Below are 230,686 nucleotides of genomic sequence, written 5' to 3'. Positions count from 1 at the left end.
CAGCAAAAAATGCTGACTTCACCATTGATCAAGCTGGTATGAAAGACAAAGTGATTGGTGTTCAGCAGGGTACGATTCATGACCGCTACGTAACAGACAAGTTTGGCGCAGTTGCTGAGATTAAACGCTATACCGGTCAGGACGAAGTATACATCGACATGCAAAACGGCCGCTTAGATGCGACATTCGGCAACGCAGACCAACTGTCTCTCGCTTTCCTAGATAAAGCAGAGGGCAAGAGCTTTGAATTCAAAGGCCAAGCGGTAACGGATAAAGCCTACATCGGTGAAGGTACTGCACTTGCGCTACGTAAACAGGACCAAGAGCTGGCAGAGAAGTTTAACCAAGCTATCGTCGAAATTCGCCAAAACGGTACTTACGATAAGATCGCAGCGAAATACTTCAGCTTCGATATCTATGGTGAAAACCTATAATTCAATCTCATCAACTTTAGACACGATTTATTGAGATGAAAGCCGGCAATCAAGCCGGCTTTGTTTTGCATGCCGCTTTGTTTGAGATGCGACTATGGCTTTTGGATGTGTTTGCTATACAAATTCGCCAACGGCTGAGCAGAAAAACCGTGGGCAAAAATGCTCATCAATACCGTTAAAGTCACAACCGCGAACAACTGCTCATAACCTTGAATAGAACCGAATTCATGAGCGACCAACAGCGCATACAATATAGAAGCAATACCTCTTGGGCCAAACCAAGCAATAAAGCTCATGGTTGAGAAATCAAGTTTACTTCCGAGCAAACAAAGAATCACAGGCAGCATTCGCAATACAGTTAAACTTAGTAAAGCGTAAACAATCACAGGTGCTGAAATGTAATCCCAAGTGACAGGCACAAAGGCAAAGCCAAACACAAAGAAGCTGATCAACACCAAAAGCTCACCTTCACTCTCGGCAAAATCTTCAATGTGCTCGCGAACACCTTGATTGGTATTGCCAGCATATAAGCCAGCAAAAAACGCAGCGATAAAGCCATTGCCAGAAACAACCTCGGCACTGTAGTAAGAGAGAATGGCTAAAGCGATAGGTACCAAGTTGCGATAGGTTTCCACCATCCACCCTTTCTGCAAACACTTCATCTGTGCTTTTGCACCTAAGTAGCCAATCGCTGCGCCAGCCAGACCACCAAACACAATCTGCTCAGCGACGTAAATCATCCAGTTACCTTGAGGTTCATGGTGAATGCCAGCGCTTATCGCTGCCACAACCGTAATCAAGACAGGGAAAATAATGCCGTCATTTAAACCACTTTCAACATTGATGGTAGAGCGCACGGTTTTGGGAACGATAGGATCGGAAACAACCGCTTTCCCCAATGCGGCATCGGTTGGCGTAAGAATCAGAGCCAGCAACAGTAAATCCAAAAATGGCATTTGCGGGAAAAGGATTTTTCCAGCGATGGTTCCTGCGACTACCGTGATGGGCAGACCGATAAAAAGCAATCTCGCCGGGATTTTCCATGATTGCTTTAAAAGGCCGAGATCCAATAATGCTGCATCGCTAAACAGCACCAAAACTAAAGCTATTTCGACCAGTACCGTGACCATATTGGCATCGATATTGAGCTGCGCAAAGTTCAGTCCGAGCGGAGAAAACAGTAGACCGAGTCCGGTAAATACCATTGGTCCGGAAATATCATAGCGAGCCAGAAAATTAGAAATGTAACCGTAGCTGAGAATCACTAGAGCGATTACAAGGATAATGATGTGTTCTTCCACAAGCCTGCGCCTTTTGGGAGTTGAATCCGCTTGGATTAGTGCTGATTGAATTCAGAATACTGTAACCCTTTAACAATAGACGATAATTTCATTTCTCCCTGGCCAATTTCTATCGATTTTTCTCACCAATCTTGTTCACGACACCAATAAAATTTTATGTGATTTAACTCACAACTATTTACTTAGCGTGCTAACTAAATTATATTACTTAGCACGCTAAGTAAATAAGAGTTAATCATGGTACACGACATTGCAAGCCTCAAAGAATTGTCTCTCGCTGAACAGTTAGCTCGCGTTTCACGCCTGTGGAAAATGGTGGCTGATCGCGAATTGGCGCCACTTGGTCTTACGCACCCGCGTTGGACGGCGCTATGGAAACTGAGACGTCTGGGCGACAACGTAAGTCAGAAATGTCTTGCTGAAGCGCTTGAAATTGAATTGCCATCGTTAATGCGCACCTTAAATCAACTAGAAGAGCAATCTCTCATCACTCGCTACAGCTGTAAGAGTGATAAACGCGCTCGAATCGTACGACTGACCGAAGATGGAATATCACTGCTCAAACAGATGGAAGAAAAAATCGTCGAAGTTCGTAGCCAACTGCTGAATAACATCAGTGATGAAGAGATAAAAATGCTTTCATCGATACTCGACAGAGTGTCACATAGCGCGCTTGACGCACTTAGTAAAAAGTCAGAAACCTTAGAATAAAAGAGAAGTTTTACATCATGACACCAGATCAAAAATTCGCTCGCTGGATAAAATATTCCTGCTTCGGGTTTGTCTTTGTATTCGCCTATTTCCTTGTTGCGGATTTAGCGATGCCTTTGACACCTCAAGCTATGGCGACCCGCGTCGTCACAAAAATTGCCCCTCAAGTCAGCGGTAAAATTGCCAATGTTTATGTGGAAAACAACCAAGCTGTAAACAAAGGCGATGTACTGTTTGATATCGATCCAACCTCTTACCAATTAGCGGTTGAGCAAGCAGAACTGAACCTAAAACAAGTCATGCAAAATAACGAACAACTCGATGCTTCCATCGCCGCTGCACAAGCAGACGTGAAAGCCAGCGTTATCATTGCTGAGCAAAAGCGCCGTGAAGCAAACCGCCTTAACACTCTTTTCCTTCGCAACGGTACTTCACAACAGTTAAAAGATGATGCGCAAAGTGCCGCGGTAGCTGCTCAAGCTAACGTTGCAGCAGCGCAAGCTAGACTAAAACAGTTGCAAGTTAATCGCGGAGAAACGGGTAATAACAATGTCAGTGTTCGCGTTGCACAAAACCAGCTGGATAAAGCAAAACTGAACCTTTCTTATACTCGCGTTGTGGCAGAGCACGATGGTGTTGTTACCAACTTGCAATTAGAAAATGGTACTTACGCAAACGCAGGCAGCCCCCTTGTAGCGTTAGTTGCAGATGAAGTGGATGTGATTGCCGATTTTCGTGAGAAAAGTTTGCGTCATTTTTCGTCCAACAGCCGAGCTTTAATTGCCTTTGACAGTAAGCCGGGACAAGTATTCGAAGCTCAGCTCAGTACGTTGGATGCTGGTGTGAGTGCGGGACAATTCGCCGCTGATGGTAGTCTGGCAACACCGACCACATCGAACCGATGGGTTCGTGACGCACAACGCATGCGTGTTCACCTTGCGATCGATAGCCAGTTGGTTGATCATCTGCCGTCCGGCGCTCGTGCAACGGTTCAGCTCATTCCTGAAAACTCACTATTCTCGTGGCTGGCTAAAGCGCAGATTCGCTTCCTTAGTGCTCTTCACTACATCTATTAATTAGGGGGAAGCATGAGATTATGGGATCACCCATTGTCTGCGAATGATCTCAGACAGTGTCTGCGTATTGCCACTGGTGCAACCCTTGGCTTCACCATCAGTAAATTGTTCGGTTGGGACAATGGCGTGTTCTTCACGGTTACGCCAATGCTTCTGCTTGGCATGGTGCCAGTAATGAATGCTCACGCAGCCCGCCAGTTGATTGCTGCAGCCGTTGTATGTGGATTAGAAATCGGCATCCTTGGAGGGCTGTTTGGTGGTCATCCGGGCATAATGACATTGATTGTATTTGGTTTATTTCTGATGAAATTTGCCTGTATGTCAAAAGGCAGCTTGTTTTTGTTTGGAGCAAATAGCGTCATCAGTTTGAGTATCATGCTGCATTTTGCCAGTTACCCAACAACAGACATTAACAACCTCGTATTTACGAACTTACTGGCGAGTGTTATTTCCGTGGCTATCGCCTATTTAATGACATTCTTTATTCCAGATGTTGAGCCGAGAGAGCCACCACCAAGACCATTGGAAGCCAAGAAAAGTCACCGTATGCGCCATGAAGCTATCATGGGGGCAAGCATAGCAACGCTGTCATTTATTGTGTTTCAGGTATTTAACCTAAGTGATTCTTTGTCTGCTCAAGCCACGACGGTACTGCTGCTTTTCCCTATGAACTGGAATGGCGCTATGGGTTATGCACGTAAACGTGCGATGGGTACATTAATGGGTGTGACATTTGGTTTGCTTGGGCAAATTCTGTTGTATGACTGGTCAAATTTACTATTGTTTGTTGTGCCGATTCTTTGGATTGGAGCAATGATCTTCAGCTATATGCACGTGAAAGAGTCGAGCGGTTCGGGGGCGGGATTTGGCGGCTTAACAACACTTGGAATCTTGTTCGGTCAATATCTGACTCCGGGTGGTGATTTGGTTTACAGCGCTCTCTACCGTGTTAGCAGCATTCTGTTTGCGATTGTGGTGACACTGCTAGTGACCTACTTTGTTCATCGCCTGCTCAACCGTTTTGAGTCGACCCGATTCAGCCACGAGATGGCGTAGTTCCACCCAAAACAACTGTTCAATCTTTCACAATAGCGCCGCTAATATAGGCAGCCGCCTGTTGGCGCTATTTTATAGGCTGATGCTGATTGAACAATATTCATTAATAGATACGAATTGTATCTGAGAGCGGTTATGCCGATGATGGAGTTGTGCTAAGGTGCGCAAAAACAAATCCAAAGGATAAATCATCAGCCATGTATCTACACGCTCATAGCTTTATCGATAACGGAGTTCTCTACACTCCGCATACATTCTCTGTTCCGCTTGATTACCAGCATCCTGACCAACAAACCATTGAAGTGTTTGCTCGCTCAGTGACATCCGCTCGCGGTGATGATCAACACAAGCCGTGGCTTGTTTATTTTCAGGGTGGCCCAAGCTTTCCCTCTCCGAGAGCAACAGCCACCAGCGGTTGGATGAAACGTGCGTTACAGCAATTTCGCATTCTTCTTCTGGATCAACGCGGCACAGGAAACAGCAGTGTCATTAACCATCAGACACTGGCAGGTATGACGGCTGAACAGCAAGCACAATATCTCAGCCATTTCAGAGCAGATAATATTGTCCGCGATGCAGAATTTATTCGTAAGCAGTGGAACGAGGATAAGTGGGCGATATTAGGTCAAAGCTTTGGTGGTTTCTGTTCGTTAACTTATCTGTCGCTTTTTCCAGAAAGTTTACTGCGCTCATACATCACTGGTGGTGTGCCTTCGATTTCTCGCCATGCGGACGATGTTTATCGCGCAACTTATCAGCGTACTCAGGACAAAAACGCAGCATTCTTTGCTCAATTTCCTAGAGCACAAGAGCTATGCCAACGTATTGCCGATCACTTGTTAACCCATGAAGTTATGCTACCCACAGGTCAGCGTTTTACCGTTGAGCAGTTCCAGCAAATCGGCATTAACTTTGGTGTTAGTGATAGCTTCATTCCTACCTACTTTACATTGGAAAATGCCTTTATCACGGTTGAAGGCGAAGAGACGCTACGTTACGAATTTCTGCAAGCAATGATGATAGAGCAGAATTTCCAGACCAACCCTATTTATGCGATTTTGCATGAGTCTATTTACTGTCAGGGATTTGCCTCTCTTTGGTCTGCGCATCGAGTCAGACAAGAGTTCTCTCAGTTCAATTATCAAACTGGACAACCTTTCCTCTTTACTGGCGAAATGGTTTTCCCTTGGATGTTTGACAGCTACACCAACTTGAAGCCACTGAAAGAAGCCGCTCAACTATTGGCAGAAAAAGAAGACTGGGTGAACCTTTATGATGCGGAAGTTCTTGCAAACAACTCAGTGCCAGTGAGCTGCGCTGTGTATGCCGATGATATGTTTGTTGAGATGGATATTAGCCGCGAAACACTCAAGCACATTCCAAACAGCAAAGCGTGGATCACCAATCAATATGAACACAATGGTCTGCGTGCGGATGGTGAACACATATTGGATACGCTAATAAAAATGGGTGAACAAACTGCTGCCAATCTTAACCTACCGCTTCTTTAGTCTCTATGACGTCAAGCGGGCTTCGGTTCGCTTGACTCTTTACCTGCTCAGATCCTAAAAATTGAATTTTACTCAAGCAGTTACCTTGGATCTTGTACTCCGTTAAGCCGCTAACAACGCTAGCTAAGCATCAATTTAATAACCAGATACAACACAACATATTGCATATATTTCACAAAATCTGCATTTTATGCTTAAAAAACAATCAATATTGTTTCAAAACTCTAAATAAATGTTAATTTTTGGTAATTTCAACCACTCACACAGTGATCGTAATCACACTCGCAAATTTCACACCCCTTTTTGATTTTTGATTTCACGTTTCGGCTGATACCCTGCCGCCCTCTTCGAAATGAATGTCGAAGTGCATAACTATAAGGAGTGTTCTCAATGGATACCAAGAAGCCGTTATCCTTAACCAGCCGAGTTATCATCGGTATGGTTGCTGGTATTTTAACTGGATTCATTATTCGAGCCTTGTTTGAAGGCAATACATTCGTCGACGCATACATCGTCAACGGACTGTTCGAAGTTGGTGGAAAAATCTTTATCGCCAGCTTAAAAATGCTTGTAGTTCCACTAGTGTTCGTATCACTAGTCTGTGGCACAAGCTCTTTAAAAGACATCACCACACTTGGCCGTATGGGTGGTAAAACGCTCGCGTTTTACATCATTACCACCGCAGTTGCGATTACCCTTGCTCTATTTATGGGCACAGTATTCCAGCCAGGTGCAGGTGCTGACCTAACTGCTGCAAGCACCTTTGCAGCAACTGAAGCGCCATCATTGGGTAAAGTGATCATTGATATGTTCCCGACCAACCCAATTAGCTCGATGGCTGAAGGCAAAACCCTCCAAATCATCGTATTTGCAGTGTTATTTGGTATTGCAATCAGCGCCGCCGGCGAAGCTGGTGAACGAGTGGCTGCGATGTTCAATGATCTGAACGAAGTGATCATGAAACTGGTCGCTTTACTGATGAACATAGCCCCTTACGGTGTGTTCTTCCTGATGGCTAAACTGTTTACTGGTCTTGGGTTAGGTGCCATTTTGAACCTTGCTGAGTACTTCCTCGTACTGTCAGCAGCGTTACTAATCCACGGGCTAGTCACCTACAGTGTGATGCTAAAAAGCTTCTCAGGTTTAAGCCCAATTACTTTCCTGAAGAAAATGGAAGACGCAGTGATGTTTGCCTTCTCGACGGCATCATCTAACGCAACCATTCCAGTGACGATGGAAACAGCAAAATACCGACTCGGTGTTGATAACAAGGTGGCATCTTTCACGATTCCGCTTGGTGCAACGGTCAACATGGACGGTACGGCAATCATGCAAGGTGTCGCGACAGCGTTTATCGCTCAAGCGTTCAACATCGATCTGACTATGGGTGATTACCTAACCGTTATCCTGACGGCAACGTTGGCTTCTATCGGTACAGCGGGTGTTCCGGGTGTTGGTCTGGTTATGCTGGCAATGGTTCTGAACCAAGTTGGCCTACCACTGGAAGGAATTGCTCTAATAATGGGTGTTGACCGTCTGCTGGATATGATCCGTACTGCGGTAAACATCACTGGCGACTGTTGTGTTAGCTGTATCGTAGCGAAATCTGAAAACGCACTAGACGTAGCAAGATTTAACGACCCACACGCAGGCGAAAAAGAAGAAGAAGTTCATCTTCATAGATAAGCTGATGTGAATCTAAAAAGCCCCAAGTTGCTCTCGCACTTGGGGCTTTTTTGTTGGTTACTCTTATGTTGATTACTTTTTGAATCTGATTACTTCTTTATTCCAATAGGTCGGCAATAGACCCGTGTCGGTCTGCCCACTTTGCCATGTTCTAAAAATGCCGTCAGTTCACCACGATCAACCGCTTTATCAAGATAGCGTCGGGCAGTACTTTTACTGATGTTCATCATTTCCGCAACACTGCTGGCGGTTTGTTCCACATGAGCATGAGCAAACTGAGCGACAACCTGCTTCAGAGTAAACTCGTCCGTGCTGTTGTTTACTTCAGGAGTAGCTGGCGCTTGATAAAACAAGCTATCCAACTCACTCTGGTGCAATTTATTGGCTTGAGATAAATGCTGGCGCACCTGAATAAATTTGTTCAGGCTCAGAGATAGACGCTGGTAATCGACTGGTTTGACTAAGTAGTCGAACGCTCCATAGCGATGCGCTAAGTTGACCGTTTGAGCATCATTGGCTGCGGTAATCAAAATACACTCTGGTTTGTGATCCAGCTTGAGCCACTCATAAACCAAATCGACACCTCGTCCGTCAGGCAGATAGTTGTCAACGATGACCAAATCTGGCTTGGCTATTTCCATCATCTCCCTTGCCATACCAAATGAAACGGCAATCCCAACGAGTTTCAGTGAAGGCTCTTTAGCAATAAAATGCGCATGTAATGCTGCGATCTCACTGTCATCTTCAACGATCATGACTTTCAGCATTCGGCCTCCTTATTCTTGGGAAAATACAAAGTAAATGATGTGGCTTGCGCGTCACTGTCCAACTCCATATGTCCGTTGGCAGCTTCGATGATGGATTGTGTTAAATAAAGCCCGATTCCGTGTTCTTTTAAATCCGTTTTAGTGGTGTAACCTAATGTGGTTAGATCATCCAGAGGTTGGGTAATCTCAGTGCCGTTGTTTGTGACAGACAAACCATACTCAAACGACGACTGCCACATTTCCAACTCGATTCTGCCGTTGTTTTGTCCCTGCACGGCGTCCATGCTGTTGTCTAACAAGTTACCCACCACGGAACAAAGCTGATCCTGAGTCAGTTTGTCTGGCATCTGCTGCCAATGTTCGTCATTTGGCAACAATAGCTCTATCTTGCGCTCTTTCGCTTTTATTAATTTTGCCAGCAACAAGGCGGAAAGCTGAGGAAAAGTATCAAACGACTTGAGTTGATCAATCCCTTGTTGATCCGCTCTCGACTGGTTTAGCACCACATTCAGCGCTTGCTCATACTGACCAAGTTGTAATAGTCCGGCTAGAATAGAAAGCTTGTTCTGATACTCATGGCGAGTCACTCTTAAACTCTCGATATATTGTCCAACCTGGCTAAGGGTCTCGGATAGTGCTTGCAACTCTTCTGACGCACGTAAACTAAATACCGCGCCTTGTTCGCCACTACGAGACATCGGGATGGTTACACGGGTCATAACACAGTTTTGACCATTGATCCGCACCAATTTATCGAGAAAGTCTTCACCAGATAAAGCAAACAAAGCGCTGTCATCTACCCAGTCCTCAATGTTAGTCGTCAACATTTTCCGATGAATACCGAGCAGCTTCTTGGCAGAATCATTGGCGACATAGACTCGCCCATTACTATTCACGGCAAGCAAACCTTCGTGAGTCGCTTGTAATACCCCTTGTTGCGTCACCAGTGTCTGTTTTAGCTCCCACGGCTCCATATGCTGCATATTCTGCTTTACGTAGGTTGAGAAACGGCTTGCTAAGCCAATAGAAACCACAAGAATAAACAGACCGAACATCAATAATCCCGCCAGACGTTTGCTGTTCCACATCTCTAATGTATTGAGTAAATAGCCGACCTTGATCATGCCGATGATCTGTTGGTCAGCATTAAAAATGGGAGAAATATAGCGGACAGAAGGCCCTAATGAACCAGAAGCATAGGAAAGATAAGATTTGCCGAGCAAAAGCGCATCATCGATATCACCACCCGTAACCGGTAAGCCAACACGCTCAGATACAGGGTGAGCCAATCGAATCCCCTGATGATTGCTCACCGTAATGAAATCAGCATCACTTACCGAATCAAACGTCTCAATAAGCGAACTGAACTGTTGATAATCGTTTTGCTCAACGGCTGCAATTAAACTCGGCATTTTGGCCAACTGCTGCGATTGAACTTGCGCACGCAACGAAATTTGGCGTGTAAGCACGTCTTGCAGTTGATAGGCGCTGTAAATCCACCAACCAGTTGCAACGAGCAACAAAGCTGCACTTAGCAACCAAAATAGATGCTTGGTAAATGTGTCCGAGATAAAGCGTACTGTCATTGTATTTTTCCACTTAGACGCTGAAACAAATGCCTAACGTGCGCATTAGCCTGAAATAAGAAACGCGAGCGATATCACCGCAATGAAGTTAATGATTTTTATGAATTTAAAACATCTAATTTCAAACATTTTACAAAGCAAACCAGAACCAACACCCAGGCTGGAAGTTAACCAAAAAACGAATGACTAGAAATTGATTTTACACAGTAAATGCCTCGGTTGAAGCGATAAACATAGCGAAAACTTAGGAGGTAATTATGATTTCTTCGGCTAACTCAAGGTTGCTTTTACTAGCATTACTCGGCGTCATTTTATGGTTCGTTCCCGTACCAGATGGCTTAACAGACAACGCATGGCAAATGATGGTTATTTTCGTCATAACCGTTCTTAGCCTAATACTTGCACCACTGCCCTTAGGTGCAATGGCTTTAATCGGACTGGTCGCTTGTACCGTTTTAGGTGTGCTGCCGATTAAAACCGCGCTTAGCGGTTTCGCCAACCCAACTATTTGGATGATTGCGGCGGCGTTCTTTATTTCACGTGGCTTCATCAGTACAGGCTTTGGGCGCCGTGTCGGTTACTGGTTTATCTCTAAACTGGGCCATAACTCGCTGGGCCTCGCTTACGGTTTAGTCCTAACGGACCTTCTTTTCGCACCAGCGACACCAAGTACCACTGCACGTTGTGGCGGTATTATTTCTCCACTTTTCCGCTCTGTCGCATCTGCCTATGACTCTGATCCTGAAAAAGGAACAGAAAACAAAATTGGTGCTTTCCTTGTTCAATGTATCTTCCAATGTAATGCGATTACCTGTGCAATGTTCTTGACGTCTATGGCGGGTAACCCACTCGCTGCAAACTTTGCTAAGGAACAAGGCGTTGAAATTACATGGGGTGGATGGGCGTTAGCGGCTATCGTTCCTAGTGCATTATGTCTGTTCTTGATTCCGCTGGTGATGTACTACGTGTTCCCACCAGAGCTTAAGAAAACACCAGAAATGCGTGCATTGGCAAAACAGCACCTTGCTGACATGGGCGCAATGAGTCGTGCGGAATGGATGGTCGGCATTACTTTCCTAGGCATGGTTACTCTTTGGGTTCTTGGTCCGACTTTAGGTTTACACGCAACCGTAACCGCACTGTTAGGTCTAGTATTCTTACTGATCACTCGTACCATCACCTGGGATGCAGTTCTTGGTGAAAAAGAAGCGTGGCATACCATTACTTGGTTTGCAGTGTTGGTAATGATGGCAGCGCAACTTAACAGTCTTGGCTTTATCAAATGGTTTGGCGATTACGTAAGCAGCTCACTGTCTGGTTTCGGATGGGTAGCCACCATAGCGATTCTGCTGCTGGTTTACTACTACAGCCACTATTTAATGGCGAGTGCAATGGCACACATCAGCGCTATGTACTCTGCATTCCTTGCGATTGCCATTTCGGCAGGCGCTCCACCAATGCTGGCGGCTATTGTTCTGGGTATTTTCAGTAACCTTTATATGTCAACAACCCACTACTCTTCTGGTCCTGCTCCTATTCTGTTTGGTGCTGGTTACCATTCACTACAAAACTGGTGGAAGATTGGTTTCGTGTTCTCACTCATCGTTATCCCGATCTTCTTCTTTGTGGGCGGCGCATGGTGGAAAATTTTGGGCATGTGGTAAACCCAGATTAACGAGCTAAACTGACAACGCTTATCAGCCCATCCACCGATGGGCTGTTTCATTATCACGTCACTGAATTCTTTCAATATTTGTCCAAGCTCACACTCCGGTTATTAATTAAGCATATCTATAAGCAGAATCTACTGAGTTCACATTCTAGCCATACAATCCTTTCTACACTGAGGCATAACATTTCAACAACGCTGTAAAAAAGTGCGAGGATCCATAATGAAAAGAATGCGTTGCTTGCCCCATTGGCTATTTGCCCTTTTCACCCTTTTATTCTCTGCCTCAAGCATGGCGTCTGGTGAGGCTAATCATGGTTTGAATTTGACCCACTCCTATTTTGGTTATGCGGCTGTAACTATCTTCGTGTTCGCTTATGTTCTCGTAACGCTTGAAGAGTATTTGAAGCTCAGAAAATCTAAACCTGTATTGCTCGCCGCGGGTGTCATTTGGGCGATGATTGGCTATGTCTATCAGCAACAAGGGGCAACGGAGATCGCTCGTGAAGCACTCGAATACAATCTTTTGGAATACGCAGAGCTGTTGTTGTTCCTCTTGGTCGCAATGACTTACATCAGTGCAATGGAAGAACGTCGGCTTTTCGATGCGTTAAAGGCGTGGATGGTTAGCAAAGGGTTCAACTATCGAACACTATTCTGGATAACAGGCTTGCTGGCCTTTTTTATCTCCCCTATTGCCGACAACTTGACCACTGCGCTTCTGATGTGCGCCGTGGTTTTGAAAGTCGGAGGAAATCATCGCCAATTTGTCAATATCGCCTGTATTAACATTGTTGTTGCTGCAAACGCTGGCGGCGCATTCAGCCCTTTTGGCGATATCACCACATTAATGGTGTGGCAGGCAGGACACGTGAGTTTCTCTCAATTCTTAAATCTGTTTCTGCCTTCAATCGTCAACTACATGGTTCCAGCGTTAATCATGTCTTTCTTCGTCCCTAAAGAAACACCCGATACCGTCAATGAACATGTTGAATTAAAACGGGGAGCGAGACGCATCATACTGTTGTTCGTTCTAACCATTGCCACAGCAGTCAGTTTCCATAGCCTATTCCATTTCCCACCAGTGATGGGGATGATGATGGGCTTAGCTTATCTGCAATTTTTCGGCTATTTCTTGCGTAAAACTCTGGCAGGATCTTTGGCGAAGAAAACCGCTAAGGCAATCGCCAACAACGACGAAGCAGCACTCAAACGCATTGGTTCGGTAGTGCCTTTTGATGTGTTTAGACGAATTTCACAAGCAGAATGGGACACTCTATTGTTTTTCTACGGAGTCGTCATGTGTGTCGGCGGCCTGAGTCTATTAGGCTATCTAACTATGATTTCAGAAGTGATTTACACCCAGTGGGACCCTATGTGGGCCAATATTACTGTGGGCGTTCTCTCTTCCATCATAGATAACATCCCTGTGATGTTCGCGGTACTTTCGATGGAGCCTTACATGTCACTTGGAAACTGGTTGTTAGTGACCCTGGCGGCCGGTGTCGGTGGTAGCCTGCTATCGATTGGTTCAGCTGCTGGCGTGGCTCTGATGGGGGCGGCCCATGGTCAGTATACCTTCTTTGGTCATTTGAAATGGGCACCTGTCATCATCTTAGGTTATGCCGCGAGTATTACTTTGCATCTCATGCTTAACCATTCGCTGTTTAATATTTTCTTATAAGCGAATGCAAGAGCTTCGCTGTTGCAGTTAGAACACTTTTTTATTTGGATCGTTCTAGCTGCAACAGTTTTTCTTTGGTTTCAACGCCACCTGCATAGCCAGTTAGTTTACCGTTCTTACCAATTACTCGATGGCACGGAACGATGACTGAAATAGGGTTTTTCCCATTAGCTAAACCGACTGCCCTCACTGCTTTAGGATTACCGATTTCATCTGCAAGTTGCTGGTAGCTCCAAGTCTCTCCGTAAGGAATTTTACATAGCGCTTGCCAAACCGACTGCTGAAAATCGGTACCTTTTGCTGCCAGTGGTAAGTCAAACTGAGTGCGACGGCCTGAAAAATATTCCTCAAACTGAATCTTAGTTTGATTCAAAATAGCATGTTCATCGCTGTACGCCCCCAGCTCCTGCGGTTGTGTGGTCTGTATTTCAAACCAAGCGCCAAGCAAGCCTGTATCATTGGCTTGTATTGTCATCTGTCCATGTGGGCTTTGATAGTAGGTGTAGTAGTTCATGTTATTTGGTTCCAACAGTGAAAAGTTGCGTAGCTTCCCCAAGGCGCTACTTGCTGTTTGTTTAATTGCGGGTATCCCGCGAGCGCTTTCTTGACCACAAGATCAGTATCCAGAAAACAATTACTGTCTGATAACCCTCTTAAACGTGCATAATTGACTGTCCATGGGCCGATGCCTTTTAATTTGAGCCAATGCTCAACGTCTCCATCAAAATGGTCTTGCATGTATTGAGCAAAGCGACTCAAGGTATCTTTGCGGCTTTGAGGCATGCGTAAAAATGAAAGATCGGCATTAGCAACCTGTTCAGGTGAAGGAAAGGTGGTACTTTCATTCGGTTGTTTCAGATGAGCAACCAGCAAGTTAAGCTGCCCAATCGCGGCTTTAATCGAAACCTGCTGACCTAAAATCGCTCTGACTCCCGCTTCCCATGCATTCCATACTCCAGGAATTCGAATACCAGAAGTTTTGATTAATCCCGGCGCAGCCTGCTCTAATTGCTTTTCAACCGCGACGATATCAACATCTAAGTCAAACAAACGTCTGAGTTTAACCACTAACTGCCGCAGATCCGTCATAGATTCCAGTTCAAACTCAATATCTAAGTGTGTCTCTGAGTTTTTCGTTGCTTTAAACCAGCCCTTTCCTTGACCTAATCTAACGTGTCGAGCGTAGCTATTGTCATCAACCGTTTCTAGCCCCTGAATCGCTCTCAAACGATAAAATGCCAACATATGTGCCCAATCAAAAGGCCCTCTAAAAGCAAGTGAGAGCTGATTTTTAGCCGTGACTGAGGCGCGTTCTTTACGTACCTGAGAAGGTGTCAGTTGCAATACTTTACTGAAAGCATCATTAAACCGCCGTGTGCTGTTAAAGCCACAAGCAAAACCGATATCGGTTATCGACATTTTGCTGTTGTGTAGCAGCTGTTTCGCAAACATCAGCTGATGATACTGCGCATACTGTTTAGGCGACATTCCGAGATGTGTTTGAAAGAGCTGACGCAGGTAACGATCGGATATTCCTAAACGATCTGACAGCTCACTAAGCTTATGACTTTGCAGCTCACCACTGTCAATCATAGATAGGGCGCGAATGAAGGTGGTTTCCACCCCCTTCCATGCCCAAGAGCTTGGTGCACTGTCTGGGCGGCAGCGCAAACAAGGCCGATATCCCGCTTGAAGGGCTTGGGCTTGGTTTAGGAAATATTCTACGTTCTCTTCCTTCGGTAAATTTGCCGGACAGATAGGTCGACAGAATATGCCAGTGGTCTTCACTGCCACATAAAATTGACCGTCAAAACGAGCGTCTCTGCTTAGACGAGCCTTTTGGCACTGTTCATGAGTCAGAACGGCTTCTGCTTCTATCGACATGGTCTATCCTTAAACATTGAAATCAACGTTAGTTTACGACGCCTTCAACATAACACTAGCCATTTTCGGAACTGAATGCCCCACAAAGCGTCCATTGACGCATAACTAGACTTAAAGTTCATTCGAATTTTTCAAACAACAAAGTCAATCCATGCCGATTATCAAATGTACAATCGTCTACTAAACTTCATTTCAACAGTTACAGACAACATCAAAACTTATTCGAAAGTTTTGAACTTTGAGGAATCTAAATATGTCAGCTCTTAAAAAACTCCTAGCATCAAATGCAGGATTTGCTCCACTTGCTTTGCGTCTTCCTATTAGCATCATTTTCATGGCGCACGGCTCACAGAAACTTTTCGGTTGGTTTGGTGGCTACGGTCTTCAAGGCACAGGTCAATGGATGGCATCAATTGGCTTAGAACCAGGCGTGTTAATGGCATTCCTTGCGGGTAGCGGTGAATTCTTTGGTGGTTTATTCATTCTGATCGGTTTACTGACTCGCCCGGCAGCAGCTGTTCTTGCTTTCACTATGATTGTGGCTATCTTCAGTACACACTTTAGCAATGGCTTGTTTCTCTCTAACGGCGGCTATGAGTTTGGTTTAGCACTACTGGCGGCATCCGTTTCTCTAGCTATCTCCGGTGCTGGCAAATTGAGTGTAGATAGTCTGCTAAGTAAGTCATCTCAGTAATTGACGAACTTCAAAACATAAAAAGGCGAGCATATGCTCGCCTTTTTTATGTTTACTCGCTTGGTTTATTTTTCGACTAGGCCAAAACTGAGTTACAAACTCGCTTCGCCAGCACGCTGAATACTATAAGCGGTGAGAGGGTCGATCTTCTTCACCAACTCTTCTACATGACCGATAGCTTCGATAGTAGAGCTGTTTTTACGATAGCTTAAATAAACAGGTCGATGCCACTCTTCAACTCCAGGAATCAAATTGAGCTCACCAGAGGCAATAAAAGGCTCAACAATCGATGTCGGAAGGTAAGCGCTACCTCCTTTCTCCAAAATGAAGTCCAATGCTATACGCGCTGTTGATGTGCGTAAAAATGGCGCTGGTGCCTTAGGGTGTCTGTCTGCATGCTCTGCCGCAAAGCGCGAACCCCAGTCGACGTAAACATAGCGATTCTGAAATACCGACTCTAATGTGTCATTTTGTGTCGAGACCAGCACTAAAACCAGATCTGCAACTTTCTTGCAGTTCAGCTCTTCCGCTTTAATCTGATCAAAAGCAAAGGCCATGTCTAATGTGCGTTCTAGCAACTGTCGACTTAACTGTTCGCGACCCATCACTTCAGCCATAAACGCATATCCACTAAATGCATCGGTTACGACACTCAAACAGTTCTGTAAATACGCATCCCATATGTTCGGGGTCCCACCGATCGTCAATTGCAACGCTTGACCATTTTCTAAAGAAAGTTCAAATTTAGCCTGCTGCAAGGTCGTCACCATGACCTCGGCATAACTGACCAAACGCTCCCCCGCAGACGTCAACTTAATGTTGTTGCGGTCACGAGTGAAAAGTTGCGTGTCAAAATAGCTTTCTAATTGTTTAATACGTGCACTTACAGCCGCTTGAGTTAAATATAGGTTTTCAGCAGCACGACCAAAATGGCGTACTTGAGCCAACTCAAGAAAAGTACGAAAGACTTTTACGTCCATATAGAATCCTCTGAATTTACAGTCGAAGATTAACAAGGAAGTACAATTATGACGATAAAAAATTTTTGTTTTTCTTTTATATAATTTGCGCCTAACTTTCGCGGTGAACCAAAGCTACATAGTAGCAGCTCATATTTACACGAGGTTGATATGTTTGAGACTGCATTTCGTTTAGGAAAAAAACGTTTTTACGACACGAAAAAGTTCCCACGCGGATTCGCGAAATCCGGTGATTTCACTCTTGCAGAAGAGGATATTCTAACACTTTACGGTGAAACTCTATCTGGCTTGGAAGCTGGTACTCTGCAACCTGAAAACGCGGAAGAACAACAATTTTTAAAAGTGTTGGATAATCCAGAATTAGCAGCAAGCAAAATCGAAAAAGCATGGTTGAAATACGTGCGTTTGGCTCGCGGTCGTAAACGCTTCCATACATTGAATGGTCGCAACAAACTTGACGCTTCATCAGATGATTACACAGATACTGATGACGAGCCTAGCTTAACCGAGGAAGGTTAATAGAAAGCTTCAGCACAGTCTCGTGCTGAAGCTATCGATATGAACGCAATTTCAACAGTTTTACCGGCAGGTCATTGCGCTAGATTCAAAATTCTCAATGTTGTGCTTTCGGCTTTGATCTTGTTTGAAGCTCAGAAAGTCATCCCCCTTATATCATCAGCTTTCCCTATCTACTCTTTTTCCTTTTCCCAAACCTATTTGGCTAACATAGCAACCTTCTTCAAAAAGGTTTCTTTCAAATGTTCTTGGTCATATTCAAGATGGTAGGTGTTATGGAATCCAACTTTGAGCTCTACGCCATTACCACGTAAGTAAATACTGTATCCATCGTAGTCAGAAAAAGCCTCTACACCCTCATAGATTTTGCCATGCTCGGTCGGCGTACCGTGTTCTATAATTGTCTCATACGCATGTAGTATTTTGGTTGGATCAAGTTCGTTCTTCATTGATTTACTCCTTAATCTTACCTTGCACATTAATTATGGGTAACTAACTTTCTCTTCGCCAATTTGCTATGAGTTATTAATCAAAATTTCACTTAATTTTAAAAGTAAATTTTGTTATGTAAACTTCTTAGTAATCGCCACGTAACACTGAGAAAGTCGCTTCTAAATCGACAATTATTGACTTTAAAAGGCCAGGAATCAGGTCATAGAATGAAAGTTTGACATAAAACAATGGCAGATGCAGAAAACTTATTTTATAATGCAAATTAATAAGACAGCCCAAGGTGTTTAAAGCTGTGTTGTGATTGAATGGCAACGTTCGCAGGCAACCAAAAGTCAGTTTAGGCATTGAGGGGTGAAGACATTTACCAATATTAAGGGCGAAACATGAGACTTATCCCACTGAACAACAAAGCACAAGTCGGCAAATGGGCAGCGGCACACATTGTTAAGCGTATCAATGCATTTAAACCAACTGCAGAACGTCCGTTTGTTCTAGGTCTACCAACTGGTAGTACTCCTCTTGAAACTTACAAAGCCCTAATCGAGCTTTATAATGCAGGTGAAGTAAGCTTCAAGCATGTTGTAACTTTCAATATGGACGAGTATGTCGGTCTACCAGCGGATCACCCTGAATCTTACCGTACATTCATGTACACCAATTTCTTCAACCACGTTGATATCCAAGAGCAAAACATTAACTTGCTTGACGGTACTTCTGATGATCACGACGCGGTATGTAAGCGTTACGAAGAGAAAATCAAATCTTACAGCAAAATTAACCTATTCATGGGTGGCGTAGGTAATGATGGTCATATCGCATTCAACGAGCCAGCATCTTCACTATCTTCACGTACACGTATCAAAACACTGACTGAAGATACACGTATCGCGAACTCTCGTTTCTTCGGTGGTGATGTAAGTCAAGTGCCAAAATACGCACTGACTATCGGTGTGGGTACTCTACTGGACGCAGAAGAACTGCTTATCCTAGCGATGGGTCACAACAAAGCATTAGCAGTTGAAGCTGCGGTTGAAGGTTGTGTAAACCACCTATGGACAGTAAGTGCTCTGCAACTTCATCCAAAAGCAATCATCGTATGTGATGATCAAGCGACACAAGAGTTGAAAGTGAAAACTGTTCGTTACTTTAACGAGCTAGAAGCAGAAAACATCAAAGGCTTCTAAGTTTCTCTCAGTATTGATTGAGAAATAAGAACAGAAAAGGCCCAGAGAGCGAATCTCTGGGCCTTTTAGTTTATTGGAAATGTGGCGTTGAACTGGTTAGGAATGCTTATCCATTGTAGTATTGGTGAAGTCCGGCTTTTTAGACTGCTCTTGCGCCTTAGGCTCTTCGCTTTGTTCTATACCTTGTGGCAATACGAGCTCCAACTCATCGAACTCATCTATCGCCTCTAGCTCTTCAAGCAAGGTTTCACTCGCATTCTCTGCAATCTCGCTGTCATCTAATACTTCACCTTTCATGGGTACCGGAATTTTACGTTTATACAGCTTATTCAGAGCGCGAATAATCGAGTGCTTATTGACTTTCCCTGTTGCGATTTTCTTTTGCAATGGTCTTGCTAAAGCTTGTAACCCGACAACCGAGTTGACACCCATATTGCTGCCCACTTTATCGCGTAACGTTCTTGCAGGTTCAAAGCCAAAGTGAGCAGACAAATACAACCAGATGTAAGCGATAGAGTTGCCGTTTGCACCTCTATCTATCCACGCTTCTGCTGCATGGTACATTGATTCTGCATGACCTTTTTCCGAAGCTCGCTCCAACCAGTAACAAGCCTTTTCATGGTTGGCTGGAACACCCACACCTTTCAGGTAATTGAGCCCCAGTTTCATCATCCCTTCAAGGCTGTTTCTTTTTGCTGCTTTCGAGTACCAGTAAGTTGAATCACCCGGTGATGGCGTAATGTTGTCTTTGGAAACACACCAGTCACCCATAAAGATAATGGCTTCAATATGCTTTCTTTCCGCCGCTTCCTGAACCATTCCCAGGCCTTTAACGACGTTAACTTCTATTCCATGCCCAGAGATAAACGCCCGACCAGTCTCATATTTCGCTTGTAAGTCGCCATCTAATGCATCGATATAGAGCTGCCAAAAGCGGCTTTTTTCTCGTAAAATCATGTCGTCACGCATTCTATTGCAGATACGAACGACACCATGCATACCATTAATATTGTCGAACTGAGCGGCTTTTTCGTACCAAAACAGCGCCTCTCTCAAGTTCTTTCTTTCGGCTTCTTTTGCTAAATACAATATTGTTGGAATATGACCAGATTCCGCTTGAAACAAACGTTCTTTGCGCTCTTCTTCTCGCGTACGCTCAAGCGCCCTACGATAGGATTCCTCTCGCTCTCTCTTTTCTTCTTCCAGTCTTTTCCTTCGTACTGAAAGAGAAATCATCCAAACAAAAATCAGGATGAAAGACAGGCCTAATGCGCCGATGGCCATACCAATAATATTCATATGTTCTCTGTTTTATTTATCCTATTGGATTCTATACACCCTATTTCGGCAGAATCACAACTAATTGAAGCATTTTAATCACATTCGCACATCAATCGTTAATTTGACAGCGGCGAGAATACCATTGGATGAATTATTACATTTGCAGTGAATAAAATATCCAACCAGACGAGAAAAGAGGGATAACCGAAAACATCAGCGAATCGTTCCTGAACTAACATCACACTCAAATCCCGCCGAGTAGCCTGACAGGGGAGGATAAAAAAACCGCAGTGACTGCACTACGGTTCCTAACGATGAATGAATACGATTAACTGCGTCTATTTACGTCCTACGCCCATGACGACGGGTTTCAGTCCCTGAGGCGTATTCAACTCAAAAGCAATACTCGTTGTTACTTCAGAGAACCCCGCATTCGACAGAGCACTTTCAATATCTGATTGGCTTAAACCATATTCAGGATCTGAATCATCAACCAGCCAATCCCAGTGAACAAATAATCCATCTTTATCAAGTAGAGAGTGAATAATCACCGCGACTTCTTGGAAATCAGAAACAAAACCACACACTGAAGAAGCAACGACTAAGTCAAACTGTTTGCGAAATGCTGGATGTTGAGCAACCAAACCACGAGTTAAATGGTCGACAACAGGCTCCACATTGCTTAATTCTTTTTTATCAAGTTCTTCAATCATGGCTTCAGAGCCATCTAATGCGACGATATCTTTTGCCAATGGAGAAATCAGTTGAGTCAGCAAACCTGTCCCACAACCGAAATCCAGCACGTGCTTCCCTTCTACGTTTATCAATTTTTGAAGTTGTTGGAATACGTTTTGCGCAAAAACGGTTGTCGATTCGTCTTTTTCCCAGTCAGGTGCGTATTCGTCCCAATCGTGTGCCATCATGGCCTCCGTGTTACTTCGTGTCTTCGGCATTTACGTCAAGATTAAACCAAAATGAGGTTCAGTTCCTAGCGTTAGCGTGCAATCTTATTGAAGAAATTGACATTCTTCCGCAAATCTTAATTTAGCTGACTATTTTTGCCTCAATAATGTAGAAAGTAACAATTACTTCAGACAACCAAATCCAAATAGCCGTAGATAGGCAGAGTGACATTTTTTGTATATGATTCCTTAACTTTCATTCGTTTGAGCACATTATGAACCTGTCGCAACTTGAAGCTTTTTGTACCATCGCTGATACCGGCTCTGTCTCAGAAGCCGCGCGACAGTTGGAGTGCAACCGAACCAAGTTAAGTATGTCGATTAAAGCGCTGGAAAAGGAACTCGGGGTTGAATTGTTTCAACGCTCAGGGAACAACGTCACGCTTTCTGAAGCCGGAAAAGCAATCTATAAAGACTGCGAAAGTGTCCTGATCACAGCGACGCGAATTCGTCGTACCTGCTCTCAGGTTTCCAGTGAATTTGCAGCTGAAATGTGGATTGCCCGTGATGACTCTCTTCCAGACTCACTATGGCAAGATCTCGCGCACAAGCTGAACAACTTGTTTCCCAACACTTCATTTAACTTGTTTTTGGCTTCCAGTGGCGACCTAGCCAATATGGTGGCAACACAACAAGTAGATTTTGCCTTCGGTGTTGATTACGAACGACTGGATGACCCAAGAATTACATACCAGCCACTGGGTAAGATCCGCATGATGTCTGTGTGCAAAGCGACACATCCACTTGCCAAACTTAAACGAGTGGCGGATGAAGAACTTCGTAAGTCAATGCAGGCGGTGATGGTATATCTGAATGAAAAAGATAACCCGAGCCTTGAACCCTTCTCTCGTCGTTATATCGGCTTTTCCAGCTTCGAATACATTCTGAATACTATCTTGACTGAAAACGCTTGGGGGGTATTACCAGAACCATTGATCCGCCACTATCTTCGTGAACAACGCCTTTCCGTGATTAAACATACGTACGGGCTGACCCAAGAAGACTATTGTATGTTCAGCACATCTGGAACCGCAGAAAACCCAGCGATGGTCTGGTTAGCTGACAAGATCAGTGATTATCTGTTTGATTTCTAACCTTCATGCAACTAAACCAGTCAGCGTCAAAATTAATGGCACCAAAAACAACACGTAATGTATTGTAAAATATAAATAAATTTATAAACGCTCAATTTTCGCCCACTCAAAAAACCAAATAGACATTGTCAAAGCCTATTTAAAAGCCAAAATATCAGCAGATTTTCAACTGGTATTTCCCCTATGTGTGCTAAAACAAACATCAACGAGAAACGCATTCTGACGCTTTCAGCCCTTATTTCTTCGGGCTTTGCTATGGGTGGTTTAGTTGTTGGCTTATTGGTTAGTTCACTCGTTATCTTGTTTGACGGTATGTACTCACTAGTCAGCTTACTGTTAACTATTTTGTCGCTAATTGCTTCTCGATATATTCAAAAGCCGTCTGATGACGAATTCCAGTTTGGTCGTGCCGCTCTTGAGCCAGCGGTAATCGCAGTCAAAGGCGCGGTTATTTTAATCGTCGTGTGTGCTTCGTTATATAGTGCTGTTGTAGCTATGTTTACTGGCGGCCGAGAAGTTGACGTTTCGATTGCGACTCTATTCGGTATTGTTAACGTGATTGGCTGTGGTATCGCATGGTTTTACATGACGAAGCTGCACAGACGCACTGCCTCTGACTTAATTGATGCTGAAGTAAAACAATGGAAAATGGATACTTTGCTCAGTGTAGCGGTAACCATTGGTTTCATCTTAGCTTGGTTGGTGACTCTATCACCACTGGCTGAATACGCGGTCTATACCGACCCAATGATGATGTTGGCAATGTCGTTCTACTTCTTAAAGGTACCGTTCGAAATGTTGAAGTCTTCACTACGTGAAATTTTCATGATGGCCCCAAGTGAAGATATTTGTAACAAAGTCGACCAAGGCGTTCTAGCTGCTGGTGAAGAATCAGATCAACTGGTAGAACTTTCGGCAGTAACTAAAATTGGCCGTGAGTTGTGGGTTGATGTAGACATCAAATCTGAAGACAACGTGATTGCTGTAGAAGATATTGAACATACTCGACGTACACTGCATAAGAAGCTGTCAAAGCTACCGTTTAATCTTCAGCTCAGCGTGAACATCGCAAGCTAACTGAAAATAAAAAAGAACCCTCGCTACCAGCGGGGGTTCTTTTTATTCATCTCTCACCATCTAATCTGTATTAAGCTTCATTTTCATGGCTAATCTTTTGACTAAGCAACGGCTCATTCGAATCAATGTCCTTTTTACTGCGGGTCACCCACCAGCAGACTAATGAACCGATAGTGACCATCATTACTCCTTGCCAGAAAGACACGCCTAAAGCGACACCTAATATGGCAGACGAAAGTAAGGTCGAAAACACAGGTGTGAAGTAAGACAGCGTAGCCAGAAGCATCATGTTTCCACGCAGAATCGCCACGTTCCACAGCGCGTAGCCGCTCCCCATTACAATGCCAGTGAGCACTAAGTTCATTGTTGACGATAGGGTAAACTGCAATGCACTTTCATCGCTAATCGCGTACTTCACCCAAAGCGATATTGCCGTCATGATAAAAAACACTGTGATAGCATTTTGGCCGTTCGCTAAACTCTTGGTCACGTTACAGTAAACCGCCCAAATTATTGCACCGATAAAAGCCATTGAATACGTGACTGGGTTAGTCGCAACGTTAGCTGCTATAGCCGAAACAGAAAGACCTTGATCACCTGTAATTGTCCAAGCGACACCGATAAAAGCTAAAGCAATGCTTGGATAAACCAGAATGTTAACCGGCTTTCTGCTGATCAACACCGCTAACAATACCGTTAACGCAGGCCAAAGATAATTGACGACAGCCATTTGCAACGCTTGATGTCGGTCATTTGCCATACCAAGTGCAAGCGCTAAACAAATCTCATAACTGACGAACAAGGCGCCACCAATAATGATGTACTTTGGAGAGAAAGAGCTGAGTTTAGGCACTCCCATGACAGCCATCAAAAACAGTGAAGCCGCGGTGTAAATAAGTGCTGCGCCACCAATCGGGCCAAATTGTTCAGCGACTGTGCGGGTTAACCCCATCAAGCATGCCCATAATAAAATGGCCGCAATACCAAATAGAGTGTGTTTATGACGAGACAAAGGCTTTCTCCAAATACAATTGAAGCTCGCACTGTAATTCATATGGTGAAGATAGAGAAGATTTGTATGTCTAACTCACCCCAAACGCAGTGATCTTCCAGTCATCACTGCGGAGGCTAAATCTATGATTCAACATTCAGTTTGCGGATAACACGTGCAGGCGTACCACCCACCAGTGTATCGGGTGGAACATCGCTATTGACGACAGAGTTAGCGACTATCACCGAACGCGCACCGACAGTGACGCCTTGGTTAATGACCACATTGCCGCCCACCCAAACATCGTCTTCAACCACAATCGGTTTACACGTGGTTTCCCAGCGTCTTCTCGCTTTGTAATCTAAAGGATGAGTTGGGGTATAAAACTGAGCGTTAGGGCCAATCAAAACATTGTTGCCAATTGTGATAGGGGCATTGTCCAACATTACAACGTTCATATTAATGAAGGTTTCTTCACCAATAGAGATGGTTTTGCCAAATTCACAGTGAAAAGGTGGCTGAACTAGGCTTCTGCCAATTTTACCAAACAGCTTTGACTGCAATACCAGACGCTCTTCTTGGTCAATACACTGATTAATATCCAGTTTAAGTTGCGCTGTGGTTTTACGAAGTTCCACTATTTCTGGATCGAAGCTGTCAAAATCGAGGCCATTCATCATCTTTTCTAATTCTGTCATTACTACGTCCTAATGCTTGATACATCTTTGATGACTAGAATCGAAATATTACCCCTTTTTATTCAGCGAAAAACAGAAAAGTGTAAAAGATAAATTTCCTCATTAACTCGTTTAACGCGGCGAGATTAAACGAACCCACTCACGAAGTTGAACACTGCCCTCGGGAGTGAGACTCCACACTAAGAAGGTGATATGCAGTGCCATGACGAAGAAAAACAGTAGCTGAAACGTAAAGGATTTTGGCTGCAAATTAAACGAATACTGCCCGATAACTGCACCCGGCCAGCCACCCAAGAACGAGAGAAATAACAAGGCAGATTCCCCCGTCACAGCCTTGTTTCGTTTCTCATTGCGCTTATCCAGTAGATAAATGGCGAGCACAATTGCGGTCGCGCCGAGATAGTAATAAACAATGAGCAGCGGGTACTGCCAAAAATAAACGCAACCGCCTAATGTCGCGGCAAACCAGACAACAATCAGCGTAGCCCATGGAAAAGAACGAACACCTTCTACATGAGTAGCTCTACGGTTGCCATTTTCATCTTGAGCAATGACGAAGCGAACAGGCTGTTTTAACTCGCCTATATTGACTGAGTTCTTTACGTCTGAGAGAAGAAATTTGATCCTCAGCGCCCCTGAATCAGGAATGATATAGCCATAGCCTCTGTCTATATACCACTCTGAGATTGTCCCTTTTAACGCCATGCTTATCTTTCAACAATGATTGATTCTTTAATCATAGCCAAGCAACACACAACCGCTTGGAAACTGTCACTGCGTTTTTCTAGCAGGCACAAAAAAGGCCGAGCACATAGCTCAGCCTCTCAAAAATTAACGCTTAGATTATGCAGCAACAATTTCCCAACTGTGGGTCATATCAACGGCTTCACCTAACATAAGACAGACAGAGCAGTATTTTTCCAGCGAATCCGCCGTTACTTGCTCAACAATCTTGGCATCCAGGTTTTCACCCGTCACAACAAAGTGAATATTTACCTTAGTAAAGATGCGTGGTGCCGTATCACGACGCTCGGCAGAAAGTTTTGCCACACAACCGGTCACTTTCTGTTCCGCTTTTTTTAGACCATCGACAACGTCAACTGAACTACAACCACCCGCCCCGAGCAAAACCATTTCCATTGGACTAGGTGCAGTAGAACCGCCATTACCATCCATCACAATAGAATGGCCTGAGTTAGATTGGCCTAAAAACTTAAAATCTTCGACCCACTTTACTTTTGCTTCCATTTTAATACTCATTCTTTATTGTTTCAGAACCTGATATTACAACGCTAACATCAATGAATTCCACGCCATTCTCACCATAATTTGGCTGATCCACATCGCCATCAAAGCAATCGCGCTACCAATCAGCAGGCACAAGCCATCGCGCTCAATAATACCCAATGCTAGACAAATAATCGCGAAATTTGGCAGAAAGTTAATAAACGGCAGAGGCAGAATAGCAATAGCAGCGAGTACACAAATCATCGCGCCAATCACTCGGCGGGCATTCGCACTGGATAGAGGTTCCCAACGCGGTTTTACATATTCTTCAATACGCTCCAGCCAAGGCATTACCTCTTGAGTGAACTTCAGCGTTTTTTCACGATGAATACGCTGTTTTTGAATGATATTAGGAAGCCGAGGAGCATGGAAACCCAGCGCAATCTGTAACCCAAGCAAAAAATCAGCGACAGCCGCAAAGAAGGAAATACCGGGAATAAGTCCTGCCAGACTCAACATGATCAGCAGTGCACCGTATGAACGGCGTCTAAGTAACTCTAAAAGTTCACCAATAGTCAGATACTGCTCAGGATGAGACTTGAGCGTGTTGATAAGAAACAGCGAGGTTTTTTCCAAAGTGACACCCAAAATGTATAGGTAGCGACAAAGCAAGGTACTTCATACCTAGCGCTATGCGATGTGAACAAACATTATCAAATTTGTCATCAAAAGACGCAATAGACTTAGCGGTCGAAGACAAAAATGAACAAAGAATTTACGTTAGACACATTTGCTAGGGGATATTTTTGAAATGTGAGGTAAAAGAAAACCCCACTAAGTTTTCACTTAGCGGGGTTCTATTCTCTTCGCAGCAATCCGGCTACTAATAGGTGCTCCCTGCATCTATTCCTTGATAATCTGCTGGTTCCTTCAGCGCATTCCATTTCATCGCCATCCTAGCGGTGTCCTGAATCTGTCATCCTGACAGACGCTTAATCCCTTAAGTTGTCTATTAACCGTTCTAAAACAACCATCCTAGCTATTTCGAACTTAACGTTAATATCCTTTGCTTTCCTTGCCGACCATTCATCCTGAACAACCGAATCTTCGTCCTGAAGATACTCTATCCGTGAGCTTTTCCATTTCCGTGCCAGCATCCTGCCAACACCTTAAGATTACGACAACGCCACTTAGTAGCAAGTACGCTACGCAATAAATATATTGAAGAGTTTTTTGCGAATACGGTAAATCTCTACATTTACAGATACTTAGAGAAGAAACCAACCATTAATCTCAAGCATTTAAATCAAATATCCTACACGCCTTGTAAGAGATATCTCACAAGGCACACGAGTGATATCTACATCTGATTAAATAGGCCGACTCGACTTGGGTCGGAAGCTTTTAGTTTCTTATCTTTTTATAGACTAAAAGACGCAAAATCAGGGTATTATTACAACCAAACTACTTGTCGCCATGATGACTAGAACAAGCGGATAACGCACTGTTCAACATCCAGCATAGCTTCAAGTAACAGATAACTAGCGCAATTAATGATTTAGCAGAGGAAGCCTCACTATGATTTCGAAATGGTCACAACGTTTTTACCAAATGGCAGAACTTGTTGGCTCTTGGAGTAAAGACCCTTCTACACAAGTAGGGGCCGTTATTACAAAACAAAATCGAATTGTTTCTGTGGGCTTTAATGGTTACCCGCATGGTATTTCAGACAGTGCAAACACAGACGATAGAGATATGAAATATCTCAAAACTCTACACGCTGAAGAAAATGCCATTCTATTTGCTAAACGTGACTTGGACGGATGCGAAGTTTACGTGACACATTTCCCTTGCCCAAACTGCGCAGCCAAGATTATCCAAACAGGTATATCAGCGGTTCACTGCCCCGAGCAAACCGAAGATTTCCTCTCTCGCTGGGGAGATAAAATTAAGGTGAGCCAAGATATGTTTTTGCAAGCCGGTGTAAAGGTTAACTGGTTACCACTCAACGAGTTAAAACCAATAAGTGAAATTCATAACGAATCATAAAAATAGCCCTCCAGATGGAGGGCTATTTTTTTATTTGGCGCTCAATTTTGTCTCAAAAGTGAAACCACTATGCAACTTTGAACTGTCATTAACATTTTTCCTGCATGCAACTCAATGTTCGACTTTAACAGTGACTACACTGAAGTTCAGGTGTCCCGATATACGTTTATCCAGTGGTTATTAAAAGTAAAAGGATAATTCATGAAGTCCACTACAACTGCGAACAACAATCCTGATCAAAAACACTTTCTCATTACGATTTTATTTCTAATCGCAGTCAGTGCCGTGAGTTACACCTTACTGACCGAACATCAAACCCTCGCGCGCTACTACTTCATTTATCCACTGTGTATGCTTGCTGCGTACTTTATGAGTAACATTTGGTTTAAACGCGTGCTATCCGTAGTCACTTTTGCCTTGCTGCTGGCAGGAAGTTATCTCGAACCGCTGAATATCAGTGTCCTTTCCCAATCCTTTATATTGGTGCCACTCTGTTATATCGCGATTTTCCCCGGCTCACTGTGGCCAATAGCGGTCGCATTAAGCATTCTCGGGATTTACATCCCACATATTACGGGTGCACAAGTATCTGAATTTGTCGAAGCATCAATTGAACTCTCCGCTATCGCCATTTTTGCCACTGGCGGCACTTTCTACAAACAGAAACTGAGCAAACAAGTTGAACGCTATCGTAAAGACAGCCTTACCGACTTCCTAACACAAGTATCCAACCGCAAAGCGTTCAAACAAGATTTAGAATCGATAGCCAAAATTGCGGGGGAAACCAGTAAAACCAAATTTGCATTGCTGTTACTCGACCTTGATGACTTTAAGCAGATCAACGATTCACTCGGTCACCAACAAGGCGACTTATTGTTAATTCAGTTCGCAAAGCGCTTAAGCAATTTGGATTTCAACCGCATCAACATATACCGATTAAGTGGTGATGAATTCGCGGTGCTATTGCAAGATAAGTACGATGTAAACTTCTACTCTCAGCAAGTGGCCACTTACATCTTAGAAGCCTGCCAATCTGCCTATCATCTCGACAAACGTAGTTACACCATGACAATCAGTATTGGTATTGCCTCATTGGATGACGCTTTATACGACACAGATATCTGGTGTCGAAACGTCGATATTGCACTTAAAAGAGCAAAACAAGCAGGTAAAAACAGCATTCAATGGTTTGATGAGAACTTGATTGGAGAAACAGTCCGCAGTTACCAAATAGAACGTGAACTGAGCGATGCCATCGAAAAAGGCCAGTTGGCCTTGTATTACCAACCTAAAGTCGATATCAAAACCAATTTAGTACATGGGGCTGAAGCCTTAATCCGCTGGAAACATCCTGATTTGGGAATCATTCCTCCCGACGAGTTTGTGGGCGTTGCCGAACGCAGCCAACAAATTATTCCTATCGGTCGCTGGGTGATTGAAACCGCATGTCAGCAGGCCAAAGCGTGGGATCAACTCGGCCATCCGATTTGCGTCGCGGTAAACGTGTCAACCGTGCAGTTTCTTTACGATGACATATTCCATGTTGTAACCAAAGCACTGAGAGACTCCCAGCTCAATCCTCAGTTATTACAGTTGGAAATCACTGAAACCACATTGATGCAGCAGCCACAGCGAGTGGTCGATGCATGCCACGACTTACGTACCTTAGGTATCCGTGTCGCCATTGATGATTTTGGTGTTGCTTATTCTTCACTGAATTACTTAAAACAACTCCCCATCGATGTGTTGAAGATCGATAAATCATTTATTGATGAGTGCTGCTCCAATCACAATGACCACATGCTGGTGCGAACCATCATTCAACTTGGTCACAATATGGGGAAAGTGGTCACGGCAGAAGGCGTGGTCAATGATGAACAGCTCTATTTGTTGGCAACCGAAGGCTGTGACGAGTACCAAGGCTATTTGTACTCTCGCCCAGTCCCTCCTTACGAATTTATGGCTCTTTTATCGAGCAGAAAAGACGTTGCAATCCCTCGCCCTCAAGTCGCCGCTCACGGATAAGCTCATATCCCATCAACTCATCAACATAAGGGGCTTTTCGCCCCTTTAATGTTTACTCTTTGCGTAGATAAAATGATATACAGCCAATTTTTATGTAATACCAATCTGCATTGCCACAATAGAAATCGGACATAAATACAGATAGACGCGAAATAAGTTACCTTAATCACTTTCTGTCAATACGTAAAAACACTTAAAATCGCACATTAAAGCTCTATTAATGATCGAGTTAACAGTTAAAAATATGGGCATTATTTTTTCTAGCAGAATAACCTATCAGACATTACAATCCCGCCACATAAAAACAACAATACTTATCCCCAATACCAAACGCAGTAAAAACTGTGGGTATCAGCTCAACCATAACGTGAAAGGTTTACAGCAATGAGTCCAGAAAAACATCTACTCGATTGGCAGGCCAGCCAAACTATCGCAGAATCGATGTCACCATTAATCGGCCAACTCTATCGTTTAAAAGGTGTTGAAGTTATTTTGTATGGTAAGACACTGATCAACGCCGCCACCATCGACATCATTAAAACCCACCGCATTGCCCGCCGATACACTGGAACCGCACTCTCTCTAGAACAAACCATGCCGATTTTGCAGCGCTTAGCTGAGCTAGACTTGTCGCCTTGTCGCATCGATATTGGTCAACTTGGTCACCAGTATTGGCAGCAACATACTGATGAAAACAACTTAGATGATTTTCTTCAAACGGCTCTGCTCAGTAGCTTAAACGGCACTACGATTACGACACCAAAAGACGTGGTTCTCTATGGTTTTGGCCGTATCGGTCGATTACTTGCTCGTTTGCTGATTGAAAAAAGTGGCCCAGGTTACCCACTGAGACTGCGTGCTATTGTTGTTCGCGGTGGTAAACAGGGTGATTTGGAGAAGCGCGCAAGCTTGCTAAGAAGAGATTCGGTGCACGGTCAGTTCAACGGCAGCATCATTGTCGACAACGAACATAAAGCACTCATTGTTAACGGCAACTTCATCAAAGTTATCTATGCCAACTCCCCTGAAGAGATTGATTACACCAGTTATGACATCCACAACGCACTCGTTGTTGATAACACGGGTGTATGGCGTGACAGCGAAGGGTTGAGCAAACACTTAAGCTCTAAAGGCACAAGCAAAGTATTGCTAACAGCTCCGGGCAAAGGTGATATTAAAAACGTAGTATTCGGTGTTAACGAATCCGTTATTCAACCTGAAGACACAATTATTTCAGCAGCAAGCTGTACCACAAACGCTATCACACCGATTCTGAAAGCGATGAATGACAAGTTTGGTGTGGTATCTGGTCACATTGAAACCGTGCACTCATTCACCAACGACCAGAACCTCATCGACAACTTCCACAGCGGCGAACGTCGTGGTCGTTCAGCGTCATTGAATATGGTTCTGACTGAAACTGGTGCTGCAAAAGCCGTTGCAAAAGCGCTGCCTGAATTGGCTGGTAAGCTGACTGGTAACTCAATTCGCGTTCCTACACCAAATGTTTCCATGGCGATCGCTAACCTGAACTTAGAAAAGAGCACAGACAAAGAAGCGCTCAATACTTATCTCAGAGAGATGGCACTGAACTCTGCCCTGTCAGCACAAATTGATTACACAGAATCAACAGAGATCGTATCGTCTGACCTTGTAGGTTCACGCTACGCTGGCGTAGTCGATGGTGCTGCGACCATCGCTCAAGATAACCGATGCGTTCTGTACGTTTGGTATGACAATGAGTTTGGTTATAGCTGCCAAGTTGTTCATTGTATGGAACAGATGATGGGTGTGCGCTACAAAACATACCCACAAAAGTAAGAATTAGACTCCACAACATAATAATAACCGATACTGACGAAGTGGTTTCTGACCCATTTAGCCACTGCTTCTGATGACATCCCCCCGTTTTGCCGCTCTATCCCTGATATGAGCGGCTTTTTTTCATCTTTTTTACAAGCAAATTTGCACCAGCAAAATTAACTCTTTTGGAAAAATATAGTTAAACTAACGGACTATATTTTTGTGAGAATTTTCTGCAGCAAGAAAGAGGCTAATACTACCTATGAAACAAGCGGTATCTGTGTTTTATGCTCGTTTTAAATCGGCGCCGAAGTGGTTAAGAGCCTCAACATATCTAGCGCTTACCTATGTGACTTATGCCGTCATAATCGGCCTTATTGCCCCTGCGGTTATTCAGTCGCAAGCGCCCAAGCAACTTAGCCAACTGTTAGGTCGCAATGTCCAACTTGAAAAAGTCTCGATTAACCCTTTCCTTCTCAGAGCTCGAATTGAAAATTTCGCCATTCTTGAGCAAGACCAACAACAAGCATTCACCAAGTTTGCAATGCTGGAAGTGGAAGTGAACTTTTGGCAAAGCTTACTAAGCTTAACGCCAACTGTAGACCATCTGTTTCTTGTCCAACCTGGAATTCAAGTACAACGCTTAGACGAACATAATGCGTTTAACTTCAGTGATATTCTCGAAACATTAGCCAGCAACAATCCACCACAAACTGAAGAGAACGCGTCTGAAGAGGCCGCCACCAACACGATTCCTGCATTCAAGGTTAACGCTGTTGCTATCACTGATGGTGATGTCAGATTTGTAGATTCCGTTACTGGTGCTGACTTAAATTACCAACAGATTTCCTTAAAGCTCAACAACATTGATAGTCAGGCTTACGCTCTGAGCCTGCCTGCTAACCAAGACGGAAAACTGAATCTGACCGAAAACGCTAACCAATACCAATTTTCGTTAGTGAGTGCTGATCAAAGCCCGCTCGCTCTGAATGGTCAATTTCAGCTTTCTCCATTTGAAATTAAAGGTGATGTGGCACTCAACGATCTGACGCTAACGCCATACTGGCCATTCGCTAAAGACCTGATAGCAGCACGATTGAGCGATGGTTCAGTCAGCTTCTCGACCAATTACCATGCAAAACAAGTTAATGACTCACTTTCATACCAAACTCAGAACGGACAGTTCTCGCTCTCCAATCTCGTTTTTAGTGATCAACAATCTGAAAAAGTAAAACTGCCTTCATTGGTTGTCAGTGATATCCAACTGTCTGGCGATGAACAACTGATCAACATCGCTGATATTTCAATGCAAGGCTTATGGTTTGACGCATTGTTGGACAAAAATGGGCTCGATTTAGCCGCACTGTTCACGCCAACAACCCAAACAAACGGTGTTGCGCCTAATCAGGATACTTCAGCTAATCAGGCAGCAAGCCAAGAATCAGCGACACCGCAGTGGAAGGTTCGCCTTGAGCAATTCTCAATGGCAGATTCGGACTTCAATGTGTTGGAAAAAGTTCAGTCACAAGGTGTGCACTGGCGCGTCCACCCTATGACAGTGTCAACAAAAACGATTCAAAGCGACTTAATCGAACCTATCGAATATGACGTCGCTCTTGATGTGAGCTCAAGTAGCAAGCAGCAACCAGAAAACACTAGAGGATCTTTTGCAACTCAAGGCAGTGTTGATGTTAAAGCACTTAAAGTGGATGGCAATTTGTCCATTGATTCACTGGATCTGACACAGCTACAGCCTTATCTCACCCCTTATCTGAATATTCGCTTAACCAAAGGCGCACTCAATACCAAAGGAAATTACAACGTCAGTGGTGCAGACGTCATTAATTTCGATGGCTCGCTCAGTGTTAACAATCTTTTGATGCGTGACACAATCAAGCGAGAACCTTTGGTGAAATGGCAGAAAATGTCTGTGGACTCACTGCGTTTTAGTTCAAAGCAAAACCAGTTGATCATCAAAACGGTGTTGCTCGATGCGCCTTACGCTAAAGTAATGATTGCCGAAGATAAGCGCACCAACATTGGCGATATTGTGGTTACTAAGCAGAGTGATACCTCAACGGCCACAACTGACAAAGCCGCGACAACCAAAGCGACAGTGACCACGAAAGGCAATAGCAGCAAGCCTATGTCGGTCATGATTCAACAGATTAAGTTTGCCAACGGCTCCGCGTTTTTCGCTGACAACTCGCTAACCCCTAACTTTGCCTCCGGTATTGAGCTACTCGAAGGTTCAATCAAGAACCTGTCTTCAACTCCGGGAACGAAAGCTAGTGTGGACATTGCCGGCAAAATTGACAAATATGCGCCAGTAACACTGAAAGGTGAAATTAACCCACTGATTGAAAAGCCTTATCTCGATCTTGCCTTAGTGTTTAGAAGCGTTGAGCTGACTTCCGTCAATCCGTATTCTGGAACCTACGCGGGTTATTACATCGATAAAGGCCAACTTTCACTCGACCTGAACTACCGATTAGATGACAACCAGCTTCAAGGTACAAACCATCTTGTTATCGATCAGCTGCAACTGGGTAAACCCAGTGATTCCAGCCTTGCCACCAGCCTGCCTATCACTCTGGCGATTGCGATATTGCAAGATCGTCACGGCGTGATTGATTTGGGTGTTAACGTGTCAGGTGAAGTGGATGATCCTGACTTCAGTTTTGGTAGTGTGATTCTGAAAGCGTTCGCCAACATCATTACTAAAGCCGTGACAGCTCCGTTCTCGCTGTTAGCTGATCTTGTCGGTACGGATGAAGAGTTGAATCAAGTCACTTTCCAAGCCGGTATTGCAACCTTAGATGACGAAGAGAAACAGCGCATAGGTAAACTTGCACAAGCGTTGCAGGAAAGGCCGATTCTTAAAGTCAGTGTCGAAGGCTCTGTCTCTGCTCCAGACGACAGCTATGCATTGGCTGAACAGAATGTGCAGAAAACCCTACTCGCCAATAGTGGGCTGGAAACACTTCCTGAACCATTCAGTGCCAGCCGCATTACCGAATCGGCTCCGTTAGTCGATGCACTTGAAGAACTAGCAGAAAAACAATTGCAGTTAGATGTCCGCCAAGAAAGAGATAAGGTCGAACAGCAACTGACTGAAAAAGCCCAAGGCGCAGAAGTGACCAAAGAACAAATCGAGACCGTTGTTCATATGGGGCTCTACAATCAGTTGGTCAAAGCGACCAACGTCGATAAAAACAGTTTGAGTAATCTCGCAGCAGAGCGTGCAAAAGCGATCAAAGCGTATTTGGTGGAAGAACAACAAATCAGTCCAGATCGAGTGTTCCTGCTCGACAGTAAGACCGATTTGAAAACAGAAAAAAGTGGTGCTGAGTTAACCGTAGGCGCTGAATAACCTTCCTCACTTCCTTAACTCTAGCCCAATCCTTTGTTCTCTATGGGATTGGGCTTTTATCATCTATCTGAATGGCTTGTTCATGTTTAATTCATCTGTGCCGGGCTAAGATGGGGGCAATCAAAACAGGAGCAGACAATGAATAGATTTCTTATTACCGTACTGACGCTCATAACTGGATTCTTCGCACTGACATTAAGTTTGTTGCTCGTCATTCCATTGACGATTGCAGCACTCATCACTGGCAAAAAACTGCAAAATCAACTGCATCGTCGTCCGTTTTATCAGGCTCAGAACAATCAGACCTACGGCAATACCATCGATGGTGAGTTTGAAGAAGTGAACACCCATTCGAAGTATTAACAAAGAACCCCTCGTCATTGAGGGGTTCTTTAGTATTTATGGCTAGAAAATAACGGGAGCTGAACTTACACCGTAAGCAGAACTCGCGCAGCAAGCAGCAGCAAAACAATCCCTGACAAACGATCAATCAACACCGCTCTGGAACGTAGCTTGTCGAGAATGAGTGGGCTTGATAGCAAGAAGGTAATAAAGGTATACCACAAGCCGTCAATGACAAACGGCGTCACGACAATGATCGCTTTACTACTCAACTCATGCCCAACGGCAACAAACTGACTGAACAATGCGATAAAGAACAGCGCAATCTTTGGGCTTAATAATGAAATTAAAAAACCTTCTCGCGCAGATTGCCATGCACTTACCGTTTCGCCAGATTCTAACTTCGCAGCCACACCACCTTTAGAACGAATGGCGTTGAACCCCAAATAAGCCAGATACCCAGCACCAGCATAACTGATGGTTTTAAACAGCAGTGGCGACTGGTGAAGAACCACTGCCAAGCCAATCAATGTAATAAACGCATAAATACCTATGCCGAAAGCATGAGCCCATGCCGTTGCTAAACCGTTGCGACGCCCGCCAGCAAGACTGTGTTTTGCAACCATAGCCAAGCTAGGTCCGGGAGACATGGCCCCCAACAAACAAATAGTAAAAAGTGATAACCAAACTGTTATTGTCATTCGAACTCTCCTAGTTAGTCCCTAACCGTACTCGTCATTTGTTATTATTTGAAATCATCTTTTCTCATCCTAGTTATGATTCTGAATCATAACCTATCGAATACTCAGAATGATTCATAATGTCGTAGACAAGCTGTCTAGCCCAAACGTGGGAAGGTTCGTTATCAAATTTGGGGTGCCAAAGAAGCCAATATTTATGTTTTGGAGTCTTAACCGGTAGCGGTTTAAATACCACATCAAAATGATTTTTCATGTTGCGCGCGATATGTTCAGGAACAACCATTAAATAGTCACTCATAGATAACGAGCGAAATGCTGCAGAAAAAAACGGGACTTTTAATCCGATATGCCTGACCTGATTAAGCTCAGCCAGCGCTTGATCGATATAGGTGTCTTTATCGCCGCCTCCGGTCACTTTGATGTGTGAAAAACTTAATATGTCCTCAACACTCAGCATGTTTTTTTCTGACAACGGATGAGATAGCTTCATCACGCAAACCGGATAATCCTCGCCAATTTGCCACGAAGAAACGCCCTTAGGCGGTTCAGGCGACATAGTGGAAGCGAGCTGAATTTCAGAATTTGCCATTTCTCCAAGTAAACTTGGCTGCCAAAGGCAGTATTTAATTGAGACTTTAGGCGCTTTAACCGTTATGGCTTCAACCATTTCAGGTAGCAGATATTGCGCGACATAGTCACTGGAGGCGAAAACAAATTCACCTTTCCAAGCGCTTGGTTCAAATTCTGCTTCAATCATCAGTTCATCAAGTTCAACAAACCAATGCTCAAGTTTGTTTCGCAAGCTGACAGCTTTCGGCGTGGGCACTAACTGGTTGCCATCTCTGACTAACAAAGGGTCAGCAAACATATCTCGCAGCTGACTTAGCTGGCGACTCAAAGCTGACTGGGTAATATTTAACTTCGTCGCAGCCTGACTGACATGACACTCTTCAAGCAACACCTTCAGTGACCGCAGTAAGTTGAGATTTATTTGTGACATCAAAACTACTTAGCCGTGTTAAACAGTTCTTTTAAAACCGTATGTGTTATCAATTGACGCAGTTGAGAGTAGCTTTGCAATTCATCTCGAATCGCATTTAACTTCGCCATGCTTTCCACTTCAACGTACAGCATCATATCGGTTTCGCCACTAATCGCATGGCACCACTTCACACCGGGGATCAGATAGATTTTGTGAGCATACAGTTCACAAGAGTGGAGGCTCGCAGAGGTATCAAATTTTAGCGCAAAATAGGCACTGACATTATTGGTGTGATCTGGCTCTGCGATTTGAGCGTGATAGCCCAAAATCACTTTATCTTGTTCGAGTTTCTTAATACGTGCCGTAACGGCAGAGCGTGAAAGGTTCACTTCGCGGGCAATGTCACTCACAGATGCTCTCGCATCCCCTTGCAATATCTCTATGATTTGTCTGTCAAATTTATCCATCGTACATTCCCATTCTTTTCGCTTCTCATACGTTTTTTCTCAAATAAAAAACGTTGAAAAGTAACCAACTTATCCCGTTGATTCATGGCTAATTTGACACAAATTGCATGGCTAGACTACTGACAATTAACGGGAAGTCTCTTTATGAAAGGAGTTTCACCGTCAAAATGGCGGAAATTCGATGAAAAAGTGTCACTTTGACGCTAAAGCAGAACGTTTTGCCAGATGCATCACATCTCAGTTTTGAGTAAGCTTTCGGCATAATAAGAATCAGGGAATGAGAACATGAACCAACTCAAACAAGAGATCACTTTGCTTTCTGGTATCGGTCAGCTATCGACCACATTAATGGGTACCGGATTGTTTATGATCCCAGCCATTGCCGCCGGAATTGCGGGCCATTTTTCACTTTGGGCTTGGCTCATCTTGTTTGTTGCTGTTTGCCCTGTTGCTTTAACTTTCGCAGCGCTTGGGAAACAATACCCGAGTGCTGGCGGCACCGCGTTCTTTGTGCGTAAAGCGTACAATGCACGACTAGAACGAGCGGTTGCCTGGCTATTTGTAAGCGTCATTCCTGTAGGCGTACCCGCGGCTGTCGCCTTAGCTGCGGGCTTTTTACAGCAATTGTTACCTGCTCAGTTCAATAATGCCATTCTGGCTCAAGTGCTCACTGTGGCACTTCTTATTGGCGTAAACCTAGCAGGAACAAAATCTTCTGGCCGACTACAAACGGCCATCGCATTGAGCATCTTTGCTTTGGTGGCATCCTTTCTCTGGATTGGAGACGTGGGAAGCGCCGACTTAGCTATGCCAGCACTGAGTATCGATTCCATTTGGTCAATTGGTGCTGCGCTAGGGGTGATGTTCTGGTGTTTCGTGGGAATAGAAGCCTTCGCACATATGGGAGAAGAATTCAAAAACCCACAACGTGATTTCCCGATTGCCATTCTGGTCGGATGCTTCGTGGCTGGTGCAACCTATTGGACGTGTTCGGTCATTGTCTTAAAGTTTGGTGCTTTTGGTACCCCTGAGTTTGATAGCGCCTCTATTCCTTGGCTCAGTGATAAGCTCTTTGGTTCTCGTATGGCAATCATAATCAGCATCATCGGCTTCTTTGCTTGTTTTGCCAGTATCAACCTATATACGCAGAGTTTATCGCGTATGGTGTGGGCGCAAGCCAGAGAATATCGTCCTAACAGCGCACTGGCTCAACTTTCTCAGCGCGGCGTTCCAGCAAATGCAACATGGCTGATTGGCGGCATACTGCTGCTATCGTGTGTAGTCGGTCAACTGTCGAATTTGGATTTGGAATTCTTCCTCAAACTGGCCAATGGTGTCTTTGTCTTAGTCTACCTGTTAGCCATGTTGGCAGCGTACAAACTACTGAAAGGGTATCAAAAGGCACTGGCTGTTGTTGCTTTGATTCTCTGCACTGGCGTGTTTATCTGTCTTGGCTGGTCAATGTTGTATGCTCTGGTAATTTTTGCTGCCTTGGCGGTGCCATGGCAAAAAGAGCTGAAAACACAACACCCAATTTAATAGCAAAGGCGGGATACCCCGCCTTTTGTTTTATGACGCTTTGCGAACTTCAAACCGCCCAACCAATTGCTCCAATCGCTGAAGCGAGTTCTGCATTAAGGTTGTTCTGCGAGATAACTGTGAAGAAGCCTCTTGCAGTTTCACCACTGTAGATTGCGCTTCATCAGCAGTTTGTCTGTGCTCTTCACTATTACGAGCGATGCCTTGGATCAAAGTAAACAATCCAGTGACAGACGTTTGTAAGCGTTCACTGCGAGAAGACTCATCGACAACCTGAGTGCTGTTCTCAACGTTGGTAATGCCCTCTTGCATGTAACTCACTGCTCGCTCTGATTGGGTATGCAAGGCCGTCATCAGTTCTCCAATGCTGTTCGCGGCCTGAGAGGTTTTGTTTGCCAACACTCGAACCTCATCAGCAACCACAGAGAAGCCTCTGCCATGCTCTCCTGCTCTTGCGGCCTCAATCGCAGCATTCAGAGCTAGTAAATTGGTTTGAGCCGTGATCTCCGTAATAACAGAGACGATATTGCCAATCTTCTGCATTTCTTCATTCACTTCATTGACGGTATGTGCCGAAGCTTGAACGATATTTTTAATTTCTTGAGCGCCTTCCGCCGCTTTTTGATACTCAAGCTGCGCCGCATGCACCGTTTGCTGCATAAGCTCGTGCATTTCAGTCGCGGTATCATTGGCGCTGTTAATTTCCTGACTCTGTACCCCAGCGAGAGAGAGCATATCCGTAATTGATGTGGCGGTCATATCACTGCTGGTAAGCAGCAACTGACTGCGGCGGAACATAGATTCCGACACGTTTTTCACCTCTTTACTGGCGAATACCAGCTCTTGAATAATCCCTTCAAGGCTATCAATAAAACTGTTGGTCCAGCGCCCCAGATCACCCGTTTCATCAGACTTAAATTTGCTCGCATCTAAGCGGCGGGTTAAGTTGCCATCCCCTTCTGCCAGTACCTGCATCACCTGTGTCATTGTCTCTAGATTATTTGCCATAGGCTTAGCACTGAAAATGTGGAACAAACCAATTGCCATTAATCCGAGCAGTACCGAAATAGACATCAGCTGAACGTTTTCTAGTGGGTAAAACAGGTGAAGAACAAAAGGAATCACTAACGGACCAAACACACTAAGCGCGAATTGTTGGTTGAGTTTTTGTGCTACCGAACGATGACGATAGACTTCTTCTAAATCCGATTCGCACATCATCCCCCAACGGTCTTTCGACCCAGGCATAGTAAACGTCACGCCCTTACCAATCACTGGAATATGGCGATAATCAGAATAACCCGGGTAATCGATATATAAGTTGTGACCATTGTTAATGGTTTCTCTTACCCCCGGATGAAGCTTGTTGGTTGCAGGATCATTAAACACAATTTCAAATTCGGTATGGTGACTTACTTTTACCACACCCCATTTGGTATTTACGCCATCTTTCAAGTTCTCACCATGGGAAAAATGGTTATCCTCAAAGCGAGAGCGTGAAAGCGCAACGCCTTGTTGAATAGAGGGGTCAAAATGAGATTTGACCATAAACAGGTAGTTGTCGCCCGACTCACTATAAATATGCCCAGCTTCACGTTGAATCAGGTCACCGATAACATCATTAGGGGTTCGCCCACACAAACACCCTTTGGTACCGCCAGCTAATTCGATCGGTTGATAGAACATTAAGGTCACTTCATCATGAAAATGAGAGCTTGATGGACCAATAGCGAGCGTCACCGAATCGCGGTAAGGACCATGCAAAAATGGCTGAGCTAAACCCTCATTCAAAGCTTGGGTTGAGACGACCTTCTTGTTTTTCTGTGATGGAAAAGTGGATTCAAGGATCTCTCCTTGTGCAGAGACAATAAACAGCTCAGATAAGTCAGCGCTACGGTTTAATAATCGGTTTAAGGTTTCCCGATATTCATGGGGAGACTTAGTCGATAAATATAACGACGCATCATGCAGGAATGACCATTGGTTTTCAGCCCAAGTCGTGAGAATTTTGACTCGGGTGTTCGCAATGTTTTCAAAAGTTTGTTCTAGAGAAGCTTTACGTTTGCGGTTAAACCAACAGGCCTTACGCATGGCAAGTTTACCTGTCTTGCCAAACCACGGCAGCCACCTTTTTTCCTCAGGCGTTAAATGCATAAAATTTCCTTATTTTTGTATTGTTATGTGCACTAATGTGCAATAGGCGTTCCAAAAACAAGAAAAAAGTACGTTGTTCTGTATTTTAGCAAGAACTCAAACAGGTTAACTATACGAATAAAAATCAAGTAGTTAATATCACTTTCAACTTTCCAACCCTATACATTAGCACGCACTAATTCAGGGATAGATGCACTCACAATGCACCATATTGGTTAGCCCATCTGAACCTTAGGCGCATGAAAAAGGGTTTGCGAATGCAAACCCTTAAAAATCTGTAACTCTTACTGGTCTCTAAGTAATTACTTACTCATTTCAATAAGTGATTTACCAATCAGCCACTCAACCTGTTTATCACTGCCTTCGCCTAACTTTTCGCGAGCCAGTTTGTATAAACGCCCTACACCTCTGTAGGAAAACTCTTCGGCTTTATCTGCAGCCACAATATGGTGGAAAAACAAACGCAAAATAGCTAAAAACTCTGAATTATCTAGCGCCTTAATCCATGAGCTTGAGAAAGACTCAACGCCATGGTCTAAATCCAAATGTGCTACAAACAAATTAAAAATTTGGCCATCAAGCGCAAGAACAAAGTCTGTTTTTTTCGGGAAATGGTGGCTGATGCCTGTTCTGGATACACCCGTTTGTTGACTTAATGTGGTGTATGACATTTTGTCATAGCCTAATCTTAACAGTTGGTCGACAACAGCATTCATGATTGTTTGAATGGTCACTTCTGTATCTTCTTTACTACGCTTCGGCATATTAATAGCTCTTTGTATACAAACTCATCAAAAAATAAAATGAATCAAATGCCGCTGAAATAGTTCAACAGCCAACTCATCTTTGTAAGAAAATATCTTTTCATTCAAATTGAATGAATAAAATATCCTTTAAAAATTCATTTCAATATGGGAAAAGTCCATTCACGCCCTTATCTCCATGTAAGAATAATCTTACAAACAGTAAGGTATGACAATGCATCAAACGGTGTAATGACAAAAAAACGTCACCGTAACGCCTAATTTTCGACTATTATCACACTCCTATTTCTGTTACCTGCGTCAACAATATCAACCCGTGTTCATACATTTTTGCATTATCATTTATCTGGAACACCTACTAATACAGGGTTAGAATGTCCTTAAATTTTGTAAGAGGATTTTGAGATGAGTAACGAAAGCTGTGAAGTAAACCAAGTTTGTGAAGCTTGTGGTTGTTCTGCTGAAATGGGCTTTTTTATCAAGGAGGGTGATGAAGTTGCAGAAGTGACTATTTTCGCACCTAATCAAGACCAACTAAAAAGCGAATTAGACAAGTATATTGCTCTGGCAAAAGAAGTGTGTGCAGCGGTGGAATTCGAATCAACACCTATCGATGAGAGCACAACTGAGTTGAATGCACGTTTCAAATTTGAAGTGAGCGCAGAGAAGCTCATCTTCGAACTTAAATCGCGTTCGCTGATGCGATAATCTCCCTTCAAAAGCGAGCACCCAGCTCGCTTTTGTGATCTTCCCCCTGTGATTTTGTTCTTCATTGAAGACAATGCCACTCATGCCGATACTATCGTTAATACTGTTACGAGATTTAGGAAGAACATGTCTTTTTCAACTTGGCGTTTATCTGCTTGGACGCTATGCATGGCTTTATGCTCATTACCTCTGAATGCTGCACCTCTCGACCAGTACCGCATACTTAATCATCTGGATAATTACGGTAACCTTGATTTGCGGAACAAACCTTACACTAGCTTACCTGACGGATTAGAGGTTAAAGGCAATCTCAACATCGCAAAAACGTCGATCACATCACTGCCAAAAGGCTTAACCGTAATGGGAAGTTTAGATGCGTCAAATAGCCAACTTGAACGCATTCAACGTGGCACAAAGATCCGTGGTTATGCGAATTTTCTCGGTTCACAAATCAAAATCTGGCCTGCGCGAATTCAAGTAGGCGGGTTCCTTAATTTTACCGATACACCGCTAGAACAACTGCCAGCAGCGATGACAGTTAAAGGAGATTTGAGCGTTGCCAGGACACCATTAACTGAACTCCCCGACGGAATTGTGATTGAAGGCAGCCTTTATATTGGCGGATCAAAAATCGTTACATTCCCAGATACGATGACGGTGAAAGGCAACATCTACCTAGGCGGTAATGTCATTACAAAATGGCCGAAAAATTTAACCTTAGGCGGAGCCGTTGCACGCTAAGCCGAGCACCAAAGCCAGAAACAAAAAAGAGAAGCCAAATCGCTTCTCTTTTTTGTTTCTGTTTATTCGCTATTGATTACGCACTGGGTTTGCGTAGCTATCAAGCAGGTACTGATGAGCGTTCAGTGGAAGCTGTGACAGCTTTTGTTCCAATTTCGCTTTTACCGCAGGTGTAATGTCTGCATCTTCACGTCCAGCAGCTAACAAGTTGATTGGATATAACTTGTAGTTAGCGTGGATTTGACGGTCAATCTCTTGTGCAAGTTCTTCCGGCGTTTCGTAAGTCTCAGTGATCACGTTGCCAAATGCGACATGAACTCGACCTTTGTCACCGATGATGCCCTGAATGATACTTTCGATATCTTCAAACTCGCCTTTTTCGTATTTACCATGCGTTGCTTTTTCATAAAGCTCGCGCGCCTTGGCGATATCACAAGGATCGTTTTCATAAGAAATTGAAACCGGCACAATTCTTAGCGATTTAATGTACTCAGAAAACTCAACCTTCTGTTTACGACCTTCGACGTTAAACATTTTTAAGATCGCAGGATCGGTAAAATCGTTACCGTCTTTAGCGCGACCTTCTTTTTGAGCAATCCAAATTGAGTGCCCAGTATCCAAAGAGTGCTTGATATAGCCAGACAAAGTACCCAGAGCTTTCATCATTTCACGTGGAGCTTTGGCTGAGCGCTTAACGATAAAGCTTTTGTTCAATCGCATCAGTTCTGTTGCACAAGGCTTCTTCAGTAAGTTATCGCCAATCGCAATACGAACTGTACGGTGCCCTGACTCATACAAACCGTAGTTAACCAACGCAGGATCCATCGCGATATCACGGTGATTAGACACAAACAGGTAAGCAGTATTCTTATCCAGTTTGTTCAAGCCACTGTAAGTCACACCTTTGGTGGTGTGCTCCAACGTTTTTTCTAAATACTTTTTCACTTCTAGCTGAATGGCATCAACCGAAGTCAGCTTTGCCCACTTAAACTTAAGGTAAGCTTTTACGAATGGGCCCATCATCGTTTTTAGCCATGAAGGTTGACGCTCAAAACGATGATCGAGAATCGCTGTGATAAATTCTTCATCATTAATTAGACGTTCGATGGCTGCGGGAATTTCTTCGTCGTTATAGGGACGAATCTCTTGATACGGGTCGGTGGTTGAAGTCATATTCTCGTACATCAAATAAAAAACTGGCTTATTCTACGCGCACTCGCATTAGCTCGCAGCTATCATAAGCACATAAATTACAAGGTCAGACCAGAAAATCAAAAATAAGTTTCTGTCTGTTTTCCTTCTATCTCCTAACTGATAGGCATTGCGGTTAGGCCGCAGCTAAGAGATCCACAACTCGATATTTGGCTTTTGAGTGGATAAACGTTAATCTTAGCGCCCTTAATTTTATGAGGCCTTGTATGAACTACGCTATTCAATCTGAAACCTGCTTATTTCCATATTTGGAAGTCACACCGCGTAAGCGCGCAACAAAGCATAGTTTAGTCAAGGTTAACAATGGCCTTGCTCTATTCAAATTGGGCAAACAAGAATACGCCATTGAAGCAGGACAAGCGATTTGGATCCCTATCGAATGTTTATGCTCCCTCACCTTTTTGCCAAATACTCACATCACTCGAGTCGATTTTTCAGTTCGTCTGCGAGATGAGTTTCCTCATCAATCTGGATTCATCACACTGACAGAATTAAGTTCGGCGCTGCTTAGTCGCATACAGTCGACCAATACAGGTGACGAAGTGTACCCGCATTTGTTGCAAGTACTCAAAGATGAAGTCAAAAAACTTGAGCCAAAGCTTGTAGAAAATGGCTTAAGCCAACAGTTTGCTCGCTGGCAGCCAAATCAGCAGGGAACCGTCAACAAAGAACATCATGTTGCTTTACTCGTAAGAGAAGCCATGAAGCGTAAGCTTTCCGGCATAAAAACCCAGATAGTGATTGATGAACTGTTTTCAGGCAATGCCGTGCAGTTCGAACAAATGTGCCAGTTAGTGCTTGGCAAATCTCTTTAAAAGAAGATAAAAAAACAGCCAGCTAATAATAGTTGGCTGTTTTTCTATAAGGCGAAGAAAAGCGCCTAGTTGACCACTTCAATATCCGTTTCTGGTACACAGCAACACGCTAAAGCCATTCCCATATTACGTTCGTGCTCTTGCAATGCCGGAACATCTGGCTGATGAACTTTGCCCGATTCAACCTTCACTTTACAGGCACCGCAGAATCCGGCGCGACAACTGTTTGCAATAGGAACGCCCGCGGCTTCAGCTTGCTCTAACAGGGTGCTTTGGTTATTTCCTTCAAACAGGGTGCCGTTAACACTTAACTGTAAAGTTTTAAATTCTCTGACGGTTTGCTGCGCTACGCCAAAGGCTTCTTGGTGGTAAGCATTTTCAGCCACACCCAGCTTAAGCAGCAAGTTCTTGGCTTTTTGCATAAACCCATCAGGGCCACATACAAACACTTGGCGTGAAGCAACATCTTTCACCTGTTTGAGGTGTGACAGAGATAAACGTCCTTTCAAACCAAACCAGTCAACAGGTGGTTGGGAGAGAGAAATAAACACCTTCAGTTCAGGATGAGCAAGTTCTAGTTGCTCCAGCTCTTCGCGACATGGAATGTCTTCAACAGAACGACATTGATGATAGAACACCACATCTCGCATCTGCTGGTTATCCGCCAGATAACGCAGCATAGACAGCATAGGCGTCACGCCGCTTCCCGCAGAAAGTAGCAACAGTGGCTGATTATGATGTTCAGAGGTTAAATGAAAACTGCCGTCAGGTGTCTGGGTTGTTAATGTGTCACCAACTTGCAGGTTATCAAGCAACCAGTTCGAGACACGGCCGCCATCAATACGCTTAATAGAAATTGCCAGCCGTCCCGGACGAGAAGGGCTTGAAGACAAAGTATAAAAGCGACCAATGTTTTCACCATCGACAACAATCTCAATTGGCAAATGTTGACCAGGCTGGTAATTCGGCAACACGCCGTGTTGCGGCTCCAGCCAGAAAGTCACAAAATCGCGAGCAATTTCTTCACGCTCGACACAAGTCATCAGGTAGTGACGCTGCCCTAAATCTGGGTAGTACTCTTTCTCTTTGTATTCTAGAACTTCTATCTTGTCTCCCGCGTGAATCATACCTTCATTTCTGGCAACAAGATTCTGGCCGAAGAATACGCCACCGCGCTCGTTAGCACGAAACTGGGAAAGGGTACGCAGAGGTTCTTTGGTTGGACGATATTGACCTTTTTCGAGATCCACCGTCGTCATAATGCAGCGTTCACAAGGCTTTAGAGCCTCAAATTCCACCTCACCAATGCGGATGCGCTTCCAACCATCTTCCGCAAATGGTTCAGTGCCTGATACAACAAGATTGGTGCGGAACTGATCCATGCTGTGATGTTCAGGACTGCGACGGTTCAACTCATCCAGCGAGCCTTGGCTAATAATCAATAGCGGGTAACCGTCCGCAAAGCTGACGTTATGGCCGAACTTCTCACGAACACGATTGGACTGTTGACCAGAGAACAACAGCTCAACACGCTGCCCCATAATCTCACTGAACCAGTCGTCTGCTTCATCTGTTGTGGTATACGCAATAAAGCTGTCATCCCAAACCGTTGCTGGTGACTCCTGCATTTTAAAGTCGGCATAACGAATCGTCAGTGGCGATTTACCCTGTGCGCTAAAAATCAGGCCATCTGGCATCAGACTAGATCGAATCTTGACCATTTGCGGGTATTTACGGGCTGTCACCATACTGCCATCAGCGAGTGCCAGCATAAATCGTCGGTCAAACATCAACCCTTGTTTCTCAACCCATGCGGTAGATAAAGAGAGTCCACCCACCGATTTCACTGGATACACATTGATTTGAGAAAGTACCGCTGACGACATGACACACATCCTTACGTATGGTTAAACAAAATAAATATCCGAGCCACCTAGGCGTCTCGCTTCCAGTGATCACAGAACAGGGCTATGAATGACACAAATACGCTATCGTTTCAATCTATTAGGCGCGAGAAACTGCTGTAAACAAACAGAACTGACAAATTAAAAGATGAAATGAGAAGCCAATTACTCTATCATCCTGTCGCCTAAACGGAAGCGTTTGCGTAACGCAAAATTTCTTTTTAGGCTCCAATCATTCCAATGACTTCATGGTGGGAGCAATTCATGACAACACTTACGATCACTCGTCCTGACGACTGGCACGTTCACCTTCGCGATGGCGAAGTTCTTACTGATACTGTGCGTGATATCAGCCGTTACAACGGACGCGCGCTTATTATGCCAAACACAGTCCCACCCGTGACCAATACCGAAATGGCGCTTGCTTACCGTGATCGCATCATGGCGCAAAATCCAAGTGCTACGTTCCAACCTTTGATGTCTTTGTATTTAACCGATAGCACCTCAGCTGATGATATTCGCCAAGCGAAAGCGTCTGGTGCTGTAGTTGCAGCAAAACTCTACCCAGCGGGTGCAACGACCAACTCTGACTCGGGTGTGACTAACGCGAAAAACATTTACCCAGTTCTGCAAGCAATGCAAGAAGAAGGTATGTTGCTGCTGGTTCACGGCGAAGTGACCACTCACGAAGTCGACATTTTTGACCGTGAAAAGACCTTCTTAGAAACCGTTCTTGCGCCAATCGTGAATGATTTCCCGAACCTTAAAATCGTTCTGGAACACATTACAACTGCAGAAGCGGTTAACTTTGTAAAGAACGCTTCAGACAACGTGGCAGCAACCATTACCGCTCACCACTTGCTGTTTAACCGCAACCACATGTTGGTTGGCGGTATTCGCCCTCACCTGTTCTGTCTGCCAATTTTGAAACGTGCAACTCACCAACACGCGCTTGTCGCAGCAGCAACGTCTGGCAACAAGAAGTTTTTCCTAGGAACAGACTCAGCGCCTCACGCTAAAGGCAAGAAAGAAGCGGCTTGTGGTTGTGCGGGTTCATACACTGCTCACGCGGCACTGGAACTGTACGCCGAAGTGTTCGAGCAAGAAGGTAAACTTGAGAATCTGGAAGCATTCGCCAGCCACAATGGTCCAGACTTCTACGGTGTTCCACGCAACACAGACACTGTGACTCTAACCAAAGCGTCATGGGAAGTTCCTGCAAGCATGCCTTTTGGCGGCGAAACTGTGGTTCCAATTCGCGCTGGAGAAGCAATTCAGTGGCAAGTTGCTTAACTTAACACTGCTCTGCTTGAATGAAAAAGCCGCCTTGTTAGGCGGCTTTTTCGTATGCTTTCGCTATTTTAGCGAACTGAGCTTAATCAAACTCTGGAGCAACCACTTCGACCGGCACTCCGTTTTGCGCCAGTATCACCGCTTTTGCTTTCACTTCCGACTTATCAAACTCATCCAGCCACCATTTTAGCTCTACTGGTAACACGAGATCTTTCTTGCTGCCATCGCTGCGAGTCAGTGGTTCGTGCGCTTCAACGAAAACACTTCTGTCAGGTTCCAATGCCACTTTGACTGGTTCATCAATGATGCGAACCTTTTCGCCTCGCTCAACCTGATTGAACAACCACTCGATATCTTTCGGCTCCATACGGATACAGCCAGAACTTACACGCAAACCAATACCAAAATCTTTATTGGTACCATGGATCAGGTAGTCACCATTACCAAAGGCAAGGCGAAGCGCGTATTCACCTAGTGGATTCTCAGGACCTGAAGGGACAACTTTTGGCAGTTCAATGCCTTTTTGCAGATATTCTTTTCGGATAGAGTCCGGTGGAGTCCAAGTTGGATTTGGCCGTTTCTGGCTGATCTTGGTTTCCATTTCAGGCGTATCACGTCCGATTCGACCGATACCTACAGGAAAAATATGTACCTTTCTCTCTTCAGGCTTGAAGTAGTAAAGACGCAGTTCAGCAAGATTCACCACGATGCCTTCATAAGGCACCATGGGCAAAATGATTTGCGACGGAATGGTCAGTACATAACCTTCTTGTGGAAGGAAAGGGTCAACGCCTTTATTCGCAGCCATCAAGCCTAAAAAACCGATGTCATACTGCTTGGCGATTTGCGCTAATGTTTCGCCTTTTTCAATCACATGGTATTGGGCATTTCCCACTATGCTGCTTCCTTCCATCGGAAAGTCATAAGTAGCTGCAAACACCTTTGTCATAAAACTGGACGCCACTATGCAACCAATGACCAATAACTTACGCAACATGTACATCTTTATCCCTTGCCTGCTTATACATGTCTAAGGTTACTTCTCTTTCCGCTTTATGATCAACTATTGGAGAAGGATATAACACCGAGTTTACACCCGCCGATAACCAAGGGGCATGAATATATTTGTCAGGCACCGAACTCAACTCCGGAATCCAGTGGCGAATGAATGCTCCACTTTCATCAAATTTTTCACCTTGGGTGATCGGATTGAAAATTCGAAAATACGGCTGACCATCACACCCTGTTGATGCACACCACTGCCAGCCGCCATTGTTTGCCGCGTAGTCACCATCAATAAGCTTGCTCATAAAATAGTGTTCGCCCCAACGCCAGTCGATATGCAGATCTTTGGTCAGAAAGCTGGCAACGATCATTCGTAAGCGGTTATGCATCCACCCTGTTTGATTCAGTTGTCTCATGGCCGCATCCACAATTGGGTAGCCCGTTTCTCCCCGACACCAACGTTCAAAATGGTCATGCTCCTGCCACCATTTCACATAACGCCCCCAGTAGAGGAAATCTTTTCCTTTGCACAACTTAGGCTCAAAAGTAAGTAAGTGCTGATAAAACTCACGCCATATCAACTCACTCAGCCATGTTTGAGCGCCTTGAGACAAAAAGCCCATTTTGGATTCAGCGTAAAGCCTTGCCATACATTGCCTTGCCGACAACGCACCTATCGCTAAGTATGGCGATAAACTGCTGGTGCCATCTATGGCAGGGAAATCTCGTTGCTCGTGGTAACTGTCCATACGCTCTTGGCAGAATGATCTCAGTTGAGATCGAATCGACTCAAAATCGACGTCCCAGCCAGAGCTGTCTTCTCTTGGATAACTGAATAACTGCTGTTGGTTCCAAACCAAAGGTTGCACTGCTTTCGCTAACGCTGCTTTGGCTGCACTTTGGGTAGCAGAAATGATGGGTACGCCAGCAACAGCAAGCCAAGCCTTTTTAAAAGGCGTAAATACCTTGAAATATTGGCCTTGTTTATTGAGCAGACTGCCTGCGGGGATGATGCATTTGTCGTGATACGACTGCCATCCGATACCTTGTTGCGCTAATGCGGATTGAGCTTGTTTATCTCGCGCCTGCTCATTCACTTCGTAATCTTGATTGACCAAGACTTCGTTCGCTTCACACAGCTTCGCTATCTCAACAATACTGTTTGCCGATTGCTCAAAATCGCTCACTTCCTTATAAAGCAGCGGAATATTAAGCGCTTTAAGCTCTTGTTGCAGAGCGCTCAGGCGACGATAGATAAGATCAGCCTGACGGGGAGCCATATGGTGTTGATGCCATTGCTCAGGCGTGGCGATAAAGACAGCGGTGACAGGTTCTCCGCTCGCAATTGCGCTGTTAAGAGCCGTATTATCAACGGCTCTTAAATCTCGGCGTAACCAAACAAGTTTCACTAATCCAGTCCATTGAGTGTTTGCAGCACGTCAGACAGATAGCATTGATCGTTAAATTGCTTACGCAGCTTAGCTATCGCAGTCATCTGAGCGTCTGCCAATGATTTATGAGAGAACAATGCCAATGCACTGTATGATTCAACGGCTTCACTACCTACCAGCCCTGAGACATCATCGACACCATCAAGAAATGTCACATTGTAGCCCTTCTCAGACCATGTAACCGCCCAAAGCCAGGCCAGCAAGCTACCCACCGGATCATAACTGACACATAAGCATTTACCTTTGTGAGCCGCTTTGTTTTCTGCTTCCAGAATCGATGAAAGCTTATTGATCATCAGAGATTGAAACAGACCTTTTTGCAGAGAGCGCAAAGGGCCTTTCACTCGCTCTAAAGCATCAATCACCGGAAACGCAAACTGGCTCTCAACAATATCTAACGGATACTCTTTCATTACCGTGGCAATAATGTTTTCTGACTTGCCACGATTCAGCTGAGAGAGCGCCGTAAGTAATTGCTCACACTCTTCAAGCTGTACTCGAGTCTCCTGCTGTAAATCATCAGTAGGAACGCCGCCCTTTAGTAACTCGCTGACTTTGCCTATGGATACGCCTTTTGCCAGCCATCCCTGAATCTCTTTAATGCTATCGATATTTTCTTGGTTAAATAAACGATGGCCTTTTTCCGTTCTTTGCGGCTGAACCAAATTGTATCGGCGTTGCCAAGCTCTTAGTGTTACAGGCTTAACACCGGTTAATTCTGCTACTTCACGAATAGCGTATAGCTTTTGTTCATAAGCCATAGCGTAACTTTAACTCCTGTGGATATGGGTCCAGATAGCGCTGCTGCATCAGGTAAGAATCTGGATATAACGTCAAATAGTGCTTAATCAGGGTAATTGGCGCGAGCAGCGGCAACATACCCTTTCGGTAATCATGAATAACTTCTGAGAGTTCTTTTTTCTGAGACTTATCAAGTGAACGTTTAAAGTAGCCCTGAAGGTGCATCAATACGTTAGTGTGATTCTTTCTGCTGGCTCTGATTTTCAAAGCTTGCATCAAACCTAAACGATACAACTCAATAAATTCGTCGGGCGCGTAGTTTGCCACATTTGCCACTAACCGTCCCAGCTCACGATAAGAGGTTGGGTGATGAGCCATCAAAGTAAGCTTATAGCGAGAGTGGAATGCCACGACTTTGCCCGCAGTAGGCTCTTTGCCCAGCGTTTGGTAGAAATCATGCAGGCAATAAACACGTGTAATAAAGTTTTCCTTTAACACCGCATCATTGAGCCTTCCGTCTTCTTCCACCGGAAGCCAAGGCATTTTTTCCATCAACATTTGTGTGTAAAGCCCAACACCACTCTTTTCTGCTTCATGGGACTTGTACACTTTGACTTTTTCCATACCGCAAGAAGGCGATTTTGCACACACGATGTAGCCGCACAAATGCATATCCATCAGTTGGTTTATTTTCTGCTCAGAATATTGCAGTAAACCCGCGGTGTGGTCTTTGGTTGGATCTTTAGTTTCAACCAGAGAAATACGTTCATCATTAGAGATTAAGCGTATTGGTGGGCGAGGCACCGGTAACCCCATCCCTACTTCTGGGCAAACGGGAACAAACTCGAAATAGGGCGCGAGTTCTTTATTAACAAATTGACTGGCTTTATGACCGGAATCAAAACGAACGTTCTGACCAAGAACACAAGCACTAATGCCCAACAAAATAGGTGAATCAGCCATATCAGCGCCCTCTTCTCTCAAGTGAATAACAACAATTATACAAAAGAAAACTTTGTACAAGTTATAGCACATTTAAAACTAGTTATACAATTTTAAAATTCGTACAAATAAAGCCAACGTTTTCCTGTATCGATTGCTCTATCAATTTCAACACTTTTCGTTATCAACCGTTAGACGATGCATCACACTCGCTTTTTTTGTGACCAAAATCGCAAGAAACCCAGTTATTACTCACTAATATTGCGCCAACAGACAAATCCTCAGTCAACAGAATTAGTAATTTGACATACAATACTGTTTAACTGGCTGAACATTTTTGGAGAACAATTATGGCAACCCCACACATTAACGCACAACCTGGTGATTTCGCTGAAACAGTCCTGATGCCAGGTGACCCGCTTCGTGCAAAATTCATCGCGGATACTTACCTTGAAGACGTGAAGCAAGTGTGTGACGTACGTAATATGTTCGGCTACACCGGCACATATAAAGGCAAAAAAGTTTCTGTAATGGGTCACGGTATGGGTATTCCGTCATGCTGTATCTACGTTCACGAACTGATTGCTGAATACGGTGTGAAAAACGTAATTCGTGTAGGTAGCTGTGGTGCTGTACGTGACGACGTTAAACTGATGGACGTGGTTATCGGTATGGGCGCATCCACTGACTCTAAAGTTAACCGTATCCGTTTTAGCAACCATGACTTTGCTGCAATCGCTGATTTCGATCTTCTAGAAGCGGCTGTTGCTCAAGCTCGTGCTCAAAATGTATCGGTTAAAGTAGGTAATATTTTCTCTGCAGACCTTTTCTACACTCCAGAGCCAGAAATTTTCGAGAAGATGAAAAAACTAGGCATCCTAGGTGTTGATATGGAAGCTGCAGGTATTTACGGTGTGGCTGCGGATTTGGGCGCTCGCGCTCTGACCATCCTGACCGTATCAGACCATATCCTACGTGGTGAAAAACTCAGTGCAGAAGAGCGTCAGAAATCTTTCCATGAAATGATGCAAGTAGCACTTGAAACAGCTATCACCATGTAATTCAAAATTTACTTTAGGGTTGCCGAGTAGCGCGCTTGGCACCCTTCCAAATTACCGAGGGGGAGATCGTGTCGACCGACCAATTACCTGCGGACGCTGATGGCTTGCAGCTCAACTTTTGTAAAACATTGGCGTGTGACAACTTTGGTTTGAGTGATGCAGAACGGTATGTTTTGCAACGCGCAAATCCTAAGCGTCCAACGATGGTTTGTCGTGAGTGCGGTGCTTTCCCCCCCTTACTTAATAACAAAGAAGTCCTCAACGAACTGGTTCGTTTACGTCAGCTTCACAGTGACGGCTTACCCGCCTGTCGTAATCTAGAATGTGAAAACGCTGGGCTTTCTGTCCATACACACAAACATCTCTATCATGCCTTCGGCTACAGTGGCGATCGTCAGCGCTATCGCTGCAAATCTTGTCACTCTACTTTTGTCGATAAATGGTCTGGTGCGAACAAAAAACTTTTATTCCAAGAAACCTTATTCGGGTTACTTTTCATGGGTTATTCAGTACGAGAAATCTGCCGCAAACTGAGCATCAACCCGAAAACCTTTTACGATCATATTGAACATATCGCCAGTCGCTGCCGAAGAAAACTCGCCATGATCGACGCGCGTTGGGTTAACCACGCCAGCAGTTTTCAGTTCTCCTCTCATTACATGGCTCTGCAACCTAAAAGCAATAATGGCGTGCTTTGGATAGCAACAGGAGAAGCGAACACAGGGTATATTCTTTGCCAGCACGTGAACTATTCAGCAAAAGAAGAACCTATTGGCTCGGTGGATCACAATCCCTATGAATTTCCAGCTCGATTCGTTTCAAGAGACCACTCTTCGGAAGCTAACGTTCCACAACCTGAGCCTTCACCTATATTGAGAGAGCGTATAGATCAGCAATATCAAACGATACTGGCTCGCGGCAATGTTGAAGATCCAATGGGCAATCTTTCCACCTTTAACTACCCGTCAAAAGGCGCTTTGATTCGTCCACCCTATACCTCGTATGCGCATTACCTGCATGTCTTGGACATGTGCGATATGGACAAACACGTATCCATATTCATGCCTCAGGATCCGATTCTGCGCTCAGCAGCTTTGAGTGTTTGCCTATCAAGAATCCGACGTCAAAACGTTGACTTGATGTACGTAGAGGAAGACGACAACTGGCAAGAAGCCCAATCTTTTGACAAAGTCGATATTGTCCTAATGGGCTGGTGGCGAGACAGATGGGCAATCGCTCATCAAGATAAAGGTTCCAAAGGAATCTGCTATCTTGCGGGGGCGAATCCAGAGCCAGAAGCTTGGTTGCAAAAGGCTTCAATAAAACAGACTGAGTTTTATCAGCAACGTTTTCAGCTGCTGTTTGAGTCTTTTATCAACGAGCCTAGACGCAAGTTACGTCCCGGAGGGCTACAGCCTTTACTCGATATTTACCGCGCTTGGCATAATCTATGCTACCAAGATAAACATGGAAACACTGCTGCACAAAACCTAGGATTAACTCAGAAGCCTTTGACGTTAAAAGAGCTCTTGTCCTGAATGTTTAGTCGTGGAGTGTGAGGAAGCACAAATTTATACACGAGCAAAATCATAAACATTTCCGATCTGCCGCCTAATTGGTGCTAAATGGCACTGATATTTAAACGACGCGCATTGCGGGACAAGTGGCAACACATTGAAAGATGTCATGTGAGTCGTACAGCCAGGAAGTAATGGATTTGGATCAAAGCCAGTACCTTTTATTATCAGAACTTAAACAGCTTAAACTCCGTATCGAGTCTGAGCCTGCGGAAGTATTGGCTGTGGCAGAAAATGCCCTTGTCCAAGCCAAACAATCCCAGTTTCACGATGGCATTATTCAAGCGCTGATCATTATGTCTCGCTGTGCTTGGTGTGAAATGGATTACCGCAGAGGCTTAAAGTACATCAAAGAAGCGTATCAGTATCAAAATAGTCTCGATACTGACGAGTTCCTTCCTGAAATTCTCCATGTCCATGCGCTCCAATTCTGGGGTCAAGCCAAATACTATACCGCTCAACAATTTTGGATTAACGCTTTAGAGCAATCGGCGTTGGTCGACGAAATTGAAGTGCTGATAGAAAGCTTGATTGGATTAGGCAATATTTGGCGCATCACTAAGCAATATGACCAAGCGTGTTCAACCCACCAACTTGCTGCCAAAGTCGCCCACAATATGGATATCCCTTGGCTAGAGGGTAAAGCCCGTATTTTATGGGCATGGGATTTGTACTTGCTTGAGCAGTATGTCGATATGCTCACCGTGCTCGATGGCGCTGATGAAGCGCTTATCGGACACCATGATAAAACTTGGCAGGCAGAAGTTTGGGATTTCCGAGGTTTAGCTCTTTTAGGACTTGAACGCATCGAAGATGCGCAACAAGCCACGCAGAAAGCGCACAAATTAGCTGTTGCTCATAACTTGTCTTGGATGAAAGCCCACTCTTACATCAGTCGGGCGAGAATTGAGTTATTGCGGAAAAACCTAGCCCAAGCTGCCCAGCTACTTATCTCAGCGGAAGAAACCGCACGTAGCTTCGACAATGGTGAGTTGCTTTCACAAATTTGCTATCAGCAGTCTCTCGTCGCTGAAGAGAGTGGCGATGACAAAACGGCTTTTGAAGCGTTCAAGAAATACCGAAAATACTCGCTACAAATGCTGCATGAGCAGACGATGAGACTCGGCTCAGATAAAGCCCGTACATCCAAACGCCAGCTGGATCAGCGTGCGATAAAGCTGCTCAACCGAATTCGAAATCAGCATGATTTCCATACAGAAAAGCATTTATCGAATGTTGTGCCTGAGAATTACTGGTGGGAACAAATGGTGCTGCATAAAGTTGACCTCATGAATTCAACCTTTTCTGTGATTTCTATTCATCATTCAAATCCACTGTTTTTGGATGCCTCTACGGAACTCGTTCATTCTCTCTGTGGTTCTAAAGATCTTCTGTCACGTTTAAGCGCTAATTATCTGGGTCTTCTGGTCAACGAACATGGTGAAGCAGCAAAGCATATGTTTGATGTACTTGAAAAAATGATTGAAATTTATCCTTGGGAGCGCAAAAAATTGCACGGTGCTCTTCCTGATACGACTCTTCATACTATCGTCAGCTTCCCTTTTACCCTTGAACAGCTTGAAGACATGGGCTGGGAGGAATAATCGATGGAAGCACTACTCAATAAAGTTCAAGAAGCAGGGTTAGACGCGATATCAGTAAGCGGTGAAGAGGCAGTTGCCTTCTGGGGCAAAGTTCGCAGAACCATAGCTTCCACCAAAGAAGAGAAAGCACTCTGTTTTATTGTCAGTGCAGAGTTCCACGCTGAAATGCGACAAATCCAGAACAGTATCAGTGAGCTAAGATCTGCACTTAATTTGTTAGATTCAGACAACGCAGAACTCATCCTGTCGGTTAAAAACAGTCTTGCGGAACTCCTGATTGAAAATGGCGATTACGTAGAGGCACTGCAAGAACACATCTCTTCTTCAGGTTTAGCTGTTGAGTATCGTTACATCGATGACTATGTCCTAGCAATACTAGGCATGGGTAACTTGTGTGATGCCTATGGTGATCACCGCAGGGCAATGAGCTACTACCTCAAGATTGACAGCCTTGACCACGCCATCAGCAGCCGTTCTTTAAGATTGCGATACAAGCTCTATATGCTTGCCTGCTATGTAAGCCTCGGCCGATTTGATGAAGCTGATGAACTGGTGCAAGAGTGTGAAGAGCTCAGTATTCTTGTCAGTGACAAAATTCTTGCCGGACAAACCATTTTATACGAAGCCAAGATATATCGTCACCAAGGTGAGATAGAACAAGCGCTTCGAACCTTGTCGATGATTCAGTTTTCTCCGGGCAACATTCATTCGTACTGGCTTGCCAATATGGTTCGAGTTGAACGGGCAAAATGTTTTCTAGAGTTGGGCAAACCAGAATTGTCCAATATGCTGTTGTTTGGCACTGAAAAGCGCTTGAAACGCTTTCCTTCACCTGTGCTGGAAAAAGGTTTATACAAAACTTTCAGCCGTATTTTTGAACGTCAAGGCCTCTATAAAGAAGCCTTACGTTATGAGCGTGAAGCGTTTGATATTGAATCAGAGCTAATACAAAAAATTCCCATTGCTGAGCTTGGGGCAACACAGTTGCGCCGTTTATCGAGATTTGAACTGCAACTAAAATTGATCGTTTCAGAACTTGAAAACCAAGAGCTGAAAGAAACCACGGAACACCACAAAAATGCGGTTGCGCGTCTGCAACAAGACGTCTTAACCGATCCTCTCACCAAATTGCACAATCGCCGTTGGTTGGACGGCAAGCTCAAAGAGCTGCTCCACAACGAAACCCCTTTTGCTTTCTTAGTCGTGGATATTGACCACTTTAAATCCATTAATGATGAACTTAGTCATCTTGTCGGTGACAAAGCTATAGTCAATGTTTCAAGTGAATTGGCGGAACACTTCAACTTCCCGCAAGCCTCTTGTGTTCGCTATGGCGGTGAAGAGTTCTTGGTCATTCTTGAAAACATGACGTTAGAACAAGCGCAAGCCGCTGCAGAAGCATTCCGTGAACGAATCTTCAAATATCACTGGCAGGATATCCTTGGTGAACGAGGATTAACCGTCAGTATCGGGATTACGTTAAACAAAGAAGGCGAAAATACGCAAAGAACCTTCTATCGTGCAGATAAAGCCTTGTATCGCGCAAAAGCAAATGGGCGAAACCAAGTCTGTTCAGAATAGTTCTTCGATATTTCGCAGAGTTTTGATTCCTGTCTTAGTGTCACTATGTTGAAAATCGATACTTTGCCCAAGATCGAATAATTTCACACTGAACAGGTAGTTAGGAGTGACTTAGTTACAAATAGGCGTATGCAACTGTGTTAATTCGCAAGTAGAATACGCTACGGTGTAAAAGAAAAACGTACTACGCTTTAATAGGCGAAACGGTACTCATCTGCGGTTTTCTCATAGCTATGTGACTTAACTTTAATTAGTTACCAACTGTGCATTAATAATTGGCTATGATTTTACGTGGTAAGCACTTTGTTATTCACGACTATAAGTATTCAATTTATATAGGACCACTCTATGTTTTTAGATTATTTTGCCCTAGGTATGTTGGTATTTGTGTGTTTGGTGATTTTCTACGGCATCATCGTCATCCATGACATACCGTACGACATTGCTAAAGAGCGCAATCACCCTCATCAAGATGCCATTCACGTGGCAGGCTGGGTAAGCCTGTTTACTCTTCACGTTTTATGGCCGTTCTTATGGATTTGGGCAACACTATGGCGCGAAGACCGAGGCTGGGGTTTCCATAAACTTCAGGAAGAAACACACGATATCCATGTACGTGTCGATGAATTGACCCAACAAGTAGCCATGCTAAAAACTGAAATCGCAAAACTAAGTCAAAACCAAGCTCCTGAAGCTTCTGAGACCGCTCAAGAAGAGGAGCAAAAATAATGGATTTGTTACTTATTCTGACTTACACCGCGATTTGTATTGCCATTTTTAAAATTTTCAAGATTCCTCTAAACAAGTGGTCAGTACCTACAGCTGTATTAGGTGGCGTGGTGCTGATTGGTACGCTGATTCTTCTTATGAACTACAACCACCCATTTACCTCAATCGGTGGTCAAGCCTATAGCACAACGCCTATTGTATCCGGTGTTCGCGGCAAGGTTATCGAAGTGAATGTGGTTCCAAACCAGCCTCTGAAGAGAGGCGATGTGTTGTTCAAAATCGACCCAACACCATTCCAAGCTGAAGTTGTGCGTAAAGAAGCTGCGGTTGCAGAAGCACAGCAACAAGTTCTACAGTTAGAATCGGTTTACAAAGAAGCGGTGTCGAATACCACTAAAGCTGAGGCTGCTCGCGATAAAGCGAAAAGAGAGTTTGAACGTTATGAAAAAGGCTTCAAACGTGGCGCATTTACTGCTCAACAAGTCGATACAACCAATCAGGCATACAAAGGGGCTCAAGCTTCTCTAGAAGCTGCGCAAGCGAGTCAGGAGTCTGCTCGACTAGCGTATGAGTCTGAGATTAACGGTGAAAACACAACCGTAGCTCGCGTTCAAGCTGAACTAACTCAAGCACAGTTCAACCTAGAACAAACCGTTGTAACCGCACCTACTGATGGCTTTGTTACTCAACTGGCGCTACGTCCGGGTATGATGGCTGTACCGCTACCATTAGCTCCGGTAATGACTTTCGTTCACACCGAGGATGTCTACTTCTACGGCGCTTTCCGCCAAAACTCTATGCAACGTTTACAGTCGGGTTTTGAAGCAGAATTCGTATTTAGATCGCTTCCGGGTAAAGTATTCAAAGGCGAAGTTGTTGATGTCATCCCTGCGATTGCTGAAGGCCAAGTTCAGGCGAGAGGTTCACTGTTGGGTACTCAGGCCATCAATACGCAAGGCCGAGTGATGGTCAAACTAAGACTCACTGATGATATGAGCGAGTACAATCTACCACTAGGTTCAAGCGCCGAAATTGCTGTGTATTCAGATAGCTTTGAACACGTATCTATCATGCGTAAAGTGCTTATTCGTATGAAGAGCTGGCAAAACTACCTATACCTAGACCATTAATCCTGTTTTCAAAGGGATAAAACGGACAGTAAAAAGGAGCAAATGATTTGCTCCTTTTTTATCAACTAGTACAACGTATTTGACAGTTTAAAAGACTTAAACAAACGCTCAGTAAAAGGATTGGCATCTGATTCAGAGTGAATTCTATAAATCATTTCTCCCTCATCTACAGAAAACTTATAGTCGACGGAAGTGGTACTTGCAGCCACAACATCACTTTTATCAAGCAGGCGGAAAAATGCCCAAGGCCCTTGGATATCTAAGCTGCGTGGAGAAATGTTCGCTTTGGTTGGAACCAAAGTTACTTTGGAAACGGCATTGTCTCGTAACGTATTTGGCCAAATCAATTCCACACTTTCTCTTGGTCCATGACTATAGGACAAATATTGCCCATCAACATTCAAAACACTACGTCGCTTGTTATTGCTCAAACGCAGTGGCTCTACAGAAAAGTTGACGTCCAATATGCCTTTTCGATTAAAGAAAGCAGATCGTATTTTTTCTGCCTGTTCAAACTGTTGCAAAACGTCTGCACGAACTAATGAATCGGACTCAGAATTGACGTTAATATTAATATTCTCATCAATAAAAACCTTTAAATGGTCAACATAAAAACGATTAAGCTTACCGTTAGGAGCAAAAAAAGCTTCAAAATCCTTGAGGGAAACATCTTTACTCGACGCTGTATTAAAAGGATACCTGCCAGCTAACTTTTGCTGATAAGTCTGATAAACATCATCGTGCCATCTCACTTCCAGATGTTTAATGGCGGCGTGTTTGATCACATACCAACTTTCATCCGCAATTTTAGCAAACATCGCGTCAAGTGGGCTGGGTAGACCAGATGCCACTCGTTTAAGAGTATAAATCGGGTCACGGTCAGACAACTTAACGCGATCTTTAGTAACATTCAAAGCAGCCATTCCAGAGTCAGGCGATTCCTTTATCTCCTGCAAAGAGGCCTTAACTTCCTCAACGCTTGCAATCACTTCGTCCAAGTAAGAAGGCTTACCATCACTCGATGTCACCATACTACTCAATTCAGAAAAACGAACTTCTATTGATGAAGCCAACTCATATTTTGGCGTTTTAACTAGTTGTTTCTTGCTCTCTTCTGTGTGGTTAAACGCATTTAGCAGTTGTGTGTTTTCACTTACAGTCAACAGAAAACGCTCAAAAGGCTCTGCGTTACCCGTAATGCTCTCTAGCACGGCAACTGCATCATGAATATCGTTAAAATATTTAACATCTAACTCATTCAAAGCACTTTGCCATGTATTTATGTAATCATCTGAGTAAAGTTGACGAATTTTGGCTTTCAAGTCCCTTTTATCGGCCTCACTAAAATTTGTGTTTTGAGCTTGCCCTAGTACCCAACTGTCAATCAAAGCTAATTCAGAAATCTCTTCAGACTGACGAATAAAATAATCTTCAAACCCTTGTTTAGTTAGCAACTGAGGAATTTGGAAGCCCGCACTATTTAAGACGCGTTCAGAAAACACGGTATCAAACGCGGGGCCAATCAAGCTACGTAGATTTATAGAGGGGCCTAAAACCAATTGCGCTTGCAACTTGAGGTTTCGATAAACACGCTGATCTGTAGGCAACGTCGAAAGCTCTGCTTGCACTTTGGCAATAGCGGTATCGTATGGTTTCATGACTCTATCAGCTGCTTTGCTTCCCCTTTGCCTATCCTTTGCTAGGTCAGTATGGTGCAAGGCATAATCTAAATGCTTAAGTAAATCATCCTGAATACCCCGTTGCCCCGTGAACTCACGTTGCCAACGCTTAGAAAAATGATCTAACACGTAGTCTTGATGTCTTCCGGAGTTATCAATCATCATGCGAAATACTCTTAACACAGAAAGTTTTTCATCTTCCGTTTGAGCTCTCTCTAGATCGACAATTGCATCCGCCATAAGCTTAGGTAAGAATCTAAATTTCAATAGATTTAAATAGGTTTCCTCTACTTTTGGTCCAATCGTGTGCCCCTGATAAAGTCCAAAATCAGAAATATATTTGGACTTGTCTCTGAAGAAACCAAACTCTAAAGTCGCTTCGCGTATCTTGTTCAGAGACTCAAGCATTTCACGTTGAGAAGCCGATTCTTTTGCTGACTCAAATTGATTTTTATAGTGATTTACTTTGGTGAGAACCGCGTCTGAATGTTGGATATTCGATAGATAATGATTATGCCAAGTACCTATCAACATCACACTGGTAAGCCCACATACCAAGAGCGAAAGCCCCACTAACTTCCTTTTTTGTTTCATTACGCGATTGTTATCAGATGCTAACCCCGCCTCAGGATAAATAATGTGGCTAAACAATTTTTGCGTAAAATACACGGTAGAGTTTTTGGCGTTCTGAGCGACATTGACAGCATGCGACAACCCATATCGACGGGAAGCAGCATCATCAAAAGCGTTGGTCGGTACACCTTGTTGATAAACAGAAGTAAAGTAAGCACCACGAACAAGAGCTGCGGTCGAAAACTGATCGCTACTCAAAGCGTCTTTAAAGAACTCGATCAATATGCTCTTCATTCCCGATAGTTGATGAGAAAAACTGTATATAGCATGACGGTCTTCAGAAGACATTGGTTCGCAAACCATACTCGGTAGCCTATCGTTGATCCGATCAGTGAATTGAGAGTACTGTTGACTAAATTCCTCCAACCACTGATCTAAGTTGGTTATCGAATCCAGAGAGAATGTAAAACCTAATACATCTTCACGCTGATTCTTTGTGTAATGTTTGAAAAAAGCCTCAAAACCATAGATAAGATCCAGCTTAGTTAACGTGATATACACGGGTAAACGTGTAGAAAGAGCCTCGATTAATTCTCTTAAGCGTGCTCGTAAGAGGCTTGCATAGGCTTTGCGTTCAGAAACGGAAGCGACCGCTAGGTGAGAGATATCAAGAGCGAGTACAATTCCATTAAGAGGACGGCGACTTCTCGTTCTTTCCAGCCAGTCAACAAAATGCAGCCACAAACGTCGCTCCATCTCACCATCGTTTTCATCGCTGTAATGACCTTGCGTTAGCAGCTCGCCATCTGGATCAATAACAATCGCATTGTCACCTATCCACCAATCGAAGGAATATGGATTGCTACTTGATTTCCCCGCTGCTCTCATTACAGAAGAGAAAACAAAGTTCTGACTCGAACGGTTAATTAAGCTCGTTTTTCCAGCATTCTCAAGTCCAAGAACCAAGTACCAAGGTAACTCGTAAAGATAGTTGCGTTTATCTAAATTCTTTTTCAAATTTTCAATGACTTGATTGAGCTCCGTTTCTTGGTGCTCTTCAAGTACCTTTATCGGGTCTTTCCGCAAGTTTTCTTCATGCTTTTGTTGACGCTGATAGGTAACTAATTTCCTCCATTGCAATAGCCCCCATAATGTAAACATCAGCAGGGTGAACATGCTACTTGCCAATATACGAGCAACCACTGTATCTAACGGTTGGTAATCGAGAACAGTTAAGCTTGGTCCACTCCACCAAATAAAGACATTCAATAATATAAAAGCCGTGAACAGCAAAATAGGAACCGATGCCAAAAACCTAGGCTTTAACTTCCCTACTATTCCAACAATAAATTTCCACATGAATTGTGTCCTTTGTTTACTCTGACGTTGAGTGTTTTTCTAGTTGCTCTAACAAACCAGCTTCCCAGTTTGAAATGTCCATATTTTTAAGCTGTTGATATAAAGACTGATATTGAGATTTGGCTATTCCGCCGAGGTGGTTATCTCTTAGTAGATCCGCGGATAACAATCGCCAATAAAATTGATCCTTATAACTTTGTGCTGAATTAATTCCCCCATTCACCATATCTAAAGCAACGGCAATACCTTTATCGTTAGCCAGTAAGTAAGCTTCTCTGCGCCTTTCAGACCAGTCACCTTGGATTTGGGATTCATTTGAAAGGGAGTACTTGTTCAGCCACGCTCGGACTTCATCGGTGACAAAAGGTTCACCACCTTTAAACTTCAACTCATGTAAAAATGGCATTCGTTGTAGAAAACGGTGGGTTTCATCTGCAATCGCAATCGCCCAATCAGGCTTACCTATACTCTGCGCAACAGAAAAACTCATAAATTGTCCAGAAAACCAAAAAGGCGCTAGCGTCAGGCTGTGTTCAATTTTGTTCCACAAACTCATTGAGGGAAAACGAAGTTGGTCCTGATACTCCTTAATACGTTCAGCGGGCATTGCTCGTAGAAGTGTTTCTCCGTCTGGCCGGTGATCTGGATGTGTAAATATCATTCCCCATATAGCGTAACGCCTCAGCCGAATCGATAACTCAGCACCAAACTCCTGCTCTGAAAGAGTACTAGCGAGCTTTAATACCGTTTTTTTGGTTGAATTTTCGTCAGCAGTATCCTGCGAAACCTGTTTGATAGAGGAGTCCATTTCTTGAGGCGATTGAACTTGTGTTTTTTGAATTTGAGGTTGCTCCGCTCGTTTCAATCCGCGGACTACTGAGTCAACTACTGCGCTTACTATAGTGTTCGCTGGCTGCTTTTCTTCAATAGCTTCAAACCATCGATTCACACCATCATTCAGTGAGCTACGTTGCTGTTGGTCAAACTGAGCGAAATCCAATTTCTCAATAACGAGAGAAATACGTTGCAGCATTAGATCCAAATATTTCTTGCGCGAAGCAGTACCTTTCTCTCCAGAAACCGGAAAACTCGATTCCCAATAACAATCAATAAAGTCCGTCATCGCTTGAAAAGAAATAATAAAACGTTCAGGAGTTACTTGATTGAGTAAACATTGAAGAAGATAGACGAGCAGTTTGATATCTTTGCTTTTATTTCTTAGCAAATTCAACACACTATGTTCCACTTCGTCCCACTTGACCGTGGCGTGAGATAAAGAACCGACTTTGATTAACTGCTCTTCAATGAACTCCAAATTGGGGTCATCAACTAAGCGCTCCCCGGTTGGATTCTGTTTTGAAACTGGTAAGACAACACACTTACGAATATAAGCTAAGTCCATTTCGTTACCACCCACATCTTTGGCGCAGAGCATTAATCGAACCGCTTAGCTCTTCAGTATTAAACTGCAAACCATCTATGAATGGAGCGTTTGAACGAATCAATAGCCTGCGCTCATGCATGATCTCTTTCATCATGTTAATGGCAGGAAGACCACGGGATGAGGACATTAATAAGCCGCTATCGTCACTTCGCCAAACCTGACTAACATGATTAGACAAAGACACTTTTACTCGGGCATCTTGAACACTTGAAGGTAAAGCGATTTCGATACGGCTCAAATTATCGATACAACTAAACATCAAAATAGGTTTGGCATTGTTAGAGAATTGAGTCTCTTGATTTAAAGCAGGCAATATAATCCAGACTTTACTACCTCGTCCTTCACCTTCGGTTAGCAAGACTAAGTTTCCACCTTCCATTTCAATACCTTTCATTGCCTTAAGCCAAGAGTGAGGATATTTTTCAGGCTCAGTGAGACCTTCTTGCTGAAGACCTACATTAAACACTCGGTCAAAGCAGCTTAGTCGTTCAATACGAGAGCGGGTATTAATACACTGTTGTATATCAGAACTGTAGTCGGCACTGACTGAAGTTATAATGGCGACATCAAATGCTTTGGCACACATCAAAAAGCAGCAGAGATAAAATATGCGATTTATCATCTTTTTATCTCCAGCTTTTGACATTTGTAAGCCAATGTCCGTTTAGGTACTTTCAAACTCTTTGCGGCTTTTTCTCTATCCCCACCGTAGTGATCTAGTCTTTGCCGAATTATCTGCTCTTCAAATTGGCTCAACGCACATCGAAGGTCATCGATTGACGACAAATTTTCATGTGAAACGGTAGGTGAGCAAGATGCTGAATAGCCTTCAGTGCTTTTAATTTGAGTATTAATAGATTGAGCTACAACAGGGGCGAACCTGTTCGCAAAGCAGTACTCTTCTAGTTGTGAGCCATCATTCGTCTGAGCACATCCGTACTCTACTAAGTGTTTTAGTTCTCTTACATTCCCTGGATAAGAGTGGCTTTTTAGCCAGTCCAAAGCTTTATAGTGTAAACCTCGGATGTTCCTTTTATGTTTTGTGTTAAACAGCTCAACAAAGTGATGACTTAACTGTTCGACATCTTCTATTCGAGACGCCAAACGGGGCAAACTTAAAGGATACTGAAAAAGTCGATAATACAAATCTTGGCGAAACGACTTTAAATTGACTTGCTCAAGTAGGTTCACATGGGTAGCGGAAACCAATCGAAAATCTGATGTCTGCTCATGTTTCCCTCCGACAGGTCGATAGGAGCGCGATTCCAACACCCTTAGCAATTTAGCTTGGAGAGCAAGAGGCATGTCACCAATTTCATCTAGGAACAACGTTCCTTTGTTCGCTTGAGCTATTAAACCTTGCTTGTCACAATCCGCGCCAGAGAATGCCCCTTTGCAGTAACCAAATAGTTCACTTTCTAACAGATTTTCAGGAATGGCTGCACAGTTAATGGCAACAAAAGGCTCATGCTTGCGAGGCGAAAAATCGTGTATCGCCTGCGCAACCAATTCTTTACCAGTACCCGTTTCTCCTTGGATGATCACCGACAACTGGGATTCAGCGGCACTAATGATATGTTCTCGTAACCGTTTCATCGCTTCACTTTTACCAATCAACGTAAAAGATAAGTCTGTCGCGTGAGACTGCTGACGAGAGTTACGCTGAATGTCTACCAGCGATTCTTTGAGTAGCTGTCCGCTCTGTTTTTCTCGTTCTATCTCGTACAACAACATCCATTGTTGAGTAAACGCATCAACAAACTTTAGAAACGATTCTTGCTTAGAGACCAAACGTAGTTGTTTGCTATCACCAATAAGCAGCAGTATGTGATTAATATGACAATGTTCGATGTTAAGTGGTTGAATCCAAACCGTATCGAACATACCAACGCTCGACACCAGTTGCTTAAACGTTCTGTTCGATTGCCAAAATAGCAACGCCTCTGCATCTAGATACATCTCTTGTTGGGATTGAAGCACATGTGCAAAAGGACTATCAAAATCCGTTACTGACCAAGAATAATTCAGACCGTTATCATGAGGTATGAGCATGCGGCCATCAGAGTTGGGTACCAGTAACATTGCTTGGTCTAATGCAAGTTCACGTCCAACGATATTGATAAACTGAGTTGCTAAATCCGAAGTTTTTCTTAATCCTAATAAATCGCTTGTGAATGAGAGCCAGCTAATCATAGTTAAACCACCTCTCCAACGAATTCACCTTCTACAACATCAAGATAGACTTTTTCAATAGGCTTTCTTTCTGCAAGATGATTCAATATTGATAGAGATATTGTAGGCAGCAACTGCCCTTCAATGATGGCTTCTAACATTCGCGCGCCGCTTTCAGATCTGGTGGCACGCTTAAGAATCTCCTCAACCAGTCGCTTTTCGATAGCCACTTCACATTGATATCTCTCAGTAAAAAGCTGTTCTAATCGTTCTAGTTTTCCATGAACAATCTGCTCCAATATTTCCCGACTTAGAGGTAAGTATGGGACAACTTCCATGCGAGCTAACAAGGCTGGTTTGAAAAATTCAGCCAATTCTGGATATAAGCTATCGCAAATCAATTCAGGCTCATGGCTGTGATTGACAATGGTTTGATAACCCAAATTGGATGTGAGGAAAAAGACAATATTTTGGCAATCAATAAGTCTGCCTTCACCATCCGCCAACTCACCTTTATCAAATGCTTGGTAAAAAACATTCAGAACTTCGGGATGTGCTTTTTCAACTTCATCAAGCAACACAACAGAATACGGCATTTTTCTGATAGCTTCGGTCAAAATGCCACCTTCTCCGTATCCAACATAACCCGGAGGCGAACCAATAAGGCGAGAGACTGTGTGCTTTTCTTGGTATTCAGACATGTTAATAGTGGTTAGGAACTGCTTTCCGCCATATAACTGCTGAGCTAGTTGGACAACTGTTTCTGTTTTACCCACTCCGCTAGGGCCAACCAACAAAAAAGCACCTTTGGGTCTTCCAGAACGGCGTAAGTCTGCACGAGCAGTCAAAATGCAGCGGTGAATTCTCTCAATAGCCGTCGTTTGCCCTTTTATTTCGGCGTCCAATATCGACGTTAAATTCGTTATTTTGTATAGCTCATCACTGTTCATCTGATCGATTGGAACACCTGTCCAATCAGCAATAACTTCAGCGATTTGCATTGCATCCACTTGAGGGTGAATGAGTCGCTCGTTGTGAGGGATATCTTCAAACCTCTTACTGTTAAGGTGAAGGTCAGTACGAATGTTCTCTAAACTATTTGAATCTAACTCAAAAAGATCACAGTTAAGTAATTTGCTACGCAAATGGATGATGTTTTCAACGATGTCTTTTTGGTTTTGCCAACGAGCGGTTAGTCGCTCTTTTTCTTCTTCATCAGCCAACTTTTGCAGTCCAAGATCCGAGAGTCTTTGTTCATCGACTTCTTCTCCTAAATATTGAGACCTCTCAAGCATACGAATTTCGGTATCTCTTTGCATACAGAGTGTATTTAACTGAGATAACCGTTTAGGAGGAGTAGTTATATTGATTGCTATCCGCGCACATGCGGTATCAAGTACATCAATAGCTTTGTCTGGGAGTTGTTTACCTGAAATGTAACGAGCAGAAAGTTCGACAGCAGATTTCAGCGCTTCATCAGAGATCATAACTTGATGAGCATCTTCATAAGCCTGACAAAGCCCTCGCAGAATATGAACTGATTGAGAAATACTTGGTTCACCTAGTTTTACCAATTGAAAGCGACGAGCCAATGCTGGATCTTTCTCAAAGTATTTTTTGTACTCTTTCCAAGTGGTAGCAGCAACTGTGCTTAGTTCTCCCCTTGCTAATGCTGGCTTAAGTATGTTCGCGGCATCACTTCCTCCTTCTTGGTTTCCTGTACCAACCAAGGTATGTGCCTCATCAATAAACAGTATGATGGGTTTAGCGGAATGCTTAATTTCATTAATGACGCCTTTTAAACGTTTTTCAAATTCACCTTTGACGGAGGCACCAGCTTGGAGCAACCCTAGATCGAGGGATAGTAACTCTACATTTATTAATTGTACTGGGACTTCGCCTTTTACTACTCGAAGCGCCAAACCCTCAAACATTGCGCTTTTACCAACTCCTGCATCGCCAACAACAATAGGGTTGTTTTTCCGCCTGCGGCATAAGATATCAATCATTAAATCCAGTTCATCATCACGACATAAAACTGGATCAAGTTCATTGTTTCTTGCTAGCTGAGTGACATTAGTACAGTACTTTTCGAGTATCGAAGCCGCTTTATTTGATACCTTCGACTCACATACTTCTGATATTCCTGACGAGAATTTACTTTCCGCAGAATCCATAAGTAAATGAACAAACTGGCCTTTTAACGTTTCTTTATTAATGGGCGACAAAATACTTACTAGAGATTGATCTAAATATCGTGAAGGAGACAGTAAAGCAGCTAATAAAATAGCACCTGAACGTAACTCATCTTGCGCCAGTTCTGTCGAGGATAATAGCCAAGCATCCTGCAGAAGCTCTACTAACATGGGAGAAAATGCCGGATAGGAATCCAGCGTTTCATCGCTGGAATAATAAGTAACTAGAGCTTGCTTCAAATCTTCGTGAGCAATCTCGAAGGACTTAAGAACAGTTCTAATGTCTGAAAGAGGATTCTCAAGCAATGCATCTAAATAATGGAGAATTGTAATTTCTGAATGCCGTTGCTCAATGCATAAGGAAGCGGCTTGCTCTAAGGCAAGTTTACTCTGTTCATTTAATTTAGAAATTAGTGTGGGCAATTCAATTCGGATCACAGCGTTAACCTAGCCTTAATGTTTCTTAAAGAATTTGATTTAACTGAGTTAATACATCAGTAGATTTTTTATGTAGCAAATAGCTGTAGCCAAGAAAAACCCCTGTTAAAAACAGAAAAAAACCTGCAAATATCGACCAAACTGGGAGCTGCTGGCTGATTTTGTATTTAGACTTCACTATGTTGTTTGATGGAGAAATTAAGCCTCCAATGTCTTCTTCATTGGCACCGCTTAAAATGAGATGTAACTTAGAGATGACCTTCTCTCGTTCAGCTTGTCCCCCATCCATCACTTTGTATTTACCCTCGAATCCTAAAATCAGACAGTGATAAACAAATTGCAAAAGGGCTTTATAGCGATCCGGCTCTATTAACAGGCGAGTAAGTATGGAAAACACTTTTTCTCCACCCCAAGTTTCATTGTGAAAACGTGAGAGCATCGAGTATTCAGCCCAAGAGCTAGAAGATCCCCATTCTGTTCCCATCACAGCTTCATCCAAATAGGCACAAAGTACATATCGATAAGCCATAAGTGTGGGATGATCGATTCCTTGCTCAATCAACTCAATCTCGATAGATTTGATTTCTTCTATTGTTTGGTCGTAAATAGCTTCAATCGTGGGACATTGCGCTAATGAGCGCACTCGTAACGATAAACCCAATAAGGGTGTAGCCGCATCAATAAAACAATTTGCCGATGCACCACGTAACTGAAACCAGTAGTCTTGATCAAAATTGATCTTCTCTACATCATCAAATAATAAGCGGCTTAGAGGCGTTTCTTTTTTATTTACATTCATAGCTAGTTCCTAATCGCCCAAAATTGAATATCCAAGTCTTCAAATACAGCGGCTATATGGAATGCGAAACCACTTGAATGCGTAATCGCGTCCCAAGCTGGGCATGTTTTATCCAATTGGTAATAGATATATCCTGCGTGATAAGGCAATTGTCGAGGGGCTACAGGCAAAGATATCAACGAGATTCCCGGCAACTGCAAAGAAATGAGTTCTTTTATCTTCTCAACTGATGACACCTTCATTTGTTGGATAAATAAACGCTGAAGATCTTCCAAAGGCATACGAGCTTTAACTGAAATAATAAATTCAGCATCTTCCATAAGACTAGAATCATGAATGGGAGCTACGGTTAATCCATATTTCCTCTTATCTAAATGGATAGAAACGGCTCTAGGTTCCATCACGACGCTTAAGCTTTGCCGAAGATGCCGGATTACGGATTGGAATGATTCCGTTGGCATATCATGGTTATAACTTGGTGCTGAAGGTGGTAGTCTACTTTCATCCGTAAAGGTCGAAAGTTCGCCATATAGCTGAGACAAGCATTCAAACAGCCTCTCTGGGTGTAAGTTGCGTAGGTCAGAAAGATGTTTCAACTGCGGTTGGAGTCTATTAAGAGCCTGCAATAACATAAAATCTGAAACATCAGCCACTCCTCCTTGTGAAGGTGTATTAATACGCTGCGCAAGATTTTTAGCTCGTTCACGCATTAACCCGGATACCTCATTGATAAAGCGATGTAATGCGTTGTTGTCAGTTACATTGTAATGACAAGGAATGAAATCCGGGTCTAAGATGACACTGCCATCTGGTCGTTTTTCTAAAATTCTGGCAATGGCTATTGAAGCAAACGCACTCCTATCCTGCTTCTGGAGCATCAGTTGAATCTTAGCTGGTGAAACATCAATTACCGTGGTGTCACCGTTCACAGTATGTGTATCTATAACCTCCAAGCGTTGGCTGATATATCGACCTGTACCTCGCTCCTGTGGCCAATTAATCTCTAGCAGAGAAGGGCTTCGAAGCGGCACAGCTAGGTAAATGATTTGATTAACTAGCGAAGCATCATCAATTTCGAGCGCTTCCGGCAATATATCTTCTTGGGGAATACGAAATGCTAAACCATCAGGCATGACACCTACAGCACGCTCTATCGCTATCCGTCCAAATGATAAATATTCAGGGTTAAGTGAAAGTTCAGATACCCCATAAAGATAGTGGCTTACAGATCGAATACGCTCATCTATATGGTATTCCAGATAGCGTTGCTGCTGTTGAAAGTGCTGAGGCTTAATAAAAAGTCCTTCATTCCAAATCACACGATTTCTCGCAAACATCTTGATTTACTCCACCCTGTCCAATCTGACTTCATAATCTTTAAACTGCATTAACAGATGATATTCACGCCCTAAGTTGAGAACTTTCACAGCTTTCTTCCACTCACTTAGCTCAGGGTCTGCAAAATGAGCCATTACACCTATGTAGCGAGTTTCTTTATCTAATTCGATAGCATTCACAAACTTGAAATGACCTGGAGTTAATACATAGTCGTAGTTTTTAACGAAATTACTCTTTAAGGCTTTCTCGTAATCGTCTCTTATCTGGTCATATCCCGCTGACATAAACATAGATTCATCGGTCAATTCAAAAACTTGAATTTCTACAGGAGAAGCTTCTCCCCATACATTAGGATTGACATGTCGATCTGAGACTAGGCTAAAAGTCACGGTGGTTGGCATTTTCGGAGGCGGTACATTTTCCGAAGAACTACACGCCGTTAATAACACCAACGTTGCTGATAAAAACCACTGTTTCATCACCGTTATAGCTCCCGCTGCTTCTCTCTGATTTTTCTGTCATAAGACTGTTCAAAGATTTCCCAGAACAAGTTTTCAAACCCGTTTTGGCGTTGAGAAGTCAGTTCTTGATGGTAACTGCAGTACATATCCCAAGCCCAAGTGTCATGAGAAGCAGAACTTTGCTCAGTATTACGTCTGTACTGCTGGAAACGTCGCAATAAAACTTGCGGCGAAAATGCTTCCAATAGTTGATGCAACGCTTCAGAAGTAGCGGATTGAACAACCGCATTGTGATCGCCAATATTTTTCAAGCTTTCTGCAATAGCAGCTGGTGCAGAAAGATGAACCATGCTTCTATCTGCGTCATACAAAGTTTGAATTGTCTCTTCATAACCTAGTCCCAAACGTAATGGGTTATCTTCAATAGGCTGTAACCGTCGGTTCATAGAACCATAACGTCCAACTTTCATTTGCTGATGCAATTCAATTAGGCCATGAATGCACGCTTGAATTGACTCACCAAATTCCTTTGATAGAAGCTGCATACTATGCATATCCGTTGACTGGGAAACATTCACACCTAAACCGAGTAGCACTGGACCAGCGACTAAATGGCTCACACTCAGATCATCGTCATATCGATTGCTGGGTGTTGGTGAAACGCTTTTTGCAACTTCCTCCTCAAGTAAATCTAATTCTTTCTCGTCCATTGTTATGCCCTTAGATAAATGATCTTCTGTTTCTCTGATTGCGTGAGTGGTGTGGTTTTCAGCTTCAAAATCTGCATACCATGCGTTTTTAAAATCTATTTGGGAGTTTTTTTTTAAGATAATTGATGACGTAATTTCAAACTCATTATTTGCCTGAAAGGAATAGGTTTTCTTGTGGTTTAAATGGTTAGTTTTTGGGATGAGACACTCTACAGAACTCGATTTCTGAATGTTTGAGACTCCATGGTCCGTAATATCTTGACTGACTAGGTTAGCTGCCTGCTCTTCCAATATAATAATTGGGTCAAGAATATTTACAGTCTGTTGTTCTTCTCGCCCCCAAACAGGCGTTTCAGTCGAAACAAGTCGCTCTTTATCTAGAAGAAGTAAAGTTTCTAATCTAAGGTCACTCTCATCGTCATTTTTACTTTTCTCAACCAATGTCCTTAAACAAAGATTTCCTAGTTGAATTTCATCCTTCTGTTTTAGACGAACTAATTTTCCTCTGCCAACAGGCATTAGTGAGCCATTAATGTAAGTTTCACCACTTAAGTCTTTAATGCAAAAATCATTGTCAACAAATAACACTTCACAGTGCTGCTCAAAAACCTGCCCATCTCCATCTTGTAAATACCAAGTGTCTGAAGTACTAGAGCCGATTGTCCCGCCATGATTTGACCAAGAAAACTGTGCGGACTTTCCCGCTTCAAGTTGCTGTGTGTTGGTAACTAACAACGTTAATGTAGGCTTATTCAAACGAGTCATTTTCATTGCCTCACCTGAATAAGCACTTTTTTTTCTTGGTTGGGAGCCCCCAAGAATGATGTCCACCCTATAGCAGTATTGTCGGTTGCCATTAGAGAAAAATTGGTGGTGGAGCGCTCATCCAGAACAAGTTCTAAGTCATAAGAAAGCTGCTCTCGTAGTAGAAGGTCAACCAACTTACATATAGATGGGAAGTCTTTTCCTGATGGTAAAAAGTGGCTAAATCGCTCAAGAGGCAACTGGCTTATTCGGAGCATAAATTTGCTTTTGCAATCCATAGCAAATTCACCGATGACTGTGTCAACACCAAGATGAGCACTTTGTTTTCCAAGAGAGAACTGTTGGCGGCTATCTATATAAACTTTTCGCTTTATCCACTGACAAACTTCAACTTTCGGCAAATCAAAATAGTGAGCAATAACGCCTGCTACTACTTGAGGTGAACGATTTCGGCCAGATAGTGGGCCAACGTAAGCCAGCATTTTGCACCAATTCAAAGGTGTTTCACCGCGTAAACCAGCATCACCCAACCCAGCAAGTGCGAGTAATTGCGCAGAAAAATTATCTTCTGCGTTCGGCTGGAAACGGACGTAATAACGATATTTCCGCCAAATTTGGTAAACCAAATTAATCAGTCTGTTATTAAAGAAATCAAAAAATGACTGCTTCAATCCAAAGACTTCTTCGTTGACTAGCTGTTCTGTTATAAATCCAGGTAATGGAGACTGCGCACCAGACAAACCGAAAAAATTTGTCTTCATTACTAATCGATCATTATTTATAGATTGCAAAGACACGACGTCTGCGGGCGCAAAACCTAAACTGGGATTGGCGCTAAAAATCAGCTGACAATAACGTTCCCAATGATCCGATGCCATATCGCGACTAATCATCTTTCTCAGCAGTTCAACTAGCTGATAAAAGTTGTACATATGTACGTTTGTTGGCAGGTTGTCGTTTCGAACCTGCTGTTCTCTGATTTCTAAATCAGGGGCTGCATTCCGATTTGACTGTTCCACGTATATTTCTCTTGATTAGATATGTTGATAATTTCCAATTCATGAAACGAATTGATACTTGCATAAAGCGCAAAGAAATGACTTAACACAGTACCAAATAGGTACAGGTCTCCTTCTGAACCAAAACCAGTTTGATCCATGTAGAGTGTCGAGCGTAAGCCTCTAACAGGTAACCCTTGAAAAAACTTGTCTATAGGTACGGTGTCTATCTTTTGAATGCCATTAAGCCTTTGCTGAGCGATTCGCTCAGCTTGCCGGTCTACTAACGCACGAAAATCATAGGCTCGCAAAACAGAACAAAGTGCATCTTTTGATAATAAAGATAGATAGTTTAGTGATAAGTTAGATATTAATGTCCACAATAAACCGCCGTCGAGATTGGGTCTTAAAGGATGAGTTGGGACAGTAATATTTTGAAATCTCGCATAGGGTGGTGATGACGCTGTCGCTTCACAGATATCCCCAATCCCTAGTTCTATAGGTAGTAGTCTGTTTGTGCAGGTCAGTGCTACCGAGATCGTTTCATCAAGATTAATAGATTGGACTTCATCCCCTCTAATAAAAGAAATGTATGAATCAAAACCATCCCCTCTAATACTATTACGAACCCTCGAGCGGTAATACAACGCTTTACGTTCGGCTATTCGCTCTATTTCATGCTGAAAGCTCTCGAACGACGAATATATACGTTTCTCTGTACAAGCCCCTTGTAACTCTCCTTCACCGTCTTGCCATCCGATAACACTATCAATGCTGAACACTTCATAATGTTTAGGAAAGCGAGTAGAAGGAATAACACGATATTCAGGTTGTCTTCCATGAAGATAGATAGGGTCTGCATCGTGTGAAAACAAATTAATTATTGGAGCACAGTAAAGTCTAAAGCTTTCACTATTTATTTGAACATCATTTGGAAGCGTCTTTGAAAAGTTAAAGACCAGTGTGAACTCTCTTATTACATCACTAAACTTAGAAATATGACTGAGTTCTAAAACATCAAAGAAATGAAATGCTTCTGGGAATGACAGATACTCTTGAAGAATTCGGTATCCTTCATAGACATTTGTCGGATAAGGAAGTAGAGAATCATCAAGGCCAAAACCAACACAAGAAATAGCTTTGCTAGACAAAGCTACAGTTGAACCATTCACTTCAACATCAATTTGTTTTAAATGGTGGTTGAACCACAAATACAACATTTGAGAACTATATCGATTCCCACCTAAAAAGAACCTTAAGCGTTCTAAGTTAAAGTCATTTAACGACAGGTCATTGTCTGTTCTTAGCGTTATTCTCAATGTGGATTCTTCGCGAGAATGTACAACACTGACTCCGGCACAGTTCAAAGGATATATCTCAACATCTCGACATGTTCTAAAGTGACATTGAGCTCCAGATATAGCTTTACTATCTAACTGAGTACCCTTTGATATTGTCTGCTGCTTGCTGAGACTTTTATCAGGATTAAAAGCTACAATGCTCATACTAGGAAGTGGTCGTAGATAGTTAGGCCAGAGCATATTGATTACAGAATGAGTAAATTCGGGAAACTCGTCTTCTACCTTCTCCCTAAGTCGAGCAGTAAGAAATGCAAAGCCCTCCAATAGACGCTCAACATCTGGATCAAAAGTTCGCCCTTGCAAGAAACGAGATAACTGAGGATAAACCTCACTAAATTCCTTTCCCTGATCTTTTAAAAAAGCAAGCTCTTCTCTAAAGTATTTATCTTGACTCATACGAATTAATACACTCGATACTTTCTGTTGCTGTCTAATAAAAGACTGAAACGGATCTTTTCATGAAGAGCAGCGCTATTAATTGAGGCAGTGATGGAAAAGCTAAGGGTCATAGAGCTATACATATCTTTATCTGCGATAACTAAGATATTTTTTAATCTTGGCTCATACCGCTCAAGACAATGTTGGATGGCCAACTTAATACGTACAGATAAATCCATTGATTCCAGAGTCGCATCATTAAAATCGATTAGACCAAGTAATGGAGCACTTTCAGATCCACCTACTCTCGAATTCAAAATGTTCGCAACATTACGCTTGATAGACTCAACCACATCATTTACGTCTGGGCCTTGAATAAAAGATACTGGTTTAGTATTGGCTTCTAAACGCTCCAAGAAGCCAACACCAAACACGCTTTCTTCAGCTGATAAATAGACCATTGTTATGCCTGATCTAAACGACCAACGAGTGACAGCTCAAAATTCGCCCCCATATACTTGAAGTGAGGACGGACAGATAGTGTTACCTGGTACCAGCCAGGGTTGCCTTCAACGTCCATAACTTCAATTTTTGCGGCCCTTAAAGGTCGGCGACTACGAACATCTGCTGGTGGATTTTCTTGATCGGCAACATACTGCTTGATCCATGAGTTAAGCTCTCGCTCTAGATCCTGTCTCTCTTTCCACGCACCAATTTGCTCTCTTTGTAAAACTTTAACGTAATGGGCAAGACGGTTAATAATCATCATATAAGGAAGCTGAGTACCCAGTTTATAGTTAGTTTCGGCTTCTCGGCCTTCCTTAGTATTAGGAAATACTTTCGCCTTTTGGATTGAATTTGCAGAGAAAAATGCAGCATTGTCGCTACCCTTTCGCATCGTAAGAGCTATGAATCCTTCTTCTGCCAGTTCAAATTCCTTGCGATCGGTTATCAATACTTCGGTAGGTATTTTGCTCTGCAAAGCTCCCATTGATTCGAATACATGAACAGGTAAATCTTCTACTGTTCCACCACTTTGCGGGCCGATAATATTAGGGCACCAACGATACTTGGCGAAGCTATCTGTCAAGCGTGTTGCAAACGCAAAAGCTGTGTTCCCCCAAAGATAATGCTCATGTGATTCACTAACATTCTCAGAGTAATTAAAAGACTTTATAGGGTTGTCAATTGCATCGTAAGGAACTCGTAGCAAAAACCTAGGTGCAGTTAACCCTAGATAGCGGGCATCTTCTGATTCTCGTAATGCGCGCCATTTGGTGTATTGAGGGCTTTCAAATATAGCTTTGATATCTTTTATATTTGGTAGTTCTTCAAAGGATTCGATGCCGAAAAACTCAGGGCCAACACTGGATATCACAGGCGCATGAGACATTGCCCCTAACGCCCCCAAATATTGCATCAACTTTATGTCACTTGTAGAGGGAGTAAATGCAAAGTTGCCAATAATCGCTCCTGTAGGTTCCCCACCAAACTGCCCATACCCCGCCGAATATACGTGTTTGTACAAACCTGATTGTGTTGTCTCTGGCGCAAACTCAAAATCTTCCAGCAACTCATCCTTCGTTGCATGTAATAACTCAACTTTGTTGTTTTCACGAAAATCAGTTCTATCAATAAACAGTTTTAACCCTCTCCAAGCTGACTCCATCTGCTGAAATGACTTATCATGTAATACCTCATCCATTTGAGCACTAATTTTTCTGTCGAGCTCAACAAGCATCTTGTCGACTAAAGCTTTATTAATCGGTTCCTGCTCTTTATTTGAACCAATTAAATTTTCAATGAAGACAGCGATACCTTTCTTAGCAACTTCATATCCATCTTCAGTAGGAGACATCCGGGTTTGGGCCATTACTTCATCAAGTAGGCTGCGTTCAAGAGTTTGAGTATTCTCGCGTGTTAATTCAATTGCAGACATTAAGTAGTAATCCTAACGTTAAATAAATGACAAGAGTAATAGGTCAACTTAAGAGACAGATTTTTCAGATGTATTAACAATACTCAGCTCAGAAAGAAGTTGATCTCGAGACTCCTCAGAATTGATTAAACTCTGCAAACGCTCTCGAAATGCAGGAATGTTTCCTAGCGGCCCCTTCAATGCGACTAATGCTTCTCGCAACTCAATCAGTTTCTTTAGCTCAGGAATCTGTGTAGCTACTGAATCAGGAGCAAAATCGGTTAATGATTGAAACTTGAGTTCCACAAGCATCTCTGTTGAATCATCATCAACAAGTTTATTTTTGACTGCTGTCGTTAGTTTCAAGTCACTTTCACGCATCACTGATTCAAAATTGTTTTTATCAACAGAAACTGGCTTTCTTTCCTCAAGGGGGATTTCTTCTTCATGCCCTTTAAAATCACCGACGACTAATGTCTTAAGAGGGAGCTCTACTTCAGCTTGAGCGTCACCTGTCGCTGGAATATATTTGATGTTAATCCGCTCCTGTGGAGCGACACTTCCTTCTTTAGCCATAAAGCATCTCCAAAAAATTATACAAGTGGATTTATATGATTAGTTTTAAATCTTTTAATTTAATACTGTGAGTAAGGGTTAATTGATGTAAAGATTGCACCATTTTTAAAGCAATAGATTACTTCATTCACTAAAATATGAAGTAAGCCTAAAAATTATAGATATATTCATACTTGGAGATTAATTTAAATTAAATATCCCAATATAAATCGTAATTATAAAATTCAATATTCTTCTCAAGTTCGCTTTCAATTAATGATGAATAAGTTAATTGCTCTTGTGGTAACCTATCCAATATATGGGCATATAGACCTTCCACCTTTTCCGTTAAAGCAATAAATTTTTCATTGCCTACATTATCAATATATAGTTGTAGGTAGGCTTTTGCCTTGGCATTGTTTACCTCTACAAAGGAATAATTTTGATTAAAGTTTCCTGAATAAATAAAGGCTAATGAAGCTAGAGAAGTAATATCCCCTAGATTTAAAGCTCTTTGTCTCCACTCAAAGGCCAAATTAAACTGCCCATTTTTCTCTAATAGCTGTATATATTTTTTAATCGCTGGAATGTAATCCAGCTTTGCAGCTGAAAAATACAGTTTTCTTATTACTGTCTCTCTTTCGCCAGGAAGATAAAATGAACCATAGCCTTTCATATAGCTATCTGCTTGCTTCATTAGTGCGCGAGGATAACTAAGAGCAATAGATTTTACTAAATAGTAGCGAGAAAGTTCTTCATCATCATCCGCATGGAATTCAGACAGTTCATAGAACACCTTCCCCGGATTCCATTTACCAAACATTATTAAAGTATTGTAATACCTTTTTCCCCAGATATTTCTTTCATTATCAGTCAACCAGTTCGCTTCTTGATAAAGATGTTTCATCGCATCCCGGTTGTCTCCATTTGCCGCTTTGAGCAAATATTCACGACTTTTATACATCGATCTATCATCTTTGTGATTAATCAATAACTCCATAGCATATAAATAAGCCGCATATGAATGTCCATTATCCGCTGAATATTTCAGGTAACGTTGAGCTTCTCTATTCTTGAACTGAGATCGCATAAGTTTGCCAATCACAAACGCTTGATCACTACTTAATTGACTAGGTTCATAAGAAACACCGTTTCCATAAGCTAAATAGGAGAAAAAGATAAACAAGTGCACATACCAATGTCGCTTAATCGATATTAACACTGCTATACCCTTGTAATACTCCACCACAGTCAATTGAATCTCCAGCTCTTGCTGCAGGCATCCCATCAAACATTACAGTTGCAGAACCGCTAGAAATACTGCGAGGATGAAGAGGATGTTTAGGTTTATCATGAGGTGCAAGCGCATCCCCCAATCGTGCCGCAGAACTACCATCAATTTTAACGGTACTAGATCCTGATATTACAGGGGTAGGAGGGAAACCATCATGGTCACTTCCTATATGTCCTACAATGATTCCTTTTGCCACAATGTTTCCACTATTAAATTAATATTAATGAATAGAAAGCAATTATCATTCCAATATTTATGTCTTTATATATCAATGAATGAAGAAGAAATAAGCAATATATTACCTAGTCTAGGCAACATATAACCTAAAAATACAAATTACTGCCTATAAAAAGATATTTGTTATGCAATTTACAACTAATTAATAAATTAATAAAAACACTGCGCATTGGAATGGAGGTCATATTAATAACGTGGTTATTAATATTTTTCAATAAGATAGAGCGCTGTTTAGAACAAAACAGCGCTTAAAGCTAGGCTTACCAGAATGTCATTGCGATTGTAGACAGGATGGCAATACAGGCGATGTTCAGGATGAAACCGACTTTCATCATCTCTCTTTGGTCTATATGTCCTGTAGCAAACACGATAGCGTTTGGTGGGGTGGCAACTGGCAACATGAATGCACAAGATGCTGAAACTGCAATCAGTACTGATAACAGAACTGGTGAGACGCCGAAAACTTCGGCAACGCTTGCGAATACCGGAACAAGCAATGCAGCGCTTGCCGTGTTACTGGCAAATTCAGTTAGGAACACAACGAATACCGCAATAACAAACACGATAAAGAATAAGCCGAAGTCTGATATTAACTGACTCAGTTCATTGGCAAGAAACACGCTGGTACCTGTTTGCTTCAAAACATTGCTCAAACAAATACCGCCACCAAACAGAAGCAACACGCCCCAGTCAGCTGTTTTTTCAATGTCTTTCCAGTGCACGACTCGGGCAAAACTCACCATAATGATGGCAGAAAGTGCAATCAGTGAGTCAAAGCTCTTAAAACCACCGAGCATGGCATTCACTGGCTTACTGAAAATCCACAGGAATACCACCAGCGAGAAGATCGCTAATGTGACAATTTTGCCTTTATCCCAATCCACAGGTTCTTCATGAGTATCAAACTGACCACTGAGATCGGGCTTTAGCATGAAGTAAAGAATGGCCAAACAGATTGGCAGCATAACTAAAGTGGTTGGAAGACCAAATTTCATCCAACCGACAAATGTTAAACCCACTTCTGCGGCTGCAATTGCGTTTGGTGGGCTACCCACCACAGTTGCAATTCCACCAATACTGGCGCTGTAAGCAATGCCTAGAAGCACAAACACATAGGTAGAGTGACCTCGCTTATCATCTACTTTACTTAAAATACCAAGCACTAGAGGCAACATCATCGCGGTTGTCGCAGTGTTACTGATCCACATAGAGAGAGCGGCAGAAACACCAAACAGCATAAAGACAGCGACACTCATTCGACCTTGAGCAAGTACTAGAACTTTATCTGCGATGACTTTATCTAAACCTTGGCGATGCATAGCCGCCGCTAGGGCAAAACCGCCCAAAAATAGGAAGATAATAGAATTCGCAAAGTTGTTCAGGGCAGCTTGCGTGTCAAACACACCTGACAATACCGCCATCACTGGGACAAGTATCGCGGTGACGGTTACATGTAATGCTTCCGTCAGCCAGAGAATGGCGATAAACGTCAGCATACTTAAGCCTAAAACAACGTTGTACTCAAACGGGAGGGTAAACAGTAAGATGAAAAACAGAGCAAGATCGGCAATGACAATCATACTGTTTCGGTGAAAAAACCATTCTCGGGTGTTACTGGGTAAAGGGACACTATCATTTCTATTCATTATTATTTTTCCTTATAAAGGCCTTACGGCAACACAATGATCACACGTAACCAAACAAGGAGATAATAATTTTTTGTCAAGTTGTTAAACTAATCAACATTAAAACCAACAACTTAACATTATGAAATAAATAGAAATATAAATATCCCTTTTCGTTTGACTGATGATTAATAAAACATCAGTTTTAAACAGACTCTAAAGTAAAAAACGTAATCTTAAGAAACCTGCTTAGCGATTTGATCAAATGCATTCATCACCTCAGGGCTTGTCATCACTCTGCCATGACCTTGGTTTTGGGTGGTGATAAGCGTAACTCTTTCCATCTCTTGAGACGCCTTTTGCGATACCGAATATTTGGCAAATTTATCACCTTCGTCATGAACAATTATAGTCTGAGACTCACGCTGCTTAAGCTTTTTGTACGGGTCAATCGACTGAATTGGGTAACGGTATTCGTCTTGAACTTCGTTGACGACCTCTTCAAACAGACGCATGGAATAACCGGAACGAGCCACAGTGCTGAACAAGTTATCTAAATAGTCCAATACGGGTGCAATCAGCAACATAGGGCAGTTTGCTATTTTAGAGTGTCGGCACTCCAACGCGGTCGCATTACCCATGCTGTGTCCAATCAAACCAACCACGTCTTCTTCACTGTCTAAGATCGCTTCTAGTCCACGCACAAACGCAGGAATGTGCCCTAACGCCCCTTCACTTTCACCATGACCAGGATGATCGTAAGCAAGAGCGGTAAAACCTAAAGAGGCAATGTGCTCCATTAGAGGATAAAACTGATTCGAAGAACCAGACCAACCGTGGGTTAATACCCAAATAGGTCCTTTACCCAAACGGTAAGTGGTTAACTGGCCTTCTGGTGAAGAAACGTAAGATTTGATTAAACCCTCAGGTGCCTGATTTTTCGCTTTCATACGACTTGGAGTAAGAAGAAGCTTTCTAGCCGTTTTCTTTGCGTGCCTCGGAGCCAACGAATGGTGCAAACGTGTGGTGACATTGACTAAGCTACGACGCCAGTTAAAACGTTGTGCTGTATTGAAGTAAATTTTCTCACTCATAACTATCCTTAAACCAAAAACGTACGGTCGTGCTTTTTATTGGTAAATTTTTGCTGGTTAACGTTTCCAGCGATCAAACAAATCGCTGACTCCTTGCCAAAATCTTTGGTGGCTTTGCTCTTGTCCATAGATGGAATAGAACAAATGCGCGCTAAGATACAAGCCATAAAGCTCGTAACTCGCTTGCTTGGCGTCCAAATCCGCCCGAAACTGGCGGTTCTCAACACCTTTATCTATCTGAATTTGTAAATACTGAATCCAATTAGAAATGATTTTCTTGAGCTCTTGCTGAATGGCACATTCACTTTTTGCCGATTCTTTCCAAGCATCCAAAAACATACAACTCCCTTGGAATGAATGGTTCCAGCCCATCCAACTATCTAAGATAGAACGCAGTTTGCTTTCGATATTCTTGTCACCCAACTCACGTGCAGGAGCGATAACTCGAGAGATAAAAACTTGGTTAGCGAAATCAACTACCGCTAATTGCAGGTTCTCTTTTGAATTGAAATGAGCAAATAAGCCGCTTTTTGACATACCACAGTGCTTGGCAAGCTCTCCTATCGTTAAGCTTTCCAGACCATTCTCACTGGCAAGATCAAATGCTTTGGCCAAAATGTTCTCGCGGGTAATTTTTCCTTTGCTCATAACTCATCAGATTCAGTTAACACGCCAAGAAGTTTAGTACGATCGTTCTTTTTTTACAAACCGTCTTTTTGTAGGCAGAGACACGGAAAATAAATTTGCATTGAAACAAATAAAGTATTGACCTTGTACTTAACTACAAAGTTTATACTGTTAAAAAATGAATACAGAATCGAGGTTTGTAAATGGCGTCATTAACCCGAGGTCAACTGGCTAAACAACTCAACATAACCACTGAGGCTATTCGATTTTATGAGCAACAAGGCTTAATCGAACCGCTGCGCGCCGACAATGGTTATCGTCAGTATGCTCAAAACTGCATTGATAGATTGAAATTCATCCTTCACGCTAAAGAAGTGGGTTTATCTCTGAGTGATATTCAGGAATTGCTTTCGATTCAGATAGAGCCTGATCAGCACACCTGCCAAGAAGTTAAAGACATCACACTGGCAAAACTTCATGAAATTGAACTGCGTATTGCCCAGCTACAGCATATGCACAACGCCTTGAAAGTGATTAATGAACGATGCTGTGGGGGCGCTCATTCCGCAGAACACTGCACCATCCTGACGGCCCTTACTCAAACTCAACCAGAGGAAGCTTAATATGCAAGCTATCACGACCTTTTTAGATACCTTACTCGATTTATGGCTTGATGCTTCTTTCTGGCTGATCATAGGTTTGTTCGTTGCCGGTATTCTTAAAGTAACCCTTAGCAACGATAAACTGAGTAAACACCTAACCGGACATGGAATGTGGCCGAGTGTCAAAGCCGCTGTTTTGGGCATGCCACTGCCACTTTGTTCTTGTGGCGTTATTCCTGCTGCGGTTGGGCTTCGTCGAGGTGGCGCTTCAAAAAGCGCAACCACCGCCTTTTTAATCTCAACCCCGGAGACTGGCGTTGACTCGATTGCTATTTCCTATGCGCTGTTAGGGCCATTTATGGCGGTCATTCGACCTATAGCGGCGACAACTTCAGCCATTGCCGCGGCGTTTTTGGTGTTAATCACAGACAAAGAGACACAAACCCCACAGCCAGCAACCGAAGCCGTCAAAACTTCTTGTTGTTCAGGTTCTCACAGTTGTAGTAGCTCTGGCTCATCTACACACTCATCTCAACCAAAAGCAGAGTCATGGTTAAACAAGTTATGGCAAGGGCAAAAATACGCATTTACCGATTTGATTGAAGACCTGTCACTGTGGCTCATTGTGGGTCTTATCATTTCAGCTTTGGTGGTGACGTTTGTGCCTTCTGAAGCACTAGTAGAAATCAGCCGTAGCCCTTGGGCAATGGTACTGATGGCACTGATTGGTGTACCTATGTATATCTGCGCGTCTGCTTCAACTCCAATTGCCGCAGGCCTAATGCTGGCAGGTGTATCACCCGGCGCAGTATTGGTTTTCTTACTGGCAGGCCCTGCCACCAACATGGCGACCCTAGGTATAGTGAGAAAAGAATTAGGGACAAAAGCACTGGTTAGCTACCTAGTCGGTGTGGTGGGTGTGGCGATTCTATTCGGTTATGCCACCAACTTTTTAGTCGATACTTTTGCTATCAATATCGACGCCCAGCTAGCGGCCAGCAATGAACTGTTACCACCCGTTATCGCTTGGGCAAGCGGCATCGCGTTAGCGGTCATTATTGCGGCTGATCTGTGGAAGAGATTTAGCCCGAAACAAGAAAAAGCAAGTTGTTGTTCATAAGGTTAACCATTAGAAGGCGTATTCCAATCAACTCCAACACGCTGTAGAGTATAAAAATCTTACAATAAGCACTGTCGTTTGTTAGAGCGACGGTGTTTATTGCTTCTAATCTCTATCTTCACCTGAAGTTCAAGGAATGGGCGTGGACAGTCTCTTTCAGTTATTGATGTTTTCGGCCTCCATTACCGGCCCTATTTGCTTGATGCTGGTACTCGGAGTATTTCTTAAACGTATCAATCTGATTAACGATAACTTTATCGAAGTCGCCTCCAAGATAGTGTTTGAAGTGACGCTGCCAACCATGTTGTTTTTAAGCATCATAAGTTCAAAGCACGATTTCTCTTCCAGCGCTTCTCTAATTATTTACGGCCTTGTGGCGAATTTTCTGTTCTTTCTGTTCACCACTTTTGTCACCAAAAAGGCGTTTAATCGCCCACAAGATCAAGGGGTGATCATCCAAGGCGCATTTCGCGCCAATACTGCCATTATCGCCATCGCTTATGTTGCTAACGCTTATGGCAATGATGGGGTTGCACTTGCGGCGATTTATGTGGCAAGCATGACATTGCTATACAACGTACAGGCGGTGATCACTTTAAGCGCGAAAAGCGATACCAAAGGCACTCCTCCATCGAAAATCATCTTTCGAACTTTAACCAAGAACCCGCTGATCATCGCAATATTGTTCGGTCTCTTTTGCTACGGATTTTCCATCCCAATACCTAAAATGGTCACGGACGCTGGGCGCTATTTGGGTAACATGACACTGCCTTTGGCACTTCTTTGCACTGGTGGCTCGTTAGATCTAAAAGCATTGAAAGAAGATAATGCACCCGCTTGGTATGCCACAGGGTTTAAGCTAATACTCGCTCCGCTTCTGACCACCCTTGGCGCACTGATGTTTGGATTCAGAGGCATGGAACTCGGACTGGTTTTCTTGATGAGCTCTGCGCCAACCGCAGCGGCAAGTTACGTGATGGCGAGAGCAATGGGCGGAAATGCCACCTTGGCAGCTAATATCATTGCACTCACCACTGTTTTTTCCCTGTTCTCATGCACCTTGGGTATTTTCCTGCTGTCAGCGTTTAATCTGATGTAACAGAGCCGTATCCAGTTCACATATCAGAGCCATCGTTCGTACCAAGCTCTAATTTATTGATGTGAGTCGAAAGAGATGAGTTGCATATCCAGTATTGTTCTCGCTTTCCTTTTTTCTGTGTAAGTACTTATGTCTTCGATAAATAAAATCAAGAGCCTAGAGTTCGGAAGAACCGTGGCTATGCTCGCTATTATTGGCCTTCACTGCCAGTTATTTACCACTCATACCTTTTACAATGATGAACCCTGGCTTGCGTATCTGTTTAATCAAGCCACTCGCTTTGCAGTTCCGCTGTTCTTCTTGATATCAGGCTACCTCATACAACCTAAGCTAAACGCGACGCCTTTCGAGACAGTGAAACGATATTCTCTGCCACTGGTTCGTATTTGGCTGGTTTGGAGCTTTTTCAGCCTGCTGATGCCTTTTAACTTTGCTGATGTTGCAGAAAAAGGTTACCTCGCAGAACGTATGAGTTACTGGGACTATCTGCTGATGACTCCTGTGAACTCTCTGCTCGAAGGCGGCTTAGTGCACCTATGGTTTATACCTTCATTGATTATGGCGATAGCAATTATTGCTGCTTTAGTTCGCTGGAATATGTCAAAGTGGATCATTCCAGTCGCGGCCATGCTTTACATCTACGGTGTATTGGCGGGAAGCTACAATGTAGTGACGGAATTGGAAGCACCATTTTTTACCCGTAATGGTCCGTTCTTTAGTACTTTGATGGTGACTATTGGTTATGTGATACGCGAACACAGTATCGCCTGTAACATAAAAATGGCATCGTTATTGGCGCTATCAGGAATGGCTTTGCATTTTGCTGAAGCGTATGGATTACACCAACATGGACAAGTGTTTAGCTACAACGATTACCTGTTCGGCACCGTATTATGGGGCGTTGGAACTTTATTTGTTCTGTTAGCAAAACCCAACTGGGGAAGTGCAGCGTGGATACAGTCTTACGCTAGCAGCGTATTAGGCATCTATGTTAGCCACTTACTGGTTGCGATCATTGTGATGAACATTTCTGGGCTGTTACAACAAAGCAGCTGGGACAGAGACATCACGCTGTTTGCAGGAACGACGATTATCACTCTACTCTTAGTGAAAGGAATCGAGCGTACTCCTCTCAGGAGGATACTGTTTAGATAGGAGCTTTATGTTTACGCGCGCAATCACTTTATCGCTACTTTTCGCTCAAAGTCTGGTTTGGGCGAACAGTGACAACACCGACATGCCATGGAAACTCGCAAAAAGCGAAGACGGCATTCGAATTCACATTCGTGAACATCAAGGAGGCTTGGTCGAAATCCGCGCACAGATGTTTGCTCCCACCACTTATCAAGCGTTCTTAGTTCTGCTGGAAGACAGTGATAACCTGCCCAACTGGTTGGATAAAGTCAGCAGCAGCAAAGTATTGAAGCAGATTTCGCCCAACGAAAACATCGTCTATACCCAGTTCTCTGCCCCATGGCCTGCCCGAGACAGGGATATGGTGACGTACTCAAAATACCAAGTTGATAATGGTGCGTTTAGACTGGAAATCAAAGACGCGGCAGACCAATACCCAGAACAAAAAGGCTACGTTCGGATAAAATCCGTTCAGGCGGATTGGACTTTAGAAAAGCTCACCAATGGCTTGACTCATATCGATTACACTGCGTACGCAGATCCGGGTGGTTTCCTGCCTGACTGGCTGGCAAATCAACTTTCTGTTTCGAGTGCTTTCAACACTTTTGAAGCGCTTAAAGCTCAGTTGCCTCAATACCAAAATCGGCAGCATCCTAGCATCAATGAGTGATTGTTGAAGCGATAAAAAAGCCCCGATTTATAGTGTAAATCGGGGCTTGCTTTTCTCAGTATTTATTACGATTTTAGCTTGTAGAACAGGGTCGAAAGTGGCGGTAAACGCACCAACAGAGACTGATCTAAGCCTTCGCTTTTTACTCGTTCAGTTTCAGCAACTGTGACCGTTTCAAAATCGCTGCCAGAATAATGACCGCTATCCGTATTAAGCAGCAACTCATAGCGTCCCTCGTTAGGCACCCCTAAACGGAAGTGTTCATGCGGTACTGGCGTAAAGTTGGTAATCGCTAAGATTCTCTCGCCCTTATCACTGATACGCTCATGAGCAATCACGCTAATGTCCGCAGCATCTTGCAAACGCCATTCAAAGCCGGATGGTTCACAATCACGCTCATGCAACGCAGGTTCGTTCTTATACAGATGATTCAGGTCGCGAACTAAACTTTGGATACCACGGTGGCGATCGAATGCGGTTAGGAACCACTGTAGTTGATTATCATGATTCCACTCTGCCGTCTGACCAAATTCAGAGCCCATGAAGTTGAGTTTCTTACCCGGCTGCGCATACATATAACCAAAATAGGCACGCATATTCGCCGTCTGCTGCCACTCATCGCCCGGCATCTTGTAGATCAAAGACTGTTTACCGTAAACCACCTCATCGTGAGACAAAGACAACACATAGTTCTCACTGAATGCGTAAATCAGCGGGAAAGTTAACGTGTTGTGGTGATATTTACGATGTACCGGATCTTCTTTGATGTACGAAAGACTGTCGTGCATCCAACCCATGTTCCACTTGAAACCAAAGCCTAAGCCGCCCATAAAGGTTGGCGCTGACACACCCGGAAAGGCTGTGGACTCTTCAGCAATGGTCATCGCATTCGGGAAGTATTTATAAACCTCTTCATTCATCCACTTAAAAGTTGCGATGGCATCATAGTTTTCACGGCCACCATCAACGTTTGGAATCCACTGATCGTGACTGCGTGAATAGTCGAGATAAAGCATCGACGCCACAGCATCCACGCGAATACCGTCAATATGGAACATATCGAACCAATACAGCGCATTGGAAACTAGAAAACGACGCACATGTTCACGTCCAACATCGTAGATATATGAGTTCCAGTCCTGATGCCAGCCACGACGCGGATCAGGGTCATGGAACAGCGGCGTACCATCGAAGTTCGCCAAACCATGATCATCCGACGGGAAGTGTGCTGGAACCCAATCAAGAACCACACCAATACCAGCCTGATGACACATATCAACGAAGTATTTGAAATCATCCGGTGAGCCATAACGACTGGTTGGTGCAAACAAACCTACAGGTTGATAACCCCAAGAGCCATAAAATGGATGTTCAGAAACCGGCATAAGCTCTACATGGGTGTATCCCATATCAACCAAATACGGAATCAAATGCTGTGCTAACTCGCGATAATTGAGGAAGCCTCCATTCTCACCACGTTTCCATGAGCCTGCATGCAGTTCATAAAAAGAGAGCGCTTCTTTTCGCTTTTGCGTTACAGGGCGATGTTGCCATTCACTGTCTTGCCATTGGTAACGGCTATGATCATAAGTCACAGAGGCAAAAGAAGGGTGTTGCTCCGCGTAGAATCCCCAAGGGTCAGCCTTATGAGGTAAACCTTCACCATGTGGTCCTTTCAGTTCAAATTTGTATTGAACGCCCTCTTCCAGACCCGGAATAAACAGCCCCCAGATGCCATAATCTAAACGTTGCATCGGATGGCGACGGCCGTCCCACTGGTTAAATGAGCCAACCAGACTACACGCCGAAGCGTGAGGCGCATAAACAAGGAAACGAATACCTGAGATCTGCTTACCATCGCGTTCTAACGTGACGAACTGTGAGCCCATATGACGATACATCTCTTTCGGAGTATGCAGGTCATCATATTCGGCATAAATTTCATGGTACTGGTAAGGGTCATCGACTATTTGCTCTGTACCCGCCCAGTCAATCGCAAGGGAATAATGGGTGAAGCGAAGGTCTCTGTCTGATTTAAGAACAAAACCAGCATCGGTTTCTCTTTCAAGAGCCACTCTCGGCTCTCCTTCCACCAGCAATTCTACTTTATCAGCACCCGGCATCCATACTCGGAGTGCTCCTTGAAAAGAAGAAATAAACGGACCTAAAAATGCAAATGGATCAGCAAAACCAGCGTGAGAAAGCTGGTTATAGGCAACTTGTGTTTTCGAAGGCTTTTTAGCTTTTTTCAATACTCTTCTCCCAGCGCAACAGAGAAATAAAAATGCCCGCTACATTGGCGGGCATACTAGCGTAAGTTCATCTTACCGAACTCAAAAGGGGTATAGAGTGACCTAACTTAAACTTCTTGGTGTAAATATAAGAATTCACTAATTTCCCTCTGAGTGCTTGCTCGATTACTGACTGGCTTTCGCACGCGTTTCCGTTAAACGTGCTGAAATTCGGTTCACATCTTCGCGGGCGAAGATTTCATCCAAATTCATCGACAACTTACGACGCCAGTTTGGATACTCATCAACGGTTCCCGGAATGTTGACAGGATTATCCATTTCTAACCAGTCTTCAAGCTGAATACTGAGTAGGCCTGACGAACCTGCCGCAACATGCAGTTGCAATGCTTCACTCAGGTATGAATCCATAGGAACCAGACTTGCATCACGACCTACGCCTTCAGGCAAGTAACCATGCCAAGCCACAGAGTCCAAAATGCCTTGTTTGCACTTCAAACGATCCTCAAACAGCTCTGCCAGTTGTTCTTTGTCTGGATACAAGCCAATTTCGCTACCCATTTTCAGGTCAGCACAGTGCCAGAAACCACGCAGAGTCGGCATATCGTGCGTACACAAAGCCGCCATGGATTGAGGCGCATAGTGAGCAGGAGAAATAAAGCCGCCGTCTTCTTTAGATGTTTCGAAGAAGAAAACTTTGTATGAGTGGACACCCGCATCACGAAGCAGATCCACGATTTCGTCCGGTACAGTACCTAAGTCTTCACCGATCACACTGCATTGGTGACGGTGAGATTCCAGCGCAAGAATCGCTAACATGTCTTTCACTGGGTAGTAGATGTACGCACCTTTGGTCGCGTTTTCACCTTTTGGAATCCACCACAGACGCAATAAACCAAGTACGTGGTCGATACGCAGAGAACCACAATGTTTCATGTTGGCACGCAATAACTTGATATAAGCATCATAGCCAGTCGCTTGCAGCACTTGTGGGTTGAGTGGTGGTAAGCCCCAGTTCTGACCTAGTGGACCAAGAACATCCGGTGGCGCGCCAATGCTCGCATCCAGAATCAGGTTACCTTCATCCGCCCATGTTTCAGAGCCAGAATCCGCAACACCTACTGCTAAGTCACGGTATAAGCCAACCGCCATGCCTTTTTCTTCAGCAAGCGCCTGAGCTTCGTTGATTTGCGTGTCAGCAACCCACTGTAGGTACATGTAAAGATGTACGTCATCTTGGTTGTCTTCAATAAAAGTTTGTACCGCTGGATTTTCAAAACGACGGTATTTTTCAGGGAAAACAGGCCAGCCCCAAACATTGCTGTCTTCTGCATGTAATTGTGCGTGCAGCGCATCAAAGGTTGCTTGGTGCAACAGGCTATCACCGCCCTCTTCCACAAAGTCTAGGAACGCACGAGCACGGTCTGTGTTTTTATCCAAATGACGGGCTTTAAATTCAGTGAACAACAATGGCAGTACGCTCATTTTCATTTGCGCGACTTCGGTGTAGTTCACCCAATGCGATTCACGTGCTTTTTGCAGACGTTGTTGGAACTCAGCACTGCCCACTTTTTGCTGTGCTTCACCACTTAGTGCGAACTCTGGTACTGAGCTCACATCAATATAAAGAATGTTCAACCAACGACGAGAAGACGGGCTGTATGGGCTCGCCCCTTCTGGGTTCGCTGGGAACAGAGAATGGATTGGGTTCAAACCGACAAAATCACCACCACGAGATGCGATATCTGCAACCAACTGTTTCAAGTCACCAAAATCACCGATACCCCAGTTGTGCTGAGTGCGCAAAGTGTAAAGCTGAACACTTGGTCCCCAAAGCTTCTTGCCTTTTTCCAGAGCAGGTTGTTTGAAACACGCTGTTGGCGTCACAATAACCGTCATCTCATACGGCGCTTTACGACGCTTGCGAGAAACAAACAGCTTGTGGTAACCCAGTGCTAGATCGTTCGGCAAAGAGAATACTAGCGGGCCACCTTCTGCACGCTCATCACGAACGATTTGAGATTGCAGATAGCCTTCGAATACTTCGCCCTGTTCGGTTTCTAGTCGCCAGTCAAACTCACTTTCACGAGCGCTAGAACCTAGGTTAAGAGACACCTCTAATGGCTCTCCTTGGCGAATCACTAATACCGCTTCCAACACATCGGCTTTGTGTTTTTTCTCAGCCGATTTTAATAAGGTTTGATCATTGGTCGTGTCATAACCTAAAGAAGCCAAAAGACGACGAATGGTCTCGTCTTCTACTTTTGCTTCATCGCCCCAAGCACTCACATAGCTGTCGGCAATTTTTGCCATCGCTGCGACTTGTTTTAATGCATTTTGTTCTTTCATCGCTCTCTCCGAAGGGACTGCATAATCCTTCAAATGTGTAGGGTGTGTAATTATTTAATCTATGTCGATTTGGCTTTTATTCATTCTGGAACATATGTTCGTTGAGAGTTATAAGCCATTCAGCCAAGGCTTACGCCTTGGCTGTTTGGTTCTATTTTTTAGCGTTTGACGACTTCAAGCTGCCAAATATTATTCACGTAATCGCGAATACTGCGGTCAGAGCTGAACTTGCCCACCAGAGCGGTGTTCAATATTGCCTTCTTCGCCCAACCCGCCTGATCACGGTATTGCTTATCCATGTCTTCATGCGCTTTCACATACGATGCGAAATCAGCAAGAACAAGGTATGGGTCGCCACCATCAAGCAAGCTGTCGTAAGTTGCGCGAAGCTTCGCTGGCTCACCCGGAGTGAACTCGTCTGACATCAATAGTTCCATTGATGCTTTGAGTAATGGATCCGCGTTGTAGTAGTCGTAAGGGTTGTAACCTTTTGCTTTTAGTGACTCTACGCCATCCACATCCAGACCGAAGATGTAAATGTTGTCATCACCCACTTCTTCACGAATCTCAACGTTTGCACCGTCCATCGTACCGATAGTTAACGCACCGTTTAGCGCCATCTTCATGTTGCCAGTACCTGATGCTTCTTTACCTGCAGTAGAGATTTGCTCAGAAACGTCAGCCGCAGGGATGATGATCTCCGCCATGCTTACACGGTAGTCAGGAATGAAGACCACTTTCAGTTTGTTACCGATACGTGGATCGTTATTCACTTTCTCTGCAATCTTGTTGATTGCGTAAATGATCTCTTTCGCTAGGTGGTAACCCGGCGCTGCTTTCGCTGCGAAGAACACCACTCGAGGATGCACATCAAAAGATGGATCGTTGATGATGCGGTGGTACAGAGAAAGAATGTGCAGCATGTTTAGGTGCTGACGTTTGTATTCGTGTAGACGTTTGATTTGAACGTCAAAGATCGCATTGGTATCAAGTTCGATACCCATGTTCTCTTTCACCCAGTTAGCCAAACGCGCTTTGTTCTCTTTCTTCACTGCCATGAACTGCTTCTGGAACTTCGTATCACCAGCGAACTGAGAAATAGATTCTAGTTGGTCGAGATGCGCTGGCCACTGGTCACCAATTTTCTCAGTAATCAATGCAGACAAAGCTGGGTTACAGAATTTCAGCCAACGACGAGGTGTAATACCGTTGGTCACGTTCTGTAGACGACTCGGGTACAGCTCGTTGAACTCAGGGAACAGGTCACGTTTTACTAGCTCTGAGTGCAGAGCAGCAACACCGTTTACAGCGTAAGAACCCACTACACAAAGGTTTGCCATGCGCACCATGCGATGGAAGCCTTCTTCAATAATGGACAGCTTCTGTTGTTTAGAAACATCACCCGGCCATTTCGCGCGAACTTCCTGCATAAAGCGATGGTTGATCTCGTAAATGATTTCCATATGACGAGGAAGCAGACGCTGAATCAAAGACTCGCTCCATGTTTCCAATGCTTCTGGCAACAAGGTGTGGTTGGTGTAAGCGAATGTCTTAGAACAGATGTCCCAAGCCGCTTCCCAAGATAGGCCACGCTCATCGACCAAAATACGCATTAATTCAGGGATCGCGATGGTTGGGTGAGTATCGTTAAGCTGGATTGTCTCTTTCTTCGGTAGATCTTCCAGTGCAAAACCAGCACCTTCATGACGACGAAGAATGTCACGTACCGATGCCGCACTGTGGAAGTACTGTTGCATCAAGCGCAGTGTTTTACCTTTCTCATGGTTGTCGTTCGGGTAAAGCACTTTAGTAATGTTGCCCGCATCAATCAGAGAGTGCTGAGCTTCGAAGTAGTTACCGTTGTTAAAGCTCTCTAGTGAGAATGGTGCAATGGCACGACATTCCCAAAGGCGTAGTGGATAAACAGTATCGCTTTGGTAGCCCACAATTGGTAAATCCCAAGGCATCGCTTGCACTAACATGCCAGGAACCCATTTGCGAACTTCTTTGCCATTCTCATGGATCACTTCAACGTGACCGTAGAAGCCGATTTCTTGTTTCAGCTCAGGGCGCGCGATTTCCCAAGGGTAACCTTCTACACCACACCAAGCATCAGGCGCTTCTTTCTGATGACCTTGCTCAAAAGACTGTTTGAATAAGCCGTATTCGTAGTGAAGACCGTAACCCACTGTTGGGTATTCTTGAGCAGCACATGAGTCCATGAAACACGCAGCAAGACGACCAAGACCACCGTTACCCAATGAAGGGTCGCGCTCTTCTTCCAACAAATCTGTTAAGTTTTGGCCCAATTCCGCCATCGCTTCAGAAACCTGTTCATAAAGGCCCATGCTAATCAGGTTGTTACCTGTTAAACGGCCAATCAGGAACTCAAGAGATAGGTAGTTCAAGCTTTTAGCATTAACGATGCGCTCGTCTTGCTCGGTTTCAAGCATGTCGAACGTTGTTAATTCTGCTAGAGCATGACCCATAGCCAAATACCAAGAACGGCTAGAAGCATGTTCCACAGTGGTCGCGTATGTCGCGGTAAGATTACGCTTTACGTTCGCTTGGAACGCTGCTTTATCAAACGTTTTCTGTTGCGTAGGTTTCATCGAGAAATCTCTCTTATCAGTTCTAATTCATCTGTGCCATATCCTGCCCGTACAACAAAATGTAAACATCCTCCCAAGTTGTCATGAATTTAGGAGGAGGAGTGAGGGCGTAGAGGGTGTAGCACTTAAGTCGGAGTGATCAATCTCTCATTGATAATCCAATCCGTGAGATTCTGAGTGATTGAGATCACAACGACTGCCTCAATAACCTTAGACGGGGTTTAAACAGCTCGGAGATTCAAGCAGTGCTCCTTTTGCTCATAATGTATACTTCGTCACACTAAAATTATCGTTTTTACTCAAATTACATAAAATTTCGTACAACCCACCTGTCAACCAAACGGATAGCTCAGCAAATTTATTGATCAAAATCACAAATTAGGGGCGTAGTCTGCTTAAGAATGTGAATAGTGCGAGATTCGAGAAAGGGATCAATAAACGTAGTGAAAAACATCAAGTAACATCATTGCCACAAAAGTGACAGAGATCTCTGTTTTCTCCTCTTATTATTTGATCGAAGGGAGATCAAGAATGTGGATTCCTTCTAAACTGACGCGCCCCGGCCGCCTGCACAACGCAATTGTTCGCCCAAGAGTGCTGGACATTTTGCATAACGCCACATGCTATAAGTTAGTGCTATTTCGCTCCCCTGCAGGCTATGGCAAAACTACCATGGCGGCTCAGTGGCTTGCAGATAAACCTCACGTTGGTTGGTACAGCATTGACGATAGTGACAACGATCCTTTCCGATTCTTGAACTATTTTCTACAAGCGATCAATAAAGCAACGGATCAAAGTTGCCCGAATGCGCAAAAACTGGCGGAAAAGCGTCAGTTCTCTTCGATTCATTCACTGTTTAGTGAAGTGTTCACCGAAATGGCTCACTACCACCAAGAATGTTATGTGGTGTTGGATGACTATCATCTGCTGTCTGATGACGAAATTCATGAAGCGATGCGCTTTTTCATCAAACACATGCCGGACAACATGACCTTAGTGGTGACCAGTCGCGCAGCGCCACCACTGGGCACAGCAAACTTGCGTGTGCGTGATTTGATGATCGAGATTGGTAACGAACTGCTGGCATTCGACACCGAAGAAACCACCCGTTTCTTTAATCAACGAGTTACCGATGGCGTTGACGACTCTACAGCAAACAGCTTACGTGATTACGTGGAAGGCTGGCCTTCAGCGTTGCAACTTATCGCTCTGCAAGCGCAATATCAAAAGCGTACTCTGGAGCAAAGTGCGGAATCTGTTTCTCACTTCAATCATGCACATTTGTGGGATTACTTGGTTGAAGAGGTATTTGACCTTCTCGACAACGAAACCCGTCAGTTCCTGATGCAGTGTTCAGTGTTGGAACATTTCAACGATTCACTGGTCACCGCACTGACCAAACGTGACGACGCGTTAAGTATGATTGAATCGTTAAACCGTTTTGGCTTGTTTATTTACCCGTTGGAAGGCGAACACAACTGGTATCGCTTCCACAATTTGTTTGGTGAGTTCCTTGCCCACCAGCGTCTGGCTCGCATTCCACAGCAAGAACACGACTTACACCGCGAAGCGTCACTGGCATGGTTGGAAATGTCTAACCCGCACCAAGCTTTGCGTCATGCCAAAATCGCTCAGGATACCGATTTACTCGCCACCATTTTAAGCAAACACGGCTGGAGCATGTTCAACCAAGGCGAATTGGAGATGTTGGAGTCTTCAATCAACCTGCTTTCTTCTAATCAGCTTTATAGCGAACCTAAGCTCTGCATGCTTCAAGCTTGGCTCGCTCAAAGTCAGCACAGATACAACGATGTCGGTGCCCTGCTTTCCAAAGCTGATGAAGAGATGGCAAAGCTTAATGTGGAACTGTCGAGTAAAGAGCAAGGTGAATTCAACGCATTACGTGCTCAGGTTGCGATTAACCAAAACGAACCGGAAAAAGCTTTAGAGCTCGCTGAATTAGCTTTAAGCCAGCTCGATAACACCATTTATCGCAGCCGAATTGTGGCAACGTCCGTTGTGGGTGAAGTCAACCACGTATTAGGTCAACTCAGCCGTGCTCTGCCAATGATGCAGCAGACCGAGAAACTGGCTCGCCAGTATCAGGTTTATCATCAAGCGCTTTGGGCATTATTGCAGCAAAGCGAAATTCTGATTGCTCAGGGTTATGTTCAAGCCGCTTATGAAGTTCAGGACAATGCGTTCAAACTGATTGAAGAACATCAACTTCACCAGTTGCCATTGCATGAATTTTTGTTGCGAGTACGTGCACAAATTCTCTGGTGTTGGAACCGTTTGGATGAAGCCGAAGAGTGCGCCTACAAAGGGTTGGACGTTCTCGGCAATCACTCGCCAAGTAAACATCTGCACAGTTATTCTATGCTGGCGCGCATCTCGGTTGGCCGTGGCGAACTGGACAAAGCCAGTCGCTTTATTGAGCAGATTCTGCACCTGATGAAGCAGTCTAGCTATCACGTAGACTGGACAGCAAACGCGTCGCTTTCATTGCTGCTTTACTGGCAAGCTCGCGGTGATATGGATTCGATTCAGAATTGGCTGAATACTTCTACTCGCCCAGAAAGAGCCTGTAACCACTTCTCTCAACTGCAATGGCGCAATATTGCCCGTGCTCAAATTAACTTAGACATGATGGAAGAAGCCCAGCAAACGTTGGAATTCATGCAAGAAGAAGCGAAGAAGTATCAGTTAATTACCGATATCAACCGTAACCTGATTGTTGAGTCGATTCTGGCAACGACTCTTGGTAAAGAAGAGGAAGCACGCGATAAGCTTAAGCAAGCGTTAGCTCTCACTAACCAAACCGGTATGATTGGCAACTTCCTGATCGACGGCGCCAAAGTGGGTCATGTGTTGGAGAAACTGATTCAACGCGGTGAGCTGGGCGATTTAGAACGCCACCGTGCGCAACAGTTAATGAAAGAGATTTCAACCACCCAACGCAGCCGTTCTGTGCATTTTGATGAAGAGTTTGTAGAGAAACTGATCAATCACCCGAACATTCCAGAGTTAGTACGTACTAGCCCACTAACTCAACGTGAATGGCAAGTGTTAGGTTTGATCTATTCCGGTTTCAGCAATGAACAAATTGCACAGGAACTTGATGTGGCTGGAACAACCATCAAAACTCACATTCGCAATCTGTATCAGAAACTTAACATCGCTAACCGTAAAGAAGCGGTTCACACCGCTGAGAATCTGCTGCAGTTGATGGGATATTGATTCAAGTAGAACGCAAAGAGCCAGCAAATGCTGGCTCTTTTTATATTCTTTCTTAAGGTTAGAAAGGTTTTGGCGCGAAACCTGTCATCACTTCAATGCGCATGGCTTTACCAATTTTCGTCATTGGGTGAACAACCACTAAACCTTTTACTTTCTTCTTAAGCTTACCTAAATCCGCTTGCTCTTCTTTCGTGATTTCACGAGAGAAAGCCATATCCGATAACTCTTTACGCTCTTTATTGAGATCGTACTCAGCTTTGTGCTTCAAGCTTTTTAGCTGCTTAGTTAGTCTATCGATGTCATCGGTAAATTTTGTGATCATCGCACTATCGCCGCGAGTCTTGGCTGCATCCAACTTGTGATGGCAAGTATCGATGCGATTGTTCAGTTGTTGAATGTCGTTCTTCAGACTCATGGTTTAGTCCTTACATAAAATTTGGAGGCGGAGTATAGCATAGCTGCTTCAGTAGGACATGTGGAATTTATATAGAATGAATTCGTTAGTATTTAGTCGCTTCTATAGGCAAAGCACAGGAATGATAGTGCCAAAGTGCGAACGTCGAGCTTATGGTTACAGAAACTCAATTCACCTCAGTGAAGATCAAACATCAGCACTGAGGTGAAACCGCGTAATTAAGCCAAACCCTCTAAGTTAATATCGGCACGAGTTGATGATACAAGCCAATTCCTAGCAATACGTTGAATGGGAATGTCAAACCCAGAGAGCTCAACATCGCAAGACCTATGTTAGCTTCAGGTATTGCCGCTTTAATCGCAGCAGGAGCAGCAATATAGGACGCGCTGGCTGTTAAGCTGGCAAGTATCACTATCGACCCTTCGCTTAAACCAAGTAGACCGCCAATCACCACGCCGATTGAACCTAAACACATAGGAGCACAGAGTGCAAAGACCATCAATCGCCATTGCTGGACAGGTAAAGGTCTGAGTGTATGCGCAGCCGTGATACCCATTTCCAATAGGAATAGAGCCAGTACCGCTTTAAAACCGCCCATCAACAAATCAGTTACCGGAGCGCCTTCTTTACTGCCGTACATTAGACCGATAATCACGCCACCCACCAGCAATATAACGCCTTTGTTGGTTAATGCTTCATGCCAAAGCGCACCAATAGAAACCGGCTTCGCATTCGGTAATGCAGAGCTGTGACGACGGTATAACAACAAACCAACGATGATGGCGGGAAGCTCCATTAAGACCAAATACAGAGTGACTTCGGCTCCAACGACGAGCTGTTGCGCTTGTGTGTACGCCAAAGCTACGGCAAAAGTACCAGCACTCACAGAGCCATAGTGCGCTGCGATACTGGCGCTGTCTGCCAAATTTAAGCCAATAATTTTTCGTAAAATTGGGAAGAAGCTTAATGGAATCAGAGCACCGATCATCAATACGGCAGCCATTTCAGGTACAAGTCCCCAGCTCACATTGCCATGGAGAGCCATCCCGCCCTTAAGGCCAATGGTCAGCATCAGCAATAAACTTAACATCTCATACATAGCTTTAGGGATGGTCAGATCTGAACGGACTAAACCGGCAAATAAGCCCAACACAAAAAACATTACAACGATATCTGGCATTTATCTTCCTTTTGTTTGGTGTTGTTTTATTACAGTTTTCATTCTGGGCGGGATAATAGGGGAGATTCATCATTGACAGAAATAAAAATATTGATAACCATCCATAGATAATTATCAATAGTTAAAAGTAAACCATGAACATTCGTCACCTTACTTTTCGTTTATTGCAGGTTTACGTGGATGTCATTCAAACTGGCTCTATCAGTGAGAGTGCTAAACGTCTGCATCTCACTCAACCCACTGTTTCCCTACAACTCAAGCGACTTCGGGAAGCGATAGATGATCCCTTATACACTTTAGAAAACAACAAAGTTGTCGCGACCGATACCGGACAAGAGTTGTATCGCATCTGTCAACAAACCTTAAGTAATTTCAATGACTTCAACCAATACCTAGATTCCGTTCAAGCTGGGCAAAGTGGTCATTTTAGTATTGCCATGGTGAGTACCGCGCAATACATATTGCCTCGCCTTCTCGGGCCATTTAGTCAGCGATTTCCCGCCGTCGATATCAAAGTAGAAATAGGAAACCGAGAGCAAGTTTTACGACGCTTTGAACAGGGGCAGGATGATTTGTACGTGTTTAGTCACCCCCCTTCACTTGAACATGCATGTGCTGGACGCTTTTTGTTAAACCCATTAACTCTGGTTGCTCCCGCAGACCACCCCTTGGCTCGGCAACGCAAAATTTCCTTTTCCGATCTGAAGCAACATCGATTTTTGCTACGTGAGCAAGGTTCGGCAACGCGTATGTTGTTTGAAAGCTGGTTGCAAACACATGGGATGACGTTGTCCAGTAGCTTGCAAATGGCCAGTAATGAAGCGATTCGAGTGGGCGTCAGCTCTGGTATGGGATTAGCGGTATTGTCCAGCCATGTGCTTCCTGCACATGACCAAAGCATCGTCGCTTTAGATGTTGAGGATTTTCCAATTGAAAGCCACTGGTACTTTATTGCCCGTAACGATCGGCATCTTGCTCCGGCAGCACTTGGTTTCTTGCGCTTTGCAGAACAACACCTTGAAACTTACTTAGGTAAAAAGTGGGCGAGAAACGGCTTAAAAGAGCTACTCAGCAAGTTAGTTTGACTGCTCTTAATCTTCATCCGCCTCCTTCATTCCAAATGGCTTTCATTGTTGTTTTATTACAGAAGAAAAGGCACCTTAAAAGGTGCCTTTGATCTTACTCGTCATAGCTATAACCAGATGCAAAGCGCGCATTGAATCCTAGTCCTGCAACACATTGATAAATGAACACCCACTTTGAGGGGAGCTTGCACCAAAGAACTCGGTAACACTGGCACCAACATCCGCAAGAGAACTACGCAAACCTAAATATCGCCCTTCTATACCCTGCTTAACCAGCATCAACGGCACTTGCTCCCGCGTATGTCGGCTATGGCCAATAAATGGGTCATTGCCATGATCCGCCATAACAATAAGCACATCTTCTGCGTTCATCATTTCGAGGACTTGATTAATCCCTCGATCAGCGCGTTCCAGCACTTTCCAATACTGGCGCGGATCCTGTTGATGACCTGACAAATCTGTTTCCTGAACATTCAAGCAAAAGAAGCCATCATCAAAACGACTAAGATCAGCAACTAACAGAGAAAACAAGCTATCGGTATCGACAACCGAACAGTAAGAAGTCCCCTCAGGGTTTTGCACTATGTCTGCGACTTTTCCATATAACCAGGTATCGACATTCTGCTGCTTGAGCAAATGGGGAACCTGAGTAAACCGATCGACGCCATAGCCAAGGTGAACCACTTCAAACCCTTGCTCATAGACCCCAGTATCTGGTGTGTTGGTGCCGATAAATGCCGGAGCTCCACTTGGATCATTACGCGTTTCTATCGCGTTGGTGATCTGCTCAAAATTGCCCACATGTCCACCGAAGACAATATTACGCCCTGCATTATTGGCACCCCGAACGACTTCCGCGATCTGTTTTAGGCGCTCAAAGCTTATCTGATCGAAGTTGGCGCAAAGGTTATACACCTGTCCCAAATCCGCTTCTAAATTATCTCCAATAAAAATAGCGTCTTCGACCACCAGCGCTGAGAGATCATCACGCCAAACTCTTTGATGTTGGATACCCGCTGTTGAAAGTGCATCTTCAATCTGGGCGATAACCTCTTGAAACGGTGCTTCAAGAGGCTTTTGTGGCAGCGTCCCCATAATCTCCTGATGTCCCATAAAAGTATCACCACCAAAATGGGCAAGTTGAGCCATACCATAGTTCGCCGTTGAGCTTTGGGACATAATGCTATTGGTTCCGGGAACCAAATTAATTAGCCCAAGCTTTTCTAACGTGGGTAAACGTTTTAAGGGGAAATGATTCAATAGCTTGGCTGCTGTGTTTGCGCCGCAATCAAACGGCCTGACCATAGCCACATCAGGCATTTCTCCCACGCCAAAGCCATCAAGCACAACAACGATAAATCTAGCCATGTGCCACCTCATTGCCTAGTGAATCCCAGACACCAATTACTCTAGGCTGGCCATGATGTATTCCAGAAACAATGACAACATCGCTTCGGGTAACAAAAACCTGAGTTCGAAATGCCATGACCACGGGTGAGCCAACAGGAGCGATGCCTGATAAACGCAAGTGGTAGTCAATACTGGCTTGATTCTCATTGTGCACTTGACACTTAACGGCGGGAAATCCCACCTGCGGCCAAATCAAGGCGTTTTCCATATGGCCACGTCGATAATAGCCACCGCCGAAGCAATAACTCTTTCCTTGATGATGATGCGACACTTCGCTCAAGTACAACATCGCAATTGTTTCTGGCTGAGGTTGCTCAAATTGATGCAGTGGCGTTGTTCCGGTTAGTGCATGACCAGGTTCACCATGAGTTGCTCCTAGCTGAGAAAGCGTTGACATTGAGGAGCAGCAGGTCATTGAAGGCAAATTAAGTTGCTCTACCTCAATCCCCAAATCTCTGCACTGTTGAGCCGCAATAGCGGCGGTATGTGCATTGGGTGTTGGCATCACTTGTTCTTTATCCGCCAATAAGCAAGGAAAATGAGTTAATCCCGCAATACGAATACCGGGCAATTTCTCAATTTCTGCAACGACAGATGATAACGCGGCCAAAGGAAATCCTGTTTCCTGATTGGTATAGAACACATCTTCAGAATCATAGAACTTCAACAGCACTTTCTGGACACGGTTAGCTTTGATTGCAGCTTGTGATAATGCGATGGCTTTTTCCATCGTCACCACGGTCACCACGTCGGGCTGAACATCACTCATTAATTGCTCTAACATCGCCTGAGGTGGCTGAACTAAATGACCAACATTAGCAACCTTAATTCCGTGACGAGAAAACAATCTTGCTTCTTTATAATCCACGCACACGATGCCTTGATACCCCAAATCCTCAACCAATAAACGCGCAAGGTATGGATTACGTCCAAATTGCTTGGTCATGGCATAAAGAGCAATTCCATATTTATCTGCTTCCGCTTTAATCTTTTTGGCATTATCGACAAAGGTATCTAGGTCTACTATGTAGCTATCCGGTAGAACTTTTCCCTCTGCGTGTAACAACAATGCAGCATCAATCAAAGCAGGATTATGCTTCTGTAAGGCGTTAACAAACATAACGAGATTCCGACTGAAAAGAGTGCCAGCCCAAATTGAAAGGGGGATTAGACTGACACTAGAAAATGACTAGACGGCAAACAGTCCGACTACATACAGCAGATTGAGAATAATACCGGTTAAGATCGCCGCTACTGCTGGAGCTGCGATCTTGAGCACAGGACGTCCCATCACTTCGTTTAAGAAGTAGAGCATGGCGAAAATGGTGAAACCTGTTGTGGAGCCCATCTTCATCACCGCGAGGACGCCACCGATCAACAGTGCGAATTCCATCAATGTATTCATTGAGTTACGGATATTGTCTGACGCATTACGAATCGATGGGAACTGCTCTAACACTCGCCCAACACTACGAAGCAAGAGTACTTCAAGGCAGATCGTTACCGCACCTAAAGCGGCTGCAACAGCAATGTTGGGAGACAAGTAGCCCACAACAAATACAAAGGTCATTCCGACTACGCCGTAAACCCCCGTCGCAAGCGCAGTTGTAGCAATCAATGGAATAAACCCAAGCCCGCGCATAAATTCAGACAGTGCAACCTGCTGGAGTGCAGCATCCTGTTCCGCCGGATCGGTAATCTTGTACGCTTCTGCTAGTGAGTAGATAGACACTTCAGAGCCAGCAAATATGCCAGCGTTACAAACCGCAGCAATTAATGCACCAGTGAACGCTAAGAAAGGTAAATGTTTAACAATACGTTTTGTACGCTCATCAAAGATACTATGCATGCCGGACATATCCGGAGGACTAATACCATTGCTTCTATCACTCAAGTCTTTACGTACCGCGATTAAAATCAGCATCACCATACCGACAAAAATCTGAATAGACTCTGGGTAGATACCGGTAAATTTCATTATTAAAAGGCGAGAGAGAAGCACCACAGCCGCAGCTACAGCTCCTGCTTTCCAACCAAACTGATAAAAGATTGCCTGCAGAGGGAAAAGAGCGAAAGCTGACATCACTGGCGTACCCAGCTCACCTAAAGCACCCAAAGCATCAACGGGTAAACCCGTCAATACAGTATTAACAGCCGTTAATGAAGTAACAACTAGGATTCCCCAAACAGCACCACCAACAGCGGCAAGGATACGACTACCGATCATGACACCGATAATGTCAGTCGGTAGAAATAGCAACCAAGGATTCAGCAAGCCAGTAGAAAGGGTAAAAGAGATACCCACAGAAGCGACAAAGCCAATAGATAAACCAAACGCAACCGAACCTGCATCACGGCGTGTCATATTGCCTTCGAACAACTGAGGTAATATCGGACGAATACCGTCGTGGAAAACGGCTGCGCTCATGTTCGCGATAAGTGCTGTCGTAGCACACAGTAGCGCAACGAGTCCTAAATTCATGATATCCATGTCTGTTCCTTACGCATTGAGCAATGACTGAGTCAACATTGGGATGGCATGTTCAACATGCTCAACGGAAAGGCCGAAAGCAACTCGCCCTTCTTCAATAAAACGGGTCACTTCGGTTTGTTTTGCCCGAATAGATGGTTTGGCAATGGTGCAGCTTTTGTCGTATCCGATAATAGCTATCGCTATCGATAGTGCAGCACCTGCACCGGTATTACAGCAACCAATGTAGTAATCAAGTTGCCCAGCTTTGACCTTCATCGCCGCATCCATGTCATTGAGGATATGAAGTTCAAATTGTCCGGGAGCAACTTGCTCTATTTGTTGCTTTATTTGTTCACGTTGAAGTCCTGCTATTCCGATTCTTTTCATAATCGTGCCTATTTGAATAATTGGTATGGGTTTTGTTTCATCATGATGTCTATTTCATTCTCACTAATGCCAGCGTCACGAAGCCTTGGTAAAAAATCAGTAATCAAGTAACTGAAGCCAAGGCCACCATTGGCTTTTAAGTGAGAGCGGCGAGTAATGTCCATCGAGAGCATCACTCGCTCTAGGAGGCCACGCTTTGATAATTCCACCAGCATGGCTATCCGTTGTTCATCGGGGAAGTAACTGTTCTTGCCTATGGTGTCGAACTGTACATAACAGCCCTGGTCAATCATCCATAAGATCTCAGTTAAGTTACTTTTTAAGTCACAATGCCCGATCGTGACTCGTTCTAAATTGACTTGGTGTTTAAGGAAGAAAGTGACTTGCTCACGCCCCATGGTACTCATCGACTGATGGGTTGATATCGGTCTTCCCGTTTCTTTATGAGCGATCACAGCAGCTTCAAACACTTTTTGTTCAAGCGGAGTAAAGTTGTTTTCGCTACTTCCTACTTCACCAATCACACTGGCTTTTAGCTGGCTTTCCCCCAGCCCAACTTCCAGTTCTGCAATCATTCGATTGGCTAATTGCTGAGCCGTTTCATTCTCAACTTCTGGAGGGAAAAATCCTTCTATGTAGTAACCTGTTGAAAGTAATACATTAATATCGCTATCTTTAATTAAATCTTCAATAAATTGAGGATTTCTCCCCATAAAAGAGTTGGTTACCTCAATAATGTTAGAGACGCCCAACTGTTTCAGTTCACGCATTTCGTCAGCAATTTTTTCATAGTGATCGAGACGACAATCCAGTTCCTGTTTAACCGCAGAAAGATCAATATGAAGATGTTCATGGCAATAGGTATAACCAGCAGGATCGATCAACATAATTGTGCCTCACCTTGAGCTGCATAGCTCAGCGCAAACAAATTACTGACCAGAAAACGAGTTTCCGCCTGATTCGCTTCATCAATACCATACAGTGCCAATAACTTAGCATTGAGCTCTAGCAACTCATTGAATTGCTCGTCTTGCTCAATATCCAACCAAACTTCATCATCAAGACATTCCTCAACTTGTTCACCATTGAGCACTCTGTCAGCAGCCCTTGCCATATGAGTCACTAGCATCTGGTATTGCTGATTGTCTTCATCAACGCCAAAACGAGCCTCTAGCGACGGCAAAGCATTAAGCGTGGCTTGATAACTCCGTTCGCTGATCACATTGCTCTGTTTTAGCAGTAATAATCTCTGTTCCATAGGGATACCACCTAGGGTCTAATGACCTAATAATTGGGATAAATGTCTCCATCTATCACGGCTTGTTGGTGCTGGCGAAGCGCCTGTATGTTTAACAGCTTCCGTAATAATATCCGTATATGTGGACTATCGTTGTTCACCAGTATCACCGCTTCAGAAGCTTGTTGGCACTCTTCAAACTGATCTAAGGATTTCTCTTCCAGCTTAAGTTGCACCATATCTGTTGCTTCGGGTAACCACACGACTGCATCAATCGTTTTGTTTTTTAGAAGGTTGATACCTTCACTATATCGAATCTCTACTAACTCAATATCTTTGCCAGCAAACGCCAGCTCAGTGAGTAATTTTTGGTCAGGAGAATCAAAATCGACGCCTACTCTTCGGATTTGTTCATATTCTCCTTGACGGCAAATTAATCGGTGCGGATTTGAATACGAATGTGGTCCTAAATCTAATACCGTAACTAACCCTTCAGCGTACTCATTTGCCGCTAAGCGAGACATAATCGCAATATCGTAAGTTCCAGACTTTAGGCACTCAGCACGAACATTCGCTCCGCGCATATGAGCAAAAAATACCGGCAGTGTATTCATTTGCGCCTTAATGCCACTCGCAAGCCCTTCGTAATGCTTGGTATACGGAAGTGGCATTGCACACACCATATGAGCAATACCTGCGAGCTGAACAAGCTTCGACTCATTAAGTGACTCGATGACCGTTCCATTACGCCCTTGGCGACGAAGATGCACAGCTTCGTGCTCTTCAATCGTGGTCAGCGCCTTTTGAATAAATCCAATGGAAACACCATACTCTGTGGATAAAGCATCGATGGTTTTTACCCTATCGCCGACACGTGTTGACAATAAATACTTGGCAACATTAATTACGGCAGAACCTTCTCGGCTAATGTATTGCATAGTCACTAATATATCTTCAATATTTTGAAGATATATTAGTGAGCAATTTTCAATTTAGATATAGCAAGAAGATAAAAGTGTGAATTAGGTCAGTAAAAACTTGTTTATTAAACAACCATCACTAACGTATAAAAAACTTAAAACATTTAATTTCATATAGTTATCTAAAGGATAAACTTAACCGCTAAGGAAAGAAGGATGATCCAAACCGAACGTTTAGAGCTGAGAAAATTTCACCCTCAAGACCGAGAGTTGATGTTGCCACTGCTACAAGATGCCGAATTTATGGCTTTTTCTCCAAATGGTGCAATGACCGCAGAACAAGCAGAAATCCGCTTTCAACAGCTGGTGGACGCATTCCCAGAAAAAGGGGGTTGGTAAGTTTTGTGTCATTGAGCGTTCTAGCGGCGAGCTAATTGGTTATTGTGGAATTGAGAGTTTTACCTATCAAAACAAACAAGTCGTTGAGCACGGCTACCGACTCAAGACCTCAGCCAGAGGAAATGGCTATGCTACAGAGGCCAGTAAAGCGGTATTGTCATACGCGAAAGAAGCTGGCTATACAAGAATCTATGCGTTTACAGAATCGAGCCATTCGCAATCTCAACATATTCTCGGAAAACTCGGTTTCAAGCCATGCGGCTCTGGAGAATACCAAAACATGCCGGTGAACTACTTTATCAAAAGGCTCTAACCAAAAGAAAAGGCACCGTAAAAGGTGCCTTTGAGCTTGTGACGGGTTTTCTAAATAGAAAAACTTAAATTGAGAGCGGGATAAGCTCTATCCCCAGTACGGTACTGATGCCCATGACAACAAGTAGCGACACTTTGAATACCGCTTTTGACCATTCAACATAGTTTTCTTCAGTAACCTTTTTGAAGGTCACTTGTGTCCATATGAAACATACGCCTGCAGCGACAACCAAGTATTCATAACCACCATTTCCAAGCAGAAACAGAGCTAACGCTACAAGGTTGAACGCAACCACATACGCGATCATGTGTTTACGAGCCTTTTCGATACCAGACACCAAAGGCAACACAGGGATGCCTGCATTTTTGTAGTCTTGCATGCGAAACATGGCAATCGCGTAGGAATGCGGCATCTGCCATAAACAGAACAATGCAAACAGCAGAACCGCTTCTAGGCTGATGTAGTTTGTCACCGCAAGGTAGCCGACCAGTGGAGGGACGGCCCCAGATACGCTGCCGACCAGAGTTCCATACACTGAGTTGCGTTTGTACCACATGGTGTAAAAGAATACGTAAAACACATAACCCAATAGCACCACCACCGCTGATAAAGGATTCGCCATGCTATAGAGCAAGGCGGTTCCCGCTAGCAGCAGTACAATGGCAAACACGAACGCATGATCAATGTTGATGTCACCCTGAGCGAGTAAACGTCCACGTGTTCTGTCCATTTTCAAATCAATATCGCGATCGAAAATATTGTTCACCACGCAGCCTGATGCGATCACCATTGCCACACCCGCTAAGGTGCACAACAGTAATAATCCATCCGCAGCTTCTGATTTAGCTGCGAGGAAATACCCCGCAGCAACAGAGACCAAATTGCCGATGATAATCCCCGGCTTAGTGATTGATAGGTAACCTCTGATCATTTCAACCTACATCGACATGTTGACGTTAAGGTTCCACATGATCCAGATAGACCCAACAATCAGTATCAAAACAACCAATACGGTGAACATCAGTGAAACAAAGTTCCACTTGCCTTCATCTGTCTTAATTTCCATGTGTAGGAAGTAGATGAAATGCACAATCACCTGAATCACCGCACACCCAAATAGGATTGCGTATGTGATGTCTTTTGGCAGACTTTGAGTCGCAACAAAGTAAAACGGAATAATGGTCAGGATCAGTGACGCAATAAAACCTTTTACGTAGTCGCTCTTCGCGCTATCTAAATGTTGGTTGCTCATTACATAACCCCCACTAGGTAAACGATGGTAAATACACAGATCCAAACGATATCGAGGAAGTGCCAGAACAAGCTCAAGCAGTTAAAGCGAGTTTCCATCATGTCGTTCAAGCCTTTGGTTGATAGCTGCCAGTAGCACACTGCCAACCAGATCAAACCAAAGCTCACGTGTAGACCGTGTGTACCAACTAGCGTGAAGAACGCAGATAGGAACGCGCTGCGTTGAGGGCTTGCGCCTTCAGCGATCAAGTGGTGGAACTCGTACAGCTCCATCGCAATAAAGCCAGCACCGAGAACGAAAGTAATCGCTAACCAACGTTTAAGCGCCGCAATGTCTTTGCGCTTCATTGCAATCATGCCGAAACCGAAAGTGATACTACTGAACAGCAGCATCATGGTTTCTACAAATACGAATGGCAGTTCAAACAGCTCTTTCGCATCTGGACCACCAGCGGTCGCGTTAGCAAGTACTGCGTACGTTGCGAACAAGCTCGCGAACAACACGCAGTCGCTCATCAGGTAAATCCAGAAACCAAACAGTTTCAGACCACCGGTATCGTGGTGATCATGTGCATCATGAGTATTAGCGTGCATAAGTCACCTCCATATCGCTGTCGTCTTCGTTCTGAGCCGGTACTTGACCTCTTGCTTCTAGAACACGTTTACGGTGCGCTTCTTCAATCGCTTTGATCTCATCAACTTGTACGTAGTAATCGATGTCTTCATTGAAGCTGTGCTTGATAGCCGTTACGACAACACCGATGAAACCAACAGCGGCCAGCCACCAGATGTACCAAATCATTGCGAAACCGAAAATCAGTGCAAAGGCAGAGATATACATACCTGTCGCCGTATTCTTTGGCATATGGATTGGCTGATATTCCACTTCTTTAGTGATGTCGTGTTCGCCACGCTCTTTTTGGTACCAGAAAGCATCTAACTCGTTGCCTTTTGGAATCACAGCAAAGTTGTAGAACGGAGGTGGAGAAGAAGTCGCCCACTCCAAAGTACGACCATCCCAAGGGTCACCAGTAACATCAGGGTTCAGGTGACGATCACGAACACTGACGTAGATCTGAATGAACTGACACAGTACGCCTAGCGCGATAATCGCAGTACCGAATGCTGCCACTGCAAGCAGAGGGAAGAATTCTGGATCGAGATTTTGGCTGATACGACGAGTCATACCCATGAAGCCCAGCGCGTAAAGTGGCAGGAACGCTAGGATGAAACCTGTAATCCAACACCAGTAAGCGCGTTTGCCCCAAGTCTCATCAAGCATGAAACCTGTCGCTTTCGGGAACCAGTATGTAATTGCCGCGAAACAACCAAATACCACACCACCGATGATGACGTTATGGAAGTGCGCAATTAGGAATACTGAGTTATGCAATACGAAGTCTGCACCCGGAACTGCCATTAGTACGCCTGTCATGCCACCAATCGTGAATGAGATCAGGAAGCCAACCGTCCACATCATAGGAGTAGTAAACGTAATACGGCCTTTGTACATGGTGAACAACCAGTTGAAAATCTTAACCCCTGTTGGAATTGAGATGATCATAGTTGCGATACCAAAGAAAGCGTTAACGTTCGCACCACCACCCATAGTGAAGAAGTGATGTAGCCATACAACGAAAGCAAGGATGGTAATAACGATCGTTGCCCAAACCAGTGACGTGTAGCCAAACAGTTTCTTACGAGAGAAGGTTGCCGTCACTTCTGAGAACACACCGAATACAGGTAGTACAAGGATGTAAACCTCTGGGTGACCCCATGCCCAAATCAGGTTGACATACATCATCATGTTGCCGCCCATGTCATTGGTGAAGAAGTGCATGCCCAAGTAACGATCAAGCGTTAGCAGCGCGATGGTCACCGTTAAAATTGGGAAAGAAATAATGATCAGGATGTTTGAACACAACGAAGCCCAAGTGAAAACAGGCATCTTCATCAATGGCATGCTTGGTGTACGCATACGTAGAATGGTCGCGAAGAAGTTCACGCCTGATAACGTCGTGCCCACACCGGATATTTGCAGCGCCCAAATCCAGTAATCGACCCCTACTCCCGGACTGGCATCAATGCCAGAAAGCGGTGGATACGCAAGCCAACCAGTACGGCCAAACTCACCCACAGCCAGAGACATATTGGTCAGGATAATACCCACAACAAACAACCAAAAACTGAGGTTGTTCAAAAACGGATACGCAACATCGCGAGCACCGATTTGCAGTGGGACAATAATGTTCATCAAACCAATGACGAGCGGCATTGCCACAAAGAAAATCATGATTACGCCATGCGCGGTAAAGATTTGATCATAGTGGTGCTGAGGCAGATAACCTGCTTCACCCGCTGATGAAAGTAGCTGTTGGCTACGCATCATCACTGCATCTGCAAAACCACGAAGTAACATGATCATCGCTGCAGCAATATACATAAAGCCAAGCTTTTTATGGTCTACCGATGTAAACCACTCATTCCAAAGATACTGCCATTTACCCATGCGAGTAATAGTCGTAACTACAGCAAGGCCAACGATCGCAATCACAGCAAGCGTGATCATGATAATTGGCTCATGGTATGGAATGGAGTCTAAAGTAAGTCTTCCAAACATCGTCTGTTACCCTTTATGTTCTGCCATGTCCATGTGACTGTGTTGTGTCTCTCCTTCACTCATATTGAGTGAACCCATGTGTTGCATAACAACCGACTCGAATAGGTCTTGTGGGATGTGAGAGTAGTAAGTCACCGGAACGTTTTCACTTGGCTCTGCAAGCGCTTGGTAATCACTGAAAGCGTGTAGCATTGATGGCTGCTTTTTCACTTCACTAACCCACTCTTCAAAGCTTTGCTCATCAGGTAGTGCATTCGCGACAAATTTCATGTGTGAAAAGCCTTCGCCGCTATAACTTGACGATATGCCCTTGTACTCTCCCTCATGGTTCGCAATCAGGTGTAGACGTGTCACCATGCCGGGCATAGCGTAAATTTGACTGCCTAAACGAGGAATGAAGAAAGAGTTCATGATGTTGTCAGACGTAATTTTGAACGTTACAGGAACATCTTTAGGGAAGGCAACGTAGTTAACCGTAGCGATTTTTTGTTCTGGATAGATGAACAACCATTTCCAATCCAGTGAGACCACTTCAATCGTGACGGGTTTGATATCACTTTTCAGCGGCACAGACGGTTCTAGCTCGTGAGTCGAACGCCAAGTAATCACAGCCAAAATCGCAATGATGATGATTGGAATCGTCCAAACAACCAACTCGATCTTAGTTGAGTGAGACCACTCAGGAGCATATTCAACTTCGGTATTGCTAGCACGGTACTTATAGGCGAAGTAAATTGTCATTAAAATCACAGGGATAACAACAATCAACATCAAGAGAAGAGAGGTAATGATCAACTCTTTCTCGCGCACTCCTACTAGGCCCTTGGGATCCAGCAAAGCAGACTGACATCCAGACAGGAGCAAAATTGCACAAAACAATCCCACTCGCGACAAGATGCTTTTATATCTTGAGGCTTCCATTGACTTTCTCGATTATGTTTACGGAATTCCTTAGCAAAAGTTGGCACTTTAAGAATCCGTATGAATTTATAAGAGTTTTATTGTGTTGAGCGTGTAACAAAAGCACTGCTGTATCTTTAACCCAGACAAATCTTTGAAAAGACATTCACACCTATCAAAAACTCATCAGCGTAAAAGTTACAAAAGGAAACATTTGGTTACATCCGGCGCATTATGCTTACATAGAAACGGCATTCAAAGTGCAGCAAAATGAAATCTAACCTTCCAAAAATGAAATTCGCCTTCAAAATTAACCACTTACAAACAAAGGTTAATGACCTTAACTTGTTGTAATACTGAGACAAAGCATTTGTTGATCTAAATCAATAAATCGACCTATTGAACAGATAAATTACCCGCTATTTTTTTTAATTTTTATCCATGTATTGACACTGCCGGTTTTTGCACTTGGACCGTTACACGAGTAGCGCTAGAGATGTAACTCAGCGTCGTAGTTGCAAGAACTTCAAGACCTTAAGCAAGAATGCCAGTGAATTCCCTCAAGCTTTCATCTTCCGGTACAGAGTTTCTACAACTTCTGAACTAATCTTATTGATAACAACATTAACAACTAAAAAAGCCAGTTGTTATGGTCTTTGACTAAAAAGGATGTGACCATGAATTTAACCATTCGAACTAGACTTTATATTCTGTCTATTGTTCCGCTGCTACTGATTGCTGCCAGTATGATGTTTGTGAGTTTCACTCAGTCGAGCAGTTTGAATAAACACCAAATGGAATCGACAAGTAACTCTATGATGGCGATGAAACAAACGGAGCTGAAGTCCTACTTACAAATCGCCGACTCAGCTTTAATTCCTTTGAAGAAAAGCAACGCTTCTTTGGAACAGGCGTTAGAAATCCTTAAAGAAGTTCAATTCGGTCAAAATGGGTATCTGTTTGGTTATGATTCAAAAGGGACTCGATTGCTGCTTGGGAAAAGCAACGCTGGCATCGGTGAGAACTTCTGGACACTACAGGATGCTCAAGGGAACTATCTGGTTCAGGATCTCATTCGCAACTCTAAAACGGGTGATTTCACCACTTACTACTTCCCAAAACCGGGAGAATCCACGCCTTTACCTAAATTAAGCTACTCCGTTTACATCCCGCAATGGGACCTAATGATAGGCACCGGCTTTTACACTGATGATATCGATGCTGAAATTGCGATTATGGATAAGCGAGCAAATGATGATCTAATGCAAAGCTTATGGAGCTTAGCGACTGTAACGGCAGTCATCATACTTGTTGTCGGTGTATTTACTCTGTTCTTCAATCGCACCATAATGCGCCCGATCGAATTATTTGATGCTTCGATTCGCTCATTTGCCAGTGGCGATGCCGATCTCACCGCACGAATGGAGAAGTTTACCGTACCAGAGTTTGCCTCTCTCAGTACCAATTTCAACGCTTTCGTTAGTAGCCTGCAAGAAATCATTAAACGAGTCAATCAGGTGGGAAGACAAGTAGTTGATGAAACAAACCAGATGACACAGCGTGCAGCTCAGGTCGATGACTTAGCCTCAAATCAACGCGGTGAAACCGAACAGGTTGCCACCGCAATGACAGAAATGACCACGACCGCGAATGAAATTTCAAACAATGCCATCCAAGCCGCACAGTCAGCTAAAGATGCTGATGACAATGCGATATCGGCGCACGAGATCGTAGATTCAGCAGCGCAATCGGTACAAGCATTAGCGGAGGAAGTCTCGCAAGCGAGCAATGTTATTTCTAAACTAGAAGGGGATGTGAAAAATATTTCAATGTCTCTTGAAGTTATTCAGGACATTGCGGAACAAACTAATTTGCTGGCGCTCAATGCTGCAATAGAAGCGGCAAGAGCCGGTGATCAAGGTCGAGGCTTTGCAGTTGTTGCTGATGAAGTGCGTAAGCTAGCCAGCAGGACTCAACAAAGTACGGGTGAAATCCATGCGGTTATCAATCAGCTAAAAACCGCTTCAGATGCTGCGGTACATGCCATGGACTCAAGTCAAAGCAGAAGTGAAGCGGCGGTAAATGAAGCCAATGCGGCGGCAAAAGCTCTGGAGAAAATTCAGCAATCCATCGGCATGATTATGGATATGAACTCCTTGATCGCAACCGCAACAGAAGAGCAAAGCATCGTTGGTCAAGAAATCTCACAACGTATTGTTGTCATTTCCGATCAAAGTAGTGAGTCAGCGACTTTGGCAAATGAAAACCGACAAGGCAGCCAGAGCCTAAATGAACGAGCGCATGAACTGTACGATCTAGTTGCAAGATTTAAGGTGTGAGTAATTTACACTGTAAACAACGACTTTGAATAACATAAAAAGAAAGGGAAATGAGCGACGGTTTTAATACTCGACGTTCATTTCTCGCCTGTACTCCGACAAACACACAATTTTCTAATGAATGCACAAACATCATAAAGGCCTGTCTATGTTTAAAAATCTGTCTTTAAAAAACAAACTGGCAATCTCTGCCAGTATCGCCATCATCCTCGGTGGTGTATTAGTAGAAGCGTTATCATACAATGCCGCTCTTAAACGACTCGACATCGAAGTTGAACAGCGCCTACAAAGCACAACCACTTCTTACAACCAGTATGTTAACGACTGGCTTATCTCAAAAGAGCGAGCCTTGACAGCGCTATCAAGCGAATCAAAACAAGAAGACATTGTTACTCACCTAAAACAAGTTCGTGATTCTGCAGGTTTTGACAATGTATTCTTGGCATATCCAGATGGCTCTCAGCGAAATGCCAACGATGTAAAATTGCCTCCAGGTAATGACGACCCTCGAAAATGGGGCTGGTATATCAACGCAAAAGCGAATCCAGCAAAAGTGTTTATGGATAACCCGACAACTGCTGCAGCAACAGGGGCAAATGTTGTTTCTCTGGGTAAAGCACTGAACCTACATGGCCAGCAAGTTGTATTGGGAGCGGACGTAGAAATCACGGATATCGTCAACAACATTACGCAGGTCATTTTACCTGGCGAAGGCTATATGTTTATAGCCAACGAACAAGGCAACATATTCACTCATACCAATACCAAATTGCTAAACAAAAACGTCTCTGAATTAGGTATTGACTACGCTGACATCAAAAAGGCCGTTTCCAGCCAAACTGATCTCACCATTTCAGTGGCAGGCGAAGCGTACGTGCTTTACGCGAGAAACATAGACAACACACGTTTGACAACGGTAACTGTGATTAATTATGAATCGCTGGTGGCACCGTTATATGACGCTATTTTGGGTCAGTTGCTTGTAACAGCTATTGTGGTAATTCTCTGTACAGTCTTGTTCAACCTATTGTGTAACGTTCTGTTCCGTCCATTAAATAACGTGTCAAACGCGCTGGCACAAATCGCCAATGGTAGCGGTGATTTAACTCAGCGTATCGAAGTTGAAAATAACGATGAGGTCGGAACGCTAGCAAATAACTTCAATACATTCGTCGAAAGCTTAAGACAGTTAATCGAACATATTCGCCTACAGGCGCAGCACCTGTCCGAACAGTCAGAGCATGGCGCACATCGAGCCAATCAATCTGCATCTGAACTTAATCATCAGCATCAAGAAGTGGTAATGGTGGCAACAGCAGTCACAGAGATGGCGTCGGCGACACAGGAAATAGCTTCCCATGCCGAGCAAACCGCTCAAGCTGCACAAGATTCAGCCATTAGCACAAATAATGGTCATGATTTAGTGATTCAAACGAAAGGTTCAATTAATAGTCTGGCAAATTCGGTGAGTGAAGCAAGCACGGTAATTTCAGCGCTCAATAAGCATGCGCTTGAGATATCAACTGTTCTCGCAACGATTCAAGGTATTGCTGAGCAAACCAACTTATTAGCTCTAAACGCTGCAATTGAAGCGGCTCGCGCTGGTGAACAAGGTCGCGGATTTGCTGTCGTAGCTGACGAAGTTCGTGTTTTATCACAACGAACTCACACATCAACGGAAGAAATCAAAGCAACGATCGAGACTTTGCAAGATACCACCAAACAAGCGGTAAACTTAATGGAAAGCAGCTCTGAGCTCGCTAGAGATTCAGTAGAAGATGCAGATAAGGCAACGGTGGCACTGGAAGATATCAAAACAGCCGTAGCGCTCATTAGTGATATGGCTACTCAAATCGCAACAGCAGCGGAAGAGCAGACCCATGTGACCAGTGAAATCACGCAAAATGTCACGTCAATCAAAGATGTGACAGATCAGCTTGTTGTCGGGTCAGAAGAGAGCTTAAGCCAATCCAATGAACTGAGACACCAAGCCGATGAACTCAGAGCGAAAGTAGCAACATTTAAACTCAGTTAAACATTGTTAGTGTTGTGAGAGACAAAAGCCGCACCCATTTCTGAGGCGCGGCTTTTCATTTGTTCTTTAACACTGTCTGTCTTCTACGAAACGGTGTCTATCAACACTCTATGGAGTAAGAAATTAGAGCTCAGCTTCTTTCTTAATCGCTTTGATCAAAATGGAGGTATCCATGCGGCCCTCGCCTTGTTCAGATAAAGACTGATAGGATTCAATCGTTTTTTGCGTCATAGGTAAAGTCACACCCTGACGTTTCGCTTCATCAAGACAGAAACCAAGATCTTTGATCATCCAATCAATAGCGAAACCGAAGTCGAACTTATTCTGCGACATGGTTACAGCACGGTTTTCCATCTGCCAAGATCCTGCCGCACCGTTTTTCAAACACGCGACGAGAGTTTCAATATCAAGGCCAGCTTTTTCAGCCAGAATCAAACCTTCAGAAATACCTGTCAGCGCGCCAGCAATGCAGATCTGGTTAACCATTTTGGCGCGTTGTCCCTGCCCTACTTTGCCCATCAGTACCGAAGAGCGGCCATAGGCGTCAAATATAGGCTGAAGATAATCGAAGACTTCTGGCTCACCACCGCACATAATCGTCAGAACGCCATTCTCAGCGCCTGCTTGACCACCTGACACTGGTGCATCCATAAAGCGTACTCCAACAGCCTGAGCGGCTTCTGAGAGCTCTTCAGCAAGAAGTGCAGATGTTGTCGTATGGTCTACCAGAACTGAGCCGGATTTCATAAATGCCAATGCGCCTGTTTCGCTGGTGGTCATACTACGAACGTCGTCATCATTACCAACACAAAGCAAAACGACATCCGCATCTTTCACACACTCAGCGACTGTTGAGCGATAAGCACCACCCTGTTGCTCCGCCCAAGCTTGCGCTTTCGCTTCTGTACGGTTAAAAACGGTAACGTCAAATCCCGCTTTGACCAAGTGACCAGCCATGGGATAACCCATAACACCTAAACCAATAAAACTGACTTTCATTTAAATATCCTTGAGAATTGAGCTTTTCTTAGCCAGTGGAGTGTAGCCATTCCATCGATAGGGATTCGCCTTATTCTTATGCACGGACTAAGTTGATTCTTGTAAACTGACTAATTTACACAATTAAAGTTCAATAGCAAAAAACCGAGCCTAAGCTCGGTTTTTCATTATTGGATTTCAGCGTTGTGGTAAACCTGCTGAACATCGTCACAGTCGTCTAGTAGATCTAGGAACTTCTGGAACTTATCTGCGTCTTCACCAGAGATTGGGCTTTGGTTCTGAGGAACGAAAGTGATCTCTTCAACATCAAGAGTTAAGTCAGGGAATGCTGCATTCAATGCCGTTTTCACTTTGAAGAACTCTGTGTTTGGAGCAAATACCGTGATTACGCCGTCTTCAAGCTCGATATCCGTTACGTCAGCATCTTCCATCATCAATGCTTCTAGTACCGCTTCTTCATCATCGCCTTTGAACTGGAATACTGCTTGGTGATCGAACATGTGTGCAACAACACCAGGAGTACCGATTTTAGCGCCAGTCTTAACGAAGCATTGGCGTACGTCTTGGAAGGTACGGTTGCCGTTGTCTGTTAGACAGTCAACAATCACGCTTACACCGCCAGGGCCAAAACCTTCGTAACGAGCTGGTTGGTAATCTTCACCGCCACCACCACTTGCTTTATCTAACGCTTTTTCAATAACGTGTGCTGGTACTTGGTCTCTTTTCGCTTTGCTGATCAGATGGCGTAGAGACAAGTTCATGTCTGGGTCGATACCACCATTCTTTGCACAAACGTAAATCTCTTTACCGTATTTTGAGTAAACCTTAATTTTTGCGCCTTGAGTTTTCGCCATAGAGGCTTTGCGCACTTCGAAACTTCTTCCCATCGGGATGTTCTCTCTAGTTCAATTTAATGCGACGGATTCATGCAGAAAGCGAAGTTCCTGCTTAGGTGGGCATTACATGACGCCCATAACCCTTTTGTATTTGTCCACCGACTGTTGAAACCATTCTTTATCTTGTTCAGAAGTCAGAGTGGTTAGATGCTTAGTAATCTCTTCCGGTCCGCCTTTTGCCTGCTTCATTTTCCAAATCAAAAAAGAAGCCTGTTTATCCAGTTCTATTTTGTTTTTCTCATTCGCATCAAGCAGAGCAAGGTTGAAAGACATTAGTAAACCCACAGTCGATAAAAACATGGGGCGAAATATAGCATAGGAATGGCAAAAATTAAGAGTCAAAAATGTCGGATTCTATGACTTTCGTTACTAAGCGTACAAAAAAGCGAGTTAGGTGAAAATTTGATATTAGGCTGAATAACCACAAAATAGAAAGGGTGGCCACAGCCACCCTTGTAAACCTAGCAAGTGAGTATCTTAGTGAAGGAGTCCGAGTTCCTTTGCTTCTTCAATAGACAAACCACTTTCACGGATCTCTCTTAATGCTTCAATGCGACGACGAGCTTCCGCTGATTTTTGTTTGCTTACTGGAATCTGAGTATCAACTTCTTCTTTGAAGTCCCACTTTTCTGTGATGCCAGTGATTTCATCATGGTTAATAGAATTAATGGACATTGTAACCTCCGAACAAACCATGCAAGGACATGTAATCTGTAGCAAAGGACCAAATCGGTGTTAAGTACATTTGAGCAAGAATGTGATTCAGACGATAGTTCAGAAATCTAATTTATAAATATCTCAATTATATTTTGTACAAGCTGAAAACTGGCAGTACATTTAGAGAATTCACTGCGAAAAATCCAACCTGATCCAGCGCAAGTTTTCTCTCTCCAAAGCCCCGCCATTTCTTGACATGCGCCATTTATCGCCTATCAAAAAATGTTCAATTATTGCTTATCATTTACTCTAGCGTTTCAAGCTGTTTCCAACTTGGAATAGCAGTCCATATTTTTACTTGAGTTCAACAGCTCGGAAAAATGATCAAGGGAATGAGAAGAAATACGAAAGCATGATCATGGAGGATTATTCGAACACCCCAAATTTGAGGCAAAAAAAATCGAGTCCTTGGGGAGAACTCGATAAAAAGTATTCAGAATGAATGTAACAATATGAGCCAATCTTTAAATTCATCAGATAGGGCAAAAGGTTGTCTATTCGGTTGTAACTTTAGCCAACAAGCGCAGACATAATGTCAGACATATGTCAGCGTTATGTTCAAAGTCTGTTCATTTGTTGAGTTAAATCCCAATAGCCACTTCATCAAGTGCTCTGAACACAGATTCATCCAGATGTCCGTCAAAAACCTGCTTACAAACTTTTCTTCTTACCGCTAGGCCAGAGATCAGACGTTCGATCGAAAGATGCTTGTTCTCATTCTGGGTGTTATACAGCTCGATCATCTTACTCAAAGTCTCATAAGGTATGACTTGATCATCCACTCGTAGCCAATCAAGCTTGTCAATCAACTCTAAGCACTCTTCTCTGATTGATGAAGGTGCATGCCCGGTCATTGCCGCTAACGCGCTTATACTGCGTTCTAGAGCTTCTGACGAGGTGTACTTAGATAACGTAATGGTGATCTCATCAGCATTGATTTCAACTAAGTGCTTACGCTGTTTTACCCGACGCCCTAATTTGCCTCTTGGAGAGGGTGATTTACGTTGGATAGGTTCAAACTCACCATCGATGATCTCAGAAAGCTCTGCTAACTTCTGTTTCGATACCATTTCATGGCGAAGCGGGTTAGGTAAGGTTGGAGCCATATTACGTTTACCGGCATTCGTCATTTTCGCTCGTGAATATCGTAAAACTTCTTCAACATCGCATTTGATATCTACTTGGTAATCTACAACCTTCCCTTTATCGATCGAGGTCGTGATCGTCAGATGGTACCCCCATAGGTTAACAACAAACAGATCGTCATTCCCTTTGCCATCAGAGAGGCGTTTCAGCTCTCTGATCAGATCCATTGAGAATCTACGCCACTCGATATTACGCGCAAGCTTCTGGTTAAGTTCGCTTAACATCATCACGTCTGTATGTCGGCGTGACATGCGGCTTCTAAAGTACGAATACAACTGGAAGACCAGCGTGTGCTGCTTCAGGATTTCAGGTGGAAACAGGAAGAAGTAATCACGAGTCATCAACTCTTCGAAAAATGAAGGCTCCCAAACCAGAATGTACAGATTCGGTTTGATCCTGATTTCACCATCACTTCCTTCCGTTGGGGCTTCCTCTGAAGCGGTGATCGTTCTTGCTAGGAAACGGAATCGATCACTCTTAAAGCCTTCAGGCATGTTCTCGCTCAACCAGCGTCCTGTTAACTCATGCAGCTGGAAATCCGTAAATTCGATACGATCAATACTGTCACGAATGGAATCACGCGCAGGGCCACTGTCTTTCTTCCCTCTCAGTGAAAGAATGTCTGTGATGTAGAGCGGTGTCTTGTTCGGCACGTGACTGGCATTGAGCTGATAATCTTCATGGTGATGATCATGGTATTGCACTGTAAGCGTAAACAGAGCGAACAACGTCATAAGATCATCAACTGTCATGATGTTCTTTGATGAACGCGTTTCGATTACCGCTCGGGTACCAGAAATAGAAACCATTGATTTTTGGTAGCTTTTTCTTGTTCTTGGTGGCGCCAACGCTTGATCAATAATCCCTGCCCAGTTTGTTGGCGAAACAACGAACTGCTCGGTTTCATCTTTCATCGCTGGTGGCGTATTGAGTCCGTGTTCATTAAGCAGTCGTTTATTGACTTGTGTTTGAGCAAGCGCTTTAGAGCGTTTTTGTTTTTCTGATTGCTTAACAGATTCAGTCACTAAACTTGTGGAGCCTAATACAGAAATAAGCTGGTTTGGATTGATAAAACGGTGAAGCATGGTTTTACCAGCTAGGCCTTCTTCAAATCGTACTGGGATTTGTTGAAACAGACCAATACTGACTGCTGCACGCAGTCTTTGCTGGATAGCTGCTCGTGTCAGCTGACCATCTGTTGCATCTATCAATTCTGTTGTTGAAACCAATCCATCTTTACTGCTAAAGCCACGAAGTGAGATAAGATTAAGCAGTTCGATAATACTTTTCGTCACACCTTTAAAATGTTGATACTGCTCTATCCAATCGATCGCAGATTCAGAAACGGCAAAAAGATGTCCATCTTTGTGGCTTCTTGGTGCTTTGATCAGTATTTTTTCTTCTGATGCCATTATTAGATCTATCCCACACTAACCGTAATATCGCTATAGTTCCAAAAGAATAAAGAAAAAAAGATCATAAATAAAGAAAAAGTTGTTGCTCTTAAATAACTGATCTTTTTGATTATAATGATTAATAGTGATTAGAGTGATCATATGATCTGAGTGAGAATTTGCTTGTAACTAACTGTATTTACAATAGATATTTTTTTCACTTTCAGAAGCATGATCATAGAGTTCCCGAAACCATGATCATTAACTCTTTGAAAGCATGATCAATATTATTTAGAACTATGATCATGATGATTTCGAATGAATGATCAAAGCAAACCTTAAAGCATGATCATGGTGGGTACACAAGTTATCCACAATTCTAATTTATATTTGCTTGTCCAATCATTTCACTCCTTGGTTTTTAGGGAAAATCACTTCGGACGCATGATCAAGGATTTCAAATAAAAGCGACTTATTGAACGAATTTTAATCGTATCAGATAGAAATGCATCTTCAATGAACACTTAGTGCGCAAGCCGTATTTACGGGGTACTTCATGAAAGCATGATCATGGAATAATGAGTATTTCCCTATTGCGGTTCTAATTCGTATTGAAAGGAGTGTGTTTACTGCCAGATTTCACTAAATCCCCTATTACAACTGACATGCACCGTATTTTGGTCGATTTTTTTCATGCTTCCGAACGATGTATATCTCTTGATCATTGATCCGAAAATGGATCTTCAGATCAAACATATTCGTAGATGAAAAGTGAGAACCAGAATCCTTGATCATCGTTCCTATTGTCCCAGAAATATTCGGAACGATGATCATCATAGCTACCTTGATCATGCTTCCTTAATTATTTTGATAAATGTGTTAGTAATTGTGGAACTCTATGAGTTGCCCTGCTTTTCTGTCAATTTGTTTCTGCTTGATTATCTTTCAGTTGAATTTACACCTACCGTAATTTATTCGGACTGTTTAATCGTTCCGAGATAGTAAGAATCAGTTTGTTCGTCAATCTCCGGTTTACATTGTAAATAAGTGACACTGTAATATTTAAAATCTTTTTAGCTTTACCTAAACTTTATTCAGGTTAATAAACGTTATTATCAGGCTCATTTTTTACCATTTCAGCGTTAATTCATTTAAATGATACTATTCTGTCAATTTAATGTGATTTTTATCTAAAAGTGATTGTTCACCTTTTTATTGTAAATTAAGCTCAATGCTGTACAATCTTTTGCAAGAAACTAATAACGGAAATTGGCTATGAAAAGAGAACAAACAATCGATAATCTCTACAAACTCGCCGAACAAACACAACAGGTGCAGTCTGACCGTATTGAGATTGTTTTAGAAGAACGTCGTGATGAGCATTTTCCTCCGATGTCAAAAGCTTTGATGGAAACTCGCTCTGGTTTAACTCGTCGTAAGTTGGACGAAGCGATAGCGAAAATGGAAGAAGCTGGCCACCAATTCACGAAGAATAACGCTAACCACTACTCCATTTCTTTATCTGAAGCACATATGCTAATGGATGCGGCGGGCGTGCCGAAATTCCATGAACGTAAGAAGAACTCAGAAAACAAACCTTGGATTATCAACGTACAAAACCAAAAAGGTGGTACGGGTAAATCAATGACAGCCGTTCATTTAGCGGCTTGTTTGGCTCTGAATTTGGATAAACGTTACCGTATCTGTCTGATTGACTTGGATCCACAAGGTTCACTTCGTTTGTTCTTGAATCCACAGATTAGTGTGACTGAGCACAGCAATATCTACTCAGCAGTGGATGTCATGCTGGACAACGTTCCAGAAGAAGTTGAAGTGGATAAAGAGTTCTTGCATAAGAATGTACTGCTTCCAACCCAATATCCGAACTTGAAGACCATTTCAGCGTTCCCAGAAGATGCGATGTTCAACGCGGAAGCTTGGCAATATCTATCTCAAAATCAGTCGCTTGATATCGTTCGTCTACTGAAAGATAAACTGATTGATAAAATTGGCGATGATTTCGATGTCATCATGATTGATACCGGTCCACACGTTGACCCCCTTGTATGGAACGCTATGTATGCCTCAAACGCCCTTCTTATTCCATGTGCAGCTAAGCGTTTAGACTGGGCTTCAACGGTTAACTTCTTCCAACACTTGCCAACGGTCTATGAGATGTTCCCTGATGACTGGAAGGGCTTGGAATTCGTTCGTTTAATGCCGACCATGTTTGAAGATGACAACAAAAAGCAGGTTTCGGTGTTAACGGAAATGAACTATCTGTTGGGTGATCAAGTAATGATGGCGACGATTCCACGTAGCCGTGCATTTGAAACGTGTGCAGATACCTATAGCACTGTATTTGATTTGACTGTGAGCGATTTTGAAGGCGGTAAGAAAACCTTAGCAACCGCGCAAGATTCTGTTCAGAAAAGCGCGTTAGAGCTTGAGCGTGTTCTTCACAGTCACTGGACTTCATTAAATCAGGGGTAAGTAAGTTATGGCAATTAAGACATCTGATCTGAATGCAAAATTGTTTGGTAAAGTTGATAAGCGCCGTGCAACTACGCCCAAGGAAGCTCAGTCAGCAGCAAAAGATCAGGCGCAAATTATTGAGTTAGCCGTTGCTGGTGAACAAATGGTAACGTTTGAACTGACACGGATTCCGGCTGCAGAGGTAGAAGCGAAAACGCAAGTATTCGCAGCAAATGCTCGTGAGCAAAGCTTTTTAAATGAGCACGCACTTTCTGACATTCTAAGCACGTTACGCGAGCGTGGGCAGCAATACCCTGCTGTTGGTCGCCGTATGGCTGATGGAACCATCGAAGTTCTTGATGGTAGCCGTCGTCGTATGTCGTGTATTTTGGCTGAAAAAGAGTTCCTTGTTTATGTTGCGGATGACATTAATGCGGAACATGCAAAGTTTTTGTCTGATGTAGCGAACGCTCATAAGCCGCTTTCTCTGTATGAGAAGGGCAAAGAGATGCAAGCTAAGCTGGATAGCGGTGAAGCTGAAGACCAGAAAGCACTGGCAAAGATGTTCCAGTGTAGTGAAGCTCTTGTGAGTGGTGCACTAAAAGCTGCGGCGTTACCTCTAGAGTTATTACAAGCTTACCCTAACGTGGTTGAACTGGGACGCCCGACTATTGTTAAACTGCATAAGCAATTTAATGAGCTGAACGACAAGCAACGTTCTGCATTGTTAAACAAGTGCCACGAAGAAGAAGGTTTTGTTTGGCAGCGTTGTCAGTCACAAGGTGTTGCTCGAATCACAAAGGAAGTGACGGAAACTCTAGAAGAATGGATTCACGATTTGGTTCCGCCTAAACGAGCTGTCAGCAACAATGTCGATTTGATCAAGGGGCGTGTGAGTTATGCTCGTAAAGGCAATAACCTAACCTTGAATCTGAAGAAAATTGATGATGCTTTGATGACGGATATTCTCGAGTTTTTAGAAAGCAAAATCGATTAATAAAAATCCCGCGAATTTCGCGGGATTTTTTTATCTATGCATGTCTAAAGCAGGATTAGTTTCTTAGGCGTTGCCAGTATTTCTCGTAAATCGCTAGCGCTTCTGGACCTACGTCGTTAATGAATTCGCCGTTCGCGATATCTTCGTCTGTTGGGAATATAGTGGTGTTGTTACGTAGCTCATCCGGTAGTAGCGCACGACCAGTCGTTGTTGCCGATGCGTAACCCAAGCTGTTAACGATTTCAGCTTGGTTGTCTGCTTGATACATAAAGTTAATAAACTTGTGCGCCAGTGCTTTGTGTTCACTTCCTGATGGGATAGTAAAGTTATCCATCCACAATACAGAACCTTCTTTAGGGAATACGAATTTAAGTTCTGGCATATCCACTTGGCCTTGATATGCGTTTCCGTTCCATTGCATACCTACAGAGGCTTCACCAGACACGTAAGGAACGTGTGGCGCATCTGAGTTGTACAGTAGAACGTTATCTTTAAGTTCAACTAGAGATTGATACGCTTTTGCGATCTCTTTTTCATTCTTAGTATTGATGCTGTAGCCATTCAGTTTTAGCGCCATACCGAATACGTCACGGATGTCATCAATCAGCATCACTTGTTGAGCGTATTTTTTATCCCATAGATCAGCCCAGCGAGTTACGCCTTCAGGAAGAGCAGCAGAGTTGTAGCTCAAACCTGTTACACCGAAGATGTATGGTAGAGAGTATTTGTTCTCTGGATCATGAGCTTGACCCAGTAGCGCTGGCAGAGCATCTTTCATATTTGGAATTTGGTTATGATCTAGTTCTGCAAGCAAGCCTTCACGGCCCATCTTCTCAATAAAATAAGCGGATGCGAAAACAACGTCATACCCCGTGCCTTTAAGAAGCTTGAGTTTGGTATACATTGACTCATTGTTCTCAAATGTTGAGTAGTTAACCGTTACGCCTTCTTGCTCTTCAAATTGTTTTAGCGAAGCCTCTGGCAGATAGCCGCCCCACGCATAAACGTTTAGCGTCTGCATTTCTGCACTTACTTGAGCAGATCCAATTGTTGCAGCTAATACCAATCCTTTGATGAAAGTATTCATTAATAATCATGTCCTGACAGCCAGTACCATACTGGGGTTCAAATGAATAATTAGGCAAATTGTTTGCTCAATAAAGCAAATATAATTTGTCGTCAGGGAAAATTTTTTTGACCTTAAATAGTAAGAGCCAACAGGGTGTTATAGACAGGTTCTAACTGGGCTTATTGTCTATTATTGGGGTGTGTTACCATACGATTACTTTCACTGATTGCGTAAATTTATGTCTTCTGAAACCACTCAATTTGTATCTTATCTATTCTCGCTACGTCAGCTTGCACTCAAGCACCAATTTCGTTTTGGTGTGTTTTTGCAAGGGACTCAAGAATGGAATTACTCGTTGATTCAGCATTGGCTGAGGGATTCAAACAGCAATACCGCTTTCCAAGTTGGTGGTGATGCTTTTGATGGCGTGCGATATGTTCCGTTTAATAAAGGCCAACAATTGTTAGGGCAAGAGTGCGATCTTCTGATTTGCGATTTATCTACCGGATGGGATGCAAACAGTTTTAGCGCTGCACTGGGCACGCTTATCGGGGGCGGGATTTTGCTTGTGTCAGGTGCAAACACTCTTTCTGCAAACCCTGCTGAAGTGTGGTTAAAAAAAGCTTTAGACAATTTGATTGTCATGTCTCCTGACATTCTACCTTCCCTACCCTCAGTGTCTTCTGAAGCGCATAAGATTGATTATTCTCAGCAGCAGCTCGCGGTAGATAACATTGTCAAAGTGGTTACTGGACATCGAAAGCGACCTCTGATTTTAACCGCAGACAGAGGCAGAGGTAAAAGTAGTGCGTTAGGAATGGCCGCTGCAAAACTGATGTCAGAACGCAATATTCGGATTGTAGTTACTGCTCCAAGCCTGGCCTCTGTCAGTCCGGTTTTTCATTTTGCGGAGAAATTGTTGGTTGGTTCATCTGGTCAGAAAGGATTGGTTGAATACAAGCACTCTAGTCTGCGTTTTATTGCGCCAGATGAGTTATTAAGAAGTCGACTTGATTGTGATTTACTCTTGGTTGACGAAGCGGCTGCTTTGCCTCTATCGATGTTGAAAGAGATGGTGAGCTGTTATCACCGTGCCGTGTTTTCTTCAACCATTCATGGTTATGAAGGTTGCGGTCGAGGTTTCTCTTTGAAGTTTCAGTCGTGGCTAAAGGACGTTCGTCCAGAAATGAAGCTACAAAACATGACTCAGCCAATTCGTTGGAGCCAAGGCGATCCGCTGGAAGCATGGCATCGAGAGAGTTTTTTACTTGATTTTGATTTTCAACCAATCAGTTTTGAGGTTTCTGTTGACGCTTTGCAATTCAGTTGGGTGACTAAAAAGAACTTATTGGATGATCCAGCATTGCTTCATAGCATTTTCAGTTTACTGGTCAATGCTCATTATCAAACATCACCGAGTGATTTATTTCATTTGTTAGGTGATGAAAAAGTGTCTGTATACATAGCAACACATCAGGATGTTTTGGTGGGGTGCATTCTATCCGTGGAAGAGGGCGCACTGGACAAAGCTTTAATTGAAGATATCCAACTTGGGAAAAGAAGACCTAAAGGTCACTTGTCTCCCATCACCATTGCTAACCAACTTGGAATCGCAGAAGCTGCTGTAGCAAAAAGTCAACGAATCATGCGTATAGCGGTTCACCCTGATGTGCAAAATAAAAACATTGGTTATGAGTTGGTAAAACACTTTGCTTTGCAGAATGCCTGTGATTACCTTTCGACGAGTTTTGGCGCCTCCAGTGCATTGGTAAATTTCTGGCGAAAATGCGGTTTTCAAACCATAAAGGTTGGCTCACAGCGAGATCAGGCAAGTGGTTGTTATTCTGTTCTCATGGTGAAAGGAGAAAACGTCGATTGGCTAAAGCTGGCTAAGCAGAAGCACGCACAGCATTTTGATTTTGAGTTATCTGATTCGCTACAGGCGATGGAGCCTAATTTAGTTAAAACCTTGCTGAGCGAAAACCTGTGTTCTGATACTCGACCTCCAATCGCTCTTGTTCACAATTATGCGCTTGGTGGCTCAAACTATGAAAGTGCCGCTGTTTGGTTACGGTCATTCGCTTTATCGATAGGTGAGGTACAAGTAAACACTCTTTCGGATCTGTTCGTATCGAAAGTTGTTCAGCGATTGTCGTGGACGGAATGTGCCGAGCGATATCAATTAACAGGAAGAAAGCAAGTTGAAGCGAATGTCAGAAAAGAGCTACTTATTCTAATCGACGATTTACAGTGTAAACCGGGATGGTAATGTTAAATATTGTATGTTTTACACTGTAAATTCATAGTATCCATTTGATTTTTATGAATTTAAACTAATCGAAGGATTTAAACCATCAATCAGCATTGCCTGTTCTACAGGCATTGGTTTTGCAATCAAATAACCTTGATATGAACTTACATTGAGTTGTGCGAACGTTTCAACCATCTCTCGATTTTCGATACCTTCGATGGTCATTTCCATTTGCTTGTTCTCACATAAAGTCGATAGAAATTGAAGGTAGCCCAAAGCTTCGTTTTCAATGAGAGACTGATTGGCAAGTTCTCGATCCACTTTTAACATTTTGAACGGTAGCTTGAAGATAGAAGTAATTGAGCTATATCCAGAACCAAAATCGTCCATAGCCAAAGGGAACCCCATGGCATTTAACTCATAGAGTCCTTCCAAAACTTGCTGGTTATTATCAATAAGAACTGATTCTGTAAGTTCCAAAACTAAGTTTTCAGGCTTGGCTTTTTTATCATGAGTTAATTTCAACAGTTTTTCTGGAAATGCCTCTTTCAGCAATTGGAGTGCTGAAATATTGACGTGCACTTTTAGGCTACAGTTCCAAGCCTGATTGTATTGCACGATGAAATCAGCTGACTTGGAAAATATCTTATTACCGAGTAAAGAAATAAGGCCGAGAGTCTCTGCGACCGGAATGAATTCATCGGGACGTATAAAGCCAAATTGTTCTGTTTCCCAGCGAGCTAACGCTTCAAAGGATTTTAGTTGGCCACTTTTGGCATCAACGATAGGCTGTAGATGTATCGTTATTTCATCATTTTCGATCGCTTGCTTTATATGGTTTTCCACATAAAAGTATTTGTCGACTTCAGGTTTTACTTGGTCGTTATAAATTACCCAATTTTTCTTGGATTTTTCGACTGCATATTCACATGTCTGATAGGTAGAATTAATAATTTCTTCTGAAGAAAGCTCGCATTCTCGACAAACGTAAATACCTATATAAGCATCACCAAAGTAAGAAACGTTATTGCGTGCAATTGTTTTGAACTGCTGGATGAATTCGTCGGCCAATTTTCCCAGCTCTTCGTCGGGTAGGTCTTTCGCGATGAGTACGGAAAAGGTATCCAAACTGCTTCTGTAGCACTGGCTCTCATAACTGCTAAATAGGTGGAAACACTCTAACAAACTTGCTATGAAATCGGTCAGGATGAATTCGCTGTATTGACTGACGTAGGATTTAATGCCCGAGACATGAATGGTTATCATGGTAACGCTGGAGGTACGCTTCGATAAATCTAACGTGAGCTTATCTTTGTTTGGCAGGCCTGTTAGTTTATCGAAATAGGCCAATTGCCAAATTGATTCTTCAAGCTTCTTTTGTTCAGTGACATCTTTATGGTTACCGACCATATATTCACCGGAATCATCCACTTGGTTGATTCCGGTACCTTCGATCCAGATGTAATTGCCATCCTTCTTTTTTACTCGGTATTGGGTAATGACGCGGCTGTCATCACCCACTGCTTTAACGTGAGTTGTCACATTACTGCTGAAGGGTTTTCTATCTTCTGGGTGTATTAGCTGAATCCAGTTATCAAGAGTGGTTTGGCAGTCAATGTCGAATTGTTCATAAAAACGTTGATTGTAGAAGGAGACCTGTCCATCAGGCATCATCATCCATAAACCTTCTACGGCTGAATTAAACATGTTGTTAAAACGTCTTTGGATCAATTCATCCATATCAAGGAATATCCTTTCTCTCGCTGAATGCTTACGTTTACAGTACGGTAAGCATCATAATACATGTGTTACATGATTTATATCAATTACATTAATATCATTAACATGGTGTGTTGCCTCATCTCGTCCGGTAAATCCAGTAGTTGCCAGTTTTAAAACTTATAGATAAGGTGGTTCTTGTATTGCTAGTGCAAATGATTACAGCAGCTACAATTTACACTGTAAAGGCGCGTAGTTGGCGGGTATAACTTTTAGGGTGATACACGCCTTAATTTGAATATATGGATGTTTGGTATACGTCTCAGTTTCGATACACTGGAAATCAACGTTATGTGTACCGTAAAGGTTTAGTTGTATGTGGAAGGATGTCATTACACTCACGGGAGATAAAACTCGTGTAGTCGCTAAATTAACGGATGGTAAATTCGACAAGAATGGGGCCACTCAAGAAAGCTTGGTGAGTGCGCTACAACATCTTGATGCTTCCAAATTCTATCTAATGGAAGATGAAGTAACGCGTTTCATTAATTGTGCCAGTGAAGGTAAAGGTGAAGCGTACGAAGGTATTGTCATCGCGGAAAAACGTAACGCAAGCTTACTCGTGGTGCTTAGCGAACATGACATGATTGCGAGCATGGTCGTGACTGGCGCGTATGGTGGTCGAGGGCTTCAAAGTAGTGAAATTATTCAAGCTTTGGCGGACGCAAACGTAATTAAAGGTATAAATAAAGCCGCACTAAAAAAAGTCTTTGTTGTTAGTAACAAATTGGCTGGCGGCGAGACGTTTACTCAGCCTGTCGCACAAGGTAAAGAAGCGATTAACGGTAAAGACGCGAAGTTCTTACCACTCGTTGAAGATGTGAATAAGCGAATTCTTGCGCCTCAGTCGGTTAAAGGTCAAGACAAAATAGATATGCGTGATTTGGGCGAAACCATTACGGTCAGCGAAAACGATCCAGTAATGCGCCGCCAACCCGCTACTAAAGGTGAACCTGGATTTACCGTTCAAGGCAAAATTCTACTTCCTAAACCCGGTGTCGATGCTGCTCTGGTTGCGGGTAACGGCACTCATCTTAGCCCTACCAATCCTAATCTATTGCTGGCGTCGATTAACGGCATGCCTGTATTTAGAAATAAAACCATCGATGTAGAAAATGCGATTTGTCTGAATAACGTGAGTGTCGCAACAGGGCATGTGAAGTTTAAGGGCAATGTGGTTATCACTGGTGATATTGAGCCGGGGATGATTGTACGTGCTACAGGTTCAGTGACTGTCGGTGGTTTTATTGAATCAGCCGATGTTCAGGCGCAGGGTAATATTGAAGTAGGTAAAGGCATCATTGGTCACACTGCGACCGAAGGTGAAGAAAAGAGCTGTACTGTTAAATCGGGAAGCACGATAAAAGCAAACTATGCTCAATATGCAGAACTGCAGGCTGGGGAAGATATTCATCTTGCCGTTCACAGCATGGGGAACGTTATTCGCTGCGCTAAAGACCTAATTGTTCTTGATGAGAAAGAGACTCAGGGGACATTAAGTGGAGGCACAGCCAAAGTGGGTGGGAAAGTCGTGTGTCTTAATTTAGGCGTTGAAGGCGATACCGTTACTCACCTTGAAGCCTTTGCCAATTTTAACCGCTTTAAAGAACGTATTGCCAGTCACAAAGACCAATACAAGCAGGCTCAAGAAGGTACGATGGATGCCATTCGTAAAGAACTGGAGTTCAAGAAACGTCCTAAAGCAGAACGTACGGAAGAAGAAGAACTCGAAATTAACGAGAGAAAAGAAAAAGCTAATGAACGTTTAGAGAAGGTTAAGAACTCACTTGATTTGCTGAATGAAGAGTTCGAACTTGCTATGGCAGCCAATACAGTAGAAGCAAAAAGCAAAGTGTTTACTCATGTTACGGTTCAGTTTGGTGAGGAGAAAGTCGTGACTAAGCGAGTTCGTGGCCCATCCATATTTTCATTCAATCAATATGAAATCCAAGTGTCTTCAAAACTGGAAGATGAAGACGTTGGGGTTTAAATCTAGAGCTGAAAATGAAACAAGGCTGAAGAATAAACAAGGGGAGCATTCGCTCCCCCTTTGTTCATGTATCTGCTATTAATTCACTGCGCGTATCTTGCCGTGTTTAAGATCGTTAAGAACCATAGATTTCGGCCCATCGGCAATGATGGTTCCTTTTTCCATGACAATTACACGGTCAACCACATCCAGCATCGATGTTTTATGAGTTATCAGAATCAATGTTTCAGTTGGTGTGAGCTGTTTCATTTGATTCTTAATGTGCATTTCAGAACGATTATCCATCGCGCTGGTTGGTTCATCCATTAGTAATACCGGAGGACGCCCCAACAGGGCTCGTGCGATAGAAACCGCCTGGCGTTGACCTCCAGATAATAACAAACCACCTTCACCAACTTGGCGCTCTAAGCCGGCAGGATCTTGCTGTGTAAACACTGTCACACCTGCTCGGTTTGCCGCATCCATGACTTCTCTGTCGTCCACCAGCGGGCGACCGAGGGTTATGTTATCTCTGATAGTGCCGTAAAACAGAACGCTCTCTTGAGGCACACAGCCAATATTACGACGAATATCGATGTGATGGAGCTGCTTAATATCGGTATCGTCAATGCGTACATGGCCTTCAGTCGGTTGATACAAGCCCATGATTAAGCGTTCTAGCGTGGTTTTACCTGAGCCAATACGACCGATAATTGCCACTTTCTCACCCGGATTGATGGTCAGACTCAAATCACGAATCGAGGCAATCGGAGAGTCAGGGTAGTGGAACGTCACCTTATCCAGTTCAATTTTCCCTTGAATCATTGGGCGGTGAATATAGCGCTTACCTTCTTCTTGCTCATCTGGCAGTGCCATTACTTGTTCGATGATTTTCAAAGAAGCTTTCGCTTGGTTATAGCGGGTCGATAATAGAGATAATTGAACCATAGGGCCAATGGCGCGACCGCTCAGCATCGTTGCCGCAATAAGACCACCCATCGTCAGGTTTCCTTGGGCTATTAGGTATACACCCAAAATAATCATCCCAACGCTCGATGCCTGCTGAACCAGACCAGCTGTACTTTGAATGCCATCAGTAATTCGGCGGCTTTTGATATTCCAGTTTGCCATATGGGAAATGGCTTCTTCCCAACGGTGTTGGAACTGGCCTTGTGCGCCAAAAAGTTTCACCGTTTCAAGACCAGCTAAGCTTTCAATCAGGTTCGCATATTTCTGAGATGCAAGGCGTGAGCCTTCTTCAATCGCCCGACGTAGAGGTGCCTGAATCAGCAGAGAGTATATGATCAGAACACACACACCGATAATCGGTACGTAAACCAGATCGCCAGCCATTAACCAAATAATGATCAGAAATAGAATCGAAAACGGCAGATCAATTAGCGATGAAACGGTCGCTGAAGTGAAGAACTCTCTTATGGACTCAAACTCTTGAAGATGACGAGCAAATGCGCCCACCGATGGCGGGCGTGACTCCATTCTAATTCCCATCACTTTACTAAACAGTTTTGAAGAGATGAGGATGTCCGACTTCTTACCTGCGACATCAATAAAATAGTTGCGAAGCATCTTCAATGTGAAGTCGAACAGAAATATAACAAACACACCACTAGCCAAAACCCACAAGGTTTCAAAAGCAAGGTTAGGAAGCACTTTGTCATACACTAACCGAGTAAACATCGGTGCCGCGATAGCAAACAGGTTTATCAGCAGCGATGCGAACATCACATCACGATAAATGCGCTTTGATTGCCAAATTGTGCCCCAGAACCAGTGTCCTTCACGGGTCTTGAGAATTTCTGGTGAACGTTCATCGTAGCGAAACTGCTTCTTCACCATGAAGTAACGCCCAATAAAGCGGGCATTTAACTCTTCTAACGGGTAAGCAATCGGCACCATTCCGGACTCAGCAGTAACAATCTCGGCCTCTTGTTTCTCTTCGTTAATGCTGTTGAGAACACAGGCTTCATTTCCCCGCAGCAGGAGAATCACAGGAAAAACTAAGCGAGGGATCTCTTTCAGAGTCGAACGGTTTTCTTTGGCGATAAGCCCCGCACGCTCTGCAGCGCGGGGGAAAAGAAACGGTGTCAGCTTGCCATCTGTCAGCGGTAATCCATTGATTAACGCATCAGGTGAATTCGCCAATCCATAATAACGACTCACATAGACCAGTGAATTAAGTAGCGTATCTTGCATTAAACTGACCTTTATCCTTATTTATCAACGATGAAACCTTGGAATACTTCAATAAAGTGTTCCGATAGGAAATCCAACTGAGCCTGAGTTTCAACGCGAGAAGCGATGGTCTTAATACCTAGGTTATGCGCAGTTCTTGAAATAGAGGTTAAAGTGAACTTCTGCTTCTCATCGTCTAAGTGGTGAGTAAACAGATAATCCAGCTTCACGTATTTAGGTCTAAATTCGTTGATGTAATCCAAAGACTGGAAATTACGTCCATAGTTATCGACACCAAACTCAGCCCCTGCAGAGCGAATCGCGTTGCAGAACAGTGCCGTATGATGTGGCGCATTGATAAAACAGCTTTCTGGTATCTCAAAGTGGAGCAAGGCGCAAACCTCTTTATGTTTGGCCAGTTTTTGCGTGATCCAGCGGATAAAGCTTGGCTGTTCAATACTGCTTTGAGCGATGTTGATCGCCAGTGGCGCGTTAAACTCGTTCGCCTCTAGCTTCTCAATCATTTTATCAATGACGTATTCATCGAACTGGTGGCTTGCATTTAACTGTTCAAGAGCAAACAGATATTGGTTGGCGGTATAGCGTTGTTCACCGTTATCAATCGCAGAGAACACTTCACGGTGGAAGGTCTCACCCCAGCCATCATTAGCCGCCTGAAAGCGGTATTGGAACCAGTCGTTGTGCATGGCTTCTTCAACCAGTGCTTTCCACTGTTGTTTACCCATAATGACTTGGTCTGATTCCGCTTTGATAAAGCCATATTTCACTTCCGCGTTGGCCTTAGAAGCCGCGACTGCGTTATCTAGCAACGAAAGTATCTGTGTTGAATTTTTCTTGCTCTGGTTATGTACAATGCCCAGATAGACTTTCTCTTGAGTCATGCCTGTAGGGTCTGCACTGATATCCTGAACGCAGCCGAAGATACTCTCAGCGACCATTTTTAGTTCGCCTTCGTCCATGTTCGGCAGAATGAAACCAAACTCATCGGTAGAGATACGGGCAATGGTGGTGTTTGGTGCGGAAAGTGTGACTTTTAAATGCTCAGCTAAGTTGCCAATCATGCCATCTCCCGCTTCATAGCCCTTTTCTTCATAAAGTTCTTTGATAAATTGAGCTTGAAGAATAGCGACGCCACCAATTGCACTTTCTGCCAACCAGCTATTGAGCTGGTTCATGTAGTAAGCTCGGTTGCCTAGATGAGAAACAGGGTCAATATAAGCACGCTCACGAAGTTGTTGAGCCTCTTGTGCTTGCGCTTTGAAAGACTTTTCAACTTGCGCAGACATACTATTTATACCTTCCACCACAGAAATAAGATCTTTGGTTTTTGGTAGTGGAAGCGGATCGCCAAAATAGTTGCGAGCCACTTGTTCCATCTTATTGACGATCATTTGTAATGGACGAAGTGCGCGTCTGACGATGATGGAAATCGCCACCAAACCAGCAAAGAAGATTGCGCCGAAAGCAATACTCAGACGAATAAGCGCATTCCATAACTGTGTATAAGCTTCACCAGGGTGGCTGATGATTTCGACTTCTGCAAGTTGCATCCAGCCACTGGTGACGACGCGTTGGTCAGTAATCGGTTGAAATAAATTTAGGTTCGTAAACCAAACAGGAACCGAACTAGGCTTGATAGGGTATGCACGTTCAATCTGTTGGTCGTCGTCGAGAAACTTCAACCTAACTAGCGAGTAGGTACTTCCATCAAATAGAGCATTGATAACAGACTCAACCGCTACAGTATCTTTTTTCTCAAGGTAAGGTGCGAGAGCTAAACCAACGGTATTGATCGTATTACTCACTTCAGAGCGTTGTTGCTGCTCTAAGTTGTCACGAGTCGTGTTAAATTCGATAACGAATACCGAAGCTAACAGCAGAACAAATACAGTTATCATCCCTGCGACCAGTTGTTTATATAGTGTCATAGTACCTACTCATCGTAACTGATTAGTGGTTTATTCAGTTTAAGAGAGCGCTCGCGAGCGCGTAAATCATTCCAAAGGCTAAGACGTGAAGAGTCACCAGCAAGCTGGCCGTTCTTAGATTTCATTAGCCACAAGTTTTTACCGTTGAAACTGTATATAGGTAACAAGTCTCTACGAGTTGAAGCGGGTTTAATTTCGCCGTTGATGTTGTCCAAAATCAACGGTTCAGCATTCGGTGTTGAGTAGTAAGCAAGAACCATGTGGAACTGGTTAAGTTCGATGGCTTTAACGTACACGAGGCGCAGTTTGATATCCGATACGCCAAGTTCGAGCAGGGAGAAATACTTTGCAATCGTGAAGTCTTCACAGTCGCCTGCATTACTGCCGAGAAATTCCAACGGTGTTGCCCAGTAATCGTTTTTACCCCATAGCTGGATATCATTAACGAAATAAAGCTGGTTAAAAAAGCGGTTCACTTGAGTTAATTGTTCTTTTTCTGACAAACCTTTATAACGGGACATTTCTGAACGCCAAGTCGCCACGCGCTTACCCGCTCTTTGACCATAGGTCGCAGAGACAGCATCAATCCACTGTTGCTCCTGTTTGCTGAGAGCCAGTGATATGGATGATGTCATTAGGATAAGCGTTGCAGCTAGCCAGCGCTTCATAGCGTATCCCAATCACTATTGTTGAAATGGGTCAGTTCGTGCTTGAGCATTCGGTATTATTCCCGCAAGGCGTTTGTCTTTGCTCTAAGAATCGGTTCAAGTAGGTACTCCATCACTGTTCGTTTGCCGGTAATGATGTCAATCGATGCTGTCATTCCCGGAATAATGGGCAGATTTTCATCGTGACCAAACGACGTCTCAGTGGTACGCACTCGAACCAAATAGAAACTGTTGCCTTCTTCGTCTTGGGTGGTATCGGCGCTGATATGTTCTAGAGTGCCTTCTAAACCACCGTATTTAGTAAAATCGTAAGCGCTGAATTTCACAATTGCGTGTAAATCAGGGCGTAGGAACGCGATATCCTGAGGAGCTATCTGTGCTTCCACAAGCAGTGTGTCTTCTGTCGGTACTATCTCGACGATATCCATACCCGGCTGGATAACACCGCCCACGGTATTTACATTCAGTGTTTTCACAGTACCTGTAACCGGTGAAACAACCACAGTTCGGTTTACACGGTCTTCCAATCCCACCGCAGACTCTGTCATCGAAGAGAGCTTATCTTGAATTTGGTTAAGCTCTTGTTGCTGCTGAGAACGGAATTTCTGTGCGGTATCAATTCGGCTTAACATCGCTTCGCGAATGTTTGACCTCAATACCGGCACTTTTAGTTCGCTGGAAGTGAGTTCACGACGGGTGTCGTTCACCTGACGTTGCAGTTTCAGCAGCTCAATACGTGGCACCACGCCTTCATCGGCTAAAGGTTTTGTGATTTCCAATTCTTTATTAGCAAAATCATAGCTTTGTCGAAGGTTCTTGATTCGCGCTTGAATCTCTATCAGCTCTTGCTGCTTCTGCTTAACTTGCTGTGTCATTACAGAAATTTGGTTTCTCAAATTATCCAAATCTTGTTGATATTCTGCACGTTGACGAGCCACCAGCTCAGGCTGTGTATCCTTGAGCAGGGGAGGGAAGGCAAGCTTGTTGTAATCAATACGAACACTGTTCTCCCAATTGTTCTCAGAAAAGTCTTCGTCGATAGTGACACTGGAAAGTGTCGCGGAGAGCTGCAGCACGTTTGCTGTTAAGTTGGCTACCTGTTGTTCACGTTCGCGGAAATCTGAACGGAAGCGAGTGTCATCAATTAAGATCAGTTGTTGGCCTTTTTGAACTTGTTCGCCTTCGCGAACCAAAATCTGCTTTACCAAACCGCCTTCCAAGTTTTGGATGACTTGGACTTGAGAGGAAGGAACGACTTTTCCTTGGCCTCGAGTGACTTGATCTATTTCGGCCCAAGATGCCCATGCGGAAGCAGCGATAAAAAAAGCGATCATCACCCAAAGCATTACCCTCGCACTACTCGGAGTGTTTAGAAGCAGTGCGGCTGTTTGGTCGTCGACATACTCGAGTTCTGTCGCGGAGAGCTTATTATAACTACTCTTGCTCATGGTGTTCCTTGATATTGCGGTTCGTAACTAATCGCTTATTGATTTACCTATAAGAATAAATGTTAATTATGGAATGCGTATAGCTATTTCCATTTAATTTTTGAATTCATTCGTTTTTTCGATAGATTTGTTGAATTGTTAATGTGCTTATTTGGTCTGTGAGCTGTTTTTCTTAACTTTAGTTAAGTTCATAATTTCTCGCCGTTATTACTATCTGCGGGTGAATCGCTTGAGTTCTGTAACAGTTCAGAGGACAATCGGCAAAAAATTACAAGGAGTAGAAATGGATCTTTCAGATATTCGCCGTGAGTACATCCGAGGTGGTTTGAGACGTAAGGATTTGCTTGCCGATCCCATTGACCAGTTTAACTTATGGTTACAACAAGCGATTGATGCAAAATTAACTGACCCGACAGCGATGACGGTTGCGACCGTTGATCAAAATGGTCAGCCTTTTCAACGTATTGTTCTGCTGAAGAACTTAGATAAAAATGGTTTCGTTTTCTATACCAACTTGGGAAGCAGAAAAGCGCAGCATATTGAACATAACAACAAAGTCAGTATCCATTTCCCTTGGCATCCTTTAGAAAGACAAGTTCATATTACTGGTACGGCAGAAAAACTGAGTGCACTAGAAAATATGAAGTATTTCACTTCTCGTCCGAAAGACAGCCAAATTGCCGCTATCGCGAGCCATCAAAGTAGTCGTATTTCGGCTCGCGGTATTCTCGAAGGTAAATATTTAGAATTGAAACAGAAATTCGCTAATGGTGAGATTCCTGTTCCTAGTTTTTGGGGGGGATATCGTATTAGACCTGAGAGTATTGAATTTTGGCAGGGTGGGGAACATCGTTTACATGACCGTTTCTTATTCAGCAAAACAAACGACACGTGGACGGTTGACCGTTTAGCACCATAATTAGTTTGTTACTTTCGCTAAAAGAATTTGAGCAAAAGAAAAGGGGGAATATATTCCCCCTTTTGTCACATTTGTTGCTCGTATATTGCTTATTCCAGCTCACGTAGGATACGGAAACCCACATAGTTGGCTGCAGTGGAAGGTCCTATAAATAGCTGTTTGTCTGCTTTTGCCATCTCAGGTGAGAAGATCCAAGCACCACCTTTAGCCATGCCTCTTTCATCGTTGGTCCATTCCCACACGTTACCCACCATGTCGTAGAAGCCTAGACGGTTAGGTTCAAATGCTCTCACTGGAGACGTACTCTTATTGGACCACTGAGTACCACCCCAACCAGTATTCGCTTTACCTGACCCAAAGTTATCGCCCCACCAGTAGCCGTTTTGGCTACCTGAACGAGCGGCAATTTCCCACTCATCTTCACTTGGTAAACGGTATTTGAAACCCGTTTGTTGAGAAAGCCAACGTGTGTAGGCGACCGCATCATTTTTGCTGATACAGACGGCAGGTGATTGAGCCGATTGTTTGAAGCCTGGATTACGCCAATAACTTTCGGCTATAGGAGTCACTTCAGAATTGTCGACCGTAATACAGATGTTTTTAAGCTCTGCATCTGTTTGGTAGCTGGTTTGATTCACGAATGTCTCAAACTGACCGACAGTAATTGGTGTCGCACTCAATGCGAAAGCATGATCAAGGCGAATTTGTCTTGAAGCTTGATCACCCAGCAGATATTCACCTTTTATCATGGTGATCATCTCAGGGGCTTTTGCATTGCCCTTCAATGAATCTGCAAACTTATGACCCGGTTTCAAAACGTTTTCATATTCGTTCAGGACTGCACGTAGCGTCTGGTCTGCTGTAACTTCAATTTCACTGTTGAAAGAGCGATAGCCTTCTTTCTCAATGATGATGTGATGTTTACCAACGGGCATCAGCACTTCTACAGGCGTACTGCCATATTGAACGCCATCAACGATGACTCTGTCTGCATATTGATTTGAACGTACTGAAAGGCTTACCCAAGCTACTTCTTTTTGCTTCTCACCAGTCTGATTACCTTCACCCGGTGCAAAACAGTATTGGGAATCTAAGTTAAGAAGCTTACAAGGTGCATTTTCAGCAGGACGAGCATCAAGCTGGGCTGAAATCACGGTGCGGAATTTGCTGCCATCTGAGAAGCCAGATTCAACAACAGAGTGCTTTAGAACATGAATATTGAGAGAAACATCAGATAGGTATTGTTTGACGATAGCTGATTCGCTGGTCTCGTCCACAAGCCAGTTCTGGAACTGTTTAACCGCTTTTTGTAGCCCGAGTTCATTTGTCTGGCTGCTACATTGAGCTAATGTCATGTCCGCGTTACAGGTGTTGGTAAAGCTGACTTTTTGTTCGCCTGTGCGTTTTAGTTCTTCACGCAAACGTTCCACACGAGCGCGAAGTTTGTCTTGCTCTAAACCTGCTATGTTCTGCTCAATAACGCCTTGCGCAGATTTTTTCTGAGCCAGGGCTGTTTGCAGTTCTTGCAGCTTTTGTTCAGCTTCTAAGCGAGACTTTTGGTTCTGCTTCACTTCAGACCACGCATCTTGATACGCCTGTTGCGAAGGCATTATGTCAAGATCCGGTTCATCTATCATTTTGAGATAGTCGCGCTCCAAATTTGCTTTCGCTGTTTTTAGCTTCGCATCGAGTTTGACTGTCAGTTGATTAAGACGATCCAATTCTTGTTGTTGATTGTCGACAGCAGTCTGATCGGACTGGGTTGCCTTTTTTGCATCCTGCAACTCTGAATGTTTACTGAACAGCGCGTCATCAATGGCCATTACAGAGGAAGGCGTTCCTTCTGCCAACGTCGATGTCGCCATTAAGCAAGGTGAGAGTGCTATTAGAAGAGCGGATAAACCTTGTCGCATTGTTGTCTACTTCAGTTAAGTTTTAAAAAATGTTTTGGCTATTCTAAACGAAAACGCCATTTTGTCAGAAGTTATCTTTCAATAACTTGGTAACAAAATGGCGTTTTAACATAGCCTTATTTATCAGCTTTGTGAATCATCACAGAAAAATCACTGTATTCCGTCGCCTAGCCGTTTTTGTTTGGTCTTAGTTTTACCCAGATAGAATCGTTGCCATTCACAGTGATAACACGGTTGTAAGTTTCAAAACCGTCTTTAGACACAGTGACTTGATGACGACCCGCTGGTAGAACGATTTCTACAGGAGTACTACCATAGTTAATACCATTGATGGTCACAGAATCGTTATATTGGTCTGAACGAACAGTGACATTTGCCCACTGTTTATCGTTCTTTTTGTTTGCGCTCTCGTCAGCTGCGCCTTGTAGGCAGTAGCGAGTAGAAACATTCAGCAACTTACACGCTGCGACTGCTTCAGGTTTCGCTTGTAACTGAGCTTGCATTTGAGTGGTGTAATCGTTGTTGCCTTCAAAACCACTCTTGATGATTTGGCTTTCTTGAACGTGAATGTTGAGTTCAACACCGTTGGTGTTTTGCTTAACAAGCGTAGATTCAGTCACACCGTCCAGCAATTTAGCACGAAACGTTTTAACAGCTTTTTGCTTAGTCAGGTATTTGCCTTGGTTAGCACATTCGCCAAGCGTCATCGTTGTAGAACAGGCGGTTTTGTAGCTTGTTTCTAAAACACTGCTTTCACGAAGTTCAGCTTCAAGGCGCTTAACGCGCGCTTCAATACGGCTTTCTTCCAAGTTGGCAAATTCAGTTTTTAAGCGAGCTTGTTTCTGCTTAATCTGAGACAAACGCATTTCGCTTTCTGTCACAGCCTGTTCGTTGGCTAACTTTTCAGACTGATTCTGTTTTACCGCAGCCCAAGTTTCTTGGTATTTCTTTTGGAAGGTAATCAGGTCAGTTTCAGGATCATCCAATAGACGTGAGTATTGTTTATCTAGAGCTGATTTTGCTCTATTACGCTTCGCATCTAATTCATCTGCTTCACGTTGGAGGCGTTCTTCTTCATTTTTCAATTGTTGAAGTTTGGCACCTTCCGCTTCATAGTCTGAAGAAATCGTGTCAATTTCATTTTGTTTGATACTTATCTTCTCATCGATGCTCGCCACAGGATCAGCCTGTGTTACTTGTTCTGCGTTCACCGATGCAGCTACCCAAAGAGGGCTTAGCGCAAGCAATAGCGCTGGGATGCGATATTTGATCATAGGTCCCTGCAACAATTTAACATTTAACCACTGATAATAGTGGGAAAGACAATCTTTTGACAGCTTTTAAATAAGCCGACTCATAATGCAAACTCTGTAGCTTTTTTAGCTTCAAAGCACTAAAACTTACTGAAACCTGCTACTAGGTCTCTGATTTTGTAAATCTTATAAATGTGCATTTCCCATTTTGAGCAGATTCATAAAATATGCAAGCACCGATTTCCGATTCACAGCGCTGTTTTTCGATTGAATACACATTGACCGTAATTTATGTGCACTTGATCATTGTTCCGACTAGATGAATAACCCTCATTTCATCACCATAAATTATCGCATATGCTCATTGTTGATTATTGGTGATTGAAAAGTGTACAGCATTATCACTGAGGGGAAATTTGGTATAAAATTAGAGCCAATTTCAAAAAATGACATGGTCTTGAGTGAGCAAAGTATGACAACTTCTGCCTATACAGAGCAAAGAGCCAAAGTTTTGTCGCCTCGCCCGGCGCAGTTAATTACTTTGCCTGCATATATGGATTGCCATGATCACAACTACACGCAAATTGTAATTGGCCTAAAGGGGCAAGCGGAGTTTGAAGTGTGCGGCAGTGGCAATGTTGTCGGACCGGGGCAGGGTTGTGTTGTTACCTCCGGAACCGATCATGCTTTTGGCGGCATTGTCGGTCAGTCAGATATCTTGGTTTTGAACTTGCCTCTTCCTTCTGACGATGACCCTTTAGCCTTGCAAAAGATAAATGATCTTTCTCGCAGTGATGTGTACTTCCAACTCGATGGCCAAATTCAAAAACTGATTCAACTATTAGTGTTGGAAATGCAATCTTCTCCCGATGACTTACTTTTGAGTCGCGCTTGTAGCGATACAGTGACAGCTCTATTGCAGAGACACATATCCAGCTTTTCTACTCATAGAAAAGACTCGCGCTTCGACTTAGAAGCGGTCGATCGCTATATCGAACAGCATTTAAGTCGTCGAATTTCTGTCGCGCAGTTAGCGGGCAGCGTATTTCTTGGAGAAAGCCAATTTCATTGCCTGTTTAAAGAACAGCTTGGTATCACACCACACCAGTATGTGTTGGGTAAGCGTGTTGATATGGCGAAATCCCTCATAGAACAAGGTCGTTTAAATCTAGGTCAAATTGCAGAACTGACAGGGTTTTCAAACCAAAGTACCTTTACCCATACTTTCTCTCGTTTGCAGGGTATTTCACCTTCGCAATTCAAGAAAAGCTGTCGCAACTAAGCTTCCAAATTAAGAAATCACACCGCAATTTTGTTTTTTTCTACGTTCGCTAACATTTGTCCATAGCGATCTTCACTATTACTCGCCTTAATTAATGATAATTATTCTTCTTTAAAGCGTGATTTAGTCAATTAAAGGTTACTTATTTGCGTTATCTGGTAAAAAATTAGCATATTCTTTTGTTGTAAATGATGTGATTCTGTTTTCGCTTTGTTAATAAACCAAGTTTTTAGCAAAAAGCTCGGAGTTTTTGACAAGTAATCCTCGTGCGCTCAAAATACACTGCTGCCATTGTAGGAAGCCCGTATTGGATAAACGGGTATGAGATTGAGGAAAACGCGTGTTTACAGCAACTGATGTGTTGAAAGCCGAATTTGTAGAGCAACCGCTAAACAAATTGTGGTCGCAGATCTCTCCACTCTATATGGTGGATGAATCCCAATGGCTAAAGGAACTTTTACCCCTAGCAACGCCGACTGAAGATGAAAAGTCAGCGATAGCGGTTAAAACAACCGAACTGATTGAGACTATACGTAAAGACAAGCAGTCGATTCAAATGATTGATGCGCTTCTGCTTGAATACAGCTTAGATACTCAAGAAGGTATCTTGTTGATGTGTCTCGCTGAAGCTCTAATGCGTATTCCCGATACGGAAACTGCAGACGCCTTCATTAAAGATCGTCTCGGTGTTGCAGACTGGAAATCACACCTTAAGAATTCAGATTCTGTATTTGTTAACGCTTCAACTTGGGGCTTAATGTTTACAGGTAAAGTGATTGGTCTTTCTGACGCAGAGAGCACCAGCCCTATCCAAGCGGTTAACCGTTTAGTCAACAAGTTGACTGAGCCTGTGATTCGTAAAGCAATGCATCAAGCGATGAAGATCATGGGTCACCAGTTTGTTCTTGGTCGTAACATTGCTGAAGCGCAAAAAAATGGCCGTAAGATGCGCGACAAAGGTTTTACCTACTCCTTTGATATGTTAGGTGAAGCGGCGCTAACCACTGCTGATGCGAAAAAGTACTGCCAAGACTACTTAACAGCCATTGAAGCTGTAGGGCGCGACAAATATGGTTTAGACACCAGCCCAGCTCCGTCTATTTCTATCAAACTTTCTGCACTACACCCTCGTTACGAAGCGGCAAACCGCGATCGAGTAATGAGTGAGTTGTACCAAACGTTAATGCAATTGCTTGAGAAAGCAATTGAGCTTGATGTTGCTATCACGATTGATGCTGAAGAAGCAGACCGTTTAGAACTTTCTCTTGAACTGTTTGAAAAAGTTTACCGCAGTGAACTTGTAAAAGGTTGGGGCAAGTTTGGTCTAGTAATCCAAGCTTACTCAAAACGTGCTCTGCCAGTTCTGGCTTGGTTAACAGCGCTGGCAAAAGATCAGGGCGACCTGATTCCTGTTCGTCTTGTAAAAGGTGCGTACTGGGATAGTGAGATTAAGTGGTCTCAACAAGCGGGTTACACTGGCTACCCAGTATATACTCGTAAAGAATCTACCGATGTTTCTTATTTGGCGTGTGCGCGTTTCCTACTCAGTGAATCCGTTCGTGGCAATCTGTTCCCACAATTTGCTAGCCACAATGCGCAAACTGTCACTTCTATTGCTGTGATGGCAACACATAAAGATTTCGAATTCCAGCGTCTACATGGCATGGGGGACGCTCTTTATAACCATGTAATGAAAGCGTACAAGCAATCAGTGCGTATTTATGCTCCGGTAGGTAGCCATAAAGATCTGTTGCCTTATCTTGTGCGCCGTCTTCTAGAGAACGGTGCAAACAGCTCGTTTGTTCACCGTTTAGTTGATGCACGCTGCCCGATTTCATCTTTGATTCAGCATCCGGTCGATATGCTGCTTGAGTTTGATACGTTCAACAATGCTCAAATTCCACTGCCACCCGCTATTTTCTCTGAGCGCCGTAATTCTTATGGTGTGAACATAGATATCGAAAGCGAAGCTAAACCATTTGAAAAGCAAGTAGAGTCATTTGCTGGTCATCAGTGGAAGGCTGCGCCAATCATCAACGGACACTCTTTGATCGAAAGCATGATCAAGGAAGATGTAAAACCTGTAGTGGTCACAGCGCCATATGATCGTCGTATCGAAGTGGGTCAAGCGTACTTTGCTTCCCATGATCATGTTTCCGAAGCGATCGAATCTGCGCAAGCTGCATTTGCGAGCTGGAACCAAGAGCCTGCATCTGCTCGTAGCGAAAAGTTAGAGAAGCTTGCGGATCTATTGGAAGCGAATCTGGCTGAGTTAGTCGCAATCTGTCATCACGAAGCAGGTAAAACCATTCACGACAGCATTGATGAAGTTCGTGAAGCGGTTGATTTCTGTCGTTACTACGCCAAACAAGTGGATTGCTTAGGCGAGTTCACAGTGGATGGCTTTGATGGAGAGAAGCGTACGGTACAACGTGAAGGTCGTGGTGTATTCGTTTGTATCAGCCCTTGGAACTTCCCTCTGGCAATTTTCCTAGGTCAGATCTCTGCTGCACTAGTTGCTGGTAACACTGTGGTTGCAAAACCAGCAGAGCAAACCAGTTTAATCGCTGTTCGCGCGGTTGAATTGATGCTTGAAGCGGGATTCCCTGCTGGAGTTATTCAACTGCTTCCGGGTAAAGGTTCAGAAATTGGTAGTGCGCTTACTTCTCACCCAAGTATCGCGGGCGTGGCGTTTACAGGCTCTACCGCAACAGCGCAACGTATTAACCAAACACTGGCTGAGCGCGATGCCGATCCTGTTCCGTTTATCGCGGAAACCGGTGGTCAGAACGCAATGATCGTAGACAGTACAGCGCTACCTGAGCAAGTGGTTCGTGACGTTCTTCGTTCAGCGTTTGCTTCTGCGGGTCAACGCTGTTCAGCGCTACGTGTTCTTTTCGTTCAGCAAGATATTGCAGACCGCATTACCACGCTTATCCAAGGTGCAATGCAAGAGCTGTCGATTGGTCTTCCTTATTTGCATACTACTGATGTCGGCCCTGTGATTGATGCGAAAGCAAAACAAACACTGCTCGAGCATATAGACCACATGACGAAGACGCAGAAGAAAGTTGCTGAGCTTAGTCTGGGTGAAGATTGCCAACACGGTGATTTTGTTGCACCGACAGCGTTTGAGATTGCAGACATTTCATGTCTGACGGAAGAAAAATTTGGTCCGGTACTGCACATTGTTCGCTTCAAAGCGAGTGAACTGGCGGATGTTGTGAATCAAATTAACCAAACTGGATTTGGTCTGACTATGGGTATTCATAGCCGCAACGAAACGACCTATCGCTGGATTGAAAAACATGCACGTGTTGGTAACTGCTACATCAACCGCGACCAAGTTGGTGCTGTGGTTGGTGTTCAGCCGTTTGGTGGTCAAGGGCTATCGGGCACAGGTCCGAAAGCAGGTGGTCCACACTATTTATACCGTTTTTCTCAGGTTCAATACCGTTAATCGACTAAGCGAAGGAGACCAAACATGGTTCATCAAGTAACTCGTTTTTCTGACGCTTTTTCGGCTTGGGAAAACTGGAATTTAACAAGTTTTGATTCTAAGTGTGAGTGTTTACTTTCATTGAAATCAAATTTAGAGAGCACTTCTCCGCAACTTGCGAAAGTGATTTCTTACCATCTTCAACAGGCAGCAACATTGTTGGCGCATACGCACCAACTGGTTGGCCCTACCGGAGAAACTAACGAGCTGTATACGGCGGGTCGTGGTGTTGCACTGATCATTCAAGATGATGACAGTGCTGCTGCAAAAAAAGCCGTTATTGCTCAGTTAACAGCTGCATTAGTTGCGGGTAACAGCGTAGTTTATTGCAGTGATGATGCTGAATTGTTTTCAGCACTAAAGTCTGCTTTCGAGCAGTCAACTCTACCTGCTAACGTGTTGCAATTTGCGACGTTTGACGCGCATCACCAGTTGATGGAATCGGATGTTCGCGCTGTGGGCTATGTTGGTAAAACGTCGGTTGAGCGTCGTCTTAACCGCGAACTGGCAAAACGCACAGGTGCTATCGTTAGCTTAGTATCAGAAACGGATTTGGATGCCCTTCCTGTGGCACACGATCCACACTTATCACTGCGCTTTATTACCGAACGTACTCGTACAATTAATATTACGGCAGTGGGTGGCAATGCGACCTTGCTAGAGCTTGGAAGCGAATCTCACTAGGTCTGATGGCCTTAAAAGATCTTCAGACCTTAGATCTTTTATCTCTCCCCCTCTCTTTGAGGGAGGGGGCATGGAAGATATTTTATATTTAGAGGACTTACACAATGGAAAATAGCTTTGCTATTACGACCACCTTTATCGTCTACCTCATTCTGATGTTGGCGATTGGTGTTTACGCATATCAGCGAACGAAAAGTTCATCGGATTATTTCCTCGGTGGCCGATCTTTAGGTCCATGGCCTGCAGCGCTTTCTGCGGGTGCATCTGATATGAGCGGATGGTTGTTACTTGGTCTGCCTGGTTATGCCTACGCAGCGGGTTTTGAAGCTTTCTGGTTAGCGGGTGGCCTGTTGTAGGTACTTGGGCAAACTGGCTATTAGTTGCAAAACGTCTACGTACATACAGCGTAACGACAGATGCACTTACACTGCCTGAATTCTTATCGCGTCGCTTTAATGACAAATCTAAGCTAATTCAAACAATTTCAGCTTTCTTTATCCTTCTATTCTTCCTTTTCTATACCAGTTCAGGCCTAGTGGCTGGTGGTAAATTGTTTGAAACTGTATTTGGTATTGATTACACCATCGCGGTAGTTATCGGAACAATCTGTGTGGTTTCTTATACATTGTTTGGTGGCTTCTTAGCGGTATCTTGGACTGACTTAGTGCAAGGTCTTCTAATGGCAGCGGCGCTTCTTATCGTGCCTTTCGCCGCGCTTGACGGTGGTTTCGGTAAGCTGGATGCAGAGCTAACGGCAATTAACCCTGAACTTCTTACTCTTTGGAATGGTATTGACGGCAAACCACTGTCTGCTATCGCGATCATTTCTCTAGTTGCATGGGGTCTGGGTTACTTTGGTCAGCCTCATATTTTGGCTCGTTTCAAAGCTTCACGTTCAAACAAAGATCTAACCACTGCACGCCGTATCGCTGTTTTGTGGACAGGTCTGTCAATGTTTGGCGCGTTGTTAGTAGGCTTCGTTGGTTTGGTATATGTAACTAACCACGGCACTCTGCAACTTGAAGATGGCGAGAAAATCTTCATGCTATTAGTGAACGCGATGTTCCACCCGGTTATCGCTGGTATTCTTCTAGCGGCAATTCTTGCAGCAATCATGAGTACAGCGGACTCTCAGTTACTGGTTTCTTCTTCTGCTCTGGCTGAAGACTTCTACAAACAAGTCTTCAAGACTGACGCAAGCTCAGAAGAGATTGTGCGAGTAGGTCGCCTAGCGGTAATCATCCTATCTGTTATTGCACTTATCTTGGCAATGACTCCAGATAGCTCTGTATTAGGTCTAGTTTCTTATGCTTGGGCTGGTTTCGGCGCGGCATTTGGTCCTGCGCTAGTACTGAGTCTGTACTGGTCTCGCATGAACCGTAATGGTGCTCTGGCTGGTATCATCGTTGGTGGTGCCACTATCGTAGTGTGGAAACAGCTGTCTGGCGGTTGGTATGACGTGTACGAAATCGTACCGGGAATCATCCTATCTACAATCGCGATTGTGGCAGTGAGTCTACTGACAGGTGAACCTGAACAAGCTGTGAAATCTCAGCATCAAACATACAAGAAGCAATTGATTGACCTAGACTAGGTTAAAAGTTCACTGTTTCTCTGAAAACCCCACGCTGTGGGGTTTTTTTGTCTATGTTAAAACCGTTTGCTAGCAGAATTTACTTAGAGTGTATGTAGGATGTTTTAGATCCTTATCACACATTTAAATGAAATGTTTGAGTGTTTGCTCGAAAGTGATTAAATAAACGTCGAGTTTTCATTTTAGCCAATTAGAGAGGATCCCGTTATGCCAGAAGCGTTTTGTAACTGTTGCCGTAAAACCACACAGCATAAAGTTGTTATGAGACGTTGTTCTACGGAATCGGAATCTGGTTGGCAAGCTGTACATGCTTTTCTTTCAAAGCTTTTTAACGGCGAACATTACTACCCGATGGAACAACAAATGTTCTGTCGTGAATGCAATCATAAGCTGGTAGTGACAAGTAACAAATACTCAGGTTCTAATACCGTTAAGGTGTAGCCTTCTATCGCAGACTACAAATGAAACTAAGAATTTTCTTCTCAATAAAGGGCATCATCTGATGCCCTTTGTTTTTGATTGTGACTATGCTCACAACACATAATGATGAGGTTCATCCTGCCTTTATTAGTCAGTATTGTATGGCGCAATGACTCTTGAAAAAGTATTGAGCTATGAATCTAGACCGTGTGGATCAACAAATCCTGCGCATATTACATACTAAAGGCAGACTGCCAGTGGTTGAACTGGCGAAGTTAGTGAACCTTACTACATCGCCTTGTTCTGACCGAGTTAAGCGACTAGAAAAAGAAGGCTACATCAAAGGCTACCACGCTGAGTTAAATCCAGAAAAGTTAGGCTTGGATGTACAGGTATTTATTCATATTCGTTTAGACCAAACCTGCTTTTCTATTTTTGAACGCTTTGCTCGCGCAGTGGAAGATATCCCTGAAATTGAATCTTGCTATTCTTTGTCGGGGGACTTCGATACCATGATTAAAGTTCGCGTCAAAGACATGAAAGCTTACCAAGCGTTTATGTCCGGACGATTAGGTACACTGCCGGGCGTGATTCAGACAAGAAGTGAGTTTGTGATTGAAGAACACAAGACAAGCTTTGGCATTAACCCAGAACTTCTTTCCACGTTATAACGTTGTCTGGTAGGAGATAATATGAATCGAGTATCCGCTGTAGAAGCTCAGTGGCAAAAATTACAAGTGACTGAGCTAGAAGTACTGCATGCGCAATACAGCCGTCTTCGCCTTCAATACGCTAATGACCCGTCACCCAGTTTCGATCAGAGACTGCAACGCCTTTCAGCGTTGAAAGCTGCACTGTTAAAAGAGAAAAAAGCGCTCGTGGAAGCGCTCAGTGAAGACTTCGGTTTCCGTCCGCATTTTGACAGCACCTTCTGTGATGTACTGCCTGTTATCAACCAGATTAAGTACACCCAAAAGAATCTTAAAAAGTGGATGAAACCATCGCGCCGTCATGCGGGGTTATTGGTTTTGCCTTCGAAAGTGCAAGTGCACTACCAGCCGTTAGGTGTAGTCGGAATCGTGGTGCCTTGGAACTTCCCAGCAATGCTGAGCTTGTCTCCGCTTGTTACTGCTATAGCGGCGGGTAACCAAGCGATGATTAAGTTCAGTGAATACACTCCTGCAACCAACAAGGTGCTGACGAGAGTCATCAGTTCTTTAGGTGATATTGCGGTGTGTGTGGAAGGGGATTTAACCATAGCAACAGCATTCAGCTCTTTGCCTTTCGATCATCTGCTTTTCACTGGCTCAACTCCGGTGGGCAAAATCGTCGCGCAATCTGCGGCAAAAAATTTAACGCCTGTCACTCTGGAACTGGGTGGTAAATCGCCGACAATTATCGCACCGGATGCAGACTTGGTCCGTAGCATTGACAACATCATGCAAGGCAAAGCGATTAACTCTGGGCAGATATGTATTGCACCAGATTACGTGATGTTGCCCGCCGACAAGGTTGAGCAGTTTGTTGAGTTGTATTTGAAGCGTTTTGCTAAACGTTTTATCAACAAACACGGTGTATTGGATTGTGCGGGTATCATCAATCAAGCGCAGTTAGAACGTCTGCAAAGCTATCTTGAAGATGCCAAACAGAAAGGCGCGCAGATTTACACTGTAAAGCAGTCGGTTGAACTGAAAGCAACGCAGATGGCGCCAAGTCTAGTCACGAATGTCACTGACGATATGTGGCTAATGCAAAATGAAATCTTCGGCCCAATTTTGCCTGTGATTGGTTATAAAACCATTGAAGAGGCAATTGAGAGAGTGAACTCCCACGCTCGTCCGTTAGCGCTCTATCTCATGACTGATGATAACGATATTGCTGAATATGTTCTCAAGCACACGCACAGTGGCGGAGTGTGTATTAATGATACTTTGATGCATGTTGCTGCTGATTCTGCGCCATTTGGTGGTATCGGAGATTCAGGTATGGGGCATTATCATGGGATTGAAGGCTTCAAGACCTTTACCCATGCTAAAACGGTGGTGCGTTCGTGGAGTAAGTTACCACGCAGTTCATGGTTATTGAACCATCGTAAATCGATTCTGTATCTGCTTAATCGTTTCTTAATTCGCTAGTTCTACGCTCTAGTTCTAACTACCTCATTTATAAAGGCGCTTATGCGCCTTTTTCATTTCTATCGACTCTCGATAGCAAGTTCGCTAACCAATCATTCTCACCGTTAACCCCTCCTACAATCAGCCGACAAAGGCTTGTTGCAAAGCAGACAATGTTTGATTGTTTCTTCTAACACTAATTGCTAATCGATTGAAAAATCGTTGATTTTCTGATGGTACAGATCTCGCAATAACGACCGTGAGTCTAATTTAACAAGGAGATAGACCATGGCAATTCGTCAATGTGCAATTTACGGAAAAGGCGGCATCGGCAAGTCCACTACCACTCAGAACTTAGTGGCAGCGTTGGCTGAAGCGGGTAAGAAAGTAATGATTATCGGTTGTGACCCGAAAGCGGACTCAACTCGTCTCATCCTGCACTCAAAAGCACAAAACACCATCATGGAAATGGCAGCGGAAGCCGGTACGGTTGAAGACATCGAACTAGAAGATGTATTGAAAGTCGGTTATGGCGATGTTCGCTGTGTGGAATCAGGCGGCCCTGAGCCAGGCGTAGGTTGTGCTGGTCGCGGTGTTATCACAGCAATCAACTTCCTCGAAGAAGAAGGCGCGTATGAAGATGACTTAGATTTCGTTTTCTACGACGTATTGGGTGACGTTGTGTGTGGTGGTTTCGCGATGCCAATTCGTGAAAACAAAGCGCAAGAAATCTACATCGTATGTTCTGGCGAGATGATGGCAATGTACGCTGCAAACAACATCTCTAAAGGTATCTGCAAATATGCAGCGACAGGTAGTGTACGTCTAGCAGGGCTGATTTGTAACTCTCGTAACACAGACCGTGAAGATGAACTCATCATGGCGCTGGCTGACAAAATCGGTACGCAGATGATTCACTTTGTTCCTCGTGACAACATCGTACAACGTGCAGAAATCCGTCGTATGACGGTTATCGAATATGACCCAACGTGTAAACAAGCGGACGAGTATCGTGCTCTAGCAAGCAAGATCATCAACAACCAAATGTTTGTGATTCCAACGCCAGTCACCATGGATGAGCTGGAAGAATTGTTGATGGAATTCGGCATTCTTGAAGAAGAAGACGAAACCATCATAGGTAAAACAGCGGCAGAGCTAACAGCGTAAGTTAAGCACTGATTCTTCTTATTTGGTTAAAGACAATGAGGATTCACTTATGTCTATGAACAAAGAACAAAAACAGGCGCTGATAGATGAAGTTTTGGATGTCTATCCTGAGAAAGCGCGTGAAGATCGCAAGAAGCATATTGCGATCAGTGATAGCTCTGCTGAAGGCACTTGTATCACGTCAAACCGCAAAACACTGCCAGGTGTGATGACGGTTCGTGGTTGTGCGTATGCAGGTTCAAAAGGGGTAGTGTGGGGACCTGTGAAAGATATGATTCACATTTCTCACGGTCCTATCGGCTGTGGTCAGTACTCTCGTGCGGGTCGTCGTAACTACTACTCAGGTACAACGGGTGTTGACTCTTTTGGTACGTTGAACTTTACCACTGACTTCCAAGAGCGTGACATCGTATTCGGTGGCGACAAAAAACTCTCTGCCGCTATTGATGAGATTGAGTCATTGTTCCCGCTATCGAAAGGCATCTCGATTCAATCAGAGTGTCCGGTGGGTCTGATTGGTGATGACATTGAAGCGGTAGCGAAAACAAAGAGTGCTGAAACGGGCAAAACCATTGTGCCTGTACGTTGTGAAGGTTTCCGCGGCGTATCTCAATCGTTGGGTCACCACATCGCGAACGATACTATTCGTGACTATGTGTTGGATGCCGCTCAAGAGAGCACTATTGAATCAACACCTTACGATGTGGCCATCATCGGTGACTACAACATCGGTGGCGATGCTTGGTCTTCTCGCATCATCCTCGAAGATATGGGTTTGCGCGTTGTTGCTCAATGGTCAGGTGATGGCACATTACCTGAGATGAAAAACACACCAAAAGTAGCGTTAAACCTTGTTCACTGTTACCGCTCAATGAACTACATCGTGCGTTACATGGAAGAGAAAAACGGCATTCCTTGGGTGGAGTACAACCTATTCGGTCCAACCAAGATCGAAGAGTCTATGCGTAAAATTGCCGCATTCTTTGACGACAAAATTAAGCAGCAGACTGAAGAAGTGATTGCGAAATACCGTCAGCAATGGCAAGCGGTGATTGATAAATATCGCCCACGCCTAGAAGGCAAGACTGTGATGCTTTATGTCGGTGGTCTGCGTCCTCGTCACATCATTGGTGCGTACGAAGATTTGGGTATGGAAATCGTGGGTGCGGGTTATGAGTTTGCTCATAACGATGACTACGTGAAAACCACGCCAGATGTCAAAGATTCAACCTTGCTATTCGATGATGCCAGTGCCTATGAGTTGGAAGAGTTCGTTAAACGCTTGAACCCAGATTTGATTGGTTCTGGTGTGAAAGAGAAATATGTCTTCCAGAAAATGGGTTACCCATTCCGCCAAATGCACAGCTGGGATTATTCCGGTCCTTATCATGGTGTCGATGGTTTCGCTATCTTCGCACGCGACATGGATTTAACGCTGAACAACCCATGCTGGAAGAGCATGAAAGCACCTTGGTTGGAAGAAGCATCAGACGAAGCGTTAGCTAAATCTGCTTAAAGTGAGTTGGAAAGGATTTCCAATTAATGTAACCCGAGCCGGCGTTCACAGATTAGTGGCACGGTAGGAGAATACTCATGACTCAAAAAGTTGAAGACATTAAAACTGGTTATGCGCTATTTCAGCAACCAGAGTATCAAGAGTTGATGGCCAACAAGCGCGCAACTTTTGAAAATGCCGTTGATGCTAAGAAGGTTCGCGAAACCTTTGAATGGACAACAACGAAAGAATACCAAGAGATTAACTTTGCCCGTAAGCACATTACGATTGACCCAGCGAAAGCGTGTCAGCCACTCGGTAGCGTTTTGTGTTCTCTCGGTTTCGAAAAAACACTCCCTTACGTGCACGGTTCACAAGGTTGTGTGGCTTACTTCCGTTCTTATTTCAACCGCCACTTTAAAGAACCTGTTGCATGTGTTTCTGACTCAATGACAGAAGACGCAGCGGTGTTTGGTGGTCAGGAGAACATGTTTGACGGACTTAAAAATGCCTACGCCTTGTACAAACCTGAAATGATAGCAGTCTCTACCACCTGTATGGCGGAAGTTATCGGTGACGACTTAAACGCCTTCATCAATAACGCCAAACACAATGAACATATTCCAGCGGATTTACCGGTTCCATTTGCGCACACACCTTCGTTTGTGGGTAGCCATGTGACTGGATGGGATAACATGTTCGAAGGCATTCTGCGCTATTTCACCATTAATGGAATGGAAGGCAAAGTGGCTGGAAGCAATGGCAAAATTAACATTGTTCCGGGGTTCGAAACCTATCTTGGTAACTACCGCGTCATTCGTCGTATGTTGGACGAAATGAAGGTGGAATACTCTTTCCTTTGTGACCCATCAGAAGTATTGGATACCCCAGCAGACGGTGAATACCGTATGTATTCAGGCGGTACGCCAATCGAAGAAGTTAAAGATGCACCGAATTCCAAAGCCACTTTCTTACTTCAACCTGATCAACTTGTGAAAACCAAGAAATTCATTGAAGGTACTTGGAAACAAGACGTGCCAGCACTGAATATCCCTATGGGATTGGAGTGGACAGATAATTTCATCATGAAAGTATCAGAAGTGACAGGTAAGCCTATTCCTGAGTCAATCACCAAAGAGCGTGGTCGTCTTGTGGATATGATGACTGACTCTCACACTTGGCTGCACGGCGTGACAGTTTCACTGTACGGTGATCCTGACTACCTATTGGGTATGTGTAAGTTCCTAACCGAGCTTGGTTGCGAAATTAAGCATGTGCTTTGTAACAACGGCGCGAAGCGTTGGCGCAAACAAATGGAAGCTCAGCTTGCTGAAACGGCATATGGCCAAAACGCAGAAGTGTTCATGGGTAAAGACTTATGGCACTTACGTTCCCTGATGTTTACTGACAAACCGGATCTATTGATTGGTAACTCATACGGTAAGTTCATCGAACGTGATACCAAAGCGAAAGGTCCTGAGTTTGAAGTACCTCTAGTTCGTATCGGTTTCCCAATTTTCGACCGCCATCATCTTCATCGCCAGTCTACTCTCGGCTACGAAGGTGCAATGACCATCTTAACCACTTTGGTGAATGAGGTTCTGGCGAAGCTGGATCGTGAAACAAGCGACTTAGGCAAAACTGACCTTGGTTTTGACTTGGTTCGCTAGTGACAATGGCCGACGGAATGTTCTGTCGGCCTTTCTTTATCAGCCTAACAGAGGGAAAGGTTATGGCGAATGTAATGATTCAGTACAACGAAAATGGTGTGCTTTCACTTTACTTACCAAAGAAAGACTTAGAAGAAGTGATCACTTACTTTGAGTTTGATAGCGACAGCAAATGGGGTGGCGAAGTGCGTTTAGCCAACGGGGCGATCTATCACATTGACCCAATGGCAACAAAACCTAAGTTGCCTATCACGGTAAAAGCCAGACGACTACAAGCAGCGTGATTTAGGAGGACGATATGATGATGGACAATACCATTTCCGACCAAGCGGCGATACGCATTGCTTTAGCGTCTAAGTCGTTGCCCAATATCGAACTGCGCTCACTATTGGGGCTGTTGATTCAGCACCTTGGTGAGCCTCTGACTGAAACCAAGTTAGTCGGTTTGTCTCCGAAGGCTTTTCGTTTAATGGTTGGTTCATTAGGTTCAGGAGCAACTCGCAAAGACGTTTCCAACGCTTTGCATGTGCTTTGTAATCCAGAAATCAGTGATGTTTCTGCGCCAGAAGTCGCTTTGCAAACACCTATCTCTGGACCAAAACTGCGCGTGGCGTTGACATCGAACCAAGGTGAGATGGTTAATGGGCACTACGGTTCGTGCTTGCGCGTTTTAATATATGAAGTCAATGCGACCCAGCATCAACTGGTTGAGGTGCGTGAAATGCCAACCGAGAAGAAAGGTGAAGAGCGAGCCATTGCAATGCTGGATAGAATCCGCGATTGCCATATGCTGTTTACCCTTTCGATTGGCGGACCTGCCGCTGCTCGTGTTACGCGCGCTAATATCCATCCCATCAAGAAAACTGCGCCTATAGAGGCTTCTGTAGTGCTAAAGGATCTCTCGCAAGTGATCGCAACCAATCCACCACCTTGGGTGAAACGAATCCTTGATTTCAAAAAGGATGTCGTTGAGTGTGGAGAATTGGAGCCGGAGGAGAGCTATGAGTGATGTAGTTATAGAGGCATCTGCATCAATGCAGCTTGCGCATCTTTCTCCCGTAGTATTGTCGGACATCGTTGCCAAACTTGAGGCACAGTCCGACATCAATCAGCAAACGTTGCATAGCTTGAAATTAAGCTATCCTGAACTGCGTTTTACTCTTTGTTTTGAGCAGGAGATGGGAACTCGTGAAGCGTATCTTGAAGCGAATCACTTTGATCTACATTTAGTCTCGCACAGCTTGTCGGGCTGCAGTTCATTGACCTTTGATTTAGCCGCATGCAGTGGTCTTGTGATTGCACTTCACGATGAGTGAAGTGTGGGATCGTTTCATCACAACCTCCTTGTCCGCTTCACCTTGTTTTCTTCAAGCGTGTGTTCGAGGAGGTGACGTTTTGATTGAACGATTGGAAATTTTGCCAAGCATAGATGTTAGCAATAGAGCCCGTCAGTAGAGCAGCCAGTCAGTCGCATAAATCACTACGATCACTAGAGTGACGAGAAAGGCTAGTATCATCGCCATCTTTTTCATGTAGCCTGATCTATCAAATACAACGCCTTCTTCTTCTCTCACTCTTGCTTCTTCATCAAAGTGCCACTTAATCGCTAAGTAACCGCCAATGCCTAATACAATTATCTTCAACGCTCCAGCAAAGTACGGAAAGACGTTAGCCCAACTGCCGCTCATCCTCTATCTCCATCAAGTTAAAAATCGAATTTACGGTAGCATAGCCAAAGGTGCATGTTTATTTCTTTTTTGTCGCACCTTCTATTTCACTTTGTTCGTTTTACGACAATTGTTCATTTCATCTCCTAAATAAACTCAATTTATCAATAAGTTATTTTTGGCTTTCTAATTGCAATTCCACTGATTAATACGACATTCAGGGATTGAATGTAACAACATCGTCAGATGTAGCCAGTTGGAGGCACCATGAAGCAGTCCGAAATAAAACTCTTACAAGATGAACCTGCTTGCGAACATAACTCAGGCAGCAAAAGTGGCTGTAGTCGACCCAAACCGGGTGCCACGGCTGGTGGTTGTACTTTCGACGGTGCGCAAATCAGTTTGTTGCCGATTGCCGATGTTGGACATATTGTCCACGGTCCGATTGGCTGTGCTGGTAACAGTTGGAACAATCGAGGAACACGGGCAACAGGTACAAATCTGTTTCGCTATGGTTTCACCACGGATCTGAACGAGCAGGACGTGATTATGGGGCGCGCGGAGAAGCGACTGCTTCATGCGATTAAACAGTTGATAGAAAAACACGCTCCGCCCGCCGTGTTTGTCTACATGACCTGTGTTCCTGCTCTCGAGGGCAATGACATTGAAGCGATATGCCAGTTGGCGAAAGATCGCTGGAACATACCTGTCATTCCTGTTGATGCCGCTGGTTTCTATGGCAATAAAAATCTTGGCAACCGTATTGCGGGTAATGTGATGTTTGAGCGCGTCATCGGCAGTGCAGAGCCACCAGCGAAACCTTTGATGAAGCATGACGCGACACGTCACGTGCACGACATTGTATTGATTGGTGAATACAACATCGCCGGTGAGTTTTGGCATGTTTCTCCGTTGTTTGAACTGCTGGGTTTGAGAGTGTTGTGTTGCTTGGCGGGTGACACTCAATTTCATCAAATTCAAACCATGCATCGCGCCGATGCGGCGATGGTGGTTTGCGCCCGAGCACAAGTCAACGTTGCCCGTAAACTAGAAGAAAAGTGGCATATTCCCTGGTTTGAAGGCAGCTTTTACGGCATTGAAGATACATCGGCAGCGCTGCGTTCATTCGCTCGTTTAATCAAAGATGAGCGTTTAATCGAAGAGACGGAGGCTTTAATTTTCCGAGAAGAAGCCCAAACTCGAGAAGCATTAAAGCCTTATGTTGAGTGCCTTAACGGTAAAAAAGCACTGCTTTATACCGGTGGGGTGAAATCCTGGTCGGTCGTTAGTGCGCTAAAAGAGCTTGGCGTGGAATGTGTTGCAACAGGCACGCGTAAATCCACTCAGTCAGATAAGAAACGCATTATGGATATCATGGGCGAAGAGGCGCTAATGCTTGATGAAGGTGGAGCATCACTGCTTCTCGATACCTATCATCGTTACAACGCTGACATCATGATTGCGGGTGGCCGCAACATGTACACCGCGTTAAAAGCGCGCCTGCCATTTCTCGACATCAACCAAGAGCGTGAACATGCCTATGCTGGGTATAAAGGCATGATCACCCTTGCGCAGGAACTGTGTCGCACTTTAGAAGCGCCGATTTGGGCAAAAGTTCGCAGCGATGCGCCTTGGTCGCTGCAAACATCATCGGATAGCTTGTCCTCAACCAATGCTGTTGTGAATGCCAAGTAAGGAGATTCAAATGGTGACTGAAAGAAATGCGAAAGTAAGAAAAATGAATTCTCCTTTGGTTTCTCAGCCTTTGAAAACTAGCCCTGCAACAGGGGCAACTCTGGCGTCACTCGGTTTTCATCGTTCTATTCCGTTAATGCATGGCGCTCAAGGATGCAGTGCATTTGCCAAAGTCTATTTGATTCAGCATTTGCGCGAGCCCATCCCTCTGCAAAACACCGCTATTGACCAAGTCTCAGCAGTGATGGGCGGCGATGAGAACCTCAGCGAAGCTTTGCAACTGCTGTGTGAAAAACAAAGCCCAGAGCTTATCGCGGTAATGACGACAGGTCTGACAGAGATGCAAGGCTGTGATGTGTTTCGGGTGATTGCGGATTTCAAACATAGCCATCCTCAGTTTGCTAACACTCGAATTGTCTCAATGGCTACGCCGGATTTTGTTGGCTCAATGCAAACCGGTTTTTGCGAAGCTGTTCGCAGCGTGGTAAAGCAGCTTGTTCAGCCTCCAACCTTGCGTCCTCGTCAGCGTCAACAGGTCAATGTGCTCTGTTCGTTGGGGATGACGGCAGCTGACATTGAAACCATCAAGCAATATGTCGAAGCGTTTGGGCTTGATGCGGTTGTCGTACCCGATTTATCCCTATCACTTGATGGACATTTGGACGAAGCGGAATACAACGCAACCAGCACTGGTGGTACGTCAGTGATGGAAGTGGAACTGATGTCTGACAGCATCATGACTTTGGTGCTGGGCGATGGTCTGCTTGATCTTGCCCAATGGCTAAAACAGCGTTTTGATATTCCCTATCAGTCGTTTGGCATGGGTATGAATATGGATGTGGTGGATGATCTCGTGATGACCTTATCCCGCATCAGTGGACACGATGTACCGAGTTGGATGACGCGAGCTAGACAACGGGTGCAGGATGCAATGTTAGATACCCATTTTCTGCTCAGTCGAGAAGAGTATGTGATTGCGCTAGAACCCGACCTTGCCAAAGGTTACGCCGAATTGCTTCTCTCGGTTGGCGGCCGAATTTCTCAGTTGATCACCACGATTGATGCGTCCCATCTATCGGATATCGATGCGGATGACATTGTTATAGGCGATCTCTCAGCGATTGATCTGAACAACTCACATCTGAAAGTGGTGATCAGTAACACTCATGCTGCACAGATGTGTGAGCCGCTAGTTCCGGTTTTGCGTGCTGGTTATCCTTGCCACGATCAGTACGGGAATATGGACATACGTCAGTTTGGCTATGAGGGGATTCGTGAGCGCCTGTTTGCATTAGCCAATTTGCTATTACGTAATCACAAAGATGAAGTCCCTGTTCATATCAGCGCTTACCGCTTTGAAGCTCATGAAGTCATGCAAAACGAGATGGCTGGATTGATTTCTAAGGAGGCGCGATGAGCATAAACAAACGCAGATTGCACGTCGAACCGAGCCCAGATGCCAGTAGCTTCAAAGTGAAAGTCGCCTTTGCGACCCATGATAGACAGACCGTTGATCAGCATTTTGGCAGTTCGTTGGGTATGTTGATCTATGGCATCTGCGAACAAGACTGGCATTTGATTGAAGCGATTGAATATTCAGTATCGGATCGGGTTCACGACAAACTACCAAGCCGAATCAATGATCTTTCGGATTGTTCTGCGGTGTTTTGTAACGCATGTGGGGCAGCTGCGATAAGACAGCTTATTGAGCAGAGTATCCAGCCAATCAAAGTGCATCAGGGGTACGACATTCATCAGCTCTTGTCGGAAATGCAACAAGAATTGCAGCAAGGGCCTTCTGGCTGGTTGGCTAGGGCAATGAAGCAACGTGAAGATGTACAAACGGCTGAAAACAGTCAGCAACGTTTATCCCAACTGATGGATGAAGAGTGGTAACGGCACTGAAATTTGAAAGCAATGGCTGACGTAATAATGGCTGATTTCATAAGACATGAACAGGAATGTTTAAATATCAACAAGGAAGAGAACGGTGAGTAATAGAGTAGGTTATACCCAAGGCGGTGATGAATGGGTGCCGCAATTCATTCAGGCAATCGACAAACAAAACTGTATAGGCTGTGGACGCTGCTACAAGGTTTGTTCAAGGGATGTGTTTGATCTGGTGGAAAACGAAGATATTGATGAAGACGACGATTATTTTGACGACGATGAAGTGATGATGGTTATGACGCTGAAAAATGCAGCAGATTGCATTGGCTGCGAAGCTTGTTCAAAAGTGTGTCCAAAGAGCTGTCATAGTTTCGCTGCTGCCAATGCTTAATGAGGCTTTAAAGGGTAACGAATGCCAGTTCCTTACCCTCCTTAGCCACTTAAAATCTTGTCAACACCAGACATTTACAATATGCACCAAGTTGGATTTCGATCACGAATTAAATTTCATCCCGTTTTCAAATCTAACAAGATGTCATTCTGTGAAAATTATGGGTCACATTTTTTAAGTGATCCGTCGATATCCCTGAATATAACAGGGACAAAAGTATGACATTCATTTATATTTTCTAGCCTTATAGTTTAGGTGAGATTGCTAGTTTTCGTATGGATATGTCAGGTGACGATGCAAGAGTCAATTTGCGTCAGGCTTTGTTAGGTATTGCTCAAGCGTTAGACGCAATTGAGCATGAAGTCCCTTACCATGGCTACAACGTGGCATATATTGCCTATCGATGTGCGGTGTTTATGGGGTGGGATGAAGAACAGGCTCAGTTAGCTTTTTCAATAGGGCTAATGCATGACTGTGGTGGCACACAATCGACTAATCTTTTACCTCTGTTTCCACACTGTTTAACTGGCAGTTTTTCCCGCCATTGTGAAAAAGGCTATATGTTGCTGAAAGAGTGTCAGCCGTTGTCTTGTTTTGCCACGCCAATTTTATACCACCATACTCCTTGGCAAGAGTTGAGAAATCTGCCGTTATCCGATACCGATAAACAACTGGCTTCTCTGATCTTTTTAGCCAACCGTTTAGATCATCTCTACCGTCATCATAAGAAAGACAAATTTGGTAATCTTTCCGCTGTCGAGAAAAAAGCGATTTGTGATGAACTGATCCATCATGCAGATACTGTGTTTGAACCGAATATGGTCCAGCACATGACGGAGCTGGTGGATAAAGACGATTTCTGGTTTGCAATGAAGCCAAGGTACATTGAGGAAATGTACTTTCGAATGCAGCCTGTGCCGTTTTTTTCTGGCCGCGTCGATTTGGATGGCACCATAGAGATCGCTGAATTTTTTGCAAAAATTGTTGATGCAAAAAGCTCTTTCACTTTCCAACATTCGTTGAAAGTGGCTCAGCTGGCTCAGTTCATCTCTAAGCAGCTTGGGTATTCTCCTAAAGTGCAGAAGATGTTGTATCTGACAGGATTAGTGCACGATATCGGAAAACTTTATACGCCGGATCCAGTATTGCACAAAGCAGGTAAGCTGACTTCCGAAGAGTATACCTGCATTAAGAGCCATGCCACGGATACTCGCTTTATCCTGCAAGCTATTTTCCGCTCTCAGCGTATTCTCGAATGGGCATCCAACCACCATGAACGTTTGGATGGTTCGGGCTATCCGTTAGGTAAAATGGCAGATCAACTCGATAGGCCAAGCCGGATTATTGCTGTTTCGGACGTGTTTCAAGCTCTCACTCAATCGCGACCCTACCGAGCGGGAATGCCGTTGGAAGAAGCTTTGGGGATAGTTCGTTCACTCGTTGATAATAATCAGTTAGATAGAGAAATTTTTGAGAGTCTGGAACGCCACTCTCACGAGTGTTATCAGCTATCTATTGGCGAACAGGACGAAATTATCGATTATGTGCCAGCCTTAACAGTTGGTGAAAAGTGATCGAACCTAAGTTTAACCACTAGCCATTGTTCTACTATATTTTCATTAGGGTTGTAGTATTCAACTGAAACAGTAGAAACGAGCTGCATATGATGAGTCCTGTCAAAATAGAGTGGCATGTTAACTTAAGGCAAACATTTTTTTGTATCGCGAGAGCGCTAGATTCAATTGGTATTGATGATATCAATCACGGTCATCGTGTAGGCTACATGGCCTACGCTTGTGCTAAAGCGATGGAATGGAGTGAAGAAGAGTGCCAGTTGGTATTCTCACTTGGCTTGATTGATGACTGCGGTGTCGCGCAAAAACGTGATTTCTATAATTTGCTTGAGAATATGCAGCCCGACAATGTTCGTCAGCACTGTGTGCGAGGATACGAACTCCTTTCTCAATGCCCACCATTGGCTCTTTTTGCCGATACTATCTTGTACCACCATACCCCTTGGGAAGAGTTAAAGCACATTGATATCTCAGACAGAGATAAGCGTTTTGCTGCGCTGATATTTCTCGCCGACCGGGTCGATTATCTTAAAGAACTTTACCCAAGAGATGAGTTCAGCAACGTGACTCAGGAAGCTCGTAATGAAGTGTGTCTTGAAATTGGGCGGCTCAGTGGCACCTTGTTTGAGAGAGATCTGGTACGTCAAATGCAAAGCCTGTTGAGCAAAGAATTCATCTGGTTCTCAATGGAGTATCATCACATCGAAGCACTGAGCCAAAGTCTACCTTCAACGCCATTTTTCGAGCAAAAGTTAGAAGTAGGCGATGTAGTGGCGATTGCAATGCTGATGGCAAATATCGTCGATGCGAAGAGCCAGTTCACTTTTTATCACTCTCAGAAAGTTGCCGAGATTTGTCACAGTTTGGCTCGGCAGTTGGGGCTTAGTTCTGAGATGCAAAAAGCGCTGTATTTAACAGGGCTAGTACACGATATTGGCAAGCTACACACGCCGGAGGATATCCTACATAAACCGGGTAAACTCAATGAGAGTGAATACCTCTGTATTCAGCGCCATTCAACGGATTCACGCTATACATTGCAAATGATGTTTGGACAGTCTGCTGTTTGTGAATGGGCGGCGAATCACCATGAGCGTTTAGATGGTTCGGGATACCCGAGAGGTTTGCAAGGCGCAGAAATTGATTTACCTTCACGAATCATTGCGGTAGCGGATGTGTTTCAGGCTTTAACTCAAGCGCGGCCTTACCGAGGAAGGATGACCCTTGAAGAAGTGATGCAAATTATGTCTCACGAAGTGAGCTGCGGGCGATTGGACAGCAAAGTGTTGGATGTATTAGTGAAGAACGAGAAAGAGTATTACGAGCTCTCTATTCAAGAGAGCTCGCCAGGTTGGGTTAGTGCCCCTTAACGTATTCTTTAAAGCGTGTTTTAGTTTCTGCGTCAGCTTTGTTGTACCAGAAGTGCAGCATTTCTTCCGCTGTCGAATCTGCGGCTATTGGCTGGCTGATAGCCATTGAGGCAGCGCTTTTATCGGCAATAGAAGCCACGGCACCTGTTTGGTTGTATTCCTTGGTTTCTTGATAGAAATTGCGGCCGAGCTGCATACCTTCTTTGACTAAACGATCTTGGTCAATGCTGATTGCTGAGCCACTTTTATCCACCAAAGACCAGTCAAAAGATTTAATCTTTTCTTGCGCCATTTTGGCATCGCGATACTCAGGCAATGAGAAAACCAATTCTTTATCTTGTGCAGTAAATTTAGCGATGACTACATCGCTCGCCACGCCTACACGGTCATCACCTTCTGTAAAATAGGGTTCAAAACGGAATACGATCTGATTTTGTCCATCTTCCAATTCAACGCTTTTGGTTGAAGAGAACAAACTTCCAGACGTTTCTGGTTTTGCACCATTCACAACAAGTAAATCAACAGAGCTAGGAACTTCGATGGTGACTTTAGCGGCCGCTGACGCGCTAAAAGCGAGGGCGAGAATATACGAGAGTGGTTTGATTAATTTCATTTTGTTTGTCCTTGAAGCCAACTTGCAGAAATACGCAAACTACTTGCAGTAACAGCAGAACCAATAACGAGGAACGCCGCTGGCATCGCTGTACATTCAAATAGGAAGGATATAGAGGGTGCCGATAGATGGCGGGAAATGCAAGTCATCATCTGTGAGTAACATAAGAATTGCGATTGATTATAAATCTGCATTTATTTTGCAACATTCTCACCCAGTGAGAATGTAATGCTTTTATTTGGGTGGGATTCTCGATATATAAGAATTTGAGTTTGAGGCGTTTACTGATAAAGGCTAAAACAATCCCATGAATGAATTAAAACTGTCTACGAATCAGGTCAACGAAAAGTCACTCCAGCTATTAATGCAAGTGGCGGTGAATAGTGAACCTGTTTCAGCGAAAACGCTGAGTGAACAATTGCAAGTCCCTTTGAGTAGTCTTTACCGACACTTAAAGTTGCTGAAAGAGTGGAGTTTGATTGAGGAAAGTCCATACGACAAAACCTTGATCATCGGTCCGGCTGCTTTGCTGTTAATGCATAGTTACGAGACCAGCCAACACAATTTAGACGAAGTTGATGCGGTGTTAACACGCTTGCAAAAACAGACAGGTGAAATGGCTGCATTCATGGTGCCGGTAGGTTACAGAGCACTGTGTGTCATCCAGAAAGAAAGTATGCAGGCGCTCCGATGCAGCTACGTCCAGGGTCAAAGTCAACCCCTGCTTCGTGGCGCCTCATCCAAAGCTATGCTGGCTTTTATGCCAACTCAGCGTTGTGAAAAGATATTGCGACACTTCGGGCAAGAAGAGCAATTGGACAAGTGGCAAGTTGAGTTGGAGAAAATTCGGCAACGAGGATATGCCGTGAGTACTTCTGAGATTGATCCGGGCGTTTCTGGGATCAGTGCTCCGGTGATGAAAGGAAGCAAATTGATTGGCGCGATTACAGTTATGGCTCCAGCCCATCGCGTTGACGCTAATAAACAGCGAATCATTTTGCATGTGTTACAGGCCGCTCGCGCGTTGCCACCAGAGAGGTAATCATCATGTTGAGTTTATTCAAACGTTACCGTATGAACCGCAGTTCGGTGCATACATTCTCTCCGTTCACTTTTCTAACTGTTTGTGAACGTGTTAAGCCTATGACACAGGTAGAGTTTGAATTTGCTCAACAGAGTTTGGAATTGTCTTCAGAGTGGCTTTACAAACAGCAATCTAATCTTAACTACAGTGATGCTGGCCATTTCGTGGTTCAAGATCATCAGGATGTCGCTTATCAAGAGTTGCTCAGCCGACACTTTGCGTTGTGCTCTGTTCCTGTGGCTTTGGCAAACTGCCATGAGCTGATCCTCAAAGCGATGCCAGTGCTTGCGTTGGATAACGAAGAGATTGGTGTGATTCATATTGGTCACGGATTTGAGCTGAAGCAATCGCTTGAGCCAACTTTGGGCTCTGCATTTCACTTTATGTTGTCACGTTTTCAAAATACCCGAGCTTTCTTTATTGGCGCCGATCTCAAACGTACTGCTTCTCAAGTGTTGGAGTATGCCGAAGATCTCGGTTGTGATTGGCTAAGCTCCGACGAATGCAGTTTTCGTCATCGCACACAGTTGAAAAACCAGCTTAACCACTTTATGGATCACTGTGATCAACTGGTGGTCAATATCGATTTGGCGTCATTGGTGCCAAGTACTGGGTTGTCCGATGATGACGTGCTCGATAATCAGATGGTTTTGCGTATTTTAAGACATGCGATTTTGTCTAAAAAAGTGAAGATGGTTCAGTTGGTCGGTTCTAAGGATAAGTTGATCTACTCAAAACAAACCAAAGAGATTGTTGATGAGCTTTGTTCGCTCTCTCCGGACATTATTCATGCTGCTTAATTAGCAACTGAAAAGGCAGATTAAAAAAAACCACTCTATTAAAAGAGTGGTTTTTGCGTTTTAGAGCCAGTTGATGGAGGTTGTTTCCACACTAAGTATAGACACAGATTATTCTTTCAAAGCTACTTTCGATATCTTTTTATTAGTTAATCCTAATTTTTCTAACCTTACCGCTGAAACCTTGAACTCCGGTATTTTTGCATAAGGGTCTCTTGCTTCAGATGTCAGTCTGTTAGCGGGAGCTTCCGCAAAATGGAACGGAACAAAGACCACACCTTCTTGCATTCGTTTGGTGACAAAAGCTGGCGCTTCGATAATGCCTCGGCGAGAGCATAGGCGTACCATTTCACTGTTTTTGATGCCCAGCTTTTCTGCATCCTGAACGCTGATCATGATTCTTGGTCCAGCCAGTTTGTCCAGCCCTTGGGTTTTACGAGTCATGGTTCCAGTATGGAACTGCTCCAGCAAACGCCCAGTAGTCAAAATTAACGGGTATTTCTCGTCTGGCATTTCAGCAGCATAGATGAAAGGTACTGCTACCATCTCACCACGACCACGTTTGAATGTGCTTTGGTGCATGATACGTGTACCGTTTGGTGCTTGGTCGTTACATGGCCATTGCACACCTTGGCTGCCCACTTTCTCCCATGTGATGCCTGCGTACTGCGGTGTCACTTCGCATATCTCAGCATTGATTTGTTCAATGTTCTGATAGTGCCAGTTGCCACCCATTGCATTGGCAATCTGTGTGATGATCCACCAGTCCTGTTTCGCTGCGCCCGGTGATTTAATCGCAGGTGAAAGTGCCTGAACACGTCGCTCAGTATTGGTAAAGTGCCCGCGTTTTTCTGCAAAAGACGCCGAAGGCAGCACCACATCGGCAAGCTCGGCTGTTTCCGATAAGAAGATATCTTGCACCACCAGAAAATCGAGCGCTTTAAGCGCTTCAATCACATGCGCTTGGTTCGGATCACTGAGTACAGGGTTTTCACCCATAACGTACAAACCGCGAAGCTCTTTACGATGCGCGGCATCAATCATCTCTGTTAGGGTTAAACCATTTTCAGTGGATAGGTGTTCAGCTTGCCATGCTTTAGCAAATTTGGTTTGTACCAGCGGGCTCAACACTTTCTGATAACCTGGGTAATCCGTTGGCAAGGCTCCCATGTCGCAAGCGCCTTGAACATTGGATTGACCGCGTAATGGATTGATACCGCCACCTTCAACACCAATGTTGCCACACAGCATTTGTAAGTTGGCGATGGAGCGAACGTTATCGTGCCCTGTGGTGTGCTGGGTAATACCCATAGCGTAATAGACGGCGGTCACTTTGGCTGTACCGATCATCTCTGCCATTCGCTTAATGTCTTGTGCTTTGACACCAGTGACGAGTTCAACTTTTTCCGGTAAATAAGCATCGGACATTACTTCCATCATCAAGTCTTCAAAGCCGTCAACACGCTCGCGAATGTAATCTTTGTCATACCAAGCATTCTGGATGATTTGCTGCATGATACCGTTGAGTAGCATTACATCGGTGCCGGGACGCTGTTGAACATGCAGGGTTGCGACATCTGCCATGCCGATACGTTTCGGGTCTGCCACAATCAGTTTCGCACCGCGACTTACTGCTTGTTTGAGGTGTGAGGCAATGATTGGGTGCGCCGATGTCGTATCTGAACCGATCACAAAAATCACATCCGAGTGCTGAATGCTGGCGATATCATTAGTCATGGCACCGCTACCAATTGACGCTTCCAGACCAGTAACCGTAGAGGCATGACACAGCCTTGCACAGTGATCAACGTTATTGGTGCCAAACTCGCGACGAATCAGCTTCTGGAACAGATAGTTATCTTGGTTGGTGGTTTTCGCGGATGAGAAGCCACCGAGCGCATTACTGCCGTGTTTCTGTTTAATCTCAGTAAAGCGTTTAGCGATAGTTTCAATCGCATTCTCCCAAGAAGTGGGTACTAACTTACCATTTTGACGAATTAAAGGCTGAGTTAGGCGTTCTGGGCTATGAATGAAGTCAAATCCAAAACGGCCTTTCACACACAGCATACCTTGGTTGACTGGCGAGTTTCTATCGCCTTCGACATAACGAACTTTGTTGTCTTTTTCATCCACATACAGCACGACGTTACAACCTACGCCACAGTAGGTGCAGACGGTTTTTACGGGTTTGAGTATTTCCACTCGGGAGTAAGACTTGTCGCGTTTGTCTGCAAGTGCACCCGTTGGGCAAACTTGAACACAAGCGCCACACTGCACGCAGCTTGAACCGCCCATTGATTCACCGTTAGCGAAATGAGGGCGTAATGAACCTTGTGTAAACTGGAGGACGCCATGCTGTGTGTCTTCTTGGCAAGTTTGCACGCACAGGCCACAACTGATGCAACGGTTCGCATCAAACACAATGAACTCACTACTTTTGTCCACTGGGAAACGATGTTTACCAGATGCACAATCAACTTCTTCCGTTTTGACTTGATACTCGCTGGCGTAATCTCGCAGATCGCACTGTGTGCTAGCTTGGCAGCCACATTCCAGACAGCGTTGAGCTTCTTGCATAGACGCTTCAATACCAGCATCCAGTTCTACTTCGTTGAAGCTGGTGGTCGATTCTGATTCTGACAAATGCGGGAATTGGATTCTGCGTTTCACCGCCTCTAAACGATATTCGAGTTGCTTAACTCGGCTGAGTGATGGTTCTTTTCTGCTTCTGAATTGATGAGGTTTAGGCGCAATACCACCGAGCAGCAGTTTTTCTGCAATGGCTTCCGCAGCGAGTTTTCCGTCGGCTATGGCTTCGATCGCTGTGGCTGGTCCTCGGCGGAAATCACCAATTGAAAACACATTTCGCGCATGGTGCATGGTCTCTTCGGTGACATCAGCTGTACCGCGACGAGTTAGTGGCAGGTCAGCACCTGCAATGATCACCGTATCTGAGCGTTGTGAAATGGCTGAGATGACTGTATCAAATTTCATCTCGACAATCTCACCCGTTGGAATCGGTTGTCTGCGGCCGGATGAGTCTGGTTTACCTAGCATCATCTTTTCGAGTTTCACCGCCTGTACATGTCCGTTTTTATCGGCGAGGTTTTCTACTGGATTGGCTAGAAACTGGAATGCCACACCTTCGTTTTTGGCTTCTTCAATTTCATACTCTTCTGCTGGCATTTCTGCCATGGTGCGACGATAAATCAGCGTTACTTTAGCGCCAAGTCGCAATGCAGTGCGGGCGCAGTCGATGGCGGTATTACCACCACCGATAATCGCCACTCGCTTACCTGTTTTCAGTTTGCGCTCTGTTGCGGCATCTTTGAGGTAATCGACGCCCAGATAACAGCCTGCTAACTCACTGCCGGGATAGGGACTGCTCACTGCCAGACTTGCCCCAATTGCAAGGCAAACTGCGTCGTAATCGTGTTCCAGTTGTGCCAGCGTGTAATTCTCACCGATCTTCTGATTGCAGTGAATTTGCATACCCGTTTGGGTGAGCAGTTCAATTTCCTTGTCGAGCACATCTTTTGGTAAGCGATATTCAGGAATACCGTAGCGTAGCCAGCCGCCAGCTTTTGGCATCTCTTCATACACAGTGGCTGAAAAGCCCAATAAGCTCAAATAGTAGCCGCACGCTAATCCACCGGGACCTGCGCCGACAATTGCCACTTTCTTACCGTTACTTGGCTGAATGTCTGCTTGATACGGCGTTGCTTCCAGATCAATGTCTGCGGCATGACGTTTTAAATGGCGTATGGCGACAGGTTCATCGACGACACTACGACGACATTCCGCTTCACAAAACGCAGGGCACACACGACCAATGGAGGCAGGAAGTGGCAGGTGCTTTTTAATGACTTCGATAGCTTTTTGCGGTTCGCCTTGGGCGATGTGGTGCAAATAAGTTTGAATATCCACATGGGCAGGGCACGCGATTTGGCAAGGTGCTTCACAGTCGGCATTGTGGTCAGACAAAATGCGTTTCAGAGCCTGATGGCGAAGTTGCTGCAAAGCTTCTGTGTGAGTTTGAATGCGCATATTCGGTGTCAGTTCTTGTTCACAGGAGCGAACTATACCGACTCCGTCAATGTCGACCACACAGAGTCCGCAAGGTTGTTTTTGTTGCTGATGACTGGCCGCGCACAGGCTAGGGACGTCAATCCCTGTCGATTGAATGAATTGAAATACGGTTTTCCCTGCCTCATAGGCATAGGAAACACCATTGATAACCACGTTCATAATACCCTCATTAACTCCCATAGGGGGAAGTTGGCCTGTTAATGGAATAAGGTCAGGCCCTTGGTTTCTGTTCTCATTGTTGTGTCGTTTCTTTTTCCGCTTGCTCTGTGGTCATGGTTTCAGGATGACGATGCAGAGTTTCTACGGATTTTTTTCTAATTAGCATTGCTATAAACAATCGTAGAAAGCTTTCTAATGACTGGGCGTTACGGGTTTGTGGTTAGTAAATTAGTCTCCATTTGCATAGATGATTCATAGATAAACAACTATGTAAATGGAGACTAATAAACGTTGCTCATGCCGCAACAGCTTCAGTAACAGAAAAATAACGGTAATAAAAATGTGGTTACTGCTATTGAGTATAAGGAATATAAAGGAAATGTGAACGGGCGTGGTTCTCAAATTTATATGCTCCTGTCATTGCTTAGAAACATATCTTTCACCTTTTAGTCACATTTGAAAGATAAGCTCCTGAATCTTAGAAATCTAAGTTGCAATGATGCAATAACTATAATGAGTAAAGTCAAGGAGTCTCCAATGTGGAATCGTGATGAGCAAGATTCTCAGTTCAGTGAAATGATCGAAGCGAGATTGTCTCGCCGTGGTTTCCTAACTGGAACAGCAGCAGTGAGTGCGGGTGCTTTTTTAGCGCTTAATCCAGTGGCAAAAGCGGTTGCAGCCAAACCGACATCGTCATTATTGAATTTTGAGCCAGTGCCAGCCTCAACCGCTGATACGGTTGTTGTTCCTAAAGGCTACAAAGCCACACCGCTCATTTCGTGGGGTGACCCAATTTTCCCAAATGCTCCTGACTTTGATCCGAGTGGAAAACAAGAGTCTGCCGCTCAAGCGCTTCAATTTGGTGACAACACTGATGGTATGAGCTTGTTCCCTATCAGCGATGATCGCGCAGTTCTAGCAATCAACAACGAATACACCAACTACGAGTATTTGTTTGATCATCAAGGCAAGAGTATGACTGCTGACGATGTGCTGAAAGCACAGGCGGCAGTAGGTAACACCATTGTCGAAATCGTACGTAAAGATGGTCAGTGGATGATTGACCGTAACGGCAAACGTAACCGCCGTATTACCGCTAATACACAAATGAAGATGACGGGTCCGGCAGCAGGTCATGAACTGCTAAAAACGGCAGCCGATCCTTCGGGCACTATGCCAAAAGGGACGTTTAACAACTGTGCAAACGGTCAAACGCCTTGGGGCACTTACCTAACGTGTGAAGAGAACTTCAACAGCTTCTTTGGTGCGAATACCGAAGGTAGTGTTAATGCAGACCAAAAACGTTACGGCATTTCTGCTAAGCCAAGTGATTACCAGTGGCATAAATTCGACGAACGTTTTGACGTAACGAAGAACCCGAACGAGCCAAATCGCCATGGCTGGGTAGTGGAAATTGACCCGAATGATCCGAACTCAACGCCACTTAAGCGTTCTGCTCTTGGTCGTTTCAAACATGAAAATGCGGCGTTAACCATTAACAAAGACAACCACGTTGTGGTGTATTTAGGTGACGACGAGCGTGGTGAGCATTTGTACCGATTTGTATCGAAGAACAAATACCAGAAAGGTAATGATGCAGCGAACCGCAATTTGCTTGAAGAAGGCACCTTGTATGTTGCTCAGTTCGATATGGAAGACAAAGCGCTGAAAGGTCAAGGTCGTTGGCTAGAACTGACTTTCGGCAAAAATGGCTTAACGCCTGAAAACGGATTTAACAGCCAAGCGGAAGTGCTGATTTTTGCTCGTCGCGCTGCAACACAAGTGGGTGCAACCACCATGGATCGCCCTGAGTGGGTAGCGGTACATCCAAATAACGAATACGTATTCTGTACTCTGACCAACAACAAGAACCGTGGTAAAGAAGGTCAGCCAGTGGGTGGTCCTAACCCGCGTGAGAAAAACAACTACGGTCAGATTGTTCGTTGGATGCCAGTAAAAGGTGACCACACCGCAGAGATGTTTGCATGGGATCTATACCTGATTGCGGGTAACCCAACAGTAAATCAAGGTAACTTGTACGCAGGCAGTGAAAATATCAATGCCAACAATATGTTCAATAGCCCAGATGGTATTGGTTTTGATGAAGCAGGTCGTCTGTGGATTCAAACCGATGGTAACTACTCAAACAAAGGTGAGTTTGCAGGGCAGGGTAATAACCAGATGTTGTGTGGCGACCCAATTACAGGTGAAATCCACCGCTTCTTAACTGGTCCAGTAGCTTGTGAAATTACAGGGTTAACCTTCTCTCCAGACCAGAAAACCATGTTTATTGGCGTTCAGCATCCGGGTGAAGAGTTACAAGCATCGAACTTCCCTGCGGGTGGTTCTTCTAAGCCTCGTTCAACCATCATGATGATTACGCGTGAAGATGGCGGCGTCATCGGTGCTTAAAGGATTAGCGCTTAAAGCGTAGTGAATGAACGAAGTTGTGACTGATATTGATAAGTAAACCCAGCGTGCCAAGGAAGGCACGCTGGAGCCCCATGGATGGGTCTATGCGTGTTTATGTTCAATATCAGTCATCATAGAGGTGTAGACATGTTATGCGATAAAGGTAGACACAAGTCCAATCACACCACCGAAGATACCGCCCCAAACAACCAGCCAGCCAAGGTGCTCTTTAATCATTTTCTGCACCATCTCTTTAACCAGCTGAGGCGTTAACTCGCTTAAGCGTTGGTCAATAATGCCCTCAATGTTGGTTTTGATTTCATCTAACATTGCCGGTGATTCTAGCTGCTCTTTAAGGGCAGTTTTTACCGATTCACTCTGACTGATTTCCACCATAGATTCTTGCATCTTCTCAACAAATGGTTGCTTCATTGGCTGAAGTGCTTCAGTACCGCCAAACATTGCGAGCATGCCGCCAAATTGAGAGTTCGCAATCACATCCACTAACTTGTCAAAGCTCGGGTTGAAGTCGACTTTGGCGATAATCGGCGTTAAGTCGAGTGGTTGTTTGCCACTGAGCTCTTGATTCAGGAAGCGGTCAATATTGGTGTCGGTAAAAAACTGCTCCATCATCAAGGTCTTAATTGCATTTTTGAATGCTTCAAATCGTGCTGGAATCACACCTGAACCATATAAACCGGGTACTTTCTCAAACAACATATGGATGGCTAGCCAGTTGGTTATTGCGCCTGAAAAAGCGAACAGACCTGCGTACAGGGCAAACTGATTCTGAGTGGTGTAACCCACAGCCAATAGCACGAGAGAGATAAGGTTGGTGATAAGACTTTTATTCATGATTGATGAAATTCATTATGTTGAAACAGAAGTTGGCGGAATTTTAAGAGAAATTCACCACAGTGAAAAGAGAAGAGCCAACCTTTATAGGATGGCTCCTGTGTGGTTGGCTCTTTAACTTTAGTTGTTATTCGCTATTTTGTTTTGCTTAATGAGACTGCCGCTTCAGGCAACGTTCTCTTCTTCAAGTTCATCACAACCGATAAAACCGCCAGTCTGATGAGCCCAAAGATGAGCGTAGATGCCGTCTTGCTCGATAAGTTCATGGTGCGTACCTTGCTCAATGATCTTTCCGTCATCTAAAACAATAAGCCTGTCCATTGCGGCAATCGTTGATAGACGGTGCGCAATCGCAATCACTGTTTTACCGTGCATCAGCTCAAGCAAACTTTCCTGAATGGCTGCTTCCACTTCTGAATCAAGTGCAGAAGTCGCTTCATCCAATACCAGCAGTGGCGCATCTTTGAGTAATACTCGTGAAATAGCGATACGCTGACGTTGACCACCCGACAGTTTCACACCGCGCTCGCCCACTTGAGCATCGTAGCCGACGTTGCCATGTGGATCGGTAAGGTCAGTAATAAACTCATGAGCATGCGCTTGTTTGGTCGCTTTGAGCAGATCTTCTTCGGTTGCATCAGGTCTGCTGTACAAGATGTTGTCGCGAATTGAACGGTGCAGCAATGAGGTATCTTGCGTCACCATACCAATAGCGCTACGCAGTGAATCCTGAGTGACTTTAGAAATATTCTGACCATCAATTTTAATCTCGCCGCTCTCCACATCATGGAAGCGCAGAAGCAGATTCACTAAGGTTGATTTACCCGCGCCAGAGCGTCCCACCAAGCCGACTTTTTCGCCTGCTTTGATATGCAGGTTAAGGTGATCAATCACACCTTTGTTCTCGCCGTAGTGGAAGCTAACATCGTTAAATTCAATTGCACCTTGAGTAACCACCAGATCTTTGGCGTCTTTGTCATCTTGGATATCAATTGGCTTAGACAGCATCTGCATGCCATCAACGACAGTACCCATGTTTTCAAACAGACCGCCAACTTCCCACATGATCCATTTCGACATACCGTTAATACGCAGTGCCAGTGCAATCGCAATCGCGATTGAGCCAACTGATATTGCACTCTGCATCCACAAGTAGATAGACATAGCGGAAATCACGAACACCAGAATGTAGTTGGCAAGCTCAACACAAACGTTAAAGCCAGTGACTAAACGCATTTGTCGATACACGGTATCAAGGAAACTGCCCATGCCTTCTTCTGCGTATTCGGTTTCGCGTTTGCTGTGCGAGAACAGCTTCACAGTAGCTATGTTGGTGTAGCTATCGACAATTCGCCCAGTCATTTGCGAGCGAGCATCAGCTTGCTCAGAAGAGACTGTTTTAAGTTGCGGAACAAAATAGAGCTGAATAGAGACATACGCGACCAGCCAAATCAGCATCGGCAGCATTAAGCGCCAGTCAGCCTGAGCCAGCATGACTACCATCGCGGTGAAATAAACGGCGACGTAAACAAACACATCCAGCGTTTTCATCACGGTTTCACGGATCGCCAGCGAGGTTTGCATTACCTTGGTCGCTATACGGCCAGAAAACTCGTCCTGATAAAAAGATAAGCTCTGCTTCAGCAGGTAACGGTGTGCCAGCCAACGTATCGACATCGGATAGTTGCCCAGCATGGTCTGATGTATCACCAACGAATAGAAGCCAATCAATATAGGCATCACAACCAAAATAAGTACGGACAGCCCCATCAAAGTATCTTTGTTGTCCGCCAAAAACGTTTCTGGGTTGCTACCTGATAACCAATCGACTAACTGACCCATAAAGCCAAACAGTGAGACTTCAATTATGGCGATGGTGGTACTCATTAACGCCAATAAAATCAGCGGTTTTTCAAAGCCTTTTGTGTAGTGCAGGCAGAATGCTAAGAGTGTATTGGGTGGCCTGTCTGGTTCCTTTTGAGGAAACGCTTCGGTGAAGCTTTCAAATTTCTTATACATTGAAGATCCTTATTTTTATTCATTCACCACATCACAAATAGGCAGAAGTCGTTGTGATGCGAAAGCGGGATAATTTTCTCGTTGCTTACTGTGTCGACAACGAAAATATGCAATTGAATGCTTTATGTTCAGCAGTATATCTCTAAACCGAGGTTATTCAGAGTACAAATATCCGCCAGTATAAAACGCTGCGGCTCGTTCGGTACTCATTCATTAAATTGAATACCCTATACACTTGTTGCATAAAAAGTGCATAGATGCCGCTTAGTGAAAAAGTGGTCAGTAATATTTACTGCTGTTAATTGTAACGGCAGTAAATGAGACGGTTTGCTTGCATTTGTTAGCCAAATTTCAGTGAAAGTTATTATAACAAACTGTTTACAATCCAAAACATTGCTGAACAAACGGATGTGTTTCAACCATGCTACAAGCGCAAAATTTACCCCAACGTCATTCAGGTGTTGTGCAGAATGCCAACTGTGTTGTTATGGTCCCGCCAAAAGAGTTTAAGTTCAATGCGGAGACGGCTCAAGACAACGAATTTCAGAATCAATCTGCCTTGACTGATGAACAAATCACTCAACATGCAATGGCTGAATTCAATCAAATGGTCACCAAGCTACGCCAAGAAGGTGTTCAGGTTGTGGTGTTTGATTATCCGTTGGGCGATGTGGCGACCCCGGATGCGGTATTCCCAAATAACTGGTTCAGTACCACCAATGACGGTGCTTTCTATACCTTTCCTATGGCTTGTACTAATCGCCAGTATGAGGTTCGCCCTGATGAGTTGATTGAGCAACTTTCTTTTGCTGGCCGTACCGTCTCTCGCCAAGATTCGCTGGTGGAATACCAAAAGCAAAATGCGTATCTGGAAAGCACAGGTGTGATGGTGATTGATCATATCAACCGTACTATTTATGCCGCACTTTCCCAGCGTTGTGACCGTGAAGTTCTTGAAGATTATGCGCAACGTATTGGTTACGAGCGTGTGGTTTCGTTTCAAACCGCTTTGCCTTCAGGACAGCCGATTTATCACACCAATGTGATGATGGCGATTGGCGAAAGCTTCTGCGTAATATGTGATGAAGTGATCCCCGAATACGAGCGTCACTTTGTGCTGAAGTCGCTGGCGAAAGACAAACAGGTGATTTCCATTTCACTGGAGCAGATGAACCGGTTTTGCGGCAACATTTTGCAACTAGAAACGGTAAATGGTGACAAGGTTATTGCGATGTCTCGGTCTGCTTATGAGTCATTTTCTCCGGCGCAACGAACTCAGCTTTCCAGCCACGGTAAGCTACTGCCTTTCAATGTTGAAACCATTGAAAGCATCGGTGGAGGTAGTGTTCGTTGTATGTTGGGCGAAGTATTTCTTCCAGCCCGCAGCCATACTCTCTAAGTCCAGGTTTATAGAGAAGAAACTAATCGTCTCTAAATCGGGTAACGATATCGGCAGCTTGATCGATGTTTTCAATTAGTGCGTTAACACAAACAGGATCAAGCTTGCCAATCTCTACCATTTTTTGCAGTTCTTTGATGGACTCTTCAATTGACATAGGTTCCTTGTAAGGGCGTTTACTGGTAAGTGCATCAAATATGTCTGCCACGGTGACAATTCGCGCTTCTATCGGAATTTCATCGCCCACCAAACCTTTCGGATAACCTGTGCCATTAAGGTATTCATGGTGGCCTGCCACAATGTTGAGCATTAACTGTGAATCGCTGAGGTGGGAGAGCTGATAGTCATCCAATACTTTAGAGATGATTTTGATCCCTTTATCGACATGGCCTTTCATAATTTCAAACTCTTCTTCAGTGAGCTTGCCGGGTTTGAGCAGTATTTTGTCGGGAATCCCTATCTTTCCGATATCGTGCAATGGACTAAACAAATAGAGATGCTCAATAAACTCATCGGTGAACTGAAATTGATCGGCGATCGATTTCGCTATCATGCGTGACAAGAGCGCCATTCGGTTCAGATGCATGCCGGTTTCGAAATCTCGCAGGTGAGCGAAGTCTCTCGCAGCCTGAGCTGTGGCTAACAAAGCCTGAACCGTTGATATCTCACTGACGATAGTTAGGGTAATCAGTTTGGTCAGTAGTACCAGATCTCTTTGAACCTGCTCGTCAAAGTAACCTTCTACTTCACTGTCGATAAAAATAAAACCAATGAAATGGTTGTCTGTCATCATTGGTATGGTAAAGGAGGAGCGATATTTCTGTTCGAGAAGCCAATCAGAGTGGGCGGTTCCTGTGCCAATCTCTTCTTCAATTTTGTCGATAACTCGGCACGAACCACTCTCTCTCAGTTTTTGCAATTGATAGCTTTTACTCAGCGGAAATTCATAACGACTAATGGCGTGCCCTGAATTAGTACTGTTAATAAAGGTTTTCAGAAGGTCGGTCTGCGGATCATAAAGTGCGCAGGCAATACGGCACACTCCTGGTGAGCGTTCTAGTATCCGGTCATGTAGATCTTTAAGCCTGTCCGTCAGCGAGTTTTCTATATTGTTTAATGGGTTGTGTAATATGCTAGCCATTTCAACGCCCAACCTTATTTATTAGATAAACTAATTATAAGTGGCATTATCTGAAGCGTTCCTAAATCTCAATTATTGGCCTTGTTTCGTGAGTCCGAGCACAAACTGTTGTCTGTTTCTAAAAGATCTACATTGGTTTCATATCTGTTTATAATGGCGTATTGCTTTTTAAGATTGAAACAAATGGCTCTCAATGACTAAAACCTTTTATATGATGCGTCACGGTGAGACGCTGTTTAATGTGAGAAGAAAAATCCAAGGTTGGTGTGATTCACCACTAACTGAAAAGGGGATTCGTCAGGCAGAACTTGCCGCCAAGTTTTTTGACAATATTGAACTCGATCGCCTCTACAGCTCTTCTACTGAACGCGCCAGTGATACCGCTGAAATCGTGACCCGTAACAGAATGCCTTTAACTCGTCTCAAAGGGTTGAAAGAGATGAACTTCGGCACTTATGAAGGTGAGAGTGAAGATCTGCATCCAAGTTACGAAGCTCGTGAAACACACTATTTTCAGTTTGGTGGTGAGTCTCGCCAGCAATTAAAAGATCGCGTGCTGAAAACTTGCATTGAAATCATGGAGCAAGAAGGCAATAACACGGTTCTGGCTGTGTCGCATTCAGGTGCATGTAAACACTTTTTGTCCCTATGGCACGACTTAGACGATGTGCTGAAAGGACCTATCCCGAACTGCTGCGTAATCAAATATGAGTACGAAAACAAAACCTTTAAGTTGGTGGAAATATTCGATATAACCAGAAACTTCAAGGAATAGTATTCATTCATATATACGACGGACAATTAAGATATGGACATCATTATCGATAGCCTAGAAGGCGGAGAAGTCATTGAACTTTTGGAAGAGCATTTAGCAGATATGTACGCCACTTCTCCACCTGAGAGTGTGCATGCTCTCGATGTTAACGCGCTCAAATCTTCCGAGATCACTTTCTTTAGCGGCTGGAGAGATGGGCAGTTAATGGGGTGTGTGGCGATAAAGCAGCTGGACGAATCACACGCTGAGTTGAAGTCGATGCGCACCTCACGTCACGCCAGAAAATCAGGGGTAGCGACTCAGCTACTGCAACATGCTTTAAACGTATCAACGGAACGTGGGTACCAACGTGTGAGTTTAGAAACTGGCTCGGAAGAGTACTTCCTTGCGGCACGAAACTTATATGAGAAGTTTGGCTTTAATTATTGCGAACCATTTGCGGACTACAAACCGGATCCGAACAGTAAGTTCATGACTGTTGAGCTAAGGTAGCCAATAAATTAGGACAGAAAGATGACACAGAAGTTGTTTTGGGCAAGGCTCAAAGCAGCCTAAGCTAATTCTCAAAGTTGACGCTTTCTACGTAATAAAAATAATTCCACCCCGATCACAAAATCACCAAAAAAGTGCGATTGGTCACATTTTTGTGCAAGACTGTTAAGTTCACATAAGTGTAAATCTATTGATATCAACAAGTTAACACTTGGCACTGCTTATGCAATTCCTTGCTATAGACAGGTATGCAGGAGATCAGTGACATGGAAATGATTGGCAATAACTTTATTCTTGGTTTGGTCGGTGAAGTTTCTACATTAGTTTCAAAAGGTTCACGTCGTAGTTTGCTAAAGCATCAGGCTTCAGTTACCAAGTTACTGGATATGATTTATATGGTGAGACAGCATCGATCTCTCACTCACCAGTTTCTTTTTAATCATCAACAAGAGGTTGTAGAGAAAATTGCGGCTCTGGATGAGGAGATGACGAAAGCAAATACCAAGCTAGCGAGTGACCGTTACGTTGGTAATTCTATCGAAAGAATCGCACTGAAAAACAAGCTGTCCCAATTAACCAGTAGCTACAAGAATCGCTCGATTTCGAACAATTTGGTGGTGCACGGTAAAGTGATTCGCCAACTGATTTTTCAGATCGATAGCCAGATCCTTATCTCTCTTGATAAAGCCGACAAGCTGGAGTTAGCAGGAGAATACAATGATCAGTGGCAAGCGGTGATGTCTGGTATTGAAGCGTTGACTCAGTATCGATTAAGCATCATGGCAATGAACATGAACTTAAAACCGGCACTACTGGCTAAACAAGCGAATGTTCTATATTCAAGACTGGTGAAAGTGAGTGACGTGTATTCGGATTACCACCCAGACTTGAATGAGTGTATGACACAGCTGGAACAATATTTGACCGAGCATAAACATACAGAAGAGTATCAGGCGAAGTTGTTTGATCTGAGTTCGGATATTTCCGCTACCTTGGTTGACGTTTATGAAGCAATCATTGAAAAAACCTTTGCTAAAGCCATTAACGGTGGTTATTCCGCTGAATGATTAGCGAGATAAAACCGGGAGAGCTATTGGCTCTCCCGGTTTGTTTACTGCGATGTCTATTTGTTCACGAGCATTTGCTCATTGCTTTGTGATCGTTCACATCAAGTGGTTTGAACGACCTAGGATTTGCATTTCTTCTTCGGTTGGAAATGAAGAATCGCCATTGAAGATGGAAGTTGCAGTATTTCTCCTTCAGCATGACCTGGCTGGATATGGCACAGGTTAGTGTCACAGATAATTTTCCAGTCCTGACCGCGATCATGAGGCAGTTTAAATCTTGCCGGAGCATTGGTTTGATTGATCAAATACAGCATTTCTTGTTCATCTTCACCGATGCCCATGTGTAGGGCAACCGCACTGACTCTGTTCCAGTCATCATGCTCCATCAATTCACCGTCGACTCGTCGCCAGAAGATACGATTGAAGTTGCGTTCGTCACCACTGAAGGCACGAATAAACGGAACCATATAGGTTTGACGAGCGGCAACCATTTGAGCGAGCCACTCTTTGAAGATGCCTTTGCGTTCGGTGTTCTCCCAGTTTATCCAACTGATTTCGTTATCCTGACAATAAGCATTGTTGTTACCCTTCTGGGTATGGGATAACACATCTGCGGTGAGAATATGCGGTATACCAAACGCAAACAGCAGGCTTGCCATGAAGTTACGCTTTTGGCGCTCACGGGTTGCCTGAATCACGAGGTTATCTGTTTCACCTTCTTCACCATAGTTATCAGAACGGTTATCACCGTGGCCATCACGGTTTTGTTCACCGTTGGCTTCATTGTGTTTGTGCTTGTATGACACCAGATCCTGAAGGGTGTAACCATCGTGGTAAGTAATGTAGTTGACGGTTAGCTTATATGGCCAGTTAGCTGCGCTGTAGAGATCTCGTGAGCCCATAAGACGCGTCGCAAATTCTTTTAGATAGCCCTGATCGCCACGCCAAAAGCTGCGGGTAATGTCGCGCAGTTTGTCGTTGGTTTCGTTCCAGCCAAAAGGGAAATTACCGACTTGGTAGCCGTTAGGACCAATATCCCAAGGTTCAGCAATCAACTTCACTTCTCGCAGGATCGGGTCTTGAGCCACAGCTTTGAAGAACGCGGCATCGCTGCTGAAATCATCACCTCGACGACCTAGCGTTGCCGCTAAATCAAAACGGAAGCCATCGACTTTGTACTCGTTTACCCAGTAACGAAGGGTATCCATCACAAGGTTTAACGAGGGCTGATAAGAGAGGTCAACGGTATTGCCACATCCAGTGAAATTGGCGTAATGAGAACCGTGTCTCAGGTAATAGTTTGGATCGAGCGCTTTGAGATTGAATACTGGACCGTCTTGTCCACCTTCTGCGGTATGGTTGTACACCACATCTAAAATCACTTGGATGCCTTGCTTATGCAGTTCTCTTATGACGGTTTTTAACTCGGTTATTGCATCTTTAACGGCGTAGCGTGGATCGGGTGCCATGAACACAAAAGGGTTGTACCCCCAATAGTTCACTTTACCCATATCCAACAAATGAGGTTCATGCATACAAGCTGCAATTGGAAGCAGTTGCAAGGTGTTGATATGTTGATCGCGATAAAACTGCAACATTGGCTCGCTGATCAAGCCTAAATAGGTTCCGCGAACGGTATCATCCACATTTGGGTGACGTTGAGTTAGCCCTTTGACGTGCGTTTCAAACAGCACCATTTCATCACGGGAAATAGCAGGCTTGTGTGAATCTTGCCAATCGAAGTCATCGCTTATGACGATACATTTCGCGAGCTCAAAGCTGTCTTCTTCAGAAAATGGAGGAGTATAAGTAAGCGGAGCATCTAACGCTTTGGCATAAGGGTCTGACACGTACAATAAACTGTTGTCGTCTTCATGAGAGATAAAACCATACCGTTGGCCTGCTTTGATGCCTGCCATGTAGGTGTGCTTTATTCCAGCATACTCTCCTTCCAAGGGGTGTGTTTCGTAACTGCCATCAGAATTGAACAAGGCAAGCACCAAATCATCGTTGGCAGGCGCATAGATAGAAAAGTTGCATCCATTTGGATCAAGTGTTGCACCTAAAGGATACGGACGAGAAGCTGTAGTAGTCATTGTAAGTTACGTTCTTATAGTTAGAGTTAAGTTACCCACTGAATTAAGTAAAAAGCTTTGGGACTCTTAGGTCAAGCGCCCTTTAATAAAATATATTCTGTAATTTCATTACAGTTTTATGAATGATTTATCGCCAAATAGTGATCTAATGCATTTTGTATTCCAATAACCTGAAAGGTTTCGATCACTACTCCCCCTAAATTGCGTGATCAACGTTTCAAAAACACCATACCTGAAAAAAACTCCTCCCTAATCATCCCCCTCAAATTAATTTAGGGTGGAGGAAGTCATCCCTATACGACTTGATTAACCTAAATAGCGTTGAAACAACTGGGGACTTGTCCCGTCTTACCTCTTTTTATTTTGGCCGGATTTCTGCCTTTTCGGCTCCAAGTAGAAAGAGAACTAAGGAACTAAAAATAAAATCCTATTTGGAGTTAAAAATGAAAAAAGTAAGTGTAATTGCTGCCGCAGTGGCCGCTACATTTGTGGGCTTACCTGCTCATAGTGCTGATTTTGACTACCACGGTTATTTCCGTGCAGGTATGGGACTTAACGCTGATGGCGGCTCACAGTTCTGTTACGGTAACGGTGGCCCAGCTGCTCACGTAGTTGGTCGACTTGGTGATGAATGTGACATGTACGGTGAATTCATCCTCAATGCAAAGAACCTTTATAATGTTGATGGTGGAAGCTTCAGTGCACACACTCTTTTAGCTTTTGGTACAGAAGAAGATCCTTCAACGCAACGTGATACTCGTGGTAGCTCGTTCCAAAACTTAGGTGATTCAACGGATCCTTGGAGTGGTCAGAGAGCTTCATTCCGCGAAGCTTGGGTTGATTACTCTATGGATAACGGCACAACCTTATGGGCTGGTAAACGCTACTACGGTCGTAAAGACGTACATATTCTAGATATGTATTACGTTAATACCTCTGGTGATGGTGTCGGTATAGAAAATATTGAAGCAGGGCCAGGTAAGTTTTCTGCAGCAGTATTCAATCGTAAATGGAAGGCTCCACTATCGGTGGTTGACGATTCAACTACAGCGGAAGACGAATCTGTTGCTTTAGAAAATGAGCAATTGTACTCATCAGCTCCAACACTAGATTTACGCTATAACGGTCTTAACATTAGTGAAAATGGTTCACTTGACTTTACGTTTATGATCTCTAAACCTCACTATACTGATGAGCAAGAGAAAGCGATCAATAACGGCACTGGAAATGTTGGTGACTACGGATTGGACGAAGTTGGTTATAGTCTGACAGTTGAACACACTCAAGGTAACTTCTTTGGTGGCTTCAACAAAGCTGTATTCCAGTACAACACTGAAGGCTTTGGTTGGGATGGTTACGGTGTTAATAGCCATATGGGTATTGGTTATAACCTCGAGCAAGGTCAAAAAGGTCGTAAATCAATGCGCTTCATCGACTGGGGTGTAATCGCTGGAGAGAAGTGGGACTTGGGTTACTCATTTGTTTACTCTCTTCTAGATGACGAAGGAGCTTCAGAGAAAGGCAAACGTATGAGTGCAGTTGTTCGCCCATCATACAAATGGTCAGAAACCATGAGTACTGTTCTTGAGCTAGGATACTATCGTGCTGATGAACATTGGGCTAGTGAAGCTCAAGACCTAAACAAAATCACAATTGCACAGCAATGGCAAGCTGGCTCAAGTTTCTGGGCTCGTCCAGCAATTCGAGTATTTGCAAGCATGTATGATGGCGATCTAGTTGTTGATAACAATGACATGATGGTTGGTGCTCAAGTTGAAGCTTGGTGGTAAGTTGACATCATAATTCAATAGTTATATCAGGTAGCTACTTTAAGCTACCTGATTTCTTTATAAATCTGAGAGTTTTAGAACATGAAATCAATTATTGCTGCTTCATTGAGCATATTCGCTCTCGTGGGTTGTAGCTCGAATGTAGAAATATCTACTCAGCCCCTAGACTCATCAAGTTATTCTGTAAAGAGTTTGGACCATGTAAATTGGCAAGAAATTTCTGTCCCTTCTCAGCTTTTATTAAACATCTCTGAGTCTTCTCAAACTTATATCTCAGACAGTTTCAAGGGTAATATTGGCGCGTTTAGTTTCGCAGTATCCCAATCGGGAGTTAGCATAGAAATAACTTCTCCTGTTAGGGATCTTAACGTATTTGCCCCAAACCTAGCCGTTTATGATCAAAACTTTAATTTGATTAGAAGCTATTCTTCTAAAGAGTTTGATTACGATAGAAATGATTTTGTTGTTGGCGAAGCATTTCATGGCGAAATTAGCTTTTTAGTACCTCTTGATGTTACTAAGCTCTACGTAATGGTATATACAACAGAGGCTGATTTAGCGGAGAAAACGGTTCTTATACATCCTGCCAAAGCAATGGCTATAGCAAAAAGAACAGATCCTCCAAGTATCCCAGATCCAGTGGCTAATCATGTTTCCTATGGTTCTGTAAAAGTTTCGGTGAAGCAGTTTTCACCTAAAAACAATATCACTGGCAATGGTCAGAATTTGGACAGAACTCCTTTTTTAGAGAGAGCGCCAAAGGCTAGTGTTGTTTCAGAAACAAGAAATTACTACCTATCATCAATTAAAAAATCGGTAGAAGCAGGAGATATCCCTAAAGCTCTAAGCCTACTCGATGAAGCTAAAGCTCTGGGTATTGAAGATGCTCAAGAAGTGTTTGTGAAAGCGGTGAACGCCAAATAATCCAATATATGGATTCGATTTGAAAACAAAGGAGCAGTGATGCTCCTTTGTCTGTTTTATCGCTACAGTTTTGTTCTATCGTTGTAGTTTGATGGCAAACGATTCAAACGGAAGCAGTGTCAGTTCACTGTTGAGGTTATTTCTTGGCGGGTAGTTACTAATCAGGTGTTCAATGCTATCTAGTCTTGCAACTTCAGATAGTGAGAGGGTTTGAGGCTCATTACTGAAGTTGTTTACCACCAGAATTCTATCGTCGTCATCTTCACGTAAATAGGCAAACACGGCTTCATGAGATTCACATACAGGCGTGAAGTGACCGTACACAATCACTGGCATGGTTTTTCGCAGCTGAATTAACGTTTGGTAGTGATAGAAAATGGAATCACTGTCTGCGAGTGCTTGTTCAACGTTGATGTCCACATAGTTAGGGTTCACTTTGAGCCAAGGCTTAACCGTGCTGAAGCCCGCATATTCTTGATCATTCCACTGCATCGGGGTGCGGGCATTGTCGCGGCTGTTTTCATGCAGCGCCGCCATCATCTCTTCATGGGATACACCCGCTTCGGTACGTACTTTATAGAAGTTCAGAGTCTCAATATCTTGGTACTCATCCAGTGAATTGAACTCTACATTGGTCATACCCAGCTCTTCACCCTGATAGATGTAAGGCGTTCCTTTTAAGAAATGCAGTGTTGTTGCCAGCATCTTGGCTGACTCGACACGATATTCACCGTCGTCGCCATATTTGGACACTGCGCGCGGTAAATCATGGTTATTCCAGAACAGTGAGTTCCAGCCTTGGTTTTCTAGCTCGACTTGCCACTTGGTTAAAACCTGTTTGAACTCGCTGAGTTTTAACGGAATCGGCTGCCATTTGTCGCCATCTTTCCAAGTAAGCGTGATGTGTTCAAACTGAAACACCATCGACAACTCATTGCGTACTGGGGCGCTGTAGAGTTTTGCAATTTCCGGTGTCGCACCCCAAGTTTCACCTACAGTGAGAAGATCTTTATCGCCAAAAGTGGCTCGATTCATTTGCTGTAATAGGGAGTGCAAACGTGGGCCATTGCCCGTGATTTTTTTGTCGATCTCTTTACCGATAAGGTCAATAACATCAAGGCGGAAACCACCAATTCCTTGTTCTATCCACCAGTTCATCATGTCGTGAACCGCTTGCTGAACTTTCGGGTTTTCCCAGTTCAGGTCTGGCTGGCGTTTAGAGAACAGATGGAAGTAATACTGCTCTGTAGTCGCGTCCCACTCCCACGCGCCACCACCAAAAATGGAACCCAAATCGTTGGGCGGTGAACCGTCAGCATTGGCATCGCGCCATATATAGAAATCACGATATGGGCTGCTTTTGGATGATTTCGCTGAAATAAACCACGGATGTTCATCTGAGGTGTGATTGACGACTAAATCCATCACCACTTTTATATTTCGTTTGTTTGCTTCATCAAGTAGGCATTTCATATCTTCCATGGTACCGAACTCAGCAGCGATAGCCTGATAGTCTGAAATGTCATAGCCGTTATCATCCATAGGTGACTGATAAACGGGCGACAGCCAGAGCACGTTCACACCCAGATTTTTAAGATAATCGAGTTTGCTGATGATGCCCGGCAGATCGCCAATACCATCGTGGTTAGAGTCGCAAAAGCTGCGAGGATAAATTTGATAGACAACGGCATCATGCCACCACTGTTTTTGCATATTACTTTCTCCCAAATTCCAACAAGACTCTAAGCAATATAGTGAGATAGAGGGGAAAAGAACAATTGATTAGATTTACTGTGATATAGAATTTAGCTATATCATGTTGAGTTGATACTGGTTTACGGTTTTAATGGTCTTCAGCTGTGAAAAATCCATTTCTCAAAGTGTGATATCAATAATTATTGGTGATTGGTTATGCATAAAAACTATCGTTATTTCCTGATGGTGGCTCATTTAGGCAGTATCAAACAGGCTGCGGAACAACTGCATATTAGTCAGCCTTCACTGACATCTGCTATGCAAAAACTAGAAAGTGATATTGGTGTTTCTTTGTTTTACCGCCGTTCAAAAGGGATGGATCTGACGGAATACGGCAAAATGCTTAAAGAGCATGTTCAGCAGCAGCAGGAACAGCATAATCAGTTATTGCATCGACTGCATGACATGCATCAGCGAGAAGCCGGTAAGTTGAAATCGGGCACGGGTGATACATGGTGGGAACTGTTTGTTCGAGATGCAGTGAGACAACACCTAGAGCAAGTGCCAAAATCCTCTATTGAACTTGAGTTTGGCAATAACCTGTCTCTCATGCACCATTTAGTGCAAGGGGAAATCGACCTGTTTGTCGGACATGAAATTCGACATTTGCATGAAAGGTGTCGGGTGCAGTTTGTCCCTTTGCTGCAAGATCGCGAAGCCGTTTATGTACGAGGTGATCATCCACTGCTTACGCGTAACGTGCAGTCAATATCAGAGGTAGATGCGAGCTATCCTCTGATTCGTGTCACGCCGGATCATGCACGGCACAGCGTAGTGCTAGCGGATCATATGAAATCGCAGATGGACATATCGTCGGATGTTGGACGCTCCACTTATAACGTGGACTCATTTTCAGCCAGCCTAGATATATTGCGCAGCAGTGATGCCATGATGCCCTACAGCAGTAAGTTGTCAGCGTGGATGATGCAGAAAGGGTTTAAGACCCTTTTCATTGATGAAAACAAGATTGGCAACGTTGGTATCTACCACAAACTAGGCTGTGACGATGAAAAGGTGTTATCCATGATAGAAAGGATTCGGCATAGAGTCTGAGACAGAAAAAGGAGCGAAATCGCTCCTTTGTTCGTTTTAGATACTGCCAGTGTTATCAGCTGAACGTTTTCACTCGTTGCCACTCCTGTTTCAAAATGACTTGAGTGATAGCGACGATTTCATCATTCAGTTTTGAAGGTGATTTCTTCGCTTCAATCGCCACCATAGTCTTGTCTAGCAAGCTTGATAGCGTTTGAGAATGTTCTTCATCTGGATTAATCAGCAAATGAATTTTCGCATACAGTTTTTCGGTGTCCTGCAAGGCTTTGTTATAGGTACAAGACCACTGATAGAGCTCTTTCATTGCAAACTGCGGATCTTTCATCTCAGTAAGAATGTCTTCAAAGCCATCTTTGATTTTGTGTAAGTCCCAGATTGCGTTAGTTGCGGAGACGAAATCTGCAATTTCAGCTCTTAACGATTGAATCCATTGCTGTCTGCTTTCTGCTACGATTTTTGCTTTTTCAAACTCAACGTCAATGGTTGGATTGATTGTCGGCATCACAGGGCGTGAAGATTCTTTGGCCAGTGCTGTGGCTTTCTTGATCGCTTTGCGATTGGTAATGAGCACAGTAATCGAGGTTAAAATGAAAACCGCGATCAGTATCCAATCAGTATTAAAAGCCATGCCAGTGTCTGAATGCACGGGCTGATTAGCTGACTCTACTGTGGTAGCAACTTGGTTGTCTTGTTTAGTGCTCACAGCATTTTGGTGGTGTGAATCTTTTAGAACCAATACTTCTGCATCCTCAACAGACGGAGTTTTTGTATCCGAACTTGTTCGGTTTTCGCTTTCTGAAACGGCAACAATCGATTCTACGGCGTTGGCCTTGGGCGCAGTGCTCTCCACTTTAGCGTCTACCTTGGTTTCTGCTTCAGGTGAAGTGGTCTTGATGTTTTTTGTTGTTACTGTTTCCTCTCGTTTCGCGTTTTTCTCAGTTGTTTGCGCTTTTGAAACTGCGTTAGGCGCTTCAATCACTGTTGTGGTTGAAACATTAGGCAATGAAGGGGCAACAGGCTCTATGGTTATCAGCTCTTCGGTTGCTGTGGCGTCAGTGGGTTGCTTTGCGCCTTCGCTTGGTTTGATTTCATTTTCTACTATGTTTGGCTCTGAGCCATCAACTGTCTGAACGGTTGTCACTAAAGTATCCGTATGCAAAGTGCTCATTGTTTTTCTTACCTCAAAATTTCTCGATGTCACCTTTGCGTGATTGGCTCTCTGTGTTCAATTGTCCCTAGTGTCAGATCAATACCAACTTCCATAATAGCGCTTAAAAGAGTCGCTTTCGTGAAGTTGCAAACGTGGTAGACATAACGTTACAAGGGAGCCATTTTGCCGAAATATTTCTCAGCTGAATGCAGCCATTTGCATTCATGTCCTATCAGAAAACGCTGAAAAGTAGGGTAATGCGGCTTTAAACGGGCTGGAGTAAATGCTGAACTGAGCTGAGCAGCGTCTCTGAGTTGGTTTTGCTAACCAGCCCGTAGAGAAGCAAATGAAGAAAAGAGGCATCTCGCCCCTTTTGGATTTTGGTTGTACACATCAATGAGCTATCAATTGGCACGATTCAACTAACTGATAGTGATGCGGTGGTCTTCCACTTGTTGCGTTTCTAGCTTAGGAACAACCACAACCAACACGCCATCCTCAAATTCTGCGTAAATGTCTTTTGGATTTACGTTTTCGCTTAAAGAAAAGCTGCGAACCATTTTTCCTTCATAGCGTTCTTTGTGGATGACTTTGTTCTGATCTGTATTTTCTTCGGTTTTGCTGGTGGAGGCTTCAATTGTTAGCGCACCATTTTTATAGGTGATGATCACATCATCTTTAGCCACTCCCGGCAAATCGGCAATGATTTCAAATGCGGTTTCTTTTTCAATTACATCTACGCGAGGTGAAAAAGCCTCCGCATCAAATCGAGTGCGAATTGATGGGAATGCATGATCAAATACGCGATAGAAATCAGACCATGAATCACGAGGAATTAAGCTCATCATAACCTCCCATTTTCTATCTTTTGCTACCTCACTAATTGTAGTTCTTGTGGCGTCAAGTGAAGGGGAAATTGAAGTTTGATTGATCAAAATCAAGCCCAATTCAAGCGTAAGAAATACGAATTCAAACCGGAATGGCATATCGGAATTTTGTCATCAAATAGCCTTTTTTCTGTAACCCATTTTTAATGTTCACTGCGTAGGTTATGCCGGTCTTAAAAATAGTGCTCATGGGTAAATTCCTGAGAACTAAGTGGTTAATTAAGCAGGAAATGATGGCAAGAGTAACTCACGATTTTGATGTGTTGATTATTGAACTACTGCAGCAGCAGGGCTTCATCAAGAAAGAAGCGGAAGCTTACTTAAAGAATGAAGTCTACCGTTTAGAGCCGGAAGAGATTCAGAAAATTAAAAACTACGCCAAGCATTTTGGTTTATCAGCCAAAGAGAAACTGATTCAGGAAATACTCGACCTACGCAGGGAAACCTTGTTTAACAAGCTATCCAAGAAGTTGGAGAGAGAACTAGAAGTTACGGATTAACGAGTTTTGTAGTTCGTTTTTCTATTTGGTTTTGAAAATTATTCTCATTAAAATTGAAACTCAAATTAATGTTATGTTATAACAAAACACTTTTGAGTCAGTAGAGTTATAATTATGAGAATTTTTACAACAGCACTGTTGGCATTAATGTTTGTTTTTCAAGCAAATGCGGACACTCCTCCTTCTAAATCAAACACAGTTACCATCAGTGCTGCGTTTGAATTTGCTAACGTTGACCCATCATCAAGTGGGTATATTTTTACTAGGATGCAGGTCATTGAGACGCTTTTTGATGTGGACAATTTGGGGAATTTGCTCCCAGGTCTGGCGTTAGAAGCGACGCCAAACAGCGAGCTAACTGAATGGACAATCACACTGCGTGACGGCGTTGGATTCCACGATGATTCACTGATGAACGCGGATACAGTGGTGAACAGTTTAAACATTGCGCTGGGAAAATATGGCTCGCTAGGCAAAGTGCCTGTGAAAAACATTGTAGCGCAAGGTGAAAACAAGGTTGTTATCGAACTATCTGAAGCATACAAAAGCCTACCTGCGGTGCTTGCCAACTATTCCAATGTGATTTTAAGCCGAGCCTCTTATGCTGAAGATGGCAAAGTGGTGAACTTGATTGGCACAGGCCCATACACGCTTTTTGAGGTTACGCCGCCGCACAAAATTACTGTTAAGAAATTTGATGGTTATTGGGGTAAGAAAGCGAGTATTGAATACGCCACTTATCTGACTGGTCATCGCGGTGAAAGTCGCGTATTACAAGCCATAAGTGGTCAGGCTGACATTGCTCTTCAGCTTCCGCCAGCCAGCATTATGCGTTTAAAAATGAATCCGCAAACCGATGTTCTGTCTTACTCTTTACCGCGTACTCTTATTTTAAAACTGAACAATGCTCATTCGTTCCTAAATTCCGTTAAAGCGCGTCAGGCGTTGAGCCTTGCCATTGATCGCAAAGGCATTGCTAGCGCTGTGCTAGGCACTCCAGATTCAGGAACCGCGCAGCTGTTGCCTCGCTCAATGAGTGACTGGTATTTAGAGTCTTTTGCAAACCCAGAATCTGATATTCAGAAAGCTAAAGCGATGCTTAAAGAACTCGGTTGGACTGAAAACAGCCAAGGCTTGTTGGAGCGAGACGGTAAAGTGTTTGAGTTGTCATTGATTACCTACGCTGACCGTCCAGAGCTGACGAATGTAGCCACAGCGCTTCAAGCACAGTGGAAAAAGTTGGGTGTAAAACTGAATGTAAGTATTACAAGTTCAAGTTCAATTCCAGCCGGTCATCAGGATGGTTCTTTAGAAGTGGCATTGATTGCGCGCAACTATGGCGTGATTGCAGACCCTCTGGTGGTATTAAGTAATGACTTCTCTGCGGAAGGTGGGGATTGGGGGGCAATGAATTGGTCAAACCAAGAGTTTAACCAATTAATTAAACAGCTTAACTACACGTTAGATGCAGACAAGTATCGTGAAAAAGCGCAGAGAGCGGCAACCATTCTTGCTACTGAACTGCCAGTGATTCCTGTTTCCGCTTACACAGAAGAAGTCTCTGTGAACAAACGTCTCAAAGGTTTCCACTTTGATCCATTTGGCCGTAATTTTTATCTTAGCGACTTGGAGTTTTGATTCTCGTGGGGCAGTTAATTTATAACCGCATTTTGCAGCTTTTGGCTGTGGTATTTGGTGTTGGCGCATTGACGTTTGTTCTGATGCGTTCACTTCCGGGGGATATGGCTTTCCGTATTGCCTCTAGCCGCTACGGTCAGGATAACGTTAGCGCGGAAGCGGCAGAATATATTCGCCAAGAGTTGAATTTGAACCAATCGGGGATCTCGTCTTTTTTCTCTTGGTTAATCGATCTTGCGCAGTTTAACTTGGGCAACTCTTTGGTCAGTGGTCAGCCAGTCAGTGATATTGTCAGCCATCAGTTAGGCCATTCCTTAATGCTTTCAGTTGCTGGACTTGCTTTGTCCGTTTTGATTGCATTCCCGCTTGGTCTCGCGAGTGTGAAATGGCAGAAATGGTTTGAGCCTGTCGCTGTTGTTTTTTCAATCGCAGTTCGTGCGCTTCCTGTGTTTGTAATTGGTTTAATTTTCATTCTGATGTTTGCGCTTTATTGGCAATGGTTACCCGTTGCTGGTTTTGACACACCTCAGCATTTGATTCTGCCTACCCTGACTCTGGCGATAGCGTTGGCTGCAACTTCAAACCGGATTGTCGCGAGCTCAACTCGTCAGGTTTTACGTGCGCCTTTTTATCAGTTTTCAATGATGAAAGGGCTATCACCTTTACGAACGTTTCAGCGTCACGGAGTTCGCAATATTTTGCTGCCTGTTGTTGCGTTTATCGGTATCCAGTTTATTACCGTGATTGAAGGGATAGTAATGATTGAATCTTTGTTCTCATGGCCGGGCGTAGGGCATGGTTTGGCTCATGCGATTTTTGCCCGCGATATTCCTGTTATTCAGGGCACGGCGCTCTGTTTAGGTGTGATGTTCGTAATGTTGAATACGGTTGTTGACCTTCTGTGCTACTGGATAGACCCGCGAATTAAGGAGGAGCAATAACATGCTAGCAGCCTTCGATAACAAAAAACTCTATAGCAACAGATCGCGCCTTTTCGGTGTGTTGCTGCTGTGTGTGTTGATCTCGATGTCGATGATTGGCTGGGTTATGAACGTCGATCCGGCAGAGCAAAACCTGTCCGCGGTTTTGATGCCGCCCGGTGCCGAATACTGGTTAGGTTCCGATCACTATGGTCGCAATATGTTTGCCCGTTTAAGTGAAGCTCTGCGTCTTTCCTTGAGTCTGGCAATCATCTGCGTGTTAAGTGCGAGTACCATTGGCTGCATATTGGGTGTGATTGCAGGTTGGTACGGCCGTTGGCTCGACAATGGGCTCAATATTATCGTCAACATACTTCTTGCTATGCCGGGTTTGGTTTTCGTGTTGTTGTTTGCAGCGTTGGTACCCGGCTCTTTTACCGCCATTTATATCGCGATTGCGCTGGTACAGTGGGTAGAGTATTTCCGTGTAAGTCGCTCGCTAACTCAGTCCCTTGCAAACAGCCCTGAAATTCAAAACGCTCTGCTGTTGGGCTTTGGCCGTGTTTATATTTTTCGCCACCATTTATGGCCGACACTACGTTCACCGGTGTTGACTATGACCGCATTCGGTGCCGCTAACGCTGTACTTTATATGGCTTCTCTTGGCTTTGTTTATGTGGGCATTCAGCCGCCAACCAGTGAACTCGGACAAATGATTGTAGAGCTTTTCCCATATTACGGTGATGCGCCGTGGTTACTGCTTCAACCTCTAACAATGCTGGCGTTAATTGTATTGGCATTCCATTTGATTGCAGGAGAGAAACGATGAGTGAATTGCTGAGAATTTCGAATCTGCATATCTCAATGGGTGAGCGCACTCTGTTGGAAAATGTGTCGTTAGCGGTGAATAAAGGTGAACCGTTGGTGATCCTTGGTCAAACAGGGTCAGGTAAAAGCTTGTTGCTTAAGTGGATCATGGCGAGTATTGATTCTGCATTATTGTGCACGGGTGAGATTGCTGTTCACGGAGAGGTGATGAATATGGCACAGCGCCGTACTCTCTGGGGTAAACAAATGGCAATGCTGTCACAAGAGCCAATGTCGACGCTTGATCCTTTGATGAAATCGGGTGAGCAAGTGGCTGAAGTGTCGAGATTTGTCTTAGGGCATTCTGCGCCACAAGCACGTCTCATGGCACAGCAAGAGCTGGAGCGTTATGGTTTAGCGCAGGCTTATCAAAAGCGTGTAGGGCAACTCTCAGGAGGTATGGCTCAACGTATGGCGATTTGTGTGTCAACTGCCGCCAACGCTTCCATCATTCTTGTAGACGAGCCAACCAAGGGTTTGGATGTCAGTCGACGTGATGATGTTGTCGACATGCTGCGTGATAAGACCAGAAACGATGGCCTGATTGTGGTAACGCATGATGTTGAAGTTGCGCAGCGTCTAGGCGGACAAATACTGGTTCTGCATTACGGAAAGGTCGTCGAGCAAGGGCAAACACAGCAAGTGCTTGCTCATCCGCAGCAGGAATACACTAAAAAGCTGATTCATTCGACACCAAAAAATTGGTCACAAAGCCGAAGCAAAGATATTGCTCAAGAGCGAATCTTGAGTGTAGAAAACTTGGCAATACAACGCGGCAAACAAAAGTTGTTTGATTCGCTGACGTTTGACGTTCAACAAGGTGAGATTGTCGGCATTGTTGGCGACAGTGGCTGTGGTAAAAGCAGTTTGGGTGATGCGATTTTAGGGCATCTTAAAGTGTCTTCGGGTGAGATTGTTCGTCAAAAAACTCAGGGTAAAGCTAAGTGGCTTAAGTTATATCAAGATCCATTTACTTCGCTTTCTCAGCATCTCACTCTAGGAAAAATGTTGGATGACTTGATTGCACTGCACAAGTTGGATGCCAGTCGCGTTGCTCCATTAATGAAAAAACTCGCTTTGCGTGAGCAGGTGCTTACTTGTAACAGTAGTCAGGTATCCGGTGGCGAGCTTCAGCGCTTCTCGATTTTACGTGCTTTGCTGATGGAGCCTGTATTCTTGTTTGCTGACGAACCGACGTCGCGTTTAGATCCTATTATTGCCAAAGAAGTGACGATGCAATTGGTACAGCTAGCACGTGAGCAAAATTGCAGCTTGCTAATCGTCAGCCATGACCCTGATTTGATTAATGCGATTGCGGATAAAGTCATCAACATTAGCGATTATGCCCCTCAAGCGGTAAGTTTGCAGGAGTGTGTTGCTTAGCTTTCATCTCTTCCAAAAAAAGGACAAGCGCAGATGTGCCCTTGTCCTTTTCTATCTTGATTGTGAGTAATTACTTACCGACAAACGCAACGATAACTTTGTCTTCTCCTAGGGTACGAGAAAATACGTAAGGGCTATCTTGTTTTGACGACGCTTGTGTTATGACTTGGTGTTTACCCGCACCAATGGCTGGGTGACGCTGCCTAAATTGCCCGACGGTTTGCCAGTGTTTCAGCAACGTTTCACGCTCGGCATCGAGTTTCCACACCATGTCTGAGCGGGTTCCTTGATGGAAATCATCAGCATAAGGGCCTAAGTCTCTTGCGACTTCATCTCCGTAATAAACCTGAACAGCTCCCGGGTTTAGCAACAGGGCGTTGGCTGCGTTACGTTGCATTTCAAACGACTTGAAACGGCTGAAAAATAGCTCGGTATCGTGTGAAGACATATAACTCACAGCGTTGAAATCCGCTTCTTGTTGCAGCGTTTTCGCGTTTGCCTGATAAACACTTTCCATCTGGCTAAAGCAGGTTGCACCTTTGTCCATTTTCTTCTGCACGTCAAAGTTGATTAGCGCATCGAAGCCGTCATCAAAATACGGGCTGCGATAAGCACCATGTCCCCACACTTCGCCCATCATCCAAAATGGTTCGCCTTGCTTGCCATGTGCTTTGCGCCACTGATTCAGATTATTGCTGGCGGCTTGTTTCAGACGTTTCCACACTTCACCTTCAACGTGTTTCACCGTATCTACACGGTAGCCATCAATTCCAAAGCGTTTCACCCAGTCGCTTTGCCATTCAATCAGATAATCAGAAACGGTGAAGTTATCTTGTGCCTTCACTCTTGTTCCGGCGTTGTCCAGCAGCCACTTAGGTGGTTTAACGAATTCAGTCGATTCAGTACGGAAATCGGGTAGGCCAGCCAGCGTCATGGTGATATCACCAGAGCCTGGTTTCGGATAACCCGGTAGTCCGGTGCGAACCCAGTCGCCTCCCCACCAGTCTTTCCAGTTGTTGCTGTTGTAATCAATGAACTGATGGAAACTGTGCCAGTTCTCTCCAGCAGAACTTGATGGAATCCAGTCCGCCCATTTTTCTGGCAGCTCTGAACCGTTTACGACCTTGATTTTATCGATTTGTAAATCAGCCAGTGTCGCGTAACCGGAGTGGTTAATAACCGCATCTAGCAGAATTTTTATGCCCCGTTTATGGGCTTCTTCAACCAGTGTTTTTAAATCTTCATCGACACCAAAGTTTTCATCGATTTTTGTGAAATCACGAGTCCAGTAGCCGTGGTAGCCATAGAATGGGAACGAGCCGCTTTCTCCACCACCGACAAATCCGTGGATTTGTTCCACAATCGGAGAGAGCCAAATAGCATCAGTACCTAGGCTTTTGATGTAGTCTAGCTTTTCAATTACGCCTTTGAGATCACCGCCATGAAAGGTGCCGATTTCATCTTTACCGTCTTTCTTTCTCCCATAACTGTTGTCGTTACTGGTATCGCCGTTGTTAAAACGGTCGACCATGACGAAATAGATATTGGCATTACGGTAGTTGAATGGCTGAGGCTTGGCTTCAACAGGCTCAAGTAAGATTAAGCCGCCGCTGTTCGCTTGTGGGGTTAATGACACGGCACCTTGTTTGACTGTCACCACTTTGCCACTGAAAGCATCTCTTAATTGCGTTCCGTTTGTGAATGTATCACCGACTTTGACAGTAACTTCGCCCCCAGAGTATTTCTCACAGGTGACATCTGGAATCGGTCGTTTGAACTCACTGTTCGCTGTTTTCTTCGCCTGACGAACAAACGTCAGCGTTTGTGCTTTGTCGTCATAGCTAAACGCGTAATCGCCAGTGAATCGAATTTTAAGCGGCAGCGTGGTCGCTCCTGCACAGTTGAGAGCTACAGGAGTATTAAATTTGATGCTTGATATTTCACCTGCCTGACAGCTTCCCTCCAAACCCGTAACTGTTAGTGTGTAGTCATCTTTGGTCAATGGAATTACTAACGGGTTTTGGCTGTCTAATGGGTAGTCACGACTGTTGGTTGTCGTGGCTATAGTCAGGTTTGGTGCCGCGAAGGCACATGGAATAATGGCACATAAGGCAAGGGTTACAGTTTTTAGTTTCATCGTCACGTCCATATGGGATCTTATAGTCCCTCTAGGTAAACAGACTTTAGGATAAATCGATTAAAGACTAAGCACATCCTTCCTCCGCCTACGCCTTAAGATCTTGAAGTGGTTCACAAAAGAGAATTTGGGGGCGTAGTTCATCGGCACTTGTAGAAAGCGATGAAAAGGCTAACACTAAGGGCAGGAAAGAGAGGTAATCGTATGTGGAAATGGTTCGTCATCATGTTTTGGAGTGGGGTAGCATTGGCTGCGCACCCAAGCTTTTTGCAGCCATTTATCAGCGGTGAGCAGCCTTGGCCCACTCAGCGAGAACTTCGCCAAACGGACACATGGTTAGAGTGCAGTGAAAATATCTTTATCACCTCTTGGTGTGGCGATGAGTTTAACTACTATACCTTGAGAGTGTGGCCGGAAGTCACGGGCGACCAAGATGGGGGTATTAAAACGCTGACTCTGCATGGTGCTTATTCGACCAACGATTGGAGTCTGCTGCAACTGAACCTGCGTAAAGATGGTTTTCAACTGCAAAGCATCCAACTTGGAGAGCAACAGTTTTCAATCCGTGACCAATTGAAGACAGAGTCGACCCGAGAGGTTGATAAGGCCTTAGTTTTATTTATTAATCGCAATGCGCACTCTTTTCCTAAAATACTTCACTGGCAGAAAGACAACGTTATGGCAAAGCTTGTCACGGACGGAAAAAGCGCTGAAGTTCAGTTTACTCGTTCGGAGTAATCGCTGAAGGTTGGCGCTGAAGAAAGTTCGCCATTGAGGTTTCGTCTAAATACCCGTCGGCTTTCTTATGTGCCCGCAAATACTGATATCCCGCAATTATCTGTCGCTGCTGATGTTGTTTATCCTGACTCAAGGTTTCGCCGGTGACGAACTTGTGTGCAAGGCAATAGGCTTCCATATCCACCACTTCTGCTTTGCGATACAGGTAGCCACAACCGGTTGCTAACCATTCCAGCGAACAGTTGGCGCGAATGGCAATTTGATTTGCCTTTGCTAAGCTAGGTTCACTGCCTTTTAGGTATTTTCTTATCAGGCCTTCAGACAGATCAACGCGTCGTGCAAACCCGCTGATGCTTTCTTCGCCAATCAATTCTTGTAAACGTGTAGAAAAAGTCACAACTTCGTACTCCAGTTCGAACTTCTATAGTTTATCGGTTGAGGAGAGGAATAAACAAGCTTAGGATGAGCCCGTCGGATTAAGGAGTAATATTATGGTTGCAAAAGTGACAATCGCCCCGCAAGGACCAGACTTTTCAGAACTGGTTCAAGGGTATTGGCGAATGGCAGATTGGGGAATGACTCCTCAAGAGCGCCTGACGTTTATCAAGCAGCACCTAGAGTTAGGTATCACGACTGTTGATCACGCAGACGTTTATGGTAACTACGAATGTGAAGCCTTGTTTGGTGAAGCATTAGCGTTAGAACCATCTCTTCGTGAGCAAATGCAGATCATTACTAAGTGTGATATCAAACTGCGCAGCGACAAGCACCCAGAACGCAAAATTAATCACTATGACACCAGTTCTGCACATATCTACCAATCGGTGAATAACTCACTTGAGCGTTTAGGTGTCAACGAGATTGATGTTTTGTTGATCCACCGTTTAGATGTTTTGCTTGACGCGGATGAAGTGGCAGAAGCGTTTGCTGAGCTGCACAAAGTCGGTAAGGTGAAACACTTCGGCGTTTCAAACTTCACACCGTCTCAGTTTTCACTGCTTCAATCTCGTTTGGGTAAACCACTGGTTACCAATCAGGTAGAGATTAACCCGCTTAACTTTAATGTTGCCGATGACGGTACATTAGACCAGCTACAAATGCTGCGTACCCGCCCTATGGCATGGTCATGTCTAGGCGGTGGTGAAATCTTTAAAGGTCAGTCAGAGCAAGCTGTTCGTGTACGTAACGTGTTAGAAGAACTGCGTGAAGAGATTGGTGCTGAAAGCATCGACCAAGTGATCTACGCTTGGGTTCGTCGCCTTCCTTCTAAGCCACTTGCAATTGTTGGCTCAGGTAAGATTGAACGTGTTCAATCGGCAGTAGCTGCACTGGACTTAGAACTGACTCGCGAGCAATGGTACCGAGTTTGGGTGGCTTCTAAAGGTCATGGTGTGCCATAGAAAGTACTTAAATCAGTATTTTTGAATCGAAACAGCTCCCTGTCATGAATGTGGCAGGGAGTTTTTTTATAACTTACCTCTGAGTCATACTGCTCCTGTCTCTTCACTCTTGCTGGATTTATCCCTCTTAAATTAGCCAGCTAGCTCACTCATTTGTCTGATTCGTCTTTTGTCGCTTTTTGTCTGTGTTGTTTGTTCGGAAGCTGACAAACGAAGCGACAAATTGTCGTTTTATCTCTGGTCGTTTTGTGACCTCCTTCAAATTCATATAGTAAATCAACCTGTTAGCGAGGGCTGTGGTCTGGATTAGTAATTGCACTGGATTAGCCAATGAAGACGTTATGAAAAAGTTGATGTTGTAACAATACGGTTTCAGTCAAGCACCAAACCAACGCAATGGAAGCGGGTGTCGGAAAAACGAAGGAGCGGTTATGTGGGATTATTCAGAGAAAGTTAAAGAGCACTTCTTTAACCCAAGAAATGCCAAATTGGTTTCAGAGGCAAATGCACGAGGTGACGTGGGTTCGCTGAGCTGTGGTGACGCTCTAAGTTTGACTCTCAAAGTCGACCCAGAAACAGACATTATTCAGGATGCAGGTTTTCAAACTTTTGGTTGTGGTAGTGCAATCGCCTCTTCTTCTGCATTAACTGAAATGGTCATCGGTAAATCCATTGATGAAGCGTTAGCTATCACTAACAAAGACATTGCCGACTTTCTTGATGGCTTACCGCCAGAAAAAATGCACTGTTCGGTTATGGGGATGGAAGCATTGCATGCAGCAGTCGCGAACTATCGCGGAGAAACACTGGAAGATGATCACGAAGAAGGTGAGCTGATTTGTAAGTGTTTCGCAATTGACGACCTGATGATTAAACGCGTGGTTGCCGCCAATAATCTCACCACTCTAGAGGAAGTCGTCAATTACACCAAAGCGGGCGGCGCTTGCACCTCTTGCCACGAAAAGATCGAATGGGTGCTGGAAGAATGCTTGGCAGAAAGAGCTACAGCCCCTGCCTTATCTAAAAAATCTAGCGTGAAACCAGCCATAAAACCGGTTGAAGCGAGTAAAGACTCTGGAGTTGATGCATCTGTAAGTCCTGAGATCATTGCGCTGATTGAGAAAATTATCGAAGAAGTTCGCCCTGCGGTACAAGCCGATGGCGGGGATATCAGCTTAGTCGATGTGGAAGATTATGTTGTGTTTGTTTCACTCACTGGTGCGTGTACCGGATGTGGTTTATCAGGTCTGACATTGGCAAATGTGGAACATAAGATCAGTCGAGCTTTGGGAGAGTCTTACACCGTATTTCCGGTACAAGAAGACCCACAAATGACCGCAAAGAAAGAGGGAACTTACAATGTCTAGTATCCAACCGAAGATCTATTTAGATAACTTTATTTACCTAGATAACAACGCAACCACTCGCATTGACCCTCGAGTCTTGGACGTCATGATTCCTTATCTTGATGAATATTATGGCAACCCTTCATCCATTCATCGCTTAGGCGCTCGCGTGGGTCAGGCTCTGGAAATTGCCAGAGAGCAGGTTCAGCAGCTTCTTGGCGCGCAGCACTCAAGCGAAGTGATATTTACCTCTTGTGCGACTGAAGCGACCACAACGGCTATCTTGTCTGCATTGGAAGCCAACCCCGAACGCAGAGAAATCGTGACTTCTGTGGTTGAACATCCCGCTACTTTACAGCTTTGTCAAAACCTTGAACGTAAAGGCTACAAGGTGCATTGGATTGGCGTCGACGGTAAAGGCAATATCGATTTGGAAGCGTATGCCCAAGCATTAAGTGAAAACGTCGCGATTGTTTCGATGATGTGGGCAAACAATGAAACTGGCACTCTGTTTCCTGTGGAATCGATGGCAATGATGGCAAAAACTGTCGGTGCACAAATGCATGTTGACGCTGTACAGGTGGCAGGTAAACGCATGATCAACGTGCATGACACCGAAATTGATATGCTGTCGATTTCTGGTCACAAGTTCCATGCTCCAAAAGGGATTGGCGCTTTGTACTTGCGTCGTGGTACGCGTTTCCGTCCATTACTGCGCGGCGGTCATCAGGAAAGAGGTCGCAGAGCGGGCACTGAAAATGCAGCCTCTGCAATAGCGATGGGTAAAGCTGCGGAGCTGGCTTATAAAGCCATCGATACCGAGCTTCATCGTATCAAACTGCTGCGTGATCGCTTAGAGCAGGGTTTGCTTGCTCGCATTCCGAATACGTTTGTCACGGGTAATCCTAAACAACGTGTCGCCAATACCACCAATATTGCGGTCGAGTTTATCGAAGGTGAAGCCCTTTTATTAATGATGAACCAAGTGGGTATTGCGGCGTCGTCTGGTTCAGCTTGTACATCCGGTTCATTAGAACCTTCACACGTGATGAAAGCGATGAAGATTCCATTTACTGCGGCACATGGCACTTTGCGCTTCTCTCTGTCTCGTTTTACCAAAGATGACGACATCGATTATGTGCTTGAGCAACTGCCACCGATTGTGCATCGCTTACGCCAAATGTCTCCTTATTGGGATAACGCTGCCAATGCGGGTAACGTTGAAGAGTTTGCTCCAACGTATGCCTGATAAAGGTGTGCTGTGATTAGGGAAGGATTCCCTGTAGTGAGTAAATATCAGTGAGCAAAGGGATGGTACATGTATGGTTACAGGGATAGCAGAACCCATTCATAGGTCAGTCATTATTAATGACACCACGCTTCGGGATGGTGAGCAGGGACCTGGTGTGGCGTTCACCATAGAAGAGAAAATGCATATTGCGATGCTGCTTGAAATGGCGGGTGTGCCTGAATTGGAAGTGGGCATTCCCGCAATGGGAGCGGAAGAACAATACGTCATCAGTTCAGTGTGCCACTCCCTTAGTAGTGCGCGAACTATGGGCTGGTGTCGGATGCTGGAGCACGATGTTCATTGCGCTTCTGGTCTTGGATTAAATTGGGTAGATCTCTCTATTCCAGTCTCAAGTCAGCAGATCCGCAGCAAACTCAATCTGACGCCTAAAGCGTTGTTCGAACGCTGTGAAAGAGTGATTAGCCAAGCGTTAAATGCAGGTTTGAAGGTTTGCGTGGGAATGGAGGATGCTTCGCGTGCAGACGCCGATATGCTCTATCGGGTTGCAGAAGTGGCGGAAAAATGCGGAGCAGGAAGAATCCGCTTTGCAGATACTAACGGAATCCTCGACCCATTTTCGACTTACCACGTTATCAGTCAGTTACATGCCCATACGGAGCTTGAGATTGAAATGCATGCGCACAACGATCTTGGGTTAGCGACGGCGAACTCCTTAGCTGCCATTCGAGCTGGTGCTGCGTCAGTGAATACTACGGTGAATGGATTAGGTGAACGTGCCGGAAACGCTGCATTGGAGGAGATCTCCGTTGCGCTTACCGTGTTGCAGCAGACACCGAGCAACATTGATTTGCGCCAGCTACCGACCATTTGCAATTACGTATATCTGGCTTCTGGGCGACCTCAAACAGCACAAAAAGCGATCACAGGCGATGTGGTGTTCACCCATGAGTCGGGAATTCACGTTGATGGCTTGCTGAAAGACATCAATAACTATCAGGGTTTCTCGCCTTCATTAGTGGGGCGCGAACATCACTTTGTTTTGGGCAAGCATTCCGGTGTCAGTGCCATTATGCGTATCTATCGCGATATGGGGATAGTGCTCACTGAATCGCAGTGTGAGCAGATAAAGCATCAGCTTCGTGTTTGGTCTGAGCGACGTAAAAGCGTTCCGACCACTGACGATCTGCTCGAGTTTGCCATCCATCACCAGCAAATCGCGTAGGGCTACAGGTATGTATTTAGAGTTAGAGAATGATTTCACCGAGCAACTGGCGTTGTTGGAAACCGCAGAAGATTTTCTCGACTACTTCGCTGTGGATTACGACCCTGAGCTGGTGGAGAAAAAACATATACCACTGCTGCGCTTGTTTCAGAAGCTATTGGCTTGCAAACCAAACGCTGATTACGCCACTTATCAAAAGTCGCTTCGCTTGGCATATAAGCAAATCAGCCTAGGGCATGAGCCTATGATCTCGGCCGGTGGTTGCGCGATCTGTGCCTCCGATTGCAGTGAATCTGGTGAATAGGAGTGAACGAAATGGACATGGATTACGGCTCCGACACCGTGCGTTTTGCACCAGGAAGCGAAGTCAGAATTGTGCGTAATATCCGTAATGACGGCAGCTTTCAGGACTTTGCTAAAGGGGATTTGTTAGTTGAAGCCGGAAGCGTCGGTATTGTTCGAAGTTACGGATATTTCTTGCAAACACAGGTGATCTATCAGGTATTTATTCCCACGCAAAATCGGGTGATCGGAGTACGAGATAGCGAAGTGATCGATGCTGAATTGGCTTGGGTTCCATGTCTTTTTCGCTCATTAGACAAAGCCAAACTGAACTGTAGCTTACGTATGTTTGGTGAACCATTAGCCAATAAGGGCGATGTGATTGAGGTTCACCGCGTCTATCGAGACTTAGAAGATGGCACAGTGAGTTTCGAAGTTAAATTTGGTGCGCACTTAGTCAAACTCGATTCAACCCGACTGGAGCCTGTCGCTTAATTAGGGAGGAAAGCATGGAAGCTTATCAACGCAATTATTTAACCGCTAAAATCGCCACCGATATGTACAAACTTAACCCTGAATGGCTTTCAAGTATGCAAAGGGTCAAAGTGGATGAGCAAGTTGAACGTCTGTTTCGGGTACAAAAAGCGATACTCGGTAGCAGTGAAGCCAATCTTGTTTCAGTATCCGCATTCGAAATTGAAGCGGCTTTTGACAAGCTCGTTGAAGGCTATCAATCCCACAGTGAGTTCAAAGCTGCAATGCAGGGGCAGCATTTGACAGAAGGTCAGCTAAAGCAGGTTTTAAGTGAAGAACTGAAATGCGAAAAAGTGATGGATCTAGTCTCACAAGATATCCCTGAGCTTGATCAAGCCACGGCGATGGAATACTTCAACACTCACCTACAGGAGTTTTCTCGCAGTAATGTTTGGGAAATGAGCCAAATCCTTATCACGGTTAACGACGAGTTTTCAGAAAATCATCGCGATGAAGCTTGGCGTCGTATTCACGATGTGAAAAAGCTGTGTGATTTCACAGCGTTCGGCACTTTGGCTATGAAATATTCTGAATGTCCCAGTGCCATGTCTAACGGCTATTTAGGGTGGTGCGAAGAAACCAAACTCTACCCGCAAATCGCAGCCTGTCTTTTTGATCTCAAACACGGTGAAGTGAGCGAAGTGATTGAAACTGATCTGGGTTTTCACTTAGTGCGAGTACATCAATACAAGGGTGCGCGCACTGCAACATTTGAAGAAGCTTATCCGTTTTTGCAAAGAAAGCATGAGCAACGTGCGCGCGCATTTTTGCAAAAGCAGTGGATTAGCCAGCTATTGCACTCTGCGTCATTGTGTCGTTGAACCCGTGTTGTTGATGTTAGGTAAGGATAAATAAATGAAAGGATTTCATCGTTTTTTGCTGCGTTTTATTTTGCATGCATTTGGTTTGGTTGGCCTGATTTTGGGCTCTTTTTCTGTTCAGGCTGAAGATGGCACTTTAGCGGTTGCCAATAATTTTTATGCTCCAATTCAAATGCTGGTGGATGACTTTGCCAAAGTGTCTGGTTTTCAACTGAGTGTCAGCACAGGTTCTACGGGACAGTTGTATGCCCAAATCGTCAATGGCGCGCCGTTTGATCTGTTTCTTGCAGCCGACACTGTCCGCCCAGAAAAGTTAGTCAATCAAGGATTAGGTTTCGAGCCGTTTGTTTATGCGAAGGGCGTATTGGTGCTCTGGTCGAAACAAGTTAACTATGACGTGAAAGAGCATATGTTGTTGGGTGATTATAACCACTTCGCCATCGCCGACCCTAAGCTTGCACCTTATGGCTTGGCGGCTCAACAAGCGCTAACCAAAATGGGTTTATGGGAGAGCATGACGTCGAAAATCGTGATGGGCAAAGGCTTGAATCCTACCTTTCAGTTCCTTTCTACAGGCAACGCGCAATTAGGGATGGTGGCTAAATCTCAAGTGTTTAAAAACGGTCAGCACATTGGCGGTTCATTCTGGGAGGTTCCAGTATCGGATTACGAGCCCATTGAACAGGCAGCGGTGATACTTAAATCCGGTGTTGATAAAGCAGCAATCAATGCTTTTCTGGAATACTACTCAAGTGAGCGTGCGCAGAAAATTGTCTCCAGTTTTGGTTACTTGCAGTAGTGGGTTGAGCGGCACTGAAGGCAGAGGCAAAGCGCTATGTTAGTTGTTGATACCCTTGTCATCACAACCACACTCAAACTGGCTTTTGTTGTGATGGTGACACTGCTGCTGATTGGAGTCCCGATCGCTTGGTGGCTCTGCCATTCGACTTCGCGCGTGAAAGGTGTGGTGGAAGCCGTGTTGATGTTGCCATTAGTTTTGCCACCAACGGTTCTAGGTTTTTATCTGCTCTTGTTGCTGGGACCGGTTGGGTGGGTTGGTAGAACTTTAAATCAACTTGGCGTTGCCCAACTGCCCTTTACGTTCACAGGCATTGCCATCGCCTGTACCTTACATTCGTTTCCTTTTGTTATTCAGCCGCTTAAAAACTCGTTTATGGCGATCGGTCGCAGACCGATGGAAGTGGCCGCGACACTTCGAGCTTCTCCAATAGACACTTTTTTCAACGTTACCTTACCCCTTGCGTGGCCGGGTGTGTTTTCCGCTGCGATTATGGGCTTCTGTCATACCCTCGGCGAGTTTGGCGTGGTGTTAATGATTGGCGGGAATATTCCGGGGCAGACTCGGGTTATGTCGGTTGAAATCTATAACAATGTCGAAGCGTTGGAATATCTTAATGCGCATATCTTGTCTGGCGGGCTAGTGGCATTTTCATTTGTCGCTTTGTTGCTGATTCATTGGTTAAACCAAAAACATCAACAAAGGCTAGGGTAGATGTCTATGCCCGTCTCTAGGTCTAGGTCGCACATTACTGCAGAGTTAAATATTCGTTATGCGGATTTCAGCCTAGACGCCAACCTGACTCTACCAGCGCAGGGTATTACCGTTTTCTTTGGTCATTCAGGATGCGGCAAGACCACCTGCCTCAGAGCGATTGCTGGGTTAGAAAAACTGGAGCAGGGCAAAGTATCTGTTGCGGGAGATGTGTGGCAGTGCAGTGATAGCCAACAATTTGTGCCTACTTATAAGCGCGATTTAGGCTATGTGTTTCAAGAGCCGGGCCTGTTTCCCCATCTAACGGTGGAAGCGAACTTGCAGTTTGGTGCAAAACGTATTTCGGCCAATAAGTGGCACGTCAGTTTTGATGAAGTGACACAACTTCTGGGTATCACTCCGCTGCTAAATCGCTATCCGGCTCAGCTTTCTGGTGGGGAAAAGCAGCGCGTTGCGATAGGGCGAGCTCTTTTGACAAGCCCCAAGTTACTGTTGATGGATGAACCACTATCCGCTCTGGATCAAGCGCGAAAGCAGGAGTTTCTACCTTATCTTGAACGTCTACACAGCGAGCTGGATTTACCCATTCTTTATGTAACTCATTCGATGCAAGAACTGGCACGACTCGCTGATCACATTGTGTTGTTTGATAAGGGTTCGATACTGGCGAGTGGCAGTGCCTACAGCATTATGTCTGACCCTAAATTCGATGCACTGTTCGGCGATGAAATTGGCAGTGTGTTTGATACCAAAGTGGTTGCGATGCATGAAAATCGGATGACTGAACTGGGTTGTGACGGCTTAACCATATGGGCGGTAGGCTACATTGCAGAGCAGGGTGTCACTTATCGCTGCCGCATTCTGGCATCTGACGTAGGGCTTTCTCTTGAAGAGCCTAAGTTCTCCACTGTGCTAAACCGCTTTCGTGCAACGATTATCGATATTCAGGCCACTCTTGCTGAAGATGGGCAGGCGCTGGTGGTGTTAGAGCTGGAAAATCAACAGCGCCTGCTGTCCAAAATTACCCTAAAATCGCTGTATGAGCTGAATCTAACTCAAGGCTTAAAGGTATGGGCGTTAGTGAAATCGGTCGCGCTTTCTTGAAGTTTATTCAGCTTGCATTTTGCTTGGACTGCAATAGTGTAAGGCTGATATGGGATACAGACTAAGAATGCAAAATGGAAACAGAACAGCAACGCCATTCAAACGCCCAACTGATTAAATTTGAGCGAAAGCACTATCCGTTACTGATGGAATGGATTGATTCAGACGAGCTGAATTACCTTTGGGGTGGGCCACAATTCGAATACCCGTTAACCGTTGAGCAGCTTGAAACACATTATGGAAAACAAGCGCCATCTCCGTTTTTATTTGTAGTGAATGACGAGATGGTGGGGTTTATTGAGCTATTTAAAGTGTCGGATTGCGAACAAAGGCTATGTCGAGTTTTTATTCACCCGACGTGCCGTGGTAAAGGTTATGCGAACACAATGCTTGAGTTGGCCATTGCCAAAGCCAAAATGGCAGAGGGGCCGCAATTACTCTCTTTAGCGGTTTTCGCTCACAATCAGTCTGCTATCTCTTGCTATGAGAAGCTTGGCTTTAAGCCTTATGAAACGATCAGTGGCTTGCGCTTTTTTAAAGGGAAAAACTGGGATCTGATTAGAATGTCCCAAAGTGTATAGCGAAACAGACAGCTCTAAGTTTTAAACCTTATTGGGTTTGTTGACGGATGCTGCCAATACCGAGAACAGCAAAATAGCTGCACCTATCCACTGAATGTTTGACAGTGTTTCGTTTAGCCACATCATCGAGAACAGCGCGCCGAACAGTGGTTCACTGCCCATCAGTAGTGAGGTTTTGGTCGGTGAAATCTTCCTCACCGCATAGTTTTGTGCGTAGAACGCAAACAAAGTACAAAACAGAACCAAAAATGCAGTCACAAGCCAGAATTCTCTGTCCGTAGGGAATTGATATAACGGCTCTTGCGCTATCAAGCTTCCAACTAAATAAGCACTTACCGCCACTGCGAAAGCTTGTATGCAGGTTAATGTGGTGTTAGTTATCTGCTTTTTGTCAGTGAGCTTCTTGGTCATGGTCACCATTAAGGCTCTCAAAGCGGCGGCAGTGAGAATGCAGAGATCGCCACTATTGAGTGAAATACCCAAATCTTGATGGTATGTCAGAAGCAGCACACCAACAGTACTGATCACCGACAGCAACATCAGGCTTTGGCTCGGTTTGTTTTTGCTGAGCAGGCTATCGACTAAGGCGGTAAATATCACATTTAAACTGATAAGAAAGGCAGCATTCGACGCGGACGTCTGCGAAACGCCGTACACTTCGAAAAAGAAAATCAGCGCCAAGATAGCACCTGTTGGTATTGCCACTTTCCAGTCCCTGTTTTTGCCTTGCTTAAAATCTTTTAAAGCTAATGGAAGCAGCAGAAAACCCGTCAGCCCGAATCGGATAGCAATAAACATTGAGATACTGGTATAGGCAATGGCTGTTTTGGTTAATCCGTAACTGGTGCCCCAAACAATCGCAACCATCAGTAGCAAAAGCTCTGGCATGGTAACAAACGATCTTCTCGTTTTAATGGCTAAGCTAGACATGGTTTCCTTCCTTCTAAAACAGTTCGAAATTGACTCAATCACTATCCACTAGTACGTTATTCGGAACAATATGACGATATGCAAAGGATTTTTGCGTTATGGACACGAATAAGCTCATTACCTTGTTGCCGGAAATGGCGATATTTGTGGTGGTGATTGAAGAGGGCAGTTTTTCAAAAGCGGCAGATAGGCTGGGGGTTGCGCCTTCTTCGGTGAGTCGTTCGATTGCCAAATTGGAGAATTCTCTCAACAAAAAGCTGCTTGAGCGCACGACTCGCAATATGCGTTTAAGTAGTTCAGGAGAGCAGATATACAGTTTGTGTGTTGATATGCTCAAATCTGCGCGCTTGGCGACGGATGCTGCTTATTCGTCACAGGATGAAGTATCTGGAGAGATTCGGATTGCGGCACCAAGGGCCTTCTCCAGCCAAGTTCTGTCCCCCATCATTCTGGATTTTCTCCAGCAATACCCGAAAGTCACAGTGCACTTTGTTGTCGAAGACCATTTTATTGATCCGGTAGGGCATGAAGTGGATATGATCATCCACATTACAGAAAAGCCTGTAGAAGGCTTGGTCGCTAAAGTGCTAGGTACAAACCGATTGGTTTTATGTGCAAGTAAAGAATATTTAAATGAGCATGGTTACCCAACTGAGCCGGAAGAGTTGGCAAAGCATCAATGTATTCGTTTGGGAGAGTCTACGTTTGACCGCAAGTGGGAGTTCCGTAAAGACCAAACGATCCGCAGTGTGACGGTCAATGGGCGACTGGCGGTCAATCATACCCATATTCGCAAAGATGCAGTACTTCGAGGAATGGGGATTTCGATATTTCCTGAGTTCTCAATCGATAAACTAGTTCAGTCAGGGGCGGTCGTAGAACTGTTCCCTGAGTGGGAAATACTCAGTCGTTATCAGGGACAAATTGTGGCTCAATACCCGCAGTCTCGATTCATTCCAAACCAGTTAAAAGTGTTGGTCGATTTTCTGCAGAGTCGGCTAACTAGTTAAAAAAGATAGTTTTGTGCTTTATCGTTGAGGCTCAAGTGCTAGTATGGTTTCTTTTTTCAGGGATGTATTTCTAATGAGTAGTGAACACTTTAAAGGTAAATACGAAGTTGAACTGAAGTTCAGAATCTCGTCGAAAGCACTGTTTCTCGAAGTTCTCAAGGGGCTTCCTCATGAAACTATGCTAGAAGACAACGCTGAGCGAGACTGGTATTTCGATACGCCTGACAATGAGCTCCAAGCGCAGAACAAAAGCTTATGCATCCGTACTATGGAGCCTTCAGGTATCAAGTTATGGATAGTCAAAGGCCCTGAAGCAGACCGATGTGAAGCGACCAATATTACCGATGCCGACAACGCGAAGAGCATGCTGCACAATCTGGGATATCGCGTCAGCTTGCAGGCGATGAAAACGCGCAGCATTTACTTTGTGGACAATTTTCATATTACTGTGGATTCACTGGACGGTATTGGCGACTTCGCAGAATTTGCCATCATGACGGATGATGAAAGTAAACTCGAAACTTACCGCGTTGAACTGCTGAACTTAGCGAGTCAGTTTGGGCTTACTGAAAGTGACCTAGAGTTCAAATCTTACAAACAAATGTTTGTGGCTAAGTCTGCAAACCCTTCGACATAGCGATCAAAGAATCTGACGAATATCAGAAGAAATATCACTGATCATCTGTCGGGCACTTTCATCTCGAAGCTGAACCAGATAGATGAACAGAAGATCGGTAATCACGTTCTGCGCACTTCTAGATGCAATAGCCGAACTGCGGTTTTCCACTTCATCGGCTATCGTATCGAAGGTGATATCCGCGATGTGTCTGAGCTTACTTTTATTGGGTGAGCTCAGTGCTATTACTTTTGCGCCTTGTTCCTTGGCCGCTTCTGCTGCAACCAGAATTTCTTTGCGCTCTCCAGAAAAGGAGATGGCTATCTGCACATCTTTTTCTGTCAGGGTTCGAGCAATTGCAATCTGCACATGGCTGTCTTGTTCGGTTAAGGCTGTGATGCCCAATTTTAAGAGTTTGTAGCCGAGATCTTTCGCCGTCAGGGCAGAGCCACCAATCCCGACAATTTGCACGGTACGAGCATCGCTCAGCCATTGCGCCGCTTGATTACAGGCATCAAAAGAGAGTGCATTGGTGGTCTGAATCATGGCATCGGTTTTGGCTTTGATCAGCTTTTGAGCAATGACCGCAAGAGGGTCATCGGCAAATATCCCACTGTGCAGCGGTGTCGAAGCAATTGCCTGCTTACGACCAATGTCTTCAGATAGTGCAAGCTTAAACTCACTGTATCCTTTGAAACCTAAGCGCTGAGTGAACTTAACGATCGTTGATTGGCTCACCTGTGCTTCATGAGCCACTTCTTGGCTCGTCATATATGCAGCTTTTGCGGCATTTTCAACAATCCAGTCAGCCACCAGACGACCACTTTGAGAAAGTTGACTGCGTTTCGCGATGATTTTATTGCTTACGGACATAACATAAACTCAATTATTTTGAATAAATTATTCCAAACCAGAAATAATACTGCTTGATTATATCTCTATGTTTTTATGTAAATATTTCCTATTTCAAAAACGGTTGACCATTGTTTTGACAGCAATTATTCCACAGTTTTACAGGTTAAAGAATAACCTTAACTGTGATTTTTGTCACCTTAAAGGAATATTTTATTCCATAGAATCGCCCTCAGATAAACCTAGTGAGTAATACCGAATGAAAATTGATTTAAGTCGATTGACTACTGAAAGCCGTAATCCTGCAAGCGCTGAGATTGATACCCTTTCAACCACAGAAATGCTGAAAGTGATCAACCAAGAAGACCAAAAAGTTGCGCTGGCAGTAGAAGCTGTGCTTCCGCAGATTGCTCAAGCTGTAGATGCGATTACAGCAGCATTTGCCCAAGGAGGCAGACTGATCTACATGGGCGCGGGTACTTCAGGGCGATTGGGTATTCTGGATGCGAGTGAATGTCCTCCGACTTATGGCACATCTCCGGATATGGTTGTCGGTCTGATTGCAGGCGGTCATCAAGCGATTCTAAAAGCAGTAGAAAACGCAGAAGACAACCGAGATTTGGCACAAAGTGATTTAAAAACTCTGAACTTAACCAACAAAGATGTGGTGGTAGGAATCGCCGCAAGTGGCCGTACGCCTTATGTATTGGGTGGTTTAGAGTACGCGACGCAAGTTGGGGCAACCACGGTATCTGTGGCGTGTAATCCTGTGTGCGTAATGGCAGACGCGGCGCAAATTGCGATTCTTCCTATTGTTGGTGCGGAAGTGGTGACAGGCTCGTCACGCATGAAAGCGGGTACAGCGCAAAAGCTAGTGCTGAACATGCTGACAACAGGCGCGATGATTCGCAGCGGCAAAGTGTTTGGCAACCTGATGGTGGATGTTGAAGCAACTAACGCCAAACTCATTCAACGCCAAACCAACATTGTGGTGGAAGCGACAGGCGCATCGAGTGAAGAAGCGGAACAAGCACTCAACGAATGTGGTCGTCACTGTAAAACCGCCATTCTAATGATTCTTGCAGGGCTGGATGCCGAAAAGGCAGCCGCCAAACTTCAGCAGCACAAGGGTTTTATTCGCGCTGCACTTAACGATAAATAATCTTCTCTGCTAATTAAGGACTCTTTTATGGCAAAGATTACCGAAACAATGATATCGCAGATCCTCTCTGCGGTGGGTGGTAGCAGTAATGTCAGCAAATGCGGCAACTGTATGACTCGTCTTCGTTTGACTCTGGCAAACAATGCAGTTGCTGAGCAAGCTGCGATTAAACAAATTCCGGGCGTGCTTGGTGTAGTCGAAAGTGATGAGCAGTTCCAAATCATCCTTGGCCCTGGGAAAGCACAGCAAGCGGCTGATTTGATGAATCAGCTGATTGACAGTTTAACCGCTGGCAGTGAAGCGCCTGCACATCAAGATTTATCTTCGATTGCCGCAGAGCAGAAGAAACAAGTTAAAAGTAAACAAACCAGTTCAGTGCAACGTTTTCTAAGCAAATTTGCGACTATTTTTACTCCACTGATCCCAGGTTTTATCGCAGCTGGTCTGCTGCTTGGCTTTGCGACTTTGCTAGAGCAAATCTTTGTTATTGGGCAAGATCCTAGCCAGTTTATGGTCGACTTGATTGCGTACATGAAGGTGTTTGGTAAAGGTCTGTTTGCTTTCCTAAGTATTCTGATTGGTTACAACGCTCAGCAAGCTTTTGGTGGTTCAGGCGTCAACGGGGCGATTCTCGCTTCATTGTTTGTGTTGGGCTACAACCCAGAAGCGACTTCTGGCATTTACTCGGGAATGAGTGAGTTCTTCGGTTACACCATCGACCCGCGCGGCAACATCATCGGTGTTCTGCTGGCTGCAATTGTTGGTGCTCAGGTTGAACGCAGAGTTCGTCGTTATATGCCTGATGATTTGGATATGATCCTAACTTCTGTGGTGACTCTGCTTATCATGGGTGTAGTGACTTATGTGGTGATCATGCCAATTGGTGGTGAGCTATTTAAAGGCATGTCTTGGTTATTCTTGAATCTAAATGACAACCCACTTGGCGCTGCAATCTTGGCGGGTCTGTTCCTGATATCCGTAGTGTTTGGTATTCACCAAGGCTTTGTTCCTGTCTACTTCGCGCTGATGGAAGCTCAGGGTTTTAACTCTCTGTTCCCGATTCTAGCTATGGCTGGTGGCGGTCAGGTTGGTGCAGCACTGGCTCTTTATGTGAAAGCGAAGAAAGAAGCGGTACTGCGTACTCAGATTAAAGGTGCGATTATCCCGGGTATCTTGGGTATCGGCGAACCGTTGATTTACGGTGTGACACTGCCTCGCGTGAAACCATTCGTGACAGCGTGTATTGGTGGTGCAGCTGGCGGCTTCTTCATTGGTTTGGTCTCTTACCTAGGATTACCAGTGGGCTTGAACACGGTGTTTGGACCATCGGGCATTGTCGCGATTCCTCTGATGACCTCTCACCACGGCATTTTCACCGGCATGATGGTGTTCGTAACAGGTCTGGTTATCTCTTACATTGTCGGCTTCCTGAGCACTTACTTCTTCGGTAGCAAAGACATCGATTTAAGCTGATTCATTCACCCCTATAGGAATGAAATAGCGGCGCCTTTGAGAAATCAAAGGCGCTTTTTTACTGCATAAAAAAAGCGGCTTATGCCGCTTCTTTCTATTAAACCCGAAGAAGGCTGAAGGTATTACAGTGCGAGCTTGAGGATCTCTACCACGTCATCGGGAGTAATGTCGCCGTGTTCACCGAGCGCTAGCATGCCGTGTTCGATAAGCTTTTGCTTCACCGCTGGAATGGCTGATTCATCCAACCCGTAAGCAGAAAGCGTGGTTGGGTTGCCCATTAGTACGAAGAACTCTTCCGTCTTTTGAATCGCAAGTTCTATTTGCTCGTCTTCATTACCGGAAGTGATATTTAGAACTCGGTTTGCGTACTGAAGCAGTTTGCCTTTCTTTTGCTCCTTTTTGTAACGCCACAGTGAGGGCATTACAATTGCCAGTGTTTGCGCGTGATCTAAACCGAATAGTGCAGTGAGTTCATGACCAATAGCGTGAGTAGCCCAGTCTGACGGAACGCCATTTTTCAATGTGCCGTTCAGAGCCATTGTCGCCGTCCACATTAGGTTCGCACGCACTTCATAGTCGTTTGGCTTTTCTAGTGCAGTCGGCCCATCTTCTAGAATATTCAGCAGCAAGCTTTCAGCAAAACGGTCAGAGACTTTCGCGTTTACAGGGTAGGTCATGTACTGTTCCATGATGTGAACAAAACAGTCTACCGCACCATTTGCTATCTGGCGAGCAGGGAGAGAATAGGTAGTTTCTGGGTCGAGAATAGAGAACGCAGGGCGAACCAAATCAGAGCCGAAAGAGAGCTTATCCTGAGTCGCTGCACGCGTTACCACACCGTTGCGATTCATCTCTGAGCCCGTCGCCGGAAGCGTCAGTACGCAGCCCAATGGCAGTGCTTTCTTCACGCAGTTACCACCGGTCGTAATGATGTCCCAGTAATCACCTTCATAACAAGCGCCTGCAGCAATAAGCTTGCTACCGTCAATCACTGAACCGCCACCCACAGCAAGGATCAGGTCTACCTTCTCTTGTTTAGCCAGTTCAATCGCTTTAGTCAGCGTCTCATAATGTGGGTTTGGCTCAATACCGCTGAATTCAAATACGGTGCAATCTTTAAGCGCATCGATGACTTGGTCGTAAACACCGTTTTTCTTAATGCTGCCGCCACCGTAGGCCATAAGGATTCGGCTGTTCGGTGTAATTTCTTGCTTTAGAGTCGCAATTTGACCTTTACCAAAGTGGACTTTAGTGGGGTTAAAGTAAGTAAAATTATTCATCTTCTTTGAGCTCTTTGAACGTGGTAATTGAAGCTATTTGCCTGTTCGACAAAATCTCTGAGTACCTGATTATACTCATTGAGCCAGTTTATTGGGTGTTTTTGTCAGTCATTTATGCTTAATTTTTATGGCGTCGATATACGAAAGAATTGAGTAGCAGCATGGGCTGGGGAGTAATAATGAAGGAGAAGATCTGTTTGATGAAGTAAATATATTTGAAATATATGAAAATAACGCTGTTTATTTAGCACACAAGGTGTATAGTAGCTGCAGCTCTTAAGCATGAGCTATTAATGAAACATTAAGTACAAGTCTCTTCTCAGTTCTCTTGCGATTTTCTCGTCATATTCCTGCGATAACTTTTCTTCATATTCCATAAAGTAGTTTTTGTTTACGACTTTTAATTAATTTTATCGAGGTATATATATGTCTAACCAAACAACTGGTTCTGTAAAGTGGTTCAACGAAACTAAAGGCTTTGGCTTTATCACTCCTGATAACGGCGGCGCTGATGTATTTGTTCACTTTAACGCTATTGCTGCTGAAGGCTTTAAAACGTTAAACGAAGGTCAAAAAGTTAGCTTCGTAATTGAGAAAGGCAACAAAGGCCCTCAAGCTGCTAACGTATCACCACTATAAGTTTTAAAGTAGGAGGTGTCGCCATCACCTCCTATTTCTTTCCCAAAGATCCCTTCCTATTTTTTTTATTCCACTATCTGAAGTATTTTATGACTAGAAGAACAAGTCGCCAGCTTTACTGGTACCATAGCAAGCGCGATAAAAAATCCGCTAAGGATGCATATCCGTTTGTTTAAAATAGATTTTCACTTGCACCAAGAAAATGTACAGTGGTCTGCCAAGATTCATCAGCTCAATAGCGATGTGTTAAAGAGACACACTTTAATTAAGCTCCAAACATTCGAAGATGATCTTCACTTTTCATTTTGTGAAACAACAAATGAAGGTGAAATATTTTCTAGCCAAGGGCACCAATTAGGAACTTTTTTAGTTCACTAATTATTGATGAGCAAGAAGAAGCATGAAAAAAAGCAAACAAACTAAGACGAAAACTAAGAAAAAAATTCAAGAAGAATCAATTGTTGATAAAAAACCATCGTTGAATGATACAAGAAGAAAAATTGAAGATATTTTGTTAGAAAGAGAACAAGAAAAATTGTTCAATCTTTAAATTTGCACATTATTACTGCTTCTTAAATTTGCCGCGTAAGTTGGATGGAATTCTATTGCTAAAACATTTATATGATTTTAGTTTGAATGCCATCGCGATTCCTTAAAATTGATTTTCAGTCTCCGGATTTCAATTTTGACCTATCTAGTACCAAATCCCCTTAATTTTCAATTCCTAGCATTACTAAAAAGTTTTCATTCTTTTCGTTAATCTGTCTTTTTTGCCTAAATGTCGAGCTATGATAAACGTGACATGAATTGAAGAAATAGAGGCGTTAGCATGGCAAAAACACAACAGTTTGTTGAAGGTCCTATCAATAAAGCGCTTTTGTCACTCGCCATTCCCATTGTTTTCGGTCAACTTTTACAGTCAGCATATCAACTGACGGATGCTTTCTGGGTTGGTCGTTTGGGCGCTAACGAAGTGGCTGCCGTTTCAGTGAGTATGCCAGTAACTTTCCTTGTGATTGCTTTAGGTGCCGGGCTTGCAATGGCTGGCGCGACTCTGACTGCTCAATACATGGGAGCAAGGCAGTACGACAAGGTAAATCATGTTGCGGGGCAAACCATGTTGATGGTGTTTATCACCTCCGTTGTCTTGGGTTTTTTGGGCTATCTGCTTTCACCTTACTTCTTGAAGTTATTGGGTGTTGAAGAAGCGGTATACACCAATGCTCTCAGCTTTATGCGCATCTCATTTGTTAGTGTGATTTTTGTCTTTGTCTACAACATGTTTCAAGCGTTGATGCGAGGCATTGGGCAAGTCAAAGTACCGCTTTATATCGTGCTTGGTACGGTTCTGCTTAACTTCGTGTTAGATCCATTGTTTATTTTTGGTATCGGCAGCTTCGATGGTTTAGGTGTATCCGGCGCTGCACTGGCAACGCTTGTCACTCAAGCTCTTGCTGCTCTCACTGGTTTTTATATTCTTTCCAAAGGCAAACACGGCATTCACTTAACATGGCGAGATTTATCGCCTGACTGGACCTACATCAAACGCGCTTTCTTTTTAGGTGCTCCGGGTTCGGTAGAGCTTTCAGCACGGGCTCTGGGGCTTATTACTATGTCATTTTTAGTAGCGAGTTTCGGAACGGTAACGATAGCCTCGTATGGAGTGGGTTCGAATATCCTTCAGTTGATCACGATCCCTGCGATGGGATTAGCGATGGCGGTGTCTACTCTTGTTGGACAAAATTTAGGTGCAAACCGTGTTGATCGTGCAGCGAAAATTACCGTTATTGGCTCAGTTTGGAGCTTTGTCATGTTGACGGTTTTCGGTGTGTTTGCGTATTTATTAGCACCAAACGTGGTGAGATTTTTCATTCCCGACAATCCACTAGTGGTTGAACAAGGTGCCGAGTTCCTTAAAGTGATGTGTTTATCTTGGGGCTTCATTGGTGTTCAGCTTTCGATCATGTCGGCGTTTCGTGCTTCGGGAAATATGACCAACAGTATGATCCTGTCTTTACTCACTCAGTGGGTGTTCCAGTTCCCTCTGGCGTATATTCTTTCTAAACATACCTACTTAGCTGAAAAAGGCATTTGGTGGTCTTTTGCTGTCACTAACATACTTGTCGCGCTGGTCGCTGTGGCTTGGTATGCGCGTGGAAGCTGGAAGAAAACCCGTATTATTGAACAAGACGATATTGAAACGTTGGCAACTTCTGAAGAAGCACTGATCGAAGTCGGTGAAAGAAGGGCTTAATTGTTTGTCAGTATTGGCTTAATCGGCCTACGTACATTAGAGTTTACTGTTTTATTAGTGGTAATCTAGCGGTGTATTTCCTCACCTATAAGTTACTGCTTTCTCATGCAAAAAATTATCTCATCGCTGGCCTTATCACTGTTGCTTTCAGCCTGTGGTGGCGAAGAGCCAGGCTCTCCTGATATGAATACTTCCACGACAACTTCCACTTTTGCAACGGATGTTGTGGATAGCATGACTAAAGCGAACCAAGCTACCTTGTTAAACGCTTCTGAAGATGCCAGTTGGTCGAAAACGGGACATATTACACAAGGGCTACCAAGAGGGGATGCTGCACCCGCATGGTGGGCGGATTCTGTACTTGATGACAGCCTGAAAACATCTGACTCATGGAATGCTCTCACTTGCTGGTTCACTGTATTTGAATCAGTAAACAATATCGATCACAACGTAAAGGTCTACTACAGCGATTTCGAAGTTTGGCTGCTCAAAGGCAGCGATGTAAACCATGCTTCTTGGGAAAAATTAGCAGTCACGCCAACCACATGGGCTTCGTATTACGACTCCGATATTGTGACTTGGCTGGGCAGTGCGCTACCTGATGACACTTCTGGCTATTACGAGTTTCAGCATCCGGATATCTTGCATGGTGGAAGCAGTAAAGTCGCTTTCGATGGGAATAATATTCTTGGTGTATTTGTACGTACGCAAGCTTGGCTTGATAGTACAGATGCGGATGCCGAACTGCTGATGAGTATTGGTGTCGATTACTATCCAACGTCGACCAGCTCTGTTTCGAAAGGGGATTTTGCGGATGCAAATTATCTTCCTGGAGCGGGTAGCAGCCGATTTGTCTATCTCACAACAGAACCCAAATGGTTCACGATGGCAAACGTAGCCGACGATGCGTTGGTCAACGTCGATAAGTCCAGCCCATTTGTTGAAAGTGGCGGCAAGACCTATTTAACCATTGAAGAATGGATGAACAATCATCCACCCCTTGATGAATAAATCGCTAACAGTTTGGTCTCTCTACTTCACCAGACCACTCTTCAGGATTGGTTAGGCGAGTTTTGTCCTCAAAGATTTCTGCTCGAATGTCCTGTGGGTTGTAAATGGCGCACGACTCCATCGACAAACAACCGCAACCAATGCAGCCACCAAGATCGTTTTTCAATGCTTGTAACTGTTGAATACGGTGTTCGAGCATAGCACTCCAACTCGAAGCCATTTGCTCCCACTGTTGACGGCTGGGTGCTTGATGCTTCGGTAAATCTGCCAATGAGGCAGAGATCTCTTCTAACGTCAGGCCGACCATCTGCGCCGCTTTAATCACGGCGATTCTTCGCAGAACATTTCTATGATAGCGGCGTTGGTTGCCTTGATTGCGCCAACTAAAGATCAACCCTTTTTGTTCGTAGAAGTGCAGAGTGGAGACATTCACCCCAGATCGTTTAGCCACTTCACCGACAGTCATCTCCATATCTAATTCTCCATTTGCTCTCGCTATTTATCTAAATTATAGGCAAATAACGCTTTACCTAAAGTTAACTTGAGGTATTAACCTGACTGCAAATTAATAGCAGATGGAATAGAAATATGGAAGCAACAGAAAAAACGCGTGCCAACGCTTATCTAACAGGGCGCTTCTTTGATGGCGTATCGTCAGGGCTGTTTATGATGGCGTTACCTTGGGCCATGCTGTCAACTCCCAATATGGGCGCATTCGTCGCGATAGTGGCGTTGGCATGTACGGCGATTTCGTTTTTCCTAACACCGATTTTTTCCACCTTGATTGACCGACATTCGAGAAAGCAATTGCTGGTATTCGTACAGTTTGTGCAAGCAGGGACGGCTGCGTTTGTTGCGGTGTTTTATGGGGCTGGATATGAGTCACATTGGCTACTGGCGGCTGCGCAATTGGTGTTTTGGGCGTCCAGTAATCTAGCGTGGGCAACCAATAATGCGTTTACTCAGGAGAACTTCCATCAGCATGAATATGCGGTCATTTCCGGCAAACAGGAAGTGATTATGCAGGGTACGACGTTAGGCTCTGGTGCATTGGGCGTTTTGTTACTCGAAATGTGGGGAATGCTGGAGTTTTCAGCATTCGCGGCAATAGCATCTGCTATCGCGAGTATTAGCTACATATTGACGCCTTATCGCCGACAATTGCGACAGTCTAGTTCTGAGTCGTTTGTTGGACAAATGAAAGAGAGCCGAGACATTTTTACTCAAAGACCCCATTTTTACGCCTTTTTAATGCTCTCTGCGTTGAGTTACCCCATTCTGACCTTCCTGACTAAGCTTGTGCCGATCTGGTTTGCTGAAACGGGTATCTCTGGCGACTGGTTTGCTGGGTATAACATCGCGTTTGGCATGGGATCGTTAATCACGGGTTTGATGGTTGGCAGACTGTTAGGGTTGGGTTCTCATCAGGGAATCATGATTGGTGCAATGGGGCTGGCTGCGCTCATGCTTGTTGGAATGAGCATGTCACCGACACCGCTAGTATTACTGATATTCACCTTTTTCTTTGGCACGTTTAACGCGTTAAATCGTATTGCTCGGACAAACTGGATGCATCACAGTATCAGCATTCACCAACGTGGCCGAGCGGATGGTGGCTTGCAAATGTTTGCCACCCTAGCACAAAGCATCAGCTATGTAGCGATTGCGTTTTTGAGCCACTTTGGTGTGACTCAACTAGGATTTTTTATCGCGGCTGCCGTCATGATCTTAGCGGTATTGATAATGATGCGTTTGAACAGAGGGGCAGAGTTAGCTCTCAGCGCAGTATAGTGGAGGAGTGGAATGCCTGAAGTTATTTATGTTCGGTGTTTGAAACGACTAAAAACTTAATTTACCTTGAATTTTCGATCTTTCGACCAAACTAAATAAATACTCAGGATGTAGAAAATCAGTATAAGAATAAGGAAGTTCCGATGATCACCTGTCATGTTCGATATGTTATAGACCCGAAAAAAATCGTTGAATTTGAACGCTATGCTCGAATGTGGATACCATTAGTTGAGCAGTTCGGCGGCCAGCACCACGGGTATTTTTTACCGTCTGAAGGCGCTCATAATATCGCATTGGCACTGTTTTCATTTCCGTCGCTGGCGGACTATGAGAAATATCGTCTTGAATCAGTCAATGATGAAGCCTGTCAGGCTGCGTTTAAATACGCCGAACAAACGGATTGCGTATTAAGTTATGAGCGCAGTTTTTTCCGCCCAATTTTAAGTAGCGATACTCAGTAAAAATACACCCCCAGCTGGACGTTTGATTTGGTTGCCACTGCTACTGTAATGCCTGTATAGCAATGGCTGCCGGCAGGATTAGTGTTACGTGTTTAAGGAAATTGAATATGGAAGTGACCATTGGTAATGGCAAAGAGTTGATACAACAAGCTCAGGCTATTCGTTATCAGGTCTTCACTCTAGAACAAAAGATTCCGCAAGAGTTAGATCTGGATGGTTTAGATGAAGATGCACTGCATGCGCTTGTGAGTGAACAGGGAAAACCAATTGCTACCGCGCGTTTAAAAGTGAATCAAGATGGCTCATCAGTAATGGCGAGAGTCGCGGTTAGCGAAGAGAGTCGAGGTTTAGGGATTGCCTCTAAACTGGTCTCAGCTTTAATCGAGCATGCCAAAAACATTGGAGTACGCTCAATCGAGATTCATGCTCACAGCTACCTGAGAAGTTACTACGAAAAATTTGGCTTTAAGTTTATCCAAGAGGTGGAAGTTGTCGGCGAGCATCAACTGATCGAAATGCAGTACTACATCGTAGATATGTAAAACGCTAAACGCTGTAAATCCATTTATTGTGTTACGTAAGTGGACTTTTTGCTCTAGAACCCCGCCTATACTTACATTCGGGTGCACATAATCTGGGGTTCTAGTATGAGCTTACAACTCGCTTTCTTGCTTACCTTCATCGCTGGCGGGGTATCCGTCTGGCTCTTGATGAGAGTTTCCAAAGAGTCTGAACGCGAAAGAATGGCTGTCATCAATAACAAAATTCGTTCGATTGGCGGAAGTATCGTTAGTATTGATTTGATAAAACGATCACGTTGTCCTTTTAGTTCTGAATATCAAGATCCTGATTTTGTTTATAAATTCTATAAAATTACCTACGATATCGAACTGGAAATAAAAGAGTGTTGGGCTGTTTTGGAGATGAAACAACGCCGCTATGGGCCCGGAAGTGCTATTCATTCGAACTGGATATGGCGAGATTTAGCATAACTTGCCGTACTGAACTAAAGAGAGATTATGAGCAAAATCTATTTTGTATGCGGTTTCATTGGGGCAGGCAAGACCACTTATTCCAAACAGCTTGCTGAAGCTCATGGCGCCTTTCGCTTTTCAATTGATGAATGGATGATTCCTCTTTACGGCGAACATATGGAGCGGGAAGTCTTTGATCGCCGCTTAGCAACACTGGAAGAATTATTTAAGAGTTCCGCGATGCAGCTATTTTCGCTTGGTGTACCCGTGATTTTCGATTTCGGTTTTTGGCGTAAAACTGATCGCAGTAGCTTTATCGAGTGGGCATCGAACCTAGGGGTTGAGAGCGAAATGCACTATTTGGATGTTCCCTTTGAGGTATGTAAACAAAGAGCGACCGCCCGTAACTCGGAGTTGCAAGGTAAGTCTTACGAAATGACGCCGGAGATGTTGGATTTATTCTGGTCTTGGTTTGAACTTCCGACATCGGATGAAGATGTTGTTTGGGTTCATCGAGAGAATTAACTTCGTTTATCACAGCTGTGATTTGTATCCAGCCTAACCAATTAGTTCTGAATTCCTTTGGTGTTCTAGAACTAAGTTTTTGAACCTCTACAGATGATGATGACAAAATTGTCATCATCACTGCCCAGTTACTGACAGAAACAGAAGTATAAGATGAGTGTCAGTTAAAAAGACTATGGGCAGGAAAAAGTTATGACGGTTAAAAACAAAAGCAACCCTCGCCATTCTAATCATGGAGGGCATAAAGGGCATGGTTGGATGATGCTGGTATGCGTATTAGTGATGCTGGGTGTCGTTTTCTTGAGTTATTCCGATTCGACGGATGTATTTAGTTTTGCCTTGATGGGTTCAGCATTAATTCCTCTGATTTTGTGTTTGCTTGTGCATGGACTGATGATGAAGTTCATGATGTCAGATTGTTCAAAAGATAAAGCCTCCGATAGTGAGAGTGAGCTTAACAACAGTGAGCAAAATACTATTCAACGAGAGAAATCAGAGCTAAAAACTGACAGTAGCAGGTCGTTTAATGCCTGATTTGTAACAGAAGCACAGATACTCTGATATCAGGCAAAAGGGCATGAATGGCGTTACCATTCATGCCTTAAGGTTTCCTAGAATAGAGCCTATTGGTCCAAAGATCTTGCGCAAGGCAAGGTTATTTTGAACTCAGTATGCTGGTCTTTCGATGTCAATTTGATGGCACCATTATAGGCTTGGACGATCGATTGAGTGATTGATAGTCCTAACCCCGCACCGACACTCCCGACATGCTGGCGAGATTTATCTATTCTGTAAAAACGGTCGAAAAGATACGCGATGTTTTCTTCAGGGATAGTGTCGCCTTGGTTAACTATAGAGATCGTTATCTGCTCGTCGAGTTCTTGCACTTGAACTTGTATGGTCGACCCAACATAGGCGTGTCTAATCGCATTAGAAAGTAAGTTGCCAATGGCTCGCTCAAACATGTTTTTATCCATGTAGAGTCTCCCTTCTCCCGAGTTCACTAGCTTAACCGAGGCGTCGTCAGCCAATATTTCATAGTAGTCAATCAGATGGGAGAGCTCTTTTCCCGCATCAAGCACTTCATCATTACGATGAATCAATTTGTTCTCGGCCTTGGCGATGTAAAGCAGGTCGTTGATGGTTTTTGTGATTCGATTTAGCTCTTCCAGAGTGGAAGCAATGGCCTCTTGATATTCTTTTGGCGTGCGACATGCACCAAGAATGACTTGGTTTTGCGTCGTAATATTCGTTAGCGGCGTTTTCAATTCATGAGCAATATCTGAAGAGAGCTCACTTAATCGTCTGAACCCCATTTGTAGCCTATCTAACATTGCATTATGTGTGTTTGCCAGACCTCGCAGTTCACTCGGCAGTGATTCTAGCTTAATACGAATATCCAACTGTTCTGGAGAGACTTGTTGAATATGTTCATTGAGTACCGCGATAGGTTTGAGGCCTCGATGCACAATCAGGCTGCTAAATGCGGATGAAATGAGAAAAGTAAAACCAAGTGACCAAAAAAGAATCCAGTTCAGTTTGTCTAAAAACAAAAGATGATGATTAATACTCAACCCAAGCACGACCAAATAATTGCCCGTATTGAACGCAAATGCACGAAGCGCGAGGGAATCTTCATCCCATTCGATGGCATTACTTGGGTTATAGGCTTGTGGTGAATTTGGGATGAGGGGCTGTGTTTTCGGGAGGGTTAAATTCGAATTTTGATAAATGATATTTTCATTTTCAAACACCCACATCAGAAGAGGACTGTTATTCGATTGTTCGAATAGGGCTTGTGGTGACTGATTAATTTCTCTGTCGATAGCATTGAATTTACTGGAGACATAGCTGAAATCTTGATTATAGAAATGGCGCTCTATAGCGTATTGCAGTACCAATGCGAATGAAAAATAAGTCACTAAAGTTGTGCCGATAAACATCAATACAAGCTTATTTCTCATCGAAAAAGGTTGTGACAGTTTAAGCATTATCAGCATCTTCCAGTTTGTAGCCCATGCCTCGGACGGTGTGAATAAGTGGTCTGTCAAAAGGCTTGTCTACTTTATTCCGCAGACGTTTGATAGCAACATCGATAACATTAGTGTCACTGTCGAAATTCATATCCCAGACAAGTGAGGCAATGGTTGTGCGTGACAGTACCTGACCTTGTTTACGCATCAACAGTTCGAGCAGCGTAAACTCTTTCGCCGTTAATGACATTGAATGCCCTGAGCGCGTGGCGACTCTTTTCACCATGTCGAGTTCTAGATCTGCCACACGGAGCGTTTGGGAGGTGTTGGTTGAGGGAGAGCTTACATGATGGCGGAATACATTTTGGATTCTCGCCAGTAGTTCAACAAATGCATAAGGCTTTACTACGTAATCATTCGCGCCCAATTCAAAACCACGTACACGGTCTTCAACCTGCTCTTTGGCTGTGAGCATGATAACGGGTGTATAAATTTCACTGTTACGTAGAGTATTAAGAACCTGCCAACCGTCCAGTTTAGGTAGCATGATATCGAGTAGAATTAGGTCGTACTCTTCACTTGTTGCTTGGTAAAGTCCGTCAACACCGTTGTGCACTAAATCCACAATGTATCCCGATTCAATTAACCCTTTTTGCAGGTACTCTCCAGCTTTGCGTTCATCTTCAACTATTAATAATTTCAAGCGTAATCACCTATTTTGTTGGGTGGTACAAGATCGAAAAAAGAGCATGAGCAAATAGCGTCATACTCTTTTCTATTGCGCGACGTTGTTTAGTTATTGCTATCACGCTCTGCGTAATGCACTTTTACGTTCACTCTGCCTACGTATTCGAGCTGACCAGTTTCGTTCATTCGTTCTTGCACTGTGATGTACCCACCTTCTTTTAGATGAGTGTTATTCGAACTAGTATCAAAACGGGAGAGATTCAGCGTTTTATTCAGTTTATTTGCTGGCATTTGTTTAAGAGCGTTGAGTTCTGACAGAGCCTCCTGATAAGCCTGCTCATTAGAGGTTGCTGGTGCGACAGACACCGTTCTTACCTCTTCACGAGAGATATAGTTCCCTCCGAGGAAAAGTGGTTGGGCGAATGCTGAAGC

196 protein-coding genes and 2 pseudogenes (2 of these 198 cut by a window edge) are annotated in these 230,686 nt (G+C 44.1%); 105 read left to right on the top strand and 93 right to left on the bottom strand.

Annotated features, from left to right (window positions below):
* Positions 1-434 carry the 3' portion of an ABC transporter substrate-binding protein gene (locus tag AAGA51_RS21770; RefSeq protein ID WP_042479692.1) on the top strand. It extends 340 nt beyond the left edge of the window, so only the last 434 of its 774 coding nucleotides appear in the window; its start codon lies off the left edge, out of view; the stop codon is at positions 432-434.
* 92 nt (positions 435-526) lie between these two features.
* Here the strand turns inward: AAGA51_RS21770 and AAGA51_RS21765 are convergent, their stop codons facing one another.
* Positions 527-1,735: a cation:proton antiporter gene (locus AAGA51_RS21765; protein WP_042479690.1), complete on the bottom strand. Its 1,209-nt coding sequence runs from the start codon at positions 1,733-1,735 to the stop codon at positions 527-529.
* A 237-nt stretch (positions 1,736-1,972) separates the two neighbouring features.
* Between AAGA51_RS21765 and slyA the strand changes: the two genes are divergently transcribed.
* The 5 genes from slyA (at position 1,973) to AAGA51_RS21740 (ending at position 7,775) form a co-directional block, all read left to right on the top strand.
* A complete protein-coding gene (gene slyA / locus AAGA51_RS21760) occupies positions 1,973-2,446 on the top strand; it encodes a transcriptional regulator SlyA (protein ID WP_042479689.1) in 474 nt (157 codons plus the stop codon).
* Positions 2,447-2,463: 17 nt separating this feature from the next.
* Positions 2,464-3,522: an HlyD family secretion protein gene (locus AAGA51_RS21755; RefSeq protein ID WP_042479687.1), complete on the top strand. Its 1,059-nt coding sequence runs from the start codon at positions 2,464-2,466 to the stop codon at positions 3,520-3,522.
* 12 nt (positions 3,523-3,534) lie between these two features.
* Positions 3,535-4,578 (top strand): DUF2955 domain-containing protein, encoded by a 1,044-nt coding sequence (locus AAGA51_RS21750; RefSeq protein ID WP_042479685.1) that lies wholly within the window; start codon positions 3,535-3,537, stop codon positions 4,576-4,578.
* Positions 4,579-4,775: 197 nt separating this feature from the next.
* Positions 4,776-6,089, top strand: coding sequence for an alpha/beta fold hydrolase (locus AAGA51_RS21745; protein WP_042479683.1), 1,314 nt, complete (start codon positions 4,776-4,778; stop codon positions 6,087-6,089).
* Positions 6,090-6,479: 390 nt separating this feature from the next.
* Positions 6,480-7,775 (top strand): dicarboxylate/amino acid:cation symporter, encoded by a 1,296-nt coding sequence (locus AAGA51_RS21740; RefSeq protein WP_042479682.1) that lies wholly within the window; start codon positions 6,480-6,482, stop codon positions 7,773-7,775.
* 89 nt (positions 7,776-7,864) lie between these two features.
* On the opposite strand, the gene AAGA51_RS21735 is transcribed toward AAGA51_RS21740, so the two are convergent.
* Both AAGA51_RS21735 and AAGA51_RS21730 read right to left on the bottom strand, forming a co-directional pair.
* Complete coding sequence (locus AAGA51_RS21735; RefSeq protein ID WP_042479680.1) at positions 7,865-8,542, bottom strand: response regulator; 678 nt, start codon at positions 8,540-8,542, stop codon at positions 7,865-7,867.
* On the bottom strand, positions 8,536-10,128 hold the full coding sequence (locus tag AAGA51_RS21730; RefSeq protein ID WP_052404527.1) for an ATP-binding protein: 1,593 nt from the start codon (positions 10,126-10,128) through the stop codon (positions 8,536-8,538). Before AAGA51_RS21730 ends, AAGA51_RS21735 begins: the two co-directional genes overlap by 7 nt.
* Before the next feature lie 257 nt (positions 10,129-10,385).
* On the opposite strand from AAGA51_RS21730, the gene AAGA51_RS21725 reads away from it, so the two are divergent.
* Both AAGA51_RS21725 and nhaD read left to right on the top strand, forming a co-directional pair.
* On the top strand, positions 10,386-11,792 hold the full coding sequence (locus AAGA51_RS21725; RefSeq protein WP_042479679.1) for an anion permease: 1,407 nt from the start codon (positions 10,386-10,388) through the stop codon (positions 11,790-11,792).
* Positions 11,793-12,029: 237 nt separating this feature from the next.
* Positions 12,030-13,481: a sodium:proton antiporter NhaD gene (gene nhaD / locus AAGA51_RS21720; RefSeq protein WP_167828588.1), complete on the top strand. Its 1,452-nt coding sequence runs from the start codon at positions 12,030-12,032 to the stop codon at positions 13,479-13,481.
* 40 nt (positions 13,482-13,521) lie between these two features.
* Here the strand turns inward: nhaD and AAGA51_RS21715 are convergent, their stop codons facing one another.
* Positions 13,522-13,995: a methylated-DNA--[protein]-cysteine S-methyltransferase gene (locus AAGA51_RS21715; protein ID WP_042479676.1), complete on the bottom strand. Its 474-nt coding sequence runs from the start codon at positions 13,993-13,995 to the stop codon at positions 13,522-13,524.
* Positions 13,992-15,365, bottom strand: coding sequence for a DNA-3-methyladenine glycosylase 2 family protein (locus AAGA51_RS21710; protein WP_042479675.1), 1,374 nt, complete (start codon positions 15,363-15,365; stop codon positions 13,992-13,994). Before AAGA51_RS21710 ends, AAGA51_RS21715 begins: the two co-directional genes overlap by 4 nt.
* Positions 15,366-15,618: 253 nt before the next feature.
* On the opposite strand from AAGA51_RS21710, the gene AAGA51_RS21705 reads away from it, so the two are divergent.
* Complete coding sequence (locus AAGA51_RS21705; RefSeq protein ID WP_042479673.1) at positions 15,619-16,059, top strand: DoxX family protein; 441 nt, start codon at positions 15,619-15,621, stop codon at positions 16,057-16,059.
* A gap of 92 nt (positions 16,060-16,151) precedes the next feature.
* On the opposite strand, the gene AAGA51_RS21700 is transcribed toward AAGA51_RS21705, so the two are convergent.
* The gene (locus AAGA51_RS21700; protein WP_042479672.1) at positions 16,152-17,039 is read right to left on the bottom strand and encodes a LysR family transcriptional regulator; all 888 of its coding nucleotides are present in this window, start codon (positions 17,037-17,039) and stop codon (positions 16,152-16,154) included.
* A gap of 150 nt (positions 17,040-17,189) precedes the next feature.
* Here AAGA51_RS21700 and maoP point away from each other — a divergent pair, with 150 nt between their 5' ends.
* Positions 17,190-17,558: a DUF413 domain-containing protein gene (maoP, locus tag AAGA51_RS21695; protein WP_042479670.1), complete on the top strand. Its 369-nt coding sequence runs from the start codon at positions 17,190-17,192 to the stop codon at positions 17,556-17,558.
* A 194-nt stretch (positions 17,559-17,752) separates the two neighbouring features.
* Here maoP and AAGA51_RS21690 read toward each other — a convergent pair whose 3' ends face one another.
* Positions 17,753-18,004 (bottom strand): DUF3081 domain-containing protein, encoded by a 252-nt coding sequence (locus AAGA51_RS21690; RefSeq protein WP_042479668.1) that lies wholly within the window; start codon positions 18,002-18,004, stop codon positions 17,753-17,755.
* 387 nt (positions 18,005-18,391) lie between these two features.
* Here AAGA51_RS21690 and nagB point away from each other — a divergent pair, with 387 nt between their 5' ends.
* The gene (gene nagB, locus AAGA51_RS21685) at positions 18,392-19,192 is read left to right on the top strand and encodes a glucosamine-6-phosphate deaminase (protein WP_042479667.1); all 801 of its coding nucleotides are present in this window, start codon (positions 18,392-18,394) and stop codon (positions 19,190-19,192) included.
* 96 nt (positions 19,193-19,288) lie between these two features.
* Here the strand turns inward: nagB and AAGA51_RS21680 are convergent, their stop codons facing one another.
* Positions 19,289-20,491 carry a tetratricopeptide repeat protein gene (locus tag AAGA51_RS21680; protein WP_042479666.1) on the bottom strand — a complete coding sequence of 401 codons (1,203 nt, stop codon included), beginning with the start codon at positions 20,489-20,491 and terminating at the stop codon, positions 19,289-19,291.
* 320 nt (positions 20,492-20,811) lie between these two features.
* Positions 20,812-21,393, bottom strand: coding sequence for a class I SAM-dependent DNA methyltransferase (locus tag AAGA51_RS21675; RefSeq protein ID WP_042479664.1), 582 nt, complete (start codon positions 21,391-21,393; stop codon positions 20,812-20,814).
* A 257-nt stretch (positions 21,394-21,650) separates the two neighbouring features.
* Here AAGA51_RS21675 and AAGA51_RS21670 point away from each other — a divergent pair, with 257 nt between their 5' ends.
* The gene (locus AAGA51_RS21670; protein WP_042479662.1) at positions 21,651-22,529 is read left to right on the top strand and encodes a LysR family transcriptional regulator; all 879 of its coding nucleotides are present in this window, start codon (positions 21,651-21,653) and stop codon (positions 22,527-22,529) included.
* Positions 22,530-22,712: 183 nt separating this feature from the next.
* Positions 22,713-23,606, top strand: coding sequence for a cation diffusion facilitator family transporter (locus AAGA51_RS21665; protein WP_042479660.1), 894 nt, complete (start codon positions 22,713-22,715; stop codon positions 23,604-23,606).
* A 70-nt stretch (positions 23,607-23,676) separates the two neighbouring features.
* Here AAGA51_RS21665 and yddG read toward each other — a convergent pair whose 3' ends face one another.
* The 5 genes from yddG to AAGA51_RS21640 form a co-directional block, all read right to left on the bottom strand.
* The gene (yddG, locus tag AAGA51_RS21660) at positions 23,677-24,618 is read right to left on the bottom strand and encodes an aromatic amino acid DMT transporter YddG (protein ID WP_042479659.1); all 942 of its coding nucleotides are present in this window, start codon (positions 24,616-24,618) and stop codon (positions 23,677-23,679) included.
* A gap of 122 nt (positions 24,619-24,740) precedes the next feature.
* The gene (locus AAGA51_RS21655) at positions 24,741-25,295 is read right to left on the bottom strand and encodes a sugar O-acetyltransferase (protein ID WP_042479657.1); all 555 of its coding nucleotides are present in this window, start codon (positions 25,293-25,295) and stop codon (positions 24,741-24,743) included.
* 111 nt (positions 25,296-25,406) lie between these two features.
* Entirely contained in the window at positions 25,407-26,000 is a 594-nt protein-coding gene (locus AAGA51_RS21650) for a DUF1294 domain-containing protein (protein WP_042479656.1), read from the bottom strand.
* A gap of 138 nt (positions 26,001-26,138) precedes the next feature.
* Positions 26,139-26,543, bottom strand: coding sequence for an OsmC family protein (locus AAGA51_RS21645; RefSeq protein WP_042479654.1), 405 nt, complete (start codon positions 26,541-26,543; stop codon positions 26,139-26,141).
* 36 nt (positions 26,544-26,579) lie between these two features.
* Entirely contained in the window at positions 26,580-27,158 is a 579-nt protein-coding gene (locus AAGA51_RS21640; protein WP_237292285.1) for an exopolysaccharide biosynthesis protein, read from the bottom strand.
* Between the two features lie 942 nt (positions 27,159-28,100).
* Between AAGA51_RS21640 and AAGA51_RS21635 the strand changes: the two genes are divergently transcribed.
* The 5 genes from AAGA51_RS21635 (at position 28,101) to AAGA51_RS21615 (ending at position 36,135) form a co-directional block, all read left to right on the top strand.
* A complete protein-coding gene (locus tag AAGA51_RS21635; protein ID WP_042479650.1) occupies positions 28,101-28,571 on the top strand; it encodes a dCMP deaminase family protein in 471 nt (156 codons plus the stop codon).
* A 201-nt stretch (positions 28,572-28,772) separates the two neighbouring features.
* Entirely contained in the window at positions 28,773-30,596 is a 1,824-nt protein-coding gene (locus tag AAGA51_RS21630) for a putative bifunctional diguanylate cyclase/phosphodiesterase (RefSeq protein WP_042479649.1), read from the top strand.
* Positions 30,597-30,980: 384 nt separating this feature from the next.
* A complete protein-coding gene (locus AAGA51_RS21625) occupies positions 30,981-32,417 on the top strand; it encodes a glyceraldehyde-3-phosphate dehydrogenase (protein WP_042479647.1) in 1,437 nt (478 codons plus the stop codon).
* A 244-nt stretch (positions 32,418-32,661) separates the two neighbouring features.
* Complete coding sequence (locus tag AAGA51_RS21620; protein ID WP_042479646.1) at positions 32,662-35,772, top strand: DUF748 domain-containing protein; 3,111 nt, start codon at positions 32,662-32,664, stop codon at positions 35,770-35,772.
* Between the two features lie 138 nt (positions 35,773-35,910).
* Positions 35,911-36,135 carry a hypothetical protein gene (locus AAGA51_RS21615; RefSeq protein WP_042479645.1) on the top strand — a complete coding sequence of 75 codons (225 nt, stop codon included), beginning with the start codon at positions 35,911-35,913 and terminating at the stop codon, positions 36,133-36,135.
* Between the two features lie 65 nt (positions 36,136-36,200).
* Here AAGA51_RS21615 and AAGA51_RS21610 read toward each other — a convergent pair whose 3' ends face one another.
* The 3 genes from AAGA51_RS21610 to AAGA51_RS21600 form a co-directional block, all read right to left on the bottom strand.
* Complete coding sequence (locus tag AAGA51_RS21610; RefSeq protein WP_042479644.1) at positions 36,201-36,815, bottom strand: LysE family translocator; 615 nt, start codon at positions 36,813-36,815, stop codon at positions 36,201-36,203.
* Positions 36,816-36,888: 73 nt separating this feature from the next.
* Positions 36,889-37,818 carry a LysR family transcriptional regulator gene (locus AAGA51_RS21605; RefSeq protein ID WP_174435405.1) on the bottom strand — a complete coding sequence of 310 codons (930 nt, stop codon included), beginning with the start codon at positions 37,816-37,818 and terminating at the stop codon, positions 36,889-36,891.
* A gap of 2 nt (positions 37,819-37,820) precedes the next feature.
* Positions 37,821-38,264: an Lrp/AsnC family transcriptional regulator gene (locus AAGA51_RS21600; protein WP_042479640.1), complete on the bottom strand. Its 444-nt coding sequence runs from the start codon at positions 38,262-38,264 to the stop codon at positions 37,821-37,823.
* A 285-nt stretch (positions 38,265-38,549) separates the two neighbouring features.
* On the opposite strand from AAGA51_RS21600, the gene yjeH reads away from it, so the two are divergent.
* A complete protein-coding gene (yjeH, locus tag AAGA51_RS21595) occupies positions 38,550-39,803 on the top strand; it encodes an L-methionine/branched-chain amino acid transporter (RefSeq protein ID WP_042479638.1) in 1,254 nt (417 codons plus the stop codon).
* 30 nt (positions 39,804-39,833) lie between these two features.
* Here yjeH and AAGA51_RS21590 read toward each other — a convergent pair whose 3' ends face one another.
* A complete protein-coding gene (locus tag AAGA51_RS21590; protein WP_042479637.1) occupies positions 39,834-41,957 on the bottom strand; it encodes a methyl-accepting chemotaxis protein in 2,124 nt (707 codons plus the stop codon).
* A gap of 302 nt (positions 41,958-42,259) precedes the next feature.
* Entirely contained in the window at positions 42,260-42,721 is a 462-nt protein-coding gene (locus AAGA51_RS21585; RefSeq protein WP_042479636.1) for a TetR family transcriptional regulator, read from the bottom strand.
* Positions 42,722-43,126: 405 nt separating this feature from the next.
* On the opposite strand from AAGA51_RS21585, the gene AAGA51_RS21580 reads away from it, so the two are divergent.
* On the top strand, positions 43,127-43,429 hold the full coding sequence (locus tag AAGA51_RS21580; protein ID WP_042479635.1) for a YfcZ/YiiS family protein: 303 nt from the start codon (positions 43,127-43,129) through the stop codon (positions 43,427-43,429).
* Positions 43,430-43,555: 126 nt separating this feature from the next.
* The gene (locus AAGA51_RS21575; protein ID WP_042479633.1) at positions 43,556-44,170 is read left to right on the top strand and encodes a hypothetical protein; all 615 of its coding nucleotides are present in this window, start codon (positions 43,556-43,558) and stop codon (positions 44,168-44,170) included.
* 69 nt (positions 44,171-44,239) lie between these two features.
* Here the strand turns inward: AAGA51_RS21575 and AAGA51_RS21570 are convergent, their stop codons facing one another.
* The gene (locus AAGA51_RS21570; RefSeq protein ID WP_042479631.1) at positions 44,240-45,343 is read right to left on the bottom strand and encodes a 1-acyl-sn-glycerol-3-phosphate acyltransferase; all 1,104 of its coding nucleotides are present in this window, start codon (positions 45,341-45,343) and stop codon (positions 44,240-44,242) included.
* A 245-nt stretch (positions 45,344-45,588) separates the two neighbouring features.
* Here AAGA51_RS21570 and AAGA51_RS21565 point away from each other — a divergent pair, with 245 nt between their 5' ends.
* Entirely contained in the window at positions 45,589-46,197 is a 609-nt protein-coding gene (locus AAGA51_RS21565) for a hypothetical protein (protein ID WP_042479629.1), read from the top strand.
* A 65-nt stretch (positions 46,198-46,262) separates the two neighbouring features.
* Here the strand turns inward: AAGA51_RS21565 and AAGA51_RS21560 are convergent, their stop codons facing one another.
* Positions 46,263-48,083, bottom strand: a complete 1,821-nt coding sequence (locus tag AAGA51_RS21560; protein ID WP_042479628.1) for a hybrid-cluster NAD(P)-dependent oxidoreductase — start codon at positions 48,081-48,083, stop codon at positions 46,263-46,265.
* Between the two features lie 282 nt (positions 48,084-48,365).
* On the opposite strand from AAGA51_RS21560, the gene pyrC reads away from it, so the two are divergent.
* The gene (gene pyrC / locus AAGA51_RS21555) at positions 48,366-49,394 is read left to right on the top strand and encodes a dihydroorotase (RefSeq protein WP_042479627.1); all 1,029 of its coding nucleotides are present in this window, start codon (positions 48,366-48,368) and stop codon (positions 49,392-49,394) included.
* An 82-nt stretch (positions 49,395-49,476) separates the two neighbouring features.
* Here pyrC and AAGA51_RS21550 read toward each other — a convergent pair whose 3' ends face one another.
* From AAGA51_RS21550 to AAGA51_RS21535, 4 genes are read right to left on the bottom strand one after another with little or no spacing between them, the layout of a single operon-like run.
* The gene (locus tag AAGA51_RS21550) at positions 49,477-50,391 is read right to left on the bottom strand and encodes a L,D-transpeptidase family protein (protein WP_042479915.1); all 915 of its coding nucleotides are present in this window, start codon (positions 50,389-50,391) and stop codon (positions 49,477-49,479) included.
* Positions 50,381-51,808 (bottom strand): deoxyribodipyrimidine photo-lyase, encoded by a 1,428-nt coding sequence (gene phrB, locus AAGA51_RS21545; protein ID WP_042479626.1) that lies wholly within the window; start codon positions 51,806-51,808, stop codon positions 50,381-50,383. The genes AAGA51_RS21550 and phrB overlap by 11 nt, the downstream gene beginning before the upstream one ends.
* Positions 51,808-52,611 carry a MerR family transcriptional regulator gene (locus tag AAGA51_RS21540; protein WP_042479625.1) on the bottom strand — a complete coding sequence of 268 codons (804 nt, stop codon included), beginning with the start codon at positions 52,609-52,611 and terminating at the stop codon, positions 51,808-51,810. Before AAGA51_RS21540 ends, phrB begins: the two co-directional genes overlap by 1 nt.
* On the bottom strand, positions 52,601-53,554 hold the full coding sequence (locus tag AAGA51_RS21535; RefSeq protein ID WP_042479623.1) for a YbgA family protein: 954 nt from the start codon (positions 53,552-53,554) through the stop codon (positions 52,601-52,603). The genes AAGA51_RS21540 and AAGA51_RS21535 overlap by 11 nt, the downstream gene beginning before the upstream one ends.
* Positions 53,555-53,883: 329 nt before the next feature.
* Here AAGA51_RS21535 and deoD point away from each other — a divergent pair, with 329 nt between their 5' ends.
* The 6 genes from deoD (at position 53,884) to AAGA51_RS21505 (ending at position 61,215) form a co-directional block, all read left to right on the top strand.
* Entirely contained in the window at positions 53,884-54,594 is a 711-nt protein-coding gene (gene deoD / locus AAGA51_RS21530; protein ID WP_042479622.1) for a purine-nucleoside phosphorylase, read from the top strand.
* Positions 54,595-54,662: 68 nt separating this feature from the next.
* Positions 54,663-56,132: a lactate dehydrogenase gene (locus tag AAGA51_RS21525; protein ID WP_042479620.1), complete on the top strand. Its 1,470-nt coding sequence runs from the start codon at positions 54,663-54,665 to the stop codon at positions 56,130-56,132.
* 179 nt (positions 56,133-56,311) lie between these two features.
* Positions 56,312-57,775: a hypothetical protein gene (locus tag AAGA51_RS21520; RefSeq protein WP_042479913.1), complete on the top strand. Its 1,464-nt coding sequence runs from the start codon at positions 56,312-56,314 to the stop codon at positions 57,773-57,775.
* Between the two features lie 3 nt (positions 57,776-57,778).
* Positions 57,779-59,356: a GGDEF domain-containing protein gene (locus AAGA51_RS21515; protein ID WP_042479619.1), complete on the top strand. Its 1,578-nt coding sequence runs from the start codon at positions 57,779-57,781 to the stop codon at positions 59,354-59,356.
* Between the two features lie 348 nt (positions 59,357-59,704).
* Positions 59,705-60,085: a DUF3302 domain-containing protein gene (locus tag AAGA51_RS21510; protein WP_042479618.1), complete on the top strand. Its 381-nt coding sequence runs from the start codon at positions 59,705-59,707 to the stop codon at positions 60,083-60,085.
* A complete protein-coding gene (locus tag AAGA51_RS21505) occupies positions 60,085-61,215 on the top strand; it encodes an HlyD family secretion protein (protein WP_042479616.1) in 1,131 nt (376 codons plus the stop codon). The genes AAGA51_RS21510 and AAGA51_RS21505 overlap by 1 nt, the downstream gene beginning before the upstream one ends.
* Before the next feature lie 65 nt (positions 61,216-61,280).
* Here the strand turns inward: AAGA51_RS21505 and tssM are convergent, their stop codons facing one another.
* The 19 genes from tssM to AAGA51_RS21410 all read right to left on the bottom strand — a co-directional run bounded on the left by tssM (position 61,281) and on the right by AAGA51_RS21410 (position 85,256).
* A complete protein-coding gene (tssM, locus tag AAGA51_RS21500; RefSeq protein ID WP_042479615.1) occupies positions 61,281-64,826 on the bottom strand; it encodes a type VI secretion system membrane subunit TssM in 3,546 nt (1,181 codons plus the stop codon).
* Between the two features lie 16 nt (positions 64,827-64,842).
* Positions 64,843-66,228 carry a type VI secretion system protein TssA gene (gene tssA / locus AAGA51_RS21495; protein ID WP_042479910.1) on the bottom strand — a complete coding sequence of 462 codons (1,386 nt, stop codon included), beginning with the start codon at positions 66,226-66,228 and terminating at the stop codon, positions 64,843-64,845.
* A gap of 4 nt (positions 66,229-66,232) precedes the next feature.
* Positions 66,233-66,892, bottom strand: coding sequence for a type VI secretion system-associated protein VasI (vasI, locus tag AAGA51_RS21490; protein WP_042479907.1), 660 nt, complete (start codon positions 66,890-66,892; stop codon positions 66,233-66,235).
* Positions 66,889-68,463, bottom strand: a complete 1,575-nt coding sequence (locus AAGA51_RS21485; protein WP_042479613.1) for a sigma-54 interaction domain-containing protein — start codon at positions 68,461-68,463, stop codon at positions 66,889-66,891. Before AAGA51_RS21485 ends, vasI begins: the two co-directional genes overlap by 4 nt.
* Positions 68,464-68,465: 2 nt before the next feature.
* Positions 68,466-71,075: a type VI secretion system ATPase TssH gene (tssH, locus tag AAGA51_RS21480; RefSeq protein WP_042479611.1), complete on the bottom strand. Its 2,610-nt coding sequence runs from the start codon at positions 71,073-71,075 to the stop codon at positions 68,466-68,468.
* Positions 71,076-71,100: 25 nt separating this feature from the next.
* Positions 71,101-71,874 (bottom strand): type IVB secretion system protein IcmH/DotU, encoded by a 774-nt coding sequence (icmH, locus tag AAGA51_RS21475; protein ID WP_042479610.1) that lies wholly within the window; start codon positions 71,872-71,874, stop codon positions 71,101-71,103.
* A 2-nt stretch (positions 71,875-71,876) separates the two neighbouring features.
* The gene (tssK, locus tag AAGA51_RS21470; protein ID WP_042479608.1) at positions 71,877-73,211 is read right to left on the bottom strand and encodes a type VI secretion system baseplate subunit TssK; all 1,335 of its coding nucleotides are present in this window, start codon (positions 73,209-73,211) and stop codon (positions 71,877-71,879) included.
* A 6-nt stretch (positions 73,212-73,217) separates the two neighbouring features.
* On the bottom strand, positions 73,218-73,691 hold the full coding sequence (tssJ, locus tag AAGA51_RS21465; RefSeq protein ID WP_042479905.1) for a type VI secretion system lipoprotein TssJ: 474 nt from the start codon (positions 73,689-73,691) through the stop codon (positions 73,218-73,220).
* 5 nt (positions 73,692-73,696) lie between these two features.
* Complete coding sequence (gene tagH / locus AAGA51_RS21460; RefSeq protein ID WP_042479903.1) at positions 73,697-75,148, bottom strand: type VI secretion system-associated FHA domain protein TagH; 1,452 nt, start codon at positions 75,146-75,148, stop codon at positions 73,697-73,699.
* A 2-nt stretch (positions 75,149-75,150) separates the two neighbouring features.
* Positions 75,151-76,167: a type VI secretion system baseplate subunit TssG gene (gene tssG / locus AAGA51_RS21455; protein ID WP_415679585.1), complete on the bottom strand. Its 1,017-nt coding sequence runs from the start codon at positions 76,165-76,167 to the stop codon at positions 75,151-75,153.
* Positions 76,131-77,903, bottom strand: coding sequence for a type VI secretion system baseplate subunit TssF (tssF, locus tag AAGA51_RS21450; RefSeq protein ID WP_042479606.1), 1,773 nt, complete (start codon positions 77,901-77,903; stop codon positions 76,131-76,133). Before tssF ends, tssG begins: the two co-directional genes overlap by 37 nt.
* A 5-nt stretch (positions 77,904-77,908) precedes the next feature.
* Entirely contained in the window at positions 77,909-78,346 is a 438-nt protein-coding gene (gene tssE, locus AAGA51_RS21445) for a type VI secretion system baseplate subunit TssE (RefSeq protein WP_042479604.1), read from the bottom strand.
* A 2-nt stretch (positions 78,347-78,348) separates the two neighbouring features.
* Positions 78,349-79,824 (bottom strand): type VI secretion system contractile sheath large subunit, encoded by a 1,476-nt coding sequence (gene tssC / locus AAGA51_RS21440; RefSeq protein ID WP_042479602.1) that lies wholly within the window; start codon positions 79,822-79,824, stop codon positions 78,349-78,351.
* 48 nt (positions 79,825-79,872) lie between these two features.
* On the bottom strand, positions 79,873-80,379 hold the full coding sequence (tssB, locus tag AAGA51_RS21435) for a type VI secretion system contractile sheath small subunit (protein ID WP_042479601.1): 507 nt from the start codon (positions 80,377-80,379) through the stop codon (positions 79,873-79,875).
* A 190-nt stretch (positions 80,380-80,569) separates the two neighbouring features.
* A complete protein-coding gene (locus tag AAGA51_RS21430; protein WP_042479599.1) occupies positions 80,570-81,580 on the bottom strand; it encodes a hypothetical protein in 1,011 nt (336 codons plus the stop codon).
* Positions 81,564-81,848 (bottom strand): type VI secretion system PAAR protein, encoded by a 285-nt coding sequence (locus AAGA51_RS21425; protein ID WP_042479597.1) that lies wholly within the window; start codon positions 81,846-81,848, stop codon positions 81,564-81,566. Before AAGA51_RS21425 ends, AAGA51_RS21430 begins: the two co-directional genes overlap by 17 nt.
* A gap of 301 nt (positions 81,849-82,149) precedes the next feature.
* Positions 82,150-83,535 (bottom strand): SLC13 family permease, encoded by a 1,386-nt coding sequence (locus AAGA51_RS21420; RefSeq protein WP_042479594.1) that lies wholly within the window; start codon positions 83,533-83,535, stop codon positions 82,150-82,152.
* 215 nt (positions 83,536-83,750) lie between these two features.
* Positions 83,751-84,608, bottom strand: a complete 858-nt coding sequence (locus tag AAGA51_RS21415) for an alpha/beta fold hydrolase (protein WP_042479593.1) — start codon at positions 84,606-84,608, stop codon at positions 83,751-83,753.
* A gap of 57 nt (positions 84,609-84,665) precedes the next feature.
* Positions 84,666-85,256, bottom strand: coding sequence for a TetR/AcrR family transcriptional regulator (locus AAGA51_RS21410; RefSeq protein WP_042479591.1), 591 nt, complete (start codon positions 85,254-85,256; stop codon positions 84,666-84,668).
* 182 nt (positions 85,257-85,438) lie between these two features.
* Here AAGA51_RS21410 and zntR point away from each other — a divergent pair, with 182 nt between their 5' ends.
* From zntR to AAGA51_RS21385, 5 genes are all read left to right on the top strand, one after another.
* Positions 85,439-85,858 (top strand): Zn(2+)-responsive transcriptional regulator, encoded by a 420-nt coding sequence (gene zntR / locus AAGA51_RS21405; RefSeq protein ID WP_042479589.1) that lies wholly within the window; start codon positions 85,439-85,441, stop codon positions 85,856-85,858.
* A gap of 1 nt (position 85,859) precedes the next feature.
* The gene (locus tag AAGA51_RS21400) at positions 85,860-86,957 is read left to right on the top strand and encodes an SO_0444 family Cu/Zn efflux transporter (protein WP_042479588.1); all 1,098 of its coding nucleotides are present in this window, start codon (positions 85,860-85,862) and stop codon (positions 86,955-86,957) included.
* 166 nt (positions 86,958-87,123) lie between these two features.
* Complete coding sequence (locus tag AAGA51_RS21395; RefSeq protein ID WP_255209344.1) at positions 87,124-88,056, top strand: AEC family transporter; 933 nt, start codon at positions 87,124-87,126, stop codon at positions 88,054-88,056.
* A 129-nt stretch (positions 88,057-88,185) separates the two neighbouring features.
* A complete protein-coding gene (locus AAGA51_RS21390; protein WP_042479586.1) occupies positions 88,186-89,211 on the top strand; it encodes an acyltransferase in 1,026 nt (341 codons plus the stop codon).
* A 7-nt stretch (positions 89,212-89,218) separates the two neighbouring features.
* Positions 89,219-89,860, top strand: a complete 642-nt coding sequence (locus AAGA51_RS21385) for an START domain-containing protein (protein ID WP_042479584.1) — start codon at positions 89,219-89,221, stop codon at positions 89,858-89,860.
* A 65-nt stretch (positions 89,861-89,925) separates the two neighbouring features.
* On the opposite strand, the gene glgB is transcribed toward AAGA51_RS21385, so the two are convergent.
* From glgB to AAGA51_RS21370, 3 genes are all read right to left on the bottom strand, one after another.
* Positions 89,926-92,112 (bottom strand): 1,4-alpha-glucan branching protein GlgB, encoded by a 2,187-nt coding sequence (gene glgB / locus AAGA51_RS21380; protein ID WP_042479582.1) that lies wholly within the window; start codon positions 92,110-92,112, stop codon positions 89,926-89,928.
* A gap of 165 nt (positions 92,113-92,277) precedes the next feature.
* Positions 92,278-94,458 carry a 4-alpha-glucanotransferase gene (malQ, locus tag AAGA51_RS21375; RefSeq protein WP_042479581.1) on the bottom strand — a complete coding sequence of 727 codons (2,181 nt, stop codon included), beginning with the start codon at positions 94,456-94,458 and terminating at the stop codon, positions 92,278-92,280.
* A 158-nt stretch (positions 94,459-94,616) separates the two neighbouring features.
* Positions 94,617-97,070 (bottom strand): glycogen/starch/alpha-glucan phosphorylase, encoded by a 2,454-nt coding sequence (locus tag AAGA51_RS21370; RefSeq protein WP_042479579.1) that lies wholly within the window; start codon positions 97,068-97,070, stop codon positions 94,617-94,619.
* A 531-nt stretch (positions 97,071-97,601) separates the two neighbouring features.
* Between AAGA51_RS21370 and malT the strand changes: the two genes are divergently transcribed.
* Entirely contained in the window at positions 97,602-100,310 is a 2,709-nt protein-coding gene (malT, locus tag AAGA51_RS21365) for an HTH-type transcriptional regulator MalT (protein WP_042479577.1), read from the top strand.
* Between the two features lie 58 nt (positions 100,311-100,368).
* Here the strand turns inward: malT and AAGA51_RS21360 are convergent, their stop codons facing one another.
* Both AAGA51_RS21360 and AAGA51_RS21355 read right to left on the bottom strand, forming a co-directional pair.
* Positions 100,369-100,725, bottom strand: coding sequence for a YibL family ribosome-associated protein (locus tag AAGA51_RS21360; RefSeq protein ID WP_042479576.1), 357 nt, complete (start codon positions 100,723-100,725; stop codon positions 100,369-100,371).
* A 232-nt stretch (positions 100,726-100,957) separates the two neighbouring features.
* Positions 100,958-101,905: a sodium-dependent bicarbonate transport family permease gene (locus AAGA51_RS21355; RefSeq protein WP_042479575.1), complete on the bottom strand. Its 948-nt coding sequence runs from the start codon at positions 101,903-101,905 to the stop codon at positions 100,958-100,960.
* 134 nt (positions 101,906-102,039) lie between these two features.
* Here AAGA51_RS21355 and AAGA51_RS21350 point away from each other — a divergent pair, with 134 nt between their 5' ends.
* Positions 102,040-102,990 (top strand): LysR family transcriptional regulator, encoded by a 951-nt coding sequence (locus tag AAGA51_RS21350; RefSeq protein ID WP_042479574.1) that lies wholly within the window; start codon positions 102,040-102,042, stop codon positions 102,988-102,990.
* Between the two features lie 138 nt (positions 102,991-103,128).
* Here AAGA51_RS21350 and AAGA51_RS21345 read toward each other — a convergent pair whose 3' ends face one another.
* The 7 genes from AAGA51_RS21345 to yhfZ form a co-directional block, all read right to left on the bottom strand.
* A complete protein-coding gene (locus AAGA51_RS21345) occupies positions 103,129-104,358 on the bottom strand; it encodes a phosphopentomutase (RefSeq protein WP_042479573.1) in 1,230 nt (409 codons plus the stop codon).
* Positions 104,351-105,520 (bottom strand): YhfX family PLP-dependent enzyme, encoded by a 1,170-nt coding sequence (locus tag AAGA51_RS21340; RefSeq protein ID WP_042479572.1) that lies wholly within the window; start codon positions 105,518-105,520, stop codon positions 104,351-104,353. The genes AAGA51_RS21345 and AAGA51_RS21340 overlap by 8 nt, the downstream gene beginning before the upstream one ends.
* A gap of 69 nt (positions 105,521-105,589) precedes the next feature.
* A complete protein-coding gene (locus AAGA51_RS21335) occupies positions 105,590-106,891 on the bottom strand; it encodes a YhfT family protein (RefSeq protein WP_042479571.1) in 1,302 nt (433 codons plus the stop codon).
* Between the two features lie 9 nt (positions 106,892-106,900).
* Entirely contained in the window at positions 106,901-107,260 is a 360-nt protein-coding gene (locus tag AAGA51_RS21330; protein WP_042479569.1) for a DUF2620 domain-containing protein, read from the bottom strand.
* Positions 107,261-107,268: 8 nt separating this feature from the next.
* Positions 107,269-108,147: a phosphotriesterase-related protein gene (locus AAGA51_RS21325; RefSeq protein ID WP_255209339.1), complete on the bottom strand. Its 879-nt coding sequence runs from the start codon at positions 108,145-108,147 to the stop codon at positions 107,269-107,271.
* Complete coding sequence (locus AAGA51_RS21320; RefSeq protein ID WP_042479567.1) at positions 108,141-108,518, bottom strand: PRD domain-containing protein; 378 nt, start codon at positions 108,516-108,518, stop codon at positions 108,141-108,143. Before AAGA51_RS21320 ends, AAGA51_RS21325 begins: the two co-directional genes overlap by 7 nt.
* A 26-nt stretch (positions 108,519-108,544) precedes the next feature.
* The gene (gene yhfZ, locus AAGA51_RS21315; RefSeq protein ID WP_255209342.1) at positions 108,545-109,435 is read right to left on the bottom strand and encodes a GntR family transcriptional regulator YhfZ; all 891 of its coding nucleotides are present in this window, start codon (positions 109,433-109,435) and stop codon (positions 108,545-108,547) included.
* A 198-nt stretch (positions 109,436-109,633) separates the two neighbouring features.
* Here yhfZ and AAGA51_RS21310 point away from each other — a divergent pair, with 198 nt between their 5' ends.
* A complete protein-coding gene (locus AAGA51_RS21310; RefSeq protein ID WP_255209338.1) occupies positions 109,634-109,816 on the top strand; it encodes a GNAT family N-acetyltransferase in 183 nt (60 codons plus the stop codon).
* A gap of 1 nt (position 109,817) precedes the next feature.
* Positions 109,818-110,129: pseudogene (locus AAGA51_RS21305) on the top strand (GNAT family N-acetyltransferase); the annotation flags it as partial.
* 64 nt (positions 110,130-110,193) lie between these two features.
* Here AAGA51_RS21305 and cyoE read toward each other — a convergent pair.
* The 5 genes from cyoE to cyoA are packed head-to-tail and all read right to left on the bottom strand — an operon-like array spanning position 110,194 to position 114,921.
* Positions 110,194-111,060 carry a heme o synthase gene (cyoE, locus tag AAGA51_RS21300; protein ID WP_042479564.1) on the bottom strand — a complete coding sequence of 289 codons (867 nt, stop codon included), beginning with the start codon at positions 111,058-111,060 and terminating at the stop codon, positions 110,194-110,196.
* Positions 111,061-111,066: 6 nt separating this feature from the next.
* Positions 111,067-111,381, bottom strand: a complete 315-nt coding sequence (cyoD, locus tag AAGA51_RS21295; RefSeq protein ID WP_042479562.1) for a cytochrome o ubiquinol oxidase subunit IV — start codon at positions 111,379-111,381, stop codon at positions 111,067-111,069.
* The gene (gene cyoC / locus AAGA51_RS21290; protein ID WP_042479560.1) at positions 111,381-111,974 is read right to left on the bottom strand and encodes a cytochrome o ubiquinol oxidase subunit III; all 594 of its coding nucleotides are present in this window, start codon (positions 111,972-111,974) and stop codon (positions 111,381-111,383) included. The genes cyoD and cyoC overlap by 1 nt, the downstream gene beginning before the upstream one ends.
* Positions 111,964-114,000 (bottom strand): cytochrome o ubiquinol oxidase subunit I, encoded by a 2,037-nt coding sequence (gene cyoB / locus AAGA51_RS21285; protein ID WP_042479559.1) that lies wholly within the window; start codon positions 113,998-114,000, stop codon positions 111,964-111,966. The genes cyoC and cyoB overlap by 11 nt, the downstream gene beginning before the upstream one ends.
* 6 nt (positions 114,001-114,006) lie before the next feature.
* A complete protein-coding gene (gene cyoA, locus AAGA51_RS21280) occupies positions 114,007-114,921 on the bottom strand; it encodes a ubiquinol oxidase subunit II (protein WP_042479557.1) in 915 nt (304 codons plus the stop codon).
* Positions 114,922-115,577: 656 nt separating this feature from the next.
* Between cyoA and AAGA51_RS21275 the strand changes: the two genes are divergently transcribed.
* Positions 115,578-117,239 carry a methyl-accepting chemotaxis protein gene (locus AAGA51_RS21275; RefSeq protein WP_042479554.1) on the top strand — a complete coding sequence of 554 codons (1,662 nt, stop codon included), beginning with the start codon at positions 115,578-115,580 and terminating at the stop codon, positions 117,237-117,239.
* 148 nt (positions 117,240-117,387) lie between these two features.
* Positions 117,388-119,274 carry a methyl-accepting chemotaxis protein gene (locus AAGA51_RS21270; RefSeq protein WP_042479552.1) on the top strand — a complete coding sequence of 629 codons (1,887 nt, stop codon included), beginning with the start codon at positions 117,388-117,390 and terminating at the stop codon, positions 119,272-119,274.
* 123 nt (positions 119,275-119,397) lie between these two features.
* On the opposite strand, the gene AAGA51_RS21265 is transcribed toward AAGA51_RS21270, so the two are convergent.
* From AAGA51_RS21265 to AAGA51_RS21245, 5 genes are all read right to left on the bottom strand, one after another.
* Positions 119,398-120,273: an NAD(P)-dependent oxidoreductase gene (locus AAGA51_RS21265; RefSeq protein WP_042479549.1), complete on the bottom strand. Its 876-nt coding sequence runs from the start codon at positions 120,271-120,273 to the stop codon at positions 119,398-119,400.
* Between the two features lie 167 nt (positions 120,274-120,440).
* On the bottom strand, positions 120,441-121,160 hold the full coding sequence (locus AAGA51_RS21260) for a YebC/PmpR family DNA-binding transcriptional regulator (protein ID WP_042479547.1): 720 nt from the start codon (positions 121,158-121,160) through the stop codon (positions 120,441-120,443).
* A gap of 72 nt (positions 121,161-121,232) precedes the next feature.
* Positions 121,233-121,442, bottom strand: coding sequence for a DUF3283 family protein (locus AAGA51_RS21255; protein WP_042479545.1), 210 nt, complete (start codon positions 121,440-121,442; stop codon positions 121,233-121,235).
* Positions 121,443-121,646: 204 nt separating this feature from the next.
* Positions 121,647-121,844 (bottom strand): PA3496 family putative envelope integrity protein, encoded by a 198-nt coding sequence (locus tag AAGA51_RS21250; protein WP_042479543.1) that lies wholly within the window; start codon positions 121,842-121,844, stop codon positions 121,647-121,649.
* 623 nt (positions 121,845-122,467) lie between these two features.
* Positions 122,468-124,444 (bottom strand): replication initiator protein RctB domain-containing protein, encoded by a 1,977-nt coding sequence (locus tag AAGA51_RS21245; protein WP_042479542.1) that lies wholly within the window; start codon positions 124,442-124,444, stop codon positions 122,468-122,470.
* Between the two features lie 1,257 nt (positions 124,445-125,701).
* Here AAGA51_RS21245 and AAGA51_RS21240 point away from each other — a divergent pair.
* Together AAGA51_RS21240 and AAGA51_RS21235 are read left to right on the top strand one after the other, a co-directional pair.
* Positions 125,702-126,919, top strand: coding sequence for an AAA family ATPase (locus AAGA51_RS21240; protein ID WP_042479538.1), 1,218 nt, complete (start codon positions 125,702-125,704; stop codon positions 126,917-126,919).
* A gap of 7 nt (positions 126,920-126,926) precedes the next feature.
* Positions 126,927-127,898, top strand: coding sequence for a ParB/RepB/Spo0J family partition protein (locus AAGA51_RS21235; RefSeq protein WP_042479536.1), 972 nt, complete (start codon positions 126,927-126,929; stop codon positions 127,896-127,898).
* Between the two features lie 55 nt (positions 127,899-127,953).
* Here the strand turns inward: AAGA51_RS21235 and AAGA51_RS21230 are convergent, their stop codons facing one another.
* Positions 127,954-128,985: an ABC transporter substrate-binding protein gene (locus tag AAGA51_RS21230; RefSeq protein WP_042479534.1), complete on the bottom strand. Its 1,032-nt coding sequence runs from the start codon at positions 128,983-128,985 to the stop codon at positions 127,954-127,956.
* 220 nt (positions 128,986-129,205) lie between these two features.
* On the opposite strand from AAGA51_RS21230, the gene AAGA51_RS21225 reads away from it, so the two are divergent.
* Positions 129,206-131,236, top strand: a complete 2,031-nt coding sequence (locus AAGA51_RS21225) for a tRNA(Met) cytidine acetyltransferase TmcA (protein ID WP_042479532.1) — start codon at positions 129,206-129,208, stop codon at positions 131,234-131,236.
* A 51-nt stretch (positions 131,237-131,287) separates the two neighbouring features.
* Here AAGA51_RS21225 and AAGA51_RS21220 read toward each other — a convergent pair whose 3' ends face one another.
* A complete protein-coding gene (locus tag AAGA51_RS21220) occupies positions 131,288-132,958 on the bottom strand; it encodes an EAL domain-containing protein (protein ID WP_042479530.1) in 1,671 nt (556 codons plus the stop codon).
* 355 nt (positions 132,959-133,313) lie between these two features.
* On the opposite strand from AAGA51_RS21220, the gene AAGA51_RS21215 reads away from it, so the two are divergent.
* On the top strand, positions 133,314-134,987 hold the full coding sequence (locus AAGA51_RS21215) for a DUF342 domain-containing protein (protein WP_042479528.1): 1,674 nt from the start codon (positions 133,314-133,316) through the stop codon (positions 134,985-134,987).
* Positions 134,988-135,065: 78 nt separating this feature from the next.
* On the opposite strand, the gene AAGA51_RS21210 is transcribed toward AAGA51_RS21215, so the two are convergent.
* The 4 genes from AAGA51_RS21210 to AAGA51_RS21195 are packed head-to-tail and all read right to left on the bottom strand — an operon-like array spanning position 135,066 to position 141,224.
* A complete protein-coding gene (locus AAGA51_RS21210) occupies positions 135,066-137,180 on the bottom strand; it encodes a type I secretion system permease/ATPase (RefSeq protein WP_042479526.1) in 2,115 nt (704 codons plus the stop codon).
* Positions 137,181-137,197: 17 nt separating this feature from the next.
* On the bottom strand, positions 137,198-139,108 hold the full coding sequence (locus tag AAGA51_RS21205; RefSeq protein WP_042479525.1) for a bifunctional diguanylate cyclase/phosphodiesterase: 1,911 nt from the start codon (positions 139,106-139,108) through the stop codon (positions 137,198-137,200).
* Positions 139,109-139,113: 5 nt separating this feature from the next.
* Positions 139,114-139,776 (bottom strand): transglutaminase-like cysteine peptidase, encoded by a 663-nt coding sequence (locus AAGA51_RS21200; RefSeq protein ID WP_042479524.1) that lies wholly within the window; start codon positions 139,774-139,776, stop codon positions 139,114-139,116.
* A 56-nt stretch (positions 139,777-139,832) separates the two neighbouring features.
* Positions 139,833-141,224: an HlyD family type I secretion periplasmic adaptor subunit gene (locus AAGA51_RS21195; RefSeq protein WP_042479522.1), complete on the bottom strand. Its 1,392-nt coding sequence runs from the start codon at positions 141,222-141,224 to the stop codon at positions 139,833-139,835.
* A 283-nt stretch (positions 141,225-141,507) separates the two neighbouring features.
* Between AAGA51_RS21195 and pdxH the strand changes: the two genes are divergently transcribed.
* A complete protein-coding gene (gene pdxH / locus AAGA51_RS21190) occupies positions 141,508-142,143 on the top strand; it encodes a pyridoxamine 5'-phosphate oxidase (RefSeq protein WP_042479520.1) in 636 nt (211 codons plus the stop codon).
* An 89-nt stretch (positions 142,144-142,232) separates the two neighbouring features.
* On the opposite strand, the gene AAGA51_RS21185 is transcribed toward pdxH, so the two are convergent.
* Both AAGA51_RS21185 and AAGA51_RS21180 read right to left on the bottom strand, forming a co-directional pair.
* Positions 142,233-144,056 carry an SUMF1/EgtB/PvdO family nonheme iron enzyme gene (locus AAGA51_RS21185; protein ID WP_042479519.1) on the bottom strand — a complete coding sequence of 608 codons (1,824 nt, stop codon included), beginning with the start codon at positions 144,054-144,056 and terminating at the stop codon, positions 142,233-142,235.
* A 167-nt stretch (positions 144,057-144,223) separates the two neighbouring features.
* Positions 144,224-145,330: a PEGA domain-containing protein gene (locus AAGA51_RS21180; RefSeq protein WP_042479518.1), complete on the bottom strand. Its 1,107-nt coding sequence runs from the start codon at positions 145,328-145,330 to the stop codon at positions 144,224-144,226.
* A gap of 451 nt (positions 145,331-145,781) precedes the next feature.
* Between AAGA51_RS21180 and AAGA51_RS21175 the strand changes: the two genes are divergently transcribed.
* From AAGA51_RS21175 to AAGA51_RS21115, 13 genes and pseudogenes are all read left to right on the top strand, one after another.
* Positions 145,782-146,591 (top strand): AraC family transcriptional regulator, encoded by an 810-nt coding sequence (locus tag AAGA51_RS21175; RefSeq protein ID WP_167828586.1) that lies wholly within the window; start codon positions 145,782-145,784, stop codon positions 146,589-146,591.
* Positions 146,592-146,931: 340 nt separating this feature from the next.
* The gene (gene putA, locus AAGA51_RS21170; RefSeq protein ID WP_042479517.1) at positions 146,932-150,051 is read left to right on the top strand and encodes a bifunctional proline dehydrogenase/L-glutamate gamma-semialdehyde dehydrogenase PutA; all 3,120 of its coding nucleotides are present in this window, start codon (positions 146,932-146,934) and stop codon (positions 150,049-150,051) included.
* 24 nt (positions 150,052-150,075) lie between these two features.
* A complete protein-coding gene (locus AAGA51_RS21165) occupies positions 150,076-150,774 on the top strand; it encodes a 1-pyrroline-5-carboxylate dehydrogenase (RefSeq protein ID WP_042479516.1) in 699 nt (232 codons plus the stop codon).
* Positions 150,775-150,878: 104 nt separating this feature from the next.
* Positions 150,879-152,368 (top strand): annotated as a pseudogene (gene putP, locus AAGA51_RS21160) (sodium/proline symporter PutP).
* Between the two features lie 207 nt (positions 152,369-152,575).
* Positions 152,576-152,809 (top strand): hypothetical protein, encoded by a 234-nt coding sequence (locus AAGA51_RS21155; protein ID WP_042479514.1) that lies wholly within the window; start codon positions 152,576-152,578, stop codon positions 152,807-152,809.
* 173 nt (positions 152,810-152,982) lie between these two features.
* Positions 152,983-153,459: an Lrp/AsnC family transcriptional regulator gene (locus tag AAGA51_RS21150; RefSeq protein WP_042479512.1), complete on the top strand. Its 477-nt coding sequence runs from the start codon at positions 152,983-152,985 to the stop codon at positions 153,457-153,459.
* Positions 153,460-153,480: 21 nt separating this feature from the next.
* Positions 153,481-154,923, top strand: coding sequence for a coniferyl aldehyde dehydrogenase (locus tag AAGA51_RS21145; protein WP_042479511.1), 1,443 nt, complete (start codon positions 153,481-153,483; stop codon positions 154,921-154,923).
* Between the two features lie 267 nt (positions 154,924-155,190).
* Positions 155,191-156,069: a nitrogenase iron protein gene (gene nifH / locus AAGA51_RS21140; protein WP_042479509.1), complete on the top strand. Its 879-nt coding sequence runs from the start codon at positions 155,191-155,193 to the stop codon at positions 156,067-156,069.
* A 49-nt stretch (positions 156,070-156,118) separates the two neighbouring features.
* Positions 156,119-157,585 (top strand): nitrogenase molybdenum-iron protein alpha chain, encoded by a 1,467-nt coding sequence (gene nifD, locus AAGA51_RS21135; protein ID WP_042479507.1) that lies wholly within the window; start codon positions 156,119-156,121, stop codon positions 157,583-157,585.
* Between the two features lie 77 nt (positions 157,586-157,662).
* On the top strand, positions 157,663-159,234 hold the full coding sequence (nifK, locus tag AAGA51_RS21130) for a nitrogenase molybdenum-iron protein subunit beta (protein WP_042479506.1): 1,572 nt from the start codon (positions 157,663-157,665) through the stop codon (positions 159,232-159,234).
* A 62-nt stretch (positions 159,235-159,296) separates the two neighbouring features.
* The gene (gene nifT, locus AAGA51_RS21125; RefSeq protein ID WP_042479504.1) at positions 159,297-159,518 is read left to right on the top strand and encodes a putative nitrogen fixation protein NifT; all 222 of its coding nucleotides are present in this window, start codon (positions 159,297-159,299) and stop codon (positions 159,516-159,518) included.
* Positions 159,519-159,532: 14 nt separating this feature from the next.
* Complete coding sequence (locus AAGA51_RS21120) at positions 159,533-160,243, top strand: NifB/NifX family molybdenum-iron cluster-binding protein (RefSeq protein WP_255209337.1); 711 nt, start codon at positions 159,533-159,535, stop codon at positions 160,241-160,243.
* Entirely contained in the window at positions 160,236-160,550 is a 315-nt protein-coding gene (locus tag AAGA51_RS21115; RefSeq protein WP_042479503.1) for a hypothetical protein, read from the top strand. Before AAGA51_RS21120 ends, AAGA51_RS21115 begins: the two co-directional genes overlap by 8 nt.
* Before the next feature lie 132 nt (positions 160,551-160,682).
* Here the strand turns inward: AAGA51_RS21115 and AAGA51_RS21110 are convergent, their stop codons facing one another.
* A complete protein-coding gene (locus AAGA51_RS21110; RefSeq protein WP_042479501.1) occupies positions 160,683-160,922 on the bottom strand; it encodes a hypothetical protein in 240 nt (79 codons plus the stop codon).
* A gap of 246 nt (positions 160,923-161,168) precedes the next feature.
* Between AAGA51_RS21110 and nifE the strand changes: the two genes are divergently transcribed.
* The 6 genes from nifE (at position 161,169) to AAGA51_RS21080 (ending at position 167,821) form a co-directional block, all read left to right on the top strand.
* A complete protein-coding gene (gene nifE / locus AAGA51_RS21105) occupies positions 161,169-162,596 on the top strand; it encodes a nitrogenase iron-molybdenum cofactor biosynthesis protein NifE (RefSeq protein WP_042479500.1) in 1,428 nt (475 codons plus the stop codon).
* Between the two features lie 10 nt (positions 162,597-162,606).
* A complete protein-coding gene (nifN, locus tag AAGA51_RS21100) occupies positions 162,607-164,013 on the top strand; it encodes a nitrogenase iron-molybdenum cofactor biosynthesis protein NifN (RefSeq protein WP_052404526.1) in 1,407 nt (468 codons plus the stop codon).
* On the top strand, positions 164,010-164,492 hold the full coding sequence (locus AAGA51_RS21095) for a NifB/NifX family molybdenum-iron cluster-binding protein (protein WP_042479496.1): 483 nt from the start codon (positions 164,010-164,012) through the stop codon (positions 164,490-164,492). The genes nifN and AAGA51_RS21095 overlap by 4 nt, the downstream gene beginning before the upstream one ends.
* A 94-nt stretch (positions 164,493-164,586) precedes the next feature.
* Positions 164,587-164,877, top strand: a complete 291-nt coding sequence (fdxB, locus tag AAGA51_RS21090; protein WP_042479494.1) for a ferredoxin III, nif-specific — start codon at positions 164,587-164,589, stop codon at positions 164,875-164,877.
* A 275-nt stretch (positions 164,878-165,152) separates the two neighbouring features.
* The gene (locus tag AAGA51_RS21085) at positions 165,153-166,451 is read left to right on the top strand and encodes an HD-GYP domain-containing protein (RefSeq protein ID WP_042479493.1); all 1,299 of its coding nucleotides are present in this window, start codon (positions 165,153-165,155) and stop codon (positions 166,449-166,451) included.
* A 92-nt stretch (positions 166,452-166,543) separates the two neighbouring features.
* Positions 166,544-167,821 carry an HD-GYP domain-containing protein gene (locus tag AAGA51_RS21080; RefSeq protein WP_042479889.1) on the top strand — a complete coding sequence of 426 codons (1,278 nt, stop codon included), beginning with the start codon at positions 166,544-166,546 and terminating at the stop codon, positions 167,819-167,821.
* Here AAGA51_RS21080 and AAGA51_RS21075 read toward each other — a convergent pair.
* The gene (locus tag AAGA51_RS21075; RefSeq protein ID WP_042479492.1) at positions 167,808-168,434 is read right to left on the bottom strand and encodes a DUF2057 family protein; all 627 of its coding nucleotides are present in this window, start codon (positions 168,432-168,434) and stop codon (positions 167,808-167,810) included. The two genes, AAGA51_RS21080 and AAGA51_RS21075, sit on opposite strands and share 14 nt — an antisense overlap.
* A 307-nt stretch (positions 168,435-168,741) precedes the next feature.
* Here AAGA51_RS21075 and AAGA51_RS21070 point away from each other — a divergent pair, with 307 nt between their 5' ends.
* Both AAGA51_RS21070 and AAGA51_RS21065 read left to right on the top strand, forming a co-directional pair.
* The gene (locus AAGA51_RS21070; RefSeq protein ID WP_042479490.1) at positions 168,742-169,476 is read left to right on the top strand and encodes an IclR family transcriptional regulator; all 735 of its coding nucleotides are present in this window, start codon (positions 168,742-168,744) and stop codon (positions 169,474-169,476) included.
* 5 nt (positions 169,477-169,481) lie between these two features.
* Positions 169,482-170,318 (top strand): arginase, encoded by an 837-nt coding sequence (locus tag AAGA51_RS21065; RefSeq protein WP_042479488.1) that lies wholly within the window; start codon positions 169,482-169,484, stop codon positions 170,316-170,318.
* A gap of 108 nt (positions 170,319-170,426) precedes the next feature.
* Here the strand turns inward: AAGA51_RS21065 and fdhF are convergent, their stop codons facing one another.
* A complete protein-coding gene (gene fdhF, locus AAGA51_RS21060; protein ID WP_081878624.1) occupies positions 170,427-174,563 on the bottom strand; it encodes a formate dehydrogenase subunit alpha in 4,137 nt (1,378 codons plus the stop codon).
* A gap of 537 nt (positions 174,564-175,100) precedes the next feature.
* Between fdhF and AAGA51_RS21055 the strand changes: the two genes are divergently transcribed.
* Positions 175,101-176,975 (top strand): PhoX family protein, encoded by a 1,875-nt coding sequence (locus AAGA51_RS21055; RefSeq protein WP_042479486.1) that lies wholly within the window; start codon positions 175,101-175,103, stop codon positions 176,973-176,975.
* Between the two features lie 150 nt (positions 176,976-177,125).
* On the opposite strand, the gene AAGA51_RS21050 is transcribed toward AAGA51_RS21055, so the two are convergent.
* Both AAGA51_RS21050 and AAGA51_RS21045 read right to left on the bottom strand, forming a co-directional pair.
* On the bottom strand, positions 177,126-177,830 hold the full coding sequence (locus AAGA51_RS21050; protein WP_042479484.1) for a hypothetical protein: 705 nt from the start codon (positions 177,828-177,830) through the stop codon (positions 177,126-177,128).
* Positions 177,831-177,995: 165 nt separating this feature from the next.
* Positions 177,996-179,849 carry an ABC transporter ATP-binding protein gene (locus AAGA51_RS21045; protein ID WP_042479482.1) on the bottom strand — a complete coding sequence of 618 codons (1,854 nt, stop codon included), beginning with the start codon at positions 179,847-179,849 and terminating at the stop codon, positions 177,996-177,998.
* Positions 179,850-180,270: 421 nt separating this feature from the next.
* On the opposite strand from AAGA51_RS21045, the gene ctlX reads away from it, so the two are divergent.
* Positions 180,271-181,248 (top strand): citrulline utilization hydrolase CtlX, encoded by a 978-nt coding sequence (gene ctlX / locus AAGA51_RS21040; protein WP_042479481.1) that lies wholly within the window; start codon positions 180,271-180,273, stop codon positions 181,246-181,248.
* A 22-nt stretch (positions 181,249-181,270) separates the two neighbouring features.
* On the opposite strand, the gene AAGA51_RS21035 is transcribed toward ctlX, so the two are convergent.
* Positions 181,271-182,389: an HD-GYP domain-containing protein gene (locus AAGA51_RS21035; RefSeq protein WP_042479476.1), complete on the bottom strand. Its 1,119-nt coding sequence runs from the start codon at positions 182,387-182,389 to the stop codon at positions 181,271-181,273.
* Between the two features lie 193 nt (positions 182,390-182,582).
* On the opposite strand from AAGA51_RS21035, the gene AAGA51_RS21030 reads away from it, so the two are divergent.
* From AAGA51_RS21030 to AAGA51_RS21020, 3 genes are all read left to right on the top strand, one after another.
* On the top strand, positions 182,583-183,164 hold the full coding sequence (locus tag AAGA51_RS21030) for a histidine phosphatase family protein (RefSeq protein WP_042479475.1): 582 nt from the start codon (positions 182,583-182,585) through the stop codon (positions 183,162-183,164).
* Between the two features lie 33 nt (positions 183,165-183,197).
* Positions 183,198-183,656 carry a GNAT family N-acetyltransferase gene (locus AAGA51_RS21025; protein WP_042479473.1) on the top strand — a complete coding sequence of 153 codons (459 nt, stop codon included), beginning with the start codon at positions 183,198-183,200 and terminating at the stop codon, positions 183,654-183,656.
* 266 nt (positions 183,657-183,922) lie between these two features.
* A complete protein-coding gene (locus AAGA51_RS21020; RefSeq protein WP_042479472.1) occupies positions 183,923-184,723 on the top strand; it encodes a hypothetical protein in 801 nt (266 codons plus the stop codon).
* A 119-nt stretch (positions 184,724-184,842) separates the two neighbouring features.
* Here AAGA51_RS21020 and glgX read toward each other — a convergent pair whose 3' ends face one another.
* Positions 184,843-186,819, bottom strand: a complete 1,977-nt coding sequence (gene glgX / locus AAGA51_RS21015; RefSeq protein WP_042479470.1) for a glycogen debranching protein GlgX — start codon at positions 186,817-186,819, stop codon at positions 184,843-184,845.
* 443 nt (positions 186,820-187,262) lie between these two features.
* On the opposite strand from glgX, the gene AAGA51_RS21010 reads away from it, so the two are divergent.
* Together AAGA51_RS21010 and AAGA51_RS21005 are read left to right on the top strand one after the other, a co-directional pair.
* Complete coding sequence (locus AAGA51_RS21010) at positions 187,263-188,609, top strand: carbohydrate porin (protein ID WP_042479468.1); 1,347 nt, start codon at positions 187,263-187,265, stop codon at positions 188,607-188,609.
* A gap of 81 nt (positions 188,610-188,690) precedes the next feature.
* Positions 188,691-189,533 carry a MalM family protein gene (locus AAGA51_RS21005; RefSeq protein ID WP_042479467.1) on the top strand — a complete coding sequence of 281 codons (843 nt, stop codon included), beginning with the start codon at positions 188,691-188,693 and terminating at the stop codon, positions 189,531-189,533.
* A 75-nt stretch (positions 189,534-189,608) separates the two neighbouring features.
* Here AAGA51_RS21005 and AAGA51_RS21000 read toward each other — a convergent pair whose 3' ends face one another.
* On the bottom strand, positions 189,609-191,246 hold the full coding sequence (locus AAGA51_RS21000; RefSeq protein ID WP_042479464.1) for a glycoside hydrolase family 13 protein: 1,638 nt from the start codon (positions 191,244-191,246) through the stop codon (positions 189,609-189,611).
* A 198-nt stretch (positions 191,247-191,444) separates the two neighbouring features.
* On the opposite strand from AAGA51_RS21000, the gene AAGA51_RS20995 reads away from it, so the two are divergent.
* Entirely contained in the window at positions 191,445-192,341 is an 897-nt protein-coding gene (locus AAGA51_RS20995) for a LysR family transcriptional regulator (protein WP_042479463.1), read from the top strand.
* Positions 192,342-192,396: 55 nt separating this feature from the next.
* Here AAGA51_RS20995 and AAGA51_RS20990 read toward each other — a convergent pair whose 3' ends face one another.
* Both AAGA51_RS20990 and AAGA51_RS20985 read right to left on the bottom strand, forming a co-directional pair.
* Positions 192,397-193,509, bottom strand: coding sequence for a hypothetical protein (locus AAGA51_RS20990; RefSeq protein WP_042479461.1), 1,113 nt, complete (start codon positions 193,507-193,509; stop codon positions 192,397-192,399).
* A 404-nt stretch (positions 193,510-193,913) separates the two neighbouring features.
* Positions 193,914-194,336, bottom strand: coding sequence for an Hsp20/alpha crystallin family protein (locus AAGA51_RS20985; protein ID WP_042479459.1), 423 nt, complete (start codon positions 194,334-194,336; stop codon positions 193,914-193,916).
* Positions 194,337-194,611: 275 nt separating this feature from the next.
* Between AAGA51_RS20985 and AAGA51_RS20980 the strand changes: the two genes are divergently transcribed.
* From AAGA51_RS20980 to AAGA51_RS20960, 5 genes are all read left to right on the top strand, one after another.
* On the top strand, positions 194,612-194,878 hold the full coding sequence (locus AAGA51_RS20980; RefSeq protein ID WP_042479883.1) for a hypothetical protein: 267 nt from the start codon (positions 194,612-194,614) through the stop codon (positions 194,876-194,878).
* A 114-nt stretch (positions 194,879-194,992) separates the two neighbouring features.
* Complete coding sequence (locus tag AAGA51_RS20975) at positions 194,993-196,516, top strand: ABC transporter substrate-binding protein (RefSeq protein ID WP_042479458.1); 1,524 nt, start codon at positions 194,993-194,995, stop codon at positions 196,514-196,516.
* Between the two features lie 5 nt (positions 196,517-196,521).
* Positions 196,522-197,457, top strand: a complete 936-nt coding sequence (locus AAGA51_RS20970) for an ABC transporter permease (RefSeq protein ID WP_042479881.1) — start codon at positions 196,522-196,524, stop codon at positions 197,455-197,457.
* A 1-nt stretch (position 197,458) separates the two neighbouring features.
* Positions 197,459-198,265 carry an ABC transporter permease gene (locus tag AAGA51_RS20965; RefSeq protein WP_042479457.1) on the top strand — a complete coding sequence of 269 codons (807 nt, stop codon included), beginning with the start codon at positions 197,459-197,461 and terminating at the stop codon, positions 198,263-198,265.
* A complete protein-coding gene (locus tag AAGA51_RS20960; RefSeq protein WP_042479455.1) occupies positions 198,262-199,686 on the top strand; it encodes an ABC transporter ATP-binding protein in 1,425 nt (474 codons plus the stop codon). The genes AAGA51_RS20965 and AAGA51_RS20960 overlap by 4 nt, the downstream gene beginning before the upstream one ends.
* A 70-nt stretch (positions 199,687-199,756) precedes the next feature.
* Here AAGA51_RS20960 and AAGA51_RS20955 read toward each other — a convergent pair whose 3' ends face one another.
* Entirely contained in the window at positions 199,757-201,823 is a 2,067-nt protein-coding gene (locus AAGA51_RS20955) for an alpha-amylase (protein ID WP_042479453.1), read from the bottom strand.
* 204 nt (positions 201,824-202,027) lie between these two features.
* Here AAGA51_RS20955 and AAGA51_RS20950 point away from each other — a divergent pair, with 204 nt between their 5' ends.
* Positions 202,028-202,561: a hypothetical protein gene (locus AAGA51_RS20950; protein WP_042479451.1), complete on the top strand. Its 534-nt coding sequence runs from the start codon at positions 202,028-202,030 to the stop codon at positions 202,559-202,561.
* Here the strand turns inward: AAGA51_RS20950 and AAGA51_RS20945 are convergent.
* Positions 202,545-202,958 carry a transcriptional regulator gene (locus tag AAGA51_RS20945; protein WP_042479449.1) on the bottom strand — a complete coding sequence of 138 codons (414 nt, stop codon included), beginning with the start codon at positions 202,956-202,958 and terminating at the stop codon, positions 202,545-202,547. The genes AAGA51_RS20950 and AAGA51_RS20945 overlap by 17 nt on opposite strands.
* 94 nt (positions 202,959-203,052) lie before the next feature.
* On the opposite strand from AAGA51_RS20945, the gene AAGA51_RS20940 reads away from it, so the two are divergent.
* The 11 genes from AAGA51_RS20940 to AAGA51_RS20890 all read left to right on the top strand — a co-directional run bounded on the left by AAGA51_RS20940 (position 203,053) and on the right by AAGA51_RS20890 (position 212,616).
* Positions 203,053-203,961: an aldo/keto reductase gene (locus AAGA51_RS20940; protein WP_042479447.1), complete on the top strand. Its 909-nt coding sequence runs from the start codon at positions 203,053-203,055 to the stop codon at positions 203,959-203,961.
* Between the two features lie 431 nt (positions 203,962-204,392).
* A complete protein-coding gene (gene nifU, locus AAGA51_RS20935) occupies positions 204,393-205,328 on the top strand; it encodes a Fe-S cluster assembly protein NifU (protein WP_042479444.1) in 936 nt (311 codons plus the stop codon).
* Positions 205,321-206,556, top strand: a complete 1,236-nt coding sequence (gene nifS, locus AAGA51_RS20930; protein ID WP_042479443.1) for a cysteine desulfurase NifS — start codon at positions 205,321-205,323, stop codon at positions 206,554-206,556. The genes nifU and nifS overlap by 8 nt, the downstream gene beginning before the upstream one ends.
* Positions 206,557-206,629: 73 nt before the next feature.
* Positions 206,630-207,781, top strand: coding sequence for a homocitrate synthase (gene nifV / locus AAGA51_RS20925; protein WP_042479441.1), 1,152 nt, complete (start codon positions 206,630-206,632; stop codon positions 207,779-207,781).
* 10 nt (positions 207,782-207,791) lie between these two features.
* Positions 207,792-208,085 (top strand): nitrogenase-stabilizing/protective protein NifW, encoded by a 294-nt coding sequence (locus AAGA51_RS20920; protein ID WP_042479440.1) that lies wholly within the window; start codon positions 207,792-207,794, stop codon positions 208,083-208,085.
* 11 nt (positions 208,086-208,096) lie between these two features.
* Positions 208,097-208,558: a nitrogen fixation protein NifZ gene (locus AAGA51_RS20915; RefSeq protein ID WP_255209336.1), complete on the top strand. Its 462-nt coding sequence runs from the start codon at positions 208,097-208,099 to the stop codon at positions 208,556-208,558.
* A gap of 14 nt (positions 208,559-208,572) precedes the next feature.
* On the top strand, positions 208,573-209,418 hold the full coding sequence (locus AAGA51_RS20910) for a peptidylprolyl isomerase (protein ID WP_042479436.1): 846 nt from the start codon (positions 208,573-208,575) through the stop codon (positions 209,416-209,418).
* 34 nt (positions 209,419-209,452) lie between these two features.
* Positions 209,453-210,217 (top strand): molybdate ABC transporter substrate-binding protein, encoded by a 765-nt coding sequence (gene modA, locus AAGA51_RS20905; protein ID WP_042479434.1) that lies wholly within the window; start codon positions 209,453-209,455, stop codon positions 210,215-210,217.
* A 36-nt stretch (positions 210,218-210,253) separates the two neighbouring features.
* Positions 210,254-210,931, top strand: coding sequence for a molybdate ABC transporter permease subunit (gene modB, locus AAGA51_RS20900; protein WP_042479431.1), 678 nt, complete (start codon positions 210,254-210,256; stop codon positions 210,929-210,931).
* Entirely contained in the window at positions 210,932-212,035 is a 1,104-nt protein-coding gene (modC, locus tag AAGA51_RS20895; RefSeq protein ID WP_052404525.1) for a molybdenum ABC transporter ATP-binding protein, read from the top strand.
* A 74-nt stretch (positions 212,036-212,109) separates the two neighbouring features.
* Positions 212,110-212,616 (top strand): GNAT family N-acetyltransferase, encoded by a 507-nt coding sequence (locus AAGA51_RS20890; protein WP_042479428.1) that lies wholly within the window; start codon positions 212,110-212,112, stop codon positions 212,614-212,616.
* A gap of 21 nt (positions 212,617-212,637) precedes the next feature.
* Here the strand turns inward: AAGA51_RS20890 and AAGA51_RS20885 are convergent, their stop codons facing one another.
* A complete protein-coding gene (locus AAGA51_RS20885) occupies positions 212,638-213,546 on the bottom strand; it encodes a DMT family transporter (protein WP_042479424.1) in 909 nt (302 codons plus the stop codon).
* 98 nt (positions 213,547-213,644) lie between these two features.
* Here AAGA51_RS20885 and AAGA51_RS20880 point away from each other — a divergent pair, with 98 nt between their 5' ends.
* Positions 213,645-214,556 carry a LysR family transcriptional regulator gene (locus AAGA51_RS20880; RefSeq protein WP_042479422.1) on the top strand — a complete coding sequence of 304 codons (912 nt, stop codon included), beginning with the start codon at positions 213,645-213,647 and terminating at the stop codon, positions 214,554-214,556.
* 73 nt (positions 214,557-214,629) lie between these two features.
* A complete protein-coding gene (gene cyaB, locus AAGA51_RS20875) occupies positions 214,630-215,193 on the top strand; it encodes a class IV adenylate cyclase (protein ID WP_042479419.1) in 564 nt (187 codons plus the stop codon).
* A 3-nt stretch (positions 215,194-215,196) separates the two neighbouring features.
* Here the strand turns inward: cyaB and AAGA51_RS20870 are convergent, their stop codons facing one another.
* Positions 215,197-216,045: a MurR/RpiR family transcriptional regulator gene (locus AAGA51_RS20870; protein ID WP_042479417.1), complete on the bottom strand. Its 849-nt coding sequence runs from the start codon at positions 216,043-216,045 to the stop codon at positions 215,197-215,199.
* 238 nt (positions 216,046-216,283) lie between these two features.
* Here AAGA51_RS20870 and murQ point away from each other — a divergent pair, with 238 nt between their 5' ends.
* Together murQ and murP are read left to right on the top strand one after the other, a co-directional pair.
* Positions 216,284-217,186, top strand: coding sequence for an N-acetylmuramic acid 6-phosphate etherase (murQ, locus tag AAGA51_RS20865; protein WP_042479415.1), 903 nt, complete (start codon positions 216,284-216,286; stop codon positions 217,184-217,186).
* A 27-nt stretch (positions 217,187-217,213) separates the two neighbouring features.
* Complete coding sequence (gene murP / locus AAGA51_RS20860) at positions 217,214-218,659, top strand: PTS N-acetylmuramic acid transporter subunit IIBC (RefSeq protein ID WP_042479412.1); 1,446 nt, start codon at positions 217,214-217,216, stop codon at positions 218,657-218,659.
* 122 nt (positions 218,660-218,781) lie between these two features.
* Here murP and AAGA51_RS20855 read toward each other — a convergent pair whose 3' ends face one another.
* Positions 218,782-219,939, bottom strand: a complete 1,158-nt coding sequence (locus AAGA51_RS20855; protein ID WP_042479409.1) for an iron-containing alcohol dehydrogenase — start codon at positions 219,937-219,939, stop codon at positions 218,782-218,784.
* A 426-nt stretch (positions 219,940-220,365) separates the two neighbouring features.
* Between AAGA51_RS20855 and cspE the strand changes: the two genes are divergently transcribed.
* The 4 genes from cspE to AAGA51_RS20835 all read left to right on the top strand — a co-directional run bounded on the left by cspE (position 220,366) and on the right by AAGA51_RS20835 (position 223,843).
* Positions 220,366-220,578, top strand: coding sequence for a transcription antiterminator/RNA stability regulator CspE (cspE, locus tag AAGA51_RS20850; RefSeq protein WP_042479407.1), 213 nt, complete (start codon positions 220,366-220,368; stop codon positions 220,576-220,578).
* A 400-nt stretch (positions 220,579-220,978) separates the two neighbouring features.
* Positions 220,979-221,128 (top strand): hypothetical protein, encoded by a 150-nt coding sequence (locus tag AAGA51_RS20845; RefSeq protein ID WP_167828585.1) that lies wholly within the window; start codon positions 220,979-220,981, stop codon positions 221,126-221,128.
* Positions 221,129-221,407: 279 nt separating this feature from the next.
* Positions 221,408-222,832 (top strand): MATE family efflux transporter, encoded by a 1,425-nt coding sequence (locus AAGA51_RS20840; RefSeq protein ID WP_042479404.1) that lies wholly within the window; start codon positions 221,408-221,410, stop codon positions 222,830-222,832.
* Positions 222,833-222,937: 105 nt separating this feature from the next.
* On the top strand, positions 222,938-223,843 hold the full coding sequence (locus AAGA51_RS20835; RefSeq protein ID WP_052404524.1) for a hypothetical protein: 906 nt from the start codon (positions 222,938-222,940) through the stop codon (positions 223,841-223,843).
* A 4-nt stretch (positions 223,844-223,847) separates the two neighbouring features.
* Here the strand turns inward: AAGA51_RS20835 and soxR are convergent, their stop codons facing one another.
* On the bottom strand, positions 223,848-224,315 hold the full coding sequence (gene soxR, locus AAGA51_RS20830; RefSeq protein WP_042479403.1) for a redox-sensitive transcriptional activator SoxR: 468 nt from the start codon (positions 224,313-224,315) through the stop codon (positions 223,848-223,850).
* A 116-nt stretch (positions 224,316-224,431) separates the two neighbouring features.
* Here soxR and AAGA51_RS20825 point away from each other — a divergent pair, with 116 nt between their 5' ends.
* From AAGA51_RS20825 to AAGA51_RS20800, 6 genes are all read left to right on the top strand, one after another.
* A complete protein-coding gene (locus tag AAGA51_RS20825; protein ID WP_042479402.1) occupies positions 224,432-225,634 on the top strand; it encodes an MFS transporter in 1,203 nt (400 codons plus the stop codon).
* A gap of 143 nt (positions 225,635-225,777) precedes the next feature.
* Positions 225,778-226,095 carry an NIPSNAP family protein gene (locus AAGA51_RS20820; RefSeq protein ID WP_042479399.1) on the top strand — a complete coding sequence of 106 codons (318 nt, stop codon included), beginning with the start codon at positions 225,778-225,780 and terminating at the stop codon, positions 226,093-226,095.
* A 107-nt stretch (positions 226,096-226,202) separates the two neighbouring features.
* Positions 226,203-226,637 (top strand): GNAT family N-acetyltransferase, encoded by a 435-nt coding sequence (locus AAGA51_RS20815; RefSeq protein ID WP_042479397.1) that lies wholly within the window; start codon positions 226,203-226,205, stop codon positions 226,635-226,637.
* Between the two features lie 105 nt (positions 226,638-226,742).
* Entirely contained in the window at positions 226,743-227,087 is a 345-nt protein-coding gene (locus AAGA51_RS20810) for a hypothetical protein (RefSeq protein WP_042479394.1), read from the top strand.
* Between the two features lie 27 nt (positions 227,088-227,114).
* Positions 227,115-227,594, top strand: a complete 480-nt coding sequence (locus AAGA51_RS20805) for an AAA family ATPase (RefSeq protein ID WP_042479393.1) — start codon at positions 227,115-227,117, stop codon at positions 227,592-227,594.
* A 192-nt stretch (positions 227,595-227,786) separates the two neighbouring features.
* Positions 227,787-228,128, top strand: a complete 342-nt coding sequence (locus AAGA51_RS20800; RefSeq protein WP_042479391.1) for a hypothetical protein — start codon at positions 227,787-227,789, stop codon at positions 228,126-228,128.
* Positions 228,129-228,217: 89 nt separating this feature from the next.
* Here AAGA51_RS20800 and AAGA51_RS20795 read toward each other — a convergent pair whose 3' ends face one another.
* The 3 genes from AAGA51_RS20795 to AAGA51_RS20785 form a co-directional block, all read right to left on the bottom strand.
* A complete protein-coding gene (locus AAGA51_RS20795) occupies positions 228,218-229,585 on the bottom strand; it encodes a heavy metal sensor histidine kinase (protein WP_042479389.1) in 1,368 nt (455 codons plus the stop codon).
* Positions 229,578-230,270 (bottom strand): heavy metal response regulator transcription factor, encoded by a 693-nt coding sequence (locus AAGA51_RS20790; RefSeq protein ID WP_042479387.1) that lies wholly within the window; start codon positions 230,268-230,270, stop codon positions 229,578-229,580. The genes AAGA51_RS20795 and AAGA51_RS20790 overlap by 8 nt, the downstream gene beginning before the upstream one ends.
* Positions 230,271-230,359: 89 nt before the next feature.
* On the bottom strand, positions 230,360-230,686 hold the 3' portion of the coding sequence (locus AAGA51_RS20785) for a DUF3316 domain-containing protein (RefSeq protein WP_042479384.1). Its footprint extends 51 nt past the window's final position; only the last 327 of its 378 coding nucleotides appear in the window; its start codon lies beyond the right edge, outside the window — the gene reads right to left on this strand; it ends in the stop codon at positions 230,360-230,362.

Origin of the sequence: Vibrio diazotrophicus, from assembly GCF_038452265.1 — a bacterium.
In the GTDB taxonomy this organism is placed as follows: domain Bacteria; phylum Pseudomonadota; class Gammaproteobacteria; order Enterobacterales; family Vibrionaceae; genus Vibrio; species Vibrio diazotrophicus.
This window is presented reverse-complemented; position numbering and strand designations above follow the sequence as displayed.

Excerpts from the sequence above, each read along its gene's own strand:
- AAGA51_RS21550 (WP_042479915.1), bottom strand. The coding sequence starts at position 50,391 with ATGTTGCGTAAGTTATTGGTCATTGGTTGCATAGTGGCGTCCAGTTTT.
- AAGA51_RS21585 (WP_042479636.1), bottom strand. The coding sequence starts at position 42,721 with ATGCCGAAGCGTAGTAAAGAAGATACAGAAGTGACCATTCAAACAATC.
- malQ (WP_042479581.1), bottom strand. The coding sequence starts at position 94,458 with ATGAAAGAACAAAATGCATTAAAACAAGTCGCAGCGATGGCAAAAATT.
- AAGA51_RS21235 (WP_042479536.1), top strand. The coding sequence starts at position 126,927 with ATGGCAATTAAGACATCTGATCTGAATGCAAAATTGTTTGGTAAAGTT.
- slyA (WP_042479689.1), top strand. The coding sequence starts at position 1,973 with ATGGTACACGACATTGCAAGCCTCAAAGAATTGTCTCTCGCTGAACAG.
- AAGA51_RS21055 (WP_042479486.1), top strand. The coding sequence starts at position 175,101 with ATGTGGAATCGTGATGAGCAAGATTCTCAGTTCAGTGAAATGATCGAA.
- AAGA51_RS21225 (WP_042479532.1), top strand. The coding sequence starts at position 129,206 with ATGTCTTCTGAAACCACTCAATTTGTATCTTATCTATTCTCGCTACGT.
- tssE (WP_042479604.1), bottom strand. The coding sequence starts at position 78,346 with ATGGTCTATTTATCAGCTGAAGAAAGCGTGTTTGGTGTTGGCTTCTTG.
- AAGA51_RS21395 (WP_255209344.1), top strand. The coding sequence starts at position 87,124 with ATGTTTTCGGCCTCCATTACCGGCCCTATTTGCTTGATGCTGGTACTC.
- murQ (WP_042479415.1), top strand. The coding sequence starts at position 216,284 with ATGAAAATTGATTTAAGTCGATTGACTACTGAAAGCCGTAATCCTGCA.
- AAGA51_RS20845 (WP_167828585.1), top strand. The coding sequence starts at position 220,979 with ATGAAAAAAAGCAAACAAACTAAGACGAAAACTAAGAAAAAAATTCAA.
- AAGA51_RS21570 (WP_042479631.1), bottom strand. The coding sequence starts at position 45,343 with ATGACTTCAACCACCGACCCGTATCAAGAGATTCGTCCCTATAACGAC.
- AAGA51_RS21700 (WP_042479672.1), bottom strand. The coding sequence starts at position 17,039 with ATGGACGTAAAAGTCTTTCGTACTTTTCTTGAGTTGGCTCAAGTACGC.
- nagB (WP_042479667.1), top strand. The coding sequence starts at position 18,392 with ATGAGACTTATCCCACTGAACAACAAAGCACAAGTCGGCAAATGGGCA.
- AAGA51_RS21250 (WP_042479543.1), bottom strand. The coding sequence starts at position 121,844 with ATGTCCATTAATTCTATTAACCATGATGAAATCACTGGCATCACAGAA.
- AAGA51_RS20885 (WP_042479424.1), bottom strand. The coding sequence starts at position 213,546 with ATGTCTAGCTTAGCCATTAAAACGAGAAGATCGTTTGTTACCATGCCA.
- zntR (WP_042479589.1), top strand. The coding sequence starts at position 85,439 with ATGGCGTCATTAACCCGAGGTCAACTGGCTAAACAACTCAACATAACC.
- vasI (WP_042479907.1), bottom strand. The coding sequence starts at position 66,892 with ATGATAAATCGCATATTTTATCTCTGCTGCTTTTTGATGTGTGCCAAA.
- AAGA51_RS21275 (WP_042479554.1), top strand. The coding sequence starts at position 115,578 with ATGAATTTAACCATTCGAACTAGACTTTATATTCTGTCTATTGTTCCG.
- AAGA51_RS21175 (WP_167828586.1), top strand. The coding sequence starts at position 145,782 with ATGACAACTTCTGCCTATACAGAGCAAAGAGCCAAAGTTTTGTCGCCT.
- AAGA51_RS20960 (WP_042479455.1), top strand. The coding sequence starts at position 198,262 with ATGAGTGAATTGCTGAGAATTTCGAATCTGCATATCTCAATGGGTGAG.
- modA (WP_042479434.1), top strand. The coding sequence starts at position 209,453 with ATGAAAGGATTTCATCGTTTTTTGCTGCGTTTTATTTTGCATGCATTT.
- AAGA51_RS21740 (WP_042479682.1), top strand. The coding sequence starts at position 6,480 with ATGGATACCAAGAAGCCGTTATCCTTAACCAGCCGAGTTATCATCGGT.
- AAGA51_RS21410 (WP_042479591.1), bottom strand. The coding sequence starts at position 85,256 with ATGAGCAAAGGAAAAATTACCCGCGAGAACATTTTGGCCAAAGCATTT.
- AAGA51_RS21745 (WP_042479683.1), top strand. The coding sequence starts at position 4,776 with ATGTATCTACACGCTCATAGCTTTATCGATAACGGAGTTCTCTACACT.
- AAGA51_RS21185 (WP_042479519.1), bottom strand. The coding sequence starts at position 144,056 with ATGCGACAAGGTTTATCCGCTCTTCTAATAGCACTCTCACCTTGCTTA.
- AAGA51_RS21680 (WP_042479666.1), bottom strand. The coding sequence starts at position 20,491 with ATGAATATTATTGGTATGGCCATCGGCGCATTAGGCCTGTCTTTCATC.
- AAGA51_RS20910 (WP_042479436.1), top strand. The coding sequence starts at position 208,573 with ATGGAAGCTTATCAACGCAATTATTTAACCGCTAAAATCGCCACCGAT.
- AAGA51_RS21630 (WP_042479649.1), top strand. The coding sequence starts at position 28,773 with ATGAAGTCCACTACAACTGCGAACAACAATCCTGATCAAAAACACTTT.
- AAGA51_RS21730 (WP_052404527.1), bottom strand. The coding sequence starts at position 10,128 with ATGACAGTACGCTTTATCTCGGACACATTTACCAAGCATCTATTTTGG.
- AAGA51_RS20950 (WP_042479451.1), top strand. The coding sequence starts at position 202,028 with ATGTGGAAATGGTTCGTCATCATGTTTTGGAGTGGGGTAGCATTGGCT.
- AAGA51_RS20795 (WP_042479389.1), bottom strand. The coding sequence starts at position 229,585 with ATGCTTAAACTGTCACAACCTTTTTCGATGAGAAATAAGCTTGTATTG.
- AAGA51_RS20880 (WP_042479422.1), top strand. The coding sequence starts at position 213,645 with ATGGACACGAATAAGCTCATTACCTTGTTGCCGGAAATGGCGATATTT.
- AAGA51_RS21715 (WP_042479676.1), bottom strand. The coding sequence starts at position 13,995 with ATGAACTACTACACCTACTATCAAAGCCCACATGGACAGATGACAATA.
- modB (WP_042479431.1), top strand. The coding sequence starts at position 210,254 with ATGTTAGTTGTTGATACCCTTGTCATCACAACCACACTCAAACTGGCT.
- AAGA51_RS21535 (WP_042479623.1), bottom strand. The coding sequence starts at position 53,554 with ATGGCTGATTCACCTATTTTGTTGGGCATTAGTGCTTGTGTTCTTGGT.
- AAGA51_RS21010 (WP_042479468.1), top strand. The coding sequence starts at position 187,263 with ATGAAAAAAGTAAGTGTAATTGCTGCCGCAGTGGCCGCTACATTTGTG.
- AAGA51_RS21590 (WP_042479637.1), bottom strand. The coding sequence starts at position 41,957 with ATGCATTTAACGCCTGAGGAAAAAAGGTGGCTGCCGTGGTTTGGCAAG.
- AAGA51_RS21245 (WP_042479542.1), bottom strand. The coding sequence starts at position 124,444 with ATGGCATCAGAAGAAAAAATACTGATCAAAGCACCAAGAAGCCACAAA.
- deoD (WP_042479622.1), top strand. The coding sequence starts at position 53,884 with ATGGCAACCCCACACATTAACGCACAACCTGGTGATTTCGCTGAAACA.
- AAGA51_RS20975 (WP_042479458.1), top strand. The coding sequence starts at position 194,993 with ATGAGAATTTTTACAACAGCACTGTTGGCATTAATGTTTGTTTTTCAA.
- AAGA51_RS21180 (WP_042479518.1), bottom strand. The coding sequence starts at position 145,330 with ATGATCAAATATCGCATCCCAGCGCTATTGCTTGCGCTAAGCCCTCTT.
- nifN (WP_052404526.1), top strand. The coding sequence starts at position 162,607 with ATGGTGACTGAAAGAAATGCGAAAGTAAGAAAAATGAATTCTCCTTTG.
- fdhF (WP_081878624.1), bottom strand. The coding sequence starts at position 174,563 with ATGAACGTGGTTATCAATGGTGTTTCCTATGCCTATGAGGCAGGGAAA.
- AAGA51_RS21690 (WP_042479668.1), bottom strand. The coding sequence starts at position 18,004 with ATGAAGAACGAACTTGATCCAACCAAAATACTACATGCGTATGAGACA.
- AAGA51_RS21580 (WP_042479635.1), top strand. The coding sequence starts at position 43,127 with ATGAGTAACGAAAGCTGTGAAGTAAACCAAGTTTGTGAAGCTTGTGGT.
- AAGA51_RS20840 (WP_042479404.1), top strand. The coding sequence starts at position 221,408 with ATGGCAAAAACACAACAGTTTGTTGAAGGTCCTATCAATAAAGCGCTT.
- AAGA51_RS20815 (WP_042479397.1), top strand. The coding sequence starts at position 226,203 with ATGGAAGTGACCATTGGTAATGGCAAAGAGTTGATACAACAAGCTCAG.
- AAGA51_RS21115 (WP_042479503.1), top strand. The coding sequence starts at position 160,236 with ATGAGTGATGTAGTTATAGAGGCATCTGCATCAATGCAGCTTGCGCAT.
- AAGA51_RS21120 (WP_255209337.1), top strand. The coding sequence starts at position 159,533 with ATGATGATGGACAATACCATTTCCGACCAAGCGGCGATACGCATTGCT.
- pyrC (WP_042479627.1), top strand. The coding sequence starts at position 48,366 with ATGACAACACTTACGATCACTCGTCCTGACGACTGGCACGTTCACCTT.
- AAGA51_RS21025 (WP_042479473.1), top strand. The coding sequence starts at position 183,198 with ATGGACATCATTATCGATAGCCTAGAAGGCGGAGAAGTCATTGAACTT.
- AAGA51_RS20890 (WP_042479428.1), top strand. The coding sequence starts at position 212,110 with ATGGAAACAGAACAGCAACGCCATTCAAACGCCCAACTGATTAAATTT.
- AAGA51_RS21705 (WP_042479673.1), top strand. The coding sequence starts at position 15,619 with ATGTCAGCTCTTAAAAAACTCCTAGCATCAAATGCAGGATTTGCTCCA.
- AAGA51_RS20985 (WP_042479459.1), bottom strand. The coding sequence starts at position 194,336 with ATGAGCTTAATTCCTCGTGATTCATGGTCTGATTTCTATCGCGTATTT.
- murP (WP_042479412.1), top strand. The coding sequence starts at position 217,214 with ATGGCAAAGATTACCGAAACAATGATATCGCAGATCCTCTCTGCGGTG.
- AAGA51_RS21610 (WP_042479644.1), bottom strand. The coding sequence starts at position 36,815 with ATGACAATAACAGTTTGGTTATCACTTTTTACTATTTGTTTGTTGGGG.
- AAGA51_RS21255 (WP_042479545.1), bottom strand. The coding sequence starts at position 121,442 with ATGTCTTTCAACCTTGCTCTGCTTGATGCGAATGAGAAAAACAAAATA.
- AAGA51_RS21370 (WP_042479579.1), bottom strand. The coding sequence starts at position 97,070 with ATGAAACCTACGCAACAGAAAACGTTTGATAAAGCAGCGTTCCAAGCG.
- AAGA51_RS21510 (WP_042479618.1), top strand. The coding sequence starts at position 59,705 with ATGTTTTTAGATTATTTTGCCCTAGGTATGTTGGTATTTGTGTGTTTG.
- AAGA51_RS21355 (WP_042479575.1), bottom strand. The coding sequence starts at position 101,905 with ATGCCAGATATCGTTGTAATGTTTTTTGTGTTGGGCTTATTTGCCGGT.
- tssA (WP_042479910.1), bottom strand. The coding sequence starts at position 66,228 with ATGGACTTAGCTTATATTCGTAAGTGTGTTGTCTTACCAGTTTCAAAA.
- AAGA51_RS21565 (WP_042479629.1), top strand. The coding sequence starts at position 45,589 with ATGAACTACGCTATTCAATCTGAAACCTGCTTATTTCCATATTTGGAA.
- tssJ (WP_042479905.1), bottom strand. The coding sequence starts at position 73,691 with ATGAAACAGTGGTTTTTATCAGCAACGTTGGTGTTATTAACGGCGTGT.
- cyoB (WP_042479559.1), bottom strand. The coding sequence starts at position 114,000 with ATGTTTGGAAGACTTACTTTAGACTCCATTCCATACCATGAGCCAATT.
- malT (WP_042479577.1), top strand. The coding sequence starts at position 97,602 with ATGTGGATTCCTTCTAAACTGACGCGCCCCGGCCGCCTGCACAACGCA.
- nhaD (WP_167828588.1), top strand. The coding sequence starts at position 12,030 with ATGCGTTGCTTGCCCCATTGGCTATTTGCCCTTTTCACCCTTTTATTC.
- tssF (WP_042479606.1), bottom strand. The coding sequence starts at position 77,903 with ATGAGTCAAGATAAATACTTTAGAGAAGAGCTTGCTTTTTTAAAAGAT.
- glgX (WP_042479470.1), bottom strand. The coding sequence starts at position 186,819 with ATGACTACTACAGCTTCTCGTCCGTATCCTTTAGGTGCAACACTTGAT.
- nifV (WP_042479441.1), top strand. The coding sequence starts at position 206,630 with ATGGTTACAGGGATAGCAGAACCCATTCATAGGTCAGTCATTATTAAT.
- ctlX (WP_042479481.1), top strand. The coding sequence starts at position 180,271 with ATGCTACAAGCGCAAAATTTACCCCAACGTCATTCAGGTGTTGTGCAG.
- AAGA51_RS21675 (WP_042479664.1), bottom strand. The coding sequence starts at position 21,393 with ATGGCACACGATTGGGACGAATACGCACCTGACTGGGAAAAAGACGAA.
- AAGA51_RS21670 (WP_042479662.1), top strand. The coding sequence starts at position 21,651 with ATGAACCTGTCGCAACTTGAAGCTTTTTGTACCATCGCTGATACCGGC.
- tssC (WP_042479602.1), bottom strand. The coding sequence starts at position 79,824 with ATGTCTGCAATTGAATTAACACGCGAGAATACTCAAACTCTTGAACGC.
- cyoD (WP_042479562.1), bottom strand. The coding sequence starts at position 111,381 with ATGAGCAACCAACATTTAGATAGCGCGAAGAGCGACTACGTAAAAGGT.
- AAGA51_RS21575 (WP_042479633.1), top strand. The coding sequence starts at position 43,556 with ATGTCTTTTTCAACTTGGCGTTTATCTGCTTGGACGCTATGCATGGCT.
- AAGA51_RS21320 (WP_042479567.1), bottom strand. The coding sequence starts at position 108,518 with ATGGAACAGAGATTATTACTGCTAAAACAGAGCAATGTGATCAGCGAA.
- AAGA51_RS20825 (WP_042479402.1), top strand. The coding sequence starts at position 224,432 with ATGGAAGCAACAGAAAAAACGCGTGCCAACGCTTATCTAACAGGGCGC.
- AAGA51_RS21335 (WP_042479571.1), bottom strand. The coding sequence starts at position 106,891 with ATGGATATCATGAATTTAGGACTCGTTGCGCTACTGTGTGCTACGACA.
- AAGA51_RS21080 (WP_042479889.1), top strand. The coding sequence starts at position 166,544 with ATGAGTCCTGTCAAAATAGAGTGGCATGTTAACTTAAGGCAAACATTT.
- AAGA51_RS21000 (WP_042479464.1), bottom strand. The coding sequence starts at position 191,246 with ATGCAAAAACAGTGGTGGCATGATGCCGTTGTCTATCAAATTTATCCT.
- soxR (WP_042479403.1), bottom strand. The coding sequence starts at position 224,315 with ATGGAGATGACTGTCGGTGAAGTGGCTAAACGATCTGGGGTGAATGTC.
- AAGA51_RS21195 (WP_042479522.1), bottom strand. The coding sequence starts at position 141,224 with ATGAGCAAGAGTAGTTATAATAAGCTCTCCGCGACAGAACTCGAGTAT.
- cyoE (WP_042479564.1), bottom strand. The coding sequence starts at position 111,060 with ATGATCAGAGGTTACCTATCAATCACTAAGCCGGGGATTATCATCGGC.
- AAGA51_RS21165 (WP_042479516.1), top strand. The coding sequence starts at position 150,076 with ATGGTTCATCAAGTAACTCGTTTTTCTGACGCTTTTTCGGCTTGGGAA.
- AAGA51_RS21265 (WP_042479549.1), bottom strand. The coding sequence starts at position 120,273 with ATGAAAGTCAGTTTTATTGGTTTAGGTGTTATGGGTTATCCCATGGCT.
- nifS (WP_042479443.1), top strand. The coding sequence starts at position 205,321 with ATGTCTAGTATCCAACCGAAGATCTATTTAGATAACTTTATTTACCTA.
- AAGA51_RS21390 (WP_042479586.1), top strand. The coding sequence starts at position 88,186 with ATGTCTTCGATAAATAAAATCAAGAGCCTAGAGTTCGGAAGAACCGTG.
- AAGA51_RS21020 (WP_042479472.1), top strand. The coding sequence starts at position 183,923 with ATGGAAATGATTGGCAATAACTTTATTCTTGGTTTGGTCGGTGAAGTT.
- AAGA51_RS20805 (WP_042479393.1), top strand. The coding sequence starts at position 227,115 with ATGAGCAAAATCTATTTTGTATGCGGTTTCATTGGGGCAGGCAAGACC.
- nifD (WP_042479507.1), top strand. The coding sequence starts at position 156,119 with ATGTCTATGAACAAAGAACAAAAACAGGCGCTGATAGATGAAGTTTTG.
- AAGA51_RS21735 (WP_042479680.1), bottom strand. The coding sequence starts at position 8,542 with ATGCTGAAAGTCATGATCGTTGAAGATGACAGTGAGATCGCAGCATTA.
- tssK (WP_042479608.1), bottom strand. The coding sequence starts at position 73,211 with ATGTTTGCGAGAAATCGTGTGATTTGGAATGAAGGACTTTTTATTAAG.
- AAGA51_RS21360 (WP_042479576.1), bottom strand. The coding sequence starts at position 100,725 with ATGAGTCTGAAGAACGACATTCAACAACTGAACAATCGCATCGATACT.
- tagH (WP_042479903.1), bottom strand. The coding sequence starts at position 75,148 with ATGACTCGTTTGAATAAGCCTACATTAACGTTGTTAGTTACCAACACA.
- nifU (WP_042479444.1), top strand. The coding sequence starts at position 204,393 with ATGTGGGATTATTCAGAGAAAGTTAAAGAGCACTTCTTTAACCCAAGA.
- nifE (WP_042479500.1), top strand. The coding sequence starts at position 161,169 with ATGAAGCAGTCCGAAATAAAACTCTTACAAGATGAACCTGCTTGCGAA.
- nifK (WP_042479506.1), top strand. The coding sequence starts at position 157,663 with ATGACTCAAAAAGTTGAAGACATTAAAACTGGTTATGCGCTATTTCAG.
- maoP (WP_042479670.1), top strand. The coding sequence starts at position 17,190 with ATGTTTGAGACTGCATTTCGTTTAGGAAAAAAACGTTTTTACGACACG.
- AAGA51_RS21330 (WP_042479569.1), bottom strand. The coding sequence starts at position 107,260 with ATGAAAAGAATCGGAATAGCAGGACTTCAACGTGAACAAATAAAGCAA.
- AAGA51_RS20980 (WP_042479883.1), top strand. The coding sequence starts at position 194,612 with ATGGCAAGAGTAACTCACGATTTTGATGTGTTGATTATTGAACTACTG.
- AAGA51_RS21540 (WP_042479625.1), bottom strand. The coding sequence starts at position 52,611 with ATGGCTTATGAACAAAAGCTATACGCTATTCGTGAAGTAGCAGAATTA.
- AAGA51_RS20800 (WP_042479391.1), top strand. The coding sequence starts at position 227,787 with ATGACGGTTAAAAACAAAAGCAACCCTCGCCATTCTAATCATGGAGGG.
- AAGA51_RS21635 (WP_042479650.1), top strand. The coding sequence starts at position 28,101 with ATGATTTCGAAATGGTCACAACGTTTTTACCAAATGGCAGAACTTGTT.
- AAGA51_RS21085 (WP_042479493.1), top strand. The coding sequence starts at position 165,153 with ATGGATATGTCAGGTGACGATGCAAGAGTCAATTTGCGTCAGGCTTTG.
- AAGA51_RS21070 (WP_042479490.1), top strand. The coding sequence starts at position 168,742 with ATGAATGAATTAAAACTGTCTACGAATCAGGTCAACGAAAAGTCACTC.
- AAGA51_RS21095 (WP_042479496.1), top strand. The coding sequence starts at position 164,010 with ATGAGCATAAACAAACGCAGATTGCACGTCGAACCGAGCCCAGATGCC.
- AAGA51_RS21240 (WP_042479538.1), top strand. The coding sequence starts at position 125,702 with ATGAAAAGAGAACAAACAATCGATAATCTCTACAAACTCGCCGAACAA.
- AAGA51_RS21505 (WP_042479616.1), top strand. The coding sequence starts at position 60,085 with ATGGATTTGTTACTTATTCTGACTTACACCGCGATTTGTATTGCCATT.
- AAGA51_RS21230 (WP_042479534.1), bottom strand. The coding sequence starts at position 128,985 with ATGAATACTTTCATCAAAGGATTGGTATTAGCTGCAACAATTGGATCT.
- AAGA51_RS21755 (WP_042479687.1), top strand. The coding sequence starts at position 2,464 with ATGACACCAGATCAAAAATTCGCTCGCTGGATAAAATATTCCTGCTTC.
- AAGA51_RS21310 (WP_255209338.1), top strand. The coding sequence starts at position 109,634 with ATGATCCAAACCGAACGTTTAGAGCTGAGAAAATTTCACCCTCAAGAC.
- AAGA51_RS21065 (WP_042479488.1), top strand. The coding sequence starts at position 169,482 with ATGTTGAGTTTATTCAAACGTTACCGTATGAACCGCAGTTCGGTGCAT.
- AAGA51_RS21270 (WP_042479552.1), top strand. The coding sequence starts at position 117,388 with ATGTTTAAAAATCTGTCTTTAAAAAACAAACTGGCAATCTCTGCCAGT.
- AAGA51_RS21050 (WP_042479484.1), bottom strand. The coding sequence starts at position 177,830 with ATGAATAAAAGTCTTATCACCAACCTTATCTCTCTCGTGCTATTGGCT.
- AAGA51_RS20870 (WP_042479417.1), bottom strand. The coding sequence starts at position 216,045 with ATGTCCGTAAGCAATAAAATCATCGCGAAACGCAGTCAACTTTCTCAA.
- AAGA51_RS21625 (WP_042479647.1), top strand. The coding sequence starts at position 30,981 with ATGAGTCCAGAAAAACATCTACTCGATTGGCAGGCCAGCCAAACTATC.
- AAGA51_RS21045 (WP_042479482.1), bottom strand. The coding sequence starts at position 179,849 with ATGTATAAGAAATTTGAAAGCTTCACCGAAGCGTTTCCTCAAAAGGAA.
- AAGA51_RS21615 (WP_042479645.1), top strand. The coding sequence starts at position 35,911 with ATGAATAGATTTCTTATTACCGTACTGACGCTCATAACTGGATTCTTC.
- AAGA51_RS21560 (WP_042479628.1), bottom strand. The coding sequence starts at position 48,083 with ATGTCGTCAGCGGTACTTTCTCAAATCAATGTGTATCCAGTGAAATCG.
- cyoC (WP_042479560.1), bottom strand. The coding sequence starts at position 111,974 with ATGCACGCTAATACTCATGATGCACATGATCACCACGATACCGGTGGT.
- AAGA51_RS21325 (WP_255209339.1), bottom strand. The coding sequence starts at position 108,147 with ATGTTGATCGATCCTGCTGGTTATACCTATTGCCATGAACATCTTCAT.
- AAGA51_RS21145 (WP_042479511.1), top strand. The coding sequence starts at position 153,481 with ATGAATCGAGTATCCGCTGTAGAAGCTCAGTGGCAAAAATTACAAGTG.
- AAGA51_RS21650 (WP_042479656.1), bottom strand. The coding sequence starts at position 26,000 with ATGGCGTTAAAAGGGACAATCTCAGAGTGGTATATAGACAGAGGCTAT.
- AAGA51_RS21155 (WP_042479514.1), top strand. The coding sequence starts at position 152,576 with ATGCCAGAAGCGTTTTGTAACTGTTGCCGTAAAACCACACAGCATAAA.
- yjeH (WP_042479638.1), top strand. The coding sequence starts at position 38,550 with ATGAACCAACTCAAACAAGAGATCACTTTGCTTTCTGGTATCGGTCAG.
- AAGA51_RS21485 (WP_042479613.1), bottom strand. The coding sequence starts at position 68,463 with ATGATTAGCTGGCTCTCATTCACAAGCGATTTATTAGGATTAAGAAAA.
- AAGA51_RS20995 (WP_042479463.1), top strand. The coding sequence starts at position 191,445 with ATGCATAAAAACTATCGTTATTTCCTGATGGTGGCTCATTTAGGCAGT.
- AAGA51_RS21205 (WP_042479525.1), bottom strand. The coding sequence starts at position 139,108 with ATGACACTATATAAACAACTGGTCGCAGGGATGATAACTGTATTTGTT.
- AAGA51_RS20915 (WP_255209336.1), top strand. The coding sequence starts at position 208,097 with ATGGACATGGATTACGGCTCCGACACCGTGCGTTTTGCACCAGGAAGC.
- AAGA51_RS21350 (WP_042479574.1), top strand. The coding sequence starts at position 102,040 with ATGAACATTCGTCACCTTACTTTTCGTTTATTGCAGGTTTACGTGGAT.
- AAGA51_RS21710 (WP_042479675.1), bottom strand. The coding sequence starts at position 15,365 with ATGTCGATAGAAGCAGAAGCCGTTCTGACTCATGAACAGTGCCAAAAG.
- AAGA51_RS20990 (WP_042479461.1), bottom strand. The coding sequence starts at position 193,509 with ATGAGCACTTTGCATACGGATACTTTAGTGACAACCGTTCAGACAGTT.
- AAGA51_RS20920 (WP_042479440.1), top strand. The coding sequence starts at position 207,792 with ATGTATTTAGAGTTAGAGAATGATTTCACCGAGCAACTGGCGTTGTTG.
- AAGA51_RS21110 (WP_042479501.1), bottom strand. The coding sequence starts at position 160,922 with ATGAGCGGCAGTTGGGCTAACGTCTTTCCGTACTTTGCTGGAGCGTTG.
- AAGA51_RS20835 (WP_052404524.1), top strand. The coding sequence starts at position 222,938 with ATGCAAAAAATTATCTCATCGCTGGCCTTATCACTGTTGCTTTCAGCC.
- AAGA51_RS20940 (WP_042479447.1), top strand. The coding sequence starts at position 203,053 with ATGGTTGCAAAAGTGACAATCGCCCCGCAAGGACCAGACTTTTCAGAA.
- tssM (WP_042479615.1), bottom strand. The coding sequence starts at position 64,826 with ATGTGGAAATTTATTGTTGGAATAGTAGGGAAGTTAAAGCCTAGGTTT.
- AAGA51_RS21400 (WP_042479588.1), top strand. The coding sequence starts at position 85,860 with ATGCAAGCTATCACGACCTTTTTAGATACCTTACTCGATTTATGGCTT.
- AAGA51_RS21655 (WP_042479657.1), bottom strand. The coding sequence starts at position 25,295 with ATGACAGAATTAGAAAAGATGATGAATGGCCTCGATTTTGACAGCTTC.
- AAGA51_RS21385 (WP_042479584.1), top strand. The coding sequence starts at position 89,219 with ATGTTTACGCGCGCAATCACTTTATCGCTACTTTTCGCTCAAAGTCTG.
- AAGA51_RS21035 (WP_042479476.1), bottom strand. The coding sequence starts at position 182,389 with ATGGCTAGCATATTACACAACCCATTAAACAATATAGAAAACTCGCTG.
- AAGA51_RS21665 (WP_042479660.1), top strand. The coding sequence starts at position 22,713 with ATGTGTGCTAAAACAAACATCAACGAGAAACGCATTCTGACGCTTTCA.
- AAGA51_RS21210 (WP_042479526.1), bottom strand. The coding sequence starts at position 137,180 with ATGCAAGATACGCTACTTAATTCACTGGTCTATGTGAGTCGTTATTAT.
- cspE (WP_042479407.1), top strand. The coding sequence starts at position 220,366 with ATGTCTAACCAAACAACTGGTTCTGTAAAGTGGTTCAACGAAACTAAA.
- pdxH (WP_042479520.1), top strand. The coding sequence starts at position 141,508 with ATGGATCTTTCAGATATTCGCCGTGAGTACATCCGAGGTGGTTTGAGA.
- AAGA51_RS21420 (WP_042479594.1), bottom strand. The coding sequence starts at position 83,535 with ATGAATAGAAATGATAGTGTCCCTTTACCCAGTAACACCCGAGAATGG.
- icmH (WP_042479610.1), bottom strand. The coding sequence starts at position 71,874 with ATGAATGTAAATAAAAAAGAAACGCCTCTAAGCCGCTTATTATTTGAT.
- AAGA51_RS21075 (WP_042479492.1), bottom strand. The coding sequence starts at position 168,434 with ATGAAATTAATCAAACCACTCTCGTATATTCTCGCCCTCGCTTTTAGC.
- AAGA51_RS21415 (WP_042479593.1), bottom strand. The coding sequence starts at position 84,608 with ATGAGTGAGAAAATTTACTTCAATACAGCACAACGTTTTAACTGGCGT.
- AAGA51_RS21220 (WP_042479530.1), bottom strand. The coding sequence starts at position 132,958 with ATGGATGAATTGATCCAAAGACGTTTTAACAACATGTTTAATTCAGCC.
- AAGA51_RS21005 (WP_042479467.1), top strand. The coding sequence starts at position 188,691 with ATGAAATCAATTATTGCTGCTTCATTGAGCATATTCGCTCTCGTGGGT.
- modC (WP_052404525.1), top strand. The coding sequence starts at position 210,932 with ATGTCTATGCCCGTCTCTAGGTCTAGGTCGCACATTACTGCAGAGTTA.
- AAGA51_RS21345 (WP_042479573.1), bottom strand. The coding sequence starts at position 104,358 with ATGGCTAGATTTATCGTTGTTGTGCTTGATGGCTTTGGCGTGGGAGAA.
- AAGA51_RS21750 (WP_042479685.1), top strand. The coding sequence starts at position 3,535 with ATGAGATTATGGGATCACCCATTGTCTGCGAATGATCTCAGACAGTGT.
- cyaB (WP_042479419.1), top strand. The coding sequence starts at position 214,630 with ATGAGTAGTGAACACTTTAAAGGTAAATACGAAGTTGAACTGAAGTTC.
- AAGA51_RS21725 (WP_042479679.1), top strand. The coding sequence starts at position 10,386 with ATGATTTCTTCGGCTAACTCAAGGTTGCTTTTACTAGCATTACTCGGC.
- nifT (WP_042479504.1), top strand. The coding sequence starts at position 159,297 with ATGGCGAATGTAATGATTCAGTACAACGAAAATGGTGTGCTTTCACTT.
- AAGA51_RS21515 (WP_042479619.1), top strand. The coding sequence starts at position 57,779 with ATGGAAGCACTACTCAATAAAGTTCAAGAAGCAGGGTTAGACGCGATA.
- AAGA51_RS21645 (WP_042479654.1), bottom strand. The coding sequence starts at position 26,543 with ATGGAAGCAAAAGTAAAGTGGGTCGAAGATTTTAAGTTTTTAGGCCAA.
- yhfZ (WP_255209342.1), bottom strand. The coding sequence starts at position 109,435 with ATGCAATACATTAGCCGAGAAGGTTCTGCCGTAATTAATGTTGCCAAG.
- AAGA51_RS20820 (WP_042479399.1), top strand. The coding sequence starts at position 225,778 with ATGATCACCTGTCATGTTCGATATGTTATAGACCCGAAAAAAATCGTT.
- AAGA51_RS20965 (WP_042479457.1), top strand. The coding sequence starts at position 197,459 with ATGCTAGCAGCCTTCGATAACAAAAAACTCTATAGCAACAGATCGCGC.
- AAGA51_RS21600 (WP_042479640.1), bottom strand. The coding sequence starts at position 38,264 with ATGGATAAATTTGACAGACAAATCATAGAGATATTGCAAGGGGATGCG.
- nifH (WP_042479509.1), top strand. The coding sequence starts at position 155,191 with ATGGCAATTCGTCAATGTGCAATTTACGGAAAAGGCGGCATCGGCAAG.
- AAGA51_RS21620 (WP_042479646.1), top strand. The coding sequence starts at position 32,662 with ATGAAACAAGCGGTATCTGTGTTTTATGCTCGTTTTAAATCGGCGCCG.
- AAGA51_RS20810 (WP_042479394.1), top strand. The coding sequence starts at position 226,743 with ATGAGCTTACAACTCGCTTTCTTGCTTACCTTCATCGCTGGCGGGGTA.
- AAGA51_RS21030 (WP_042479475.1), top strand. The coding sequence starts at position 182,583 with ATGACTAAAACCTTTTATATGATGCGTCACGGTGAGACGCTGTTTAAT.
- tssB (WP_042479601.1), bottom strand. The coding sequence starts at position 80,379 with ATGGCTAAAGAAGGAAGTGTCGCTCCACAGGAGCGGATTAACATCAAA.
- AAGA51_RS20955 (WP_042479453.1), bottom strand. The coding sequence starts at position 201,823 with ATGAAACTAAAAACTGTAACCCTTGCCTTATGTGCCATTATTCCATGT.
- cyoA (WP_042479557.1), bottom strand. The coding sequence starts at position 114,921 with ATGGAAGCCTCAAGATATAAAAGCATCTTGTCGCGAGTGGGATTGTTT.
- AAGA51_RS21150 (WP_042479512.1), top strand. The coding sequence starts at position 152,983 with ATGAATCTAGACCGTGTGGATCAACAAATCCTGCGCATATTACATACT.
- AAGA51_RS20855 (WP_042479409.1), bottom strand. The coding sequence starts at position 219,939 with ATGAATAATTTTACTTACTTTAACCCCACTAAAGTCCACTTTGGTAAA.
- AAGA51_RS21215 (WP_042479528.1), top strand. The coding sequence starts at position 133,314 with ATGTGGAAGGATGTCATTACACTCACGGGAGATAAAACTCGTGTAGTC.
- AAGA51_RS21340 (WP_042479572.1), bottom strand. The coding sequence starts at position 105,520 with ATGTTTGTTAACGCCTTACAGAAGCATAATCCTGCTTTGATTGATGCT.
- AAGA51_RS21260 (WP_042479547.1), bottom strand. The coding sequence starts at position 121,160 with ATGGGAAGAAGTTTCGAAGTGCGCAAAGCCTCTATGGCGAAAACTCAA.
- AAGA51_RS21200 (WP_042479524.1), bottom strand. The coding sequence starts at position 139,776 with ATGAAGCGCTGGCTAGCTGCAACGCTTATCCTAATGACATCATCCATA.